Here is a 228,275-nt window from a genome sequence, read left to right as displayed (position 1 = left end):
CTTTTGATACGGCAGATGCAAGTTCGGGGGTTGATGCGCCACCTCCCATCGGTGCCTGCACGATAGGAAACGGAAAAGATTGTAGAACCATCCACTCACCTCCAAAAAATTTCTCCTCAGGAAAACTCTTAAAAATTCTTTATCTTATATCTATTGTACATGATGTGGAATGGAGAAAATAGATGAAATTTGGTTATGCGAGAGTAAGTACACACGCCAAAATGTTGTGTCCAATGGATCAATTAGAAAAAGAAACGTGTGATTTGATCATGCGAGAAAAATATACGGGCATCAAAACAGATCGACCTGTTTTTAATCAGCTGCTAGAGGAAATAAAAGAAGAAGATACCATAGTCGTCACTAAATTGGACCGACTCGCACGGAATGTACAAGAAGGCATTCAAGTGATTGAAGGTCTATTTGATAAGGGTGTACGTGTTCATGTGTTGAATGTGGGGATGCCCGAGAATACTACGATGGGACGATTCTTCTTACAAACGATGTTAGCTGTAGCAGAAATAGAGCGAAACATAATTATCGAAAGGGTCCAAGAAGGAAAAGCCTCCATGTTTAAACCCACTAGGAGCGGGTCATCTTTTATATGTATAATTGGTGAAAACTAGCTGATCAACAGACGTGATAAATTAAGTTAAACGAAGGTGTTAATTCTAATGTACAAGATACTAATGTCATTAGAATTAACATCTTTTTTAGTAGTACGAGAGAGCGTAAAATAAGTTAGGTATCACTATAGGACCGACACCGTATTCCCAGAATCAAAGTATTAATCATGTTGTGTGCATCTTTCACGAAACATTCTTTTCTTGTAGTTGTAGGCGCATTTATTCATCTATTTTACCTTTAGAAATGACTTCCAATTTCAACACAAAAATAATTTATATTTAGAAAATTTAGATTACTGTGTTGCGTTTGTAAAGTGTGTCTATTACAATGAAAAATAGATAAATAGAATGATCATTCCATTATACGGAATGATCATTAACACTTTTATAACGAATGATTTTAATGGATGCACTTTAGAAGGATATCCAAATTACATCAGGCATCCTTTAATTTAAGTCTAAATTTCAAGCGATACACACATTTAAGTCATATTTTAAGGAGGATCATTATGGAGAAGTTACTAAAAAAGACTGATTTTTCAAAACATATCAACAATGGGGATACGTTGCTTGTTGGTGGATTTGGTTTATCATGAACACCACTTACTCTAATTGATGAACTATCTATGTCTGGTAAAAAAGACTTGACGGTTGTTAGTAACAATTTAGGTGAAGCAGGGAAAGGTCTAGGAAAGCTATTGTTGTCTGGATCTTTGAAGAAAGCAAAAGGGTCGTATTTCACTACAAATCGGGATGCAGTACAAGCGTGGTCGGAAGGGGAATTGGAAATTGAGCTCGTTCCACAAGGTACTTTGGCTGAAGCCATTCGATGCGGTGGAGCTGGAATTGGTGGATTTTACACAAAAACAGCTGTTGGGACAAAGCTTGCTGAAGGTAAAGAAGAGAGGGTCATGGATGGAGAGACGTATATTCTTGAAAAAGCGATTAAGGGTGATGTTTCTTTGATCAAAGCTTTGAAAGCGGATACATTAGGGAATCTTGTATATGATCACACTGGTTGTAATTTCAATGCAGCGATGTCAACTGCTGGAAAAGTGGTTATTGCTGAAGTCGATGAAATTGTTGAAGCGGGTGAATTGGAGCCTTTAGAAATTGTTACACCACATGTGTATGTAGATTTTATCGTGTTAAATAAATACGTGAAAAAGAGAGGTGAATATGTTGAGTCAAACTGAGCGCATTAAAATTGCTAAAAGAGTGGTCAAAGAACTATCGGATGGGGAAGTGGTTAATCTTGGCGTGGGCATTCCGACATTAATCCCTGATTACCTTGGAGATAAAAAAGTGTATTTACAATCAGAGAATGGGCTGCTTGGAATGGGTCCGACACCGGATAAGGAAAATATTAATATGGACTTAATTAGTGCTAGTAAGAAACCGATTACGATGAATATTGGGGCGTCCTTGTTTGATAGTTCAGATTCCTTCGCTATGATTCGTGGTGGGCATGTGGATATGGCTGTGTTAGGTGCACTTCAAGTGGATCAACATGGTGAAATCGCCAACTGGGCGGTTCCAGGAAAGACGATTTTAGGTGTAGGTGGAGCGATGGATCTAGTTGCAGGTGCAAGGAGAATTGTTATCGCTTCTATGCATCTGGCAAAAGACGGTCAACCGAAACTTGTGAAAGAGCTGACCTTACCTAGTAGTGGTGTTAGAAAAGCTGATCTACTTGTAACAGAACACGCTGTTTTCAGGTTTACAGATAGGGGTACTGAACTCATCGAAATATTATCTGACATGAGTGTGGATGAATTGAGAAAAATCACAGGGGTCGAATTTAAGTATAGTGAAGAAAAAATTATTACGTAAAAAGTGGGGAGAGGTAAATGAAAAAAATAGCGGGATTATTTATAGCTGTGTTTACAATAACAATGGTTTTAGTTGGTTGTTCTTCTGATGCAGGAAGTGGAGCGGCTGAGGGTGGCGATGGAGAAATTCCTTCAGAAATCACCTTTGGTTCTGCGACTGTAGGAGGCTTTTGGTATACATTATCTGGTGCCATGGCTGATAAAATGGCAGATGTATTCCCTGGTTCTTCCACAACAATCGTTGAAGGTGGATCTATTTCAAACATATTAGGTCTTGGTGAGAGTACCTACCATATAGGTTTTAGTAACGGACAAACTGTCGAGGAAGCAGTAAACGGTAGTGGTCCATTCGAAGAAAAAATTGATAATGTCAGTACAGTAGCGACACTGTATCCAAATGTGTTCCACATTGTTGTACGTGCTGATTCGGATATCTATTCAGTGGAAGATTTGAAAGAGAAAATAGTAAGCCCTGGGATTAAAGGATATAGTGGTGAGCTTGCGTTCTTGGATATATTAGAACTTTCAGGGATTTCTTATGATGATCTAGAACGAATTGAATATATTGGGACTTCGGATGGTGCTGATTTATTGCGTGATGGTCATATCGATGCGATTGCGGGAATGATTGCTTCACCGGTATCGACTTTCCAAGAATTAGATACAACTTTGGGAATTCGCTTAATCCCACTTGAAGAAGAAGTGGTCGAGAAGCTTTATGAAAAGAATGAAGGGTACCTACCGTACACGATAGAAGGTGGCACATATCCGAAAGTGACAGAAGATGTAAATACGGTCGCAGGATACACTGTGTTGTTAGTGGATGATGATTTGATGAGTACAGATGATGTTTACAATTTAACCAAGATGATGGTGGAAAATGCAGATACATGGAAAACAATTTCTTCTGTCATGAATGACTTTGACGCTGAATATTCTGTTGAAAATAATGTCGGAAACATGCATCCAGGTGCGGAGAGATATTACAAAGAAGTTGGAGCAATGGAATAAATTGAATGTATTTTTTCAGCAAGGAGAGTGATTTTATGGCAAGGAAAGTAAACTTTGATTTAGACAAAATCGAAGAAAAAGCGACACACGACGAAGATGGTCTTCTGAATAATAGACTGCGCCCGTTAATGGGGGCAGTCGGCACATTTATTTCTATTATTGCGATCCTTATGTCACTTTTCCATTTGTATACAGCACTGTTCGGTGTTTTTGAATCGATTTTACAGCGGTCTGCCCACTTGGGTTTTGCGTTGATTCTTGTTTTTGCTATTTACAAGCCTACTAAAAAGGCATCTGAATCTAAGCTGATCCCCTGGTATGACTGGCTGCTGATTTTGCTTTCAGCTGGAGCTTATTCCTACTTTGTCTTTAATGCACAGGAGATTTCTTCGCGAATGAGCTACATTGAGCAATTGACAGGCTTTGAGATTACCATTGGTATTACTGCAGGTATTGTGTTGATTGAGGCCACAAGGCGGGTAGTGGGAAATACACTCGTCATTATCATTTTGGCTTTTCTGATTTATGGTATTTGGGGGCATTTATTCTCAGGAGCCCTCTCTCATCGAGAATTTTCGACAATGTGGATTATTGATCATTTGTTCTATACCGCTACTGGTGTTTTCAGTACACCACTTGGAGTATCAGCGACTTTCATCTTCATGTTTATCCTGTTTGGGAAATTTTTAGAGGTTTCTGGAGCGGGACAATTTTTTATTGATTTGTCCGTTGCTGGAATGGGGAAATATCGTGGTGGCCCGGCAAAAACAGCGATTGTAGCTAGTTCGATCCTTGGAACCATATCTGGAAGTGCTGTTGCAAATACAGTGACAACCGGTGCGTTTACAATTCCGCTCATGAAGAAAACTGGCTATAAACGTCACTTCTCAGGTGCCGTTGAGGCCGTTGCATCAACAGGTGGTCAAATTATGCCGCCGATTATGGGAGCGTCAGCATTTATTATCGCTTCATATCTAGGAGTTCCATATATGGATATTGCAATTGCAGCTATAATCCCTGCAGTACTATTCTATTTGTGTTTGTTTATCCAAGTGGACTTGCGAGCAAAGCGGATTGGACTTGTTGGCTTAAAGAAAGAAGAGCTACCGAACTTCTTGGGTATTTTCAAAAAAGGATTTATGTTCTTTATACCACTTGTTGTTATCGTTGTCATGCTTGTAGGAGGTAGTTCCCCAATGAAAGCGGGGCTTTATGCAATTGTTGGCACGATACTAGTAGCCGCTTTTAGTAAAGAGAGTCGTCTTTCATTCAAAACGATCGTTAAAGGACTAGATCTAGGAGCTAAGGCTGCCCTTGAAACAGCAATTGCCTGTGCGGCTGCTGGATTAATTATTGGAGTTATTGGATTGACAGGAATTGGTCTGAAGTTCAGTAGTATTATTATTGACTTATCAGGTGGTATTTTGATTTTAGCGCTAATTTTCACGATGATTACGAGTATCATACTTGGTATGGGACTTCCTACTGTTGCAGCATATATCATTCAGGTACCCTTAACAATTCCTGCCTTAATAGGTCTTGGTGTTGCACCAATTGCAGCGCATATGTTTGTGTTTTATTTTGCAGCATTATCAGCAATAACTCCACCAGTAGCTCTTGCTGCTTTTGCTGCAGCCGGAATAGCAAGATCGGAGCCGATGAAAACAGGTTTGACGGCTGTTCGATTGGGACTTGCTGCTTACATCGTTCCTTATTTGTTCGTATATGGCGAAACACTCTTATTGGTAGGGGGTGCGACACAAATAATTTTATCTGTAATTACAGCTATCATTGGAATAATTGGGATTGCTTGTGCCGTAGAAGGATGGTTACTTCGTCATGCATACTGGTATGAGCGGATCATCCTGTTTCTCGGTTCGATGTTAATGGTCGTATCTGGCATTTATACAGATATTGCAGGGGTCATCATATTAACGTTGATTTACCTGCTGCAAAGGAATGACAGAATAAAAATTATTGAAGAAGAAGCTGTACAAGCAAAGGGGATGTACTGATGAAAACAGTGACAATAGTTGGTTCAGGTGTTATGGGTAAAGGAATTGCATACGCTTGTGCCATATCCGGTTACAAAGTGTTTTTGAATGATTTAAATGAAGAAATCCTTCAAAAAGCGAAAAGTAGTATCGATCAATTACTCTATGAAAGCTTTGAAAAAGGTTTTTTGAAAGAAGAAGCATACGCTCTTGCCGAAGAAAACTTAAATTATGAAGTCGATCTTGCATCGGCAGCAAAAGATTCGCAACTGGTAATTGAAGCTGTACTCGAGAAAATTGATGTAAAAATCGATATCTTTAAGAAATTAGATAAAATATGTGAGCCGGATACAATTTTATCTACAAATACATCGACGATGAGCCCAACGGAAATTGGTGCGCAGACATCTCGCCCAGATAAAGTCATTGCTATGCATTTTTTTAATCCAGTGCATAAGATGAAGCTTATTGAAGTTATTCGTGGTTTGGAAACATCTGATGAAACAGTTGAAATTGTTAAAGCAGTTGCAACCAAGATGAAAAAACAGGCAGTTGAAGTAAATGAATTTCCTGGTTTTGTTACTTCAAGGATGAATTGTCTGATTGGCAATGAGGCAATGAACATGCTTATGGAAGGAGTCGCGAGTGCTGAAGATATTGATAAAGCAATGATGCTTGGGTTGAATCACCCAATGGGGCCTCTTGAACTTGCAGATCTCGTCGGGCTTGATACACGACTTCGGAATATGGAATATTTGTATGAAACATTAGGTGAGAAATACCGACCTTGTCCACTATTGATTAAATATGTAAAGGCTGGGAGGGTTGGAAAGAAAAGTGGTAGTGGTTTCTATGAATATACATAAGGAGGTAAGAAATGAAACAGTATGAATATCTGAATGTGAATATAAATGACGGAATCTATTGGCTTACCTTGAATCGTCCAGATGCTCGTAATGCCCTCGATGCAAAAATGTTTTATGAAATAGAAGTATCAGTGAAGCAGAAAAGAATGAGGGTGTAAAAGTTGTTATTGTCCAAGGTGCTGGGGACAAGTCGTTTGCTGCTGGTGCAGATATTAAAGATTTGAATGCTCGCAAACCTCTTAAAGCTCTAAATCCGGGATGCAAGGTCTTTACAACAAAATTGAGAACTGAAAGAAGGTTACAATCGCTGCTGTTAGTGGCTATGTACTAGGAGGAGGAAGCGAACTTGCATTAGCGTGTGATATACGTATTGCAACAAAAAATGAAAAATTCGGAAGATAAGGAAGAAGGCACAAAGGCTTTTATTGAAAAAGGAAAAGCAGAATTTCAGAATAGATAAAAGGAGATGATGAAATGAATTTAGAATTTTCGGAAGATATAGAATTGTTGCGCTCGAATGTACGGAAATTTGTGAGAGAAGAAGTAGAACCACTAGCCATGGAAATCGAGGTGAACGATCAAATCCCAGAAATGATTGTGGAGCAATCAAAGGAAATGGGCTTGTTTAGCTTGAGTATCCCAGAAGAATATGGTGGTTTGGGGCTTGATATGGTTGGGAAATGTGCTATTTACGAAGAACTTGGAAAAACACACAATGGCTATACGACGCTGATCGGAGCACATACGGGGATTGGAACGGTTGGTATCGTTGAGCTAGGAACAGAGGATCAGAAACGGAAATACTTACCGAAAATGGCGACGGGGGAATGGATTGGTGCTTTTGCGCTGACAGAACCTAGTGCTGGATCCAATGCCGCGAACTTAAAGACAACAGCTACAAAAAAAGGTGACAAATACATTTTGAATGGCTCGAAGCATTACATTACAAATGCTCTTGATGGAAATATTTTCACGGTTATGGCAGTAACAGACAGCTCTAAAGGAGTGAAAGGCATTACGTCTTTTATTGTTGAAAAAAACTTCCCTGGCTTTGTTCTTGGTAGTGTGGAACAGAAAATGGGTCTAAGAGGTTCACATTCAGCAGAGTTATTTTTTGAGGACATGGAAGTGCCTGCTGAAAATGTCTTAGGAGAGGAAGGACAAGGTTATATTAATGCTTTAAAGATACTTACAAACGGTCGTGCCGGGCTTGCAGCACGTAACCTTGGATCGTGTGTGAAATTACTTGAGCATTGCTTGTCATATGCAAAAGAACGCGAACAATTTGGTAAGCGCATCCTCGAAGTCCAAGCAGTTCAGCATATGTTAGCAGAGATTAGCATGCAAATCGAAGTTTTAAGGTCAATGACGTACCGAGTCGCATGGATGACCGATCAGAGACAGCGAGTCGTTAAGGAAGCAGCGATTGCAAAATTATTTGCATCTGAAGTTTACAATAAAGTGGCTGATCTTGCAGTCCAAATCCATGGTGGTATTGGCTATATGAAAGATTATCCAATCGAGCGGTATTATCGTGATGCACGGATAACTAAAATATACGAAGGAACATCTGAGATTCAACGAAATATTATTGCGAGCGAATTGGTCCGCGAACTAATGAAAAAGGAGTGAGAAGTGCAGTGGAATCATATATTGTTGGATCAGTACGGACAGCCATCGGGAAAATGGGAGGCACGTTGACAAACGTAACAGTAGATCATTTAGCAGAAAAGGTAATCCGTGAAGTGTTGCAACGATCCGGTGCAGAAGTGGAAGTAGATGAAGTTATTCTAGGCCAGGCGAAGCAAAGTGCTGATACATCCAATTTGGCACGACTTGCTGCTCTACGCGCCGATTTGCCTGTATCTGTGACAGGTTATACAGTTCATCGTCAATGTGGTTCAGGTTTGCAGGCGATCAATAATGCAGAAATGCAGATTAAGCTAGGATTATCCGATGTTGTTGTTGCTGGTGGTGCGGAGAGTATGAGTACGGCCCCTTATTACATTCGTAACGCTCGATACGGTTATCAAGCAGGGAACGGACTTCTTCTTGATCCGAATACAGAAAGCCAGCCGTGTTCACAACCAGTGGAAACATATGGGAATCTAACGATGGGTTACACAGCGGAAAACTTAGCGGAACAATACAATATTTCCCGTGAAGAACAAGATGAATTCGCCCATCGAAGTCAAGAGCTTGCAGACAAGGCAATTAAAGAAGGACGCTTTGTAAACGAAATTGTGACTTTCGATGTGAAGGGACGAAAGAAAACAATCCCGTTCAATATCGATGAACATCCACGACTATCTAACCCAGAGAAACTGAGCAAGCTACGCGCTGTTTTTAAAGAAAATGGAACGGTTACTGCAGGAAACTCAAGTGGAAGGAACGATGGAGCTGCGGCAGTCTTAATGATGAATGAAGGGAAGATGAATCAATACGGCCTAAAGCCAAAAGCAAAAATCATTGCACAAGCTGTTAGTGGCGTATCCCCTGAAAATATGGGAATAGGCCCCGTAGATTCGACATTTAAAGCATTGAAGCAATGTGGGTTATCAATGAACGATATTTGTCTAATAGAATTGAATGAAGCTTTTGCTGCACAAGCATTATCCGTTATAAAAGAAGCAAAAATGGATATCAATCGAGTGAATGTCAATGGGGGGGCAATTGCGTTCGGGCATCCGATTGGTGCAACAGGAGCAATCTTAATGACGAAGCTATTATATGAAATGGAACGAAGAGGTGAAAAATACGGGCTTGTTACACTTTGTATCGGTGGTGGGCAAGGAATTTCCACAATCATCGAATACCTCCAATAAAAATGTCGGCCTATTATAAAATGAGAAAAAACAGGAGAGGAACTCATGAAAACTAAACATATCGTGCAAATTCTCCCAATGTATCATACCGATGGAGAAGATACGTTGAAAAAACTTGCCCACGTTACAAAGTTTGATACATTTGACGAACAGATCGTCATTGATTTTTTGGACAACAATAAAGTTGATGGTATTATCCTTCGTGCACCAGCGAAAATTACGCCAGCAATTCTTGACGGATGTCACCATGTAAAAGCCATTTCTGGAGCTGGAGTTGGCCTCGATAATATCGATGTCGCTTATGCCACAAAAAGAGGCATTCGTATTCTTCATGCACCTAAAACGAATAGTCAGGCGACAGCTGAACATGCGATCAGTTTGCTACTTGCGACAATGAAGGACATTCCCTTGTTTCACAAGGAAACGCAGATGGGTAATTTTGGTTCACGTGATGAAAAATATACAAGGGAGTTACATAATAAAAAGCTTGGTCTTATCGGTTTTGGTTCGATTGCTCAAAAAGTCGCTAAAATTATGAAGTATGGATTTAATATGAATGTACTCGTATATGTGCGCACCATAGATGAGCCCAGAAAAAAGCTCGCTGATTCTCTTGGTGTTGAACTGACAACATCGATAGAGCAAGTGTTTCATGAAAGTGATGCGATTAGTTTGCATATCCCATTAACAGATGATACGAAAGAGCTAATAGACAGAACATACTTTGATATCATGAAACCATCTGCCGTGTTTATTAATACTGCACGTGGAGGAATCATCAATGAAGAAGATCTTGTTGCAGCACTCAAAAGTGGGAAAATATTTCGTGCTGGAATCGATGTGTTTACTATTGAACCTCCACCGTCAGATCATCCGTTTTTTGATTTGGAAGAAGTGATCGTTACGCCACATATTGGTGGAATTAGCTTGGAAGCGGCAAAGGCAACATCAGTAATCATAGCAGAAAATCTTGTAAAAGCGATCAATGGCGAGCAGTTGATGACGATAGCTAACAGAGAACAACTGGTAGCCAAAGAAAGGACTTGATCGGATAATGAACAAACAATTAGAAAAGGTCTTTCACGAATTTGAACAGAGCGCTTTTTGGAATTTTCTTGGTCTTGAATTGAATGAACTAAAGGAGGGGTTTGCTAAGATAACATTGCCAATCCAGCCATCTTTTATCAATGTGAAAAAGTCTGTACATGGTGGTATTTATACATCTGTTCTTGATACAACGATGGGAATCGCGGCCCGTTCTTTAGGGTTTGATGAAGTCGTAACTCTGCAAATGAATGTCCAATTCCTACAATCAATTGATAACGGAGTCATGTACTCAGAGGCGAGCGTTTTGAATCGAACACGATCCACAGCACTTATGGAGGGGAAACTGTGCGATCAGGAAGATAATTTGATCGCACATTGCACTGGTACGTTCAAAATATCAAAAGTGGATAAACCATGAAAATCCAAACAGACATTACGCAACTGTTAGGTATTCGTTATCCAATTATCCAAGGGGGGCTGCAGGGCCTTGGTACTTCCCATCTTGTGTCGAAGGTTTCTGAAGCAGGTGGCCTTGGCCTTATCACAGCAGGAAGTTTTGAAACGAAAAAGGATATGTTACAGGACATTGATATAGCCCGGAGGCTGACTGATAAACCGTTTGGTGTCAATATTGCAATAGGTATTAGAAAGCCAATGGATGAATTCATAGATGGAGTGATCGAAGGAGAAGTCCCAATAGTCTTTACTTCAGGAAATAATCCGGAACCCTTTATCGACCGCTTGAAAGAAAAAGATATTAAAATTGTGCATGTAGCACCGTCAATCCGTTTTGCAAAAAAAGCGGAATCACTTGGTTATGATGCAGTTGTAGTCAACGGTTATGAAGGCGGAGGACATTCTGGGAAAGACGATACTACGAGCTTGACACTCGTACAAAAAGCAGCGAATGAACTAAATATTCCAGTTATTGCAGCAGGTGGCTTTTCCACTGGGAAATCGCTTTTAGCTGCACTCGCCCTTGGTGCAGAGGGGATTCAGATGGGGACGCGTTTCTTATTGTCAAAGGAAGCGATACTACATAACCGTGTTAAACAACTTCTAGTTAGAATGCAGGAGAACGATACGATCCTTGTAAAGAAATCCATCGGTAAAACTGCACGTGTGTGGAAGAACGCACGTTCAATAGAACTCGCTAAATTTGAAGAAAAAGGCGCCACTTTTGAAGAAATTTTTCCGTACATTAGTGGAGAATCATACGAAGAATTGATCAGAAACGGCAACGTGGAATCAGGTGTAATAGCACTTGGTCAGACTGTCGGTTTAATCGATACAATTAAGACAGTAGAAGGAATTATTCAAGAGATTAGTAATGAATATGATAAACAACTACAAAAATTAAATCTGCTGCAGAAAGGAGATAGTTTAGAATCATGAAGACTTCCGAACAGGAAATTGCAGTTATTACTGGTGCTGCTAAAGGTATTGGTCTTGCTATTACAAGAAAACTTGGTGAAAAAGGTGCACACGTTTGTCTACTTGACCAAGATGAAAAAGGATTGAAGAAAGCTGTGAAAGAATTAGATTCTCTGGGTATTTCCAATGAATCAGCTAAAGTTGACATAACAGACGAAAATGATGTTAAAAAGATTTTTTTCCACCTCGGATACAAACATAAGAAAATCGATATACTTGTCAATAATGCAGGCATTACTAAAGATAATTTGCTTTTTAAAATGACAACTGACGACTGGACGAAAGTCATGGATGTTCATTTGAAAGGTGCATTTCTATGTAGCAAATATGCGCAGGAATGGATGGTGAAAAACAAATATGGGAGAATCATCAATCTATCATCTGTGTCGGCACTGGGAAATAGAGGACAGGCAAACTATGCAGCCGCTAAGGCCGGCATCCAAGGGTTCACAAAAACATTAGCGATTGAATTAGGAAAATTCAACATTACTGTGAATGTAATCGCTCCCGGTTTCATTGTTACCGACATGACAAAAGCGGTGGCAGAACGTATGAATATCTCTTTTGAAGAGCTAAAAGAATCAAAAATTAATCAAATACCAGTAAAACGTGCTGGTACACCGGACGATATAGCAAATGCAGCATGTTTTTTTGCAAGTTCGTCATCTTCATTCATATCTGGACAAGTGCTGTATGTTGCAGGAGGTCCTAAACAATAAGGAGTTACTTGTAAAAAGCGGGAAATAGGATTGGTGGAATTGGACCGGAAGTTGTCAAAGCATTAAAATCCATTGATCAGAACAGATGGATGAAGAATTAGCCCGGATAGGGAGTACCCATCTATGTTTGAACCTGTCCACGGATATCGGCGCGCCAGATATTTCTGTTAAAAAATTTGTAAAACTAACAGCTGCGATCTGGTCCATTCTCCAAAGGGTGGACTTCACACAAAAACGTTTCCTGTTGGTTTTTTAGTTTGCAAAGTTTTGACGATGAGTGAATTCTCTGATTTACTTAAAAAGGGACATCATTACAAACCCCAGACGATTTCACGACTGACCAAAGCGATGAGTGAACGAGTAGAAACCTCTTAAAATCTTGCTCCCTTGGCTTTTCAGGTTGTGATAGATAAACAAACTATCGACTCGATTTCATTTAGCATTTGATCAATCTTGAACGGAATTGCAGTCATGTTTAAAGAAAATGGATGAATGCTACCTTGTATCAGTTATTTAATTTTATTAAATAACTAAAAATCATCTAAAAACAATGAATCTTAACATCATATATGAGGTGCAATAAATATGAGTCAGAGTGTATTGAAAGCTATAAAAATATTAGATTGTTTTACTACCAAACCAGAATTAAGTCTTATAGAATTAGCTGAATTAGCCAACATGCCGAAAACTACAGTATTTCGTCTCGTGTCTTCATTAGAAGAAGGCGGTTTGGTGGTGAAAGTGAAAAAAACAAGTCACGATGTTAAATATTGTATGGCGTTAAAGCTGCTAGAATTAGGAAATCATGTAAGTGATCAATTAGAGTATAGGAAAGTAGCATTACCTCATATGAAAAAATTAAATGAGGAATTAAATGAATTAGTACATATGGTTGTATTAGAAGGAAACGAAGCTGTTTACGTAGAAAAAATAGATAGTACAAAACCTGTTCGTTTAGTTGTTAGAGTAGGTAGAAGATCCCCACTCTATGCAGGATCAGCTCCTAAATTATTACTTGCAAATATGGATGATTCGTCTCTAGAAGAGTATTTGATAAATTTGGAAATGGAAAAAATTACGGAGAATACAATTGATAATATAAATGACTTGAAGAAAGAAATAAAAAAAATTAGAAAGAGAGGTTACTCATTTAGTCGTGCGGAACATTTTAAAGATACTATAGGTTTATCTTTCCCAATTTATAATTATAGTGGAAGAACAGTTGCTACCTTAGGGGTAAGTATCCCTTTAACAGATTACTCAAAAGAGCGTGAAAAGAAAATTTTAGAAAAAACAAGAAATGCAGCACAAAATATTTGGAGGGATTTGGGTTACAAAGGCTTTTGATGAAAAACGTTTAATGAGAGCACTTGTCACTTCTGTGTTAAGGGATAGCAGATCTAGAGAATATTGATTGTTAGGTGCCGTAGAACTGATGTAGGTGATTTTCCCTGAGTTGAGCAGCAGTCAAACATAAAGGAGAAATAATTGACATCACGAAGAAGTCAATTATTTTCCTAGGTATTTGTTGTAGTTTTTGGGGAGAATTGTTTATGCATTCTACAAATAATCTTTTACTAGAGTAGAAATCACCATCTTCATGGGGGAAAATATGACTACCCGCATTTATTTCTCTATAAATGATTTCTAATCTGTATGACATGTTATAGTTTAGGTAAAAAGGTTAGGGGCGATCGATTATGAATGAAAAAAGTGGTATCTTACTCGAAAGTGGGACAAATGAACTAGAGGTCGTTGAGTTTGAAATAAGTGGGGGGAGATATGGGATCAATGTCATCAAAGTAAAAGAGATTATCCAACCGATTCCAGTTACACCTATCCCACACTCTCATGAACATGTACAAGGAATCATTCAGCTACGTGGTGAAGTTCTTCCGGTTGTCGATATGAGAAAAGTGCTTGGTGTCGGTTCTTCACAAGCATCGACCCAAGAAAAATACATTGTATCTGAATTTAATCAACAAAAGGTAGTGTTCCATGTTGACAATGTCTCCATGATCCATCGTATATCTTGGGATCAAATTGAAAAGCCTTCTGATCTTTATCATGGGGGGCTAACACAAGTCATTGGTGTAATTAAGCGAAGTGAAGATATGCTTTTACTACTAGATTTTGAACGGATTATGCTGGATATTAATCCTAATCATGGGATCAATATGGGGATGATTAAAAAGCTAGGTAAGAGAGAGCGGTCTGAAAAAAGACTGGTTGTCGCGGAAGATTCTCCACTGCTGCGCAAACTTTTATTCGATACTTTATCAGAAGCAGGCTATGATAATGTAGAGTTTTTCGAAAATGGTCGAGATGCTTATTCATTTTTAGAAAGTCTTGTCTCGAACGAAAATAATAAAATTGAAGATCATGTGCAGCTTCTGATTACGGACATAGAAATGCCACAAATGGATGGCCATCATTTGACGCGAAAATTAAAAGAAAACACTTCATTTACTAAACTACCAATTATTATTTTCTCATCTTTAATTACAGATGATTTAAAACACAAGGGGGCGAAAGTGGGAGCAAACGACCAAATTAGTAAACCTAACATTGCAGAACTAATCCATAGCATTGACCGATTAGCATTATAAGAAAAAGGTTGACCTCATGTTTATTATGAGGTCAACCTTTTTTTCTTTACTCTCCTAAACGTTTGAAAATGGGTTTTTGATAGGTTCTGTTTTTTGGAGGTTGTGGTGATGAATCTTTAAGCCCAGTATAGGATTGTAAAATGTTTTTTGCTTCCCATAGTCCCATTCGTGTTTTCGGGTTACGCACTGCACCAGACATTTTACCTAAGTGTGGGAGTGAGTTGAAGTCTTCTTTTCTGGGGGGGATATGAAACAAATAGTCGCCACATTCGACTAGCACATCCGAGCGTTGCTGACTTAAACCGGGATTATTTGAAAATTGGAGACCCACTCTTTTCGCTTTGTTTTCACTAATAAGTTTAATAAGTGCTTCTTTTTTTAAAAGATATAAAAATTTTGGATCTGAAGCTGTTTTGGCATGTCGATTTACAGTGAAGACTGCTTGTGAAATAGAAGAAATAATCTCTTTATGAGAACCGTGGTCAGGCATGTCACTACTCCTTTTCCAATCATTTGTCCTTTAAAGTATAGCCTTTCAAGGTGCATTTGAAAAGGCTTGTTCAATGTTCTAGATTAAACGTAGTAGGAATGATTAGAGTGCATTCTAAACACAGAATTCTTAGAACATGCAGATGAATAAATATTAGTTAATATACTTTTTACGTATGCTTAAAAATAACTCGAACTAACAACGTGCAATTAACAAATAGGACACATTTTACAGGTTATTCATCTTTACATTACTTGGAACGATTTTCGAATTGATGTTGAAAATTAATCAATCCTTTGTGAAAGAAATGCAATCTGATAAACGGGACGCTGACATTACCAAAAAGGACGGTTTTTTATTTTAGTAAACTTGTTCCACCTAATGATATTGACTATTGAAATACAAAAACGAGCTGACATAAGTCAACTCGTCTTTCTTAAGGTGAATAGAGTGATTTCTGGAATTGATAATAATCTGAAGGGAAGTCGAGTTGTTCCTAGACCACGATTGACATAAATCGTAGCATCTCTGTTGTGAATAGGCACATCATAGCGTCCTTCAATATATTTTTCTGCATAAGGCGGAACAATGAGCGGACCGAAAAGTGGTAATTGAATTTGTCCACCATGGCTATGCCCACTTAATTGCAAATCAAATGTACTAGCTATGTCAGCTAAGTCAGGCGCATGGGATAAAAGGATATGAAAAGATTCCGATCCAACAGCTTTTTCAATCGGTTTAAAATCAGGCTGACCAAGACTAGGGTCATCTACGCCAGATATTATTATTTTATCGTCGTTTCGTGGGACTGAAATTGCTTCATTTCGAAGTAAAGTAAAACCAGATTGAGTCATAATATCCGCATAAATATCTGTACCGCATGCGCCGTGATCATGGTTACCGTAAACCGCATATTTTCCTAGTGGCGCGTCCAAATCCGAAAGCGATGCGACTAGACTAGGGAATTTTTTGTATTGGTTAGGTTTATCCAAAAGATCTCCAGTGAAAATAATCATATCAGGTTGACAGGATTGAATTTTCTTAATATGTTTTTCTAATTGCTTTTCTGTGTACTGAAATCCGATATGAGTGTCACTAAATTGAGCGATGGTCAAGCCATCAAAACCCATTGGCAACCTTGTTGATGCATAGGTAATTTCAGTTAAGGTTATTTGACTTGGTTCAATAAATCGAGCATATGAATACCCACCAACACCTAATACTCCTGTCCCTAGGACAGTGGCAGCTACTTTTTTAAGAAAAGATCTTCTTGATATTTTTTTTGTCATACTGATCATTAACCTCATCCCGATTGGTGTTGTATAAAAAATTATAACCGTGAATTTGTTGTTTTGCACGAACAATCATAGATTCCCTCAGTTTCTTCATATTGACATTGAATAGAGTGTGAGATACCGTTATAGTGTTATGCAAAAAAGGTCCAAGTTAAAGGGGTTTTATTAATCGTGAAAAAAGGAATTAAACTAGATATATTGCGCATCCCAACAGATCAAGGAACGATCGTTGTTTATACAAAGGGATTTCCAGAAGAACATAAGAAGGGTAAAGTATTTGCTGAGATGAATGGTCAGTCAGTTACTGCAGTTGGACACAATCGTAAACGGACCATTGTTCGCGCAATCACACAGCTTCACAAGAAACTATCATTATACCAAGACTTCTCTCAATAGTGCATTCAAAATCTTATGATCAAAATTGGTCATAGGGTTTTTTTATGCTTGTTTCAGAAGCTCAAAATAGAGTATAATGAGTGAAGATTCATTCATTAAAACGAGGGGGAGTTTTTGTGGGTGCAAAAGTGTATATTGTAACAGGTGGATCGAACGGCATGGGGAAGTACATGGCGAAGCGATTCGTACAGGATGGACATGCTGTACTGATTACAGGTCGTAACAAAGAAAAGCTTGAAGGAACCAAGCAAGAGATGGCAGATCTGCCAGGAACAATTGAGATCTTTCAAATGGATGTACGTGAAGCTGAGATGGCGAAAAGCATGATTCAAGAAGCTGTCAAACATTTTGGACGAGTCGATGGATTGGTCAATAACGCTGCCGGGAATTTTATATGTCCTATTGAAAAAATGTCTCCTAATGGATGGAAATCAGTTATCGATATTGTGTTAAATGGTACATTCAACTGTTCAAAAGCTGCAGGGGACTATTGGATTGAAAATGGAATTAAAGGTTCGATCATTAACATGGTTGCGACATATGCTTGGAATGCCGGGGCCGGGGTGGCTCATTCAGCAGCCGCAAAAGCAGGTGTGCTCTCACTGACACGAACGTTAGCCGTTGAATGGGGACATAAGTATGGGATACGTACAAACGCGATTGCACCAGGCCCTATTGAGCGTACAGGTGGAGCAGATAAATTGTGGGAATCTGAAGATGCAGCAAAACGCACGCTAGCATCGGTGCCTCTAAAGCGCTTAGGAACACCGGAGGAAATTGCGGGACTAGCAGCTTATTTATTTTCAGATGAAGCAGATTACATTAATGGTGAATGCATTACGATGGATGGAGGTCAGTGGTTAAATCGTTTTCCATTTTAAATTTCCGAATGAAAATTGGATAACAGATGCATCCTATAAAAAAGGATGTGAAATCAGTGGATCAATGGACGATAATATTAGCCTCGATCGTCTTACTCATAGCGATAATCGCAACGGTAATGACACTTAAAGTAATGGTAAATCAATCAAAAGCTAAAGATGAGCAAGATCATTCAGTAGAGAAAAGAGTTAGAGATCACAATATACTACTGAACCCAGTTTTTCTTGTGTATATTATTGCTGGAATAGGTAGTATCATTTACATAGTTTATTGGATGGTACAGACATAAAAGCCAGCTGAAAGGAGTTTTCCCTTTCAGCTGGCTTTTAATCGCAAGAAATATTTAGCTTTGATGCAAGTTCGTCCAAATCAAAACCTTTTATAATGTGTTCATCATCAATCACAACTGTGGGGGTTGAATAAGATGAGAGCTGATCGATCATATACTGTCTGGAACGATGGTCTTTTTTTATATTTTTTTCTTGAAATTGAATCTCGTATGCAAGCAAAAACCGCTTAACGATTTCACAAGGAGGGCATTGTGGTTGAGTATAAAGAACAACCTTATGCATTTTCATCACTTCCTAACCTTCTTGATATATTCTTATTTTGTGGCAAGATTTACTTTGTGTCAAAACATTTGCAAGGTCTCTATGCTAAATCATGATAAAAATAGATCCTTATTGCGATATTAGTCATACGAGCCTTAAAAAAATCAGACAATGGTTACATAAAGAACAGTTATCAATGAAAGTTGTGTTCACACGTATAAAGATATGGTATAGTATTCCTTGTTTTGTGATGAGCAGATCGGGGAAACATGAAAATAACTGATCGTGCGATGAGAAACTTGATGACAGAATAACCCACCTGCTAGGATCTCCAGCAGGTCATCAGTTGATTGTTACCATCCATTATCTTATCCGTCTTTTTTCTACGCTGATTTAGACGTTCTTAGAGCTCTTTTAGATAAAGAGGTAGGCGTAAACAAATGATGGTGTAGCTTACCATTTAACTTATTTGGAAGGGAGAATGCCATATGTCACAATCACAATTACTAGGCATTATTCAACGATTAAAAACGTTGCAAGAACAAGATGATTCTGGAGATGTTCAATCTAGATTTTTTGAAGTGAACGGAAGACGTATATGTCAAGTTAAGTATTTTTCTGCAAATGATACTTTCGAACTAGAGGTATACGACAAAGATAATAAGGTTCAAAAATATCCATTTGATAACATTGACATGACAGCGATTGAGATCTACGAGTTGCTACAAGAGGAGAATGAATTATAAAAAAGCCGGTTAATTCCGGCTTTTTTTTGTTTAGGAAATTATATTTTAATGTAGGTGAGAGAACTTAGGCATAGTTAAACTCTTCGTCAAGAGAATCGCGGTGTGCTTCTCTTTGGTCTAGTCATGCCCAAAGTGGAAAATGGAGACTATTTTTCTATTTCATCTAATAGTTGCTTTGGTTAGACAAGATACTTGAGCTGCTGTTCTGCTCAATTAATTAGCTCTTTCTCGGTCTCTGTCATAAATTATGGTATGATGAAATAGCAAAGTACTTGTAAAAAGGGGCTAATTACGATGATTTCAATTGAACATAAAAATTTTTTAGAAACATCGATAGAAGATTTTGTAATTCCTTCAGAAAAGATCGCGCATGTTCAGACGACAAATACACTGGAACATGCATTATTGTTACTCACAAAAAGCGGGTACTCAGCGATTCCAGTGTTGGATATGGACTATCATTTAAAAGGTCTTGTTAGCTCACAACTTATTACAGACTCGATTTTGGGCTTAGAAAAAATCGAATTCGAACGTTTAGATGAAAAAAAAGTAGAAGATGTCATGCAAAAAGATATTCCATATTTGAAAATAACAGATCAGTTCCAATATGCATTGAATCTGCTTGTAGACCATCCATTTCTCTGTGTCATGGATAAGGGGGGATACTTTCAAGGGATTATGACGAGACGAGTGATGTTAAAACAGCTACAACGACATATTCATATGCAAAATCAACGGTCCTAAGATCTAGGGAGAACATATGAACTCAATTGCAGTTAGTCAACGAAAGTTTAAATACCGTCCATATATCCTTGCTTCTGTTATGCTGGCAATGTTTGTAGGGGCGGTAGAAGCGACCATAGTATCAACTGCGATGCCATCGATTGTAGAGGATCTTGGTGGATTTCAGCTTTATAGCTGGGTTTTTTCATCATATCTGTTAATGAGCACTGTTACCGTGTTGATTTATGGAAAGCTTTCGGATTTGTTTGGTAGAAGACCAGTCATGACCTTTGGGATGGTCTTATTTTTGTGCGGCTCATTCTTATGTGGGTTTGCTACTTCGATGGAATGGCTTATTGCTTTTCGTTTTGTTCAAGGCCTTGGTGCGGGAGCGGTTTTACCACTTGCAACCACCATTGTGGGAGATATTTATACAAAAGAGGAACGCGCTAAGATTCAAGGATACCTTTCTAGTGTATGGGGAATTTCAGCTGTCATGGGCCCTGCCATTGGTGGACTCCTTGTTGATTCAATCGGATGGCAATACGTATTTTGGGTAAACATACCATTGGGTACCTTATCACTTATTGGTTTATGGATATTTTTAAAAGAAGATATTGAAAAGAAAAAACGTCATGTGGATTATAAAGGAGCAGCTTTGCTGACTGCAACATTGACGATTCTTTTATACTTATTGGTTGAAGGCGGCGTGTCGATTTCTTGGATATCTTGGCAAGTACTCGTCTTCTTTTTCGTGGCTGTATTCCTTTCTATTTGGTTTATCCGTCATGAGTTACGGTCAGAAGATCCAATGATGCCATTTTCAATTTGGAAAAACCGTTCAATATTGATCGCTAATATTGTTTCACTCACGACGGGTGTTTTATTAATCGGAATTTCTAGTTATTTACCTGCGTTTGTTACAGGTGTCATGGAGCAAAGTGCACGTGTTGCAGGATTCACGTTGACGGCTATGTCGATTGGGTGGCCAATTTCAGCAGTTGTAGCAGGTCGTTTACTAATTAACATTGGTTATTATCGAACCTCGCTATTTGGCGGGTGTTCACTCGTTATTGGTACTACATTATTTTTATTAATGGAGCCGTCTTACGGGCCATTATGGGCTATGGTGGCATCTTTCTTTGTAGGAGTTGGGATGGGCTTAACGACGACGTCCTTTATTGTATCCATTCAAAGTGCAGTTCCTTGGGATCAACGAGGTGCTGCTACTGCTGCAAACAGTTTTATGAGGAATCTTGGAAGTACGGTGGGCGTTGCATTGCTTGGAGGAATCTTAAACGCTAGACTGCGCCAACACTTTGAACAAAGTGATCAACCAGTGATTCAACAGCTAGATGTTAATGCAGTAGATCAGTTGTTAACTGCTGATAGCAGGGCTGAACTCCAACCAAATGTCCTCGAATCTCTTCAACAAGCGATGACAAACGGTTTGCATTCGGTTTATATGGTTGTTTTGATTTTTGCCGTGGTGAGCTTAATGTTAATTTTATTTTTACCAAGAAAGATATAACTTCCTAAAGGGAGGCTCCATTTATCCATGAATCGATCAGATTATCGATTATTAGTCGTATTAGACCAAGAAATGAATATGCGAAAAGCAGCGGAGCGATTATTTGTTTCGCAGCCTGCACTGTCACAACGGCTGCAATCTATTGAAAAAGAATGGCAACAGCCTCTTTTTTTACGTTCACAAAAAGGATTGACTCTAACTCCTGCGGGAGAAATGGTCGTTCAGTTAGCAAAGGAGATTTTATCTAAAGAGGAATCGGTAGTGGAAAAAATTCAATCGATGGATTCAAAAGTGTATGGAACGTTAAAAATAGCTTGCGCCTCGATTGTTGGTCAAAACTGGCTTCCTAAAGTGCTTAAACGATTTGTTGAAAAAAATCCTCATGCACGTATTTCACTTATTACGGGCTGGAGTAGTGAGATTTTGCAAGCTGTTTACGATGGTGATGTTCATATCGGAATTATACGTGGGACCCCTGAGTGGAAAGGGCCTAAAATGCACTTATTTCAAGATCAATTGTATTTAGTAGACCGTGACATTGAACGGATTGAAGATCTACATAAAACCTCAAGACCCTTTATCCAATTTAAAAGCGATTCAACCTATTATCAAGAAATTCAAGATTGGTGGAATCAGCAATTTCACATCACACCAAGGCAAAGTATATTGGTGGACCAAATTGAAACATGTAAGCAAATGGCGTTAAATGGAATCGGCTATGCGATTTTGCCATCTATTACTTTGACCGGGAGTGAAAAAAATATTCATAAAATCCCATTACATTCCGAGAAGGAAATGGCTTTAAAAAGAGATACGTGGCTCTTAGGATACCAATCTTCTTTCGATCTCCCTCAAGTGGAAGCATTTTCACAGGTCGTGCAAGAATATCTTATAGAAATGAATGTTACTCATTGATTTCTATACTTGTTTTTATCTAGTTTTATCTGATAAAGTAAATGAGTACAACTGCATGATTATTCAACTAATTGAGGGGGGAATACTGAAATGAAAAAAATGGATGCGAATGAAATTATTTCGTACATACAACATGCGAAAAAATCAACACCTGTAAAAGTATACTTAAAAGGCGCCGATTTGCAAAAAATCAATTTTGGTGATGTGTCACAAACCTTCTTTTCAGAAAACACAGGAGTTGTGTTTGGAGAATGGGCAGAAATCTCAGAAGTACTTGAAGTTTATAAAGATCAAATCTGGGATTTTGTCGTCGAAAACGACCGTAGAAATTCAGCGATTCCTTTACTTGACTTAAAGCATATTAATGCACGTATTGAACCAGGTGCGATTATTCGCGATCAGGTTGAGATTGGTGACAATGCTGTTATTATGATGGGGGCTTCAATAAACATTGGATCTGTCGTTGGTGAAGGAACGATGATCGACATGAATGTTGTTCTTGGTGGACGAGCAACAGTAGGTAAAAACTGTCACATTGGCGCGGGATCGGTTTTAGCAGGTGTGATCGAGCCACCTTCAGCACAGCCTGTAGTCGTTGAGGATGATGTTGTGATCGGTGCAAATGCAGTAATCCTTGAAGGAGTAACAGTAGGTATGGGAGCAGTAGTTGCTGCTGGAGCTATTGTGATTGAAGATGTTCCACCATACACAGTTGTCGCTGGAACACCTGCAAAGGTTATTAAAGAAATTGATGAAAAGACAAAATCAAAAACAGAAATTAAACAAGAGCTTCGCCAACTTTAAACAAAGGTTGAAGCCCCGACAAGCGTAAAACGCCATGCACCAATAGGCGCTTTTTACCTATTGATCGTGGTGGTTAGACCATTAGGGGGTTAGCCACTTCTGCTAGATGAGGAAATACGTACTTCTGCAGCCAATAAAACTTTGAAATTTGCAATCTAAAAGCGCAGAATGAGTCCTGCGCTTTTTCTAATGAAAAGAGGTTTTTACATTGAGTAATTTTATTGCTATTCGTCGTGACTTGCACAAAATTCCCGAAATAGGGTATATGGAATTTAAAACTCAGGCTTATCTTTTAAACTATATTAACAGCCTGCCGCAAGAACGGTTAGAGGTTAAGCAATGGGAAACGGGTATTTTTGTTTTTCTAAAAGGTCAGGCACCTACGAAAACAATCGCGTACCGAACAGATATTGATGGACTTCCTATTACAGAACAAACAAGTGTTGATTTTCCTTCAGAGCATCCTGGATTTATGCATGCGTGCGGCCATGACTTGCATATGTCAATCGCTTTAGGAATTCTAACAGATGTTGCTCACAAGCCATTAGATGATCATGTTCTGTTTATATTCCAACCTGCTGAAGAAGGACCAGGAGGAGCAGAGCGAATGCTTGCATCGACAATCATGCAGGAATGGATGCCTGATCAAATGATTGGCCTTCACATTGCTCCAGAATATAAAGTGGGGGAAATTGCTACAAAACCAGGTTTGCTTTTCGCTAACACGTCTGAACTGCATATCGAACTTAGAGGAAAAGGTGGGCACGCTGCCTACCCTCACAAAACAAAGGATATGATTGTAGCAGGAGCCTATTTAATTACGCAGCTTCAATCAATCGTTTCAAGAAGTGTAGACCCCCTAGATAGCGCCGTTGTGACTGTTGGGAAACTAGAGGCTGGGACTATAGGGAACATTATTGCTGAGACTGCACGGTTAAGTGGAACGATGCGCACATTAAATCCTGAAGCAATGGAAACATTAAAGACACGTGTGGATGCGATTACCAGAGGAATTGAACTAGCATTTGAATGTGAAGCAACCGTCGATTTTAAACTGCCGTATTATCAAGTATTTAATGATGACTTACTTGTGACAGAATTTATGAATTTCACGTCTGCGAAAACAGATGTGAATGTGATTCATTGTCAAGAAGCGATGACAGGTGAGGATTTCGGTTATTTTTTAAAAGAAATTCCAGGATTCATGTTCTGGTTAGGTGTAGATTCTGAGTATGGTTTGCACCATGCCAAATTGAATCCTCGAGAAGAAGCCATTGATGTGGCGATTGAGTTAATGGTGAGTTATTTACGTAGATAAAAAGGATCCCAAGAAAAAATTCTTGGGATCCTTTTAGCTATGTATGCTTCTTTGAACCCATTTTGATCAAGTGCTTCTTTTAATTCTTTAAGAAGCTCAAGTTCAACTGCCCGCTGCACAAAGTCTTCTCAGAAAGAAAAGTTTACTATGTAGTTGTTTATTTTCAACCGATAACAATCCATACTCCAAATAGCCAGCTCTCTTTATTTTTGTGAGAGCATATTCCAACTCTTTGTTAGAGTTGAAAATTTCAAGACAAGGAATGATTTTTTCTATTGATTCAAATTTTGATTCGTTTTTATCATAGATTTGGTATAAAATAAGTACTGTTAGTTTCTGTATGCAATGTCTTTCAGAAAAATCGCTGATATTAGGGCAGACAATTCCATTAAGGTCACTAGACAGGATGGTTGGCATTTTATTTTTATTTTTTGTATTCATGTAAGATTTTAATTTCATCATTATATCTTCTTCGGTAAAATTACTACATAAGACCTTCACTAGCAAGCCCGTACTCTTATAAGTTCCTAGCTCAATGCTCTTCATAAGAGATTCAAAAAATATCTCAATAGAAATATCTGTTATATTTTGTTGTATATTTTCAATTTGTTCATTTTTATAAATTTTTTCATCATCTGGTGTAGGATCAAAATAAACTTTGATGCTCGTTAGCGGTTGGTCATGCCGTGTATCTTTTTTAGCTTTGATCGTTTTAACGAGGTGACTGGTTTTTTTTGTATCAACAATTTCATCTTGATCTTCGTATGATTTTTTGTTGATTTCTAACAATTCATAAACCCACTCTGTTAGATTTCGAACATTATTAGATTCAGCCTCTTTAAGAATTAATCCTCTTATTAATATAACAGTATTCAGGAGTCGTCTATCTTCCATATCGTTAAGGTCAAGTGAATAAGTATTTATATAATCGTCTATCACGTTAATAATAATTGAAATATGTACATCCTCAGATTTTGTTGTCTTTTTGATGATTTTAAATAAACTAGAAAAGAAATATTTATTAGTAGACGAATACACAGCAGATAAATTTTTATTATTTTTAATAGGATTTTTTGTTTGTTCATTTTGTGGAGGCATCAAATCCATAAATTTTCCTAGAAGCTTTTCATCAGAAATGATCCAATCAGCTTTTGAGCTTTGATGTATGAAAGCAGAATAATGTTTCAATAGGTGTTTGTATGTTTCAATTAACTGATCCCTCTCATTAATAGCGATATATCGGAAATTATCATCTACGCCTTTCTCACCAAATATTTCATTTATTGCTATGTTGAACTTGTCAAAGTCAGCTTCAGTTTCTTTGAAGTTGTTGTGCTTTAGTGAGCTGCTTAATAATTGAAAGGATGTTTGAATTGTCGTTGATACATTTTGTAAATAATATTTAAGAGAACGATCTATTTTTTTCTCTTGTGCCCTCTTAGTGTTTATAAATAAAGCTAGTTTGTTGAGTCTTTTAATGTGCTTTTCTAGGTTATAAAAAATATTCGTACTACGAATTAAGGTATTAATATATAGTGAACATGCATAAATATTTAATAAAAATAAAGGTAGGACCCTAATCTGTTGTTCGTCAATTGTATATTTATTATGGAAAATTAATACTGAAATACATATTAAAAATTGATAAATATACAAAGCAATCGGTTCGTACTTTATAGATTCTGTATAAGAAACTTTTTTTATCTCTTTATATACAAAAACATAAATAGTTATAGAAATAGTAATTTGAAAATAAACTATATTATCAATATTTTCAATAAGAATATTTATTATATTGAGAGAGGTGTATAGTGTATCGAGTCTTAAAAGACTGATTATTTTAAGGCTTAATATATAGTTAATAATTCGCTCGGTTATATCATCAAACAATAAGGAAAGAAGAATTAGCCAGGAGAGAAAGGGAATAAAAATAATGGACCGTTCTACACCTAACATTTTCATTCGAGATCGATAATATGTATCTAAAAATTTATTTTTTAATTTTGAAGTGATTTTTTTAATCATTTAGTATTCTTTAAGAATTGGCTTTTGAAAAAATCTTTCATTATACCATCATCTATTTTTTCTCCCAGTTTACTTTCTTTCCAAGGCTTTTCTGCATGCGTTTTAGTCATTAAATAACGGGCTGATTTTCCTCCTAATTGCTCCCAAACTGCTTCTGTAACTTGTTTTGCTACATCACTTAAAATACTTTCATCAAAATGTTCGATTACTTTTATATTCAAAGAACCATTGTAATTAAAGTTACGGTAGGAAGATGGAGATACTGGACCTAGTTTCCATGCCTCTAGTTGTTCGTTTAATAAAGGGTATTCAGTAACAGCTAGATGTAGGCCGTGTGCATAATAAAGTAATTTTTGCAGCTTAAGATTAGAAATAGATACATTATCATATGATTGGTCTCTTAATTTAAAAAAATAATGAGAAATGTCTATTGACGAAAAAACCGTTTGATTGTCTGATGGATAGCTCATTTATAACTCCTTCCTTGTACTATTATTATATAATATTATTATATAACACATTATAAAACAATTATGTTACGTGCAAAAGAAGCAATAAGCATTACTCAACTGATATTCGTGGTTCAAGAGATGTGTTATCTGACAAATACCATCAATGTTCAGTGGTTTTATGGCCCATCACTTGAGTAAGAACCAAGAAATGGGTACGTTGCTGATTTAGTTGATAGGTTATCTAACTCTGTATCTCTAACTTCATTCACAATCTCAATGTCCATTCCCTTCAAACGTATTGTCGTAGAGCGATGTGGCGCTACATATCATCTAGAGATTTTAAAACGCAATTTCGACAAAAAATTTAATATATTTTAAAAAACAATTGAATAATAAAAAAGAGTGCGTTAGAATTATTTAAGAAAGCGCTTAACCATAATAATTAAACAAAATCAATGTGAAAAAATTGTTTAATAAGAAGTGATAATTGGATTAAAATCTCTGAGGGATTATTAGTGCTGCTTATATTTTTTACGACGAATGAGTATCCGCTTTGAGATGTTAGATTATGAAGTTGGACCATTAAAGTTCAGAAAAATCTTATTGTTCTGTTGTCTACGAACGATATGAACAGCAACTGATGATTTATCTTAACTAAAAGGAGAATATAATGACAAAAAAAATTCGCTCAGCTGTAATTGGACTTGGAAGGCTTGGCTATTGGCATGCAGTTAACGTGGCTTCAAGAATTCCAAACGCAGAACTTGTGGCGGTATGCGATATGAATCTCGAGGAAGCTCAACGGATATCGAAAGAACTTGAAGTACCGTTTTCTACGTCAAGCCCGGATGATATTTTTCAAGATGGTACGATTGAAGCAGTAATTATTTCCTCTCCAACGAGCACTCATTTTGATTTATTAAAAATGGCATCAGAGTCTGGCAAAGCTATTTTTGTTGAAAAGCCGCTGACCATTAATTTAAGTGAAGCGAATGAAATTAAAGGCATTATGGAAAAGAACAACACGATCTGTCAGGTCGGTTTTATGAGGCGTTTTGACCCTGCCTACGATGCAGCTAAAAAACGAATAGTTGCTGGTGAGATAGGTGAACCGATATACTTTCGTGCTATTTCTCGTGACCCATACGCACCCCACGAGTCGTTTATCAAACATAGCGGAGGGATGTTCGTTGATGTATCCATCCATGATTTTGATATTGCCCGTTATCTGATGAAGTCAGAGGTAACATCGGTATATGCCCATGGTCGTGTTTTAAAACATCCATTTTTGGAAAAATACAATGATGTGGACCAATCCCTTGCTTATCTAGAATTTGCTTCAGGTGCGGCAGGAGATGCTGAAGCAAGCCGTAACGCTTATTATGGCTATGACATTCGTGCAGAAGTTATCGGGACGGAAGGTACGATTTTAATTGGAAACCTTCAGCAGCATAATATTCACATTCTAACTAAATCGGGTGCAACGCATGATATTTTACCAGATTTCCCAACTCGTTTTACTGATGCGTACAATTTGGAACTTGCAGACTTCTTCCGGGTCGTAACTGAGAAAGAAACACCTCGTGTCACAGTGGATGATGGTGTAAAGGCTCTCGAAATTGCTTTAGCAGCACGCGAATCATACCGAACGGAACAGAAGATTGACCTTACAAAAACAACTGTAGGATAAGTGGATATAAAGAGGTAGTTATTTTAATTTTTTAAAATAGGAAAACTTGACCACTCAAAAGAAAGCGCTTACTTTTTCTGGTGGTAATGAATGAAAGGGGTTAGTACATGTCTACTCATATAGGAAGCCTCCTCGAGATGAAAGGGATTAAAAAAAGCTTTAATCAAAACCACGTTTTAAAAGAAATTGATTTTGATGTAAAAGCTGGTGAAGTACATGTATTACTCGGTGAAAATGGAGCAGGCAAGTCTACGCTTATTAAAATTTTAACTGGTGCTTATGAAAAAGATGCTGGAGAAATTTATTGGGGTGGAAAGCTGGTCCAAATTACAACACCCGTTGATTCAATGAATCTAGGGATCGCTACTATTTATCAAGAGTTGAATGTTATTCCGGAATTAAAGGTATATGAAAATATTTTTCTAGGACGCGAAATAAAGCGCGGAGGAAAAATATCTATGTTAAACCATAAAGAAATGCGTAAAGAAGCAGAACGATATTTAGGAATGTTAGGCCAGAGCCCGAAGCTGGCAGATCAGCAACTTAGTGAGCTTGGTATTGGTCAGCAACAACTTGTAGAAATAGCGAAAGCGCTTACCCTTGATGCGAAATTGATTATTATGGATGAGCCGACATCCAGTCTTAGCTCCACAGAAGTAGAACAATTATATAGCTGTGTAGAACAGTTGAAGAAAAAGGGGATTGCAATTGTTTTTATTTCTCACCGCTTGGATGAGATTAGACGGATGGGGGATCGGATAACGATTCTTCGAGACGGTTTTAAAATAGAAACCCTCCCAGTTAAGACAACTGAAACCGATTACTGGATTGAGTTGATGGTTGGACGGGCACTAGAGGAGAAGTTTCCTATGCAATCGTTTACGATCGGCGGTGAAGGGTTCCGGGTTGAGAGCTTAAAAGTGCCTGGGACTTCAGAACTGGTGAATTTTTCCGTAAGATACGGTGAAATTGTCGGTATTTCCGGGCTCGTCGGTGCAGGTCGTACAGAATTGGCCAGAGCAATCTTCGGTGCAGATTCACATGGGGGTGGGAAAATTTTCATCGGTGGAAAGCAAGTAAGGATTAAGTCACCTCGAGATGCAATCGATGCTGGCATTGCTTTTATTACAGAAGATCGAAAAAGTGAAGGTCTCCTGCTTGATCAGCCACTGGATTTCAACATAGCTATGGCTAGCATGAAAAAATTTAGAAATAAATCAGGGATGATAAATTTAAAAGCAATTCGTGATGAAGCTAAAAACTATTTAAAAGAATTGAAAGTACGTCCGAATGACATTGATCTTCATGCAAGAAAGCTGAGTGGTGGAAATCAGCAAAAAGTTGTTATTGCCAAATGGCTGTGCACAAATGCAAAGGTATTTATCTTTGACGAACCGACAAGAGGTATTGACGTTGGTGCGAAAGTGGAAGTTTACCGCTTAATGAATCAACTAGTTGAAAGCGGTGTCATTGTTTTGATGATTTCTTCAGACCTTCCCGAGATTATCGGTATGTGCGATCGAGTCCTAGTAATGAGTGAAGGGAAAATAACCGCTGATATTGCGATTGAAGAAGCTTCTCAAGAAAGAGTTATGAAAGCGGCGACAGGAGGATGAAGAAAATGAAAGAAGTAGTAGTGCAAAAAGATGAAAGCAACACACCCAGGCAGAAGAAAACATTAAAAGATTACTTAAGCAAGTTCGGGCCACTAATTGGTCTAGTTATTTTGATGACTGTGCTAACACTTTTATCGGACAAGTTTTTAACCATGAATAATATGATGAACATTGCCCGTCAGTCTTCTATTAATGCCCTGCTTGCCCTTGGGATGCTTCTACCGATTTTAACAGCCGGGATTGATTTGTCTATTGGTTCCGTTCTTGCAGTTTCTATTATGGTTATGGGAATCGTTTCCGTTAACATGGGCTTTAGTCCAATTATTGGAATTATTGTTTGCCTTGCTGTTGGTGCTGCATTTGGGTTATTTAATGGTCTGCTATTAACGAAGCTTCGTCTGCCGCATCCGTTTATTTCTACTCTCGGTACAATGAACATAGCGCGTGGAATTGCTCTGATTGTAACAGCAGCTGCACCGATTGCTGGGTTTCCATACATGATCCAATTTTTAGGGAGTGAATTTGTAGGTCCAATCCCTGTTAGTTTCGCTCTTGTTATTGTTGTATATGTCATCTTTCATATTTTCTTAACTAGAACACAAACAGGTCGCTACATATACGCAATCGGGGGTAACAAGGAAGCCGCTCGTTTGTCCGGAATTAATGTCGATCGAGTTTTAATCATTGTATATACAATCAGTGGTTTTATGGCAGGACTTGCCGGTCTTGTAATGGTAGGACGTGTTAACTCAGCTTTCCCTCTTGCCGGTCTTTCGTATGAACTGGACGCTATCGCAGCTGTTATTATTGGCGGTGCCAGCTTCTTTGGAGGTGTTGGTACAGTATGGGGTACATTAATCGGGGCGATGATCATCGCTGTTCTCCGTAACGGACTGAATCTTTTAAATGTTTCTGCTGATTTTCAAATGACAGTGATTGGTTTAGTCATTATTGCTGCTGTATTTGTCGATGTTCTTCGTCAACGCAAAAACAAAAAAAGATAATACAGTAATCAAAGCGAGAGCATCTTGGTCATTTCCGGTAGAAGTAGGAGTAAATCTGAGGGGGTGGACGCTGGAGTTAGTCATTGTCATTGAAACGCTCACAAAGAACATCAAAAATAAACTTACTTGGGAGGAGTTAAAATGAAGAAACTTAAATTGTTTGGAGGCGCCGTGGTGATATCGTGCCTGGCATTAATTGCAGGGTGTACTGGAGATGAAGAAGGAAGTGGTGGTGACAGCAGTGAAGAAAGTGTTGCTGTTGTACTAAAAACGTTATCAAGCCCTTACTGGAAATATGTTGAAGCAGGAGCGGAAGCCGCAGGTAAGGATCTTGGTGTCGATGTAACAGTTGTTGGCCCGTCAGCTGAGTCGCAAGTAATCGAACAAGTAAATATGCTTGAAGACCAAGTGAGTCAGTCACCGGGTGCTATCGTGGTCGCGCCTTCTCAGCCAGACACAATTATACCAGTAATGGAAAATGCGTCTCAAAGTTTGCCAGTTCTGCTCGTTGATTCAGACGCTGACTTTGAAGGCAAGACAACATTTATTGGAACAGAAAACTATACAGCGGGCCAGGAAGCTGGAAAATTGTTAGCCTCTATGCTGCAAGAAGGGGATAAAGTGGTCTTGATTGCAGGAGCGCTTGGTAATCCAAGCACTGACGAGCGAATTAAAGGTGCGAGAGAAGTACTTGAAGAGGCTGGTTTGGAAGTTGTCGCTGAACAGGCAGCAGATAGTGATAGAACAAAAGCGATGTCTGTTATGGAAAATATTTTCGAGAAAAATAGTGACATAAAAGGTGTTTTTGCTGCTAATGACGATATGGCATTAGGCGCATTACGTGCTGTAGAAGCAAAAGGATCTGATACAAAAGTGATAGGTACAGATGGGACTCAAGAAGCTGTTGAATCCATTTTAAATGAAAATCTTGCAGGAACAATTGCCCAAAGTCCATATCAAATGGGGTATCAAGGTGTTGAAAATGCACTGAAAACGATTGAAGGGGAAGATATTGAAGAACGTATTGATGCTGGTATTGACATCATCACAAAAGAAAATGCACAAGAACAACTGGAGTTCTTAAATAGTATTTCAAAATAATGTTGTTTGCTACTAAATATACTCTTCGTGCTAAACTAAAGAAAAGGAATATCTAGAGGAGTTTGAAAGTTTATGAAGCCAACAATATATGAAGTAGCAAAAAAGGCAGGGGTCTCAATTGCTACTGTGTCTAAAGTGGTAAACAATACAGGTCGAATCAGCGATAAAACGAAAAAAAAAGTAACTGAAATTATGCATGAATTAGAATATCATCCGAGCAGTGTAGCAGCAGCGTTGACTGGAAAGCAAACGTTCACAATCGGTGTGCTTGTTCCTGATATTTCAAACCCTTTTTTTGCTGAAATAGCTCGGGCGTTAGAAAACAGTGCCCGAGAAAAGGGCTATGGAATTATTTTATGCAGCACAGATTACCAGAGTGAACGTGAGAATGACTACTTGGAAGTACTTTTTAAAAAACAAGTTGATGGCATTATCATCGCAACCGAATCAAGTGATTGGAAGGTTTTTGAAAAAATGCATCGCAGGAATATTCCACTCTTAATGTTTTCGATTGATCACCCTGCTTTTTCTTCTCACGTTGTTACTACAGATGATGTAAGAGGGGGTTATCTTGCTGGGCGTTATTTGTTGGATAAGGGGCATCGGCATGTAGCCATGATTGCGGAAATAGATCGTGTAAGTGGACGCTTGCGTTTAGAGGGATTAAAGCAGTCACTTATGGATGAAGAAATTATGTTGGATGAAGGTTTGATTATTTCTTCAAAGTCAAAAATTGACGAGGCGAAGGTAGCTGCACAGAAAATTTTGAAGTTGGAGAATAGACCAACTGCTGTGTTTGCTTCAACGGATTTAATCGCTGCGGTTTTTATTAACGAAGCTCGTAAAGCAAACGTTTCTATTCCAAATGATATATCGGTAATCGGATTTGATAATACCATTCATGCCGAACTTACTGATCCTGGTTTAACAACAATTGCTCAGCCTATTCCGGATTTAGCATGCTATGCTATTCATCAGTTGCTGCAGTCGATTGAAAAGCCAAATAGCTCTGGGCACCGGATAATGCTCTCCCCGGAGTTGATCGAACGTGCTTCCGTAAAGGATTTAAATAATATGTAAAGTAATTAAGAGCGGTGAACAGCCGCTTCGTATGGGCTTATTTACCTAAAAAAGAAAGCGTTTTACCAATTTGTTTTAGGGGGGATTCAGTTTATGACATTTACTGTGGGAATAATCGGTGCAGGTCGTATCGGTAGATTGCATGTTGATAATTTAAGAGCAATTCCGCAAATTCGTGTTAAAAGTGTATCAGATATTGCGACTGAGCATCTTGAAGCATGGGCAATAGATAAACAAATTGAAGTGCTAACAACGGACTATCACGATTTACTGAATGATCCAGAAATCAAAGCTATATTTATTTGTTCACCGACAAATACACATGCAACCATTATTAAAGAAGCAGGAGCGGCAGGAAAACATATCTTTTGTGAAAAGCCAGTTAGTTTCTCAGTGTCAGAAACAGAAGAAGCGCTTGCTGTTGCTGAAAATTCCGGTGTGAAAATTCAAGTTGGTTTTAATCGCCGTTTTGATCCAAATTTCCGTAAAATCCGAACACTCGTTCAAGAAGGTGAAATCGGTACACCACATATATTACGGATCACTTCTCGCGATCCTCAGCCACCTGGTATTGAATATATAAAATCATCAGGAGGACTGTTCATGGACATGACTATTCATGATTTTGATATGGCGCGTTACATCATGGGTAGTGAAGTGGTAGAAGTGTCAGCACACGGTGCGGTGCTTGTGGACCCGGAAATTGGTGAAGCAGGCGATATTGACACGGCTGTAATAACTTTGAAATTCTCAAATGGCGCTTTAGGTGTGATTGATAACAGTCGCAGTGCAGCCTACGGGTATGACCAGCGTCTTGAAATTTTTGGGGATAAAGGATCTGCGCAAGCAGATAACAATCGAGCAACTAATGTTGAAGTTTCAACGGTGAAACATGTATCGAAAGAAAAGCCCTTATACTTCTTCCTTGAACGTTATACACAGGCCTATATTGAAGAAGTGACAGAATTTGCAGCTGCGTGCCTTGAAAATAATGAGGTTAGTTGCAATGGTTTTGATGGGTTACAAGCAGAACGTATTGCTAGAGCAGCAAAACAATCAATTGATACAGGTGTGCCTGTTAAGCTGGGACAATCGATAGAATACTAAATTAGTAGGGATGATGGGAAGGAAGGATAGTATGAACCCACTTAAATTTGTAAAAGATCGGCCCCTTGATTTGATTGCCATCGGTAGGCTGTGCATTGACTTAAACGCAAATGAAACGAACCGGCCGATGGAGGAAACGAGCACATTTACAAAATATGTCGGTGGCTCTCCGGCTAATATCGCGATTGGCTCAGCTCGACTTGGTCAGAAAACGGGATTTATCGGAAAAGTTTCCAACGACCAAATGGGACGTTTTATCACTAATTACCTAGAAAAGAACGATATTGATACAAAAGGCGTTACAACTGACCTAACTGGGGCTGTCACCGGCCTTGCATTTACCGAGATCAAAAGCCCGGATGACTGCAGTATTTTGATGTACCGCGACAACGTTGCAGATTTAAAATTGCACCCTTATGACGTAGACGAAGATTATATTAAGCAGTCAAAAGCTCTCTTAATTTCAGGAACAGCCCTTGCGAAAAGCCCATCACGGGAAGCAGTATTTGTGGCACTCGAATATGCAGAAAAACACGAAGTTACTGTTTTTTTTGATCTTGATTACCGTCCGTATACATGGACTGATGAAGCAGAGACGGCTGTGTATTATAACCTTGCTGCTGAAAAGTGTAACGTTATTATTGGTACGCGTGAAGAGTTCGATATGATGGAAAAATTGTTAAATGTCGAAGAATCAGATGACCATTTTACAGCGTCTCGCTGGTTCTCATACCACTCAGACCTTGTTGTCATTAAACACGGGGATGCCGGCTCCATTGCGTATACGAAAGACAATAAATCACACAGAAGTGGTATTTTTCAGACAAATGTTCTGAAAACCTTTGGAGCGGGGGACTCTTACGCATCGGCATTCATATACGGACTAATGAATGGAAAAGAAGTGTCAGAAGCGATGAAGTTGGGTAGCGCATCGGCATCCATTGTCATTTCTCGGCACAGTTGTTCGGATGCCATGCCGACAGAAGAAGAGCTGGAAAATCATATGGAAACAGCGGTTTACCAACAAAGTTAATATAGAAAGGGAGAATATAAATGACACAAACAACCGTAAAAAAATTGAAGAACTATATTGGTGGAGAATGGGTAGAATCGACTTCGGAAAAGACAGAAACAGTCGTTAATCCGTCAACAGGAGAAGCAATTGCTGTAGTGCCTCTTTCAACAAAAAAAGATGTCGACCACGCAATTCAAACAGCAAATGAAACGTTTAAAACATGGTCACAGACCTCTGTTACAAAACGTGCACGTATTCTTTTCAAATACCATCAGCTACTAGTGAATAACTGGGGGAATCTAGCTGAACTCATAACGATTGAAAATGGAAAAAGCTATCAAGAAGCATATGGTGAAGTACAACGTGGTATTGAATGTGTGGAATTTGCAGCAGGAGCACCCACATTAATGATGGGTAAACAGCTTCCAGATATAGCGACAAACATCGAATCCGGTATGTATCGCTATCCGATTGGTGTGGTCGGCGGTATCACGCCATTCAACTTTCCAATGATGTGTCCGTGCTGGATGTATCCGCTAGCTATTGTTTGCGGAAACACATTCGTTCTAAAACCATCAGAACGGACACCGATTCTTGCAACACGCCTCGCGGAATTGTTTGAAGAAGCCGGTCTGCCAAAAGGTGTATTAAACATAGTTAACGGTGCACATGACGTAGTAAATGGTCTACTGGAGAATAAACTTGTAAAAGCTATTTCGTTCGTTGGTTCTCAACCGGTAGCAGAATATGTATACAAAACAGGCACAGCAAATTTAAAGCGTGTTCAAGCCTTGGCAGGTGCAAAAAATCACTCGATCGTTTTAAAAGATGCCAATCTTGATGCAGCAGTGACACAAATTACAACCGCAGCATTTGGTTCTGCAGGTGAGCGTTGTATGGCTGCAGCGGTTGTAACAGTTGAAGAGTCTGTTGCTGATGAGCTGGTTGAAAAGTTAAAGAAGGCTGCAGATGAGATTACAATCGGAAACGGGATGGATGAAGGCACCTTCTTAGGACCCGTTATCCGTGAATCTCATAAAGAACGCACTCTCAGTTATATTCAATCTGGCGTTGAGCAGGGAGGGACACTTGTCCGTGACGGCCGAGTAGACGAAGCGACAAAGGGTGAAGGGTACTTTGTAGGACCTACAATCTTCGATAATGTAACACAAGAAATGAAAATTTGGCAGGATGAAGTGTTTGCGCCAGTTCTTTCTATTATACGCGTAAAAGATTTAACAGAAGCAATTGATGTCGCAAACGCTTCACCATTTGCGAACGGTGCATGCATCTATACGGATAGTGGTTTTGCAATCCGTCAATTCCGTGAAACCATTGATGCGGGTATGTTAGGTGTGAACGTTGGTGTTCCAGCACCGATGGCATTCTTCCCGTTCTCTGGTTGGAAAGATTCGTTCTATGGGGATTTACATGCAAATGGCACCGACGGAGTTGAATTTTACACAAGAAAGAAAATGGTTACAGCTCGTTACGTGAAGTAACGATTTTCAAAAGGGTAGAGGTGGGAAGAGAGAACCCTACTGCTTCCCTTTTTTAAGTAATGAAAAGATGAGAAGCTACGCTTAATTAATTATGTCTAGCTATTCGATTTGAAAAAAGACCGAAATTGATATCGTTTAAAGCACCGTATTTTAGATTAGCTTTTCCTTGTAATTCCAATGATTTTTCAAAAATAGTGGTACGGGTATACCATAGGGTCTTGAATGGGAGAGGAGATAGAACAGTGAGTACTACTCGTTTGACAACAGCACAGGCATTAGTGAAATTTTTAGGAGCGCAGTATGTGGAGTTTGATGGTAACCAGGAACGGTTTGTGAAGGGGATATTTACTATTTTTGGACATGGGAATGTACTTGGACTCGGCCAAGCATTGGAAGAAGATACAGGGGGAATGGAAGTATTCCAGGGGCGGAATGAGCAAGGAATGGCAAATGCAGCGATTGCGTTTGCTAAGCAGAAACATAGGAAGCAAATAATGGCATGCACATCATCTGTTGGACCTGGATCAGCGAATATGATCACATCTGCGGCAACAGCTACAGCGAACAATATCCCGGTTTTATTGCTGCCTGGTGATGTCTTCGCAACCCGTCAGCCAGACCCAGTGCTTCAGCAAATCGAACATACGCACAATTTATCCATTTCAACCAATGACTCTTTTCGCGCTGTAAGTAAATATTGGGATCGTATCAGCCGGCCTGAACAGCTTATGTCCGCCATGCTGAACGCGATGCGTGTTTTGACAAATGTGGCTGAGACAGGAGCCGTCACGATTGCACTTCCACAGGATGTACAGGCAGAAGCGTGGGATTTCCCACAAAGCTTTTTTGAAAAGCGTATTCATCGGATTGAGCGACGCCTTCCTTCCCCTGAAAGTGTACAAGATGCAGTGAAGCTTATCCAATTAAAGAAAAAGCCATTGCTTATTTTTGGAGGAGGTGTCCGTTATTCCGAAGCTGCTGATGAATTGGTGAAATTTGCAGAAACGTTTCATATTCCATTTGGTGAAACACAGGCCGGTAAAAGCGGTGTAGAAAGCACTCATCCGATGAATTTAGGTGGAATTGGTGTAACTGGTAACTCGGCGGCCAACACTATTGCAAAAGAAGCCGACTTGATCATTGGTGTTGGGACTCGTTTTACTGACTTTACAACAGCATCTAAGCAGATGTTTGGCCATGCTGACATTCTTACGATTAACGTTTCTGAATTTCATGCATCGAAACTTGATGCAGTAAAAGTAGTAGCGGATGTTAAAGTAGGTCTTGAAGCGATTGGCTCTGCACTTGGAGACTATCGATCAGCTTATGAAAATGAAATCGAGGATGCAAAGCAAGGCTGGCAGGATGAAATGAAACGATTATACGGCATCACATATGGTGACGACTTTACACCAGAAATAACTGATCACTTCGAAGATAAATTACTGGAGTATAAAGAAGTACTTGGTACCGAACTTACGCAGACAGGCGTACTCGGAGTATTCAATGAAATGGTGGATGATAATGCGATCGTTGTTGGCGCAGCGGGCAGTCTGCCAGGAGACTTGCAACGTATGTGGCTTTCCAAAAAACGCAACACCTATCACATGGAATATGGCTACTCATGCATGGGTTATGAAATAGCCGGAGCACTTGGAGCAAAAATTGCGGAGCCAGATCGAGAGGTGTACGCGATGACTGGTGATGGCAGCTACTTGATGTTACATACGGAACTCGTTACATCCCTACAGGAAGGGAAGAAAATTAACGTTGTCCTGTTTGATAATTCCGGTTTTGGCTGCATTAACAATTTACAAATGGCAAACGGAATGGGTAGCTTTGGCACAGAATTCAGAAGAAAAAATCCAGAAACGGGAAAAATGAATGGTCCCGTCATGACCATTGACTTTGCAAGAGTCGCTGAAGGTTATGGTGTAAAAACATACTCTGTTCGAACAATGGAAGAACTAAGAGTAGCAGTCATTGACTCCAAAAAGCAATCTGTCAGCACGCTGATTGACATTAAAGTACTTCCAAAAACTATGACACACGGCTACGATTCATGGTGGCATGTCGGGGTAGCAGAAGTGTCTGAAAAAGAAAGCATACAGACAGCATTTGAAAGCAAGGAAACAAACTTGGAAAAAGCACGTGCATATTGACGGAGGGACAGCGATGTTTAAAGAAAATCAAGTGAAATTAGCGATTGCACCAATTGGTTGGACAAATGATGATATGCCAGAGCTTGGCGGTGAAGTGACATTCGAGCAATGCATAAGTGAAATGGCGCTTGCCGGGTTTACAGGAAGTGAAGTGGGAAATAAATATCCAAGTGACACGAATGTATTAAAAAAGGCACTGTCTTTACGCGGTTTGGAAATCGCGAGCGCCTGGTTCAGCTCCTTTTTAACCTCAAAACCATATGAAGAAACAGCGGAAGCTTTTAAGGAACACCGTGACTTTTTGTATGAAATGGGCGCAAAAGTTATTGTTGTATCTGAACAAGGAAACAGTATTCAAGGCCAAATGGAAACACCACTATTTGATAAAAAGCCAGTCTTCACAGAAGATGAATGGACTCTTTTATTAGAAGGGTTACACCATCTTGGGGTTCTGGCTGCTGAAAAAGGAATGAAAATTGTCTACCACCATCACATGGGTACTGGCGTTCAAACGACTGATGAGATTGCACGTTTAATGAATGGAACCGACCCTGAAAAAGTATCGCTTCTTTATGATACAGGGCACCTTGTATTCTCTGGTGAAGATTATCTTGCAGTGTTAAACACCTTTATGGATCGCATTCATCACGTTCACTTAAAAGATGTTCGGGCTGAAATCACCCAAAAAGTATGTGATGAAAAATTGAGTTTTTTGCAGGCGGTCAAAGGTGGAGTATTCACCGTTCCTGGAGATGGTCTTATTGACTTCAGGCCGGTTTTTAAAGCGTTGAGTGAAGCCAGATACAAAGGCTGGTTTGTTGTTGAAGCTGAGCAGGATCCGGCAATTTCCAATCCCTTTGAGTATGCAGTGAAAGCACGACATTATATCCGTGAAACGAGCGGACTTTAAAGGAAATCAAAAATGAAAGAGATGCTTTATTACGCATAGGTCAATAATTACGGTGTCAGAGTGTTCAGTGTAGCCAATATGGACAAGGTGGGGCAGCGGAAGAACTTCACTCTCGCTTCATTTAATCGTTTCAGCGATAGGTGGCAGCCGCAAAAAATCGACAGTGGCAGTAGCTGTTTATTTTGACCACAGCTTATTAGGAGAAAAAATTCGCTAAGCGGTTCACCCGTGTAACGGAAATTGACGCGTAGTTCCAAATATACGAATGGACCGCTTAGAAGACATTAATCTCGAAATGAATATTCCGCTTGTGCTTCAGGCATTTCTGAGTAGGATTTACGTATCTGTATTAGACACGTTATCCGTAAAATCAATGTGGCCATATCAGCGTTCAACTGTGTGGTTGAAATGGTGGACAGAGAAGCACGATTCCATATACTTTTACTTTACTGGTCATGGCACGTCATGGAAGCAGCGATTGAAAAAGTGAAGCGTCGTAAGCATATGTTCCAAAATGTAGGGCATGTTGAAGGAGGAAGAGTACATGTATGAAAAGCTTGGTGAATTAACAGAAGGATATACAGAAATTACTAAAGAAAACGGCAAACACAGCGATATGATGCAGGATATCGGTATTTATACACTACCAGTCGGCAAAACAGAAACACTAACTGATAGCAGTAAAGAAACAGCCGTGCTTCTTCTTGAGGGAACGGTTCGTCTTGAATGGAATGGGGAATCACAGGAAATCAAGCGCGATAGTGTTTTTGAAGAATCCCCATGGTGCCTCCACATTCCAAAAGGTGTAGAGGTGACGATTACTGCGCTTTCAGCCAGTGAAGTGCTTGTCCAAAAAACCGACAATGAGAACACATTCGAGGCAAAGTTATATACCCCGGAGGAATGCGAAAGCACGAATGCGGGGGAAGGCGTTTGGAGTGGAACGGCGGAACGAGTAATCCGGACCATCTTTGATTATAACAGTGCACCCTATTCAAATCTTGTCATAGGAGAAGTAATATCCTATCCAGGCCGATGGTCGAGCTACCCGCCGCACCATCATGATCAGCCGGAAGTGTACTACTACCGCTTTGATAAGCCCAAAGGATTTGGATGTGCGATGGTCGGACCGGAAGCATACCGTGTCGAACATAACAGTTACATTACCATTCCCGGAGATTTGGATCACCCACAGACGACAGCCCCGGGATATGCAATGTATTTCTGCTGGATGATTCGACACCTTGACAACAATCCATGGACTGAACGAGTCATGGAAGAAGAACATAAATGGCTAATCGAGCCGGATGCAAAAATATGGCCGGAAAAATAAATCAGAGCAATGGACTTTTATTTCTGTTTTTGATAAAAAAGGCGAAGGTATGACCGAAAGCATGAGCGGAGTGTATTGATAAGTATCAAACGACGTTACCGAGAATTATTAAAGGGATGGAAAAAAGGTTGCAAGAAGAGGATTGCAGAAGGTACCAGCTGTGAAGATGTCGATATTTCATAATATAGGGGCTGCACGTTTTCTTGCAAAATTGTGTACAAAAAATGGTCTATAAAATATAAAAAATGTATTATTTAAAATGATTATCACTTAAAATTGACTCTACACTTTGTGTGTATTATCATAGTTTACGAGAGGTTTTTGATCGATTGAGTTTATTTTCTCAATTGTTATTTAATTATTTGGAGGGATTTATAATGGCAGAACGTATGGTAGGTAAGCAAGCTCCTCGTTTCGAGATGGACGCTGTACTTGCAAACAAAGAATTTGGAAAAGTAAGCTTGGAGCAAAATATGAAGGACGACAAATGGACAGTGTTATTTTTCTATCCAATGGACTTTACGTTCGTTTGTCCAACAGAAATCACTGCAATGTCAGATCGCTATGATGAGTTCGAAGACCTAGATGCAGAAGTTATTGCTGTTTCTACTGATACAATTCACACACACTTAGCGTGGATAAATACTGAGCGTAAAGATAATGGCCTTGGCGATCTTAACTACCCAATGGCAGCAGATACAAATCATCAAATTTCACGTGAATATGGCGTGTTAATTGAAGAAGAAGGAATTGCACTTCGCGGCCTTTTCATTATCAGTCCTGAAGGTGAGCTTCAGTATCAAACGGTATTTCACAACAACATTGGACGTGACGTAGATGAAACATTACGTGTACTTCAAGCGCTTCAAACTGGTGGACTTTGCCCAGCAAACTGGAAACCAGGTCAAAAAACACTTTAATACAAACGTATGAAAAAGGATCAGTCTAAGGACTGATCCTTTTTTTAATGCTATCTTTTATACTATGTATAGATTATATTTTGAATAATAAGTTTTTATTAAATGAAATTATGAATTTTATTTTGGGAACCGCTATATTAAATAGTATGCCTAAATATATGGGAGGAGGAGAGGCATGGACGTCTTTCGAAAACTCAAAGGCTTTTACTGGCCGCATAGACGTTATTTTATCGTTTCAATTGTATTCCTACTTATTATGACAGCGATAACCGTTGTCTATCCGATTATTCTTCAATTAACCATTGATGAGGTGATCAGCAAGGGACGTTATAATTTAGTACCATACCTAGCGTTCGGTTTTATTGGGATTATGGTTGTTAAAGGAATTGCAACTTACCTCTCTCAGTATAATGGAGATTTGTTTGGGATAATTTCTGTTTATGATCTTCGAAACAAATTATATAACAAACTACAACGTTTGCCTTTTCAATATTATGATAATTCTAAGACTGGAGATTTGATGTCTAGGCTAACAGCAGATGTTGAGGGAGTTCGATTCTTTTTATCATTCGGTTTTGCGGAATTGATTCGACTCGTATTATTATTAGTCGTCACAACGAGTGTCATGCTCTTTTACTCTGTTCCATTAACCATTGTTACGATGATTTCCATTCCGTTTTTGGCAGTTGCTGTGTACAAGTTCGATAAAAAAGTGCATCCTGCTTTTCGTGGAGTACGTAAATCATTTGGGCAATTAAACACAAATGTACAAGAAAACATTAGTGGAATTAACACTGTGAAATCGCTTTCTCGAGAAGAACACCAAATTGGTAGATTTAACTCATCGAATGAAGATTATAAAGACAAGTATATTTTTACTGCCGATATTTGGTCAAAGTACTTTCCACTAATGGAGTTCCTTGGCAATCTCAGTGTTATTTTACTCCTTGGTTTTGGCGGTTCCTTAGTTTTAAATGGGTCACTCACACCAGGTGAACTTACAGCATTTTATAGTTTGGTTGGTTTTATTATATGGCCAATTATGAATCTAGGATTTACGATCAACCAGTTCTCTCAATCGAAAGCCTCAGGGGAAAGATTACTAGAGATTCTTGAGGCCGATGAGGCAATAAAAGATAAAGATGAAGCTGTTTCAATGACGAACAGTGAAGGGAAAGTAATATTTAAAGACGTTACACTACAATACACTGAGGGGGATGAAAAAGCACTCGATAACGTTTCCTTTACAGTAGAAAGTGGAAAAACGATTGGACTGATTGGTGCAACTGGATCTGGTAAAACAAGTGTTACACAGCTTATGACTAGGTTTTATGAACCTACTGATGGAGAAGTACTGATTGACAACATAGATGTTCGCGATTATACACTCGACTCTCTCCGAAAGAATGTAGGCTTTGTCTTACAAGAGTCGTTCTTATTTTCATCAACAATACGAGCAAATATTGCATACGGAAGACCTCATGTTGAATTAGATCAAATAGTTGAAGCTGCCAAACGCGCGCAAGCCCATGAATTTATTATGGAACTACCAAATGGCTATGACACAATGCTCGGGGAAAGGGGTCTTGGCTTATCTGGTGGACAAAAGCAAAGAATTGCGATTGCACGCGCCATATGTTTGGATCCAAGCATTTTAATTTTAGATGATGCAACAAGTGCTGTTGATATGCAAACGGAATTTAAAATTCAGCAGGCGTTACAAGAAGTCATGAAGGGAAGAACAACGTTTATTATTGCCCACAGGATTTCTTCGTTAAAGCACGCTGATGAAATTCTAGTATTTGACAACGGTAAGATCACAAATCGAGGTGCGCATTACTCGTTAATACACGAACAAGGCCAGTATAGAAGAATCTACAACATTCAATTTAAAGATCAAAAACATATGCTCCAAACACAAACAGAAATGGGGTGATACCATGCAAAAACAAGTACCGAGTAGTCAAGTAATGAATCGCTTCCGTTACTCAACGGATCAAGTGATCGAAAAGCCGTTTAACTGGCTTCAACTTTGGAGACTTTTACGCTATTTAAAGCCGTATTCAAAAAAATTACTACCGCTATCCATTGTAATGGTTTTTCTTACGACTGCAGTAAGGCTAACTATTCCAATCTTAATCGGGGTTTATGTGATTGGTGAAGCAGTTACAACTGGCGATAGAAACTTACTGATGATCCTAGTCGGAGTGATTTCTGTATTATATTTAATGAATTATGTTGCGAATATTTATCGAATACGGTGGATGAATATATTAGGGCAAAGTGTTATATACGATTTGAGAAAGCATCTTTTCACGCACGTTCAATGGTTAAGTAATCGTTTTTTTGATCAACGTTCTGCGGGGTCAATACTCGTTCGGATTATGAATGATATTAACTCATTACAAGAACTTTTTACAAATGGCGTTATAAACCTGTTGATGGATGTATTGATGCTGATGGGTATCTTTGTCATCTTATTTACAATCAGTCCGGAATTGGCACTTGCAGTTATGGTGATTTTACCATTGATGTTCCTTATTTCAACAAAGCTGAGAAGAAGGATTCGTCGGTCTTGGCAAACAGTGCGTTTAAAGCAATCCAAGCTTAATTCTCATTTAAATGAAAGTTTACAAGGAATTCGTGTCACGCAATCATTTACACAAGAAAGAGAAAATGCTCAATTCTTTGACGGAATAAACACCGAAAGTTTTGAAAGTTGGAGAGAAGCGACCAAAAAAAATGCTACTTTCCGACCACTAGTAGAAATGACGAATGCGATTGGGTCTGCGATCTTAATTTGGTACGGTGCAACGTTGATTCAAAATGGAAGTCTGGAGCTAGGTGAGTTCGTTTCATTCGCTTTGTTACTAGGCATGTTCTGGGAACCAATTTCTCGTCTTGGAATGGTCTATAACCAATTATTGGTGGGGATGGCATCTTCAGAACGTATTTTTGAGTTTTTAGATGAACAACCAAACGTTTCAGAAAAGAAAAATGCTAAAACACTCGATCAAATTAAAGGTGACATTCAATTTAACCAAGTTGATTTTGCGTATTCAAGTGATCGAAAAGCACTTGATGGCATTTCTTTGGACATTAAAGCGGGAGAAACGATTGCACTTGTTGGTCATACCGGCTCTGGTAAAACGACGATAGCTAATATGATCACGCGCTTTTATGATCCTACTGCGGGTGAAATTAAAATGGATGGTCATGATTTGCGTGATCTATCTTTGAGGAGTTTGCGATCACAAATCTCGATTGTATTGCAGGATACTTTTATTTTCTCTGGAACGATTAAAGATAATATACGATTCGGTAATCCTAATGCGCCGGATGAGAAAATCGTTGAAGCTGCAAAAGCAATTGGTGCAAGTGGGTTTATCGAGAAATTGCCAAATGGATACAATACAGAAGTGGAAGAACGAGGCAATATTTTATCTGTTGGAGAACGCCAGCTGATATCGTTTGCTCGAGCGCTACTTGCTGATCCACGTATTATCATTTTAGATGAGGCAACAGCTTCAATTGATACAGAAACGGAAGTACACATTCAACATGCACTTAAAACTCTTCTGAACGGAAGAACTGCACTAATTATTGCACACCGTCTCTCAACAATTCGTGAAGTAGACCGAATATATGTGCTTGATCACGGTCGTTTGATGGAACACGGGAGTCATGATGAGTTGATGAAGCAGGAGGGTATTTATCAGAGGCTTGTTGGTTCACAATTTAATATGCTTGAAGCTTTATAAAATAACCCCTCTGGCCTTTATCAGAGGGGTTTTGTCGTCTATTCAATGTGGTCATATGACCATATCCATGCATTCCCTTTTAGAAATTCTAATAAAAGTGATACAATATTTGTGAATGAGTTCACAAATTGTTCATTTTAAATACTTCACAACGCACCTTAATATTTTATACTAGTAAAACTGAAGTGGTATAGTAAAACTAACAGAAAGACGAAGTGTTTAGGAGGCGAAATAATTGGAATTGGATAGCGTTATGCTAAGTCAATTATTGACTGCAAGTACTTTAATTTTCCACGTTATATTTGCAACATTGGGTGTTGGAGTACCTATAATGATTGCCATTGCGGAATTTTTAGGGATTAAACGAAATGACTCTCACTATTTATTGCTTGCAAGACGGTGGGCGCGTGGATATACAATTACGGTAGCAGTAGGTGTTGTTACGGGTACCGCGATTGGACTTCAACTGGCACTACTTTGGCCGAGCTTTATGCAAGTTGCAGGCCAAGTTATCGCTCTGCCACTTTTTATGGAAACATTCGCATTCTTTTTTGAAGCTATTTTCTTAGGTATTTATTTATATACGTGGGATCGCTTTAAGAACCGCTGGCTTCATTGGCTGTTGACGATTCCCATTATGATAGGATCCACGTTATCAGCATTTTTTATTACTACAGTGAATGCCTTTATGAATCAACCACAAGGGTTTGAGATTGTAGATGGAAAAACCGTAAATATTGACCCGATTGCAGCTATGTTTAATCCAGCCACCCCATCGAAAGTTTTTCATGTTGTTATGTCGAGTTATATGACATCAGCATTCATCTTGGCAGCGATTACTGCGTTTATTATTTTACGTAAAAAAGGAACGGATTATCATAAAAAAGCATTACGTTTAACCATGGTAGCTGGTTTCATATTCGCTGCGGGAACTGCATTTGCTGGTGATCTATCAGCAAAATTCTTAGCTGATTATCAACCAGAAAAGTTAGCAGCAGCTGAATGGCACTTTGAGACGGAACAAAATGCTGACTTGATCATTTTCGGTACCATAAACGAAGATGGAGAGGTAAGTAATGAAATTCGATTACCGGGGGTTCTTAGTTTTCTAGCAGGCAACTCATTTGATACGGAAGTAATTGGTTTAAATGAATTTCCAGAGGATGAGCAGCCTCCATTGTGGATCCATTATATGTTTGATTTAATGGTTATAATCGGAATGTATTCGCTCTTTATTGCGGGGATATTCATCGTATTTATATTTATGAAACGATTTAATGAGTGGAATAAGCCTCTTTTATGGGGGATTGTAGCAAGTGGACCATTGGCTATGCTTGCGATTGAATTTGGTTGGATCTTTGCAGAAGTTGGTCGTCAGCCGTGGATTTTAAGAGGGTTAATGACGGTGGATCAGGCATCAACGACTTCAGGTGATGTTGGAATCGCTCTTGCAATGTTCTTATTGCTCTATGGAGTTCTAGGAACTTTCTGTGTAACAGTGTTGATAAAAATGTTTAAAAACAAACCTCCAGAAGCAGAACTTGAAAGACGTTTTCCGAAGTGAATCATCGATAAATTAGAAGGGGGAGAGGTCGTTTTCTCCCCCTTTATCTAGTAGGAGGGAGTAGAAGATCGTGAGCTTAGAGTTAATTGGTATAACGGTACTATGGATCTTTTTATACGGTTACTTAATTGTCGCTTCGATTGATTTTGGTGCTGGTTTTTTTGCTTATTATGCGAGGGTTTCAAAACAAGAACATATAATGAGTCAATTGATTAACAGGTACTTATCGCCTGTTTGGGAAGTAACAAATGTCTTTTTTGTCTTTTTCTTTGTTGGCCTTATTGGATTTTTTCCAGATACGGCATACTACTTTGGGACAGCGTTACTAATACCAGGAAGCGTGGGGATTATTTTGCTAGCAATCCGAGGTGCCTTTTATGCATTTGGTAACTACGGATCGAAAAACAGTACATTTTTCTTATTTTTGTATGGTGCAACGGGGTTGCTAATTCCAGCAGCACTGTCAACTGCACTGACGATTTCTGAGGGTGGATTTTTGGATGTATCTGATAATAATGTCGTATTTTTAGCAAAAGAGTTATTTACTAGTCCTTATTCATGGAGTGTAGTTGTGCTTGCGATTGTCTCTGTGTTATACATTAGTGCTAGTTTTCTTACGTACTATGCAGATCGAGCAGAGGATATGGAGTCTAGAGGAATCATGCGGAAATTCTCATTACTTTGGAGTGCACCGACGATTGTCGCTAGCTTAATGGTATTCGTAGCTCTTCGTGAACACAATCCAGAACACTTCCAAAATGCTATCGACATTTGGTGGATGTTTGGCTTATCATTAGTATTCTTTATGATTGCCACATTCCTTGTTTATCAAAAGAAAATGTTTGGAATCGGATTTATCATGGTAATGCTCCAATTCTTCTTTGCATTTTTCGGCTACGGAGCATCTCATTTGCCGTATATTTTATATCCATACATCACGATTGAAGGCAGTGTTGTAAATGAAACAATGGGTACAGCACTTGTTGTGGTCTTTATTGCTGGTTTACTGTTGTTAATCCCATCACTCTACCTGCTTATGCGACTGTTTTTATTTGACGCAGATTATATTAAAGGGAAAAAATAATCGCCTTTTAAATGAAAAGAGTATGGTAAAATAAGATTTATTAAGAAGATGGATCTGGGGGAATTATTGTGAAAAAGGAGTTTGTTGTTGTTGGGCTGGGGCGTTTTGGCGGAAGTATTGTACGTGAGTTAATCGAACAAGGCATGGAAGTAATGGCCATTGATAAATTTGAAGACAAAATTGATGAATTTGCTAATATCGCAACACATGCGGTTATGGCAGATTCAACAGATGAATCAGTACTGAGAAGTCTAGGTATTCGTAATTTTGACCATGTAATTGTTGCAATTGGAGATGACATTCAAGCAAGTATCCTTACGACGCTAATGCTAAAAGAGATCGGCGTAAAAAAAATCACTGTAAAAGCGCAAAATGATTATCACGAAAAAGTGTTAAGAAGAATTGGTGCAGATAAAGTCGTTCATCCAGAGAGAGACATGGGGAAGCGAATTGCACACAATATTGTGTCTAACAATGTATTAGATTACTTAGAGCTTTCTGATGAGCATTCTATTGTTGAAATTGTAGCGAATGACCTTTTAATTGGGAACACCATCATTGGTTTAGACATTCGTGCACAATACGGTATCAATATCGTTGCGATAAAACGCCAAGATGATATCATTGTATCGCCTCAAGCAACAGACGAAATTCAAGAAGGCGATGTTTTGATCGTTATCGGTGCGGATACAGATATTAACAGATTTGAAAAAAGAGTAATGCAAAGTTCATAATGACGTAAATGATTCGCTCAGCCTCTACAAGCATAAGGCGATGTCTAAAGATGTCATTCTTCCCGACATAGGAAGAGACTGAGTGGTACCAATGAAGCTATGTCAGCACTTATCAAATCCACAACAAAAAATCCCGACCTCATTAGAGGTCGGGTTTTTTTGTTGTGGTCACACTTCCATGATAATCGGTAGGATCATTGGACGACGTTTTGTTTTTTCATATAAGAAAGGTTCAAGTGTATCTGTAATTTCATTTTTAATTTCTGACCATTGGCTTGTCTTACGTGTTAGCACTTTGTTTAAATGTTTATGGACAAGTGATTGAGCTTGATGAATCAACTCGCCGGATTCTCTCATGTAAACAAAGCCACGAGAAATCAAATCAGGACCAGAAGCAACACGATAATCTTTCATATTGATACTAACAACGACTACAACCAGACCTTCTTCAGAAAGCATACGGCGATCGCGAAGGACAATATTTCCTATATCACCAATGCCACTGCCATCAATGTAAACAGAACCTGAAGGGATTTTTCCAGCAACGCTCGCGCTATTACTGCTTAGAGAAAGGACCTCACCATTATCCATGACGAAACAATTTTCTTCTGGTACATCACAATCGATTGCAAGTCTTGCATGCATTTTTTGCATTCTGTATTCACCGTGAATTGGCACAAAGAATTTAGGCTGTATAAGACGTAGCATCAGCTTTTGTTCTTCTTGTGATCCGTGTCCAGATGTATGAATATTGCTAAGTGGGCCGTGGATTACGTCCGCTCCAGCGCGATATAAAAGGTTGATTGTGCGGTTAACACTTATTGTGTTTCCTGGAATTGGTGAAGATGAGAAGACAACTGTATCGCCAGGAATAATTTGAATTTGTCTATGCGTACTATTTGCGATACGTGATAATGCTGCCATGGGCTCACCTTGGCTACCCGTACATAAAATAACAACTTTATCTGCGGGCAATCGATTCAGCGTGTGTGCATCAATAAAAGTATCCTTAGGCGCACTAATGTAGCCTAAGTCATGTCCAATTGAGATCGCTGATTCCATGCTTCGCCCAAACACAGCAACTTTACGTCCGTGTTTAACTGCGGCTTCCGTTACTTGTTGCAAGCGATAAATATTTGAAGCAAACGTAGCAAAAATAATTCTTCCATTTACTTTACGGAAAATGTCATCAATGCTTTCACCGACTTTTCGCTCAGACATGGTGAAGTTTGGTACTTCACTGTTTGTGCTATCAGAAAGTAGAGCTAAGACGCCTTCTTTTCCGATTTCAGCCATTTTCATTAAGTTAGCAGGCTCACCAACCGGTGTGAAATCAAACTTAAAATCTCCTGTGTGGACGATGTTACCTGGTGGTGTTTTTACCACAACCCCATAGGAATCAGGGATACTATGGGTTGTTCTGAAAAAGCTGACTGCTGTTTTTCGGAATTTGATAACATCATCTTCTCCTATCACATGAAGCTTCGCGTTACGAAGAAGACCGTGCTCTTCAAGCTTGTTTTTAAGCAAACCAAGTGCAAGTTTTCCGCCATATATAGGCATGTTTACTTGTCGTAACAAGTAAGGAATTCCACCGATATGATCTTCGTGACCGTGTGTGATGAAAAGCCCTTTAATCTTGTCAGCATTTTTTTCTAAATATGTGTAGTCAGGAATTACGTAATCGATTCCTAGAAGTTCATCTTCAGGAAACTTAATTCCAGCATCAATTAAAATAATTTCATCTTGGAATTGAACACCATACGTGTTTTTTCCAATCTCACCCATTCCGCCGAGGGCAAACACAGCAGTTTGGTCGTTTTTAACGAATTTCATTGATTATACTTGCTCCAATTGGTAGTTTGCATGGTTTTGCTCATACTCTAGATATTTGCCCTCTAATTTTTGTACAAGTTCGATGTTGTAATTGCGATGGCTAAGCTTTAAGCGAACATCTTTCTCTGACTCTGCTTCAAGATAGATGGTTTTTGTTTTTTCTCTGACTGGTACTTCCGTTGCACTCTCTTGATAATACACTTTAAAAATCATTCCGATCTCTCCTTCAATATGTTTAGCGCTTTTAAACTAAGCTGAGTAATGACTACTCGCTCGTATTTGTTAGGTATAGCTTCTATATAACTAAAAGTTATGTACTATTTCACTACATTTTATAACCTAGTCCTGAAACAAAAAGAACAGCCCTCCTGAGACGAAGGGCTTACAGAGCTTAGACGATCGTTTTTTTCATAACATATCTCTCCACTGTCATGCAAGCTTCTTTTAGCCTCTTCAATATTGCGGGTCATTCCTTACTTATTATAATACCGCCTATGATTCATTCTGTAAAGATCAGCTTCTTGACAAGAGGCTTCCACCGTTTTAGCAATAAAGAATTTAAACGGTAAATGGCACGCACAGACAGCGGATTGAACTTTATGCTATCGTTCTATAGCTTTTGCATTTTCAGGTTCATGGTAAGGATTTTTTTGATTAATATGGTCATAAAACATAATACCATTTAAATGGTCTAATTCATGTTGAACAGCAATCGCAGCTAGTCCTCGTAAACGCAGCTTGACATTATTGCCATCTTGGTCCATTGCTTTTAGCGTGATTCTTGCATAGCGAGGAACATACCCCGGAATATTTTCATCAACAGATAGGCACCCTTCTCCAGAAGTTAAGTAAGTTTTTTCAATAGAGTGGCTGACGATTTTTGGGTTAAATAAAGCATAACTATGTTGACGGTTATCATCTTCTAGATGAATAGCAAACATCCGTTTTGATATGTTAATTTGGGGTGCTGCAAGTCCGATACCTGGGCGAAGTGCATATTTTTCTGCCATTTCAGGATCTTGGCTCATTTTAATGTATTCCAATAAACTATTTAGTGTTTTTTTATCTTCATCAGATACCGGCATAACAACTTCTTGAGCCACTTCTCGCAATGTTGGATGTCCGTCCCGAATAATATCTTTCATTGTAATCATAGTCTAGTCCTCCTGAAAAAATTTCTTATTCATCTGAGCTCGTGAAAGCAAAGCTCGATTATACCATTGAATTATTAGTGTGATTAGTCTTATCATATCAAAATTTGTATTAGAGATTAAATAATTGACATGCAAATGAGTAAAAGAAATGGCATTTAGTAAAATTCATTGCTTAATGAATTAATCATCGATATATTATAAAATGTCAACATCTCAAGGAGGTGCATTAATTTTGAAGATCTATATTTTAACTGTATCATTTATCTTATCTCTCTTTTTGACGGGATGTGTCTTTGGCCCATCACCAGAAGAAGAAATTAGTGAAGTGTTGGATGCAATCGTGGAAAAAGAACAAGGCTTTGTTGATTCACAAGAACCAATTAAAACACTAGAGCAAGATGAAAAAGAACTTTTTGATAACATTATGGCATTAAGCATAGAAGAGTTCGATGAAATCGAAGTATTGGCTGAAGAAGCACTTGAAAATCTAAAACAACGTGAAGAGCAGATTGTTATAGAAGCCGAATCAATTAAAGAGGCAAAGAAAGAATTTGAAAAAATCAATGAATATGTTGGGGATATTGAAGATGCCACCTTACGTTCTCATGTGGAAGAAATGATTGAGGTGATGTATCAGCGATATGACTCGCATAATGAACTTATTGTAAAATATGAAGAAGCAATCGATTTGGATCGTGAATTGTATACCATGTTAAAAGATGAAGAACTTGTTTTTGAAGATTTGAAAGAGCAAGTTGAGAAAGTAAACACGCAATACGATACAACTCTTGAACTAAATGATGAATTTAACCTTATTACAGACCAGTATAACCAGCTGAAGAGTGATTTTTACGAAATGTCTGGAAGAGATGAAGAAGAGTAGGGATAACCTGCTCTTTTTTTGTTGCCCCAGAAAATTCCACATTAAAAACAGCCGTATAACAGTTTTTTGTAGAATGTTAAAATGTAATACAGTTTGTGCGATTTTTATAGTACAGATTAGATGAGAAACGACCTAATTAACCACATGAATCAAAAAGACTTCCATTGAAGTACGTACCTATTGACGTGATGCGTTTTCATATTGTAAACTTAATCACGGAAAGTTGGATTGTATTAGTTTTCATTAATAGAACGACTAATACAGCCGAAAAAATTACGAACTTTAGGTTTTTTCACTTAGGTTTTGTGGAAAAATAGAAAGTATGTCTTGTTTTATATAATGGAGTTTGCTGAAAGCAGTGCAACTCTTTAAAAATTTGATAATGAAAGGATAGGTGGAGTAAATGGCTTCAAAAAAGAAAGCTCCGTTTGACGCTGTAAAAACGCTTCAAACAATTGAAGATCAGTTTGAAATGTTTCAAATTTTAGATGAAGAAGGAAAAATCGTAAATGAAGAGGCAATGCCGGAAATCAGTGATGAGGACCTTCAAGAATTGATGCATCGCATGGTATACACACGCATCCTTGATCAGCGTTCGATTTCACTAAACCGCCAAGGTCGTCTTGGGTTTTATGCACCAACGGCTGGACAAGAGGCTTCTCAAATTGCTTCCCACTTTGCACTTGAACAAGAAGATTGGGTTGTACCAGGTTATCGTGATGTTCCGCAAATCATCTGGCATGGTCTTCCGTTATCTCAAGCATTCTTATTCTCACGTGGTCATTATCTAGGAAACAAATCACCTGAAGGCGTCAATGTATTGCCACCACAAATCATTATCGGTGCACAATATGTTCAAACTGCCGGTATCGCTCTTGGACTTAAAAAGCGCGGAAAAAAAACAGTTGCCATTACATATACAGGTGATGGTGGTTCTTCACAAGGTGATTTTTATGAAGGAATTAACTTTGCGGGTTCTTATGGAGCTCCTGCAATCTTTGTTGTGCAAAACAACCAATTCGCAATCTCAACACCTAGAGATAAGCAAACAGCAGGTAAAACAATTGCACAAAAAGCCGTTTCAGCTGGTATCCCAGGAATTTTAGTAGATGGCATGGATCCTCTAGCAGTTTACGCAGCAACAAAAGATGCTCGTGAACGCGCAATTATTGGAGAAGGTCCAACATTGATCGAAACTCTTTGCTACCGCTATGGTCCACATACAATGGCTGGTGATGATCCAACCCGTTACCGTACTGATGAAATGGATACTGAGTGGGAAAAGAAAGATCCACTCGTACGTTTCCGAAAATTCCTAGAAGGCAAAGGTCTTTGGAATGAAGAAAAAGAAAACGAAGTAATTGAAAAAGCAAAAGAAGAAATCAAAGTTGCAATTAAAGTTGCAGATGATACAGCAAAACAAAAAGTTACAGATTTAATGGAAAACATGTACGATGAAATGCCTTTCAACTTGAAAGAGCAGTATGAAATCTACAAAGAAAAGGAGTCGAAATAAGCCATGGCGCAAATGACAATGATTCAAGCAATCACGGACGCTCTTCGTACGGAAATGAAGAACGACGAAAACGTACTCGTCTTCGGTGAGGATGTTGGTTTAAACGGCGGAGTATTCCGTGCAACAGAGGGTCTTCAAAAGGAATTCGGAGAAGATCGAGTTTTTGACACGCCATTAGCAGAATCAGGTATCGGTGGTCTTGCAATCGGTCTTGCACTTGAAGGCTATCGACCAGTTCCAGAAATTCAGTTTTTTGGTTTCGTCTTTGAAGTAATGGACTCAGTAAGCGGTCAAATCGCACGTATGCGCTATCGTAGTGGTGGTAAGTACTCGAGCCCTATCACAATTCGCTCACCATTTGGAGGAGGCGTTCACACTCCTGAACTTCACGCAGATAGCTTAGAAGGGCTAATGGCTCAACAACCAGGACTTAAAGTTGTCATTCCTTCAACACCTAAAGATGCTAAAGGACTACTAATTGCTTCGATTCGTGATAACGACCCTGTCATTTTCCTTGAGCACATGAAACTATATCGTTCTTTCCGTGAAGATGTTCCAGAAGAAGAGTACACAATCGAATTAGGAAAAGCCGATGTGAAACGCGAAGGAACAGACCTTTCAATTATCACTTACGGAGCAATGGTGCATGAATCACTTAAAGCAGCCGAAGCGCTTGAAAAAGATGGCCATTCAGTAGAGGTTATTGATCTTCGTACAATTCAGCCATTAGATATCGAAACAATCATTGCATCGGTTGAAAAAACGAACCGTGCAATTGTCGTGCAAGAAGCACAAAAACAAGCAGGAATTGCAGCAAGTGTTGTTGCAGAAATTAACGACCGTGCCATTCTTAGCCTTGAAGCACCTGTTCTTCGTGTAGCAGCTGCTGACACTATCTTCCCATTCTCACAAGCAGAAACAGCATGGCTTCCAAACGTGAAGGATATTATTGCAACTGCAAAGAAAGTCCTTGAATTTTAATTAGTTAAACAAAGTCAAAACGGGGAAGCGATTCTCCGTTTACATTTTCTAAATGCAAAAAAAAAATGATCATTAGGAGGTTGAAACCATTGTCATTTGAATTCAAACTACCAGACATTGGTGAAGGTATTCATGAAGGTGAAATTGTAAAGTGGTTCATTAAAAAAGGCGATAAAGTAGAAGAAGATGACGTGCTATGTGAAGTGCAAAATGACAAAGCAGTTGTTGAAATTCCTTCTCCAGTTGCAGGTACCGTAGAAGACATTCTTGTTGAAGAAGGTTCGGTTGCAGTTGTAGGTGATACACTGATCAAATTTGATGCTCCTGGCTATGAAGACTTGAAGTTTAAAGGCTCAGATAGCGACGACGAAAAAGAAGAAACAAAAGACAACTCAACAGATGAAGCTGAAAAAGAAGAGTCTGTTGAAAAATCAGCTTCTACTCCACAAGGCGATGTAGATCCGGAGCGTCGTATTATTGCTATGCCTTCAGTCCGCAAGTATGCACGTGACAACGATGCAGACATTCGCTTCGTAACAGGCTCGGGCAAAAACGGACGCGTCACAAAAGAAGACGTAGCTGCTTATCTAAACGGGGATTCAACTGTTGAAGAAGTTTCACCAGCACAAGAAGAACCAAAAGAAATCCCTTCTAAATCAGAAGAAAAAATAACACCTTCGAAACAAGTAGTTCCAGAAGGCCAATATCCAGAAACTCGTGAGAAGATGAGTGGCATGAGAAAAGCTATAGCGAAAGCAATGGTAAACTCAAAGCAAACAGCTCCTCACGTAACATTAATGGATGAAATTGATGTAACAAAATTAGTTGCTCACCGTAAGAAATTCAAGGAAGTGGCACTTGCAAAAAATATCAAGTTGACATTCCTACCATATGTAGTGAAAGCACTTGTATCGGCACTTCGCGAATTCCCTGCGTTGAATACATCTCTAGACGATGCAACGCAAGAAATTGTTCAAAAACACTATTTCAACATAGGAATTGCTGCCGATACTGAAAAAGGTCTTGTTGTTCCAGTTGTGAAAGATGCAGATCGTAAATCCATTTTCACTATTTCCGATCAAATCAATAACCTTGGAGCAAAAGCTCGTGATGGTAAACTTTCAGGTGATGAAATGAAAGGTGCTTCTTGCACGATTTCGAACATTGGTTCTGCTGGTGGACAATGGTTCACTCCAGTAATCAACCACCCTGAGGTTGCTATACTCGGAATTGGTCGAATTGCAGAAAAACCTGTAGTGAAAAATGGTGAAATTGTAGCAGCACCTGTGTTAGCATTATCATTGAGCTTTGATCACCGTATGATCGATGGTGCTACAGCACAAAATGCAATGAATCATATTAAACGTTTACTGAACGACCCAGAACTTTTACTAATGGAGGCGTAAAACCATGGTAGTTGGAGATTTCCCTATTGAGACAGACACACTTGTTATAGGATCAGGTCCTGGTGGATATGTAGCGGCTATTCGTGCTGCACAACTTGGACAAAAAGTAACGATCGTTGAAAAAGAGCATATGGGCGGCGTTTGTTTAAATGTTGGCTGTATCCCTTCTAAAGCAATGATCACAATTGGTCACCGTTACGAGCAAGCTCAACATTCTGATGATATGGGAATTGTAGCTGAAAATGTAAAGCTTAATTTCGATAAAGCACAAGAATGGAAAGCTGGCGTTGTTAAAAAATTAACAGGCGGCGTTGAAAGCCTGTTAAAAGGCAATAAAGTTGAAATCGTTCGTGGAGAAGCTTATTTCGTTGATGGCGAAACCGTTCGTGTGATGGATGATAGCTCTGCACAAACATACAAGTTTAAAAACGCAATTTTAGCAACTGGTTCTAGACCAATCGAAATCCCGTCATTCAAGTTTTCAAAACGTGTTCTTGATTCAACAGGTGCTCTTGCACTTAAAGAAGTTCCTAAGAGCATGGTTGTTATTGGTGGAGGATATATCGGTACAGAGCTAGGCAGTGCGTATGCAAACATGGGAACTGAAGTAACGATTCTTGAAGGTGGAAACGATATCCTTGGTGGATTCGAAAAGCAAATGACTTCAATCGTGAAAAAAGGTCTGAAGAAAAAAGGCGTTACAGTGATCACAAAAGCGATGGCTAAAGGCGTTGAAGAATCAGCAGACAGTGTAACGGTTTCATATGAAGCAAAAGGCGAAGAAGTGAAGGTTGAAGCGGAATATGTTCTTGTAACAGTAGGTCGCCGACCAAACACGGATGAAATCGGACTAGAGCAAGTTGGTATTGAAATGTCTGACCGTGGCGTTATTAAAACAGACAAACAGTGCCGTACAAGTGTAAGTAATATTTATGCGATCGGTGACATTGTTGATGGCCCACCACTAGCACACAAAGCTTCTTATGAAGGTAAAGTAGCTGCTGAAGTAATCAGTGGTGAAAAATCAGAAGTAGATTACATGGCAATTCCTGCTGTTTGTTTCACAGATCCTGAGCTTGCAACAGTCGGTTACAGTGAGGCTCAAGCAAAAGAAGAAGGTATTGAAGTAATTGCTGCTAAATTCCCATTTGCTGCAAACGGTCGTGCGTTAGCGCTTAATCAAACAGAAGGTTTTGTGAAAATCGTTACACGCAAAGAAGATGGTTTAATTATCGGTGCTCAAATTGCTGGTAATGGAGCATCTGATATCGTTGCAGAGCTTGGTCTTGCAATCGAAGCTGGAATGACAGCTGAAGATGTGGCAATGACCATTCACGCTCACCCAACACTTGGAGAAATTTCAATGGAAGCTGCAGAAGTGGCCCTTGGAACACCTATTCATATCGTAAAATAAAATGTAACGTAATATAGCCCCTGGATTAGTATCCAGGGGCTTATTATTTTGTCTTGAAAGCGCATCATAGGTTGGACTATTTCTTCACGATAGCAGTCTGCTAAATTAGTGTGAAGTAATTGAACTAAGAAATACCGTTAATCTTTTGTGTTTGATCGAAATCTTCTTTCACAAATCCATCTCAATAACTATAATTAACGTGGTGTTTAAAATACTTGTTTGACCACACATGGACGAATGAAGCATTGCCCAATATCGTCAATGGATTATGTGATAAAGGCTATGAAATTGTTGATCCTACACTAATTAAAGATATTTCGGTCTAACACTACATAATCTAATAAAGTTATTGAAATAATAACTAGTATGGTATATGATAGTTACGGAAGCGCTTACAAACATGTGGGGATGGGAGTAAGTAGTTACGGTTTTGTAGATCAACGAAATGATCGTCATGAATAAATACGGAATGAAAAAGAGGCCATCTAGTGTCCTCTTTTTCATCTTTTAAAGGGAGATTTTATTTAATTGCCCGATGCTCTTTTATTACTCGTAAGAGCTGAAGAGATTCGTCCTCTGGGCCTTGGACAGGTAAGCCCGCTTCAATGTTTTCTTTAATGTATGTTAGGTTTTCTTCTGTAATAATTTCTCCTGGAATAAAGATGGGTATACCAGGAGGATAAACCATAATAAATTCTGCGCATACTCGACCAACTGTTTCGGCGACCGGTAAAACTTCGGTTTCAGCATAAAAAGCATCTCGTGGTGTCATTGCTAAACGTGGAATAGATGGTAGCATAACGTTTGTTACCGATAAGTCATCATCATGTTTATATTTTTGTGATAAAGCATTCATCGCCTCGATTAAGATGGTTGCTTCTTGCATTGTATCACCAGGTGTAATGATGCAAAGAATATTATAAAGATCTGATAACTCAACTTCAATATCGTACTGTTCACGAAGCCATTTTTCAGCTTGATAACCAGTGATTCCAAGATCTTTTACTGAAATAATGATTTTTGTTGGATCAAAGTCAAAAGTAGCTTTAGTACCTAAAATCTCGTCACCGATACATGTTAACTGATCGATTTTTTTGATTTCAGATCGTATATGCTCAGCTAACTGGATCGTACTTTCAATCAATGCTCTTCCCTCAGTGGCTAACCTCTTTCTCGCAACATCAAGTGAAGCTAAGAGTGGATAAGATGTTGACGTAGTTGTTAACATACTTAAAATAGTCTGCACTCTTTTCGCTGACACGAGGCCTTCTCTCATATTTAAAATGGAGCTTTGAGTCATTGAACTACCTAGTTTATGAACACTTGTTGCTGCCATATCTGCGCCTGCTTGCATTGCTGAAATTGGTAATAACTCATGAAAATGAATATGAACCCCATGTGCTTCATCAACTAATACGGGTACATGGTGTGAATGTGCAATTTCTACAATGCTACGTAAATCTGCAGCGACACCAAAGTATGTTGGATTGATGACTAACACCCCTTTGGCCTCAGGATGTTGCGCCAACGCATTGGATACGGAATCAGGAGTAATTCCATGAGAAATTCCTAAATCACTATCTACCTCTGGATGAACAAAGATTGGTATGGCTCCGCAAAATACAATTGCGGACATAACGGATTTATGAACATTTCTTGGAACGATAATTTTATCTCCAGGTCCACAAACACTCATAACCATTGTCATAATTGCACCACTTGTACCTTGAACAGAGAAAAATGTAAAATCAGCTCCAAATGCTTTTGCAGCAAGGTCTTGTGCAAATTTAATCAGGCTTTTTGGCTGATGAAGATCATCAAGTGGAGCGATATTGATTAAATCAATCGATAGAACATTATCTCCAATAAATTCTCTAAACTCGGGGTCCATGCCAGTACCTTTTTTATGACCAGGTATATGAAATTGAACAGGATTTTTGGAGCTATGATTTTTTAAACCAGTAAATAACGGTGTGTCTTTTTGTTTCCATTGTCGTGAAGACAGATGGGTATCAACCGTCACGGAATTAGATGGTGTCTGTGACAATCCCTTTCACCTCATTAAGTGATTTTTCATCCTGTTAAAGGACGATAACAGAAGAATTATAGCATTTTAGCAGTCGAAAGAAAACGAAAAAAGCGACCTGTAACTGAAATGAATCGAAATGAATCGAAAAACAAATACTTTAACATATGCAGTGTTTATTCTTGTTAGGATGTTCGATACAATAAAGATGATTCTGAATGAAGCAGGTGAAAAAAATGGAATATCAATATCCAATCTCAATTGATTGGTCTACTGAAGAAACCATAGACGTTATGAAATTCTTTGATATAGTTGAACGTGCTTACGAAAAAAGCGTTCCCCGTGAAGAATTTATGGCTGTGTATAAGAGGTATAAAGAAATTGTACCAAGCAAATCTGAAGAAAAGACGATCGATAGGGAATTTCAAGATGTGAGTGGTTTATCAACGTACCAAGTTGTTAAAAAAGCAAAAAGTAAGGAAACAAATGAACGTTTATCAATGAAATAAATAAAGAGTAGGTCGAGTACTCGACCTACTCTTTATTTATTTTGTGCTAAAACTGACTGACGATACAATGGAAGCAATTTTTTATAAGTTGACTTTATTTCAACAATCAATGCCTGTTGATCCATCACTATGTTATCACTCGGAAACAATCGTTTACCGATAAGTAGCTCCGCTTTTTTTACGTTTTGAAAACGTTCAAGAACGTGGAGAAAGTCTTCTTCATTCATCGTGCTAACTTTTTTACCTTCTTTTTTCATATGGTCAGATGAAATCCAACCATCTTGAGGAATTGTAGCAATTACGCCATCAAAATTTTCAATAAATGACTGAGCGATCTTTTCTTTTTCTGGAAGTTCATAAATAAATGCAAGCCAGATGAATAGATGATCATCCCATAGACCAACTTGAAAATGAGGCAACTTTTTATATCCTCTTTTACTTGATGAAATAGCCATCCAAGTATCATTTGGCGGGTTTACTGTACGGCGCGCATGTCTTGCAATATGTAGATACATCTCTTGCTCGAGTTGATTTTCAAGAAAAGGGACTAGTTCCTCTCCTAAGCTTGAAAATTTAGGTTGAATTTTCTTTTGAATTGCTTCCATACGTCCATCCAAACCCTCGATTTTGAACACATCAAAATCTCTTTGCCTAAATCCTGTTGACATCTAATCATCTCTCCTTCTAATTCAGTAGATAATCTTACAAATCGGTCAAAAAAATCTTTCTATTCGTTTGAATTAAAGTAAAAGTGGGGATAATACCATTAAGAAAAGATAATTCCTTTCCTTACAAGACTTAACGTTTGTACTATTGTAGCATAATTCTTATAGGTGAATAAAACATTAAGTTTTGCATAGAATGGAATTATAAAAATATCCGTCGAACAACAAATAAACCGTCAAAACGGTTAAGCTGGAAGGGGTGCAAGGACATGAAACAGGTCATCCAAGTTACTAGAAAAAGAGATCTAAAAACTGAACGTATGGCTGTTCTACGTATGGAGTTGGATTATGAGTTAGCTGTTTTGTTTGAGGCATTAGAAGAACAAAATACGAACATAATTACTGCTTCAAAAGAAAAACTAGGTATGATTCGGCAAGAGCTCCTTAGCCTAACAGATGGTCCTTGACTCAAGAGGAGCGATAATCATGAATGACATTTTCACACAAAGTTAAGACGGATGCCCTGATGCCCAGAGCATTCGTCTTTGTGTTTTATGGTGTGAATTTCTTGCCTCATTTAAATTATTCATCTAGTCTTGAAGATAGAACATTACTAACCAGGAGGCACACCTATGACGACCAATTGGCAAGAAATTGATCTATTCGCAAAAAATCTGATTGATCGTGCAGGAGAAACCATTCGTCATTCGTTTAGAAACAAGCTTCAAATTGAAACGAAAAGTGATGCGAATGATCTTGTAACAAATATGGATAAAGAAATTGAGAAGTTTTTTGTAGAAAAAATTAATGCATTTGATTCATCTCACCATATTATGGGTGAGGAAGGGTACGGTGATCAACTTACGTCGATGGATGGCGTTGTTTGGATTGTTGACCCAATTGATGGTACGATGAATTTTGTCCATCAGCAGCGAAATTTTGCCATTTCAGTTGGCATTTATGAAGATGGTGTAGGGATGTTAGGGTACATATATGATGTTGTATTAGATGAGCTCTATCATGCACATAAAGGGCATGGGGCTTATTTAAATAACTCCAAACTAGAGATGCTCAAAGACGTTAAGTTAGAAGAATCGATACTTGCACTAAATACAACATGGGTCACACCTCATGATCGGGTGCCATATGAGGTGTTTGGTCCACTTGTACATAAGGTGAGAGGAACGAGGTCATATGGTTCTGCTGCTCTTGAAATGGCTTATATTGCTACTGGTCGTATCGATGGTTATTTGACGATGAGATTATCACCATGGGACATCGCTGGAGGAAAGGTCATTATCGAAGAAGTCGGAGGGATCGTGACAGATTTATTTAATCAACCACACACATTATTGTCTAAAGCGTCCGTTTTCGCTGGGAATCCAGCAGTCCATAAAATAATTTATGAACACTATTTAAAAGAAAAGTTACCAAAATCATAATGAAAAATGCCGAACCTTAGTCAATCAGGGTTCGGCATTTTTCGTTCATCATTGTGATTGTTGTGCTTCTCTAAATTTCTTTTTTGTTTTAAATCCCATACCGAATACAGCGATTAACACGATGATTGAAAGAAAAATTCCTGCCAAATTTCGTTCTCCAACTGCTATTCCAACACCAGTCATTGCAAGGACTGCCGCAAATGCATAAAGAATAAAGATACCGTTTCCATTTTTCACGTAAACAACCTCCTTACGCCTATTTTACATAATTCGTTTTTGTATTTCTACCTTATGTGATATAATAATACAGTTAATAAGGCTTAAAAAAGCATTCAGGAGTGAAATAATGACAAAGTTAAGACAGGATCTACGCAATATTGCAATCATCGCTCACGTTGACCATGGAAAAACGACATTGGTTGACCAGTTACTTAAGCAATCTGGTATCTTCCGTTCAAATGAGCATGTAGAAGAACGTGCGATGGATTCAAATGACCTAGAAAGAGAGCGCGGTATTACAATTTTAGCGAAAAATACTGCGATTCAATACAAAGATACTCGTATCAATATTTTGGATACGCCAGGACACGCCGATTTCGGTGGTGAAGTAGAGCGTATTATGAAGATGGTTGATGGTGTTTTACTCGTTGTTGATGCATATGAAGGTTGTATGCCGCAAACGCGTTTTGTGTTGAAAAAAGCACTTGAGCAAAATTTAACCCCAATCGTTGTTGTTAACAAAATCGACCGCGATGCAGCTCGTCCAGCCGGAGTGATTGACGAAGTCATTAACTTATTTATCGAGTTGGATGCGAACGAGGAACAATTGGAATTCCCTGTTGTTTATGCATCTGCTATTAATGGAACGGCTAGTCTTGACCCTGAACAGCAAGACGAAACAATGGAATCACTTTACGATTCAATTGTTGAAAGTATTCCAGCTCCAATCGATAATAGTGAAGACCCACTTCAATTTCAAGTTGCACTGCTTGATTATAACGACTACGTTGGTCGTATTGGAATCGGTCGCGTCTTCCGCGGAACGATGGAAGTAGGACAACAAGTTGCATTGATGAAGCTTGATGGAAAAGTTAAGAACTTCCGTGTGACAAAAATATTTGGCTTCTTTGGTCTAAAGCGTGTTGAAATTCAAAAAGCACAAGCTGGTGATCTGATTGCTGTATCAGGAATGGAAGATATCAACGTTGGAGAAACTGTTTGTCCAATTGAGCACCAAGATGCTCTTCCGGTTCTTCGCATAGATGAACCAACTCTTCAAATGACGTTCCTTGTAAACAACAGTCCGTTTGCAGGTCGTGAAGGTAAATTTGTAACATCACGTAAAATTGAAGAACGTCTTCGTGCACAGCTTGAAACAGATGTTAGTCTTCGTGTTGAAAACACAGACTCACCTGATGCGTGGGTTGTTTCAGGACGAGGAGAGCTTCACCTTTCAATTTTAATTGAAAACATGCGCCGGGAAGGGTTTGAACTACAAGTATCAAAACCTGAAGTGATTGTTCGTGATATCGATGGTGTTCGCAGCGAACCTGTTGAGCGTGTACAAATCGATATTCCAGAAGAGTACGTAGGTTCTGTTATTGAATCTATGGGTGAGCGTAAAGGCGAAATGCTCGACATGGTTAATAATGGTAATGGTCAAGTTCGATTAGTATTCATGATTCCTGCACGTGGTCTTATTGGGTACACAACGGAATTTCTAACGCTTACACGCGGGTATGGAATTATTAACCACTCGTTTGATAGCTACCAGCCAATGCAAACAGGTCGTGTAGGCGGTCGTCGTGAAGGTGTTCTTGTCTCAATGGATAAAGGACAAGCTTCTCAATATGCGATTTTAGGTGTTGAAGACCGCGGGACGATTTTCGTAGAACCTGGTAAAGAAGTGTATGAAGGCATGATTGTCGGTCAACACACACGTGACAATGACTTAACCGTTAATGTGACAAAAATTAAAGCAGCGAACAACATTCGATCTGCTAATAAAGAGCAAACAACAACACTAAAGAAAGCGCGTATCATGACGCTTGAAGAATCTTTAGAATACTTGAACGACGATGAGCTCTGTGAAATTACACCAGAATCAATCCGTCTTCGTAAAAAAATTCTTGATAAGAGTGAGCGTGAACGTTCACAGAAAAAGAAAAAGACTGCCGAAACGAACTAATCTACGATAGGAGTGATTGTGCATGGTCAATGTGGAGGATCGTTTATCGTTTTTTCCAGCCTTGTACCGTGTGGAAGTCAATCCAGAATTGGGTATGTGGCTTCTATATATCACCATTATTGCTTTATCTATTCTAGTCTACAAGCTAGGATTCGCGAAAAAGCTACCGCCTTTAAAATCTGCGTTGATTTATCTTTTTCTATTTGCTGGATGTACAATTTTAACATTCCTAGCAATTTTCCTTCCTGTAACAGAAGGGTTGATCATTGCCGCGTTAATTTTAATCATCTATAAAATCCGATTGCGCAGAGAACAAGCAAAAGGTACGATCTAACAAAAACAGTCCATCAAAATTTGATGGGCTGTTTTTTGTATTAAAACCCATTGCTGAACGGTCATTCAGTGATGTTTTCTAAAATTATTTTTATTTTATTGAAAAGTTGATACATCAAATATGTAAACGCATACAATCAGTTTAATATTCTAATTTGTGTAAAAATTATAAAAAACACTGTTGACGCCCTTCTTTATCCGCGTTATGATTGGCAACAATTCATATACATCAAGTTTTACAAACTGGTAGTAACGGTTAATGGAAGGATTGATAAAAGTGAGTGAACAATTAATTTTTATAAATGGCGAGTATGTTTCCAAAGAGAATGCCGTCGTTTCGGTTTACGATCATGGATTTTTATACGGAGATGGGGTGTTCGAGGGCATTCGATCCTACAACGGCAACGTCTTTCGTTTAAAAGAACACTTGGTTCGACTTTATGATTCTGCAAAGTCAATCTTGTTAGATGTTCCTTATACAACTGAAGAGATGACTGAAATTGTACTTGAGACATTACGTAAAAACAATTTATCAAATGCATATCTTCGATTAGTTGTTTCTCGTGGGATCGGCAACCTTAGCTTAGACCCATTTTCTTGTAAGCGGCCGAATGTCATAGTGATTGCAGAGTCCTTATCACTATTCCCAAAAGAGCTATACGACAGCGGACTTGAAATTGTAACGGCTGCAAGCAGAAGAAACCGTTCTGATGTACTCAGTCCGAAAGTAAAATCACTTAACTATTTAAACAATATCTTAGTGAAAATTGAGGCTGGATTAGCAGGTGTACCTGAAGCGTTAATGCTGAATGATCAAGGCTATGTAGCTGAAGGTTCTGCCGATAACATATTTATCATTCAAAATAATCGTATTATAACGCCTCCAGGTTATGTTGGAGCATTAGAGGGGATTACCCGAAACGCGATAATTGAACTAGCAAGAGAAAAAGGTTACTCCATGGAAGAAGCGGTTTTTACTCAACATGATGTTTATGTAGCAGATGAAGTATTCTTAACAGGAACTGCTGCTGAGGTCATTGCTGTTGTCAAAGTAGATGGAAGGTCAATCGGAACAGGTAAACCAGGTGTTATCACAAATGAACTTCTTAAAGCATTTAGAGACTTAGTTGTTGATGACGGTGTGAAAGTATCCAATTCAAAATTAAATATTGGATAACCATATGTATCAAATTACTGATTACTGTCATATGGTAAAACAATAATAGGTAAAATCAATGATGAGGAAAAAGTGATTATGCATCTGCATTTACAGAGAGCCAGTTATGGTGGAAGCTGGTATTGCTGCTAATCGTGACATCACCTCGGAGTGGAGCATTGAACGTCATAGTAGATGCTCTCGGACGTAGTTACTACGTTCGTTATAAAAGAACAGTTAAATCTGTTCAAGAGGCAGTTTAAACTGCGAAATAGGGTGGTACCATGAAAAGTCTTTTCATCCCTATACAAAAGGCAATCTTTTTGTATGGGCTGAAAAGGCTTTTTTCTATGGTTTCAACGCCGTTTCATTCTCGTGTCAAACTGATTCATAGAGGGGGCGTTATAGCATGGGCGTAAATATCAATGTAAAACAGGAAAAAGCACAAGTAATGGGTGATGAGAAACCTAAGTCGAAACTTCAAGGTTCGGATGTATTTATCCAGTCTCTACAAAATGAAGGTGTAGACATGATATTTGGATACCCAGGTGGAGCGGTACTCCCAATCTATGATGCACTTTATAAAAATCCTATCCCACATATTTTAGCAAGACATGAGCAAGGTGCGATTCATGCGGCAGAAGGATATGCAAGAGTCTCAGGAAAAACGGGGGTTGTTATCGCAACTTCCGGGCCTGGTGCAACAAATCTTGTAACGGGAATTGCCGATGCGATGATGGACTCTCTTCCTTTAGTTGTTTTTACCGGTCAAGTAGCAAGTGCGGTAATAGGCACAGATGCTTTTCAAGAAGCTGATATCATGGGCATTACTCAGCCAATTACGAAGCACAATTATCAAGTGAAAAATGTGAAGGACCTTCCAAGAATCATCCATGAAGCATTTCATATTGCTTCTACCGGTAGACCAGGACCGGTACTCGTTGATATCCCTAAGAACATATCAAATGAAGTGTTTACAACATCTGATGTCAAGGTGCCTGAATTGAATCTACCTGGATACCAGCCGACGACATCGCCCAGCTATTTACAAATAAAAAAGGTAACACAAGCTCTTCAACGAGCGAAAAAGCCATTGATTTTAGCAGGTGCTGGTATTTTACATGGCAAAGCAACAAATGAATTCGTTCAACTGGTTGAGAAGACTGGAATTCCAGTAACTAATACATTACTTGGTCTTGGAAGTATCCCAGGGAATCATCCTCAATTCTTAGGGATGGCAGGTATGCATGGAACCTACACGGCGAATATGGCCATTTATGAAGCTGATCTTCTCATCAATATCGGTGCTCGATTTGATGATCGTTTAACGGGTAACCTTGAGCATTTTGCACGAAATGCAACAGTTGTTCATATCGACATTGATCCGGCTGAAATCGGAAAAAATGTGGATACAGCGATTCCAATTGTTGCAGATGCAAAAGAAGCAATTCAAGCGCTTTTAAAATTAAAAATTGAAAAACTATCCATTGAACCATGGCTGAACAAGTTGAATGAAATGAAGCGTGACTACCCATTACAGTATACAAATGAATCAAAAAAAATGTTACCTCAAGAAGTTATTGAACTTGTTCATCGCCATACAAAGGGAAATGCGATTGTAACAACTGATGTGGGGCAGCATCAAATGTGGGCAGCGCAATTTTATCAATTCAATCATCCAGATCATTGGGTTACTTCAGGTGGTCTTGGCACAATGGGCTTCGGATTCCCAGCGGCGATTGGCGCACAAATTGCCAAACCAACTGAAACAGTCGTGGCATTTACGGGAGATGGTGGGTTTCAAATGACTTCACAAGAATTATCATTGCTTCAAGAAAATCAATTCCCTGTAAAAATAATTATTTTAAACAATCAATGTCTTGGTATGGTTCGTCAATGGCAAGAATCGTTCTATGAAGAACGTTACTCAGAGTCATTGCTTCCATCACAACCTGATTTTGTTAAATTAGCTGATGCATATGAAATTGAAGGCTATAAAGTTGAGACATGCGAAGAGGCTGAGGAAGTATTTAAAAAAATATTTGCATCAAACAAACCAGCTTTGATCGATTGTAGAGTAGAGCAAATGGAGAATGTGTATCCAATGGTAGCACCAGGGAAAGGACTGCATGAAATGATTGGGGTGAAAGGATGAAACGAGTGATTACCACCACCGTTATCAATCAAAGCGGTGTGCTCAACCGTGTAACAGGTCTTTTAATGAAACGGCAATTCAATATTGAAAGTATTACAGTTGGCCACACAGAACAACCTGGTATTTCAAAAATGACTTTTGTTGTACATGTAGAAGATGAGCGGAAATTAGAGCAGCTGCTAAAGCAATTACAAAAACAAATTGCTGTGTTAAAAGTGAATGACATTACTGATAAAGCGATCGTGATGAGAGAACTTGCTCTCATCAAAGTATTATCGCCCCCAGGTGTCAGAAGTGAGATCAATAGTATCATCGAACCATTTAGAGCAACTGTTATTGACATGAGCAAAAATGTGATCACTGTTCAAATTACAGGGGACCCTGAAAAAATCGAAGCATTTATCGATCTATTACGACCATATGGCATTAAAGAATTGACCCGTACTGGGGCAACAGCTTTTGTACGAGAAAATCAAAAAGCACCATCACAACAACTATCAATCTTATAAAAAACAAAAATAGGAGGAATTTATAATGGCTAAAGTTTACTACAATCAGGATATCAAAGATTCTTTATTACAAGGAAAAAAGGTAGCGGTAATTGGTTATGGATCTCAAGGTCATGCGCACGCTCAAAACTTAAAAGACCTCGGTCATGACGTAATTGTTGGTGTCAGAAAAGGCAAGTCATGGGAGCAAGCAGAAAAAGACGGATTAGAAGTTCAAACGGTACGTAATGCTTCTGAAGCGGCTGATATCATCATGGTTCTAGTACCAGATGAGCGTCAAACAGCGGTTTATGAAGAAGAAATCAAGCCAGGACTTCGCGCAGGAAAATCACTTGTTTTTGCTCATGGGTTTAACGTCCATTTTAATCAAATCTCTCCACCATCAGATGTAGATGTATTCCTTGTTGCACCAAAAGGTCCTGGTCATTTAGTACGTCGTACATTTGAATCAGGTGCAGGTGTTCCAGCCTTGTTCGCTGTTTATCAAGATGTATCGGGTCAAGCAAAAGAGGTTGCACTTGCTTATGCAAAAGGGATCGGCAGTGCGAGAGCGGGTGTTCTGGAAACAACTTTTAAAGAAGAAACAGAAACGGATCTATTCGGTGAACAAGCTGTATTATGTGGAGGGCTTACATCCCTAGTAAAAGCTGGATTTGAAACGCTGGTGGAAGCGGGTTATCAGCCTGAATTAGCTTACTTTGAGTGTTTACATGAACTAAAACTGATTGTGGACCTTATGTATGAAGATGGATTATCAGGTATGCGTTATTCGATTTCAGATACAGCACAATGGGGAGATTTTGTATCGGGACCACGTGTTGTAGATGCGGATACGAAGGCACGCATGAAAGATATTTTGACAGACATCCAAACAGGTAAATTTGCCAAAGGCTGGTTGCTTGAAAATCAATTAAATCGCCCAGAATTCAGTGCGATTGAGCGACAAGAAGAAGAACATCAGATTGAAAAAGTGGGTCGTGAGCTTCGCAGTATGATGCCATTTGTTAAAGCAGGGAAAAAAGAACAAAAGGAAGTGGTTTTTAGTGCAGAAGATTGACATCTTTGACACAACACTACGTGACGGTGAACAATCTGCTGGGATTAACCTAAATACTGCTGAGAAGCTTGAAATTGCCAAGCAACTTGAACGATTTGGAGCAAATGTGATTGAAGCGGGGTTTCCTGCCTCTTCACAAGGCGATTTTGAAGCCGTTAAGAAAATCGCTCAAACCATTCGTTCATCCATAGTAACTGGGCTTGCCAGAGCAGTAAAAAATGATATAGATACGTCATGGGAAGCATTGAAACATGGTGCGGAACCACACCTTCACATATTTTTGGCGACATCACCGATTCACATGACGCACAAACTGAAAAAAACACCGGATCAAGTGGTAGATATAGCCGTCGAATCCGTTAGACATGCTAGAAAGTACTTTCCACTTGTGGAATGGTCGGCAGAGGACGCATTCCGCTCGGAACCGGAATTTCTCGTTCGTATCGTTGAAAAAGTAATTCAAGCAGGAGCGACAACAATCAACCTTCCAGATACAGTAGGGTACGCAACACCAGTAGAATATGGAGAAATGTTTAAAAATTTGAAATATAATGTAAAGAGTATTGACAAAGTAAAACTATCAGCTCATTGCCATAATGATCTTGGAATGGCCGTAGCGAACACGATTGCAGCAATCGAAAATGGTGCAGATCAAGTAGAGGGAACAATTAACGGCATTGGTGAACGAGCAGGAAATGCTGCACTAGAGGAACTGGCTGTAGCTCTTCATATAAGAAAAGATGTGTATCCATTTCACACAGATATTCAATTAAATGAAATAAAACGTACTAGTCAGTTAGTTAGTCAGCTAACTGGAATGGCAATCCAAGCAAATAAAGCTGTAGTTGGTAAAAATGCGTTTGCACATGAATCGGGCATTCACCAAGATGGGGTGTTAAAAGAACGTACCACTTATGAAATTATTACACCGGAATTGATTGGAGAAACATCTAATCGTATTGTGCTTGGGAAACACTCGGGTAGACATGCATTTAAAGATAAGGCTATTGCACTTGGATTCGAACTAAATGATGAAAAAATCAATGAAGCATTTAAAGCATTTAAAACACTCGCAGATAAGAAAAAAGAAATTTCAGAAGATGATCTTTATATCATATTGACTGACCAACAAATTCAAGAAGATACGCCAGTATACGAGCTTAAATCTGTTCAAGTTCAATATGGTAATGGCAGTATACCAACAGCAACGGTGTCCGTCACATCACCAGATGGAGAATCTCTACAAGATGCCTCAACTGGATCAGGTAGTGTAGAAGCTATTTGTAATACGCTTGAACGACTGGTAAAAGGAAAGGTTCATTTGCTTGATTACCGTGTGACTTCAATTGGAAAAGGACGAGATGCACTTGGTGAAGCGGTTGTTAATTTGACGTTTAATGGAAAAACATCAACTGGACGTGATGTTGCCCAAGATGTTCTTGAAGCATCGGCAAAAGCTTATTTAAATGCAATAAATCGACAGCTTGTTAATGAGCGTCAAAGCGCATTTGCAAAAATGGTTTGATATCAGCTAGGAGGAATAATAATGGAGAAAACCGTTGCAGTTTTGCATGGAGACGGAATTGGAAAAGAAGTTATGCATTCAGCATTAAAGGTTCTTCGATCAATTGGACGTAGATTTGACCATACGTTTAAAGTGAAGACTGGTTTGATTGGCGGTGTGGCGATTGACGAAGTCGGTGATCCCCTTCCGAGAGAAACAATCGAGCTTTGTGAGAAATGCGATGCGATTTTGTTAGGAGCGGTTGGAGGTCCTAAGTGGGATCAAAACCCATCTCATCTTCGTCCTGAAAAAGGATTGCTTGCCATTCGTAAGCATTTTGAACTATTTGCGAACTTACGTCCAGTCAAAGCTGTACCTGGCATGGTGGAAGCATCTCCCTTAAAAGAACATTTAGTTAGACAAGTCGATATGATGATTGTTCGAGAACTTACAGGCGGCCTTTATTTTGGGGAACCAAAAAGAAAAACGGATAATGACGCAGTAGATACGTTAACGTATACAAGAAAAGAAATCGAACGGATTGTAGAAAAAGCATTTGGTCTGGCCCGTATTCGTAAAGGAAAAGTTACATCAGTTGATAAAGCGAACGTTCTTGAATCCAGTAAATTATGGCGAGAAGTTGTTGAAGAGAAAAAAGTAAAATATCCAGATGTTGAATTAGAACACATTTTAGTTGATGCAGCGGCTATGAAATTGATCACGCAACCTTCTTCATTCGATGTGGTTGTTACAGAAAATTTGTTTGGTGATATTTTAAGCGATGAAGCATCTGTTATCACCGGTTCATTAGGAATGTTACCTTCTGCAAGCATTCGTTCTGATGGTTTTGGACTTTATGAACCCGTACATGGATCAGCTCCTGATATTGCAGGGTTAAACATTGCCAATCCATCAGCAGCGATTTTATCGGTTGCAATGATGCTGAAATACTCATTCGGAATGGAAACAGAAGCTGTAGCGGTGGAGGAAGCAGTCTATAGTGTTTACAAAGATGGTTACTGTACAAACGATGTTAAAAAAGATGGTTATCGAGTATTAACTACAACAGAATTTACTGAAAAAGTCATGGAAGAATTAGAGCGTGAGCATGTTTCAGACCACATCTTGTCAGCTTACGTGTAATAAAGGGAGGGGTCTTTATGCCTAAAACAATTATTGAAAAGGTTTGGAACGATCATATTGTAAACGAAGAAAAAGGAAAGCCAGATTTGCTTTATATTGATCTGCATTTACTACATGAAGTAACGTCACCCCAAGCGTTTGAGGGTTTAAGGTTAAATAATCGTAAAGTGAGACGACCTGAATTAAGTTTTGCCACGATGGATCACAATGTACCAACTAAAAACCGTACTAATATTACTGATCCAGTGTCAAAAAAACAAATCAAGACACTTGCTGACAATTGCCAAGAATTTGGCGTTCCATTAGCTCACATGGATCATCCTGATCAGGGGATTGTCCATGTGATCGGACCAGAACTTGGGCTTACTCAGCCTGGCAAAACCATCGTATGTGGAGATAGTCACACGTCCACACACGGTGCGTTCGGGGCATTAGCTTTTGGAATTGGAACAAGTGAAGTAGAGCACGTACTTTCTACTCAAACACTGTGGCAATCAAAACCAAAAACCATGGAAATAAAAATAGTTGGTGAACTAGAGTTTGGTGTAGCAGCCAAAGACGTGATCTTAGCGATTATATCAAAGTTTGGTGTAGATGTAGGGACAGGTCATATTGTTGAATATACAGGAGAAGCAATCAAAAAATTTTCAATGGAACAACGGATGACCATTTGTAATATGTCAATAGAAGCTGGGGCAAGGGCGGGGTTAATTAGTCCTGACGAAAAAACGGTTAGTTATTTAAAAGGGCGCACTCATGTACCGGAGGGTGAGGAATATGACGCGCTTGTTGAGAAATGGCTTGGTTATTCAACAGATGAAGGAGCAGTGTATGACCGCATACTTGAAATTCATGCGGATGAAATCGAACCATTTGTTACGTGGGGAACAAATCCTTCAATGGGATCGGGTATTTCGTCTCACGTACCTTATGCGAATGATTATGACGATGTTTCAGACCGAGAAGAACTTCAGCGAGCCCTAGCGTACATGGATCTAAAAGAAGGTACACCATTAACTGATATTGATATCCAACATGTTTTCATTGGATCGTGTACAAATTCGCGCATCGGCGATCTTCGTGCTGCAGCTGAAGTAGTAAAACATAGGAAGGTTCACCCAAATGTAACAGCGATCGTTGTTCCTGGTTCTCGAACAGTGAAAGCTCAAGCGGAAGAAGAAGGGTTGAATGTTGTTTTTGAACAAGCAGGTTTTGAATGGCGTGAATCTGGGTGTAGTATGTGTCTTGCGATGAATGATGATATTGTCCCTCCAGGGGAACGATGTGCATCAACTTCTAACCGTAATTTTGAGGGCCGACAAGGAGCTGGGGCTAGAACTCATCTCGTTAGTCCTGTGATGGCTGCTGCAGCTGCTATAGAGGGTCATTTGGTTGATGTCCGTACTATATTGAAAGTTCATGCAAGAATGGAGGGGTAACATGGAAGCTATTAATCAACATCAAAGTATTATCACACCACTTGATCGCGTCAATGTAGACACAGATCAAATTATTCCTAAACAATTTTTAAAAAGAATTGAGCGAACAGGATTTGGTAAATATTTGTTTTATGGATGGCGATTTCATGAGGATGAGTCGAAAAACAACTCCTTTGTTTTAAATAATCCTCTGTATGATGGCTCTTCCATCTTAGTTGCCAATCATAATTTTGGTTGCGGTTCATCACGAGAACATGCACCATGGGCTTTGTTGGATTATGGATTTAAAGTAGTTATTGCACCTAGCTTTGCGGATATCTTTTACAATAACTGTGTAAAAAATGGTATTCTACCGATTTGTTTAGAGGAAGATAAAGTGGAATATTTTTTGAAAAATAGTAAAGACAAACGATTTTCTATTGAAATTAATTTGGAAGAGCAACAAATTACTGATCAGAACGGTCATCTTTATTCGTTTGACATCGATCGATATTGGAAGGAAATGCTATTGAACGGATGGGATGAAATTGCTTTAACCTTTCAATACGATGACTATATTGGTCGATATGAACAAAAACAAAAAAGTTCGAATACGACTACGAGAGGATGATCAACTTGGGAATTCCTATGACACAGCGAGCTTATTTAAAGCAGCAGAACGTTTAAGTGGTATTGTTCACCGTACACCATGTAAAACTTCATCAACACTCAACGAAAGAGCCGATAAAAATGTTCTCTTAAAACTTGAAAACTTACAACGCACTGGGTCATTTAAAATACGTGGTGCATATAATAAAATTGCTCAATTGACAGACCTTGAATGCAAAAAAGGAATTATTGCAGCATCTGCTGGAAATCATGCACAAGGTGTTGCGTTAGCTGGAATGGAAAGAGGAGTTCATGCAACTGTCTTTATGCCTGAATGCACACCGTCAACTAAAGTGGCTGCTACAAGAGATTATGGAGCAGTTGTTGAACTTGTTGGTCAAACGTTCGACGAGACTTTCGAGGCTGCTTGTGAACAACAGAGTCAAACAGGGAAAACTTTTATTCATCCTTTTGATGATTTGACGGTCATAGAAGGGCAAGCGACAGTAGCGCTTGAAATGATGCAGCAATGCCCGCTATTGGATACGATCGTCGTACCAGCAGGCGGGGGTGGACTTCTTGCAGGTACAGCACTTGGAGTTAAATCAATTCGACCAGATATTCGTGTGATTGGTGTTCAGGCAAGTGCAGCATCGGCTATTGCATCCGCGTTTTTTGGTCATGATTTGAAACTTGTTCCTTTTATGCCAACCATGGCTGAGGGAATTAAAGTAAAAAAACCGGGTGAATTAACTTTATCTATTATCAGGTCTTATGTTGATGATATGGTAACCGTATCGGAAGCAGAAATTGCGAATGCCCTTCTATTCATGCTTGAGAGAGAGAAAATGCTTGTTGAAGGAGCTGGAGCAGCAGGCGTTGCGGCAATATTGAACAAACGGATCGGCACTTCTTCAAAGCATGCTGGAGTTATTGTGAGTGGAGGGAATTTCGATGTTGCGAAACTCGAGATGTGTCGAAAAGTTGTGGAAGAAGACAAGCAAAAAAGAGCGAGAGCTAAAATCCTCGTTCAAAAAAGAGCGCGATGATCTCGCGCCCTTTTAGTCTGTATTTTTAACATGTAAATCAGATGACTTGATACCCACAAGGTGGATACTTCTATGTTTTGAAGCTCAGGAACTTCTTTATAGCTACTATTGTCAATGGTACGTACATAGAATGCTGTAATCGTAAAAAAGATAACAAGCTATAAATGAAAGCTTAAGATTAATTGTAAATTTATCTTGATCCCTAGCCTTTGCAATTATTAAAATTCTTTTTCGATTTGTCGAGAGCTTTTATAAAATTGGAACTTACCTGTCGCTAATCTTTTTTTTGTTTTGTCTTCTATTCTAGAATTGCAATCATTGCAAAGAAACGTATGAATTGGTCGGTTTCGTAATTTTTTTGCCAATGGACTAAAATCTTCGATCGATTCAATTTTTTCACAAATAAAGCATTTTACTCGCATGATAACCCTCCTTAGCGACTTTTTCTCTTACTATATTCCTAAGTATAACATGAGCAAACATGATTCGTATGTAGTGTAGTTTAATGTCAGGCGTCAAGGGTCCTGTTTCATAGAGGATAGTAGGTGTAATGGTGCTTTTTTTGCGATATAATAAACTAATAGGAGGGTGAATAGAATGGCAAATCGAGTAGAAGACCGCTTAATTCCTGCCTTATACGAAGAGTTTTTATATGAACGATTTGTACAATTATCAACGATTGATCACCAAACGGGTGGTCCTAACGTTAGCGCTCTTTCATGGGTTCATGCGAAAGATGAGTTCACAATCCTTTTTGCAGTTGACCACCGATCAAGAATTATAACAAATCTTGAAAAACAACCCTTAATCGTCTTAAATATTATTGCAAACGAAACATCCTATTCTATTAGTGGTTCTGCAAGTATAATTGGTCAATCTTCTTCTGATGTCCCAATTGTCTTGTCCATCATCAAGTTAACAATAAGAGAAGTTCGAGATGTCATGTTTTATGGTGCGAAAATTATTTCGGAGCCTAAATTCAACAAAACGTATGATGAGGAAGCAGCCAAAAAGCTTGATCAGCAGGTGATGACAGAACTAAAACAACACTGATGCTGGTGAGTTCGCATCAGTGTTTTTAAACAACTTAAGAGATTTTAAAGCTTTGAACATTAGTGATGGGATCTAAACGATTAGAACCATCGTTATATAAAACATGTACAGGTCCGTCCTCGTTTAATGGGCTACCATTTTTTGAGAAGGCTAAAATAAGTGTTTTAGCTTCTTCTAAAGGAAAAGAATACGGTCCTGACTTTGTTTCGATTAACAGTGTTGTCGCATCTGGAGTAGGTTCGGCATTTTCGATAAATGGTTTTAATAGGATTCCAAATGTGCCGTTTAATATTTTTTGTTTCTCAAATTTCTTTTCTGTCTTTAATGTAGGAGGAAAAGCCGCTCCTTCTTGTATTTCACGTGAAAAATGAGATGCTACTGCTTTCGTGTATTCCTCTAATTCATCGACTACGATACGATTTTCGTCAAAAAATGTATGTAAATCAACTTTACGATCATCAAAGATCCAAACTCCTGGATCAAGTGTGATCTTGAACCGAACAAGCCCCGTAACTGGAAGTGTATCATTCATTTAAAATGCCTCCTCAACTATTCTCTATGGAGAGTATACAATTGATTGAGTTTGATGTCACATTAAATTTATTATCAAGAAACTTTAATAAATGAGACCTCAACCAATAGAAGCAATTTTTTGTAAAAGATCATTAACTCTACACATGCACTCTTATTGACAAACTTGCATTTTACCACCTAAAACGCTACAATTTAAAAAAGAGTGTTAACTAGTATGAATCTTTTTACAGTGATAAAAGAAAGTTCAGAAGATAAATGGAAGTAATTTGCATGGAATGGGGGGATCAATGTGACATCAGAAATGAAAATCGATCATCGTGAGAAAGCATATGCATTATTACGCAAAGATGCACAAAAAATTGCTCAGTTAATTAAAGTCCAAATGGATCACTTAACGATGCCCCAGTGTCCATTGTACGAAGAAGTTTTAGATACGCAAATGTTTGGGTTGTCCCGTGAAATAGAGTTTGCAGTACGGCTTGGGCTTGTGGATGAAGTGGATGGCAAAACGCTTATGGATTCATTGGAAAGAGAGCTTTCCATGCTACATGACGCATTCACCAACAAATAATTACATTACTACTCAAACAATAAGAGCTAATTGTTTGGGTTTTTTTTATATGAAAAAGCAGGATATTTGTCTATGGATATCGAATCATTAAAACTAGAGTCTGAAAAATCGTACGACTAATTCCTGCTAGTCGTCTACATATTGTTGTGTACAATGCGAGGGTGATTTATGCAGTAGAATGATAGATCAGGATGGTGCATTTTTACAAATGTGTTTTATTGAATGTTTCAATGTTTGTGAAATATGAAGAAAAATAGCAATGGAGAAAAAATCCTGGTCAGTCAAAGCAACACTTATTAGGATACAAGAGACTCCGAGCTATCAAACCAAAAAACCAACCAAGGTTTTTAGTTTGTATCTACACATGCTGTTTGAACATCGAGAAGGGGGTCTTTTCATTGAAAAATATACAAAAAATCTTAGTAGCAAACCGTGGCGAAATTGCCATTCGTGTATTCAGAGCTTGTACAGAGTTAAATGTAAGAACAGTTGCCGTTTATTCTAAAGAGGATAGTGGGTCATTTCACCGTTTTAAAGCCGATGAAGCCTATATAGTAGGAGAAGGAAAGAAACCGATTGATGCCTACTTAGATATTGATGGAATCATTGAAATAGCGAAACGTGCGAATGTTGACGCAATTCATCCTGGTTATGGATTTCTTTCTGAAAACATTCATTTTGCTAGACGCTGTGAAGAAGAAGGAATCGTCTTTATCGGACCAACTGCTACGCATTTAGATATGTTTGGTGACAAAGTAAAAGCAAGACAACAAGCGTTAGATGCTGATATTCCTGTCATTCCAGGGAGCGATGGACCAGTTTCGAGTGTGGAAGAAGTAAAACAGTTTGGTAAAGAGTATGGATTTCCATTTATTATTAAAGCATCGCTCGGCGGTGGTGGACGGGGTATGCGTATTGTCCGTTCTGCTAATGAAGTACGAGATTCTTACGACCGTGCTAAATCTGAGGCAAAAGCAGCATTTGGGAACGATGAGGTATACGTAGAGAAATATATTGAGAACCCAAAACATATAGAGGTACAAATACTAGGTGATAAAGAAGGCACAATTATTCATTTGTACGAGCGAGATTGCTCGATTCAACGACGTCATCAAAAAGTTGTTGAAGTTGCGCCCTCACTTTCATTGACAAAAGAGTTGCGAGATGAGATTTGTGATGCTGCTGTAAAGCTTGCGAAAAATGTGAATTATGTAAATGCTGGAACAGTAGAATTTCTAGTAGCAAACAATGAATTTTTCTTCATAGAGGTCAACCCTCGTGTGCAAGTTGAGCATACGATTACTGAAATGATTACTGGTGTAGATATTGTTCAATCACAAATTTTAATTGCGGAAGGTCATTTTATACATAGCAAACGAATGGGAATTCCCGAGCAAGATATGATTCAACTGAATGGCTATGCCATTCAGTCACGTGTGACCACTGAAGATCCACTGAATAGTTTTATGCCTGATGCAGGTCGCATTATGGCGTACCGTTCTGGTGGCGGTTTTGGTGTAAGACTGGATGCAGGAAATGGTTATCAAGGATCTGTTATTACGTCGCATTACGATTCCTTACTCGTTAAGGTATCGACTTGGGCGTTATCGTTTGAGCAAGCTGCCGCGAAAATGGTACGGAATTTACAAGAATTCCGTATTCGAGGAATCAAAACAAACATCCCTTTTTTAGAAAATGTCATGAAACATGAGAGCTTCTTATCAGGTGAATACAATACATCATTTATCGATAATACACCTGAATTATTCCAGTTTCCAAAACGTAAAGACCGTGGGACTAAAATGTTGTCTTATATTGGAAACGTAACCATCAATGGGTTTCCTGGAATTGAAAAAATAGACAAACCAGAATTTCCGAAAGCACGCATTCCAAAAGTCAATTTGCTTGATCATCCATCAAATGGTACGAAACAAATTTTAGACGCACAAGGCGCAGAAGGTGTAGTTAAATGGGTTAAAGAGCAAAAAGAGGTGTTATTGACGGACACAACGTTCCGTGATGCTCATCAATCGCTTTTAGCAACACGAGTGCGTACAGTTGATTTGAAAAACATTGCAGAATCATCAGCTCGTATGCAATCTGACCTGTTCTCTTATGAAATGTGGGGTGGAGCGACATTTGATGTTGCCTACCGCTTTTTGAAAGAAGATCCATGGATGCGTCTTCTTACTTTAAGAGAAAAAATCCCGAATGTACTGTTTCAAATGCTTCTGCGTGCTTCAAATGCAGTTGGTTATAAAAATTACCCAGACAATGTCATAAAAGAATTTGTACAAAAATCAGCTTATGCTGGGATTGATGTTTTCCGGATTTTTGATAGCTTGAACTGGATTAAAGGGATGGAAGTAGCGATCGAGGCGGTTCGTGATTCAGGTAAGTTGGTTGAGGCTGCGATTTGTTATACGGGTGATATTTTAGATCCTTCCCGTTCAAAATACGATACGGATTACTATAAAGCTCTTGCGAAAGAATTAGAAGCACAAGGAGCACATATTTTAGCAATTAAAGATATGGCTGGGCTACTAAAACCAGAAGCGGCCTATCGATTAGTTTCAGAACTAAAAGCAACGGTAGACTTACCAATTCATTTGCATACGCATGACACAAGCGGAAATGGTATATTCCAATATGCACGAGCTGCTGATGCTGGAGTAGACATTGTTGATACGGCCCTAGGATCAATGGGTGGATTGACATCACAACCAAGTGCTAACACACTCTATTACGCATTAAATGGAAACTCTCGCCAACCGAAAATGGATATCAATCATTTTGAAACACTTTCTCACTATTGGGAAGATGTACGTAAATACTATAAGGACTTTGAAAGTGGCATGAATTCACCTCACTCAGAAATCTATAAACATGAGATGCCAGGTGGTCAGTACAGTAACCTACAACAACAAGCAAAAGCAGTAGGTTTGGGTTCACGCTGGGAAGAAGTAAAAGATATGTACGCGCGAGTGAATCAGTTATTTGGTGATATTGTCAAAGTTACTCCTTCATCTAAAGTTGTCGGGGATATGGCATTGTTCATGGTACAAAATGATCTTGATGAAGAAAATATACTTGAACGCGGTAAGTCAATTGATTTTCCTGACTCTGTTATTGAATTATTCTCAGGTTATTTAGGACAACCTCATGGTGGATTCCCAATAGAATTACAAAAAGTAATTTTAAAAGGAAGAGAAGCAATTACCGTTCGACCTGGTGAGTTATTAGAAGATGTTGATTTTGAAAAGATTAAAAAAGAATTGTTTCATGAGCTAGGACGTCCAATCACAGACTTTGACGCAATCGCACATGCGCTATATCCGAAGGTGTTTAAAGAGTATACAGATACACATCAGCTTTTCGGTGATGTGTCGCTAATTGATACTCCAACCTTCTTTTATGGTATGTGTTTGGGAGAAGAGATTGAGGTGGAAATCGAAACAGGTAAAACACTTATTTTAAAATTAGTTTCGATTGGAGAACCTCGAGAAGATGGTACAAGAGTTCTTTATTTTGATTTGAATGGACAACAGCGAGAAATTGTTATAAAAGATGAAAGTGTAAAATCGACTGTTGCGGTTAAACAGAAAGTAGATCCAAAGAACGAAAGAGAGCTTGGTGCAACAATGCCAGGAACTGTGATACAAGTCGTGGTAAGTCCTGGTGATGAAGTGAAAAAAGGTGATCACCTGCTAATTACAGAGGCGATGAAAATGGAAACGACTGTTCAGTCACCCTTTGATGGGATAGTAGATGGAATCTTTGTTGAAAATGGTGAAACATTATCACCAGGTGATCTATTGATCAAATTTAAAAAGAACGAGCACAAGGCACATGGGGTTATTCAATTGACACATTCCTAAAATATAAAAATGACTAGTAGCAGCAGGCTACTAGTCATTTTTATTATGATTTACTTTACTTCTGGACATTAAAAGAATGAGATAACTTAACAAACCAAATAACAATGAAACAATAAGGGCGTGCGATAACGCTAATACTAAATTCAGACGCAGAACAACGACAAGCGCGCCTGTAATAACTTGACCAAGCACGAGCACAAAGGCAATCATCCAACCGTAATACACTACTTTTTGATGTCGGTAATGACGGAATGCAATAATTGCAATATATGTGATCCATATGAAAATAAATGCTGCAGCCATCCGGTGGCCCATTTGAATCCATTGAGAAGGATTCAGTGGAAGTGAAGTCCATTGTGCATTTGTACAAAAAGGCCAATCAGAACAGGCTAAACTAGCATTTGTGTGTCGAACGAACGCTCCAGAATAGACAACCACAAAGATATAAATCATGACACCGTATGTGTGAAACCTCATTCGTTTGTCAATTACGATCGATTTTGCATCAAACTTTCGATCAACTTCAAAAATCAATAAAGTTAATAATAGAACAGCTGCAAACGAAATTAACGAAATACCGAAATGAAGGGCTAACATCACATCAGATTGTCCCCAAACTACGGCACCAGCACCAAGTAATGCTTGAAGCATTAAAAAGAAAAAGGCTAGGATCGCTAAAAAGTTCGTTTCGCGCTTATAACCAATTGCTCTCCATGACCATACTGATAAGAGCAACACCAAGAATCCAGCTGTAGCAGACACAACTCGGTGAGAAAGCTCTACAATCGTTTCGAACTGTAAATCATCGGGAATAATTTGCCCATGACAGAGCGGGAATGACTGTCCGCACCCTGCTGCAGAATCTGTTTTCGTTACGAGTGCTCCGCCTAATAACACAAGAAGCATGACAAACGTAGTAATAACAGCCAAATATTTTAATGCTTTATGTTGCAAGTTTTTCACCTTCTTAGACTATTTTACGAATGGATGCGAAATTAATTCCATAAGCGCCAATTATATTATGGTACAGATAGTAAGCGGATGGTACCCTTTTTTGTGACGTGACACATTTTTTTCATATGGGTTGACATAGTTTTATCACAAACCGACAAATGAGTCATAGTGTGCAGAAGATACAAATAGAACAAAGGCATTACTTTTATTGAAACATTAGTATGTTTGTGAAGGAATTGTTACATTTTCACAGATTATCGTCGCTAGAAGTTGTCTGAATTTCATTTTAAATATAGAAATCATGTTTGCTATCCTTTATAGTATATGTAGTAAAATGTATTAGCAAGTTTGGAGAGGAGGGGGAAATGTGTCAAATAGTCGAGTTTTGTCGACTGTGAAGGAGGCGGATTTTTCTGAAACAACTGCTTGGAAAGATTTTCTTGCTTTAATCAAGATAGGAATGGTTAATTCCAATTTAATCACGACCTTTACTGGATTATGGTTGGCACTATATTTCACGAATACCCATTTATTTGGTTCATTGGATATAATATTGCTGACATTGATGGGATCTTCGTTAATTGTTGCAGGCTCATGCAGCATTAATAATTACATAGATCGTGATATCGATCCGATTATGGCACGCACAAAAAATCGACCAACTGCTACGGGTAGAATCCAGCCGTCTCGTGTATTAGCGATAGGGCTGGGCTTTATTTCCTTAGGTCTAATTATGCTATTCATGACAACGTTGACTGCTGGTATCCTTGGTATAATCGGGGTTTTTAGTTACGTTGTGCTTTACTCAATGTGGTCAAAAAGAAGGCATGTTAGTAACACGGTCGTTGGAAGTATTTCTGGAGCTGTTCCGCCTCTAATTGGTTGGGCTGCAGTAGATGCGAATCTAGGGGCCATGCCTTTTGCATTGTTTTTGATTGTGTTCGTTTGGCAACCACCGCACTTTTATGCAATTGCCATGAGACGCGTTGAAGAATACCGTGCAGCAGGCATACCTATGCTTCCAGTTGTAAAAGGTTTTGCAAAAACGAAAAAGCACATGCTTATTTGGATCATTGCTTTATTCCCGCTGCCTTTTTTATTATCTTCACTCGGTACATCATTTCTTGTGTTAGCAACCACTCTAAACGTTGGTTGGTTAGCGCTTTCAATTATTGGATATCGAATGAAAGACGATGTAAAATGGGCAACGCTAATGTTTGTGTATTCATTGAACTATTTAACCATTTTGTTTGTTGGTATGGTTCTAATCACTTTCATTTAACTGCAGGAATTCTTTCTTACTTAAGAAATCCATATAGAACATTTCTAGGAAAAAAATATTTGAATGAAAGAGGGGTTTGATAAGCTATGAAATATGGACTAAAGAAATGGCGTCTATTGTCGTTATTTTCGGCGTTAGCGCTTATTCTGTCCGGCTGTGGAGAGCCGTTCCTATCAACGCTTCAGCCAGCAGGTGAAGTGGCTCAAAAACAATATAACTTAATGATCTTGAGTACCACTATCATGGTTGTTGTCATTGTTGTTGTAGCAATTGTGTTTATTCTTACAATTACAAAATTTCGCCGCTCGAAAGTCGGAGAGGACACCATTCCAAAGCAAGTTGAAGGTAGTCATACACTTGAGGTACTTTGGACCGTTATTCCAATCATTCTACTCTTAGTGTTAGCGGTACCTACCGTTGCATTAACGTATGATCTTGCTGATCAGTCCGAGTTAGAAGAAGTAGATGAAGAAGGAAATAGAACGGCACTTGTTATCGATGTTCGCGCAAACCTTTACTGGTGGGAGTTTAATTATCCAGACTTAGGAATCGTAACAGCACAGGATCTAGTTGTACCAACTGATCAAAATGTTTATTTTAATGTAATCGCCTCAGATGTAAAACACTCATTCTGGATACCAGCTGTTGGAGGAAAGATTGATACGAATGTGGATAACACAAACACATTTTATTTGAACTTTGATGGCGAAAAAGCGGCAGAAGCCGATAATTTATTTTATGGTAAATGCGCTGAGCTCTGTGGACCTTCTCACGCTTTAATGGACTTTAAAGTTCAAACACTTGCACCCGATGAATTTGATAGTTGGGTTACAGCAATGCAAGAAGCAGCAGAAGAAGAACAGCAACCGGAAAATGAGCTAGCTGCTCGTGGTGCTGAAGTATTCCAAGAGCAAGCATGTATCGCTTGCCACGCTGTATCACCTGATGATAGAGCAGGAACTTCTCCAGGACCTAACCTTTCTACATTTGGTGAACGTTCACGTGTAGCAGGTATTTTAGAGCATGACAATGATGAAGAATTTGCAGAGAACATTAAAGAATGGATGCTTAATGCTGATTTATTGAAGCCGGGGAACCAAATGAACGAAACGAACGGATATAATAAAGATGCGCTTACAGATGAAGATCTTGATGCATTAACTGAATATTTAATGAGTCTTAAAGTTTACACAGAATAATAAGAAATCAAAAAAGGGAGGTACAACGATTGAGTACCGTTGCGCAAAAAAAAGGATTTTTAGCAATCCTATGGGATTACCTCACAACGGTCGACCATAAGAAGATAGCAATCCTTTACTTAGTTTCCGGAGGTTTCTTCTTCCTGGTTGGCGGTATAGAAGCCATGGTAATTCGTATCCAATTGGCTGTTCCAGACAACAGCTTTGTTAGTGCTGGACTATATAATGAAATATTAACGATGCATGGAACGACGATGATTTTCCTCGCAGCCATGCCAATATTATTTGCTTTTATGAATGCGATCGTGCCATTACAAATCGGTGCACGTGACGTGGCATTCCCATTTTTAAACGCACTAGGCTTTTGGTTGTTCTTCTTCGGAGGAATATTCCTTAACCTTTCTTGGTTCCTAGGAGGAGCTCCTGATGCAGGTTGGACGTCTTATGCATCACTGTCGCTTTTCTCTGAAGGACATGGAATTGATTTTTATGTATTAGGTTTACAAATATCCGGGGCGGGTAGTCTAATCGCAGGGATAAATTTCTTGGTCACAATCATTAATATGCGTGCGCCAGGAATGACGTATATGCGTATGCCGCTATTTACATGGTCAACCTTTGTGGCATCAGCGCTTATTCTTTTTGCACTTCCTCCACTAACTGTTGGATTGTTTTTAATGTTATTTGACCGCATGTTTGGAGCGAATTTCTTTGATGTTACAATGGGAGGTAACACAGTCATCTGGGAGCATCTCTTCTGGATCTTTGGTCACCCGGAAGTATACATTTTAATTCTTCCAGCATTCGGTATTTTCTCAGATATTTTCTCTACATTCTCAAGAAAACGTCTTTTCGGTTACTCCTCAATGGTATTTGCAACCGTATTGATTGGTTTCTTAGGATTCATGGTGTGGGCTCACCATATGTTCACTACCGGACTTGGAGCGACAGCAAACGCAATCTTTGCAGTGGCAACAATGGCCATTGCAGTACCTACAGGGGTCAAGATCTTTAACTGGTTGTTAACCATGTGGGGCGGAAGTATCAAATTTACAACACCAATGCTTTATGCAGTAGCGTTTATCCCTTCATTCCTTGCAGGAGGCGTTACAGGGGTAATGTTAGCTGCAGCTCCAGCTGATTATCAATACCACGATACGTATTTCGTAGTAGCCCATTTCCACTACGTAATTATAGGTGGGGTTGTGTTTGCTATTTTAGCAGGGACCCATTTCTACTGGCCGAAAATTTTCGGAACCATGTTAAACGAAACTCTGGGTAAAATTACTTTCTGGTTATTCCTAATCGGTTTCCATGCAACATTCTTCATTCAGCACTTCTTAGGCTTAATGGGAATGCCGCGTCGCATATGGAAGTTTTTACCTGGTCAAGGTTTAGATTTGTTTAACGCAATAAGTACTGCGGGAGCTTTCTTAATGGCTGCAGGTACACTTGTACTCCTTTACAATGTCATTGTCACGTCTCGTAAAAATGTTCGTGTGGGCAATGACCCATGGGGAGATGGACGTACACTTGAGTGGTCGCTTTCATCACCGCCACCATTTTATAACTTTAAGCAATTACCGCTTGTTCGTGGTTTAGATCCTCTATGGATTGAAAAGATGGAAGGTAATACAAAAATGACACCGGCTGAACCAATTGATGATATTCACATGCCTAATGGCTCAATTATTCCGTTTGTCATGTCTCTTGGATTATTCATTGCTGCTTTTGGTGCGATGTATCAAGTTGATTGGCGCGCTTCTGGTGGAGAAGAATTCGTTTGGTCACTGCCGGTATTGATAATAGGAATGTTGATTACAATTGGTTCAATGGCAACGCGCTCATTGAAAGATGATCACGGCTTCCATATTCACAAAGAAGATCTATTGAAAGACGAAGAAAAAGGGGGTAAGGAGTAATGGATACACAACAAAAGTTTACTTCTAGAACGTGGCCAGAATCTCCTGAAAAAACGACCCTTGAAGGTAAAAATAAATTTTTAGGCTTTTGGCTTTTCTTAGGTGGAGAGACGGTTCTCTTTGCTTCACTTTTTGCAACGTATCTTGCATTAAAAGATCAAGTTCCGAATAGTGAGCACTATCTTGCAAAAGATATGTTTGAATTACCACTTGTTTTTATTATGACGATGTTACTTTTGACTTCATCATTAACGAGTGTATATGCTATGTATCATATGAAAAATCATAACTTCCAGAAAATGAATACATGGCTACTCGTTACTGTGGGACTCGGTCTTACTTTCTTAGGATTTGAAATTTACGAATTCAATCACTATGTACATGAGTTTCATCACACATTTACTAGCAGTGCATTTGGTTCAGCCTTTTACACACTGGTTGGATTTCACGGAGCTCACGTAGCTGTTGGTCTTGGATGGTTTATACTTCTAATGATTCGTAATTCCAAGCGTGGATTGAATCTTTACAACGCACCGAAGTACTTTGTCGCTTCTTTATACTGGCACTTCATCGACGTTGTTTGGGTATTTATTTTCACGGTTGTATACTTAATGGGAATGGTGGGATAAACTGATGGAGACTCAACAAGCAACTTCAGCGAACCCGAAAGTCAATTATGAGTATCGACGTAAAAAAGCGAAACAAGAAATGCGTACACATGTAACATCATTTGCCTTGATGATTTTTATGACACTAATTGCCTTTATTATGGTAATGGCTGAATTTGATAAATATTATGTGTTTCCTGTTTTGCTTGTTTTAGCAGCGGTTCAAGTCGTTTTTCAACTTTACTACTTCATGCACATGAGTCATAAGGGACATGAAGCAGTATCGCTGTTTCTTTATTCAGGTGCACTCATTGGGTTTATTACGATCCTTGCGTTTTTAACAATTGTATGGTGGTAAACCCTTATGAACCAGCTTTCGAGCTGGTTCATTTTTTTACTCTCGGCATTTCAAGTGTCGAACGGAACGAGCCATCTGCGTTCTGCGCCTTTGTGTGATGTTCAACAGTTTGTCATGTGATGTCGTTGAAGTGGTGTTGTTACATCGATATAATAGAGGTATAGATTGAAGTTAGCAGTCGAAGAAGGGAAGGTACCAGATGTCCATACAGATTTTTGGTTTTCGTGCTCTCTGGAGCCCATATTTTTTGATAAGCATGGTCGTCTTAACCGTATTATTTTTCTTATTAGCAACGAAATGGAGACACCGCTTTCAAGATAATGAACCACTTACGATAAAGCAGATCATTCTTTTTTCCACCGCAATGTTATTAACATACATTGTTAAGGGATCGCCAATTGATTTACTCGCACACATTCTTTTTTCTGTACACATGATTCAAATGGCGATAATATTCCTTGTGATTCCCCCATTATTAATTGTGGCTATTCCGAGTTACATGTGGAAAGCGCTCATAAAGCAACCATTTATTCGACCTGTTGTTACTTTTTTTACAAAGCCGATTTTAGCGTTACTTTTGTTTAATGGGATGTTTTCGTTCTATCATATTCCGGTTATCTTCGATACGATTAAAGTAGATATGTTATTGCATGAAGGGTATATGAGCTTGTTATTCATTTTTGCACTCTTCATGTGGTGGCCACTCGTGAATCGTTTAGAGGATGAGTATCGGCTTAGTGGGTTAAAGAAAATCGGTTATATTTTTGCAGATGGTATTTTATTAACTCCAGCCTGCGCATTGATTATTTTCTCAGATGCACCGATGTATGACACATTTTATAATGGAGGAGCTTGGTTACAAGCGATGGCGTTATGTGTACCTGCTGGAACGCTCGATGGCTTAAAATCAATCGGTATAACTGGGCCTGAGTTATTTAGTAATATGCCGCCACTTGAGGATCAGCAACTTGGTGGAGTAGTGATGAAAATCATTCAAGAAATTGTTTATGGCGTAGTATTAGCGCAAGTATTTTTTGAATGGGTACGTCGAGAAAAAGAAGAAGAGCCTTCCTTAGACGCAGCATTTTATGAAACGAAAAAAGTTTACAACTAGAATTTAATAGAAAGAGGATATGTATATGAATTTACCTATATTGCCTACACTAAGTACGATGTTTATTGTACTTAGTGCCGTACTAGTAGCAATTGGTTGGGCACTTGTTCGAAAAGGAAAAATTGACGCGCACAAAAAGACCATGTTTGCTGCTGCTATCGCTGCCCTTACGTTCTTTATTATTTATTCAAGCCGTACAATTTTTATTGGGAACACTGCCTTTGGTGGACCTGATGACTTTAAAATTTACTACACAGTGTTTTTAATTTTTCACATTTTTTTAGCGACTACTGGAGCAGTTTTTGGCCTTGTTACAATTTGGCTAGGGTTTAAGGGGAGAATTAAACGCCACCGAAAAATTGGCCCTATTACATCTATAATCTGGTTCTTTACGGCGACAACAGGTGTAGTGGTGTATTCTTTGCTTTATGTGTTGTACGATGGCGGAGAAACAACTTCTGTTATTAAAGCTATTTTAGGATAAAAAAGAGCTCGATTTCTTTTGGTTAAAAAAGAATCGAGCTCTTTTTTTCTTATCGGGGCTGAATGAGCTGCTCGTTGTTCATGTTAAAATTTAAAGTTCACTTTTATAATTCCTGCCTCTTTAGCGGAGTTGAAAATAATTAACACGAGTGGACCGATTATAAAGCCTAAAATACCAAATAGCTTCAATCCAATAAACATAGCAATTAATGTCGCAAGAGGGGAGAGCCCGATATGATTTCCCATCACTTTTGGTTCGACGGTTCGACGAATAATGAGTAGAACAATCGCCAAAAATACTAATTGAGTGCCTTGTTCAATGTCACCAGTAATAAACTGGAAAACGGCCCAAGGAACTAATATGACAATGGAACCGATGATTGGGATAAAATCAATCACCCAAATGATAAGTGACATAATCAACGCAACTTCTGGAGCGATAATATACAAGCCTATAAGAGAGCCAGCAAAAATGATCAAACTCACAAGAAATTGAGCTTTTGCGAATCCCCAGATGACTTTGGTAAGCCGAGCTGTCATAAATCGTACTTTTTCAGCTGTTCGCTCCTTAAGGTGAATGTATATGCCACTACGAATACGAGGTAGGTCAATCATTATTAAAAAGAGTGCAATTAAATAAACTAAGAAGCTAACTAGATAATCAGGAATATTTGTGACAATTCCAGTCACGCTTTCCGCGTTTATATAATTTGTAATGCTGATACGAAAATCACTAATAAAGTTGTTCATTTCTATGCTAATTTGATCAATAATTTGTTGTGGGACCTGCGCAAAAGCGGTTGCCATGTCCGCTTCAATACCAGTCCACCAATCTGACAATTCATTGACGTAGTCAGGGAGGTTTTCAACAAATTGAATGGCTTGAACAACCAATCGTGTAATAGCAAAGTAAAGAACAACGCCAATAGATGCGATGAATAAAATAAAGACTACACCAACGGATAATTTCCGCTTAATTTTAAATTTATTGTGAATAAGATTTACGAGTGGCTCTAAGATAAGTGCCGTGATCAGAGCCAATATAAGAGGTACTGATAATGGAAGGATAAAGTAAATGCTCAAGATTGCTAAGACGATTATGGACAAGATTATGCCATTTCGCTTAGTAAATACTTTAGTCAATGTAGGACCCCTTTCTAAGGAAATAGTGTATGTTTGTTATAATAAACCATATTTTGTGTCGGAAGGAATTACTGGAAAAATAAAAATGTATAATAAAAGAGCCATTACGGAATATGGCTCTTTTACAGACCCTTATTCAGTAATAAGGGATAGTTCTGCATACACAGCTGCTAGTACTTTTTCACATGTCTGAACAAGGTGTTCTGGGAACTCTTCATCCTCACCATATTCAACTCCATGTGGGTAATAGTACTTGCCTAAGAGTGGAGTTAAAAGCTTAATATCCGCATCATGTCCACCAATATCCCCATTTTCAGTGAAGCCAGAGATACGCAAATAAAACGTACCTTCCCGGTTTTCAAATTTACGATCATATGTAACTCGCTCCCAGTCCCATTGACCTGCACGAATCAATCCGTGTTCTTTCATGATGTCATCTAAACGATCTAATTCAATTTGTAGTGTTTCAATTTCTGTATTTTCAAAACGCATTTGAATGACTCCCTCCTATAATTGCATACTTAAGATATTTTTAAACGTCTCATGCTTAATAATAGTCGAAAAAAATGCAACTTGCAATTGTGTCAGGACTAAAACAAAATATTTGTGGCAAATTAATGAATTGTACAGAACAATACAACTTCCTACACAGGGTTTCGTCAGATGTGTATAATTAAAGGTAAGAGAAAATCCATAACTACTGAGAGAGAGGGACAAAGATGAAAGCAGTTTTAAGAATTATGATGGTCATTATCATCGTATTTTTAATCGGTTTTTATAGTGGGCCTTCCGTGCAGGAAAATGATGTGTTAGAAAACGACATAGGAGATCTTCCAAGAAAAGAAGAAAACACAAATGCTCCAAATGAAATTTCAAATACAGTCATGAGACCAAAGTCTGGGTTGTCGGTTTTTGTTGGAGAATCTGTTGAGTCTTTTAAAGCGCATTGGGGGGAACCAGACAGAGTAGATCCAGGCCATTATGAGTTAGATTGGTTAATATATAACCGTGGTGCTGAAGGATACATGCAAATTGCAATAAAAGATAGCGTAGTGAGTGCGGCGTTTGCTCTTGGAGAAGACGTTGACGTGTCCCCTTTCTATATTGGTCAGTCAATCGATGAAATTTATCGTTTTACGATAATCTCTAGTGAAATAGTCGTTGAAGATGACAATGGTGTTTATCAATTTGAATTAAGTGAGGAAGATCTTCATTCAAGACTACTTGTACCATTCGGAGATATATTTGCTCAGTTATTTATTGATCAATTTACGGGAACTATTCTAGGTGTTCATTATATGGGGAAAGAAGCACTTATCTCTCAACGTCCATATGAACTTGTGTATCCAGGTGATTTGCCTCAGATACCCCATATTGAAAATCAGAGAGCAATTGATGCTGCAAATGAAAATCAACTTTTTGATATGACGAACGTTATTCGGATGCAGCGTGATGTTGAAAGTCTAGAATGGGAAGAAGAGGTCGCGCAAGTGGCAAGAGGTCACAGTAAAAATATGCATGAAGAAGAATTTTTTTCGAATGAGTCACCAACAGAAGGTACATTAGCCGATCGACTTGAAGAAACAGAACGTAGTTACCAAGAGGTTGCAGAAAATATTGCTACGAATTATAGCCATGCACCGGCTGTTATTCATGCATGGATGAATTCACCTGGTCACCGTAAAACGTTACTCCAAGATGGTTTTACTCATTTAGGTATTGGGGTATACAATCTTTATTTTACTCAAGATTTTATTAAACAGAAACAGAATAATGACAGAAGAGAAACGATTGAACAAAACGCACCTACTCATTGAGTAGATGCGTTTTGTTATTTACTAATGAGATAAAACGACCCAGTTGCGTGCGCGAGTCGTTTTCCATCTTCATTTATCACGGTCCCTTCAACCACCATCGTTTGTCTTCCTTGATGAAGGATATGAGCTGTTGCGGTCATATTTGCTCCTTTAACAGGAAGTAGGTAGTGGATGTTTAATTGACTTGTAACAGCTCCTAAACCATCAGGGGAGAGAAGGTTTGCAAGTGTTCCCATTGCGGAATCGATTACTGTTGCCGTAATTCCACCGTGTACGATATCAAGTGAATTATAAATCATTCTTGATACAGGTACGGAGACAGAACAAGAAGCTGCAGTGCTTTCTTTTTCCATATTGAGTAATGCACCTACATAAGAGCTATATTTACCTTCATTCTTTCGGTTGAGCCCTATCAAGACTTGATGAAGAACGGCTAGATCATCGTTTGAACCATTCATCAGTATTTCGTCTATTAACTGGGGTATCTTTTCTTTCATTTATGCTTGTACCTCCTTAACCAATGCATGTTCATTATCATAACATAAAGAAGATGGATGACTCTTGAACAACATACTTCTAAAGCATGTTTTGATTTTTAATTACGGTAGAGAGGAGAGTCAGCAATGGAAGATCGTGAACAACGATTACAGGATTTCAAATCATTTCTATTGAAAAAACCTCACGTCATTCAAACAGTACGTAAAGGAGAGAGCACTTGGCAAGAGATTTTTGAAGAGTGGTATTTATTCGGTGAAGATGATAAACATTGGAAAGGTGATGAAAGTGATAGTAGTAGTTCCTCGACCTCGATGCAATGGTTTAATACAGTGAAAAATAAAATTCAAGCGCTAGATGATAGTCAAATTGAGGAATATGTCGATCAATGTAAAGACGCTTTGGATATGCTTTCTGAGCTGCTGTCACAATTCCAATCACCCCAAACGGGTGAAACAAATGAAACGAAAAACGAGTCTTACATGACATATTGGAAATAGAGTAAGATTCGTTTTTATCTTTGCACCTAACGTGTTAAAATACATTCACGGAGGTGCAAAATGTTTTCAACAATTGAACGAATGGAATTGCTTGACTTATCAGAAGAACTATCTGAAATGATCATGCATTCAGATATCACTGTCCAGTACTTACATTACTATCATGAACTTAAGTCCTCAAAAGAGTCGATGGATAAAATAAATCGTTTTGTGAAGCTAAAGGAATTGTATGAAGAAGTACAACGTTTTGGCCGCTATCATCCTGATTATACGAGAGTCATGAAAGAAATTAGAGAAACGAAACGAGAGATGGATATGGATTCTAATGTAGCTCAGTTTCGGATAGCAGAAAATAAGCTACAAGGTATGCTCGATGAAGTAAGCTTGCTAATCGGTCATGCAGTATCGGAAAACGTGAAAGTCCCTACTGGAAATGCATTTTTTGATTCAAGTTCAGGATGCAGCGGAGGCTGTGGAACTGGCGGAGGATGTTCTTGCTCAGCTTAATAATTACACATACTAAAACCCTATGTGGCACAGCCACATAGGGTTTTAGTATTCATTCGTCGTGTTCAATAAGCTGCAATGCTATATCTGGACGATCGGTGATAATTCCATGTGCGCCATAACGTAGGAGCCTGTCCATCGTTTCAACGTCATTTACTGTCCAGTATTCTACATGAATATTAAGTGATGTTAAAAATTCAATAAACGCTTGTGAATCAAGCGGGATAACACCATACTTCACTGGGATTTGTATTGCATCAGTTCTCGGATGGTACAGGTGACCAAATCCACTTTTAAACAAAGAAAACGCTTTTCTTGCTTCATTATATCCCCCGCCGATAGCTACACGATCTTGTGCGTATAGAGAGAAACGATCAATTTGCTCATCGTAAAAGCTTGTTACAAGCACGCGATCTTCTACGCCAAGCTTTTCAATTAAACGCCATACTTTAGATGGCATTAAACTTCCTTCATAAGAATCAGGGTCTTCTTTCATATCTAAATTGATTAAATGGTCTGGAAATGCTTCAAATAATTCTTTCAATGTGATGATTTTCTCGCCAGCACCACGATGCGTTTGCTTCCCTTGTAAATCACGGAAGTGGAAGCCTAGCTCAAACTCTTTTAATTCATCAAGAGTATAATCGGAAATTCTTCCTGCACCATCTGTTGTGCGGTCAATAAAACGATCATGGAAAACGACAAGGTGTTCGTCTTTTGTTAAACGAACGTCGATTTCAAATCCATCGACGCCTAATTCTGCAGCGTGTTTAAACGCAGCCATTGAACTTTCCGGCGCTAAATCAGCACCACCTCTATGTGCGAAAACACGTGGCTTCTCGCCTTGGAAATACCGTTTTTCTGGGCGTTTTTCTGGTTTTGATACGATTTTTGAACCAGCCCAAATGGCGGCAACAGAAGCTGTAAGAGCTAAGATGATTTTCGTTTTCTTTCCCATGTTTCATCCCCCGTTTCGATATGTACGTCATCTTCATGGTAGCACGATACTCTATCACCGAACAAATGTAACTTGTGTGATGCTCTTATTCAAATCGAATACAATCAGGGCAAAGGTTCCCACAACAAAACATTTTTTCTTGTGGAACGTAAAACCGGTGTCGGAACACATAATTCAACCCATTCGTTCTCACTGAAATGGTTTCTGAGTGAAGTCGTTTCCCTCTCATTGCTTGGCCTGCACACATTTTTATTTTAATGTGCAGTTCATCTTTTTCCACTGTATCAGCAGTCACGTATAGAAATGGAATCCCAGCCACTCTTTTCCAATGAACGCTTTTGATCCCGTTTGTATTCGATAGGTTGTTAATGAAGCCTTCCCAAATAAGGTCAATGTCCATTATCGCTTCCTCCATTCATAGAATCGTTGCCGATCAGTGTTTTGTTATGCTACAATTTAACATAATGAAAACAGGTGAGGTAATGAATATGCTAATGGATCGACAAGGACTAATCGTATGGCTTCATAGCCTAAAACATGCTAAAACGTTAAGAAGATTTGGTAATGTTCATTTCGTATCAAGAAAGATGAAGTATGTCTTATTATACTGTAATCAAAATGAAGTTGAAAAGCTTGTAGATAAATTGACAAATTATTCGTATGTAAAGAAAGTGGAAGTGTCTCAGCGTCCATTTGTTAAAACGGAATATGAAAATGCAAAACCTGATAAAGCAAAAGAATATGATTACAAGATGGGTTTATAGGTTAGACTATAAAAGGCGAGAACGCTATGGTTCTCGCCTTTTATGATAGTGTATTAATATAACGATTAACCCTCAAAATGCCAATCAAATACTGATAAAACAACTCTTTTTCAGCAAACCTAGTTGATGGCTGTACCTCAATTTCAGTCAAAGAAAGAGAGTACTCTTTAGATGCTTGAACGAATAAATCATATCGCTTATTTTTAATAACTCTTGGATCTGGAATTCCTTCTCTACATATATAAAGAGCTTGAAATTTCCCCGGGTCCGTCATTTTCATCACTGCAACCAAAGAGGTTTTGGACTGTTCTCCTTCTTTTGTATGAAGAGCTAGTAGTCTCTCTACTCGTTGATGATTATGCTTAATCGCTTCCAAAAGTTCATAAATATCTGAGTATCCTTCGCCAAGTTCAATAAATCGTTGAATCATTGTCATTCTCCTTCCTCACATCCGACCATAAGTGTATCATCTCATGCATTTGTTTGCCTATTGTAAGTGTGAACGGTCGAAAAACTGAAGAAGAAAGATCTCTTCTTTCGATTGCGTAGCGTCCTCCTAAGAAATGTGGTAGGATAATGAACGAAATGAATGGATAAGTGGTGATAAAGTTGAGAGTTATATCTGGGGATAAAAAAGGAATTCATTTAAAAGCAGTTCCAGGGATGAATACTCGTCCAACAACGGACAAAGTGAAAGAATCCATTTTTAATATGATCGGTCCTTATTTTTCGGGCGGTTGGGGGCTAGACCTTTTTGCAGGTAGCGGTGGCCTTGGCATCGAAGCATTAAGTCGAGGAATAGATAAAATGATTTTTATTGATCGTGACCGTGATGCAATTAGCACAATTAAATTAAATATTGAACGATGTCAGTTTACAGATCAAACGGAAGTGTTTCGAAATGATGCAGAAAGAGCGTTGAAAGCGGTTTCTAAACGAGCGATCAAATTTTCGTGTGTATTTTTAGACCCTCCTTATAAAGTACAGAAGTTAGTCGATCTACTAAATACCATTGAAAAAAATCATATGCTTACAGAGAATGGACTCGTTATGTGTGAACACGATTCTGAGGTTCAATTACCCAAAACGATCGGAACGCTCAAATGTGTGCGAACGGAAATGTATGGTGGCACAGTAATTTCAATTTTCGAATTTGGACTATCGGATAAGGAGGAGTAATATATGGCAAGCAAAGCAGTTTGTCCAGGCAGTTTTGATCCGATTACATATGGTCATTTAGATATTATTTCAAGAGGAGCCAAAGTGTTTGATGAGCTTCATATTGTTGTGTTGAATAATTCATCAAAAGAACCAGCTTTTTCAGTCGAAGAACGTATGGAACTCATTCGTTCTGTTACGAAAGACATTCCAAACATAAAGGTTGACTCATATCGAGGTTTACTCGTAAATTATGCACGTGAAGTAAATGCTAATGCGATTATTCGAGGGTTACGAGCTGTTTCTGATTTCGAATATGAAATGCAAATCACTTCGATGAACCGCGTCTTACATGAAGAACTAGAAACATTTTTTATCATGACAAACAATCAATACTCATTCTTAAGTTCAAGTATCGTAAAAGAAGTGGCTCACTATGGAGGGGACATTTCTGAGCTTGTGCCACCACAAGTGGAAGAAGCTCTCGTTACGAAATATAACGTCAAAAAATAATCGCTTGCAGATGAAACTGAAATAGTTCATCTGCAAGCGATTTATTTTGTTGTAGTTGACCTTTGTTTGGTGAGGAATCTTACAGCAATAACAATGGATAAGATAGTAATCAGTGGTCCGTATTCATGACCTATCTGTAGTAGGTCACTGAACCATGAAGTCGTGGGAAACGTTGAAGCTTCTTGTGTAAGTAAGGAAGGTGATAAGTTATATCTTTCGTTAATATACAAGCAACCAAGGAAAAGAAGAGGGGACAGGAACGAATGAACAATGCGACAATATAAAAATGGTCGATAACTAAGTGGTGATTGATGTATGGATGATAAAATTTGAGCATGGATACAAAATCCACCAAATGAGATGATTGATAGTATGACCACACAACGAACGATAAAATCATTTTCAGCTATAGCCACATTTGCAACACCATTTGACATTTCTAAAACACCCAACATAAAACCGGTTGTCCAATCTGGTGAAATAGAAAAAAAGGAGCTTAAAGAAGATAATAGGGTATGAGGAAAATCAAATAATGAAAATTGAATAACCACCTCGCTTATGACAGAAAAAAATACAATCAGTCCACCTATTACAAGAAGTTGTTGAACAGAGGTAGTTACAGCTGATTGTAATGCAGACCCCAATGGAGGAGTATGATGATTTACAGGGGGAGGAGGCCTGTTTTCATGGTTGTCTCGATCCCGAATCAATCTGCCGACAACTATACCAATGATTACATTCCCTGCATAATGGGCAAGTAGAAGTAATAAACCAACTTGAGGGGTTTGTAACAGTCCTGCTGCTATGGCCCCAATGATGAATATAGGGCTCGCACCATTTGTATAACAAATTAACCTCTGTGCATCAGCGCGGCTGATTGTTCCTTCGTTATAGAGTTTAACGGACATCTTTGCTCCGACAGGAAAACCAGAAGAAAAGCCTAATATCATCACAATCGCTCCTTGCCCCGAAACGCGAAAAAGAGGTTTCATGACTTTTTCTAACAATCGGCCTATATAGTTTGTCCAAGTTGCGTTTGGTAATAGATCGGATAAAATAAAAAAAGGCAATAGGGAAGGGAAAACGACGGTCCACCAAAGATCTAATCCTCTTGAGGAAGCATTAAGTGCTTCTTCCGGGTATAGAATAAGTCCTAACAAGCAAAAAAATATACTTGCTGAAAATAGTTGTGGGTACATTCGTTGTGTCATTTTCGATACGTTCCTCTCTTGAATATGCAATGTTAGGAAGGGCATCCTTTGCTATCCATTAACTTCAGTGGCAAAATAGACAAGTACATTCTTTTTATACTTTATGTTTTCTCCTTAACAATAGAACGGCTATGCCTTTGGGAGGGTTATAAAGATGGAACCAAAAATTGGTCTTGCGTTAGGTTCTGGAGGAGCTAGGGGGTATGCACATCTCGGTGTTCTGAAAGTGTTAGAAGATGAAAAGATTCCGATCGATTTAGTGGCAGGCAGCAGTATGGGGGCACTTGTAGCTGCTTTTTATTGTTCAGGTCACGACTTGGAAAATCTTTATCGCCTTGCGAATACATTCAGAAGTAAATTTTTTGTTGACTTATCCGTTCCTCGAATGGGTTTTATTACAGGTGAAAAAATCAAACAGTTCGTTAAGCTTTTTACTCACCAAAAGCAACTGGAAGATTTGAATATTCCATTAACTATTGTTGCTACAGATATTGTCCGAGCAGAACGGTATGTTTTTACAACTGGACCTATTGATGTAGCTGTACGTGCAAGTATTGCAATACCAGGCATTTTTGTTCCAGAGAAAGTAGGCGATCGATTACTAGTGGATGGAGGAGTTATTGATCGTGTGCCAGCAACAGTTGCTAGGGAAATGGGCGCTGATGTTGTTATTGGAGTTGATGTTTCACAAGTTAAGCGAAACGCTGAAATTAACACAATATACGATGTGATTATGCAAAGTATTGATATACTGCAAGCAGAAATCTTACGATACAGAGCTTCTACTGCCGATGTAATAATCAGCCCGAAAGTTGAACAGTTTAGCGGAAAAACGTATCAGCAAGCAGCTGAGATAATCCGTTTCGGGGAAGAAGAAACACAAAAAGCAATACCGGCAATTCGCCAAGCGATTGAAAATTGGAAGGAGCGTCAATCAGTTGATGAGAAATAAACGTTGGATGTCCGTACTACTTGCGTTTGCAATAATATTATTAGTTGCGAGCTTTTATACACTCCCTTTTTATGTTCAAAAGCCTGGGAGTGCCTTCTCCCTTGATGAAATTGTTGAGGTTGAAGGCTCCTCGCATAGTCAGGGAGAGTTTTCACTAATGACCGTTTCACAAGTTCAGGCAAATGCTTTTGCATACATTTGGGCTAAATTTGATAATTATCAATCTATTTATCCGGTTGATCAAGTTCGCAATCCTCATGAAAGTGAGCAGGAATACTCATTAAGGCAATCATATTTAATGGATGATTCTTCTTCTCAAGCAATCGAAGTAGCGTTTACGAAAGCTGATGCAGACTTCTCTTATACGTACCGTGGTGTTTATGTATTAAACGTGTATCCAGATATGCCAGCAGAAGACCTGCTAAATGCAGGAGACAGAATTACAGCTATTGATGATTTGAAGTTTGAATCATCCGAAGAATTCATCGAGTACGTTGCTCAAAAAAAAGAAGGGGACAAAGTAAAGATTACAATTGAACGGGATGAAGAAACTTATAATGAAGTGCTTTCACTTCAAGCTTTTCCCGACATACCATCACAAATAGGGTTAGGGATTTCACTTGTAGACGATCGAATTGTGAATACAGACCCAAAGGTTTCCATTGATTCAGATGGTATTGGAGGCCCCTCTGCAGGACTCATGTATTCACTAGAAATTTATGATCAGTTAATCGAAGAGGATTTGACTAAAGGCTACAATATTGCTGGTACAGGGACGATTACATCAGAAGGGGAAGTTGGAAGGATTGGAGGCATTGAACAAAAAGTTGTGGCTGCTGATCGACAGGGGATCGAAATCTTTTTTGCCCCTGATGATAAGATCTCGAGTAATATTCTCGAACAAAACCCAGATATCAAAACAAACTATGAAGAAGCAGACGCAACTGCAAAAAACATTAAGAGTTCAATGAAGGTTATTCCAGTGAAAACGTTTGAAGACGCTCTTAATTATCTTGACTCACTCGATGAAAAATCTTAAAAATAAGTTAAGCCACGCGGTTTATTAGTCGAAAAACCGCGTGGCTTTTTATTAATGTTAAGAAAAATATCGTTCTATGCTCGTAAATGCTGCAAGCCACTTTTCTTAGGGTAATATGATTGGTGGGTTTGTATAGTCTGCTTGCATTAATTGTTGCTGAAGGGATGTGTTTTGGATTCCCATAGCATAAACAAATCCTGCACGTAAGTCGGTCGATAACAGAGGATCTTCTGTACGCCCAACTTTACTAATAAGCGGTAAGGAAAAATTCTTTTTTTGAGCGTTCAAATATGCTCTACCGCGCTGTGTCATGCCAAGTAAGCGCAAATAGGTAGGAGTTGGATTATCGATTATCTCTTCTTTTTTAGTATGAGTGAGCACATGTATGAGCATTCTTTGAATACGGGTCCATGTGTAACGTTTTGTTTTCACTTTTTTCATGAATGAATGAAATGAGGTCGATGTGCGTGCATGTTCAATTAAACGGTATTCAATACCTTCTTCTATTTCATAAATTTCTCTAAGTTCAAGTGGTGAATGCGTGATCAATAAGTGTTGTAGCAGCTGCCAATAATTTTCCCATTGATGAAATTGATGATATGTGTTGATGTACTGCTGGAGCTGAAGGTAGGTTGAAGTAGGAACGTGTTCTTTAATTTTTTCGAGTGATCCATCAAAAATGGCTTTTCTGATACTGGTAGCACTAGAGATTTTGCCGGTATGTAAAGTTGCCTCATGGTACCCAGATGATTTACGTAGAATCGTATATGGTTTTATTGTACGAGCCTGCTTTTTGATCGCTTCAACATATTGTAGTCCAAGCATATTGTTTGGTTGAGATAAGTCGAGTGCTTGTAGGCCTGTGGTTAAATGCTCATAGCTTTTAGCTACAGACGAAGGATAGCTATACCCTTTCTTCATAAATTCTTTAATTTGGGAGTCTAGAGCATCTTGATTGTTATTTTTCCAATGGATTCTTTCAATGAAAGTGTCTTCTTTTCCATCTTCACTACCAAAACACAATGCTTCACAGCCAATTGCATCTAACAATGTAACTGCACCTAAGGCGAAGTTTGAAGCGTGTTGCGTTGCAAATGCATATGGCAGTTCAATCACTACATCAACACCTGCTGAAAGTGCCATCCTTGTACGCTCCCACTTTGACACGAGGGCCGGTTCTCCTCGCTGTAAAAATGGACCGCTCATGACAGCAATAAGTACATCGTTTCCAGTTATTTTTCTAGACTCGGTAGCGTGGAGTAAATGTCCATTGTGAAATGGGTTGTATTCAACAACGATTCCCGTAGCTTTCATCAATAAGCACCCTTTCTAAAAAGCCTAAATTTTTTCCCTTTCGAGCGTGATTCATTTAGGTTATAATAGCATTTAAGGTCGATGGTTGGAAGCATCGATCTTTCAACATGTATTGTAAAGAAAAAATCTTGACATTCCCTATTAGCAGGGATATAATCAACTTTGTGCCTTGAGGTGATGACAGTTGAAATGGTCAATCATTCAATTACAAAAGTTTCGTAACGAAGCGTTCTTATTGGATGAAACAATAGAGATGAACGAATTAACGAAGCGCAATTCTGAGATTCGAAATGTAAGTCCTGTTCATGTAACTGGACGAGCAGATATCAGCTCTGCAAAAATTACGTTTCATCTACACATTGAAGCAAGACTGACCCTTCCATGTGCGAGAACACTTGTGGATGTTCCTTATCCTGTATCAGTTGATACAATCGAAACCTTTCTACTCAATCCTTTCTATACGGAAGAAGGCTCTAATGAGGAAACACATCATTTAGAAGGTGATGTAGTGAATCTATTGCCTATTATTGAGGAAATTCTAATTCTACAGATTCCTTTACAGGTCTTTAGTGATAAAGCAGCGGAAGAGGAAGGCATGCTGACCGGCAAAGGCTGGGACGTGTTGTCTGAAGAAGAAATTGAACAAGAAAGAGTAAAGGAACAATCAGAACAGCCCAAAACGGATCCTCGTTTAGCTGATCTTGCGAAGTTTTTCAACGAAAATAAAAATACGTAAAACATGGACTGACTTTAACTAGAACGTTCAGTTTACAAACACTCTCTATAAGGAGGTGGGAAATATGGCGGTACCAGCTAGAAGAACATCGAAAACTGCAAAGAGAAAGCGTCGTACGCATTTCAAATTGTCAGTACCGGGTATGGTAAAATGCTCTAACTGCGGAGAAATGAAACTTTCTCACCGCGTGTGTAAAGCGTGCGGAACATATAAGGGCAAGGAAGTAGCAAGCAACTAATTGAACTGTATTGATGGTTCGTATAAGAAACCCACCAAAGAGGCCATGGCTCTTTGGTGGGTTTTTTATTTTTGCATTCTTCATCCAGTGTAAGCAGCTAACTTCTCTATGGTTACGTACCCAAGTAGGCAAAAGGCGTGGTTGCGTTTGGCTAAACCGTCGCTTATTTATTGATCGTCTTTTGCTCTTGTTGGGGATGTAGAGCATAGCGCATACAGCTTTTGTTTTAACTTTTGAGGGGTTAAAAACAGAAGGTGTGCATGGTACAATCAAACAGTATATGCAACAATGGAGGCGATGCAGTTTGGGGTATAAGATTGAATCACGAGATTCAGTGTTGATTTTTTGTATTAATCGACCAAGTAAAAGAAATGCAGTGAATTATGATGTGATGGATGGATTGCAACAAGCGATTGATAGGGCGAAAATTCAAGATAATATAAAAGCTTTAATGATAACGGGCGAGGGAACAAAAGCATTTTGTTCTGGAGGAGATATTCAAGCGTTTCACTCACTTAAATCTCAGCAAGAGGCACATCACATGCTTTCTAAAATGGGTCACATCTTATACAATTTAGCAACGCTACCGAAGATTACAGTCGCATTTATTAATGGAACAGCGATTGGTGGTGGCTGTGAAATTGCAGCTGCGTGCGACTTTAGAGTTGCTCGTCCTCAAGCGAAACTAGGGTTCATTCAAGCAAGTCTAGCAATTACAACTGGCTGGGGTGGTGGCGCGCTTTTATATGAACGACTTATTCCGAATCAAGCCTTGCATTTATTAACTACAGCAAATATTTATCCAGCTGAAAAGCTTCGAGAAACAGGCTTTATCGATTACATGGTGAAAGGACAATCTCTGGGAGAGGTGTTAGAATTAATAAAGCCGATGCTACTAAAAAATGTACACGTCCTTGCTGCTTATAAGCAAATGCTTATCGAAAAATGGAAGCGTGGAGACTTGCAACAACGTATGGACCTGGAAATATTGAAATGCTCATTGCTTTGGGAAAAGCAGGAACACCATGATGCGGTCGATCAATTTTTAAACTCGTCATCTCGTAAAAACACGAACTCTTAAAATTTCGTGTTTTTTTTGTGTCTATTTCCTAGTTATTTGCATAGACTAACAGTAGATTGTATTTCTATTAGGGGGTAAAGAGATGATGAAGGTTCGACAAGATGGATGGACAGAAGCAGAAGATAAATGGTTAGAAGAAGCTGTGCTCTCTCATATTAAGTCTGGAAGCACTCAACTGAGGGCATTTGAAGAGATTGCTCAAAGAGTCAATCGAACGCCTGCAGCATGTGGATTTCGTTGGAATTCTAGTATACGTAAAGAATGTCAACAGCAAATCGATCAAGCGAAAAAAGAACGTTATGCGAGCAGAAAAACATCGTCACCAACAACTAGAGCCATGGGGAGCTCCCCGCTAGAGTGGCCAGCCGATGAAATGGTAAAACAACTAGGACACTGGATCGATCGCATCACAACTCATGAGCATTCAGTAGATTGGCAGCAAAAATATCAAATGACGCAGCGTGAGCTGGATACTATAACAAAAGAAAAAGAAGAACTAGAAAATAAAGTTCAAGGACTAGAAGAAGATTACCGCGCTTTGTTATATCTAATAGAAAAAGCTAGAAAACTAGGCGTTGCAGAAGGAAAAGAAGAAACCTATGCAGAAGCTCCTGTTTTTAAAATGGAAACTAATGGTAATCTATTTCAACTAAACCGAAAATACGCAGTCGAGAAGGGAACAGAGTGAAGAGGTTGATCGATAACAAAAGCGGAAGCGGATCGTCCATTCCGACTCTGATATTAGGGTCTAGTCGCTGTAGTTAGTGAAATGTTGACCTTATAAAACAGAGGGAGCAATAGGCCTCCCTCTATTTCTATTTTTTAGGAAACTATATCTTAAGTGTGGATAACTAAACTGTCATAACTTATTTCATTCAGCGAAAACCCACAACTCCTCCATTTTTTGCCACATACCTAGAAAAATACTTACTTATGTTGTGCGTCTTATGGTTGACTTGACTGAACGAGCCGCTTGTGCTCTTATACGAAAATTTTAGTGTTTCTGTTCTGTTACTCCATCTGGGTACCAAACGAGTGGATTTTCACCTAAATCTCGTTCCATATCATATGTAACTTTTTCAAACCCCATCTTTTCCCAAAAATTATGGGATTGTACGCGTGGATTTGTTTTAATCGGTACACCAAAGCTTTTAGCGAACTGTACCATTTGAGCACCGTAGCCTTTTTTTTGATAGCCAGGTAGCACTTCAAGTTTCCAAAGCTCTAAGTAATCTTGCGCAGGTTCAAAGTATCGATCAAAACGAGCATCTCTTCTATAAATATTCATTCGGGCAATCAATTTATTACCTAGATAAATTCCGTAAAAAGGAGATTCACTATCGTTTTCTACCATATTCGTTTCGAGCTCATCCATCATCGATAACTCTTGTAAGCCTATTTCTCGAAATTTAGTAAACTCCTCAAGCGTTTTGTAGTTAATGCTTAAACTTTCAACTTTACATTCCATTCATTAACACTCCTTACATTGCTATTCCCCACGAATGCCTTTATTTCTCCATTGGTTCTAGGATATCACGTGCAAAAAAAGAACATTCCGTGTGGTATTTATCATTATTATATTACAACGAAACAAAAAATTCTGCACATTTCATCAGAAAGCGTTTACAATGGAAGTGGGAAAAGTTAGATTAAACAATATCATACTATTGGTTTCTAGTAGTTTTCATAAAATAGTATGTGAAAGGGATGGAAAGGGGTAAGGGTATGAAGAAACTATTAATTGCGAATAGAGGAGAAATTGCTCTACGTATTATTCGTACTTGTAAAAAAATGAATATTGAAACAGTGGTGATTTATTCTGAAGCGGATGCACAGCTACCTTTTGTCAAAGAAGCAGATGTAGTGCATTATATTGGACCACCACCTATTGCACAATCGTATTTAAAAATGGATGACATCCTACAAATTGCAATCAGTGAAAAAGTAGATGCTATTCACCCGGGGTATGGTTTGTTGTCTGAAAATGCTCAGTTTGCGAAAAAAGTTGAAGAAGCAGGTATGTGTTTTGTTGGACCAGATTCTTCAATAATTGAGCGAATGGGAGATAAAATACAAGCACGAAAAACAATGATTGATGCAGGTGTTCCTGTCGTTCCTGGTCAAGAAAGTGAATCGGCGGATGTAGAAGCAGCAATTGAATTTGCAAAAAAAGTGGGATACCCAATTATGCTAAAAGCAAGCAGTGGTGGCGGTGGCGTTGGGATGATTCGTTGTGATAATGAACAAGCGCTCAATCAACACTTCGAATTAACAAAAAAACGCTCACAAACATACTTTGGTTCTGACGATCTTTTTATTGAAAAATACATACCAGAAGCCAGACATATTGAGGTGCAAATTTTTGGAGATCATCAGGGGCGTGTTTTTCATTTGTTTGAGCGCAATTGTTCCATGCAGCGTAGAAATCAAAAGGTAGTTGAAGAATCACCTTCTCCTCAATTATCGGATGCTGCCCGCGAACATATTTTAGCTGTCGCTATTCAAGCAGCTACAGCAGTTGGATACAAAAATGCAGGCACGATTGAAATGATTGTGGACGCCAATGAAAATGCCTACTTCTTAGAAATGAATACGCGACTTCAAGTTGAACATCCTGTTACAGAAATGGTCACGGGTGTTGATCTCATAGAATGGCAACTGTTAACTGCTAACGATGAACCACTTCCTATTACAGATCAACAACAAATTCGCGCTACAGGTCATGCGATCGAGTATCGACTGTATGCAGAGGACCCACAAACCTTTTTTCCATCTCCAGGTGAACTAACGCTTTTTGAATACCCCACTGGCGAGGGAGTTCGTGTAGATGAAGGCTATATAGAAGGAAACAAAGTTACGCCATTTTATGACCCAATGATTGCGAAAATTATCGTTCATGGCGATTCTCGAAATGATTGCTTAGCAAAATCACAATCTGTACTGGAACAAACGCGAGTGGAAGGCGTTAAAACAAATGTTCCACTCTTTTTATCTTTACTTAATCGTGAGATTTTTAAACAAGGAACTTACCATACACAATCATTACAACACATTGTTAAAGGAGAGAATTAATCATGAAAGAAATTCAATCATCTATGGCAGGTACGGTATTTAAAGTATTAGTTGCGCCTGGTGACAGTGTCGATACAGGGCAAACGGTGTTAATACTAGAATCTATGAAAATGGAGATTCCTGTAGATGTACAAATGGATGGGACGGTTGGAGAAGTGAAAGTAGTAGAAGGCGACTTCGTAAACGAAGGAGATACATTAGTCGTATTATCATAAGAATTTTTTGTTAGGAGGAAATCTTAATGAGTCAAAACGTAACCAATCAAAGTCGTTTAGAAGAAGTTACACAAAAAATTAAATCTGGCGGTCATGCCAAATACCATGAGAAGCAAGAAGAGCAAGGGAAGTTATTTGTACGTAAACGTTTGGAGTTATTACTTGATCATCATTCTTTCCAAGAGGATGGTATGTTTGCTAACCAAAGCGCTAGGGACTTACCAGCGGATGGTGTTGTAACAGGTACTGGTAAAATTGATGGCCGGACTGTTTGTGTGATGGCGAACGATTCCACTGTCAAAGCGGGATCATGGGGAGCGCGTACAGTTGAAAAAATTATTCGTATTCAAGAAACAGCCGAAAAGTTACGCGTGCCATTGTTGTATTTAGTGGATTCAGCAGGAGCGAGAATTACGGATCAGCTTGATATGTTTCCAAACCGAAGAGGAGCAGGGAAGATTTTTCATAACCAAGTTCGCTTGTCGGGAACAATTCCACAAATATGTTTGTTATTTGGTCCATCTGCAGCTGGCGGAGCTTACATCCCAGCGTTCTGTGACATCGTCATCATGGTGGATGGCAATGCGTCTATGTATCTAGGATCACCTCGTATGGCTGAAAAAGTAATAGGTGAGAAGGTAACATTAGAAGAAATGGGCGGAGCTCGCATGCACTGCTCAGTAAGTGGGTGTGGTGATATCCTTGCTGAAAATGAAGAAGAAGCAATCGCACAAGCTCAACGTTACTTAAGTTATTTTCCGGCAAATTTTAATGCAGAAGTACCTACAACTGATGGCGTTTCTCCATCTTCAGAAAAAGCACTCGCCGATCTGATTCCAGAAAACCAAAACGCACCGTTTGATATGTATGAAGCGATTGACTCGTTCGTTGATGGAAATAGTTTTTTTGAAATTAAAAAACTATTTGCACCAGAGTTAATTACTGGCTTAGCTAGGTTAGATGGCAAACCTGTAGGAATTATAGCTAACCAACCGCGTGTAAAGGGTGGAGTACTATTCGTAGACTCTGCAGATAAAGCAGCAAAATTTATCCAACTTTGCGATGCTTTTAGTATCCCGTTGCTTTTCCTTGCGGATGTTCCAGGGTTTATGATTGGAACGAAGGTTGAGCGTGCCGGAATTATTAGACACGGTGCAAAACTCATTGCAGCGATGAGCTCTGCGACTGTTCCTAAAATTTCTGTTGTCGTTCGAAAAGCATATGGTGCTGGTCTTTATGCAATGGCAGGTCCTGCATTTGAACCGGATTGTTGTATTGCGCTACCATCAGCTCAAATCGCTGTCATGGGTCCCGAGGCTGCTGTGAATGCTGTTTACTCGAATAAAATCCAAGAGATTGAAGATCAAAAAGAGCGTATTGTATTCGTTCAACAAAAGCATCAAGAATATAAAGAAGAAATCGATATCTATCGACTTGCTTCTGAACTAATCGTTGATGATATTGTTGAACCAAATGATTTACGACACGAGTTAATCAACCGTTTTGCTTTTTATGCGTCAAAACACATTCCGATAGCACCCAAAAAACATTCAGTTTATCCAGTATAAAAAAGAATCAACTACGAACGTTACAACATCGCGTGCGCCTGAAACGATATGTTGTAACGTTTTTTTTATTTTTGATTAAATTCGACTACCTTAACTATCTTATGTTTGCTAGACTAGTACGAAAGAAGGTGAAAAAGATGAACATATCCATTCTTGGGGCTGGAGCCATCGGCTTATTATTTTCAGCAAGACTCGCAAAGAGCGGTCACAATATACGTATTATTACTCACCATCAAAAACAAGCGGATCATATTAACCAAAATGGCATCACATGTCATGATCCAAACCAAAGCATGAATGCTTATGTTACCGCGAGTGCTGACCCTAGCATAGGTATAAAGAGCGATTGCTGGATCCTTACTGTTAAGCAGTACCAACTAAAAGAGTTACAGCCAGTCATTGAATCGATCTCTTATCACACGCCGATTATTTTTACTCAAAATGGCATGGGACATCTTGAATTCATGGAGTCTTTACCACATTCTCAACTTTTCGTTAGTACTGTTGAGCATGGAGCGAGTAAAGAGTCATCCACTACTGTTCACCACAATGGGATTGGTAGGTGGCAGATTGCTCCGTTTAAAGGTGAAAAAGAAAAACTAAAAGAGCTGTTAACCATCAATAATTCAGATTTCCCTATTCTTTTTCGACAAGAATATTATCATATGTTGCTAGAAAAACTGATTAAAAACATCATGATCAATTCTTTAACAGCGATTTTTCGCGTTCCGAATGGAGAACTTATACGTAATCCGTATCTTAGAAATTTGTTGCACGATCTATACCTTGAAATGATCCTGATTTTCCCTGAAGCTAAATCTTTTTTGTCAATACAGCAAGTCGAATCCCTTTGTATCAAGACAGCGGAAAATACATCCTCAATGAATGCTGATCTGCAACAAGGCAGGAAAACAGAGGTGGACAGCATTTTAGGTTTTGCAATCAACGTAGCGTCTCAAAAGGGTGTTCGTACGCCGTTACTTCATTTTTTAAATAAAGCCATTTGTGGATTGGAATTTCGAGAGGGGATCAGATCGTGACAAATGTTGCGGTGTTTTTTCTAGGTGTTTTTTTATGTGTCCCTTTACTGGTGTATGTGATTTTATTTTCATTGATAAAAGGACTAATTAGAAATCATAAGCGATCCGTAAAATTCGCGGTGTACGGAACCACCCCGTTTGCTTTTGGGGCAGTGTATTTTTCCATTTTATCGATATGGAATGTATCACTTCTTTGGTTGATGTTAATTGGAATGGCGATAATGGGTATTAGTGTTGTTTCTTATTTATGGAGGCAAGACGCTGATTTACATTGGAGTAAAATAGTAGCAGGTTTTTGGGGCTTGAATTTCGTGTTATTCATGTGCTGCCATGCCTTATTAGTGACTTATGGAGTTTCACGTGAAGTCTTCTTGGCAATTGTCCGCTAAGTAAGCAACTTCTTTCTTATTTTAGAAATGAGATGTTATAATCTTAATGGATATAAGTTGGAAAAAGGGGTTTTACATTATGTTATTGGAAAATGTTAAGCTTCCAGCGATTCAACCTTTTACCTCTAGCTATTTAAAGGAAGATAACAACGTTCTTTCTTTTTTTCATAGTGGGTTTACGAATCAGGAAGTTTTCTACACACGGATGAAGGAATTGCAAGAGCGTAAATTTCATCGTCATTCGCTTGCTGAATGTATAGACAACTATATGGCGGATTTACCACAAAGCTCTGCTGTAAAACACTCGATTAATAAATTAAGAGAAGATGGTCTCGTTGTCATAGGTGGTCAGCAAGCCGGATTATTAACAGGTCCCCTATACACAATACATAAAGTCATCTCAATCATTCAACTAGCAAAGCAGCAAGAAAAAGCTCTTGGGCATCCAGTCATCCCAGTTTTTTGGATCGCAGGAGAAGATCATGATTTTTTAGAAATCAATCATGTTTACGTTGAAAACGACCTTCAACTACACAAAAAAGGGTATCCTGAACGTGTACTAGATAAAAGGATGGCATCAGCTACTGAATTTGACCGAGACACGATGAAAAAATGGGTTCGTTCTATTATAAGAGAATTTGGAGAAACGACTCATACGTCTGCTCTTCTTACGCAATTGGACGAAGCGATTAACCAAACCTCAACGATTACAAAATTCTTTGCACATCTTATTATGAACATGTTTAAAGAAGAGGGATTGCTTGTTATTGATGCAGCTGACCTTTCGTTACGGAAAATTGAGCAACCTTTTTTTCAGCAATTGCTGAATGAAAGTGATCGCATAACAGAGCTTGTTCATAAACAACAAGCGCTTGTTCAAGAAAATGGATTTAATCCGATGATTGACATTGCTTCCAATGCAGTAAATTTATTTATCACGATTGAAGATGAACGGATTTTACTTTTTAAAACAGAACAAGGATATGAAGATAAGAGTGGTCAACTTGTTTTGACAAAAGAAGAGTTGGAGGCAGTTATTGAAAAGTCACCAGAGAAAATAAGCAACAATGTTGTAACAAGGCCGATGATGCAGGAATGGCTTTTTCCTTCACTAGCCTTTGTTGCTGGTCCTGGAGAAATTGCCTACTGGGCAGAACTGAAAACAGCTTTTGAAAAAATGGAGATGAAAATGCCTCCTATAGTACCAAGACTTAACATTACAATTGTAGAGCGTGACATCTCACAAAAGTGTGCTGAATTACAACTGGAACTAGCTACTGTATTAGAACATGGAACTAGAGAACAAAAAGAAAAATATTTGAAGAGTGTCAAAGATGAAACAATGGACAAATATATAGAAGAAACTGAAAAATGGCTTGAACAGCAATATGAAAAAATTACATCAGAAGCAGATAGCATGCACCCTGGGTTATCGTCAATCGTTTCAAAAAACTTGTCCATTCACCAGCAGCAATTAGCCTTTTTGAAAAAGAAAACAGATGATCACATCGCGCTAAAGAACAAAGTGATGCTCTCGAAATACGATCGAATTGCATCTAGTCTAAAGCCAGGCGACGGTCCTCAAGAGCGGATGTGGAATGTATTTTATTTTCTTAATCGCTATGGAACAGATTTTGTCACACAACTAACTTCAATCGAATACCAATTTGATGGTGACCACAAAGCGGTTTCCATTTAATCGAGTATAGGCCATCTCCCTATTGCGAGGGAGGTGGCTGTTTTATTTAGAGGTTTCCTTTCCTCCACATCTCACCACTAAACATAGAGATGCCTAATTTATGTAGATCGTATGACCTGTCAGTTAGAACTATTTGAATATTCTATATAATCGATAGTGAAACTACATTACAGTTGTGTTAGAATATGAGAAAGAAGTGGTACGAAGTGGGGGACTGTGGTACATTTAGGTGGAAAGGTGGTTAGTTCGCATGTTCATGGGAGAATATCAACACAATATTGATACGAAAGGGCGAATTATCGTCCCTGCAAAATACCGTGAACATGTAGAAGACGTCTTTGTCATTACCCGTGGACTTGATCAATGTCTTTTTGGTTATCCTATGGAAGAATGGCGCCGCCTTGAAGAAAAAGTTCGATCACTACCTGTTACTAAAAAAGATGCCAGAGCATTTGCTCGTTTTTTCTTCTCTGGAGCTGTGGAGTGCGAGATTGACAAGCAAGGACGTATCAACCTACCTAAAAATTTACTAAACTATGCAAAAATTGAAAAAGAATGTATGATACTTGGTGTATCAAGTCGAATTGAAATCTGGGGACAATCCGTTTGGGATGATTATTTAGCTCAATCTGAAGATTCATTTGCTGAAATAGCAGAAAACCTCATCGATTTTGATTTATAGACTTAGATAACGTATTTGAGGTGACCCTGATGTTTGACCATACTACTGTGTTGTTAAAAGAAACGGTTGATGGATTAGCAATTCGACCAAATGGAATTTATGTTGACTGTACCTTAGGAGGAGCCGGACATAGTGAATACTTATTGTCCCAGCTGCAACCAGAAGGTCATTTATATTGTTTTGATCAAGATGAGACTGCGATTATCCATGCAAAGCAAAAACTAAGTGGATACGCAGGACAAGTTACATTTATCCAAGCGAATTTTCGCTATTTAAAAGAAGAGTTGGCAAAGCATGATGTAGGTGAAGTGGATGGAATTCTTTATGATTTAGGGGTGTCCTCACCTCAGCTTGATACTCCAGAAAGAGGATTTAGCTACCACAATGATGCTCCTTTGGACATGAGAATGGATCAATCTGCTTCTTTATCTGCTAAGACGATCGTCAATGAATGGGCGTTTGAAGACTTAGTTCGTATTTTTTATCGTTATGGTGAAGAAAAGTTTTCAAAGCAAATCGCTCGTAAAATTGAAGCTGCAAGAGAAAAGAAAGTCATAGAAACAACTGGTGAACTCGTTGAATTGATCAAAGATGGAATTCCTGCTCCAGCTAGGCGAAAAGGTGGTCATCCAGCAAAGCGAGTGTTTCAAGCGATTAGGATTGCAGTAAATGATGAACTAGGTGTCGTTGAAGAATCATTAGAGCAAGCGATGGAGCTAATTAAACCAAGTGGGCGAATTAGCGTGATCACTTTCCATTCATTGGAAGATCGTATTTGCAAAACGATGTTTAAAAAAGCAGCACAGGGACCTGAGTTACCTCACGGGTTACCAGTTATCCCGCAAGAATACAAACCGTTATTTAAATTAGTTACAAGGAAACCGATTGTGGCAAGTGATGTTGAATTAGAAGGTAATAATCGATCACGCTCAGCGAAACTTCGTATTGTAGAAAAAACGAAAAGTTAATCGTTAAGAGGGGGGAATTAGGATGGTAAGCTCAGCAAGGCAACTGAAGGAGCAACAACAAGTTGAAAAAGTAAAGCGAGTACGGGTTATAAAGGATCAATCTTCAAGGTTTACACTAGGTGAAAAGATACTAGCAATTGGTTTTATTGCATTTATCCTTTTTGCGAGTGTTCAAGTCATTTATACTCAAGCAGAGATATATCAAACGAACAAAGATATTCAAGCTCTCGAATCCAAAATTGTTGATCAACAAAATATTAACAAAGACCACTCCACCCAAATCAGCCAGAAGACTACACCTGAACGTGTATTGGAAAAGGCGAAAGAACTTGGTCTTACTCTAGATGAAAATAAAGTGAAGGGCGTAACACAGCCATGAGCGTGAAAATCATTCGAGCACTAAAACAAAATTGGGGAGCCTACCTTTTATTTATAGTATTTGGTGCTCTCTTTTTTGCTTTACTTACAAGGTTTTCGACACTTCAAATCACGGGTGAGCTAGAAGGCGTAGATTTGGCTGCTCGAGCTCAATCACAGTACGAAAGAGAGCAGATTTTAGAAGCAGAAAGAGGGAAAATTCTTGATACAAATGGTGAAGTCATTGCAGAAGATGCACAGACTTATAAACTCGTTGCTGTACTCGATGAAGATTTAACGACAAATGAAGATAATCCGCAACATGTTGATGATCCTGAAAAAACAGCTGAAATCCTAGCAAAATATATTGATCTTTCCGAGGAAGAAATTCTTGAACGATTGAATTCTGACAAAAAACAGATCGAATTTGGATCAGAAGGAAAAGATATTCCACTAGAATTCAAAATGAAAATTGAAAAAGAAGAACTACCTGGTATTCTCTTTACACCATCACTTAAGCGATTTTATCCGAATGGAATTTTTTCTTCCCATTTAATTGGCTTTACCAAATCAGAAGAAAATGAAGAAGGTAGAACAATTAAAACGGTAGGCGAAATGGGGATTGAACAAAGCCTCAATAAATACTTAAAAGGAACAGACGGTTCTCTGAAGTCTCAAGAAGATGCAAGTGATTTTTTATTGCCAACCGGTAAAAAATCAGTTGTGGAAGCGGAAGATGGTCATGACGTGTATTTGACGTTAGATAAAAAAATTCAAACGTTTTTAGAAGATGCAATGAGCCAAGTTGCCGATGAATACAGTCCGGAAAAAATGGTTGGAGTCGTTGTAAACGTGAAAACAGGTGAAATTTTCGCGATGAGTCAACGACCGACGTTTGATCCTGATACAAGAGAAGGTCTTGAAAATTGGCTCAATGATATCGTTGAAAGTACTTTCGAACCAGGATCTTCGTTTAAGACGTTCTCATTAGCTGCGGCCATCGAAGAAGACGTTTTTGATCCGAATGACGCGTTTGAATCAGGGACTTATCAAGTGTTAGATCAAACGATACGTGATCATAATTATGGTGCTGGTTGGGGGACAATCAGTTACCTTGAAGGAGTACAGCGTTCATCAAACGTCGCTTTTGCTTATCTTCTTGAAAAGATGGGTGAAAATACATTTGAATCCTACTTAAAGGCGTTTGGATTTGGCTCTAAAACAGGGGTTGACTTGCCGAATGAAGCAGCAGGGAATATCCTCTATAATTACCCAGTTGAAAAAGTGACAACGATTTTTGGACAAGGTACAACCGTCACACCGCTTCAGATGATTCAAGCTGAAACAGCAATTGCAAACGATGGTAAGATGATGAAGCCTCATGTAATCTCCAAAATAGTCGATCCAAATACAGGAGAAACAGTCCATGAAAGTGAACCTGAAGTGGTGGGTGAACCAATCTCAAAAGAAACCGCCGAGCAAGTTCGAGACGTTTTAGCATCTACTGTTACATCAGAGGTTGGGACGGGTCAACCATTTGCTATTCAAGGCTATGATGTAGCAGGAAAGTCAGGGCAAGCTCAAATTCCAGATCTTGATAAAGGTGGTTATATGACAGGGCAAGACAATTATTTGTTTTCCTTTATGGGTATGGCACCAGCTGATGACCCAGAATTAATCGTTTATATTGCCATTCAACAACCAACTCTACCAGAGGGAGAGCTCGGATCTGTGCCTGTTTCAAAAGTGTTTAATCCTGTAATGTTAAATAGTCTTAAATATTTAAATATCGAATCTGCCGAAGTGCCTTCTAAGGAAACCGTTGAAGTGCAAGATTTAGTAGGTGAGAATGTTGAAGACGCAAAGGTTTCTCTTGAACAAGCAGGACTCACTCCAGTTGTTTTAGGCGATGGTTCAACCGTTGTAGACCAATCATCTAGTGAAACATCACTACTAGATGGAGAGCGTGTCGTTTTGTTGACAGATGGTGACCTATCGATCCCAGATTTAACTAATTGGTCCGTGCGTGACGTGACAAAAGTAGCGATGCTTGCCGGACTTGAACTAAGTACGTCAGGCTCGGGATATGCGACAAATCAAAGCATCAAAGCTGATACACCTTTATCAGGAGACGAACAGTTAATGGTTTCTTTCAAAACACATGATGAAGAAACATAAGAATTTTTCCAAACTAAACGACCCGATAATAGCCTGTTCTGGCTGGGAGGAAGCAATAGCTTCATTGGCCGTAGACAAACATTTTCTAAGCAAGCAACTTGTTTAGAAAATGTTTTTTGTCATGTCCATCTTTTTGAACTCATATAGTGAAGGTATCACATTATAGGAGGATATTGCTCCTTGAAAAAGCCATCGATTCGTACCATACGTAAAAGGTTGATTATTGCTTTGATGTTGTTCTCTGCCATCATCTTGATTATGACCACACGAATGTTTATCGTTCAATTTGTTTCTCATAACACACTTTTAACGAAGGCATTGGACAGTTGGAGTAGAGAGTTGCCTATGGAAGCACAACGAGGAACGATTTATGATCGAAATGGTGAGATTATTGTAACGAACAAGCTTGCACCGAGTGTTTTTATCATTCCAAGACAAATTGAAGACAGAGCAGCGACAGCAAAGGCGCTAGCTGAGATTTTGAATATGCCTGAAGAAAAAGCGCTAGAATACATTGAAAAGCCAAGTTACATGGAAAAAATACACCCTGAAGGACGTAAGCTATCCTTTGAACAAGTTCGGCAAATAGAGGACGCAGAATTAGCAGGTGTATTCATTGCTGATGATTATGAACGGCAATATCCAAATGATCGTTCACTGTCCCATGTGCTTGGGTTTATTGGTGTGGATAACCAAGGTTTGTCAGGCCTGGAGCTCATGCATGATGATATGCTTAAGGGAGAGAATGGAACAATTGATTTTTACACAGACGCAAAAGGACAAGATATGGAAGACATGACCGCGCAATATAATACGCCAACGGATGGGAATGATTTGTATTTAACGATTGATGAACGAATTCAAACAATATTAGAACGTGAATTGACGAACGCTCAAATAGAATACGATCCAGACCAAATGCTCGCCATAGCGATGGATCCAAAGACTGGAGAAATACTTGGGATGGCTAGTAGACCAGATTTTCATCCATTATCTTACCAAGAAACAACCCCTGAGATTTATAATCGTATTTTACCTATTTGGAGTACATACGAGCCTGGTTCCACCTTTAAAATAATTACGCTTGCTGCTGCACTAGAAGAAGGCAAGGTGGATCTTAATAAGGATGAATTTTATGATCCAGGTCATGTGGAAATAGCTGGGACCCGACTGCGTTGCTGGGACCGTGATGGTCATGGACAACAAACTTTTTTAGAAGTTGTACAAAACTCATGTAACCCAGGATTTGTTGAAATGGGAAATCGTTTAGGTGAAGATACACTGTTTAGTTATATTGATAAATTTGGCTTTGGTGAAAAAACGGGGATTGATTTGCAAGGTGAATCAAGCGGAATCCTATTTCCACTAGACGAAGTAGGACCTCTTGAGTTAGCGACCACAGCATTTGGTCAAGGTGTATCGGTCACACCCATTCAACAAATTACAGCAGTTTCAGCAGCAGTCAATGGTGGGTATCTACCTACTCCATATATCGCTAAAAAGTGGGTTGATCCAGAGAGCGGTGAAACCGTTGAGGAAATAGAGCCAGACATAAAAAGAAGAGTTATATCTGAAGACACGTCAAAACAAGTGCGTGAAGCCTTAGAAACAGTCGTTGCTCAAGGTACCGGTAGAGGGGCATTTGTTGATATGTACAGGGTAGGCGGGAAAACGGGAACCGCTCAAAAAGTAGAAGACGGTCAATATATGGAAGATAGCTACATTGTTTCTTTTATTGGATTTGCCCCAAGTGATGATCCTGAACTGATCGTTTATGTAGCGATTGATCACCCTAAAAATACAGTTCAATTTGGAGGCGTAGTAGCTGCTCCGATCGTAGGAAATATTTTAGAAGATGGATTAGGCGTGTTAGGTGTCGAACCTAGAGAGACGCAAGTGGAGAAAGAGTATCGTTGGCCTGACCCTATAACGTATACCGTGCCAGATTTTATTGGTATGACGACTAAAGAACTAAAAGAAGTGCTATTGCCGTTAGAATTGGACATACAAGGAACTGGAGATATAGTCATTGAACAATCGCCAGGTCCAAAAGTGACAGTGAATGAAGGATCAACTATTCGAATTATGATGGGGGATGAAGAGTAAGGGATGGAATTGGAATCAATTTTAAACTACAATATAAGTAGTTTGTTATGTATTGGAGTTAGGAGTTGAAAAGATGAGACTTTCTGAGTTATTAAGTTGCTTGCCTTTTTATGAGATGACAGGACCGGCTTTCGATCCTGTCATTCAATCGATCTCTCATCATCACCAAGACGTAAATCCAGGCGCGCTGTTTATAGCGTTAAAGGGTGGACGGGCAGATGGTAAGGATTTTATCGACCAGGCAATTCTAAACGGAGCAGTTGCGATTTTATGTGATCGTGACTTCACTCTACCTATTCCTGTGGTCCAAGTCAGTAATCTCAGGCAGGCCTTAGCACAAATTACTAACTTATTTTATGAATACCCTAGTTACAACATGAATGTGATTGGCGTGACAGGGACAAATGGAAAAACGACTGTCTCTCATATGATTGAATCTGTTATTAGTCAAGAGGGAGAACAAACGGGTGTCATTGGAACGCTATATATGAAACAAGGAAATCACACGAAAAAAGCGCTTAATACCACACCAGACAATTTGCTGCTGCAACAAACTTTACTGGATTTTTTATCACAAAAGGTGACTACAGCAATTATTGAAGTTTCTTCTCATGGACTTGCCCAGGGAAGAATGTTCGGGTGTGATGTCGATATTGCTGTTTTTACAAACTTAACTCAAGACCATTTGGACTATCATGGATCGATGGATCATTATAAATGGTCCAAGAGTTTACTGTTTTCTCAGCTAGGTCATCAGCATTTTACCAACTATCCAAAATTTGCAATCATAAATAATGATGATCCTTTTTCTGCGACGATTAGCCAATCAACATCCGCACATATTATTTCCTATGGTTTAACAGAGCAATCAGATGTCTATGCAAGTAATGTCCATTTTGGGAGGCACGACACTTCCTTTACTGTACATACACCAATTGGATCAACATCCATTGGCATTCCAGTTGTCGGTGTTTTTAACGTCTACAATGCGCTCGCTGCTATTTCTACAGCCGTAGCAAAAAAGATTTCTCTTAGTGACATTGCAAAGGGTCTTTCTACGTTGCCGAGTGTACCAGGTAGGTTTGAACTCGTTGAAGCGAAACAAACATTTACTGTAATTGTGGACTACGCACACACACCTGACAGTTTGCGGAATGTGCTACAAGCGATTGCTATGATGAAAGCGAAACGAATTTTTGTGGTGGTGGGGTGTGGTGGGGATCGAGATCGAACGAAGCGCCCACTAATGGCTAAAGTGGCGTGTGACAACGCAACGGATGTTATTTTTACTTCAGATAATCCAAGAAGTGAGTCCCCTACGGCAATTATTAAGGATATGGAACAGGGAGTAGTTGGATGTCGGTACACCGTTTTACCAGATCGAAGAGAAGCAATTGAATTTGCCATCAATCAAGCTGCAATAGACGATGTGATTTTAATTGCAGGTAAGGGACATGAAAAAGTTCAAATTATCGGTGATCAGACCCTTCCATTTGACGATAAGAAAGTTGCTTATGAAATTTTAACAAAGTCAAACAATTCACTTCTCGCAAACGAATAGATTCTTATGACAAAGTGCTATTTTAGCAGTTGACCATGATGCAGGGTGTAGCCGCCGTGTCATTTTGGTCAATAATGGCTAATAGCACTTTTTTTATTGATAGCCTCCTGTTGCTGTTAGAATTTGTATCGTTCCCTTCAACAGTTCATAGCAAAGTCAAGGATTGAGGCCTACTTCAATTTTTAAAAATAAATAACACTTTACCTTAACTCATTTCCCTACTATGATTATATAGGGTCTTTTCGAGTAAGATGGTCCACGATATGGTACAATGACTTTGTTTATGATTACATAGGTAAAGGCATTTGTAAGGAGGAACAAGTATGTCAATTTGGGCGATATTTCTTGCCTTATTCACTGGATTTATTGCGACCGTTGCAGTATCCCCTATTTTTATTCCGTATTTAAGAAGGTTGAAATTTGGTCAAAGTATTCGGGAAGAAGGACCACAATCTCACCAAATAAAAAGCGGTACGCCTACAATGGGTGGAATCATTATTATGTTTTCTATTCTAATCACTACGATTGCGATTGCCGCTTTTTATGGTGAATTAAATGTATCCGTCTTTTTATTACTTTTCGTCACGATCACGTTTGGTGTTTTAGGGTTCTTAGACGATTTTATTAAAGTTGTGATGAAACGAAATTTAGGATTAACGTCTAAGCAAAAATTACTTGGACAAATCATTATTGCGATTATTTTTTATGTAATCTTTCAAGCGAATGACTTTTCATCGATGATTGCTGTGCCATTTACTTCATTTGAACTGAACCTAGGATTTCTCTATATAGGATTCGTCATTTTTTGGTTGGTTGGTTTTTCGAATGCTGTCAATTTGACAGATGGTTTAGATGGTTTAGTATCTGGAACCGCTGCAATTGCTTTTAGCGCATTTGCGATTATTGCTTGGCAACAAGAGCAGCTTGCGGTTGCAATTTTTTGTATGGCAGTCGTTGGAGCTGTTCTTGGCTTTTTAGTATTTAACGCGCATCCAGCAAAAGTGTTTATGGGTGATACAGGTTCACTCGCTTTAGGTGGAGCGGTAGCTACTGTCTCCATACTGGCCAAACAAGAAGTATTGTTACTGTTGATTGGTCTAGTGTTCGTAATTGAAACGTTATCAGTCATAATGCAAGTTACATCATTTAAATTAACTGGAAAACGTATTTTTAGGATGAGCCCACTGCACCATCATTTTGAGCTTGTTGGTTGGTCTGAGTGGAAGGTTGTAACTGTTTTTTGGTCAGTAGGATTAATATGTGGTGTATTAGGTGTCTTGATAGGAGTGTGGGGGTAAATGAAATCCATTTCAACATATCAAAATAAAAAGGTATTAGTTGTTGGATTAGCGAAAAGTGGTGTTGCTGCATCATTGCTCCTTCACCGTCTCGGTGCGTTTGTCACGGTAAATGACTGGAAGCCTCTTTCAGAAAATAAAGATGCACAAACTTTATTAGATGAAGGGATTAAAGTTGTTTGTGGTAGTCACCCAGTTGAACTTCTTGATGAGGGCTTTGAATTTATCGTGAAAAACCCAGGAATACCTTATACGAATGATCTTATTAAAGGTGCAATCGAAATAGGGTTGCCTGTGATAACTGAAGTTGAACTTGCCTATCAAATTAACGAATCGAAAATGATTGGAATTACTGGTACAAACGGGAAAACGACAACGACTACGCTTGTTCATCATATGATCAATGCAGATAAGCAAACAGTGTATATGGCTGGGAACATTGGAACGGTTGCTTGTGAAGTAGCACAACATGTAACTGAAGATGAAACAATGGTTGTTGAACTATCATCATTTCAATTGATGGGGATTGACCAATTCAACCCGACAATCGCAATTATAACAAACATCTATGAAGCTCATCTGGATTACCATTCGTCTCGTAATGAGTATGTAGAAGCGAAGGTTGCGATTACCCGTAATCAAACACCCGATGATTTTCTTATTGTGAATACTGATCAACCTGAACTGATGGACCGTGTGAATTTCTCAAAAGCAACGATCATTCCGTTTTCGACAACTCAAATTCTAGAAAACGGATTATATATAAAGGACGATGCGATTTATTTTAATCAAGAGAGAGTCATTCAAGTTGAAGAAATTGTCTTACCAGGTGCGCATAATTTAGAAAATATATTGGCCGCAGTTGGAGCATCAAAGCTATCTGGTGTTAGCAATGAAGCTATTTATTCTGTTTTAACAACATTCTCTGGTGTACGACACCGTACACAGTTTGTTCGAGAGTGGCAGGGACGAAAATTTTATAATGACTCAAAAGCAACAAATTTGCTTGCAACAAAAAGTGCGCTTGACGCGTTTCATACGCCAACTATTTTATTATGCGGTGGGTTAGACCGGGGCCATGAGTTTGATGAATTAGGTCCTTATTTATCAAATGTTAAAGCGATGGTTGTCTTCGGTCAAACGGCTCAAAAGATGATCGAACTCGGTCAAAAAGCTGGCATCAAAACCATAAAAAGAGTAGAAGGTGTGGAACAAAGTGTTTCAGTCGCAGCCGAGCTATCAGATGAAGGAGATATTATTCTTCTTTCGCCAGCCTGTGCTAGTTGGGATCAGCATCCAACATTTGAAGTGCGTGGTGACATATTTATTGAACAAGTGAATAAGCTGTAATAGGGCTCTAATTTGCTCAATTTCCTTTACTGTGAGGATGTAAGCGATGGACCGTTGGCTTTTTACACTTATTGTTTCTTGTGTTCTTTTTGGAATTGTCATGATTGATAGTGCAAGTTCTGTTTGGGCCTTGGATCGATTTGAGGACCAGCATTTTTTTTCGAAAAGACAAGCAGTATTTGCAGTGTTAGGTATTTTTAGTATGCTGTTTTTATCTCGTATTGATTATTGGAGATGGAAAAAGTACGCGTGGCCAATTTTTGCAGGTGGCATTGTTCTACTAATTCTTGTGTTGATCCCAGGTGTAGGTCTTGTGCGTAATGGCTCTCAAAGTTGGTTAGGTGTTGGTTCACTGTCATTACAGCCATCAGAGTTTGCGAAAATAGGGGTGCTTTTACTTCTCGCAAAGTACTTGGACAAGAACCAGCAAAACATTTCTCAGTTTCGTAAAGGAATAGCGCCACTTCTTGGTTTGTTACTTTTACCATTTGGAATTATTATGCTCCAGCCTGATTTAGGAACTGGTACAGTGATTCTAGGGACAGGTTTATCCTTGTTTTTCTTAGCAGGTGCTCCGTATCGTTTCTTTGTTGGATTATTCTTTCTTGGAGTTGCCGGTTTCACGGGACTGATTATTTCAGCTCCATATCGACTGCAACGTATAGTATCTTATTTAGATCCATGGCAAGACCCTTTAGGTGCAGGGTTTCAAATGATCCAGTCGTTGTATGCGATCGGTCCTGGAGCGGTTTTTGGTTTTGGTCTCGGTGAAAGTAGACAGAAGTATTTTTATTTACCTGAACCACAAAATGACTTTATCTTTGCTATTGTTGCTGAAGAATTAGGATTTTTTGGTGGATTTGGTTTATTGCTTCTTTTTGCTGCAATTGTGTGGCGAGGAATTTTGGTTGCATTACATGCGCCAGATCGATTTGGACAGCTATTAGCTGGTGGAATTGTATTAATGATAGGCATTCAAGTGGTGATCAACGTATCAGTAGTAATCGGATTAATTCCTGTTACAGGTATTACACTTCCTTTTATGAGTTACGGCGGGTCATCGCTATTACTTGTATTACTTTCTTGTGGCATCCTTTTAAACATCAGTAAACATCAGAAGAGAGTGTAACCGGACCGGCAGTTTGAGAGAAATCTCGAACTGCTTTTTTTTATTTAGTTCTAATAGCTAACATTTTCCGTTTAAGTTGGTGGTAAAGAACGCAGAACGCCCTCCTCGTCGGTTCCCTTTTGTCTGTCGAGCCAGAACGCCTGTTTCGCTTTTGTTTTTTATTTTACATTTTAATGATAAAGGTTTGATAGCTGTGTGTTCTTGGATTAGAATAGTGTACTATAGGGAAAAGACAGAGTCTTAGCGGCTGTGTTTTTTACACTCAGCGAATATTTGAGCTTTAAGGAGAGAAAGTATGAAAAAATTTATTAAAGCACTGCAAGCTGCAGATGTAGGGAACATTTCGCTTAATGAAAACCTTGCGAACCATACAACCATGAAAGTAGGAGGGCCAGCAGATGTTTTAGTTGAGCCCGCTTCGATCGAAAAGTTACAGCATTTAATGAATCTTATAAACGAACACAACGTTAAATGGCGCGTAATCGGAAGAGGTTCTAACCTATTAGTGAGTGACAAAGGAATTAGAGGGATCGTCATTAAACTAGGAAAAGGCATGGACGATCTAGAGATTAATGGAACTACCATTCGTGTAGACGGTGGTTATTCCATAATTGTGTTAGCAACTCAAATGGCTAGAGAAGGGCTCCATGGTTTGCAATTTTCAAGTGGTATCCCGGGCTCTGTTGGTGGATCAGTATACATGAATGCTGGTGCACATGGTTCTGATATTTCAAAGGTGTTGACTAAAGCACACATTTTGTTTGCAGAGGGCACAATGAAGTGGCTTTCTAATGAAGAATTAAAATTTACGTACCGTACGTCTATTTTACAAAAAGAGCGTCCTGGAATTGTTTTAGAAGCAGAGTTTGAGCTAACTGAAGGAAACAAAGATAACATTAAATCTGAGATGAAGAAATACAAAGATTATCGTAGGAATACGCAACCTTGGAACCATCCGTGTTCTGGAAGTATTTTTAGAAATCCGTTACCAAACTATGCAGGTCAATTGATCGAACAAGCAGGGTTAAAGGGTTTCCGACTTGGGGGAGCACAAGTTTCTACGGTACATGGAAACTTCATTGTAAATGCAGGTGGAGCAACCTCCAAAGATATTCAATCCGTTATTAAACACATTAAAAATGTTATCTGGGCTGAGTACAAAATTGAAATGGAAACGGAAGTAGAGTGGGTAGGCAATCAGGCTGACCTTAAGCGTTAGCGTTTCGTTTGATAAAGGAGAGTGAGTTCAATGGGCCAGAAGCCAGTCGTATCTCTTGAGGATCGAGTTCCTCAATTAAAGCAGCGACGTAAAAAAAGAGCGAATCGTCGATTACTGGTTGTTGTGTTGCTCTTTGTCCTGTTTATCCTTATCATTCTGTTTTTTCAATCTCCATATAGCAAAATTCAGTCCATTTCAGTGAATGGACTGAATGGGTTAACTGAAGAAGAGATAATAGAAGCGGGCGGTGTTGCGATTGGCGACTCGTTTTGGTCTACGGGTACGGACAAGGTGATAGAGGATATTAAGGATCATTTAGAAGTTAAAAATGTGTTTATCGATAAGAAGTTTCCAACTTCTTTAATTATAAAAGTTGAAGAATACCAACATATTGCTTATGTTAGTCAAGACCAGTTATTTATGCCGATTCTTGAGAATGGAGCTTCTTCAACCCCGGTCGCTGTTAATGAACTTAGTAGCCATGCTCCTATTTTAATTGGTTTCTCATCCCAAGAGATTTTAGAAAAAATGGCAACTGAACTCGCAAAGTTACCTGTTGAAGTTCAACAATCAATATCAGAAGTTTATTCGACTCCTACTGATACAGATCAAAATCATATCAATGTTTATATGAACGATGGATTTGAGGTTTCAGCGGTCATTGACACATTTGCAGAAAAGATGGCTTACTATCCTTCAATCGTAAGTGAGTTAAATCCCGATGAGAAAGGAATTATAGACCTCGAAGTTGGTTCATATTTTAAAGCTTATGAGACGAACACAGAGTAAGAAACGTCAACAGCAGTAACCATTGAAATGGAAGGATGACTATATTGTTCATAAGCATCATGTATTAATGTTTCAATGAAGTTTTGATTATAGGTGTTGAAGTAGTTTCAATTAATAGACAACTATATTGTGTGAACCGAAAGTTTGGCTTTTCTAGGCGTGCATCTTGGTGTAGACTTATATTTAGCAGCGATTTTTTTCGATTGGTGTTCGTCAATTCCAAAATATCGCTGTGATTTGACATATTTTGTTAGTTTGATGGATTGAAAAGAAAAAATGAACAAAATTGTCAAATAAATAAAGGCTTTTACTTCTTTATGTTGAATGATAGATAGTAAATATTAATTTAGTAAAATAAAATGAAATTAATTGTGTTTGAAGGAGGTGCCACAAGGTGAATAACAATGAATATTTTGTTAGTTTAGATATAGGGACATCAAATGTGAAGGTGCTAATCGCGGAATTGGTTCATGACTCTCTCAACATTATCGGAGTAGGTAATGTCCAATCAGAAGGTATTCGTAAAGGGTCAATAGTCGATATTGATGAAACGGTCCAATCGATCCAAAAAGCGGTTGATCAAGCTGAAAGAATGACAGGTCTTGATATACATAATGTTATTGTCGGTATTCCAGGAAACCACGTTTTTCTTTCGCCTTGTCATGGCGTCGTTGCTGTTTCAACAGAAGATAAAGAGATTCGTAATGAAGATGTAGCACGCGTTATTGATGCTGCTCAAGTGATGCCTATCTCGCCTGAAAGAGAAATCATCAATATTGTTCCACGTCAATTTATTGTAGATGGACTAGATGAAATAAAAGATCCTCGTGGCATGATTGGTGTTCGCCTTGAAATGGAAGGAACAGTTGTTACAGGTTCTAAGACGATGCTTCATAATATTTTACGCTGTGTTGAACGGGCGGGGCTTGAAGTTGCAGATATATTCTTACAACCGCTTGCGGCAGGTACAATCGCATTGTCTAAAGATGAGCAAAGTCTTGGAACAGCCATTATCGATATTGGTGGTGGTTCCACGAGTATTGCTGTTTTTGAACAAGGGCATTTAATAGCAACATCCACCGTGCCGGTTGGTGGGGAGCACATCACAAAAGATTTATCGATCGGTCTTCGTACAACCACCGAAGATGCTGAATCAATAAAGATAAAGCATGGACATGCATTTTATGATTATGCATCAGAAGATGAAGTTTTTAGTGTTCCAATTATCGGAAGTGATCAGCACCAGCAATTTAATCAGCTTGAAATATCTGATATTATTGAAGTAAGATTAGAAGAAATGTTCGATCTTGTCTCACATGAACTTAAGAGATTAAGTATTCACGACCTCCCAGGTGGGTTTGTCCTATCTGGTGGAGTATCGAATATGCAAGGAATTCCTGAGCTCGGTCAAACGATTTTACAAAACAGAGTAAGAGTTGCGATACCAGATTATATTGGCGTTAGAGAACCTCAATATACAACGGCCGTGGGCTTAATAAAATTTGCTCATAGACATGCCAAGCTACAAGGAAGACTTGATAAGCAGCCTTCAGTATCCGAGTACGAAGGTGCCGGTGAACATTCATCAAAAAAACAACCGGACTCTAGGCCAAAACAGCCGAAACCAAAACAGAAGAATGAAGAGGGTAAGATCAAAAAGTTATTAGGGTATTTTTTTGAATAACCTTTTGAATAATCAAGTAATTTGGATGAATTAGGAGGATATATGATGTTGGATTTTGATACGAATGTAGATCATTTGGCAACCATAAAAGTCATCGGTGTAGGAGGCGGCGGTAATAACGCTGTCAATCGTATGATTGAGCACGGTGTTCAAGGGGTAGAATTTATTGCTGTTAATACAGATGCCCAAGCATTAAACCTTTCTAAAGCAGAAATTAAAATGCAAATTGGTGGCAAGCTTACACGCGGACTAGGCGCAGGAGCGAACCCTGAAGTAGGGAAAAAAGCTGCTGAAGAAAGTCGCGAACAAATTGAAGAAGCAATTAAAGGTGCTGACATGGTTTTTGTAACTGCAGGTATGGGTGGTGGTACTGGAACGGGTGCAGCACCTGTGATTGCACAGATCGCACACGAACTTGGAAGTCTGACAGTTGGTGTTGTGACTCGTCCATTTACATTTGAAGGACGCAAGCGTGCTAATCAAGCCGCTGGTGGGATTAGCTCAATGAAAGAAGCAGTAGATACACTAATCGTTATTCCAAACGATCGCCTTCTTGAAATTGTAGATAAGAGTACACCAATGCTTGAAGCCTTCCGCGAAGCAGACAATGTACTACGTCAAGGTGTACAAGGTATTTCTGATTTAATCGCTGTTCCAGGATTAATTAACCTAGACTTTGCTGATGTTAAGACAATCATGTCGAACAAAGGATCAGCATTGATGGGAATTGGTGTAGCATCAGGAGAAAATAGAGCTGCAGAAGCAGCTAAAAAAGCAATTTCAAGTCCACTGCTTGAAACATCAATCGATGGTGCGCAAGGCGTGTTAATGAACATTACGGGTGGTACGAACTTGAGCTTATATGAAGTTCAAGAAGCAGCGGATATTGTTGCAAGTGCCTCTGACCAAGAAGTAAACATGATTTTCGGTTCGGTTATTAGCGAAGATCTTAAAGACGAAATTTTAGTAACAGTTATTGCTACTGGTTTCAGTGACAACATGATCCAGCAAAAGTCTTCGAGACCACAAATGGGTGGTCAAGTAAGACAACAACAACCTTCACAAACTGCACCGAAGCGCGAACGTGAGAGAGAACAATCGAGGGAAAGAGAAGAAGCTTCTTCTTACGAACAACCAACTCGTTCATCGCAGCAACCTGTGGAAGATACATTAGATATTCCAACATTCCTGCGTAACCGTAATCGTCGACGTAGCTAATAAAACATAAAAGACTGGATTCCTTCTTGGGATTCAGTCTTTTTTTTTATAAAAAACGTGATCACTCCTCACTAGCAATGGTTTTCAAAGAAAACTAAATTGTCCTAATAATCCCCATAAATACTCGCCCAATCCCCATAATCAGTCATCATTATATTGTCCTTTGAAGAAACCGAAATAAAACCGTCGACTTGGCGGCTTGTGTCTGGCTCCCACAAAAAATTGTGGGATTAGAAAGAAAAGTTTATTCATTTCACGTATGTATTTTGACAACTTTCTCTTTTTTCGTTCGATATACTTTCTTACAAAGAAAGGGGGGACACCGCACGATGCTTCATGTTGAGGCGCTGTGGGCGTTAAACTCTTGGATTGATTGTTGTGTGTTGTGGGTTACTGGGAGAATTCTTCACCAACCACCTAGGTGGAAACGTTTTTTGCTTGCGACAACTTTAAGTACCTTCGTTCAAGTAGGGATGATTGTAGCTGTGTTACCCCCCCTTGTTGAAACAAGTGTCACCTTTCTTTTAAGTGTTTGTATCGTTATGATTTCATTCTCTGTTACTGGACTGGCTCGGTTGTTTCGTTCTTGTTTTGTTTTTTGGGCATGCACATCCTTAATTGGAGGTTTACTCTATGTTGTCCAACGCTTTCTGGTGGAATCACCTTTAGATAATTATGTTAATCATCCATTAGGTATGCTTGGTATTCTTTCAATTGTTTTAATGGGTGCAATTGTATGTTGCTCAAGAGTGGTCGAATCATTGCAGATGAAACACCTTGAAGAAACGTTTTCGTATGAAGTTGAAATTAAAGTAAATGGACAGGCATGGCATGGCTTCGGTTACCTGGATAGTGGAAATCACGTTACGGATCCTTTTTCTAAATCGCCCGTTATTTTCGCTACGTTAAATGTGGCTAATGAGCTATTACCACAACGTGTTTATGAATCTCTCCACGGTAATGAAATTTCAAACTGGCCGGTTAATTGGCAAAAGAGAGTTAGAATGATCCCCTCACGATCGGTTCATGTGTCAAACAAAATGTTAATCGGTATTTTATGTGATGATGTTACGTGTTCGCTTAATGGAAAAAAATATTCTTTAAAGAATGTACCTGTTGTCTTTACACAAGAATCACTTGCATTCGAAAAAAACTGTAATTGTTTACTTCATCCACTGCAATTATTGCCTTGTCATCAAAATTAGGGAGTGAAGAAAATATGCTATTGCTACAAGCGAAACGAATTGTCCAAATGTGGTTTCTTCAAGCATCGAATAAATTAGGGGTACGTGTAAAAGATATTTTCTATATTGGAGGAAGCGAAGCCCTACCGTCACCGCTCGATCGGGAAGAAGAAGCAGTAGTCCTTTTAAGACTTTCAAAAGGAGATGAAGAAGCCCGATCCATATTGATTGAACGAAATTTACGACTAGTTGTGTATATTGCAAGAAAGTTTGAAAACACGGGAATTAACATTGAGGATTTAATTAGTATTGGAACGATTGGGTTGATCAAAGCGATCAATACATTTGACTTGGAAAAGAAAATTAAACTTGCAACTTATGCCTCTCGTTGTATTGAAAATGAAATTTTAATGTACTTAAGACGAACAAATAAATTAAGATCTGAAGTATCATTTGATGAACCTTTGAATACGGATTGGGACGGAAATGAACTTCTTTTATCAGATGTATTGGGAACTGAAAATGATTTGATTGTAAAAGATATTGAATCACGAATGGATCGTGTTTTGTTAAAACAAGCCTTATGTATTTTAGATGAGCGAGAAACATTTATTATCGAATGCCGCTTTGGGTTGAATGGTCAACAGGAGCATACACAAAAGGATGTTGCAGATTTAATGGGCATTTCGCAATCATACATTTCTAGATTGGAAAAAAGAATTATAAGACGTCTTCAGAAAGAAGTAAATAAAATGGTTTAGAGAAAAAAGATCCAATTTCATCCAGTGGATAAATAGAATATTTTTTCTTCCAGCGGAGATACTTATCGAGAACCCATACTTCCGACTGGAGGAAAAAAGATGGCACGCAATAAAGTTGTAATTTGTGGAGTCGATACCTCAACTTTACCTATTTATAAAAACGAAGAAATGAGAAAAATTTTTACGGATTTACAAAATGGTAATGAAGAATCGAGAGAAGTTTTGGTATATGGAAATTTGCGACTTGTGTTAAGTGTGATTCAACGATTCTCGCATCGAAATGAAAACCCTGATGATCTTTTTCAAGTAGGGTGTATCGGATTATTAAAATCCATAGACAATTTTGATTTAGGTCAAAATGTCCGATTTTCAACGTATGCAGTTCCAATGATTATCGGAGAAATTCGTAGGTATTTACGTGACAATAATCCCATTCGTGTTTCTCGTTCGTTGCGTGATATCGCCTATAAATCACTTCAAGCAAAAGAACAATTGATTAGCGAAACATCAAAAGAGCCGACGATAGAAGAAATTGCTGCGCGGGTCGATTTGCCTAAAGAAGACATCTTGTTTGCACTTGATGCGATACAAGATCCTGTTTCACTATTTGAACCGATCTACCAAGACGGTGGGGATCCCATCTATGTACTTGACCAAGTGAGCGATGATCGGACAAACGATGAACAATGGGTGGAGGAGTTATCGATCAAAGAAGGATTGCACCATTTAAATGACCGTGAAAAAATGATCATTCAAAACCGTTTCTTTTTTGGTAAAACACAAATGGAAGTGGCTGATGAAATCGGTATTTCGCAAGCGCAAGTGTCAAGACTTGAAAAAGGAGCAATCAAACAAATGAATAGATATGTTCATTGAGAGGAGATAAGTGTTCTCCTCTCTTTTTGTTGCATAAAATAGATGTAACAAGGAGGGGTTAACATGAGAATATCAGAATTACAGCAAAAAGATGTCGTTTCCGTTACGGATGGAAAAAAACTTGGACCTATCGCCAACATTGATATTAATCTTAAAACGGGTATAATCGAATCCATCATTATTCAAGAAAACGGGAATTGGAAAGGGTGGTTTAGTCGAGGGGGGGAGGTCACCATCCCGTGGAAAGATTTAGTTAAAATAGGTAATGATGTTATTCTTGTGCGTGGACAAATCCTTCATGAATCTCCAAATGAACCAACTTAACCTTTTTTTACGTTTTATAAGATAATATGGTACACTTTTAAAAAAAGGTGTGAGGTGGGCAAACCAGTGGCAATGATACAATCAAACGCTGAATCATTTTTACATGTTGAAAAATGGAAGGCTGATTTTCCTTCTTTAGTTGCATCTTTTTCAACTAAAAATGGTGGCGTAAGCATGGGGCCCTATCAATCATTGAATTGCGGTTTACACGTAAACGATCATCGTGCTGATGTAGTTACGAATAGGACCTTACTAGGCACTGATTGTGATGCACCTATAACAAAATGGGTGATGGCTGATCAAGTACATGGTGACACGATTAAATATGTCACATCAGATGATGTCGGAAAAGGATCAACCCATTATGAAGATGCTCTAGCTAAAACGGATGGTCTTTGGACGACTGAAAAAAATGTTTTTTTAAGCTTATGCTATGCAGATTGTGTCCCAATCTATTATATGGATCCCGTATCAAACTTCGCGGGAGTAGCGCATGCAGGATGGAAGGGGACCGTTAAAGATATTGCTGGTTCTATGATACGTGTAGCTGAAAACGCGGGCGTTGATTCAACCAATCTTCAAGTAGCGATCGGACCATCTATTGGTCCGTGCTGCTATCTAGTGGATGATTATGTGATCAATAAAGTAAATGACAGCTTGATCAAGGAAGTTCCAAACGTTTATCATAAATTAGAGGAAGGACAATATCGTCTAGATTTGAAAATGGTCAATTATCAATTGCTTCTTCAAGCAGGCCTGAATGAAAAACAAATTATCACCTCTTCATACTGTACATCATGTGAAGAACAGCTATTTTTTTCGCATCGAAGGGATCAAGGTGTGACAGGAAGAATGGTTGCTGTGATTGGGTGGAAGGAGTGATCGGCATGAAAGTATCCGAAAAATGGGACAAGGTATACAACAATATAAGAAATGTATGTGAGCGTACAAACCGCAAAACACAAGAGGTAAATGTTGTAGCTGTTACTAAATATGTGACCAATGAGCGTGCGCAAGAAGGGGTAGATGTCGGTCTAGTTCACCTAGGTGAAAATCGTTATGAAGGACTTATTGAAAAACAAAAAAACATTATTGGTGAAGCGAAGTGGCATTTTATTGGTACGCTTCAATCAAGAAAAGTCAAAGACGTAATTGACCACATTGATTACCTCCATTCATTGGACAGGCTATCCCTGGCAAAAGAAATTAATAAGCGTGCGCAAAAGAAAGTGAATTGTTTTGTTCAAGTAAATGTGTCTGATGAGGAACAAAAACACGGGTTGTCTCCCCAAAAAGTCTTTAATTTTATCGAACAGGTGTCGAACTATGATAAAATAAATGTGGTAGGCTTAATGACCATGGCTCCTAACACGAGTGATGAAGTTGTTTTGCGACAATGCTTTCGGGACCTGGCTCATTTAAGAAATGAAATACATAAGCATGGCTTTCTTCATGCACCTTGTACTGAGCTTTCTATGGGGATGTCAAATGATTATGAAATTGCCATTGAAGAGGGCGCTACATTTGTCAGAATCGGATCTGCATTAGTAGGCGAATAAAGGAGGGACACAAGCCATGGAAATGAAATCGAAATTTAAGAAAATCTTTTTCTTAGATGATGAAGAATATGTTGAAGAGTATGTTGAAGAATCGAGAGACGAACCGGATGCAGTTCGTTCAAAAAAACCAACTACACAGCAGAAACAAAATGTTGTAAGCTTGCAAAGTATCCAAAAGTCTTCCAAAATGATTTTACTTGAGCCAAAAATGTATGCTGAAGCACAGGACGTTGCCGACCATCTTAAAAGTCATCGAGGTGTTGTTGTGAACCTCCAACGCATAGACAAAGATCAAGCAAAGAGAGTAGTTGATTTCTTGAGCGGGACGGTCTATGCAATTGGTGGAGATATTCAACGAGTTGGGACCGATATATTTCTTTGTACACCTGATAGCATTGAAGTAAGTGGCAACATTACTGATGCCATTAAAGAAAAGTAGTTCAAGAATCTTATAGTTAGGTGGTATTACACAATATGTTAACTGTTTTAGGTGTGATTGAAACAGCTTTAGTGCTGTATAGCTATGCACTGATTATTTATATTTTAATGTCGTGGTTTCCAAATGCGCGGGAAAGTAGCTTCGGTCAAACACTTTCAAGACTATGTGAACCCTATTTGGAGCCATTTAGAAAAATCATTCCTCCGCTTGGAATGATCGACATTTCTCCACTCGTAGCGATTATTACCTTAAATTTAGCACGAGCTGGTTTGGTAGAGCTCATGAAAATGCTTGTATAAAAAAATAATCCAATAACCGCCTTTATCCTTTAAAAAGGGTAAGGGCATTTTTGTTGAAGGAGGGATGATTCATGTCATCTATTTATCAACACTTTCGAAAAGAAGAACGAGAATTTATTGATCAAGTTCTAGGTTGGAAAATGGATGTAGAAGCGATGTATGCACCAAAGTTAATTGATTTTTGTGATCCGCGGCAAATGTATATCATTGAATCCATTGTAGGTTCTACGGGTGAAGTTCTTGTTGCGTTTGAAGGAGGCGATAATTCTGAACGTAAACGAGCACTCATTTATCCATCCTACTTCACACCAACAATTGACGATTTTGACCTTCAACTGCTTGAGATTGTTTATCCATATAAATTTGTTCAAGTTGAACATAAACATGTACTTGGATCATTAATGGGGCTTGGTGTGAAGAGAGAAAAATTTGGTGATATTTTATTTTCAGAAACTAAACTTCAGGTTGTAGTTGCCAAAGAACTGACATCATTTATATTGATGAACTTTACCCAAATTGGCAAAGCGACTGTTTCGATAAAAGAAAGAAAGTGGACCGACTATTTACCACCGAAAGCAAAGTGGACCTCACGTTTTATCACACTAAGCTCCTTGCGATTAGATGTCGTTGTAGCAGGGGCATTATCGATGTCTCGTCAAAAAGCACAACTCTTGATCAAGGCAGGAAGAGTGAAAGTTAACTTTCATTCTGAAGAACAAACATCATTTGAATGCGCGCAAGGAGATATTCTGTCTGTAAGGGGCTCAGGAAGATTGCGCATCGGTGAAATTGAAGGAAAAACGAAGAAAGATAAATGGCGTTTAAATGTAGATTTTTTAGGTATGTAGACACTACAAATTGACCAATTATGAAAAAAACCTACATGAATTGCAAGAGTTTCCCCACAAATGGACGAATCAACAGTATAATAGAGATTGAGTATTTTATGAAAGGTTGGAGGTGCCAGTATGCCACTATCACCATTAGACATACATAATAAAGAATTTACCCGTGGATTCAGAGGGTACGATGAAGACGAGGTAAATGAATTCTTAGATCAAATTATTAAAGATTATGAGATCCTCATACGAGAAAAAAAAGAACTTGAAGAAAAGCTGAGTAACAATAGCGAGCGTCTTGGTCACTTTGCTGATATTGAAGAAACGCTAAATAAGTCGATCGTCGTTGCCCAAGAAGCTGCAGAAGAAGTTCGACGAAATGCAGTAAAGGAATCAAAACTTATTGTCAAAGAAGCGGAGAAAAACGCTGATCGCATTGTCAATGAATCCCTGTCAAAAGCGCGTAAAATTGCAATTGAAATTGAAGATCTTAAAAAACAATCTAAAGTATTTCGCACAAGATTTAAAATGTTGATCGAAGCACAATTAGATTTAATTATAAGTGGAGATTGGGAAGATCTAATGGAACATGAGTTCGATACAACTGATTTAAAAAGCTTGCAACCAGAAGGAGCAGAGCACTACTAGTTGACGGACACATCGTTTGTCAAATATAATGTCATAAAGAATCATAATTGTCACTAACAGAGATAGGAACAGTATTCAATAGGAAATCTGCCTTTGAAGCGAATCGGGGACGGTGTAAGCCCGATGCTGATCTATTGAAGAAAATCATCCTTGAGTTCTGTTGTCGAACATTTCAGTAGGCAACAGCGGATAGCAACCGTTACAGGCTACTTGAGTGGAACAAAAACGTGGTTTATGTTCTATAAGGGTGGTACCGCGTGAAGCAATGCTCTCTCGTCCCTTTTTTAGGGATGGGGGAGTTTTTTAATTTTTAAATATAGTAGACTGAGGAGGAATAGTATGGAGTACAAAGATACATTGCGCATGCCAAAAACAGCTTTTCCGATGCGTGGTAATTTACCGAATCGCGAGCCAGAAATGCAACAAAAATGGGCAGAAATGAACATTTATGAACAAGTTCAAAAACGTACAGAAGGTCGTCCTCTTTTCGTGTTACACGATGGTCCTCCATATGCAAATGGAGACATTCATATTGGACACGCATTAAATAAAGTACTTAAAGATTTTATTGTTCGTTTCAAATCGATGAGTGGGTTCCAAGCACCTTACGTTCCAGGATGGGATACGCATGGTTTACCAATCGAACAGGCACTAACGAATAAGGGTGTTAAACGTAAAGAAATGACTGTTGCGGAATTTCGTGAACGTTGCGCTGAATATGCATATGGCCAGCTAGATAGTCAACGTGAACAATTTAAACGTATTGGGGTTCGTGGTGATTGGGATAACCCGTACATTACACTTGAGCCGAAATACGAAGCACAACAAATTCGTGTGTTTGGTGAAATGGCGAAAAAAGGATTCATTTATAAAGGGAAAAAGCCAGTTTATTGGTCTCCTTCAAGTGAATCAGCACTTGCTGAAGCAGAAATTGAATATCAAGATAAGCGTTCTGCATCGATCTATGTATCGTTTGATGTAACAAATGGTAAAGGTGTGATTGAGCAGGGCACGAAATTTATTATTTGGACAACAACCCCTTGGACGATTCCTGCAAACTTGGCAATTGCTCTTCATCCAGAGCTAGATTACGTAGTAGTTGAAGAAAGCGGTCAACGCTATGTTGTGGCAGAAGAATTGCTTCAAAAAGTAACAGAAACAGTAGAGTGGAGTTCGCCGACTGTTGTTAAAACAGTCAAAGGTTCAGAACTTGAACATGTCAAAACTAAGCATCCATTGTATGATCGTGAATCACCTGTTGTTTTAGGCGAACACGTAACAACTGAAGCGGGAACCGGTTGCGTGCACACTGCACCAGGACATGGTGAAGATGATTTCCAAGTAGGGCATAAATATGGCTTGGACGTACTTTCTCCAGTGAATGACCGTGGTGTATTTACAGATGAAGCCCCAGGATTTGAAGGGCTATTTTATGATGCTGCGAACAAACCGATTACAGAAAAACTAGAAGAAGTCGGAGCTCTATTAAAGCTTGAATTCTTCACACATAGTTATCCGCACGATTGGCGTACGAAAAAACCGATCATTTTCCGTGCAACAGCTCAGTGGTTTGCGTCCATTGATAAATTCCGCGATGAGTTAATGCAAGCGATTAACGATACTAAATGGGCACCTGCTTGGGGAGAGACACGTTTGTTCAACATGGTTCGTGACCGAGGTGACTGGTGTATTTCACGTCAACGCGCATGGGGCGTTCCAATCCCAGTATTTTATGCCGAAAATGGAGAGCCGATTATAACAGAAGAAACAATTAACCATGTATCTAACTTGTTCGGTGAGCATGGTTCAAATATTTGGTTTGAAAAAGAAGCGGAAGAATTATTGCCAGAAGGTTTTTCACATGAAGGAAGCCCGAACGGTAAATTTACGAAAGAACAAGATATTATGGACGTTTGGTTTGATAGCGGATCTTCTCATCAATCGGTTCTTGAAGCGAGAGAAGACCTTCAACGTCCAGCAGATCTTTATTTGGAAGGCTCTGACCAATTCCGTGGTTGGTTTAATTCGTCACTTACAACAGCTGTTGCTGTCACAGGTAAAGCGCCTTATAAAGGTGTCCTAAGCCATGGTTTTGCACTAGATGGAAATGGTCGTAAAATGAGTAAATCGCTAGGGAACGTCATGGTTCCATCAAAAGTAATGAACCAACTTGGAGCAGATATTCTTCGTCTTTGGGTAGCATCTGTTGATTATCAAGCGGATGTTCGTGTATCTGATCCAATTCTTAAACAAGTAGCCGAAGTTTATCGTAAAATTCGTAATACGCTTCGTTTTCTACTGGCTAACCTTGCTGACTTTGATCCGAAAAAAGATGCTGTGTCATTTGACGATCTTCGTGAAGTCGATCAATTTATGATGGTGCGTTTAAATCAGGTGATTAAAACAGCTAAAAAATCTTTCGATCATTATGAGTTTGCGACAATTTATCATACGATTAACAATTTCTGTACGCTCGACTTAAGCTCGTTCTATTTGGATTTTGCGAAAGATATTCTTTATATCGAGGCAGAAAACCATGCAGACCGCCGTGCGATGCAAACCGTGATGTATGAAACATTAACAGCATTAGTGAAATTGACTGCACCAATCTTGCCGCATACAGCAGATGAAGTATGGAGCTTTATACCTGGTGTTGAGGAAGAAAGTGTGCAATTGACTGACATGCCTGAGCCAACAGTATACGCAAATGAAGAAGAGCTTCTATCTAAATGGAATGCATTCTTAGCATTGCGTGACGATGTTTTAAAAGCACTTGAAGAAGCGCGTAACAGTAAGCTGATCGGTAAGTCTCTAGCTGCAAAAGTAACGCTTTATGCAGATGAATCAACGACCAGTCTTTTGTCATCCATTAAAGAAGATTTAAAGCAACTGTTTATCGTTTCTGATTTTGAAGTAATTGGTTCGTTGCGAGAGGCACCTGAAGAGGGATTGAAATTTAATGGTCACACAGTTGTCGTAACAAAAGCGGACGGAGAAACGTGTGAACGTTGTTGGATTGTGACAACAGATATCGGCAAAGATGACATTCATCCAACCCTCTGCCCAAGATGTGCTTCAGTTGTAAAAGAGCACTATGCTCATTTAACTGCAGAATAATTGACACATTTCACAAAATAAAATAGTTGAAAGCCTGGCTGTATAAAATAGCTGCCAGGCTTTTTTACAATGTACCTGTTAGCTAAAAATATGCTACAATACGATAAGTAAAACGGAACGTATCCTTCCTATTGGAGGTAAACCTGTGATTTATTATTTAATGGCACTCCTAATCATCATTTTTGATCAGATCACAAAGTTGTTTGTGGTGCGTAATATGGAGCTTGGAGAATCAATAAGCGTTGTAGAAGATTTCTTTTATATTACTTCTCACCGTAACACTGGAGCGGCTTTGGGGATATTAGAAGGACAAATGTGGCTGTTTTACATTGTCACAGTTGCTGTCATTATTGGCATCCTTTATTACTTTCATCGTTATGCGAAAGGGAACGCGTTATTTAGTGTCAGTTTAATGGTCATACTAGGTGGAGCATTCGGAAACTTTATTGATCGAGTGTATCGTCAAGAAGTGGTCGATTTTATTCAGTTCACCTTCTTTAATTTTATTTTTAATATTGCAGATGCTGCTTTAACTATTGGTGTAGTTCTACTGTTGATTCAAATGATACTGGAAGAAGTGCAGGAAAAGAGGAATAAGAATGGAAAGCATTCAACATACAATACAGGAAAATGACAAAGGCAAACGCCTTGATATGGTCCTATCAAATCTTCAAGAAGACTGGTCACGTTCACAAGTCCAACAATGGATTAAAGAAGGACATGTAACAGTCAATGGTAAGTCAACGAAACCTAACTATAAAAGTGCGATGGCAGATGAAATCGTTATTACTATTCCAGATCCAGAACCACTTGATGTTGTAGCGGAAGAAATGAACTTGGACGTTTATTATGAAGATGAGGACGTCCTTGTTGTCAATAAACCAAAAGGGATGGTCGTTCATCCAGCTCCAGGTCATTTAACAGGAACGCTTGTTAATGGTTTGATGGCTCATTGTAAAGATCTTTCTGGAATCAATGGTGTATTGCGCCCAGGTATTGTTCACCGTATTGACAAAGATACGTCAGGTCTTTTAATGGTTGCGAAAAATGATCGTGCGCATGAAAAACTAGTGCAACAACTCGTTGATAAATCTGTCACGCGTAAATACAAAGCCATCGTTCATGGGTTAATACCACACGAATATGGCACCATAGAAGCGCCTATTGGTCGTGATCAAAAAGACCGTCAAAGCATGGCTGTCGTCAACAATGGAAAACATGCAGTAACGCATTTCCGAGTGCTTGATCGTTATAAAGATTTTTCGCTTGTTGAATGTGAGCTTGAAACAGGTAGAACGCATCAAATTCGCGTTCATATGAAATACATTGGTTTCCCACTTGTTGGTGATCCTAAATACGGACCAAGAAAGACAATGGATTTAAATGGACAAGCACTCCATGCAGAGGTACTAGGTTTTGTTCATCCTAGAACCGAAGAATATATGGAATACTCTGCACCGTTGCCAGTGTACTTTGAGGAATTAATTACTCAACTTCGTAACGACCGTTGACAAAATTCGAGGTTGCCCTTACAATGAAAACAACTTAATGATTCGGACCCTTTAAATCAGTCCAGAGAGACTGGGAAGGACAATAACACATGATTTTTTCATGTGCCAAAACCCTCCTTGTCCCTTGACTTGGAGGGTTTTTTAGGAGGGATTTGAGTCATGTCTCAAAATACGACAGTGATGGATGAACAAATGATGAAGCGTGCGCTAACACGAATCGCTCACGAGATCCTTGAGCGCAATAAGGGAGTAGAAGAGTGCGTGCTCGTTGGTATTAAAACGAGAGGCATTTACTTAGCACAGCGTCTAAAAGAACGAATAGAAGCAATTGAAGGCGAGAAGGTTTCTGTTGGTGAACTAGACATTACAATGTATCGTGATGATTTAAAAGCAAAGCATGAAAGTGGAGAACCAGTTGTGAATGATGTTGACCTTGCTTCAACGATTGATGGTCGTAAAGTCATTGTGATTGATGACGTGTTATATACGGGAAGAACCGTACGTGCGGCAATGGACGCGATTATGGACCAAGGTAGACCAGAAAGAATTCAACTCGCTGTTCTCATTGACCGAGGGCATCGCGAACTCCCAATTAGAGCTGACTTTATTGGGAAAAACATTCCAACATCAAGTGATGAGCAAATAAAAGTCGAGCTTGTCGAAGTCGACGATCAAGATCAAGTATCTATTTTTAAATAAATATATCCTTTAAATCAGTCCAGAGAGGCTGACAAGGAGTTCGCAGTTGGTAATAACCTTCTGTGTATCCTCTTTGTCTGTGTTCTCATGGATAAAGAGTTTTTTTTTACTAGGAGGTCATGGACATGTCAGTTGAAACACAACGTCCCTTACTAGATGTACAAGATGTTCCCAAAGCCAATCAATGGATAACACTAAGCTTACAACATTTATTCGCAATGTTTGGTGCGACAGTACTCGTACCCATGCTCGTTGACTTAAGCCCAGGTGTTGCACTCATCTCGAGTGGTCTTGGTACACTTGCTTACTTACTTATTACAAAAGGGCAAATTCCCGCATACCTTGGGTCATCATTTGCGTTTATCGCCCCGATTATTGCGGCCACAGAAATTGGTGGACCACAAGCAGCGATGTTCGGCGCATTCTTTGCTGGGCTAGCATACGGTTTGGTTTCGCTTTTGATTTATAAATTTGGAATAGGTTGGCTCATGCGCGTCTTACCTCCAGTTGTTGTTGGGCCAGTGATCATCGTGATTGGTTTAGGTCTTGCAGGAACAGCCGTTAACATGGCGATGTACGAAAATCCACTAGCCCAAAATCCACAAGATTTTATATATAGTGGAAGACATATTGCAGTCGCTTTGATTACTTTAGCCATTACAGTACTCGGATCCATTTATTTTAGGAAATTCTTTGGTGTTATTCCAATTTTAATCGGAATAACAGGCGGCTATATTGCGGGTGTGATTGCTGGACTTGTTGATTTTCAGCCTGTACTCGATGCAAAATGGTTTGCAATGCCTGAGTTTATCATTCCATTTGTAAACTACACACCTTCATTTTCGCTATCAGCACTTGCTATTATGGTACCGATCGCTGTTGTAACGCTTTCTGAACATACCGGTCATCAAATGGTAGTTAGTAAAGTAGTCGGTCGTAACTTTTTAGAAAAACCAGGTCTACATCGTTCGATCTTAGGGGATGGTGTAGCAACAATCATTGCGTCATTTCTTGGAGGCCCACCGAATACGACGTATGGAGAAAATATTGGGGTTCTTGCAATTACACGTGTTTACAGTGTGTTCGTCATAGGAGGGGCTGCTGTACTTGCTATAACATTCGGTTTTGTAGGAAAAATTTCAGCGTTGATTAGTACGATTCCAACGGCTGTTATGGGTGGCGTATCCATCTTACTTTTTGGAATTATCGCATCAAGTGGTTTGCGAATGTTGATCGAGGCAAAAGTTGATTTTTCATATAAGCGAAATTTGATCATTGCATCAGTCATTATGATCATCGGAGTTGGCGGAGCATTCGTGGAGTTTTCCGAAACGTTAACACTCCCTGGTATGGCACTTGCTTCGATCACCGGGATCTTTTTAAACTTGATTTTACCTGGTCGTAAAAAAGAAGAAGAAGGCCTTTTTGATTAACAAGTATAACTTGCATAAATTAACCTTTTAATTGAAGTCCAGTGAGACTCTCAAAGGGATTTGTAAGCTGCTTAATAAGCAGTCTGCTTTTGCACACCTTTTGAGACATCTCAAAAGGTGTTTTTTTATAGGGAGGAATGTTGGATGCATATTTTAACGATGAATGACTTAACAAATGACGACATGTTCGACTTGTTACACACGGCCGAGGGTTACAGATTGCAACAGCAACAACAACTAATTAAACCATACTACACTGCGAATTTATTTTTTGAAAATAGTACACGAACGAAAAGTAGTTTTGAAATGGCCGAACGAAAATTTGGGATGAATATAATCTCCTTTGACGCACAAACGGCGTCGATTCAAAAAGGCGAGACTTTGTATGACACGGTTAAAACACTCGAAGCAATTGGCGTTGATGTAGTGGTGATTAGACATGGTGAAGACCGCTACTTCGATCAGCTGGATGGACATGTTAAACTCTCGATTATCAATGGAGGAGACGGAATGGGGCATCATCCGTCGCAATGCTTACTTGATCTATTGACGATTTATCAAGAGTATCAATCGTTTAATGGGTTGACAGTCACGGTTGTTGGTGACATCCAACATAGTCGTGTGGCACGATCCAATGCAATGGCACTCAAACGATTAGGAGCCACAGTTCAATTCGCTGGACCGAAAGAATGGATGGATCAAGATTTGCAACAAATTGGCCATCACATCGATTTTGATAAAGCAGTCGAAACAAGCGACGTACTGATGATGCTTCGTGTACAACATGAACGTCATGCGTCAGGCATGACGTTTTCAAAGCAAGAGTACCACCATTTATATGGTTTAACATCAGAACGAGAAAAGAAAATGAAAGCTCACAGCATTATTATGCACCCTGCTCCAGTAAATAGAGGGGTAGAAATTGCAGATGAACTGGTCGAATGTGAACGCTCACGAATATTTAAGCAAATGGAAAATGGCGTGTATGTACGAATGGCAATGCTACAGTTTGTTTTACAAAAAAGGGAGGCAAAAAAACATGAATTTGTTAATTAAAAATGCAACGGTAAAAGTAGATAGCAGTGAACGAGTTGATGTAAGGATACAAAATGGTAAAATCTCAGAAATTAGTGATGAGCTTGTAGAACAAGGAGAGCAAATTATCGAGGCAGACGGCAAGTATTTAGCTCCCGGCTTTGTAGATGTACACGTTCATTTGAGAGAACCTGGCGGAGAGCATAAAGAAACAATCGAAACAGGTTCACAAGCCGCAGCTAGAGGTGGATATACGACCATCGCAGCAATGCCAAACACAAGACCTGTTCCTGATACACCCCAAAATGTAAGAAACCTGCTAGATCGAATCGACAAAACGTCAAGTGTGCGAGTGTTACCATATGCTTCGATTACAGAGCGTCAATTAGGCGACAACCTTGTTAATATGGAAGCATTAGCTGATCTTGGTGTATTTGCTTTTACCGATGACGGTGTTGGCGTGCAGAGTGCTGATATGATGCTAAAAGCTATGCAACAAGCAGCGCGTTTAAATAAAGCGATTGTCGCTCATTGTGAAGAAAATACGCTAATCCACGGTGGATGTATGCATGAAGGATTAAAATCTGTTGAACTAGATCTACCAGGTATCCCATCTATTTGTGAATCAGTTCAAATCGCACGTGACGTGTTGTTGGCTGAAGCAGCTGGCTGTCATTATCATGTATGCCATGTATCGACTAAAGAATCTGTACGCGTGATCAGAGATGCAAAAAAAGCAGGAATTCATGTAACAGCAGAAGTCACACCACATCACCTTTTATTAAATGAAAACGACATAACAGAAGACAATGCTATGTATAAAATGAACCCGCCACTTCGTGCAATAGAAGATCAAAAAGCATTACTTGAAGGATTAGAAGATGGCACGATTGATTTTATTGCAACAGACCACGCACCTCATTCAGTAGAAGAAAAATCAGAAGGAATGAAGCTTGCACCATTTGGCATCGTCGGACTTGAAACAGCGTTCACACTTTTATATACACGTTTTGTCAAAACAGAGCGTTGGACGATGGACCAACTCATCGACTGGTTAACAATCAAACCAGCTTCAACATTTGGTCTTCAATCAGGCACGGTGAATATTGGTGAAGCGGCGGATCTCGTCTTACTAGATTTAGAGGTTGAAAAAGAGATTGATTCAAAAGAATTTTTATCTAAAGGAAAGAATACACCTTTTACAGGCTTAAAAACGATTGGCTGGCCAGTCCTTACAATCGTTGATGGAGAAGTTGTTTGGAAGGAGGAAGCGTAATGAAGCGACAGTTAATTTTAGAAGACGGCACAGTATTTATTGGTGAGGGCTTTGGTAGCGATATCGAAACAGTTGGAGAAGTTGTATTCAATACAGGAATGACAGGTTACCAAGAGATTTTATCTGATCCATCGTATTGCGGACAGATGGTGACATTGACGTATCCTTTGATCGGAAATTATGGGATCAATCGTGATGATTTTGAATCGATTCAACCTTCGATCAAAGCATTGATTGTTCGTGAAGCTTCAGACATGCCATCGAATTTTCGTAGCGAATTAACGATTGATGAACTATTAAAAGAAAAAAATATCCCAGGACTTTCGGGAATTGATACAAGAAAGCTAACACGAATGATTCGCCAGCACGGTACGCTTAAAGGAAGATTGACAAGTATGGATGCAGAGGTAAATGAAGTGGTTGAGTCACTTCAACATGTAGTGCTTTCAACAGATCAAGTTCAACAAGTGTCAACACCTACACCGTATCCAAGTCCAGGTCGTGGAAAGCGTGTGGTATTAGTTGATTTTGGGATGAAACACGGGATATTGCGAGAATTAAACCAACGAGATTGTGATGTAGTTGTCGTACCCTACAATACAACTGTAAGCAGTATTTTAGCACTACATCCAGATGGTGTAATGCTGTCGAACGGACCTGGAGATCCAAAAGATGTATCTGAAGCGATCGATATGGTGAGAGAACTACTTGGTAAAGTACCTGTTTTCGGCATCTGCTTGGGTCACCAATTATTCGCACTCGCATGTGGTGCGGACACGTTTAAATTAAAGTTTGGACATCGCGGCTCCAATCACCCAGTAAAAGAAATAACAACAGGAAAAGTTGCGATCACTGCTCAAAACCATGGCTATACAGTTGATCCCGCTTCACTTGAAAATACACCGCTTCACATTACGCATGTGGCGTTAAATGATGGAACAGTTGAAGGATTACGCCATGACAAAGTTCCAGCGTTTACTGTTCAGTATCATCCAGAAGCTTCACCTGGACCAGAAGATGCGAACGATTTATTTGATCAATTTATTACGATGATGGAACAGTTTCTAAAGGAGGAAGTTGCACATGCCTAAACGTATCGACATCAAGACAATACTCGTTATTGGATCAGGCCCAATCGTCATTGGGCAAGCAGCAGAATTCGACTACGCCGGGACACAAGCATGTCTAGCATTAAGAGAAGAAGGCTACCGCGTGATCTTAGTCAACTCGAATCCTGCAACGATCATGACAGATACGGAAATTGCCGACAAGGTCTACATGGAGCCATTAACGGTTGAATTCATTAGCCGTATCATTCGCAAAGAACGCCCTGACGCTTTGCTACCAACACTCGGAGGACAAACAGCGCTTAATTTAGCTGTAGAACTTTCTGACTCTGGCGTGTTAGACGAATGTGGGGTTGAAATCCTTGGGACAAAGCTTTCAGCGATTCAGCAAGCAGAAGACCGTGATTTGTTCCGTACACTAATGAACGAACTTGGCGAACCAGTACCAGATAGCGACATCGTTCACAATTTGGACGAAGCAAAAGCATTCGTTGAAAAGATTGGTTATCCAGTCATCGTGCGCCCTGCCTTTACACTAGGTGGAACAGGCGGAGGGATTTGCCACAATGATGAAGAGTTAAAAGAAATCGTGACATCAGGATTAAAATATAGCCCAGTTACACAGTGCTTACTTGAAAAAAGCATAGCAGGCTTTAAAGAAATCGAGTATGAAGTCATGCGTGATGCCAATGACCATGCGATTGTTGTGTGTAATATGGAAAATATTGATCCTGTAGGTATACATACAGGGGATTCCATCGTCGTTGCACCATCACAAACGTTAAGTGACCGTGAATATCAAATGCTGAGAAATTGTTCACTTAAAATCATTCGTGCTTTAGGGATTGAGGGAGGATGTAACGTTCAACTAGCACTCGATCCGCATAGCTATCAATATTACATTATTGAAGTAAACCCACGTGTAAGCCGTTCATCCGCTCTAGCGTCCAAAGCTACGGGCTATCCGATTGCTAAGCTTGCAGCGAAAATTGCAGTTGGATTATCACTAGATGAAATGCTAAACCCGGTGACGGGCACATCTTATGCGTGTTTTGAACCTGCACTAGATTATGTTGTGACCAAAATTCCAAGATGGCCATTTGATAAATTTGAGTCAGCTAAAAGAAACCTTGGTACGCAGATGAAAGCGACTGGAGAAATTATGGCGATTGGTCGTACGATTGAAGAATCATTGCTTAAAGCAGTGAGATCACTTGAAAATGACGTTTATCATTTAGAGCTAGAAGATGCTGACACATTTTCAGATGAATGGATGGAAAGAAGAATTAGAAAAGCGGGAGACGAGCGACTCTTTTATATAGGAGAAGCGCTTCGTAGAGGAACGACAGTTGAACAAATTCATGACTGGAGTCAAATTGACCTTTTCTTCCTTCACAAAATGGAAAATATCATTCGTTTCGAAGAAAAAATTGCTAGCAGTCGTGACTACGATGTAGTAAAAAAAGCGAAACGACTAGGGTTTTCGGATAAAACGATCGCAAAACTATGGAATTGCTCAGAAAAAGAAGTGTACGAATGGCGTTGCAAACGCGATATTGTCCCTGTCTATAAAATGGTAGATACGTGCGCTGCGGAATTTGAATCAGTCACACCTTACTTTTATGGCACATACGAAGACGAAAACGAATCAATCGTTAGTGACCGCAAAAAAGTGGTTGTGCTAGGTTCAGGACCAATTCGTATCGGTCAAGGAGTAGAATTTGACTATGCGACCGTCCATTCAGTGTGGGCCATTAAAGAAGCAGGTTATGAAGCCATCATTGTAAACAACAATCCAGAAACGGTTTCAACCGATTTTTCGATCTCAGACAAGCTTTACTTTGAACCACTAACGATTGAAGATGTGATGCACATTATTGACCTTGAAAAGCCAGAAGGTGTCGTTGTCCAATTTGGTGGTCAAACAGCAATCAACTTAGCAGACAAGCTAGTGGAACGTGGGGTGACCATTCTTGGGACGAGTTTAGAAGATCTAGACCGTGCAGAGAATCGTGACCACTTTGAACAAACATTGCAAGAACTAGATATTCCACAACCAGAAGGGAAGACAGCAACGTCAACCGAACAGGCGCTAGTCATTGCTGATTCGATCGAATACCCAGTGCTCGTACGCCCGTCCTATGTTTTAGGTGGTCGAGCAATGGAAATCGTCTACCGTGCAGAAGAACTGCAACAATATATGACGAGTGCGGTTAAAGCAAGTCCAGATCACCCCGTATTGATTGACCGTTATTTAACAGGAAAAGAAATAGAGGTAGACGCAATTTGTGATGGTGAAAACGTCTTGATTCCAGGAATTATGGAACACATCGAGCGAGCGGGTGTTCACTCAGGCGACTCGATCGCCGTTTACCCACCTCAATCATTGTCACAACAACATATTGATCAGCTTGCATTGTATACAGAAAGGCTTGCTAGAGGCTTAAACATTAAAGGGTTGATCAACATTCAGTACGTGATTTCAAAAGGAGAAATTTTTGTCCTTGAAGTGAATCCGCGTTCAAGTAGAACCGTACCATTTTTAAGTAAAATTACCGGTGTGCCAATGGCTAATTTAGCGACAAAAGCGATTTTGGGAGCTACCCTGCCTTCTTTAGGATATGGCACTGGACTTGTTCAACCAGGGCCAGGCGTTTTTGTTAAAGTTCCGGTCTTTTCATTCGCAAAGCTGCGCCGTGTCGATATTACGCTTGGACCTGAAATGAAATCAACAGGTGAAGTAATGGGAAGAGATGCAACATTTGAAAAAGCCCTTTACAAAGGATTAGTTGCTGCTGGGGTGAGCATAAAAAATCATGGTTCTGTCCTTCTAACGGTTGCTGATAAAGACAAGCCGGAAGCAGCAAGCATTGCTAAACGATTCCATACATTAGGCTATAAAATTTTAGCAACAGAAGGAACGGCTTCTGCTTTAAATGAACTCGGAGTACCTTTTGAAGTCGTAAATAAAATTGGACAAGGAGAGAAGACGCTCCTTGATTTGATCCAAGCGGGTGAAATACAGCTTGTGATTAACACACTAACAAAAGGAAAACAGCCTGCTCGTGACGGTTTTAGGATTCGTCGTGAATCGGTCGAAAACAGTATACCTTGTTTAACATCACTCGATACAGCTGAAGCGATGGTACGTGTGTTTGAATCAATGGATTTTGAGATGGATCCAATGGCAGGCCAAGCGAAGGAGACGACCCAATTATGATTGAACAGCAAAATATGACGATCGTGTCTCATCGTTCGATTGCAGAAGATATTTTTGAACTTGTTCTTGAAGGTTCACTAACGAATCGAATGACATCACCAGGTCAATTTGTGCACGTAAAAGTGACAAGCGGAAGCGACCCATTACTTCGCAGACCGATTAGCATTTGCTCGATCAATCAATCGCTAAACCAATTTACCATGCTGTATCGTGTATCTGGAAGTGGAACTGGAACAAAAGTACTCTCTAATTTACCAAAAGGTTCTAAAGTCAACGTGCTTGGACCTCTTGGTAATGGTTTTCCGTTAGACGAATTAGAAGCGGGGCAATCCGCACTTTTGATTGGAGGAGGCATCGGTGTGCCTCCTCTATATGAACTGTCAAAACGCTTAACAGAAAGAGGAGTAAATGTAACGCACATCTTAGGGTTCCAACAGAAAAGTGCCGTGTTCTATCAAGAAGAATTTGAAGAGCTTGGGGATACGTATGTGGCAACCGTTGATGGTTCCCATGGCATAAAAGGCTTTGTGACAGATGTCGTAGACCAACTGTCACTTAAGTCAGACGCTTACTATACATGCGGTCCAACGCCAATGCTTCGAGCAGTAGAGCAAAAGTTCGAACATACAACTGGATTCATCTCAATGGAGGAGCGAATGGGCTGTGGAATAGGCGCTTGTCTTGCGTGTGTATGTCACGTAAACGGTGACGAGTCCGGCTTGTTGTATAAAAAAGTGTGTAGTGATGGACCTGTTTTTAAACGTGGTGAGGTGATCTTATGAACCGATTAGCAATGGAGCTTCCTGGCTTATCGCTCAAAAATCCAATCATGCCAGCTTCAGGCTGTTTTGGCTTTGGGAAAGAATACAGTGAATTTTATAATTTGAACGAACTTGGTTCCATTATGATAAAAGCAACGACAAGAGAAACACGCTTTGGCAATCCAACGCCTCGAGTAGCTGAAACATCTTCAGGAATGTTGAATGCCATTGGGCTTCAAAACCCGGGTCTTGATCATGTGATGGAGCATGAGCTTCCTTGGCTAGAAAAATACGATGTACCTATCATTGCAAACGTTGCAGGATCCACGGTTGATGACTACGTGGAAGTTTCTAAACGAATTTCAACAGCACCTAATGTCCAAGCATTGGAGCTAAACATCTCGTGTCCAAACGTGAAACATGGTGGCATTGCATTTGGTACAGATCCACATACTGCACGAGAATTAACACAAAAGGTGAAGGAAGTTTCGAGCGTTCCTGTTTATGTAAAGCTTTCTCCTAACGTAAGCAGTATTGTCGACATGGCACTCGCTGTAGAGGCTGGTGGTGCAGATGGATTGACAATGATTAACACACTTGTGGGGATGCGTCTTGATCGTAAAACAGGTATGCCGATCATCGCAAATAAAACAGGTGGATTATCCGGTCCTGCCATTAAACCAGTGGCACTACGTATGGTGTATGAAGTAAGTCAAAAAACATCTTTGCCGATTATTGCCATGGGTGGCGTGCAAGATGCTTATGACGCGCTTGATTTTATTTCAGCAGGCGCCAGTGCAGTAGCAGTTGGAACAGCGAACTTTGTTGACCCGCACGTTTGCCCTACGATCATTAAAGATCTTGATCAAATTTTACAAGAATGGAATGTGAATCACATTCTTGATCTCAGAGGAAGGAGCTGGATGACACATGGAGAAGCAGCCCATCATCGCGCTTGATTTTGCAACTTTAGAAGAGGTAGATCAATTTTTAACACCCTTTGAAGAAGCCTTATTCGTTAAAGTTGGGATGGAACTTTATTTGCAAAATGGTCCAGCTGTCATTGAACGAATTAAACAAGGAAATCATAAAATTTTTCTTGATTTAAAGCTCCATGATATTCCGACGACTGTCAAAAAAGCGATGCGTGGTTTAGCGTCACTTGGTATTGATATGATCAATGTTCATGCAGCGGGTGGTAAAAGGATGATGGAAGAAGCGCTTGAAGGACTTACACAAGGTTCTCTAGGAGCGCCTCGTCCTAAGCTTATTGCTGTAACGCAACTGACATCGACATGTGAACAAATGATGCAACAAGAACAAAAAATCGCCCTATCAATTGAAGATTCAGTACTCCATTATGCAACACTTGCGCGCGATGCAGGCTTAGACGGTGTCGTATGTTCTCCACTAGAAGCGCAAAAAATTCGTGAATCTCTAGGTGATGACTTCTTACGTGTCACACCAGGAATCAGGTTGAACGATCGCACGACGCATGATCAAGTGAGAGTAGCAACGCCAAAAAATGCACAGCAACTCGGATCTAGTGCGATTGTTGTAGGACGTGCAGTAACAGAAAGTGCTGATGCTGTAAATACGTATAAACTTATTCAAAAAGAGTGGGAGGACACATTCAATGAAATCTCAAATCGCTAAACAGTTACTTGAAATCAAAGCTGTATTCTTACGACCAGAAGAGCCATTTATTTGGTCATCAGGTATCGAATCACCTATTTATTGTGACAATCGTTTAACGATGTCTTACCCTGAAGTTCGCAAACAAATTGCTCAAGGATTAGTAGCTTTAATCAAAGAAAATTACCCTGAAGTTGATGTCATTGCAGGAACAGCTACTGCAGGAATTCCTCACGCTGCTTGGGTAAGTGATTTAACCGAACTTCCTATGTGTTACGTACGTTCATCTGCTAAAAAGCATGGCAAAGGAAATCAAATTGAAGGATCAGTTCAAAAAGGACAAAAAGTAGTTGTCATTGAAGATTTAATCTCAACAGGTGGAAGTAGTTTAGCAGCTGCTGAAGCATTACACGAAGCAGGATGTGAAGTTCTCGGAATTGCTTCAATCTTTACTTACGGACTGCCAAAAGCAGAAAAAGCTTTGAAAGAAGCAAATATCGTTAATCATTCATTAACGGACTATAACACATTGATCACTCAAGCTGTGGAGCTTGGCTATGTGAAAGAGTCGGATCTTGTTCGGTTGAAAGATTGGCAAGCTAGTTTGGTGTGAAACTACGATAAGTAGAATTAAAACAAAATGCTTACGGTCCGGTGGTGCCCTGTTGTGGGGAGCGAATGAATATGTTTTCACTTTTTAAGAAGCGCATCAGGAAATGAACTATAACCCGAATAATGGACACAAATTAAAAAAGTGCCTTTATTCGGGTTCTTTATATTACTGTGTGAAACCCAGATATACGTTTGATTTCCTATCACAATGGAACAAAGAGAAAATGCCGATTTCTATCGGCATTTTCTCTTTGTTTTTATAGCATCGGCAGTTACCAATTCTATGCAAGCTGGGAGGAGGAAGTATAAGGAGATATTATGCTTGATTAAAAGAAGATAAGATTCGTAAATAAAGAAGATCAAGAAATTGGGGATCACACTCCATGTGGCGTAATATTGCAATTCACAAAGACTTTATAAAAATTATTATATAATATAGAATTTTTGATCAATTGATAATATAATCGTTTTGAGGTGTTTTAATGAAATGGTGAGATGAATCAATGAATATTCACTTGCAGATGAAACCGCCCAAAAAATTGCGAGGTTGTGACCCAATACTTAACTATTTCTTCATTTTGGAAAGGAAGAGCAAATCACTCACAATCTCATTCAGCAAACCATTGGCGAGAATAAGGTTGAGTAAATGAACTTTTTTAACTTGCATAGCTTAGGCTTCACGATAACGATATTACTAGGAAGAAGGTATCATCATGGATATTTACTTTGTATGTGCCGATTGCGGAGAAACATATGACCCTCGTACTTTACTATGGCGTTGTTCATGTGGTGGGCTTCTTAACGTAGGAGAGTATACAGTCAGTTTTCCAATACATGAAATTAAAAAGCGTGCTGCAACGATGTGGAGGTATACAGAGGCCCTTCCTTTTTCATCGTCTATTTATGAACAATTAACGATGGGTGAGGGCTATACACCTATGATTCCGCTAGATTCTGATTCTCCCCATATTTTGTTAAAGATGGATTACATGATGCCTACCTTATCCTTTAAGGATAGAGGAGCAGCTGTCCTGATTGCCAAAGCAAAAGAGCTTGGTGTAACACACGTCATTGCTGATAGTAGTGGGAATGCTGGAACATCGATTGCTGCGTACGCTAGTCGAGCAGGTATTACTTGTGATATTTATGTACCTGCAAGTACATCACCTAAAAAATTAAAGCAAATTAAAGCACATGGTGCCACTTTGCATGAGATACCTGGAAGCCGGGAAGATACAGCTGCGGCAGCAATAGAGGAAGTAGAAAAAAGACAAGTTTTTTACGCCAGCCATGTGTATAACCCATTTTTTTATCAAGGAACCAAAACCTATGCTTTTGAAGTTTGGGAACAGTTAAATGGGGATGTTCCAGATGCTATTGTTATACCAGTAGGAAATGGAACATTATTATTAGGTGCATATTATGGATTCAGAGAGCTCTTACAATGTGGTATGATCTCTAAAATACCTCGTTTTATTGCTATTCAGGCAGAGGGATGCGCACCACTTGCTCAAGCGTTTGATGCAGGGAAGAAACAAGCCGAGCCTGTAATAAATAGTGGAACTTCTGCTGAGGGCATTGCCATTGCATTCCCTGCTCGCCATCGTCAAATATTAGAGGCTATCAGAGATACAGATGGAACCATCATTACAGCTCCAGAACAAAAAATTGAACAAGTAAGGGAAGAACTTGCAAACAAAGGTCTTTATGTAGAGCCAACGACAGCAGCAACATATGCTGGATATCTAAAGTATCTTTCTCATCGTACTGATTCGGTCCAAATGATGAATGAAAAAATTGTCATCTCGCTATGTGGCGCAGGTATAAAAGCAAATTAGAGCTATTTAATATGAATTTTAAAGAAAGCGAAAAAGACGAAATCATATGCGATTTCGTCTTAAATTCATGCAATATTTTTACTTTTTTCTGCTGGTAAGTGAATGGTTTACGAGACCCACACTTATTTCTTCAATTTTAAAATCAATTCTTCTGTTGGTGTGACATAAACTGTTTCTTGGTTATCGTAGATCACATAACCAGGTTTTGCTCCGCTTGGTTTCTTCACATGGCGTACTTTTGTAAAATCAACTGGAACGGAACTTGATGCACGGGCTTTACTGAAATAAGCTGCAATGGATGCTGCCTCTAAAATGGTTTCTTCTGAAGGTTCTTGGTTCTTTATCACAACATGAGAACCTGGAATATCTTTTGTATGCAACCAAATATCATCGCGGGCAGCCAATCGATTCGTTAAGTAATCGTTTTGTTTATTGTTTTTACCGACAAGTAAAAGTGTGCCATCCGTTGCTTCGTATTCTTCTAGCTTTGGTTTAGTTGGCTTTGCTTTCTTTTTCTTTTGAAATTTTGCTTTCATATAGCCTTCTTCAGCTAACTCTTCTCGAATTTCTGCGATGTCAGAGATAGAAGCGGCTTCAAGCTGTTGTATAAGCTGGTCAAAGTACGTAATTTCCTCGTTCGCTTTTGTAATTTGCTGTTTAACAATAACCAATGCGTTTTTTGCCTTTTGATATTTTGTAAAATAGCGTTGTGCATTTTCAGAGGGGGTCTTTCTGGGATCTAGCACAATCGTCATGGTCGCATTATTTTCATCATAATAATTTTGAACCTCAACTTCTTTCATGCCTTTTTTAACAGCGAATAAATTTGCTGTTAAGAGTTCCCCTTGTAACTGAAGTTCATCCCCTTTTGTTGCTTGATGAAGTGTTTTATCGAGCTTTTTAATCTTTGATTCATTTTTTTCTTTTTCATTTCGGATAAATCGTTCTAAATCATGTCCTTGCTGTTTGACACGATCACGCTCAGCTTTACCAAAATAATATCGATCAAGCATTTCGCTTAGTGTTGAATACGAAGTGACGTTGGCTTCAGCAAGCTGCTGAAGAGGTAGCAAGTAATAGTGATCTTTTCCTTCGAGTTGCATAAATGAAGGAGCGTATCGGTGTTCTCGTAATTCTTCAATAAGACTAAAAAACGATGTAGACAAAGCTTCTTTTGTAGAAAGGCCCGCTTGTACGATCACTTCTTTTGCAAACAAAGGAGAGAGACCCGCAAAACGGTTCACTAACTGACGATCTAGTTTTCCACTATTCCAATCTATTTGTTGTAAGAACATTTTTTGATCAACAGAAAAAGGATTGAGTTTATCCTGCTCAGGTGGCCATTCAAATGGTGCACCTGGCATCATTGTTCTCGCGCGGTTTACTGCTGGTGATAGATGCTTAATGCTATCTAAAATCATTGCTCTTTCTTTATCGACGAGTGTAATGTTCGAGTGGCGTCCCATTACTTCAATAATTAATTGTTTATACGAAACATCACCAATTTCATTTCTCCCTTTTACTTCAATGACGATAATACGTTCCATCTCTTTTTGGTAGATGGATTCAATAATGGCTCCTTCTAAATGTTTGCGCAGAAGCATGCAAAACATCGGAGCTTCACTAGGGTTTTCATATTGTTCACTGGTTAATTGAAGACGAGAATACGTGGGATGTGCTGAGATTAACAGCTTATGATTTTTCCCACGTGCACGAATCACAAATAAAAGTTCGTTTTTAAATGGCTGATGTACACGACTAATCCGTCCGCCGTCTAGTGTATGGTGTAATTCATGTGTCATCGCCCTTGTAAATAACCCATCAAATGACATGTGGTTCCCTCATTTCAAAAAATCGTTTGACTCATTCATAATCATCTTATCATTTTTTTACGATTTACGTAGTATTTGTGGTATACTGAGATGATCAATGGACAAAAGATCTATTGTTTTTTTATTCTATAGATTGTAGGTGAGATCGATCAATGGTGACAAGTATGACTGGCTTTGGTCGAGGAATGGCCGAACAAGAAAATTTTCGTATTACAGTTGAAATGAAATCGGTCAATCACCGGTTCTTGGAGTGTTTTATTCGCATGCCAAGACAACTGTCCCAAATTGAAGACAAGATAAAAAAGAAAATTGGTCATTACATAAAAAGGGGTAAAGTGGACGTTTTTGTCACGATATCAGGTGAGGGATTGATTAGTAAGTCGCTAAAAGTGGATTGGCAGCTGATTGATTCCTATTATGATTTTGCGAAAGAAGCAAAAAAACGTTATCACATAAATCAAGATATTACGCTGGACCATCTTTTAGCAAATTCAGAAATTCTTACAGTTGAAGAAACAGAAGGAAACAATGACGAACTTCAAGATTTGATTCACGATGCTCTAGAACAAGCTGCTGTAAAACTTCATTATATGAGAAAAAATGAAGGATTAGAACTTGAAAAAGATTTGATTTATCATTTACAATCATTTAAGCACATTCTCTCACAATCCAATCAAGTGAGCCCAACAATTGTGACTAAATACCGTGAACGACTGGAAAAAAGAATAAAAGACTTCGCAGATGGTCAGATTGATGAGAGTCGCATATTAACTGAAGTTGCAGTATTTGCAGAAAAAGCTGATGTGACAGAAGAGTTAACGAGACTTGACAGCCATCTTGCGCAATTCGAGCTCGCGTTAAAAAAAGACGAGCCAATTGGCAGAAGACTAGATTTTCTAACGCAAGAGATGAATCGCGAAGTGAACACCATTGGCTCTAAAGGAAATGATGCAAACCTAGTCTCTTATGTGGTAGAAATGAAGTCGATTATAGAAAAAATCCGTGAACAAGTTCAAAATATAGAATAAATGGTGATAGGGATAATGGTAAAGGGGTGTCATGGGTGTCTATAAAATTAATTAACATTGGTTTTGGTAATATTGTATCAGCCAACCGTATTATTACGATCATTAGTCCAGAATCTGCACCAGTCAAGCGAATGATTCAGGACGCTAGAGAACGAGGCGCACTGATTGATGCGACGTATGGTAGAAGGACGAGAGCGGTCATGATTATGGATAGTGATCATGTTATACTCGTTGCCGTACAACCTGAAACGGTGGCATCCCGCTTTATCGATAAAGAAGAAGGTCAGGAAGAAGGGTAGACTACAATGAAAGAAAAAGGATTGTTAATAGTTCTGTCAGGTCCATCTGGGGTAGGGAAAGGAACTGTGAGAAAAGAATTATTTTCTCATCCAAATACAACGTATGAATATTCAATCTCGATGACAACAAGAGTTTCTCGTGAAGGAGAAATTGACGGGACTGACTACTTCTTTAAGACGAAAGAAGAGTTTGAAAAATTGATTGAACAAGATAAATTACTCGAATATGCAGAGTACGTGGGGAACTATTATGGAACTCCAGTTGATTATGTTAGAGAGACAATCAATGATGGGCGAGATGTCTTCTTGGAAATTGAAGTGCAAGGAGCTCGTCAAATTCGAGATAAGTTTCCTGAAGGGTTATTTATTTTTCTAGCACCTCCAAGTTTATCAGAGTTGGAAAACCGTCTAGTTCATCGAGGAACAGAACCATCTCAAGTGATTGCGAACCGCGTAGAAACCGCAAGGAAAGAATTAGAAATGATGAATCTTTACGATTATGTAGTTGAAAATGACCAAGTGGAAAGAGCTTGCGAACGCATTCATGCAATCGTCTTAGCTGAACATTTGCGTCGTGATCGAGTGGAAGCTCGTTATAAAAAAATGCTGGAGGTTGAATAAAATGTTATATCCATCGTCTGACTCATTAAGAAAAAACATCGACTCAAAATACTCACTGGTAAGTGTAGCGGCAAAACGTGCACGTAACATGCAAGAAAAAGGTGAAAAAGGCACACTTGATTCATACCATTCAATTAAATTTGTTGGACAAGCGCTAGAAGAAATTGCAGCAGGACACCTGTTAATGCAGAAGCCGCTTGAAGGAATAGAATACGAAGATGAAAGATAACAGCCTTCGGGTTGTTTTTTTCTTTTTCGAAATAAGTGAAAAATCGACAAATTTCCTTCATAATAATAGGAATGATAGTTAGACAGAGGAGATGGGTTTCAATGATGAAAAAACGGATTTTGTTATGTGTGACTGGCGGCATAGCGGTTTATAAGTCTGTTGCGTTAACGAGTAAGCTAAGTCAAGCGGGCTATGATGTAAAAGTGATCATGACAAAAAGTGCTATGCAATTTGTAACGCCTCTAACTTTTCAAGCGATGTCTCGTAATGATGTTTACTTCGATACATTTGATGAAAAAGATTCAGCTAAAATAGCTCATATTGATTTGGCTGACTGGGCAGATTTAGTTGTTGTTGCACCAGCTACCGCCAATACAATAGGTAAACTTGCAAATGGCATAGCTGATGATATGGTCACGACAACTCTTCTTGCTACGACTGCACCAGTCTGGATTGCACCAGCTATGAATGTTCATATGTATGACCATCCTGCAGTAAAGAAAAACATCGACACATTGCATGCATTTGGACATCGTTTTATTGAGCCATCAGAAGGCTTTTTAGCATGCGGGTATATTGGAAAAGGCAGACTTGAAGAGCCTGAAAAAATTGTTGCACTCATACATGACAAACTATCTGATCAACACATGTATAAACTTAAAAATAAGAAAATCCTTATAACAGCAGGTCCAACGAGAGAACACGTAGATCCAGTTCGTTTTTTTACGAACCATTCAAGCGGGAAAATGGGTTATGCCATAGCTGAAAAAGCAGCGCAATGGGGAGCAGACGTTACGCTTATTTCAGGTCCCGTGTCACTCTCTGCACCTGAAAATGTTGAGATCGTTCGTGTAGATACTGCCGAAGAAATGAGAATTGCTGTTTTTGAGCGCTATCGAGAGGCTGATGTGGTTATAAAAAGTGCAGCTGTTGCAGATTATCGCCCAAGTGTACAGTATGATGAAAAAATGAAGAAACAAGAAGGACCGATGAAGATGGAATTTGAACGTACAATTGACATCCTAAAAAGTCTAGGTGAAGAAAAGGATCATCAAGTTCTTGTTGGTTTTGCAGCTGAAACACAGGACGTGGAATATCACGCGATCAAAAAGCTTCAATCAAAAAATGCAGATATTATTGTAGCAAATAATATAAAACAAGAGGGAGCAGGGTTTAGTGGTGATACAAACATTGTTACTTTCTACCACCGTGATGGCACAAAAAAAGCTCTCACTTTATTATCAAAAGAAAAAGTAGCAGAAGAGTTACTGGAAGAAATCCTTCCGTTGGTTAATCGTGAGGGCCAAGGACAGGATGTTTTATGATTGCTTCAGTCATCGTTGACGTCCCTGCAAAACAAACCGATCGAGCTTTTGAGTATCGTGTTCCCGAATCAATGCAAGGGTTGATTCAACGTGGCATGAGAGTAGTCGTGCCTTTTGGTCCAAGAAAAATTCAAGGCTTCGTCGTTGGGTTTCCAGAGCAATCTTCTTTTAAGCAGCTAAAAGATATTGAAGAATTGCTCGACATTGTTCCTGTACTAAACCAAGAACTGCTCTCTTTAGGCCTTTGGTTGTCTCAAGAAACACTTTGCTATCAAATTTCTGCCATGCAAGTGATGCTTCCTGCTGCGATGAAAGCAAAATATGAGAAAGTGTTTGACGCACTTGTTCCTATTGACGATTTGCCTCAAACAATCATTGAACATATGGATCGAAATGGGCAACTGACGTGGAAAAAAGGAACGGAAAATAATCTTCTGCGTGACCTTCAAACGCTAGTCACCTCAGGGGAAATGGAGTTACGCTATGAAGTAAAAAGCAAAGCAAAGAAAAAGAAAGAAAGGATTATATCACTTGCATTATCTTGTGATCATGCAATTGAAGTAATCCAATCGATGTCCGCTCGATCAGAAAAACAAAAGAAAGTACTTCACATGTTTTTACAATCAGAGAATACCCCTCTCCCGGTGAAAATTGTTAAAGAAGAAACGGGTGCAACGAGCGCAACCATTCGAACAATGATTGACCGTGGTTTTTTAGAAGAATCGCAAAAAGAGGTTTATCGCGATCCATTTGAGCATCGAGAGTTTAAGCGAACAAAATCTTTTCGTTTAACGGATGAACAACAACAAGCGATCGACCCAATTTTAGATAAAGTGGATGACTATTCCCATGAAACCTTTCTTCTCCATGGCGTAACTGGTAGCGGGAAAACAGAAGTGTATCTACAAACAATCGATAAAGTATTACAGCAAGACAGACAAGCGATCATGCTTGTACCAGAAATATCCCTTACCCCACAAATGGTCGAACGGTTTAAAGGGCGTTTTGGTGATCAAGTAGCGGTTATGCACAGTGGATTATCTGTAGGTGAAAAGTATGATGAATGGAGAAAGATCCATCGAAAAGAAGTTAATGTAGTTGTCGGTGCTCGTTCAGCCATATTTTCTCCATTTGAACGCTTAGGTGTCATTATTATTGATGAAGAACATGAAACGAGCTATAAACAAGAAGATACACCACGTTATCATGCAAGAGATGTGGCGATTGAACGAGCGAAGCGGCATGGGTGCCCTGTCATTTTAGGGAGTGCAACACCTTCACTTGAAACATTTGCACGTGCTCAAAAAGGTCTTTATTATTTATTGACTTTGTCAAAAAGGATGAATGACCAAGCCATGCCTCACGTATCGATTGTTGATATGCGAGAAGAGTTGAGAAAAGGAAACCGTTCGATGTTTTCTAGGGACCTCCTTGAGCAGCTCCAACTTCGTCTTGAAAAAAATGAACAGACGGTCCTTTTTTTAAATAAACGAGGCCATTCATCCTTTATTATGTGTCGTGATTGTGGTTATGTTATGCAATGTCCATATTGTGAAGTATCAATGACGTATCATCGGCATTCTGAGCAAATGAAATGTCATTATTGCGGCCATCAAGACCGTGTCCCTGTCATATGTCCAGAATGCCATAGTGAGCATATTCGCTATTTTGGAACAGGAACACAAAAAGTGGAGGAAGAATTGGCAACACTATTGCCACAAGCAAGAGTAATTAGGATGGATGTTGATACGACGTCTCGAAAAGGTTCTCATGAAAAATTGCTCGCTGCGTTTGGTGAAGGGCAAGCCGATATTTTGCTTGGGACTCAAATGATCGCAAAAGGTTTAGATTTTCCGAATATCACTTTAGTGGGTGTGTTAAGTGCAGATACAATGCTCCATTTGCCTGATTTTCGCTCTGCAGAGAAGACATTCCAGTTGTTGACACAAGTAAGTGGTCGAGCAGGAAGACACGATAAAGAGGGAGAAGTGATCATTCAAACGTATACCCCAGAACATTACTCAATTGATTTGGCGAAATCTCAGGAGTTTGAAGCGTTTTATAAACACGAAATGATTATGAGGAAAACGGGACAATACCCACCATTTTATTATATGGCTCTCATTACACTAAGCCATGAGAATGTGTTAAAGGTTGTGGCTGTGTGTGAAGAAATAACATCTTTAATTAAACAAAAGCTATCTAGTCAAGTGATTATTTTAGGACCTGTTGCCTCTCCAATTGCTCGAATACAAAATAGATATCGCTACCAATGTTTGATAAAATACAAACAAGAACAAGGTTTGAAACCCTTATTAAAGTCGATTTTGAATGATTATCAATCCAGTAAGAAAGATTCAATCACCATTCAAATAGATGTACAACCATATATGATGATGTAAGTGGCATCAAGGAGGACGAGATTTTGGCTATTTTAGAAATTGTTAAACATCCAGACGAACGTTTGGAAAAAGAATGTAGTACTGTTACAGAGTTTAATGAAAAACTGCACACACTTTTGGATAATATGTTTGAGACGATGGTCGAAAGAGATGGTGTAGGGATTGCAGCACCTCAAGTAGGTATATGTGAGCGGGTTGCCATTGTTGATTTAGACGATGACGAGGGGACGCTAGAAATGATAAACCCTTCGCTGACACGAAAAAAAGGTTCAGCAACAGATGTTGAAGGATGTCTTAGTTTTCCTGGTATCTATGGTGAAGTCGAACGTCCAGAAATGATCGTTCTTAAAGCACAAGATCGTAATGGAAAATGGTTTGAGCTTGAAGCTGATGACTATTTAGCACGTGCGATTCAGCATGAGGTGGATCATTTACATGGTGTACTATTTACTGCAAAAGTAACTCGCTTTGTAAAAGAAGAAGAGTTAGAAGGGTATGGTGAAAGATGACAAAAGTGATTTTTATGGGAACACCGTTATTCTCTGTACCTGTTCTTCAACAAATCATCCGTGATGGCTATGAAGTCATCGCAGTGGTTACACAACCTGACCGCCCTGTCGGCAGAAAACGTACGCTCACTCCACCACCTGTAAAAGTTGAAGCAGTTGTACAAGGAATTCGAGTGATTCAACCCGAAAAGCTTAAAGGATCAGAGGAACTAGAAGAAATAAAAGAACTTAAGCCAGATCTGATCGTAACAGCTGCATTTGGTCAGCTATTACCTAAAGATTTGCTTGATATACCGAAACTTGGGTGCATCAATGTTCACGCATCTCTGTTGCCTGAGTTAAGAGGTGGTGCACCGATCCATCATGCGATTATCCAAGGTAAACCAGAGACAGGTATTTCCATTATGTACATGGCTGAAAAGCTTGATGCAGGTGATGTTATTAGTCAACAAAAGGTTGAAATCACCGATGTAGATAACGTGGGAACACTTCATGATAAATTAAGTGAAACGGGAGCAAAACTCCTATCAGAGACCTTGCCATCTCTGATCAATCAAACAGTAAAACGAATTCCACAAGACCATTCAAGAGCAACATTCGCTTGGAATATCAAACGTGAAGAAGAGTTGATTGATTGGAGTCTTCCAGGTAAAGCTATTTATAATCAAATACGTGGGTTATATCCTTGGCCAGTTGCGTACACAACTTATCGTGACAAGACAATGAAAATTTTAAAAGCGGAAAAAGTAGAAGTAAAACATAAGAAGGAGCCAGGTGTTATACTAGATAAGTCAGACCGTGGTCCAATTGTTGCAACTGGAGATTCAACTGCTCTGCTAATCGTCGAACTCCAACCATTCGGTAAAAAGAAAATGCTAGCATCTGATTTTCTCAGAGGAGCAGGAGCTGACTTAGCTGTTGGAGAAAGGATTGGTTCTTTTAATGAGTAATACGTCCGCTAGGGAAGCAGCGCTTCATATATTAGAACAAATTGATAAAAATCAATCGTATAGTAACTTACTGTTAAATCATGCAGTTAAAAAGTTTTCGATAAAGGGCCCTGATGTTGGGCTATTGACTGAATTGACTTATGGAACGATCCAGCGAAAATTAACACTTGATTTTTATCTACAGCCATTTATTAAAAAGAAGGTTGAAAATTGGGTGCGAAATTTATTGCGTATGAGTTTATATCAAATGGTTTATTTAGATCGAGTTCCGGAACGTGCAGCCATTCATGAAGCTGTTGAAATAGCTAAGAAAAAAGGCCATAAAGGAATTGCTGGACTAGTGAATGGAATTTTAAGGTCTGTTCAACGACAAGGATTACCTTCTTTGGATCTTATCAAGGATCCTATCGAACGATTATCGATCGAAACGAGTCATCCGTATTGGCTGGTGAAAAGGTGGTCAGAACAATTCGGTGATGAGAAAACGCGAGAAATGTGTGAAACGAACTTGACACCGCCTGTTCAAACAGCAAGAGTAAACACGATATTAACTACTAGAGAAGAAGCTCTTCAAATGCTTAAAGATGAAGGTGTCGATGCTGAGAAAAGTAAATTTATTTCTGAAGGGCTTTATATTAAGCGTGGGAATATCGCTCATACCAATGCATTTAAAGAGGGATTCTTAACGATTCAAGACGAGAGCTCTATGCTAGTGGCTAATGCTTTAAATCCAAAGCCGGGTGAAAAAGTGCTAGATCTTTGTGCTGCACCTGGAGGAAAAACGACGCATATCGCAGAAAAAATGAACAATGAAGGTCAAGTAGTTGCAGTCGATCTTCATCCACATAAAATAAAGCTTATACAGGAAAATGCCGCAAGGTTAGCGATTACCGCAATTGAAGGTTACGCATTAGATGGTAGAAAGGTAAAAGAACAATTTCAAATAGAGTCGTTTGATCGTGTACTTGTGGATGCACCATGTAGTGGATTAGGTGTCTTAAGAAGAAAACCTGATATTAAATATGCAAAGAAAGAGCAAGATCTAACATCTTTAACGTCCATTCAATCATCATTACTAGATTCTGCAGTAGAAATGGTTAAAGTAGGAGGGACACTTGTTTATAGTACTTGTACGGTTGATCACGTGGAAAATCATCAAACCGTCGCGCAGTTTTTGGAGAATAATCAACAAATGAAACTCGTGACGGCTGAATCTTTACCTGATTCCATCCAACCACTCTTAAAGAATCAAATGCTACAAGTATTCCCACAAGACTTTGGTGGAGATGGCTTTTTCATTGCCTGTTTTATAAAACAAGAATTTTAATGTGTAAAATAGAAAAAATGAATCAATGTAACGGTTAATCGTGAACAAGTATCAAATATGGATACTGCTTGTGGTGCTTGGTGGCAAGGAGTGTCAAGAAGGAATGAGGTGACGTTAGTGCGAGTTGCTTTTATAAGCGATCAAGGGAAGGTTCGTCGGGTAAACGAAGATGCGGGTGGAATTTTTCTGCATCCTCATGGTTACTACTTAGTTGTTGTTGCTGATGGGATGGGCGGTCATAGTGCTGGAGATGTTGCGAGCACAATGGCTGTAGAAAAAATGCAAGATTTATGGCTAAATGTTCCTGAGTTATCACGCCCAATAGACGCTGAAAAGTGGTTATTATCCAGTATTGAAAAGATTAATACAGAAATTTATGAACATGCAGAGCAACATAAAGATTATGAGGGGATGGGGACAACCATCGTTGTTGCTATTTGCACCCAGGAGTTCATTACACTTGGAAATGTTGGAGACAGCAGAGGATACATATTTTTTGAGGATCGAATAAGACAGATAACGGAGGATCATTCGTTTGTCAATGCGCTTGTTCAATCTGGAGAAATTTCAAAAGAGGATGCTGAACATCATCCTAAAAAAAATCTTTTATTAAAATCACTTGGTTCAAAAGGGCAAATAAAGCCGAATATTTATACGATTACAATTGAGGATCGCAACATTATTTTACTTTGCTCAGATGGATTGACTAACAAAATAGATGAGCGTTTGATGACTGAAATAGTAATGAGTGATGTTTCGTCATTAGACCAACGTGCAAGGCATCTTGTCGATGTTGCTAATGAGCATGGGGGAGAAGACAATATCACAATTGCGCTAGTTGAATTTGATCTCATCGTGGAAAGTGAGGGAGTCGAATGATGATCGGAAAACGATTAAACGGTCGTTATCGAATTCTTCGGACCATTGGTGGCGGCGGAATGGCCAATGTGTATCTTGCTCATGACATGATTTTAGATCGAGATGTCGCTGTAAAAGTACTACGTCTTGACTATGTGAATGAAAACGATTTGCTAAGACGTTTTCAACGTGAAGCTCAATCTGCTACAAGCTTAACGCATCCAAACATTGTTACCATGTACGACGTTGGTGATGAGGGTAATGACCACTATTTAGTGATGGAATATGTAGAGGGGATGACGTTAAAAGAATATATACAGTATCATTCACCTGTACCGCTCGATGATGCAATTAACATCATGTCTCAACTTACATCTGCTATTTCTCACGCCCATCATAACGGAATTATCCATCGAGATATAAAACCACAAAATATTTTAATTGATCTTGAAGGGAATATTAAAATAACTGATTTTGGAATTGCAATGGCTTTAAGTGCTACATCCATCACTCAAACAAACTCTGTGATGGGTACAGTACATTATCTGTCACCGGAACAAGCAAGAGGTGGGGTTACGACCAAAAAATCGGATATTTACTCTCTTGGAATCGTCATGTTTGAGTTGATTACTGGAAGATTACCGTTTGAAGGAGAATCCGCTGTATCGATCGCACTAAAACATTTACAATCAGACATCCCTGCACCATCAAAATGGAGTACGAATTTACCACAAAGTGTTGAAAATGTCATCTTAAAAGCAACAACGAAAGATGCTTTTTATCGCTATTCATCTGCTGAAGAAATGCAGGAAGATCTGAAAACGGTTTTGAACGAAGACCGAATGAATGAACAAAAATTTGTAATCGAACCTGACAACGATACTACAAGAGTGATCCCAGTTATCCGAGAAGAGCGTAAGCTTTCTAATTTAGCGGATACAAAAGTTCGAAGTGATAATGTCAGTAAGCGGGAAGAACAAACAAATGCTAAAGCTAATCCAAAAAAGAAGAACAAGAAGGACAAGAAAAACAAGAAGAAAAAGAAAAAATGGCCATGGATCTTAGGTGCTGTTCTTCTCATTCTCTTAATTAGTACAGTGATTATGGCTGCTTTTGGGATGTTTGGATCTTCAAAAGTAGCAGTTCCGGATATTGTGGGAGAATCGCTACAGGATGCAGAGGACATTTTAGAAGAACAAGGATTAGTACTTGGAGAAGTAACGTATGAACCCAAGGAAGATATTCCTGAAGATGAAGTCTTACGAACAGACCCAAAAGCTACACGTAGTATTGAGCTAGGATCTAAAGTCGATGTCTTCGTGAGTAGCGGAAAAGCGACCATTGAATTGGGTGACTATACAGGACGAACGATTGCACAGGTAAAACAATTACTGGATGATATTGAGTTTTTAGATGTGGAAGAAGAGTACGTATTTGACTCTTCACCTGAAGGCGAGATTTTAGACCAAACACCAAAAGAGGGTGAAGAGGTTATTCCGAGTGAAACAACGTTGCAATTAACAATAAGCCAAGGGGAAGAAATGGCAACGGTTGAAGATTTACTTGGTATGACACGCAGTGAAATAACGGATTTTGAAAAACGATCAGGTCTTGAAGTAAATGTCACAAGGAATAGATATTCTGATAAATATCCTGCAGGAACGGTCATGCAGCAGGATCCAACAGAAGGGACAAAAATACCAAAAGGAGATGTGATTAATGTTATCGAATCAGATGGTGAAGAACCACCTCAACCGAAGGAATTAAATGAAACGCTTACCATTGAGTACAAAGAAACTGAAGTAGAATCACCGCCAGAAGAAGGGGTAGACCCTCCTGAAGTACCAGGAGATCCTCAAACGATCCGGATTTTCATAAAAGACCGTAATCGGGACATGACAATCCCTTTTGATGAGTTCACGATCACTGAAACGGAAGAGAGAAACATTAGTCTTGTAATCGAGCCGGGTCAAACAGGTGGATACCGTGTTGAACGTGATGGAGAAACGATTTTCGAGAAAGTAATTGAGTATGATGAAATCCAATAAATATAAAAAGGAGAGAGCGGATGCCCGAAGGTAAAATCATGAAAGCGCTGAGTGGTTTTTATTATGTAAAAGATAAAGACCGAGTCATTCGATGCCGAGGAAGGGGATTATTTCGTAAAAAGAAAATAACTCCTCTTGTTGGTGATTATGTAGAATATCAAGCGGAAAATGATGGAGAAGGATACTTATTAGATATTGACGAACGTAAAAATGAACTAACCCGTCCACCAATCGCAAACGTTGATCAAGCAGTGCTTGTATTTTCAGCGATTGAGCCGGATTTTAGTACATCCCTTCTCGATCGTTTTTTAATTCTTGTGGAAAGTCACCACATCGATCCGTTAATTTGCATTTCAAAAATGGATTTGTTGACGGATGAACAAACAAAAAAAATTGAACAACTTGCCAAACAATATGAAAAAATAGGTTATACGGTGCTCCGTTCTTCTGCCATTTGGGATGATGGGATGGCAACTTTGACCCCACATTTAGAAGAGAAGATTACTGTTTTCGCAGGTCAGTCTGGCGTTGGGAAATCATCTATATTAAACGCACTAAGACCTGATTTAGAGCTAAGAACAGATCAAATCTCTTCTTCTCTAGGTCGAGGAAAGCATACGACGCGTCATGTTGAGCTACTTTCAATTGGCTCTGGTTTGGTGGCTGATACCCCTGGTTTTAGTGCATTAGAATTTAGCGAACTTGAGTTGGACGAGTTACCTTCTTGCTTTCCTGAAATGGTTCACTATGGAGAGAATTGTAAATTCCGAGGTTGTCTCCATATGAATGAGCCAAAATGCGGTGTTAAATTGGCTGTTGAGAGCGAAGATATTCCAGCCTACCGCTATAAACATTACCAACAGTTCTATGACGAAATAAAATCAAGAAAGCCGAGGTATTAACATGGTAAAGCTAGCTCCTTCTATATTATCAGCTGATTTTTCAAAACTTGGCGATGAAGTACGCGAGGTTGAAAAAGCTGATGCCGATTATATTCATATCGACGTTATGGACGGTCAATTTGTTCCGAACATTACAATGGGTCCTCTTGTCATTGAAGCCATTCGCCCCATTACTTCCTTAGTACTTGATGTGCATTTAATGATTGAGCAACCTGAACGATACATCGAACAATTTGCGAATGCAGGAGCAGATATTTTGTCTGTGCATGTGGAAGCAACAAAACATCTACATCGAACGATTCAACTAATTCATTCGTTTGGTGTAAAAGCAGGCGTGGTACTGAATCCTCATACACCTATAGAAGCGATTAAACATGTGCTTCAAGATGTTGATTTAGTGCTTGTGATGACAGTTAATCCTGGGTTTGGCGGTCAATCATTTATCTCATCTACTGTTAGTAAAATAGAAGAATTAAAAGAGATTAAACATCAAACTAAGTTGGATTTTGAAATTGAGGTTGATGGTGGTGTAAGTGATAAAACGGCTAACCTCTGTGTTGAAGCTGGAGCAGAAGTTTTAGTAGCGGGGTCAGCCGTGTTTGGAAAACAAGACAGATCAGCTGCGATCAAGCTAATCCGGTCAAGTATTACTGAATAATAGAGTGCTTCACTTGTTATAAACAGGTGAAGCCCTTTCTATTATAAAGAGATTATCTTTATCTAAGAGTTGGACTCTAAAGCTCAGATGGATAGAATATAACAGTAAGGATGTGGATTGTTTGATTTATTTAGTCGGTGGAGGGGCACTGAATGTAGAGTGGTTAAAAAAGCTAGACAAGGATGATGTAACGTGGATTGGTGTTGACCGCGGAACAAAGTCCATAATGGATGCTGATCTTATTGTGGACAGAGCGTTCGGTGATTTTGATTCTGTTACAGAAGAAGAGTTAACTGCAATAAAGAGATCCGTTAAGTATATTGAAAAAGCTAGCCCGGATAAGGATCAAACGGATATGGAAATGGCTTTAGACTGGGCTTTGGATCAACAGCAGCCGATTCGAATGGTTGGTGCTACTGGAGGCCGGCTGGATCATTTTTTTGGCAATGTTCAACTGCTTGCATCAAAGCAAGTTTTATCGAGTATACATGAGGTAGAAATCATGGATGAGCAAAACCGAATACGATGTTTGGATGCAGGGGAATGGGAAGCAAAAAAAGATCTACAGTTTCCGTATGTTTCGTTTATTCCGTTAACACCATGTGTGGAAAAGCTATCGCTTGATGGCGTAAAGTATCCTTTAAACAACAAAGATTTGTTTTTTGGAAGTACATTAACAATTAGCAATGAAATTATCTATCCAATTGCGTCTATTTCTTTCAGCGCAGGCATACTTATGATGGTAAGAAGTAAGGACAATTGACTATTCATCATTTGTCGGAATGGAGGGAGTCCACTTGAGATTTTATTCCATTAAATTACCTAGAGTGCTCGGTGGAATTGTGAAAGCGATGCTCGGAGCTTTTAAGAAACAGGCATAACATAATAAGAAGGGGAGCTGACATTATGTCAGCTCCCCTTCTTATTATGTTAAAACTATTATTATACGCGTTCTACTTTACCGGATTTCAACGCTCTTGCAGAAACCCATACGCGCTTAGGCTTACCGTCAACAAGAATACGAACTTTTTGAAGGTTAGCGCCCCATGTACGCTTATTAGCGTTCATAGCGTGGGAGCGAGCGTTGCCTGAACGAGTCTTACGACCAGTTACAACACATTGTTTAGCCATTTAATTCCCCTCCTCACAAATGAAGCTGAAAACAATCTGTTTCAATCTTTCACTTAGTCAATCACACCTTAACTAATTTACCACACCTAAATTTAATATGCAATCATATTTCGTAACCATATCAAGGTTTTTTGCTTTACATATTAGGTTTCCGATGTGTTTCTTGGTTTAGCTTTTAAAACCATTGATAGTATAGTAAAATGGCTTTAGCCAAGACAGTATCCAAAGGGGGAGCAATGCATGTCTATTGAATTAACTACAAAGTTTGGACAAATCGATATTTCGAACGAAGTAATCGCAATGGTAGCTGGTGGGGCAGCGATCGAATGTTATGGGATTGTTGGGATGGCGTCCAAGCACCAAATCAGAGACGGTCTAACTGATATTTTGCGTCGAGAAAACTTCACGCGCGGTGTTAGAGTGCGTCAAGAAGGTGATAAAGTATTGATCGACATGTACATTGTTGTCAGCTATGGAACAAAAATTTCTGAAGTAGCTCACAACGTACAATCAACCGTAAAATATACATTGGACAAAACTGTCGGGCTATCTGTGGAGTCCATTAATATATATGTTCAGGGAGTTCGTGTAACGAACTCGTAATGAGGAGGAAAGATTTGTGTCAATGACAGAATTAAATGGTAGGAAATTCGCCGAAATGGTCTTACAAGGGGCAACGAACTTGTCCAATAATGCCGAGACGGTGGATGCTTTAAACGTGTTTCCTGTGCCGGATGGTGATACAGGAACGAACATGAATTTATCAATGACTTCTGGATCAAAAGAAGTTAAAGCACACCTACAAGATCATTTAGGGAAAGTTTCAGCAGCGCTATCTAAAGGGTTGCTAATGGGTGCGCGCGGAAACTCTGGCGTTATTTTATCTCAGCTTTTCAGAGGTTTTGGTAAGACCATTGAGTCTAAAAGTGTGCTTACTGCAGCTGAATTTGCTCAAGCACTAGAAGCAGGAGTGGACTCTGCCTATAATGCAGTAATGAAACCTGTTGAAGGCACGATTCTAACTGTTGCAAAAGATGCTGCTAAAAAAGCAGTAGACGTAGCAAAAAACGAGAAGGACTTTGTCGTACTGATGGAGGAAATTATAAAAGAAGCAAAAGCTTCACTTAAACGTACACCGGACCTTTTACCTGTTTTAAAAGAGGTTGGAGTCGTTGATAGTGGTGGACAAGGACTTGTTTACGTATATGAAGGCTTTTTAGCAGAGCTTAAAGGAGAAAAAATCTCTGATTCGCCTGTGTCCCCATCAATGGAAGACCTCGTGAGTGCAGAACATCACATTGGTGTACAAGGATTTATGAACACCGATGACATCGAATTTGGTTATTGCACAGAATTTATGGTCGGTTTAGAAAACGCGTCTCAGTTTGACGAAACTGATTTTAGAAATGAGTTGAGCGTACTTGGCGATTCCTTGCTCGTTATTTCTGATGAGGAAATGGCAAAAGTGCATATCCATACTGAACAACCAGGTGAAGCACTTTCTCTTGGACAACGTTACGGTAGCCTCATTAAAATTAAAATTGAAAACATGCGAGAACAGCATTCGGAGATCGTAGGAGCTGATCATCGAGCGCCAGAAAAAAATCATGTAGCTAAAGAGAAAAAACCGTATGCGATTATTACTGTGTCAATGGGTGAAGGGATTGCTGAATTATTCAAGAGTATTGGTGCAACCGATGTGATTGAAGGTGGTCAGACAATGAATCCAAGTACAGAAGATATCGTGAGAGCGATTGAAGAAGCAAATGCGGAAAAAGTCATCATTCTACCAAACAACAAAAACATTACCATGGCCGCCCAACAAGCTGCTGAGGTTGTCGACATGGAAGCTGTAGTTGTACCGTCAAAAACGGTGCCACAAGGCATGTCAGCTATTTTGGCATTTAACCCAACGGCAGATCTTCAGGATAATTTCCAATGCATGAAAGAAGCATTGAGCGGTGTGAAAACAGGTCAAATTACGTTTGCAGTCCGTGACACATCAATTGATGGAGTGGCAATCCAAAAAGACGATCATATGGGAATAGCTGAGGGCGAAATCATTGTAAGTGATAAGAACCGTATTGTTGCAGCGAAAAACCTTCTTACACATATGATTGATGATGAATCAGAAATTTTGACAATCTTACATGGGGAAGAGACATCTGCTAATGAAGTGAAAGAGATCCAATCTTTCATTGAAAAAGAATTTAGTGAAGTTGAGATTGAAGTTCATAATGGTAAGCAGCCACTTTATTCGTATATTTTCGCAATTGAATAAGGCATATGATTGAAATTGTGCTGAAGAATAGAGAAAATAGAAGGGTGAACGCCCTTCTTTTTCTCTATAAAAATTTATTCTTTATAAGGAGGGAGCCAAGGTGAAGTATAAAACTGTTTTTGATATTATTGGACCTGTAATGATTGGTCCATCCTCTTCTCATACAGCTGGTGCTGCGAAAATTGGCAAAATGGCTAGAGAATTATTTGGTCGTGAACCAAAATGGATAACGATCTCTTTTTATGGGTCATTTGCAAAAACGTATAAAGGGCATGGAACGGACGTTGCTATGATCGGTGGACTTATGAATTTTGAAACAGATGATGAGAGAATTATTAACGCGTTTGATCATGCAAAAGAAAAAAAGATGCGCATTCGTATTCGTGAAGGAGATGCGGTAACAGATCACCCAAATACAGCTCGTATCATTGTTGGAGATGACGAGGGTGAAATGGAGCTAGTTGGAATTTCAATCGGTGGCGGGAAAATCGAAATTATTGAGCTTAATGGTTTTGAGCTTAAGTTAACGGGACATCACCCAGCCATCTTAGTTGTTCACGATGACCGTTTTGGTGCGATTGCAGTGGTGTCAAATCTTCTAGCACGCCATGAAATAAACATTGGACATATGGACGTTTCGAGAAAAGATATCGGTCAGATGGCTTTGATGACAATAGAAGTAGATCAAACGGTCGATGAAGAAGTTATTGCTGAATTAAAGCTTCTTCCTGAGGTGACTCAAGTATCAAGAATCGCTGATTGATATTTACCGTCTATGAGTATGGCGGCGCTTTCATTAGTTATTTAAAGGAGGATAGAATATGTTTCGTAATGTAGCAGAACTAGTAGAACTTGCTGAAACACAAAATAAAAAAATATCAGATGTAATGATTGAACAAGAGATGACAATCACTAAACGTTCACACGAAGAAGTGCTCGCGCAAATGGAACGTAATCTTGTAGTGATGGAAGAAGCAGTAGAAAGGGGTCTTAAAGGAGTCCAGTCACACTCTGGACTAACAGGTGGAGACGCTGTACTTCTTCAAAAATACATGGAAACAGGTCGTTCGTTATCAGGTGATTTATTACTTGATGCGGTAAGTAAAGCAGTAGCTACAAATGAAGTGAATGCAGCAATGGGAACAATTTGTGCTACACCAACAGCTGGTTCAGCAGGAGTTGTGCCGGGTACACTTTTTGCAGTTCAAAATAAATTAAATCCAACTCGTGATGAAAAAATTCATTTTCTTTTCACTTCTGGAGCGTTTGGCTTTGTAGTAGCTAATAATGCATCCATTTCAGGTGCTGCTGGAGGTTGTCAAGCGGAAGTAGGATCTGCTGCTGGGATGGCTGCTGCAGCAATTGTAGAGATGGCTGGCGGAACACCAGCACAATGCGCCGAAGCAATGGCGATCACGTTGAAGAATATGCTAGGACTTGTTTGTGATCCAGTTGCTGGTTTAGTAGAAGTACCTTGTGTTAAACGTAATGCAATGGGAGCAGCAAATGCGGTGGTGGCAGCTGATATGGCACTTGCAGGTGTGACAAGCCGTATTCCATGTGATGAAGTCATTGATGCGATGTATAAAATCGGTCAAACAATGCCGGTAGCTTTGAGAGAGACGGCTCAAGGTGGTTTAGCAGCAACGCCAACCGGACGTGAGTTGGAGGCGAAGATATTTGGATTCGCACTTGATAAAAAATGATCACTCGCCACTAAATCAATCTGTCACGTCGCTCAATGGCGTTGGGGAAGAGACAGCACAGCAACTCGTTGACATGGGGATTGTAACGATCGGTGACTTAATCAATTATTTGCCTTATCGGTATGATGATTTTAGAGTGAAAGATTTAACAGAAGCGGCTCATGAAGAACGTGTGACTGTAGAAGGGCGAGTTCATAGTGAACCCGCTTTGCAATTTTTTGGCAAAAGGAAATCGCGTTTGTCGGTTCGCCTGCTTGCAGGACCGCACAGTGTGAAAGTCACATTTTTTAATCAACCTTACTTAAAAAAGAAATTAAACTTAAATGATAGCATTACGGTCACAGGCAAATGGGATCGTCATCGCCAAATGATCACAGCTCAAACGTATAAACTAGGTTCCAAGCAAGACGCCGAAGAATTTACGCCTGTTTATCCTTTGAGGGGGGCGATGACGAATCGCACGTTAAAAAAATTGATCCAGCAGGGGTTAGATCGATGTACAGGAGCAATTATTGACTCCCTACCAGTAGAACTTAGGGAACAATATCGCCTAATGAACCGACAGGACGGCTTGTACACCATGCATTTTCCGAAAAGTCTTGAAGACATGAAACAAGCTAGACGAAGGTTTGTGTATGAAGAATTTTTTTATTTTCAATTGAAAATGCAGGCGTTACGAAAATTTGAACGTGAGCAATCTCATGGTGTATCGATTCAATATGTGGAAGAGGACGTGACTGCGTTTATTGATAGCCTTCCATTCCCATTAACGAATGCACAGCAGCGTGTGATGAATGAAATTTTTCTAGATATGAAATCTCCTCATCGTATGAACCGTCTCCTACAAGGGGATGTTGGATCGGGTAAAACAGTTGTTGCAGCAATCGCATTATTTGGTGCAATTACAGCCGGCTTTCAAGGTGCGCTTATGGTGCCAACAGAAATTTTAGCGGAACAACATGCTGAGTCATTGAATGAATTATTTTCTCCGATCGGAGTAACTGTTGCGCTTCTAACAAGTTCTGTGAAAGGAAAAAAACGAGCATTGCTTCTCCAAAAGCTTGCTGCTGGTGAAATCGATATTTTGATTGGGACGCATGCACTTATTCAAGGTGAAGTCGATTTTAAACGCCTCGGTCTTGTTATTACAGATGAGCAACACCGCTTTGGCGTCAATCAAAGAAGAGTGTTGCGAGAAAAAGGGGAAAATCCTGATGTTCTCTTTATGACTGCGACTCCGATTCCTCGAACGCTTGCAATCACGGTTTTTGGAGAAATGGACGTTTCGATCATTGACGAAATGCCAGCTGGTAGAAAACCAATTGAAACGTATTGGGCCAAAGAAAACATGCTTGATCGCATCTTAGTTTTTATGGAAAAAGAACTTAAACAAGGAAGACAAACATATGTTATCTGTCCACTAATTGAAGAATCAGACAAACTTGATGTTCAAAACGCGATTGATGTTCATATGCAGCTTGAGCAATATTTCTTTGGCAGATACAAAGTCGGATTGATGCATGGGAGACTTCATTCAGATGATAAAGAAGAAGTGATGAAATCGTTTAGTGAAAATGAACTCCAGATACTTGTTTCAACAACCGTAGTTGAAGTCGGAGTGAACGTGCCAAATGCTTCGCTCATGGTCATTTATGATGCAGAACGTTTTGGTTTGTCGCAGCTACATCAGTTAAGAGGGCGTGTAGGTCGAGGAAGTGACCAATCGTATTGCATTTTACTTGCAGATCCTAAAAATGAAGTTGGTAAAGAACGTATGAAAATTATGACCGAAACGAATGATGGTTTTGTGTTAAGTGAAAAAGATTTAGAACTTCGTGGTCCGGGTGACTTTTTTGGACGTAAACAAAGCGGGTTGCCAGAATTTCGAGTGGCAGATATGGTCCACGATTACCGCGCGCTAGAAGTGGCAAGGGATGATGCTCATCAATTGATCGAACGACCAGAATTTTGGACAGAAGATCGCTTTGAACCACTGCGTATTCATCTTGTAAACGAAGGTGTCTTGGGTGGAAGTAAGCTAGATTAAAAATAAAATCTACTTTATCTGGGGAATAGTTCTTCGAATTTACATCACCAAACTGTCTTTGAAGAAATGGATAAACAACCACCGATTAGGCGGTTTATACCTATCAAAAATAAAAGAGACAGAATGCAGTTGCATTCTGTCTCTTTTATTTATATACTCCTATTAGTACCTAGTGCTAGTAGCGGGCGGTGTGGAAATGAAGATATCAAAAAAAGAACGTCAAGATAAGTTGCAACTTACTATTGCGGACAATCCATTTGTAACCGATGATGATTTGGCAAAAAGGTTCAACGTAAGTGTTCAGACGATCAGACTTGATCGCATGGAGCTGTCCATCCCAGAACTGCGCGAACGGATTAAAAATGTCGCAGAACAAACCTTTGAAGATGAAGTTAGGTCGTTGCCAATTGGCGAAGTGATAGGTGAAATTATTGATATAGAGTTGGACGAAAATGCGATCTCCATTTTTGATGTAAAGGAAGAGCACGTCTTTCAACGCAACCAAATTACGAGAGGACACCATTTGTTTGCACAAGCCAATTCTCTTGCAGTTGCGTTAATTGATGATGAACTTGCTTTAACAGCTAGTGCGCAGTTACATTTTAATAAGCCAGTACAAATAGGTGAACGCGTTATAGCAAAGGCTAAGGTGAGACGTAAAGATGATCGTAGAACGACAGTAGAAGTACGATCCTATGTGGGACAAATGCTTGTATTTAGAGGCGAGTTTGACATGTATCGTTCAACAACTCAGGTTGAAGGGGGGATCTAACGTGAAAATTGCAGTAGATGCAATGGGAGGCGACCACGCCCCGAAAGAAATTGTACTTGGAGCGATGAAGGTAATCAAAGAATTCCCTTCTGTGACGATCCAACTATTTGGAGACGAAGAGAAAATCCGCCCATTTTTAACGAACGGGCAAAATGTTGAGATTATACATACAACAGAAATGATTTTAAGTACAGATGAACCAGTACGTGCAGTACGGAGGAAAAAAGAAGCTTCCATGGTGTTAATGGCCCAGTCTGTAAAAGATGGTCATGCAGATGCTTGTGTGTCTGCAGGGAATACAGGTGCACTTATGGCTGCAGGGTTATTTGTAGTAGGACGCATTAAAGGCATCGAACGACCAGCGCTAGCCCCTACGCTTCCAACAATGGATGGAAAAGGCTTTGTGATGCTTGATTTAGGTGCTAACGCAGACGCAAAACCTGAGCATCTTCTTCAATACGCTGTGATGGGTAGTATCTATGCTGAAAAGGTACGAGGAACCGCTCAGCCAACTGTCGGTCTTTTAAATATAGGGACCGAAGAGAAAAAAGGAAATGAACTGACAAAAGAAACGTATGATCTGTTAAAAGAAGCTGACCTTAATTTTATTGGGAATGTTGAATCAAGAGACCTTCTTAACGGTGTGGCAGATGTTGTAGTGACAGATGGATTTACGGGGAATATGGTCCTTAAGTCCATTGAGGGAACAGCTCAAGCTCTTTTTGGAATATTAAAAGAAACATTTACTTCATCGTTAAAGGCGAAAATTGCAGCTGGACTTGTTCAAAACGATCTGCGTGCTTTAAAAAGTAAAATGGATTACACAGAATACGGTGGTGCTGCTCTATTCGGATTAAGCGCACCAGTCATAAAAGCACATGGTTCATCTAATGCAAATGCTATATATAATGCGATCAAACAAGCGAATAGTATGGCAGAACAACGTGTTGCAACAATGATCGTTGACGCACTAAACAAAGAACAACAGTAAAGGAGTACAACAATGTCTAAAATTGCATTTATCTTTCCTGGACAAGGTTCTCAAGTAGTTGGTATGGGGCAAGATTTCTTAGAATATGACAGTTCGAGAGAAATATTTCAACAAGCGGATGCCAGCATAAGTGAATCATTATCTACACTTATGTTTGAGGGCCCTCAAGATACATTAACAAAAACATTCAATGCGCAACCGGCTCTTTTAACTTCGAGCATTGCGATTTTATCCGTGTTGAAAGAACAAGGCGTTCATGCAGATTATGTAGCGGGCCATAGTCTTGGGGAGTATTCCGCTTTGGTTGCGGCTGAAGCGATGAGTTTTGAAGATGCTGTCAGGACCGTTCGTAAACGCGGCGAGCTAATGGAAGAAGCTGTTCCGGATGGGCAAGGTAAAATGGCTGCTATATTAGGTCTAGACCGTGAAACATTAAAACAAGTTACTGATCAGGTAACAGATAGCGGATTTCCTGTTCAACTTGCAAATTTAAATTGTCCTGGTCAAATTGTTATTTCGGGATCAGCTGAAGGGGTTGAAAAAGCTTCCGAACTCGCAAAAGAACAAGGTGCAAAACGTTGCTTACAGCTAAATGTGAGTGGACCGTTTCATTCAAGTTTAATGAAACCGGCAGCGGAAAGATTTCAAGACGTTATTTCAACCGTTAAAGTTGAAGATGCAAAAATTCCTGTTGTTGCAAACGTAACTGCAGATCCCGTTTTTGATTCTTCAAAAATCAAAAAGCTCCTAGTGACTCAGCTTTATTCACCAGTTTTATGGGAAGATACAGTGGTTAAATTAGTCGATCTAGGGGTAGATACGTTTATAGAGATTGGGCCAGGAAAGGTTTTATCTGGTCTTGTGAAAAAAATCAATCGACGAGCAAGAACGTTACCTGTATTTGATGAACAGACCCTACAGGCAGCGATCAAGGTGTTAAAGGAGGATCAATAAAATGAAATTAGAAGGAAAAGTGGCACTTGTAACAGGTGCATCACGTGGCATTGGTCGTGAAATTGCAATTGAACTTGCAAAAAATGGAGCAGACGTTGCAGTGAATTATAGCGGAAGCAAGGAAAGAGCCGAAGAAGTTGCGCAAGCAGTAAAAGATCTTGGCAGAGATGCTCTTGTGGTGCAAGCGAATGTTGCCGAAAGTGATCAAGTTCAATCGATGATCAAAGACACACTTGCTCATTTTGGTAAAATTGATTTGCTAATCAATAATGCAGGTGTGACACGTGATAACTTGTTAATGCGTATGAAAGAAGACGAGTGGGATGATGTTATGAACATCAACTTAAAAGGAGTCTTTTTAACGACAAAAGCTGTGTCAAGAAGCATGATGAAACAGCGCAGTGGTCGGATTATCAATATCTCTTCTATTGTTGGCGTTACAGGTAATCCAGGTCAAGCAAATTATGTAGCTTCAAAAGCAGGCGTTATAGGGCTAACAAAAACAGCTGCGAAGGAACTTTCTTCTAGAGGGATCACGGTTAATGCTATAGCTCCTGGATTTATCGAAACAGATATGACGGATCAACTAACGAATGATATTCAAAATGAAATGAAAAAACAAATCCCATTAGCTCGATTTGGACAGCCAGAAGACATTGCACGCGTTGTTGTTTTCTTAAGCAGTGACGATGCATCTTACATGACTGGACAAACCTTACATGTTGATGGTGGAATGGTGATGTAAAAAATCATAAGCGGTAGTTTATTTCAGTCAGGTTTTCAATTATAATACTTGAAGGGAGGTGACAAACGTGGCAGAAGTTATGGATCGTGTAACAAAAATTATCGTTGACCGCTTAGGCGTAGATGAATCTGAAATTAAGCTTGAAGCTTCATTTAAGGAAGATCTTGGTGCTGATTCTCTTGATGTAGTTGAATTAGTAATGGAGCTTGAAGATGAATTTGATATGGTTATTTCTGATGAAGATGCAGAAAAGATTGGTACAGTTGGTGATGCAGTTAGTTACATACAAGAAAAAATGTAATGAATCATCCAGCCAAGAAGACGTTTTCTACAAATGAGGTAAAACTTGGCATGTTTTAACATGCCAAGTTTTATTTTATAAAAAATTGGTATGTCAATTTATAAAGAAAAGAAACGGCAAGGTGAAGTTCATGGGTAAATTTAAAAAAGATCAGACTGCAGCAAAAAGAATGGAAGAACGATTCCAAGCCTTTCAGCAGGAGCATAACATTCAATTTAACGATTATAAGCTTTTAATGAAGGCTTTTACACATTCATCCTATGTGAATGAGCATCGCAGGAAACCATACGAAGATAATGAACGCCTTGAGTTCTTAGGTGACGCGGTACTTGAATTAACCGTATCACATTTTTTATTCGAAAGATTCCCAACCATGAGTGAGGGAGAAATGACAAAATTGAGAGCGGCGATAGTATGCGAGCCTTCACTTGTTATTTTTGCGAATGAATTAAACTTTGGTGATCTTATTTTGCTAGGCAAAGGAGAAGAACAAACGGGTGGCCGTATGAGACCAGCGTTACTCGCGGATGTTTTTGAGGCATTTATTGGTGCCCTTTACCTTGACCAAGGAATGGAGCAGGTTCGCGCAATCTTAGCGAAAGTGGTATTTCCAAAAGTAAATACAGGTGCTTTTTCGCATGTGATGGATTTTAAAAGTCAGCTCCAAGAATTTATCCAACGAAATCATTCGGGTGTATTGAGCTACGAAATTTTAAAAGAAAAAGGCCCGGCTCATAACCGTGAATTCGTTTCTCGTGTGTTATTGGGTGATGAAGAACTTGGGATTGGTTCAGGTCGTTCAAAAAAAGAAGCTGAACAACACGCCGCTCAAAAAGCGTTAGAATACCTAAGAAACAAGACGCAAGCACAACAGGTGGATTCATAATGCTTTTAAAAAGGTTAGATATTTTAGGCTTTAAATCGTTTGCTGAACGGATTGCAATAGATTTTGTACCCGGCGTAACGGCTGTTGTTGGACCGAACGGCAGTGGGAAAAGTAATATCACCGACGCCATTCGTTGGGTACTCGGGGAACAATCTGCAAAATCGCTGCGTGGTGGCAAAATGGAAGATGTTATTTTTGCCGGCAGTGATGCTAGAAAACCATTAAATATTGCTGAGGTAACGCTAACTCTCGATAACGAGGATATGGCGTTACCTCTTGATTATGCAGAAGTAAGCGTCACACGGAGAGTATTTCGTTCTGGTGACAGCGAGTATCTCTTAAACAATCAACCATGTCGTTTAAAAGATATTGTTGATTTATTTATTGATTCGGGACTTGGCAAAGAAGCGTTTTCAATTATTGGTCAAGGTCGAGTAGAGCAAATATTAAATAGTAAACCCGAAGATCGCCGTGTTATTTTAGAAGAAGCAGCAGGTGTTTTAAAATATAAAAACCGTCGTAAAAAAGCGGACATACGATTAACAGAAACACAAGAAAACCTTTACCGTGTGAAAGATATTTTACATGAACTTGAGGGGCAGGTAGAGCCACTTAAAATTCAATCTTCCATTGCACAAGAATATTTGGGGAAAAAAGAAGAGCTCAAACGAACAGAAGTAGCGCTCCTCGTTCACGATATCGAACAAATGAACAACGACTGGGAGCAGTCCAAAGAAAAGCACGAGGAAATTCGACAACAAGAAAAGCAAAAACAAATTTTGATCAAAGAAAACGAAGAGTTACTCGCACAAAAGCGCGTAGAAATAAAGCAATGTGATGTTGAAATTGAGGAACTGCAAAAAGAATTGTTGTCCATAACTGAAGAAGCCGAACAACTCGACGGTCGTCGTCAGGTTTTAATTGAAAGGCGAAAAAATGCTAATCAGAACGAAGAACAGCTACAACAATCGATGGGCGAGCTGGATGATCAAATCATTCGTTCTGAACGAGCGATTAAGGAAAATAACGTTCAAATTGAGGAGAACACAACACGTGTAAATACGTTAACTAAGGATGTTAGAAGCATTCAGCAATCGTTAAAACTACTTGAAGAAGATATTGAAGAGCAGCTTGAAAAAGTAAAGAATGATTACTTTGACATGTTAACTCAAAAAACAACGATTAAAAATGAATTGAGCTATGCCGACCAACAACTTGAACAACAAGAAAAAAGGGCAAATAAGCTCCATGGTCAAAATAGTCATTATATTGAAGAAAGAAACACATGGCTTCACGCTAAAGAAAATAACATTCAAGAATTAAGAAAAGTTGAAAAACAATTGCAGCAAGCAACGAGTCAATTTACTAATACACAACAGCAAGTTAAAGTGCAAAAACAAGAGTATGAACAACTTGAAGAAAAACTTTACAAGGCGTATCAGTTTGTTAGTGAAGCAAAATCGAGAAAAAGTATGCTTGAAACAATGGAAGAAGACTTTTCTGGATTTTTTCAGGGTGTAAAAGAAATTCTGAAAGCACGTACAACAAAGTTGACTGGAATTGAAGGAGCAATTGCTGAGTTAATTTCTGTTGATAAGCACTATGAGTTAGCCATTGAAACAGCACTTGGTGGATCGATGCAAAGCATAGTGGCAGTAACCGAAAAAGATGCTAGAGATGCCATTCAGTTTTTAAAACAAAACCGATTTGGGCGAGCAACTTTTTTGCCAATGTCGGTCATAAAACCGAAGTCATTGCAGCCGCATCAGTTAATGATTGCAAAAGAACATCCTGCATTTATTGATGTGGCTTCATCGATTGTTAGTTATAGTGAACGCCACGAAACGATTGTGGGTAGCTTGCTTGGCAATGTCTTAATTGTAAAAGATTTAAAAGGGGCCAATGAATTAGCAGTTAAGCTTCAGCATCGCTTTCGATTTGTGACTGTCGATGGAGATATTGTCAATCCAGGTGGATCGATGACTGGTGGAGCGCAATCAAAAAAAGGTGCATCATTGTTATCTAGAAGAAATGAACTAGATCAATTGGTAGGTCAAATTCCTCGAATGGAACGAACATCAGCTCTACTCGAGCAAAAAGTAAAAGCAGCAAAGCATTCAATTACCGAGCTTGAAAAAGAAGTAGAAAAAGTCCGCTCGCAAGGAGAGTCACTTCGCATCAAAGAATCCGAAGTAAAATCTGCACTAAGAGAAACTGAAGCTACTTTAAAGAGGACGGATGATCGATTATCACTGTATGATCTTGAAATGGGTGAGTTTAACGACTCAAGAGAAGAGCTTACAAAGAAAAAGTCTTCTTTAACGAAGCGGTTATCTTTAATGGACGAAGCATTGAACTCACTTAATAAACAGATGCAAACGTTAACTCAAAAGAAAGAATCTCATCGTACGTCAAAAGATGAACTTGTTGAAAAATTGTCGCTGATGCAGTCGAACTTTGCTGTGGCAAAAGAACAGCAACAACAATTAGCCCGTGAAACAAAAGGGTTGAAAGAAATACTTAACGATACTGTACAACGTAAAAAGACACTTTCTGAGGATCTTAAGTGGCTTACACAAGAGATGACAAGCGGAGAAGATCAAACCGAAGTATTGCAGCGGTCGATGGAAGATAAACAACAAAGTCGTAAGGATACCGTGGCAACTGTTGAATTGAAAAAACAAGCTCGCTTAAACTTACATCAACAAAATGAAGAAATTACGCAATCGCTGAAGGAATTGACGAGACTTCATAAAGGACTAGTAGATGGTCTAAGCGATGAACTCATTCGAGTCAATCGCTTAGAAGTGGAGATTGACAATCGCCTTAACCGTTTACAAGAAGAGTACGAACTAACATATAATGGTGCGAAAGAACTTTTTCCACTCGAATTACCAACCGAAGATGCGAGAAGACACGTGAAGCTGACAAAGTTATCAATTGAAGAACTTGGTAATGTAAATCTAGGGGCTATTGAAGAGTATGAACGTGTTGCTGAACGTTATGATTTTCTACATGAACAACAAACAGACTTACTCGATGCTAAAAAAAACTTACAAGAAGTTATTGAAGAAATGGATGATGAGATGTCACGCCGTTTCGGTGAAACATTTGATCAAGTGAAAGTTCATTTTACAGCAGTTTTTAAAGAGTTGTTTGGAGGTGGTCGAGCAGAGCTGAAACTGACGGATCCGAATGATCTGTTACATGCTGGAGTCGATATTGTTGCTCAGCCACCAGGAAAGAAACTGCAAAACCTTGGATTAATGTCAGGTGGCGAGCGTGCATTAACAGCAATTGCGCTGTTATTTTCGATTTTAAAAGTACGACCTGTCCCATTTTGCATATTAGATGAGGTGGAAGCGGCGCTTGATGAAGCAAATGTTCACCGTTTTAGCCAATATCTACATCGTTTCAGTCAACAATCTCAGTTTATCGTCATTACGCACCGTAAAGGAACAATGGAAGGCGCTGACGTGCTGTATGGTGTAACGATGCAGGAGTCGGGTATATCAAAACTCGTGTCTGTTCGTTTAGAAGAACAAGACCCTATACAACAATTATCCTAGAAGGGAAGAAGAGATCTATGAGTTTCTTTAAAAAACTAAAAGATAAATTCACAGCATCTGAAGACTCAATGACTAATAAATTCCGTGAGGGTTTAACGAAAACACGTGACAATTTCACTGCAAAAGTGAACGACTTAGTCGCACGTTATCGCACGGTTGATGAAGATTTCTTTGAAGAGCTTGAGGAAATTCTTTTTCAAGCAGATGTCGGTTTTGACACAGTAATGAAACTTGTTGAAGAACTTAAAATGGAAGTGAAAAGACAAAATATTCAAGATAGTAAAGACATTCGTAGCGTTATTTCACAAAAACTTGTTGAAATTTATCAAGGGGATGATGAATTAGATGCTTCTCTTTCGATTCAAGAAGAGGGACTGACTGTTGTTTTATTTGTAGGTGTCAATGGGGTTGGAAAAACGACTACGATCGGTAAGCTTGCTCATCAGCTAAAAGAAGATGGTAAAAAAGTGATGCTGGCAGCTGGTGACACCTTTAGAGCAGGTGCGATCGAACAGCTAGAAGTGTGGGGAGACCGTGTTGGTGTTGATGTGATCAAACAAGGGGAAGGATCAGATCCTGCTGCTGTCATGTTTGATGCAGTGCAATCTGCTAAAGCACGAAAGGCGGATGTTCTTATTTGTGATACGGCAGGTCGTCTACAAAATAAAGTGAATTTGATGAAAGAACTTGAAAAGGTTAAGCGGGTTATTGAACGAGAAGTACCTGGTGCACCACATGAAGTGCTTATAGCGCTTGATGCGACAACAGGTCAAAATGCTATGACACAAGCGAAAACCTTTAAAGAAGTGACCGATGTTTCTGGTATCGTTTTAACAAAGCTAGATGGCACTGCTAAAGGTGGAATTGTTCTTGCAATCAAGCAAGAGCTTGGCATTCCTGTGAAATACGTTGGACTAGGTGAGCAAATGGATGATTTACAGCCGTTTGATGCCGAAAAATATGTTTATGGTTTATTCTCTGACTTGGTGGATGAAGAACCAAGCGAAATCGAGTAATAATCGTCAATTGATATACAAGGGTGTAACTTGACACAGCAACATGAAATCGGTATGATTTCATGTGTAAAGGATTTTCTCTTAACAAAGGAGTGTCTGACATGCTAGCGAAGACGACCCGCGTCAATTTTTTATTTGATTTTTATCAAATGTTGTTAACGCCTAAGCAGCGAAGCTACATGTCTCTTTACTATCTGGATGACTATTCTCTTGGTGAGATTGCCGATGAATATGACGTGAGTAGACAGGCGGTTTATGATAATATTCGAAGAACAGAGGCAATGCTTGAAGAATACGAATCCAAGCTATTGCTATTTCAAAAATTTCAAGAGCGTGCAAAAATGATCGAGCAATTAAAAACAGCTGTTGCTGATAAATCAATAGTTGATGTTACAGGGTTGCTACAGATTATTGATGCGCTTGAGAAGTTGGAATAGGGGGCGGCACTAATATGGCATTTGAAGGATTAGCCGACCGACTGAAAGGCTCCATTCAAAAAATTCGCGGAAAAGGAAAAGTAAACGAAGCGGATGTCAAAGAAATGATGAGAGAAGTTCGTCTCGCTCTTTTGGAGGCGGATGTTAACTTTAAAGTCGTAAAAACCTTTGTTAAACGAGTAAGTGAACGAGCAGTAGGCCAAGAAGTAATGCAAAGCTTAACGCCAGGTCAGCAGGTTATTAAAGTGGTTAAAGAAGAACTGACTGAATTGATGGGCGGAGAGCAAAGTCAAATCGCAGTCGCAAAAAAACCACCAACTGTTATTATGATGGTCGGTTTACAAGGTGCTGGTAAAACAACCACTGCTGGTAAACTGGCAAGTCTTTTGCGTAAAAAGCACAACCGTAAACCGTTGCTCGTAGCTGCTGATATTTATCGGCCAGCTGCGATTAAACAGCTTGAAACGATCGGTATGCAGCTTAATTTGCCTGTTTTCTCTATGGGTGATCAAGTGAGCCCTGTCGAAATAGCGAAAGAAGGTATTGCTAAAGCGAAAGAAGAGCATCATGATTATGTGTTAATTGATACAGCTGGTCGACTTCATGTGGATGAAGCATTGATGGATGAGTTAAAACAAATCAAAGAGTTATCATCACCTGATGAAATCTTTTTAGTCGTTGATGCTATGACAGGTCAAGATGCTGTCAATGTTGCGCAAAATTTTGATGAAGCAATCGGTGTAACCGGCGTGGTTTTAACAAAACTTGATGGGGATACTCGTGGTGGTGCGGCGCTTTCAATCCGTGCTGTCACAGAAAAACCAATCAAATTTGTTGGTATGGGAGAAAAAATGGATGCGCTTGAAGCGTTCCATCCTGAACGTATGGCTTCTCGTATTCTAGGAATGGGCGATATGTTATCACTTATCGAAAAAGCCCAAACTAACGTGGACGAAGAAAAAGCCAAAGAGATGGAGAAAAAGTTGCGAACGGCTTCCTTTACTCTCGATGACTTTTTAGAACAGCTTGGCCAAGTGAAACAAATGGGGCCACTTGATGAATTGATAAAAATGATCCCTGGTGCAAACAAAATGAAAGGGATCGACAACATTAAGGTGGATGACAAACAGCTTGAGCACGTGGAAGCGATTATTAAGTCGATGACAATGAAAGAAAAAGAGCAGCCTGAAATAATCAATGCGAGCCGAAGAAAAAGAATTGCACGTGGTAGCGGGAGGACTATTCAAGAAGTAAACCGCCTACTAAAGCAATTTGAAGAAATGAAAAAAATGATGAAACAAATGACAAATTCCCAACAAAAAGGAAAAAATCGCGGCGGTGGATTTAAATTTCCATTTGGTCAATAATGCTTTTTTCTTTAAAAAAATCATGTGTTAAGAAAAAAGACTTTACAAAGGGCCAATCCCTTGTTATTATACTATCTTGTGTGAAACTATTCGGAGGTGCAATTAAAAATGGCAGTAAAAATTCGTTTAAAACGCATGGGTGCTAACAAAAACCCATTCTATCGTATTGTAGTAGCAGATTCTCGTTCACCACGTGATGGACGATTCATCGAAACAGTGGGAACTTATAATCCAGTTGCTAACCCAGCAATCGTTAACATTAACGAAGACTTGGTTCTTAAATGGATGAAAGACGGCGCTAAGCCTTCTGATACAGTTCGTAACCTACTATCAAACGAAGGTATTATGGAAAAATTCCATAATGCTAAAAATAGTAAGTAAGAGACTCGTACATGACAGAGCTTATCAAAACAATTGTCAAGCCTCTTGTAGATCACCCAGAGTCAGTCAGTGTGGAGACATCTGAAAACGATCGAACCATCACTTATCGACTATTCGTTCATAAAGACGATATGGGGAAAGTCATTGGCAAACAAGGCAGAGTTGCGAAGGCCATACGTACAGTTACTTTTGCTGGAGTGGGATCACAACAGCAAAAGAGAACCGTAATTGAAATAGTGGATCAGTAAAGGGAGGCCGAGTCCTCCCTTTTTCCATATGTAAATTTCAGAACAGGGGGAACGACCGTTGCAAATTATGCAAAAGGCAATCGTAAAAGAAATTATGACCAATTCATCAAAATCCCGACTGAAAGAATCATTTAACGGAAAAATAAAAAAAGCTGAGAAAGAATGTGACCAACTAATTTTTCAAGAAAAGAAATTGGAAAAAAAGTTTGAACAATCTTCAGGTACAGTGAAGCAAAAGATTCAACAAGAACTGAACAAGAGAAGACAATTCATTCGTACGATGCATGCACAGATGAAAACAATCGAAGAAATGCCAATGGGTACGGAGTATACATTGTCTGAGACCGATACAATTGTAGATTTACACGAAGGCAGCATATGGCATCCAGATCAAAAACCAGTCATCGTACTTGAAGATGGTATGGTGAAAGAGATTCGACAGAGGTGGTAAACATGAGCAACTGGTATAATGTAGGGAAAATCGTAAATACGCATGGCATACGCGGTGAAGTGCGTGTCATTTCAAGAACGGACTTCCCGGATGAGCGCTATGTACCTGGAAACGTTCTTTTTTTATTCACTGATTCTAAAAGTGAACCGAAAGAATTAACGATTAAAAGTCATCGTAAGCACAAAAATTTTGATTTGCTGGCATTTGAAGGGTTTGACAATGTAAATCTAGTCGAACCATTTAGAGATGGCATGCTGAAGGTGTCTGAAGATCAACGGGGCACACTCTCAGACAATGAGTTCTACTATCATGAAATTATTGGCTGCGAAGTCTTAACGATGGATCAATCAACGCTTGGTACTATTATTGAAATCTTGTCTCCAGGTGCGAATGATGTGTGGGTTGTCAAAGGGAAAGATGGTAAGGAAGTGTTAATTCCATATATCGAATCGGTCGTGAAGAATGTAGATATTTCTTCTAAGAGGGTCACAATTGAATTGATGGAGGGCTTGTTGTAATGAAAATCGATGTGTTATCGCTTTTTCCCCCGATGTTTGAAGGTGTGTTTGGCGAATCGATTTTAAAAAAGGCGCAGGAAAAGAAAGCAGTTGAGTTGAATGTAATTGATTTCAGAGAGTTTTCACCTCATAAGCAGAAGTCAGTTGATGATTATCCGTATGGTGGTGGCGCGGGGATGGTGTTAAAGCCTGAGCCAATCTTTGAAGCGATTGATCATGTGGCAAGCTCCTCTAATAAAAAACCACGTATCGTCCTTATGTGTCCCCAGGGCGAGCGCTATTGTCAAGCAAAGGCTGAAGAGCTTTCCAAGGAAGATCATCTCATTTTTGTTTGTGGGCATTATGAAGGTTATGATGAGCGCATAAGAGAGCATCTTGTTACTGATGAAATTTCGATAGGAGATTTTGTTTTAACGGGTGGAGAGCTTGGTGCAATGGTCGTGATCGATTCTGTTGTCCGTTTATTACCACAAGTGCTAGGCAATGAACAATCAGCAATAAAGGATTCGTTTTCAAGTGGTTTGCTCGAGCACCCACATTATACAAGACCTGCTAGCTACCGAGGGATGGATGTCCCGGAGGTATTAACGTCTGGCAACCATGCTCATATCGATGAGTGGCGCTTGAAAGAGTCATTAAAGCGTACTTGGCAAAGGCGACCTGATTTGCTGGAGATCTATCCACTTACGTCCGCACAAAAAAAATGGATTCATGAGTGGGAAAAGCTAAAAGATAGTTGAATGATGGTCTACACTATGGTACTATAAATCTTGTGCCAAGTTTACATTACGTGAACAGGTCATTGAAAACGGTGTTCCGCTGCAAAGGCATTGGAGAGCAAGAGCATCTGTTGGAAGGAGTTGAAATCGATGCATAACTTGATTCAAGAAATCACTCAAGAACAATTACGTTCAGAACTTCCGTCATTCAAACCTGGTGATACTGTTAAAGTACACGTTAAGGTTGTTGAGGGAACTCGTGAGCGTATCCAGGTCTATGAAGGCGTAGTAATTAAACGTCGTGGCGGTGGAGTAAGTGAAACTTTCACAGTTCGTAAGATCTCTTACGGCGTGGGCGTTGAGCGTACATTCCCAGTACACACACCAAAGATCGCGAAACTTGATGTTGTGCGTCGCGGTAAAGTTCGCCGTGCGAAACTTTACTACCTACGCAATCTGCGTGGTAAAGCGGCCCGCATTAAAGAGATTCGATAATATCGGGAGAAAGGAGCTTGCTTGCAGGCTCCTTTTTTGTGCGTTTATATATGTTTGGATCCTTCAGAGAGCGGAGGGATGGGGCTGAGATTGTCTTGGGCGATAAGTTATTAGAATGAGCAGCCGTATTCCACTCAAATAGTCGTCGACTTCTCACAAACCGTTATTATTAACTACCTCATTGAAGAAAGGTCACATAATACATTCGACTAGATGGTTTACATCCATCGAGCACTCACTTATGTGCTACAATAATTAAAATAACAAGTTTCACATTGTGTAACAGTAGTGGGGGGAGCCAAGTGAAAAAGAAGAATGTATGGTGGGAATGGACAAAGGCGTTAGTAATTGCTATTTCAATCGCAGCGGTTATACGTTTCTTTTTATTTACCCCGATTGTCGTTGACGGATTATCGATGATGCCAACGCTTCAAAATGGGGATCGAATGGTTGTTAATAAGGTAAATTATAAATTATCACCACCAGAGCGTTTTGATGTTATTGTGTTCCATGCGCCAGAACAACGAGATTACATAAAACGAGTCATCGGATTACCAGGTGATAAAATTACTTTAATCGATGACCAATTATATATCAATGATGAACCAATGGATGAGCCGTATTTAGATGGCTATAAAGAGGAATTATCAGGTGGTGTATTAACTGAGGATTTCACATTGGAGCAAGTTCCAGATGGAGAACTTTTTGTAATGGGGGACAATCGCCGTTACAGTAAGGATAGTCGTGATATAGGAACGGTCGAAATTGAAGAAGTAATCGGCAATACAAGCCTGGTCTTTTGGCCATTGCAAGAAATTCGAGTAGTCGATTAGCAGTAAGAAAGAGCAAATAAGGAGTGACAATAATGACGATACAATGGTTTCCAGGCCATATGGCAAAAGCAAGGCGTCAAGTAACAGAAAAACTAAAGCTTGTTGATATCATTTTTGAATTAGTCGATGCACGAATTCCAGTTTCATCAAGAAACCCAATGATTGATGAAATTATTCAACAAAAACCACGACTCATTTTAATTAACAAAGCAGACATGGCGGATCCGAATCGCACAAAGCAATGGATCTCCTATTTTGAGGGTCAAGGAATTCGGGCCATTGCAATCAATTCAGATAAAGGCGTAGGCCTACAGCAAATTCATAAAATAACGAAGGAAATTCTTAAAGAAAAATGGGATCGTATGCGTTCACGTGGTATCAAACCACGTGCTGTTCGTGCAATGATTGTTGGAATTCCAAACGTAGGGAAATCAACTTTAATCAATCGTTTAGTAAAGAAAAATATTGCACAAACGGGCAACCGACCAGGTGTGACCAAAGCACAGCAGTGGATTAAAGTTGGCAAGGAGATGGAGCTGCTTGATACACCGGGAATTCTGTGGCCTAAATTTGAAGATCCAGAAATAGGTTATCGCTTAGCGTTAACAGGCGCAATAAAAGATACATTACTTAATCTGCAAGACATCGCGATCTATGCACTTAAATTCCTTGAAACATACTATCCTGATCGACTAAAAGCGCGCTATGAGCTAGAAGAAATTCCACAAGACATTGTTGAGCTATTCGGAATAATCGGAACAAGAAGAGGCTGTTTGATGGCAGGTGGCGTTGTTGATTTTGACAAAACTGCTGATATAATCGTGCGCGATGTGCGAAATATTCAATTCGGACCTTTGACATTTGATCTTGAAATACTAGTAAACAAAGATGAGGACAAAGAGTAACCCTGTGTTAATAAGGTAGGTTCGTTTGTTGAATAACCGTATCCTAATAAACTGCCTTCTTAGGTAAGGTATCTTCACCATACCACCTGTTGTAGAAATTCACGACTGGCCGAAATTTTCTCGGGCATCCTGACCCTATTTATATGGGGTCTTTATTTTTTTATTTTTTTGCCGATATTTATAGTAAGGATGATGACTATGAAGGAATCAATTAAAGAAATTGAAGCGCATTTGCGAGTAATGCAATCTGACGATGACCCAAGACTCCACCAATGGAAGAACGACGATCGTAAAGGTGTTGAGCGATTGCTCCATTCATTTTATAAAAGACTTCAAAAAAAACAACTAATGCACGAACGTTTCGTTGAGATGAGTTCATTTGAAAGAGAAGCAAGAGAAAATAGATATCTCTTTATTGCTGGGGTTGACGAAGTTGGAAGGGGGCCCCTAGCAGGTCCAGTCGTTGCAGCAGCAGTCATCCTACCTGAAGGTTTTTATTTGCCGGGGTTAGACGATTCAAAAAAGCTAAATGAATCTGCCAAAGCACGATTTTTTGATCTGATTACACAACAAGCAATATCAATTGGTATTGGTTACGCTAGCGCTAAGGAAATTGACGAAGTAAACATCTATCAAGCAACAAAAATAGCCATGCAACGTGCCTTAAATGCGTTAGAAGTGATACCAGACATGTTGCTCATAGATGCCATGACTCTTGATGTTGAAACTTCGCAACAGTCGATTATAAAAGGTGACGCGAGAAGTGTTAGCATTGCGGCTGCTTCAGTTGTTGCTAAGGTCACACGTGATCGCTATATGGCTGAACTTGCCAATACGTATCCTTCTTACAAATTTGAACGAAATGCCGGCTATGGTACGAAAGAACACCTAGAAGGATTACATACAGACGGACCGTGTAAAGAGCATCGGTTTAGCTTCGAGCCCGTTCGTGTATTAACTAAATGAGAGGTGAATATATGCCATCATCATTGATTCCGAGTGGACAAAGAACACTTGTCCCTTCCACTACTCAGCAGCAAAAAAGCCAACCGTTAAAAGATGGTCAAATTGTCTTCGGTGTGATCAAGAAACATTTATCAAATCAAATGGCTGAAGTTCAAGTGGGCAATCAAAAAATAATTGCCAAACTTACGTCTCCTATAAACAAAGGGGACAGACAATGGCTTCAAGTATCAGAAAGTGCACGAGGGACTGAGCTTAAGGTTGTATCTGCACCTTTAGATCGCGCTACAACACAACGAATGGTATCTAGTTTACTGGATCACCTAGGGTTAGTAAAAACAACTGAGATGAGAAGCCTAGTAGCCCAGATGGTCAAAGAACAGTGGACGATGAATAAAGAAATATTAACAAAAACCGCCGAGTTTTTGTCAATGTCTAACAACAAACAAGAAGCGTTATCTATTATTCGTTTGATGATGTCTAAGGGTGTTCCTTTTACAACAGAAGTGTTTCAGTCGATCAAAAATGGTAATCAAATAATGACTCCCTCCATTTCCGTGCAGCTCGACCAGCTTTCACAAATGATCAAACTAGAGCCTGCATCTCCAATAGTGACACGGACACTTGCTGCAATTGATTCAGTAGAAGCCCCATTTCAACGACAAATCACGCAGCAAACCATTGCCAACCTTTCGCAGATGCTCGGCGATCAATCAGTACCAGCTAGACTTCGTTTACAAGCATTGCAAGTTTTACAACAATTGCAGGTACTTCCGCAACAAGCAACTTTGTCAAATTGGACCAGTGTAGCAATGCAGTCTTTGGTAAGTAGTGAAAGTGGTGGTGAGGTCAAGCAAGCGATCATTCAAATCGCTTCAGGTCAAGAAGTAGCTGTTGCTAGTGCTACGATTCAGCAACAACTTACAACGATCAATCAAACCCTGCAACAGGCTCCTAGAGTGGAAGGGATGACTGAAAAGGTACAGCAAATGGTACAACAAATTATAGAAACCATCCATCTTCTCAAGCAGCCAGTAGCTGGGCAACAAAAGGCTGAAAAAGTATTTGCTACGTTAATACAATCACAAGTACTTATTCAACAGCTTCAAAATGATAATAGCCGTAACCTGGCAAATATAATGGAATTACTCTCGCAAAGCGGTTCGAAACAACAGCAATTACAAGCGATGTTGATGAATAGATCAAACCAAGGTTCAGCGATTCCTCAACTATCATCTGAAGCACAAGAGCTGATTTTTGCTATGATGGCTAAAGCACAAGGTACTATTAATCAACAGCTTAATGGAAAAACACTTGAAACGATGATGAGAACAGTATTTGACTCGCTCGGCGTAGATTATGAAGCAAAGCTTACTCGATCAACTGTACCTATAGACCGGATCACCGAAAGCTTGAAACCACAACTGTTAACTTTAATTCAGGACCCGATGATCAGCGCTCAAACAAAAGATGCAGCTGATAGCCTATTAGCTCGGTTTAACGGTCAACAAATTTTATCTGCTGAAAATGGTCCACTCCAGCAAATTTTGTATCAAATTCCGATTGTTTTTATAGGGCAAAAAATGGATGTAACGATGCAGTGGACTGGACGTAAAAAGCAAGACGGTACCCTTGATCCAAATCATGCGAGGATTTTGTTTTATTTACAGCTAGCATCACTTAATGAGACTGTCATCGATATGCAGGTGCAAAATCGTGTAGTGTCGGTTGATTTTTATAATGAACGTGATGGTTTACAAGCGCTTGCTGAACCCTTCACTCCTTTGTTGAAAAACAGTCTAGAAAAAATGGATTATCAGCTTTCAACGCTAAAATTTTTTTCAACAAAAGAAATAGATCCACCTATTATCAAACCAGTGGAAGACCAACTGGATTCCTTTTACTCAGGAGTGGATATACGTATATGACAGACGAATCAAAACATAAACGAAAAGAAGCAGTAGCCCTCACCTATAACACTGATAAAGATGATGTGCCTGTCGTAATTGGGAAAGGGAAAGGGAAAATTGCTGAATCTATCCTCGCCAAAGCACACGAGCACAATATACCGATTCAGGAAGATCCGAACTTAGTTGAGTTACTTGGTCAGTTAGACATAAATGAATCCATTCCAGCTGAATTATTTCAGGCAGTGGCAGAGGTTTTTGCTTTTGTTTATCGTTTAGATAAAGTTGCAAATAAATAGATATTTAGACAAAAAACTTCGCGAGTTTCGTGGAGTTTTCGCTTTTTGTTTAATTTTTCTTCTGTTAATTTGCCCTTTTTTCGCAAGTTTTGTCGTAAATGGTAGACAGAGGTCCTGTCATCTAATACAATGAAAGCGCAGTCTTTTTTTAATAGAGTTTGATAGGAGGATGGAACATGAATATCCATGAGTATCAAGGGAAGGAACTCCTCAGAAAATATGGGGTATCCGTTCCACGAGGTTTTGTTGCTTTCACACCAAAAGAAGCGGTGGATGCAGCGAAAGAACTTGGCACTGACATTACAGTGGTTAAGGCGCAGATCCATGCTGGAGGTCGCGGCAAGGCTGGTGGCGTTAAAATCGCTAAAAACTTAGATGATGTGCGTACATATTCAAAAGAACTTTTAGGTAAAACACTTGTTACACATCAAACAGGTCCTGAAGGAAAAGAAATCAAACGTATTCTAATTGAAGAAGGATGTGACATTAAGAGCGAGTACTACATCGGTCTTGTTCTTGATCGTGCAACATCTCGTATTACATTGATGGCCTCTGAAGAAGGTGGAACGGAGATTGAAGAAGTTGCTGAAGCGACTCCTGAAAAAATCTTCCGTGAAACAATTGATCCAATCGTTGGATTAACCGCTTTCCAAGCACGCCGAGTAGCTTTTAACATTAACATTCCAAATGAATTAGTTGGTAAAACGGTTAAATTCATGCTTGGACTTTATAAAATGTTCGTAGAAAAAGATTGTTCAATCGCTGAGATTAACCCACTTGTAACAACAGGTGATGGGAACGTAATGGCACTTGATGCAAAACTTAACTTCGATGCAAATGCTCTTTACCGTCAAAAAGATGTAATGGAATTCCGTGATCTTGATGAAGAAGACGCAAAAGAAATCGAAGCATCAAAATATGACCTTAGCTATATCGCATTAGACGGTGATATCGGTTGTATGGTAAATGGTGCAGGTCTTGCGATGGCTACAATGGATATCATTAAACACTACAGCGGAGATCCTGCAAACTTCCTTGATGTTGGTGGTGGTGCTACAGCTGAAAAAGTAACAGAAGCTTTTAAGATCATCCTTTCTGACTCAAAAGTTAAAGGTATCTTTGTTAATATCTTCGGTGGAATTATGAAATGTGACATTATTGCTGAGGGCGTTGTTGAAGCAGCGAAGCAAGTTGATCTTAACGTTCCACTTGTCGTTCGGTTAGAAGGCACGAACGTTGACCTAGGCAAAAAGATCCTAAGTGAATCAGGGCTTGATATCGTTGCAGCTGAAACAATGGCTGATGGCGCGCAAAAAATTGTGGAACTAGTTGGCTAAGAAAGGCAGGGAGCATAAATGAGTGTTTTTATTGATAAGAATACAAAAGTATTAGTTCAAGGAATCACGGGTTCAACTGCCCTATTCCATACGAAGCAAATGTTAGAATATGGAACAAAAATTGTTGCAGGTGTTACACCTGGTAAAGGTGGCACAGAAGCTGCAGGCGTACCTGTATTTGATACAGTAGAAGCTGCAGTGAAAGCAACTGGTGCAAATGTTTCAGTCATCTATGTACCTGCTCCATTCGCAGCAGATGCGATTTTAGAAGCGGTAGATGCTGATCTTGATATGGCAATCTGTATTACAGAGCATATCCCAGTAATCGACATGGTCAAAGTTAAGCGTTTCATGGAAGGTAAGAAAACACGTCTTGTAGGACCTAACTGCCCTGGTGTAATCACACCTGATGAGTGTAAAATCGGTATCATGCCTGGTTATATTCATACAAAAGGTCACGTAGGTGTTGTATCTCGTTCTGGAACGCTAACATACGAAGCGGTACATCAGCTTTCTCAAGAAGGTATTGGTCAGTCTACTGCCGTAGGAATTGGTGGAGATCCGGTTAATGGAACAAACTTCATCGACGCACTTGAAGCGTTCAACAATGATGATGACACGTATGCAGTAATCATGATTGGCGAAATCGGTGGTACAGCTGAAGAAGAAGCAGCTGAATGGGTGAAAGCAAACATGAAAAAACCTGTTGTAGGTTTTATCGGAGGTGCTACAGCCCCTCCTGGAAAGCGTATGGGCCATGCTGGTGCGATCATTTCTGGCGGTAAAGGTACAGCTGAAGAAAAAATTAAAGTCATGAATCAATGTGGAATCCAAGTAGCAGATACTCCATCTGTTATGGGTGAAACTCTGATCAATGTATTGAAAGAGCAAGGTATTTACGACACGTGTAAAACACACTAAATCATAGAGGATGAATAGCCCCTGTATCTTACAGGGGCTATTTCCCTCTAAATTAAATAGGAGGTTTTGTATGTCACGATTAGAAGTAAGAAACCGATTATTGCATCTTCACTATGGGCAAATACTTACTAATCAACAACTGATCCAATGGCTTGAAATTGATCCCACTTTTATTTATTGGGAGCGGAAAATACCCCCATTTTGGCCGCGATTACCTTCTTTAACTGTTACACAACAATTTCAACTACGAAACTATCATGCGACCTATCATTCCACATCACTCCCATACAATTTATTCCTTCAAAACACAAACTTTATGACAATTTTAGATACAGACTACCCACCCCAACTAAAAGAAATATGGGACCCACCTGTCATCCTCTATGCAAAAGGTGATTTAGAAAAGCTGCAATCGACGTTTTTTTTAGCTGTTGTTGGAGCGAGAAAATCAGATCATTATACGATGCAGAGCTTGAAAACGATCGTACCTGCATTACTTACGCGCGACGTGTGTATTGTGAGTGGAATGGCGGCAGGTGCAGATGGTCAAGCACATTGGTTGTCATTAAAAGGGAGTACAATCGGCGTCTTAGGAAGTGGCTTTGACCATCTTTACCCAGCTGTTCATGCAGAACTTTATCAGGAAATGATTACACACCAATTACTTCTTTCAGAATATCCTCCATTTATTTCACCTCAAAAACGATTTTTTCCAATGAGAAACCGTATTATTGCGGGACTGTCAAGGGGAGTTCTAGTGACTCAAGCTGCTGTTCGCAGCGGATCGATGATCACTGTTGATCGAGCGCTAGAAGAAGGGAGAGACGTTTTCGCTGTACCTGGACCGATCCATCACGAACTATCGATGGGTACTAACTACTTAATACAACAAGGAGCAAAGCTTGTTACAAACTCAAAAGATATAATGGAAGAGTGGGGGATGGAGGAAAATCCTCCACAATCTTTATTAAAATAGTTGCATTTTCTAAAAAGATGGTTTACATTGTGCTTCAGACGTTGTAAACACATGTAAGAATCTTTTTTAATTAACATGATGTGAAAACGACATGTTATCTAAAAATAATATGTCATTTCAGGCTTGAAAATAGTCTTTTTAAACCTGAAACATATTGACAAGTTTTCAACACTACACATATAGTTACACATAAATAGTCATGTAGAGACGACCTCTAGGGAGGATTTTGAATGTCAGAGTTTTTAGTAATTGTGGAATCACCAGCTAAAGCTAAAACCATTGAGCGTTACTTAGGAAAAAAATATAAAGTTCGTGCTTCAATGGGGCACGTTCGCGATTTACCAAAAAGCCAAATGGGTGTAGATGTAAAAGGTAGCTTTGAACCAAAATACATCACCATTCGAGGAAAAGGTCCTGTATTAAAAGAATTGAAGACAGCTGCAAAAAAAGCGAAGAAAGTCTATCTCGCGGCCGATCCAGACCGCGAAGGAGAAGCAATTGCTTGGCACTTGGCTCATAGTTTAGATATTGATTTGGATTCTAAATGTAGAGTTGTCTTTAATGAAATTACAAAAGATGCGATTAAAGAGTCATTTAAACATCCGAGAAAAATTGACATGGACCGTGTTGATGCACAGCAAGCACGAAGAATTTTAGATCGTCTTGTAGGCTACAACATTAGCCCTATACTATGGAAGAAAGTTAAAAAAGGATTAAGTGCAGGACGCGTTCAATCTGTAGCTCTTCGCCTCATTATCAATCGTGAAAATGAAATTAAGAACTTCCAGCCAGAAGAATATTGGACGATTGATGGATCATTTAAAAAAGGCAAAGATACGTTCCAAACCACATTCTATGGCTTAAATGGGAAAAAGAAAAAACTACAAAGTGAAAATGATGTGAAAGAAGTCCTGAAAAAAATAAAAGGGAATGACTTCTCGATTTCGAAGGTTACGAAAAAAGAGCGCAAACGAAATCCTTCACCATCATTTATTACATCCTCTCTTCAACAGGAAGCAGCTAGAAAATTGAATTTCCGCGCGAGAAAAACAATGATGTTAGCGCAACAGTTGTATGAAGGGATTGAATTAGGGAAAAAAGAAGGTACAGTTGGTCTAATTACTTACATGCGTACGGATTCTGTCCGAATTTCAGATGTGGCTAAGCAGGAAGCAGTCAATATAATCGAATCTGAATACGGCAAAGAGTTTGTTTCAACATCAACATCAAACCCTAAATCTAAATCAGCTAAAACACAAGATGCCCATGAAGCGATTCGGCCAACAAGCGCTTTTCGCACACCAGCAGCTGTTAAACCATTTTTAAGCCGAGACCAGCATCGCCTTTATCGCATGATCTGGGAGCGATTTATCGCAAGTCAAATGGCTCCAGCGATAATGGATACAATGAGTGTCGATTTATTAAATGGTGATGTTCAATTTCGTGCAACCGGTTCAAAAGTGAAATTTGCTGGTTTTATGAAAGTGTACATTGAAGGCAATGATGATCAATCAGAAGAAAAAGAAAATTTTCTGCCTGATTTAAAAGAAGGCGAAAAAGCCAAGTCAGATACGATTGATCCGAAACAACATTTTACTCAGCCTCCACCACGTTATACAGAAGCGCGTCTTGTGAAAACACTTGAAGAGCTTGGTATAGGTAGACCGTCTACCTATGCACCAACACTCGATACGATTCAAAAACGAGGCTATGTGTCACTTGATAACAAACGCTTTGTTCCAACAGAACTAGGTGAAATCGTTCTTGAGCTAATCGTGGAGTTTTTCCCTGAAATCATCGATGTAGAATTTACAGCAAAGATGGAAAAAGATTTGGATAGCGTTGAAGAGGGTCAAATTCGTTGGGTCAGTATTATTGATGATTTCTATAAAGACTTTGAAATTCATCTAGATAAAGCTGAAAAAGAGATGGAAAAAGTTGAAATAAAAGACGAATATGCAGGCGAAGATTGCGACATTTGTGGTAATGCAATGGTAATTAAGATGGGGCGCTATGGTAAATTCATGGCATGTAGTAATTTCCCGGATTGTCGCAATACTAAACCGATAGTGAAAGAAATCGGTGTAAAATGTCCGAAGTGTAAAACTGGTAATGTGATCGAGCGCAAAAGTAAAAAGAAACGCATTTTCTACGGTTGTGATCAATATCCGACATGTGAATTTCTTTCATGGGAAAAGCCAATTGATCGACCATGTCCAAAATGTAGTGAATTACTCGTTGAGAAAAAACTTAAAAAAGGAAATCAAATTCAATGCTCGAAGTGTGACTACAAAGAACAGCATCAGCAGTAATGCGTTAAGAGTCTTACAGTTTGACCTGTTAGGCTCTTTCTTGTTGGATTATATATGATAAACTACTTTGAGATGGATTAGTCAAGGAGGAAAAATAGAGTGACACAACCAATTGTAAACGTAGTAGGGGCAGGACTTGCTGGAAGCGAAGCAGCTTGGCAACTTGCTGAAAGAGGAATTTACGTACGATTATATGAAATGAGACCAGTCAGACAAACGGCTGCTCACCATACAGATAAATTTGCAGAGCTCGTATGTAGTAATTCATTACGCGCGAATAATTTAACAAACGCAGTAGGCGTTTTAAAAGAAGAAATGAGAACACTTGATTCAGTGATCATCGGTGCAGCTGATGCTTGTGCCGTTCCAGCAGGAGGTGCTTTAGCGGTTGATCGACATGAGTTTGCCGGGTATGTGACCACTAAGGTAAAGGACCACCCTATGGTAACGGTCTATTCAGAGGAAATCACTAAAATCCCTGAAGGCATTACAATTATCGCAACAGGACCTCTGACCACGGAAGCTCTTGCATCACAACTTAAAGAACTAACCGGTGAGGAGTACCTATATTTTTATGATGCAGCTGCTCCTATTCTTGAAAAAGACAGCATTGATATGGACAAAGTGTACTTAAAGTCACGGTATGATAAAGGTGAGGCCGCATATTTAAATTGCCCAATGACAGAAGATGAATTCAATACATTTTACGATGCTTTAATCGAAGCTGAAGTGGTTCCGCTGAAAGAATTTGAAAAAGAGGTCTATTTTGAAGGGTGTATGCCAGTTGAAGTCATGGCTGAAAGAGGACGTAAAACACTCCTGTTTGGCCCTATGAAACCAGTTGGTCTTGAAGACCCTAAAACCGGTAAGCGTCCGTATGCAGTTGTACAACTGCGTCAAGATGATGCTGCAGGTACGCTATATAACATTGTTGGTTTTCAGACACATTTAAAATGGGGACCTCAAAAGGATGTTATCCAATTAATTCCTGGTTTAGAGAAAGCTGAAATCGTTCGCTACGGAGTCATGCACCGTAATACATTCATAAATTCGCCAAAAGTACTTGAAGCGACGTATCAATTTAAAGAACGTAAAGACCTGTTTTTTGCTGGCCAAATGACGGGTGTAGAAGGTTATGTTGAGTCCGCTGCAAGTGGCTTAGTGGCGGGAGTTAACGCAGCGAAACTTGCAAAGGGTGAAGAACCAGTTTTGTTTCCTGCTGAAACGGCAATGGGCAGTATGGCGCGTTATATCACTCAAGCAAACACGAAAAACTTTCAACCAATGAACGCGAATTTTGGGTTGTTCCCTGACTTGGGTATGAAAATTAAAGGGAAAAAAGAGCGAGCAGAAAAACATGCTGAACGCGCATTAGAGACAATTCAGAACTTTTCGAAAAAGGTGTGAAATTGATTGCTAAAGCCTCTAATTCATGATAGAATTTAGAGGCTTTTCTTTTGTGAGGTGAAAGAATGAATAATGTTTTGGTTGAAATGAGGCAATTATTTGTTCAATACTTGCAGACAGAGAAAAACTACTCTTCATTAACGATAGAACACTATGTTAATGATCTTGAGCATTTTTTCGTGTTTCTACACAAAGAAGGTGTAACGACAGTAGAAGAAGTAGACGATATACATGCGAGGTTATATCTTGTTCAATTACATCAAGAGAAATATGCTCGAGCAAGTGTATCTAGAAAAGTTTCAAGTCTGCGTAGTTTTTTTGCTTTTTTAAATCGTGAGGAACTACGATTAACTAATCCGATGTCATATGTATTGCACCCGAAAAAAGAGGGCAGGTTGCCTCATTTTTTTTATGAAAATGAATTGGAACAGCTTTTTTTAGCATGTGAAGGAACAGAGCCACTCAATATTCGAAACAAAGCCATTTTAGAGCTTTTGTATGCGACTGGAATTCGAGTGAATGAATGTACAACCATCCAACTGCGCGATATTGACTTAACGATGTCGACTTTATTGGTAAAAGGAAAAGGGAAAAAAGAGCGTTATGTTCCATTTGGAGGCTTTGCTCAAGATGCAATTAAGATTTATGTGGATAAAAGTAGACCTCTTCTTTTAAAAGAGCTGCAACATACTTCTCTTTTTGTAAACCATCAAGGAAAGCCGTTAACTGCGCGTGGCATCCGACACATTTTAACGAAGCTTGTGGAAAATACAACCCTAACTGCATCGATTCATCCTCACATGTTAAGACACACCTTTGCAACTCATTTATTAAACAATGGAGCAGATTTGCGGACAGTCCAGGAGCTTTTAGGGCATGCTCATCTTTCATCAACTCAACTGTATACTCATGTAACGAAAGAGCATTTGCGAAAAACATACAATTCTTTTCATCCTAGAGCGTGAATATACATACAAGCGCTACTAACATGAAGGAGGCATCGGAATGGATCAATTTCATGCAACAACGATTTTTGCTGTTCAGCACAAAGGGCAATCTGCTATGTCTGGAGACGGGCAAGTGACCTTTGGTAATGCGGTTGTGATGAAGCATACAGCACGTAAAGTAAGGAAATTATTCAACGGTCAAGTGATCGCTGGATTTGCTGGTTCTGTAGCCGATGCATTTACACTCTTTGAGATGTTTGAAGGAAAGCTTCAGGAGTATAATGGTAACCTTCAACGTGCAGCTGTTGAAGTAGCTAAGCAGTGGCGTAGTGACAAAGTTCTCAGGCGCCTTGAAGCAATGTTAATTGTCATGGACGAACAAGGTTTACTACTTGTATCAGGTACTGGAGAAGTGATTGAACCGGATGATGGAATTCTTGCAATCGGGTCTGGTGGCAATTATGCGCTATCAGCTGGTCGAGCCCTAAAAACGCATGCAGGAGAACTGATGACGGCTAGAGAGATTGCCGATGCTGCATTGCATGTAGCCGCTGATATCTGTGTTTATACGAATACGCAAATTGTTGTAGAAGAGTTGTAAAGGAGTGGGACAATGACCAAAACAACAGAATTAACACCAAAACAAATTGTTGAACGTCTCGACCAATACATCGTTGGACAAAGTGACGCAAAACGAGCGGTAGCTGTTGCATTGCGCAATCGATATCGCCGTAATTTATTGGATGAATCGTTACGAGAAGAGATCATTCCAAAAAATATTTTAATGATCGGTCCTACTGGGGTTGGTAAAACAGAAATTGCTAGACGTATTGCTAAGCTTGTTGGAGCGCCGTTCATTAAAATCGAAGCAACAAAATTCACGGAAGTCGGCTATGTCGGTCGCGATGTGGAATCTATGGTTCGTGACTTGATGGAAACATCTGTACGAATTGTGAAAGAAGAAAAAATGGTCTCTGTTAAAGGTAAAGCAGAAGATAATGCGAATCGTCGCTTAGTCAAGTTGCTCGTGCCTTCTTCTAAAAAGTCCCAAAGTTTCACAAACCCTTTTGAAATGATGTTTGGAGGCAATGATGATTCGTCTGAAGATCATTCAGCTGATCAAAAAGAACAAGAATCAACGATCAAAGACCGAAGAAAAGATATTTCAAGACAGTTAAAAGCAGGGGAACTTGAAGAACGGGTTGTGACGATTGAAGTTGATGAACAACAAATGTCATCGATGTACGACATGCTACAAGGCTCTGGTATGGAGCAAATGGGAATGAACATGCAAGATGCATTAAGTAATTTAATGCCGAAAAAGAAAAAGAAACGTAAGCTTAAAGTGAAGGATGCACGCAAGGTGCTGATGCACGATGAAGCAACAAAGTTAATTGATATGGACGCAGTTGCTCAAGATGCGGTTTACCGTGTAGAACAGATGGGTATCATCTTTATCGATGAAATTGATAAAGTTGCTTCGAAATCTTCAGGCTCAGGCTCAAGCTCTGCTGATGTATCTCGTGAAGGTGTTCAACGAGATATCTTGCCAGTTGTTGAAGGCTCAACAGTTAATACAAAATACGGTCCTGTGAAAACAGATCACGTATTGTTTATTGCAGCAGGTGCATTTCACATGGCAAAACCTTCGGATTTAATTCCTGAACTACAGGGTCGTTTCCCGATTCGTGTGGAGCTTCAAAAGCTCACAGTTGATGATTTTGTACGCATTTTGGTTGAACCGGATCAAGCACTTATTAAGCAATATGTCGCTTTGTTATCTACTGAAGGAATTGAAGTTGAATTCACACAAGATGCCATTATGCGTCTTGCTCAAATTGCCTACCAAGTAAACCAAGATACAGATAATATTGGTGCAAGAAGATTACACACGATTATGGAAAAGCTTCTTGAAGACTTATCTTTTGAAGCTTCAGACATTTCTCTCGGTACCATTACTATTACACCTAGATATGTGGATGATAAGTTAAACTCAATTGCTAAAAATAAAGATTTAAGTGAGTTTATTCTGTAAGGTTTTAAAATTTGCAAAATAGGGAAAGATTATATTATCAATACTACGATTTTTTTAGAATGTGGGAGGACTTGATCATAATGAATTTATTAGGTAAAACAAGACAAATTAACTCGATGCTACAACAATCGGGCGGTAAAGCAGTAAACTTTAAAGAAATGGCCGAAACGTTATCAGATGTCATTGAAGCAAACGTATTTATTTTAAGTAGAAAAGGGAAGCTATTGGGCTTCTCTATAAATCAACTAATCGAGAACGAGCGTATGAAGCAAATGTTTGAAGATCGTCAGTTCCCAGAGGAATACACAAAAAATCTTTTTAACGTTACAGAAACATCATCAAACTTGGATATTGATAGTCAGTATACTGCATTCCCGGTGGAAAACCGTGACCTTTTCCAAAAAGGACTGACAACCATTGTGCCGATTATCGGTGGAGGAGATCGCTTAGGAACACTGCTCCTCGCTCGTGTAGAACAAGTATTTGAAGATGACGATTTAATTCTTGGTGAATACGGTGCAACCGTTGTAGGAATGGAAATTCTTCGTGAAAAAGCAGGTGAAATTGAAGTAGAAGCGCGAAGTAAAGCTGTTGTTCAAATGGCGATTAGTTCATTATCATATAGTGAACTAGAAGCGATCGAGCATATCTTTGAAGAACTTGATGGTAATGAAGGTCTTCTTGTCGCTTCTAAAGTAGCAGATCGCGTCGGTATCACACGTTCCGTAATTGTAAATGCACTTCGTAAACTTGAAAGTGCTGGCGTTATTGAGTCTCGTTCGTTAGGGATGAAAGGAACGTACATTAAAGTATTGAATGATAAATTCTTATATGAACTAGAGCAAATAAAAAACAAATAGTACTAATAAACAAAAAAACACCTAAGCGATTCTTGTCGCCTAGGTGTTTTTTGTATTTTGTGAAGTTTTAATGAATTTTTTGGTAATAATGGATGAGTATAATAAGAATATTTTTGGAAGTAACATTACTGGATGATGACGATTTTTACAAAAAAAGCGTTTGAAACGGTTGTGTAGCAATATTTTCCTGTATATAAAAGAAAATGATATCGATATAACCCCAAACTAGGTGAAAAGTCTATATTTAACAAAATAGTCCTTTTATACTTATATAATCTATAGACACTCGGAGGTCATAGCAGTAAAATATATAAGCAATAAGTTATATTGTCGATATGCGTCACAACAAGGAATGAGGTGTAACAATGAATTTATTTTCAGGGACAATCAGTCAGCTAGAACAAGGGTTAGCCTACTCTTCCCTTAATCAAAAAGTCATAGCGAATAATGTCGCAAATGTTGATACACCAGGATATAAGTCGAAAGATGTAAATTTCGAAAGAATGTTACAAGATGAAATACAAATGACATCTTCATCTTTTCAACCATCAAACCCTAAACATTTCGAAATTACACCTAAACAGTCCACATCAGGTGTTCACCAACGATCATTTAGTGTTCGAGAAAATGGGAATGGTGTAGATATGGATCGAGAGATGGCGAACCTTGCTACAAACCAAATTTATTATGATGCATTGATTGAGAGATTAAGTGGGAAGTTTGGAAGTTTGAATTCTGTTATCCAGGGAGGTTAATCAGTACTCATGTTTCAATCGATGAATATAACAGCATCTGCCTTAACGACGCAACGTCTACGAATGGACGTCATTTCTTCCAACATGGCAAATGTTGATACAACAAGAGCAACATTTGACGATGGAGAGTGGCAACCTTATAAAAGAAAGTCAGTTGTACTTGAGACAAAAGGTGAGGGGTTCTCCTCTTTTTTGAACACTGCGATGAACCGGGATGAGAGTGTAGGTAACGGTGTGACCGTTTCTTCTATAATACAGGATGACGAAACACCAGGTGAACTGTTATACGATCCTGATCATCCTGATGCCAATGAAGATGGCTATGTAGAACTGCCAAATGTCGATCCTTTGAGAGAAATGGTTGACCTAATGTCGGCTACACGGTCATATGAAGGGAATGTAACGGTCTTCAACGCTAATAAATCAATGATGATGAGTGCCCTACAAATCGGTAAATCATAAATGAGAGGATGATAGGCATTGTCAATACAACAAATAAATTCGATCGGGATGGAGCAATTGCGCCCTTCTACTACACAACCTACAAATAAAATTTCCCCTTACGATGCACAGCAGAATTTTGCTGAAATGCTTAAGGAGTCAATTAACGGTGTGAACGATGCTCAAATTCAAAGCGATAACATGACAAACAAACTCATCAATGGAGAAAATGTAGAACTTCATGATGTGATGATTGCATCGGAAAAAGCATCCATTTCACTCTCATTAACAATGGAAATAAGAAATAAAGCGGTAGAAGCTTATCAAGAAATTATGAGAATGCCTGTATAATGGAATCTTAATTCTTATGGCTTGTCATTTAACCGAAAAACCGGAGGATTGAGATGAACGAGAGATTACAACAAATGACCATCAAATTGAAGACCTTTTTTGCAGATCGATCACCAACAAGATGGATTATTGCGGGCGTCTTAATTGCTATTGTTATCATTATTATCATCGTGGTGTCGTTATTCGCAAATCGTAATGTACTAGTACCTCTTTATAGTAATCTTACTCCTTCTGAAACAGGAATGATAAAAGAGAACCTAGATGGCAGAGGCATTCCTTCTGAAATTATTGAAGGTGGTACGGGTATTCTCGTCCCTGAACAACAGGTAGAAGCATTGATGGTCGAGCTTGCAGCAGAAGGAATTCCCCAAACTGGGAATATTGATTATTCATTTTTTAGTGAGAATGCTGGATTTGGTATGTCCGATAATGAATTTGATGTTTTGAAGTTAGATGCGATGCAAACAGAGTTAGCTAAGTTAATGAAAGGGATTGATGGGGTGCAGGATGCCCGCGTCATGATCACAATACCTGAGCAAGGCGTTTTCTTAAACGATTCGGTTGAGCAAGCATCAGCATCCATCGTATTAAACACAAAGCCCGGGTATCAATTTGACGAAGGACAAAAAACATCTTTGTATCACCTTGTGTCAAAGAGTGTGCCGAACCTCCCTACAGAAAATATCGTCATTATGAATCAACTGTTTGAGTATTTTGATTTTGAAAATTCAAACTCTTCATTTGCAGGTGTGGACGTAACTGAACAAATGACGATTAAGCAAAAAATCGAACGAGACTTACAGCAACAAGTTCAAATGATGCTTGGGACGCTAATGGGGCAAGATAAAGTAGTGGTATCAATTTCCACAGATATTGACTTTAATCAAGAGAATCGAGAAGAAAACCTTGTAACACCAGTTGATGAAGAAAATATGGAAGGTATAGAAGTTAGCGCTCAACGTATTTCTGAAACGTTTGAGGGAACTGCTGGAAATGTCGGAGGAGTTCCAGAGGGGGGAGACCCTGCTGACAATTTAACTGGGTTTGTTGAAGGGGGGCAAGGTGAAGGGGATTATGAACGAGTCGAAGAAACGATCAACACTGAAGTGAACCGAATTCACCGAAACATCGTTGAAAGTCCGTATCGAATCCGTGACATAGGTTTCCAAGTGATGGTTGAACCACCAAATCCAGAAGATGCAACATCACTACCTCAAGAGAGAGTAAATGATATCGAAACGATGCTCGAAACAATTATTCGAACGTCGATTGATAATGAGTTTTCAGTTGATTTAACTGAAGAACAACTTGCAGATAAAGTAGTGGTCTCCGTACAGCCTTTCAATGGACGAATGGACTTTGTAGAACCTACATCGACACCAATCATTCCATGGTGGGTATTTCTTGTTGGAGGAATATTACTTGTTGTAATTGGAGGACTAGTCTTCTTTATCATAAGATCTCGTAGACAAGTAGTTGAAGAGGAAGAAATTTTTATCGAACAAGAAGTACTTAATGTTCCAGATGTAAATGATGAGAAAGAAACAGAAGGAACATTGCGTCGCAAACAACTAGAGAAAATGGCCCAGGAAAAGCCTGAAGAAGTTGCGAAGCTAGTAAGGTCCTGGATTGCTGAGGATTAGGAGAGAGTCATAATGGCTAGGAAAGAAAAAGGGTTATCAGGAAAAGAAAAAGCAGCTATTTTACTCATTTCACTGGGACCGGATGTCGCTTCATCTGTGTATAAGCATTTAGATGAAGAGGAAATTGAGCGTCTGACATTAGAAATCTCAGGCGTCAAAAAGGTAGAGGCAGAGACAACAGAACATGTGTTAGAAGAGTTTCATAGTATGGCCCTTGCCCAAGACTATATATCACAAGGCGGGATTGTCTACGCAAAATCAGTTCTTGAGAAAGCGTTAGGGGACGACCAAGCAAATGCTGTCATCAATCGATTGACCTCATCACTTCAAGTTCGACCGTTTGATTTTGCTAAACGGGCAGATCCTATGCAAATCTTTAACTTTATACAAAATGAGCACCCACAAACGATTGCGCTTATATTGTCATATTTGAATCCACAGCAGGCAGGTCAGGTTCTATCTGCACTGCCACAGGATGTTCAAGCGGATATTGCCAGACGTATTGCCGTGATGGATAGCACAAGTCCAGAAGTAATAAGTGAAATTGAATCGATACTTGAACGAAAACTTTCATCTACGGTTCAACAAGACCATACAGAAACAGGCGGACTTGAATCAGTTGTTGAAGTGCTAAATGGCGTTGATCGTGCGACAGAAAAAACGATACTTGATTCACTTGAAATTCAAGATCCAGAGCTTGCAGAGGAAATCAAGAAGCGCATGTTCGTATTTGAAGACATCGTGACACTTGATAATCGTTCTATACAACGTGTAATCAGGGATTGTGAGAATGATGATCTACTACTTTCAATGAAAGTATCAACTGACGATGTTAAAGATATTATCTTTAAGAACATGTCTCAACGTATGGCTGAAAACTTTAAAGAAGAAATGGAATACATGGGACCAGTAAGACTTCGTGATGTTGAAGAAGCACAAACTAGAATTGTCTCAATCGTTAGACGTTTGGAAGAAGCCGGTGAAATTATCGTTGCACGCGGTGGAGGAGATGATGTCATTGTCTAGAGTGATTAAATCAAATTATGTTGGATCGGCTGTTAAAGAAGCAAAAGCGATACCATTCAGACCGGTCCATATAGATGATTTGCATAGCGATGATACGCTCGCATGGACAGTTGATCAAGCAAAACGAGAGTCAGACAAACTAGTTATGGATGCGCAACAACGATCAGCTAATATGTTGGAAATTGCACAGCAACAAGCAGATTCACTTTTTCGGGAGATTGAAAACAAGCGTACAGCTTGGGGAGAAGAAAAAGTCTCATTGCAAAAACAAGCGTATGAAGAAGCATTTGGACAAGGATATGAAGAAGGTAGAGAAAAAGGTTTCGCTGATCTTTTTCATTCTATTGAAGAAGCAAAGCAGATTGTCGCAGCGTCTAAAGAAGCACTACAAGACCATATAGAGCACAATGAACATGTGATTTTAGAACTAGCGATGAAGTCGGCTGAGAGAATTTTGGCTCTAAAGCTGGAAGAACAGCCAGAAAAATTTCTATCAATCGTAAAAAAAGGCATAAAAGAAGCGCGTGAAATGAGGGAAGTGAAAGTCTATGTTGCCCTTCAGCAGTTTCATCATGTGCAACAGGAACGGGCAGAACTACGTGCGATGTTCCCGGTAGATGTGCAACTGTACATTTATCCAGAAGAGGAACTTGAACCGTTTCAATGCTTTATTGAAAGCAATCAAGGAAGAATTGATGTTAGTATCGATACGCAATTAGGTGAGATGAAGAAAAAGTTGTCGCTTTTACTAGGTGAGTTAGGATGAGGGCTGCTGAACTTATTCCACATGTAGAATCAATAACAACACTTCGAAAATATGGCAAGGTCAAGCGAGTCATCGGCTTAATGATTGAATCCCAAGGGCCTGAAAGTTCAATTGGTGAAGTGTGTTTTATTCACGTTCACTCTAGCTCGAAAGGTCATAACATCAAAATAAAAGCAGAAGTTGTCGGCTTTCGTGAAGAAAAAGTTGTCCTGATGCCTTTTACACACGTCCATGATATTTCACCAGGAAGCATCGTTGAAGCAACAGGGCGACCACTTGAAATTAAAGTCGGTGAAGCGTTGATTGGGAAAGTTGTTGATCCTCTTGGCAACCCCATTGATGAAAGTCCCTTGCCAATCGGCATGAGAGTGGTTACAACCGAAAAAGAACCACCCAATCCATTAATGCGCCCACCAATTGATGAAGTTATGGAAGTTGGTGTTCGTCCGATCGATAGCATGTTAACAGTTGGTAAAGGTCAAAGAATCGGGATATTCGCTGGTAGTGGTGTTGGAAAAAGTACGTTACTGGGTATGGTGGCAAGAAACACAAAAGCGGATTTAAATGTTATCGCTCTAGTAGGAGAACGTGGCCGGGAGGTTCGAGAATTCATTGAGCGCGATCTTGGACCTGAGGGGGCCAAACGTAGTGTTATCGTTGCGGCCACATCTGATCAACCAGCGCTGATGAGAATTAAAGGGGCATTTACTGCAACAGCGATTGCCGAATATTTCCGAGATAAAGGGTTGAATGTCATGCTCATGATGGATTCGGTTACACGAGTTGCTATGGCTCAACGTGAAATAGGACTAGCAATCGGGGAACCTCCAGCGACAAAGGGGTACACACCATCTGTTTTCGGAATTTTACCAAAGCTGTTAGAGCGTACTGGAACAAATGAAAATGGGAGCATCACAGCATTTTATACAGTACTTGTTGATGGGGATGATATGAACGAACCTATTGCCGACACTGTTAGAGGTATCTTGGACGGACATATTGTGCTGGATCGTGCTATCGCCAATCGTGGACAATACCCTGCAATCAATGTACTTAAAAGTGTGAGCCGTTTGATGAACCATCTGATTGACAAGAAGCATTTATCTGCTGCAGATAAAATAAGACAGCTCATGAGTACGTATGATCAGGCAGAAGATTTGATCAGTATCGGTGCGTACAAAAAAGGTTCCTCACAAGAAATAGATGAAGCGATTCGATTTAATCCACAGATCAAATCGCTACTAAAACAAGCATTTGATGAAAAAATTGATTTAGCCACAAGTGTTCATCAGCTTGTGAAACTTGCAGAAAAAGGTGAGTGGTAGGTTTGGCTTATCAGTTTCGATTTGATCGGGTTCTAACGGTGAAAGAACGCGAAAAAAAAGAAGCAGAAGATCGTTATCGAGAATCAATTGAATCGTTTGAAGGGCTCGCTCAAAAACTTTATCAATTATTGAAAAAGAAAGAGTTGATGGAGGACGCGCAAGCAGTGAATATTCAATCGGGGATTGCTGTGATGTCCTTACGCCATGGACAACAATTTTTACTGAATATCGAAAAAAGCATCTCATATCAACAAAAACTCGTCATGGAAGCAAGAACAACTATGCAATGGCATGAACAGCGCTTGATGGATCGAAACATTGAAGTAAGAAAGTACGAAAAGATAAAGGAAAAAGATCACCATTTCCATCTAGCTCATCAAAATGAACTAGACAGCCAGCAAATGAACGAACTTTCAATGACCCAATTTATGAATCGCAGAAATAGGTGATAGAAAATGAACAAGCAAGTACGACAAGAAGAACCAGTTGCGCAAAAATCACCGGGAAAGTTTCAGGTATTTCTAATGATCTTTCTCATCCCTGCTATTTTTCTTGCAGTTGCATCGCTTGGAATTCTTACAGTATTGGATATCAATTTGTTTGACAAAGCAAAAGAAGCTGGAATTTCGATCCCATTCATTACACAAGAAGGGGAAGAAAAGACGGGTGCTGAAAAGCAAACTTCTGATCAAAAGATTGTGACGCTTCAAACACAAAATAAAGAAAAAGAGGCTGAAATTTCAAAACTTGAAAGTGAAATTGTGAGCCAACAAGATGAAAATGAACAGCTTTTGACTGAGCAAGAACGGCTAATAGACGAGATGGAAACGCTTCGTCAACAGCAAGAAACAGAATCTAAAGAGTTTGATGAAATTGTTTCTGTTTTTGAAGAAATGTCAGGTAAAGCTTCTGCACCCATCATCTTAGAAATGACAGATAGCGAATCAGTGAAGATTTTATCCCAATTATCACCTGACTCATTAGCAAAAGTGTTTGAAAAATTACCCCCAGTTGAAGCAGCACGATACACCGAACTACTTTCAGTATCTACACCATAATACATTTCCCCTGAAAGGAGGTGAAAAACACGTGATCATGGATGTATTGGTAAACCCGCCGAAAATGGATGCTTCAATAAGTAAATTAGGTGGTACAGCAAATGAAATGAATCAGGCAACCGATCAGACGCAAGGGTTTGGTCAGGTAATGGCGGCGGTTGCACAATCAACTGAAAAAAGCAAATTAGATAGCGGTTTGTCAAAAGATGACGTTGAATCGGTAGAGAAAACAATCCAGGAACTTTTAAACCTTTTAGGTACAGAATCGATGGTCCAATTTGGGGTGTCGCCTGAAGAAATCATGTCGCTAGACCTACCAGGTGTACTTGAAAAATTAAATCTTTCTCAAGATATGTTACACCAACTTTTGGGGCAAACAGCTTCAAGTGAAGTGCCAAATGTAAAAATTGGTAATCCTGAATCAATGGTCTGGTTATCAAATTTTGCAGAAAAGGTTGCCCAACTTCCATCCATAAAGCTGTTAACACCAACAATGCAAGAAGCGATTGCTGCGTTAAAAGGTATTACCTTAGCTGTGCAGTCCACTGATGGACCAGCTGCACAAAGTACAGTCGCTGCAAGTCTTTCGAAAACATTGCTTCACGTGGAAGAAAAACTTGTGAAACTGCAGGAGCAGATGAATGCTTTTAAAACGCCTGTCACGAAAAATGATTTGAATTGGAGTGGCATGTTCCAGAAAGAAGGGCAAACATCCGAGGGGTCAAGTGAAAAGAAGCTAACTGAAACAAAGGCCGAAGTGACTTCCGTTAACTTGCAATCCTTACAACTTCAAAGCAGTCACGGGAAATGGTCACTAGCTGTACCAGTAAAATCAAATGAACAAGCAACATCTCTTATGCAACAGTTTCAAACAATCATGAGTTCAGCGAAATTTGGCAAGGCCAATGGCACAGAAAAGCTGATGATCCGTTTGCAGCCGGAGCACTTAGGTACACTTCGCATTGAGCTAGTGCAAAAGGCAGGAATATTAACAGCTCGAGTAATGACATCAACTGGTATAGCGAAAGAAATGATGGACTCGCAACTGCATCAATTACGCCAGTCGTTAACGAGTCAAAACATTCAAGTTGAAAAAATTGAAGTGCTTAATATGGAATCAGAATCCAATCGTTCTGAACGACAAATGGATCAATCTTCTCAGCAGTCATCTCAACAAAAAGAACAAGAAAAAGATGAGCATTTAGATGATGATCAAGATGAAGAACAAAGCTTCCATCAAATTTTCTTAAACATTGAGGTGTAAGAAATGAATGTGAATACAGTAAACAGTGATCTTTTTTTATCATCACAGGGCCAAGCTAGTGTTGAATCAAATGATACATTAGGGAAAGACGCGTTTTTAAAACTTTTAGTTGCTCAGTTAACAAACCAAGACCCAACAGCGCCAATGGATGATACAGAGTTTATTGCTCAATTGGCAAGTTTCTCGACACTTGAACAAATGACAAACATGGCTGAATCTTTTGAGAAATTCGCTGAGATGCAAGAGCAAACACAGCTCATTCAATATAACGAATTCGTTGGAAAAGAAGTAAAATGGGACAAGTTAGTTGATGGAGAAGAACCAACAAGCGGAAGAGGAATTATTGCGTCCATTCGTTACGTAGGGGGATTCGTTGAATTTGAATTAACAGATGGCACACTGTTAGAACCTGGGAACATTTCAGGAGTTTATGCAGGTGAACAACAAGATGGATTTCAACAAGCAAGTATGCTTATCGGTAAGAAAGTTAGTTGGATCGATGACGAAGATGAGTTACAAGAAAGTATTGTAACCTACGTATCACGGAAGGATGGAGCAATTTGGCTTCACACGGAAGATGATCAGCGTGTGTCAATCGATGAGCTCACACAAATTGCACAGTAAAGGATTTGACTAGATGGAACCTATTCGGTTTACCCCGATTCCATCACAGCCGATTACGCCAAAGGGTAAACAGCTGAACCCAACATCGTCTAAGCGATTTGCAGATGAACTGCAAGGAGTGCTGGCAAAAAGTGATCAGCTGAAAATTAGCAAGCATGCGAATGATCGTCTCATGCAGCGCAACATCGACATCACTGATGCACAATGGCAAAGGGTTGAAGAAAAAGTTAACGAAGCTAAGTTAAAAGGAATAAACGATTCACTCGTCTTGCTCAACGATGCAGCGCTAATCGTCAGTGTGAAAAAACAAACCGTAATCACGGCGATGGGAATGGCGGATATAAATAACCAAATATTCACGGATATTGATGGCACAATTATTTTGAAGGACTAGGTGGACCTTTTAAGGAGCCTATTTGGCTGTTGACTGATTGATACAGCCTTAATTTGAAAGGAGAGTATTACATGATTCGTTCAATGTATTCAGGAATTGCAGGACTTCAAAACTTCCAAACAAAGCTAGATGTTATTGGTAACAACATCGCAAACGTAAATACTTTTGGATTTAAAAAAGGGCGCGTTACTTTCCAAGATGCCATGAACCAGACGATGCGAGGTGCTTCAGGCGCAACGGAAGGTCGAGGGGGGACAAACCCATTGCAAGTCGGTCTTGGATCTGTCACTGCATCGATTGACAACATCCAGACACAAGGTTCACTACAAACAACTGGGGGTCCACTGGATTTGGCGATCGAAGGAGATGGTTTTTTTGTTGTGCAAGGACCGGGAGGACAAAACTTCTATACACGTGCAGGGAATTTTACGACTGATCATGCAGGCAACGTGGTAACAACTGACGGGTATCGTGTACAACAATTTGAAAATGGCGTATTGTCAGATATTACGATTGATGAGAATGCGGTGTTACCAGCACGGGCAACGGAACAAATTACATTTGGCGGTAATTTCCCTTCGGATGTAGTTGATGAGGATTTTAGTATTCCTAAAGAAATGATAGTTGTTGATGATAGTGGAGTAGAACATATTTATGCTGTTGAAATGACACCAATAATGCCAGCGGATTCGGGTGATCCAGTTACTCAATGGAATATATCTTTTACGAATAATTCCCTTGACCCCGTTGTTTCAATTGATTTCGATATTGATCTTGAAGGAGATTTTCCGGGAACTATTGAATTGCCAATCGGAGAGGATGAAACTTTCTTAGTATCTAATTTAAATTTTGATGGATTAACCAATGATCCTGGTGCAGCTACATTTGATGTCGATTCAGATGGTTACCTCGAAGGAACACTTGCGGGTTACGCTATTGGACCGGGTGGTGAAATCATTGGAATCTATTCAAATGATGAGATTCAAGAGATTGCGACTATTGGGTTAGCAAAGTTCAATAATCCAGGTGGACTTATAAAAGTTGGAAACAACTTATACCAAGAATCCGCTAACTCTGGTATTGCCAATGTGGGGGAGGCTGAAAACATTGGTGGGGTAATAAGACAGGGTGCTCTTGAAATGTCTAATGTTGATATTTCAGAAGAGTTTACTGAAATGATTGTTACTCAGCGTGGATTCCAAGCAAATACACGTATTATTACAACTTCTGATCAAATTCTAGAGGAATTAGTTAATCTTAAGCGATAATCTTTTGTGAGGGGGTGACAGGACTGGGTTCGATGTGACCTAGTCCTGACCAAATTGATTAAATTAACCCGGTTAAATGGAAAAAAATTCATGATTAATGCAATTTACATAGAAACAGTGGAGACATTTCCTGACACAACGATCACATTAACAAATGGTAAGAAGTTTATTGTAAAAGATTCAATTGAGCATGTAAAAGAAGAGATTCTCCAATTCTACCAATCAATACACGTGTTAAATGTGAGCAATCTTAAAGAGGAGGACGATGATGAAAAATAACCTACTCCTTACGATGCTGATCATTCTAGTGTGTATTACACTTGTGACTGTTGTCGTGCTTTATGAACTCAATCCACTATCAAAAGAGGAAGAAACAGGAGGTCCAACGATTGCAGAGATTGTTGATGCTTCGGTTGAAATACCAGACGTAACCTCAAGCATTGCGAACAACAATTTTGCTCGATTATCGATGACTATTCAAACAGATAGTATAAAAGCAGGTGGAGAATTAGCACAGCGTGACTTCCAGGTGAAAGACATTATTATTGATGAACTTTCAGAGATGACACGCACTGATTTGGAAGGAAGAGAAGGTAAAAACGCTTTTGAAGAGATTGTTAAAGACCGTGTGAATGAGTTAATGCAAGAAGGCGAAGTGATTAAAGTATATACGACTTCCATTGTCATTCAATAAAAAAGGTTTTTAGAGGGTGGAGGTGAAATCAAGTGGCTGGAGATATACTCTCGCAAAATGAAATTGATGCTTTACTATCAGCTATTTCAACTGGTGAAAGGTCAGCAGATGAGATTAGAAAAGAAGAGCAAGAAAAGAAAGTAAAAGTGTATGATTTTAAACGAGCGCTCAGGTTTTCTAAAGATCAGATTCGTAGTTTAACTCGAATTCATGAAAACTTTGCAAGATTGCTAACAACTTTCTTTTCAGCACAACTTCGTACATTTGTTCAAATATCTGTTGCATCAGCGGACCAGATACCATATGAAGAATTTATCCGTTCAGTACCGAAGATGACCATTTTAAATGTGTATGAAGTAGCACCACTTGACGGTAAGCTATTGATGGAAATCAATCCGAATATTGCGTATGCGATGTTGGATCGGGTGCTAGGTGGAAGAGGGGCAAGTGCCAGTAAAGTAGAAAATTTAACAGAAATCGAAACGAAGATCATGTCCAATATGTTTGAGCAAGCATTTGATAGCTTACGTGAAGCGTGGGCAACAATTGCTGATATTGATCCGATCCTTACTGATTTCGAAGTGAATCCTCAGTTTTTACAAGTGATTTCACCAAATGAAACAGTCGTAGTCATTACACTAAATACGATTGTTGGTGAGACGAGTGGTATGATAAACATCTGTATCCCACACGTTGTATTAGAACCGATTATTCCAAATCTATCAGTGAAATATTGGATGCAAACGAATAAAAAAGAATCAAAATCAGAAGAACTTTTACAGCTTGAAAAACGTGTGGAAAAAGCAGATTTGACGATTTCAGCGGAGCTTGGATCTTCGATGATGGCGATTGAGGAGTTTTTACTTCTTGAAGTCGGAGATGTATTAGAGCTGAATTGTCGCTATGATGAACCTGTTACACTTCGCATAGGTGGTGTGCCTAAATTCACAGCACAACCAGGACAAATTGGTAAAAAACTAGGGGTTCAAGTTATAGATGAATTGAAAGGTGGAGAGGACGATGATGAGTGATGACATGCTCTCTCAAGATGAAATTGATGCTCTATTGAAAGGACCATCTGATGATGACCTACCACAGTCAGAGGAAATCAATACGGCAGATTATTTAGATGAAGTGGCAATTGATGCACTTGGAGAAATTGGAAATATCTCTTTCGGTAGCTCTGCAACAGCTTTGTCTACATTATTAAATCAAAAAGTAGAGATTACAACACCAAAGGTAGAGGTTGTAAAAACACATGAGGTCTCGAAGTCGTTCCCGCATCCTTCTGTTGCTATAAATGTACAATACACCGCAGGATTAAGTGGGAACAATTTATTAGTTATTAAACAGGCAGATGCTGAGGTGATTGCAGATTTGATGTTAGGTGAAGACGGTACAAGCCCTTCAGGTGACTTGGATGAAATTAAGTTAAGTGCTATTCAAGAAGCAATGAATCAAATGATGGGTTCCGCTGCTACATCAATGTCAACGATCTTTAAAAGAAAAGTGGATATTTCACCACCAAGTATTGGGTTGCTGAATTTAACCGAGGAGAATGGGGTGTATAATCTTCCTGATTCAGAGTTGTTAGTACAGATCTTGTTTAGCCTTAGAGTTGGGTCGCTAATCGAATCAAACATCATGCAACTTGTTCCACTCGAACTTGGGCAAACATTAGTAGCGCAATTAATGGAGAGTGGAGATGGTTTTGAAGAAACTGCTGCGACAGCTGTAGCAGAACGTCCAGCCGTTGAAGAGCGTGAAATGGTTCAGCAGCAACCGACCCACTCATCACGCATTGCTGAGAATCAGCTAAATCCAGCGAAAACTTCTCATTTGAACGCAGGTGTTCAGTTAAATCGAGAAAGAGCTTTATCACAACCAGTCGACGTTCAACCAGCACAATTTTCTACCTTTGAATCTCCTGGATTAAAATCAAGCGAAGCTAGAAATCTGAATTTATTACTTGATATCCCATTATCAGTAACAGTAGAGCTCGGGCGTACAAAAAGGTCTGTAAAAGAAATTTTAGAGTTCACGTCAGGTTCAATTATTGAGTTAGACAAGCTAGCTGGGGAACCGGTTGATATTTTAGTAAATAATCGTTTGATCGCAAATGGTGAAGTTGTCGTAATTGATGAAAACTTTGGTGTGCGATTAACAGATATAGTGAGTCAATCTGATCGTTTAGGTAAACTACGATAAAACCATGGGGGTATTCTAGGAATGTCTAAAAAGATTTTAATAGTTGATGATGCAGCATTTATGAGAATGATGATTAAAGATATTTTATCGAAAAATGGATTTGACGTAGTAGGAGAAGCAGCAGATGGCGTTCAAGCGATTGAAAAATTCAAAGAGACATCCCCTGATCTCGTCACAATGGATATTACGATGCCAGAGATGGACGGAGTCACAGCACTTAAAGAAATTAAAAAAATAGATAGCAGTGCAAAAATCATAATGTGTTCTGCAATGGGGCAACAAGCGATGGTTATTGATGCGATTCAAGCAGGTGCAAAAGACTTTATCGTTAAGCCGTTTCAAGCGGACCGTGTGATAGAGGCAATTACAAAAGCGATAGGTTGATAACTATGAAAAATCGACGAATCTTCCCTATACTGATCTTTGTTCTCCTTCTAAGCTCATTGTGGCTTGGGGGAGAATCATCAGTTTTAGCGGAAGGAATGGTAGATGAATGTTGGAACAATCAAGAAAATTGTAACGATGACATTTCCACACTGGGTGATGAAGAAGAAATCCTAGGTAAAGGAAATCCTGATGCCACGTGGGTAACGTATGTTAAGTTGATTGGAGCATTAGGATTCGTTCTTATTCTTCTTTATGGCTTACTAAAATTCGTAAATAGTCGTACGCGTAACTTTCAACAATCTAAGCTTATTCAAAACATGGGTGGGACAACACTTGGCGGTAATCGCTCTGTACAGATTGTGAAAGTGGCAGGAAGCTATTACGTGTTAGGTGTCGGTGAGGATGTACAGCTGATAAAGGAAGTCACGGATGAAAAAGAACAGGAGAAACTTGAACAATATTACCGAGAAAAAGATAATCAACAAATGCAGCGAAGTCCATTAAGTCTATGGTTTGAGAAATTATCGACGCGAAATAATCAGACGAGTCAAGAAAAACATTCATTTCAATCATTATTGTCAAAACAGCTAAACCAGCACAAGGTAGAGCGAAAAAAGTTGTTTAATCGGGCAAAGGGCAAGGAGCAAAATACAAATGGATGAATTTATTCAATTTTTTAATGATAGTCCACCAGATGACGTTGCGGCTTCTGTTAGATTATTACTGCTCCTAACTGTTCTTTCATTAGCACCAGGTATTTTAATTTTAATGACAGCATTTACAAGAATTGTAATTGTTCTTTCGTTTGTGCGTACATCTCTTGCAACTCAGCAGATGCCTCCGAACCAAGTTATTATTGGTTTGGCCCTGTTTTTAACGTTTTTTGTGATGTCACCGGTATTCAGTGAAGTAAATGACCGAGCATTAACACCACTTTTTAACGAAGAAATCGATCTTGAAGAAGCGTATGAGGAAGCTTCCATTCCATTTAAAGAATTTATGAGTAAACATACTAGGCAAAAGGATTTGGAACTTTTTTTAAGCTATACACAGGCAGATCGACCCGAGACGATTCAAGATATTCCGTTGACAGTTATGGTTCCTGCTTTTGCTTTAAGTGAGATAAAGACTGCATTTCAAATGGGGTTCATGATTTTTATTCCGTTTCTTGTAATTGATATGGTTGTAGCTTCTGTCTTAATGTCGATGGGGATGATGATGCTTCCGCCGGTCATGATTTCCTTACCGTTTAAGATTTTATTGTTTATTTTAGTCGATGGTTGGTACCTAGTTATGCAATCTTTACTATCAAGCTTTTAGGCAGGTGAACTTCTATGAATGGAGAAATGGTTATCTCAATCGCTGAAAGAGGCGTGTATACTACATTGATGATTAGTCTTCCTTTGATGTTGGTTGCACTTGCCGTCGGTCTTTTAGTCAGTATCTTTCAAGCTACTACTCAAATTCAGGAGCAAACACTTGCGTTTATTCCGAAAATTATTGGGGTAATGGTTGCGCTAGTCTTTTTTGGGCCCTGGATGCTCACACAAATCGTATCTTATGCCTCTGATATTTTAACCAACTTGACACGGTACATAGGTTAATAAGATGGAAGAATTATATCCGAGATTAACTATTTTACTTTTAATCGTGGTGAGAGTATCGGCCTTTTTCGTTATCATGCCATTGTTTTCCCATCGAACGATTCCTGCAATGCACAGAATTGGCTTTGCTTTGTTGATTTCGTGGATGATGTATTACACAATCGATGTTGAACCGCTTGAGATAAATGGTGAATACATCATGTTAATTATAAAAGAAGCACTCGTTGGTTTATTTATCGGCTTGATTGCCTACATTGTTTTGTCTGCCATTCAAATTGCCGGAAATTTTATTGATTTTCAAATGGGATTTGCGATTGCAAATGTTATTGATCCACAAACGGGTGCACAAAGTCCGTTGATGGGGCAATATTTATATACGTTGTCATTGCTTATGCTTCTTTATTTTGATGGTCATCATTTAATTATGGATGGGATATTTTTTAGTTATCAATTTGTACCAATGGATCAACTAGCAATTGCCTTTGGAGAACCCATTGCAGCTGAGTTTGTGATAAAAGCCTTTGCTGCAACATTTGTCATTGCTTTTCAAATTGCCTCTCCTGTTGTCGCAACGCTGTTTTTAGTTGATATTGCCTTAGGAATTGTTGCTCGAACGTCTCCACAATTTAATATTTTCGTTATTGGATTACCAATTAAAATTACAGTAGCATTTATTATTTTATCCGTGTTAATGGGCGTTACATTCAAAGTGATCCAAGGGCTATTTGATTTAATGTTTGTTGTCATGCGCGATATTATGACAATACTCGGAGGGGGAATCGTATGATGAAGTACATCCCTTTAGATCTGCAATTTTTCGCGGGAGAAAAAACTGAAAAAGCGACACCGAAGAAGCGTCTTGATTCACGTAAAAAAGGTCAAGTGGCAAAAAGTCAGGATGTCAATACAGCGATTATCTTATTTGCCGTATTTCTTTTTTTGTTTTTTACCGGAGGATTATTTAGAGACAGGATGTTAAATATCGTAGCGGTACCGCTGATGGATTATATATTGAGACCAGTGACGATGGATACAGCAAGGATTGTGTATATTGATATGCTTGTGCAAGTGGCATGGATTGTCCTTCCGATTATGGGTGTTGCTGCACTCGCAGGGATAACAGGGAATTATTTACAAGTAGGGTTTTTAGTCTCAACAGAGCCTTTAAAACCAAAGTTATCTAAAATGAATCCAATTAAAGGATTAAAACGAATTTTTTCAGCCAGAGCATTGGTGGAATTAGCAAAATCAATTTTAAAAATTTCATTAATTGGTATTACTACGTTTTTAGTATTGTGGTTAAGCATTGAACATGTTTTATCATTATCACTTAAGCCAGTGGAACAAACATTATTGGTCGCTGGTAAATTAACAGTTCAAATGGGGTTGTATGCTTCAGCACTCTTACTTTTTTTAGCTGTATTAGATTATTTATATCAGAAATATGATTTTGAAAAAAATATTCGAATGTCAAAGCAAGATCTCAAAGATGAATATAAAAACACGGAAGGCGACCCGCTGATAAAGTCAAAGATCAAACAGCGTCAGCGGGAAATGGCGATGAAACGAATGATGTCGGAAGTGCCGAATGCAGACGTTGTCATCACTAACCCTACTCATTACGCCATTGTTTTAAAATATAAAGCCGGTGAGTTCGATGCACCAGTTGTGGTAGCGAAGGGTGTCGATTTTGTCGCACAAAAGATCAAGTTGATTGCAAAAGAAAATGATGTCGTAGCTGTGGAAAATCGTCCGCTCGCTCGGGCGTTATTTGATCAAGCTGAAATAGGCGATCCCATTCCGGAAGAATTTTTCAAAGCGGTTGCTGAAATTCTAGCGTATGTCTATCGAATTAAAAATAAAGTATAAGACACAGTAAAGAGGGGACCAGCATGTCAGGAAAAGATTTAACCGTACTCGCCAGTGTCATCATGATTGTTGCTATGTTGGTGATCCCGCTTCCATCATGGATGCTCAGTATCTTAATCATTATTAATATTACACTAGGCCTTATTGTGCTACTTACATCCATGAATATGAAAGAGCCACTTGAGTTTTCCATCTTTCCTTCATTACTTTTACTCTTAACTCTCTTTCGCCTCGGATTAAATGTTTCCACGACAAGGGCGATCCTAAGTCGAGGTGAAGCAGGTGGCGTTGTAGAAACATTTGGTACGTTCGTAACCGGTGGAAATATACTTGTTGGGATCGTAGTATTTTTAATACTAATCATTATCCAATTCATTGTGATCACAAAAGGTGCTGAACGTGTATCTGAGGTTGCTGCACGATTTACACTTGATGCAATGCCTGGTAAACAAATGAGCATCGATGCGGATTTGAATGCAGGTATGATATCAGAAGTTGATGCAAGAGAACGACGAGAAAAAGTTGGTCGGGAAGCTGACTTTTATGGTTCTATGGATGGTGCAACGAAGTTCGTTAAAGGGGATGCCATCGCCGGGATCATCATTGTTATGATTAACTTAATTTTTGGAATGGTCATTGGGGTCGTTCAAATGGGTATGTCACTAGGAGATTCAGTAGGTCAATTTACATTGCTAACGGTTGGAGATGGCATTGTGAGTCAAATCCCTGCACTACTTATTTCCACTGCAACAGGCATCGTTGTAACGCGTGCTGCTTCAGATGGTAACCTAGGTCATGACATTACGTCTCAACTATTTACTTTCGGACCAATTATGTATGTTGCAGGTGGTACCATTGCACTGCTCGGATTTTTTACTACAATTGATAATTTCTTAACACTCCCAATTGCGCTGATTTTAATTATTGGTGGTTTTATGTTATCGAGGGCAGATAAGAAAGATGAAGATGACGTGTTTGAGATGGAAGAAGAAGCTACTACAGATGAAATGAAAAGCCCAGAAAGTGTGGTCAACTTACTTAATGTGGATCAAATAGAATTTGAATTCGGCTATGGGTTAATCCCTCTCGCAGATACAAATCAAGGTGGGGATTTATTAGATCGAATTGTTATGATTAGAAGACAGCTAGCTTTAGAATTAGGACTTGTCATACCGGTTGTGAGAATTCGAGATAATATTCAGCTTCAACCGAACGAGTACCGATTAAAAATAAAAGGCAATGAAGTAGCAAAAGGTGAACTGCTGCTGGATCATTATTTAGCGATGAGCCCTGGTGATGAAAATTCAATTGAAGGAATTGATACAGTTGAACCTTCGTTTGGCTTGCCAGCTAAATGGATTGATGAAACAGTCAAAGATCAGGCCGAAATGCTTGGCTATACCGTAGTGGATCCACCTTCAGTCGTATCGACACACATTACGGAAGTCATTAAAGGTAATGCCCACGATCTTCTCGGGCGCCAAGAAACAAAGCAACTTATCGATCATTTAAAAGAATCCTATCCAATTTTGGTCGAGGAAGTAACACCTTCTCCATTAGCGGTTGGAGATGTACAAAAAGTTCTTGCAAATCTATTAAAAGAAAACGTCTCAATTCGTAATCTACCAATCATTTTTGAAACTTTAGCGGATTATGCAAAGCTCACAACGGATACTGACGTACTCACTGAATACACAAGACAAGCTCTTGCTCGGCAAATCACGACGCAATACGCGCAAGGTGGAGATACGCTGAAAGTCATCACACTGTCTGGTCGAGTTGAAAAGCTTGTAGCAGACTCGATTCAGCAAACAGAACATGGCAATTATTTATCACTCGATCCAAATGACTCTCAACGTGTGATTGAAGCAATGGCCAATCAAATTGAAAAGCTATCACTGACGGAGCAAACACCACTTATTTTATGTTCTCCTGCTGTTCGAATGTATATTAGACAGCTGACAAATCGGTATTTTTCACAAATTCCGATTTTATCTTATAACGAATTAGAAGCGAATGTTGAAGTTCAAAGCGTAGGGGTGGTGAACGTAGAATGAAAATGAAAAAAATAGTAGCACGCACGATGCCTGAAGCGATGAAAAAAGTTCGATCTGAGCTTGGTAGTGACGCAGTCATTTTAAATTCAAAAGTTATCTACACAGGTGGATTTTTAGGGTTATTTAAAAAAAAGAAAATGGAAGTCGTTGCAGGTCTGGATACAAGTGAAACTCAAGAGCAACCGCAAAAAGTTGTGCAAGACCCTATATATGTACAAGACGATGTTGCTAGTCATAATCAGCTACAGGATGAAATAAAAGAACTAAAAGCAATGGTGTCCACGATGTCGAAACAGCGTTTTACGTCATTAAATCATTTTCCACCTTCCATTCAACATGAACTGGAGCGCTTTAGACAGCAGGAATTTCAAGAAGAGTGGCTACTTGATCTAGGATCGAATTTATTTGATCAATGGAAACAGAGCCCTGATGACAATAAAATTCGTCAATGGGCAGAAACGCGAGTAAAAGAACAAGTCGAATCACTTACACATCATGGCATTGTTGCCGATAAGAAATATATATACGTTCTTGGTCCAACGGGGGTAGGTAAGACGACAACAATTGCAAAGATTGCCGCAAAGCTCGTTGTTGAGAAACGTAAAAAAGTCGCATTTATTACGACTGACACGTATCGCATTGCCGCAATCGAACAGTTGAAAACATACGCTCAGTTACTAAATGTACCTATTGAAGTCGTGTATAATCGTAGTGATTTTGACAAAGCTGTCGAAAAGTTTGAAGACTATGATCATGTGTTTGTTGACACTGCTGGACGTAATTATCGTGAACGTCAATATGTGGATGAATTGAAAAAGGTTATTGATTTCGATATGAACATACAAAGTTTTTTGGTCCTGTCAATGACAGCGAAGCTGCAGGATATGCAAATGATTGTAGACCGTTTTCATGATGTTGTAATCGATCAATTTATTTTTACAAAGTGGGATGAAAGTGCAAGCGTTGGTCCTGCATTTCATATGATGTTGCACAATGAAACAGGAGCTGCGTATTTAACAACAGGCCAAGCAGTGCCAGAAGATATTATTGAAGCAAATCCAGAGTCGTTGTTTAAACTCCTGTTAGAAAGTGTGAATGAATAATGGATCAAGCAGAAACGTTACGACGACAAATGTTGCAGTCACAAAGAGGATTAGGAAAAGTAATTGCCGTTGTAAGTGGCAAGGAAGGGGTTGGAAAATCAAATTTTTCCACTAGCTTTGCCACTGAAATTTCATCAAAAGGTCACAGCGTGTTACTACTCAATATGGATGTCGGAAAGGACAATTTTCATAGTTTAATTGGTCAGCATTCAGAAAAAACGATCTTCTATTGCTTAGAAAGTGATAGAAGTATTCATGATGTCGTACAAAATCGTCCAGGTGGTTTTTCGTATATATCAGGTGGATCGGATCTTAGTCGAATGATTGAGTGGAAGGATATTGAAATCAATCGATTGATTCATGGACTTGAAGAACTTCAAAAAGAATATGATTATTTAATTTTTAATATGGGTGTTGGTGATACAGCAAAGGGGCATGAACTTATTATGGCTGCTGATGAAGTAATCGTTATTACAACAGCCGAACCAACCTCAATCATGGAAGCTTACTCAATGATGAAATTTATTCACATGAAAGATGAAGAAAATAAATTTTCTATCCTGTGTAACCGTGTTGTGGATGAAACAGAAGGTGAAGTAGTACTCCAACGCCTCCGACTAGCAATGGAACGATTTTTACAAAAAGAGATTCATCTACTCGGAAGTTTACCAGAAGACTTGAATGTTAGAAAAGCCGTGTCAAATAGAACACCGTTTATTTTGAATGATCCATCAACACCTGCGGCTAAAACACTAAAGAAAATCGTTCATCACTATCTCGATCAACACACAGGTGAAGCCTATGCAAATTCCGATCGCTTTGTCCAGCGTTTGTCTACATTATTTTCCAGACGGTGAGGTGATCCTATGATAAATAAGAATGTAATAAAAGTGTTGGTCGTAGATGATTCGGCTTTTATGAGAAAACTAATTCAAGAATTTTTATCGGAGCAGGACAATATCGCCGTCGTTGGAACAGCTCGAAACGGACAGGATGCAATGGCGAAAATTAAGTTGCTTCGTCCACACGTCATAACGATGGATGTTGAAATGCCTGTTATGAGTGGGTTAGA

228 protein-coding genes, 3 pseudogenes and 2 other annotated features (1 of these 233 only partly in view) are annotated in these 228,275 nt (G+C 39.1%); of the genes and pseudogenes, 206 read left to right on the top strand and 25 right to left on the bottom strand.

Going from position 1 to position 228,275, the window contains the following annotated elements; translation table 11 throughout:
• Positions 1-182: 182 nt before the first annotated feature.
• The 17 genes and pseudogenes from AB1471_RS06815 to AB1471_RS06735 all read left to right on the top strand — a co-directional run.
• Positions 183-563, top strand: a pseudogene (locus AB1471_RS06815) (recombinase family protein); the annotation flags it as partial.
• Between the two features lie 569 nt (positions 564-1,132).
• Positions 1,133-1,819 (top strand): annotated as a pseudogene (locus AB1471_RS06810) (CoA transferase subunit A).
• Positions 1,803-2,456 carry a 3-oxoacid CoA-transferase subunit B gene (locus AB1471_RS06805; RefSeq protein ID WP_367778980.1) on the top strand — a complete coding sequence of 218 codons (654 nt, stop codon included), beginning with the start codon at positions 1,803-1,805 and terminating at the stop codon, positions 2,454-2,456. The pseudogene AB1471_RS06810 and the gene AB1471_RS06805 overlap by 17 nt, the downstream one beginning before the upstream one ends.
• A gap of 17 nt (positions 2,457-2,473) precedes the next feature.
• Positions 2,474-3,466 (top strand): TAXI family TRAP transporter solute-binding subunit, encoded by a 993-nt coding sequence (locus tag AB1471_RS06800; RefSeq protein ID WP_367778979.1) that lies wholly within the window; start codon positions 2,474-2,476, stop codon positions 3,464-3,466.
• Between the two features lie 35 nt (positions 3,467-3,501).
• A complete protein-coding gene (locus tag AB1471_RS06795) occupies positions 3,502-5,481 on the top strand; it encodes a TRAP transporter permease (RefSeq protein ID WP_367778978.1) in 1,980 nt (659 codons plus the stop codon).
• Positions 5,481-6,326, top strand: a complete 846-nt coding sequence (locus tag AB1471_RS06790; protein WP_367778977.1) for a 3-hydroxyacyl-CoA dehydrogenase — start codon at positions 5,481-5,483, stop codon at positions 6,324-6,326. The genes AB1471_RS06795 and AB1471_RS06790 overlap by 1 nt, the downstream gene beginning before the upstream one ends.
• A gap of 11 nt (positions 6,327-6,337) precedes the next feature.
• The gene (locus AB1471_RS06785; RefSeq protein WP_367778976.1) at positions 6,338-6,484 is read left to right on the top strand and encodes a hypothetical protein; all 147 of its coding nucleotides are present in this window, start codon (positions 6,338-6,340) and stop codon (positions 6,482-6,484) included.
• Positions 6,454-6,657, top strand: coding sequence for an enoyl-CoA hydratase/isomerase family protein (locus tag AB1471_RS06780; protein ID WP_367778999.1), 204 nt, complete (start codon positions 6,454-6,456; stop codon positions 6,655-6,657). Before AB1471_RS06785 ends, AB1471_RS06780 begins: the two co-directional genes overlap by 31 nt.
• Positions 6,630-6,728: an enoyl-CoA hydratase-related protein gene (locus AB1471_RS06775; protein ID WP_367778998.1), complete on the top strand. Its 99-nt coding sequence runs from the start codon at positions 6,630-6,632 to the stop codon at positions 6,726-6,728. Before AB1471_RS06780 ends, AB1471_RS06775 begins: the two co-directional genes overlap by 28 nt.
• 72 nt (positions 6,729-6,800) lie before the next feature.
• Positions 6,801-7,958, top strand: a complete 1,158-nt coding sequence (locus tag AB1471_RS06770; RefSeq protein WP_367778975.1) for an acyl-CoA dehydrogenase family protein — start codon at positions 6,801-6,803, stop codon at positions 7,956-7,958.
• Positions 7,959-7,966: 8 nt separating this feature from the next.
• Positions 7,967-9,151, top strand: coding sequence for a thiolase family protein (locus AB1471_RS06765; protein ID WP_437342337.1), 1,185 nt, complete (start codon positions 7,967-7,969; stop codon positions 9,149-9,151).
• Positions 9,152-9,196: 45 nt separating this feature from the next.
• Complete coding sequence (locus AB1471_RS06760) at positions 9,197-10,198, top strand: hydroxyacid dehydrogenase (RefSeq protein WP_367778973.1); 1,002 nt, start codon at positions 9,197-9,199, stop codon at positions 10,196-10,198.
• 7 nt (positions 10,199-10,205) lie between these two features.
• Complete coding sequence (locus AB1471_RS06755; protein WP_367778972.1) at positions 10,206-10,616, top strand: PaaI family thioesterase; 411 nt, start codon at positions 10,206-10,208, stop codon at positions 10,614-10,616.
• On the top strand, positions 10,613-11,593 hold the full coding sequence (locus tag AB1471_RS06750; RefSeq protein ID WP_367778971.1) for an NAD(P)H-dependent flavin oxidoreductase: 981 nt from the start codon (positions 10,613-10,615) through the stop codon (positions 11,591-11,593). The genes AB1471_RS06755 and AB1471_RS06750 overlap by 4 nt, the downstream gene beginning before the upstream one ends.
• Positions 11,590-12,351, top strand: a complete 762-nt coding sequence (locus AB1471_RS06745) for an SDR family oxidoreductase (protein WP_367778970.1) — start codon at positions 11,590-11,592, stop codon at positions 12,349-12,351. The genes AB1471_RS06750 and AB1471_RS06745 overlap by 4 nt, the downstream gene beginning before the upstream one ends.
• A 585-nt stretch (positions 12,352-12,936) precedes the next feature.
• The gene (locus tag AB1471_RS06740) at positions 12,937-13,698 is read left to right on the top strand and encodes an IclR family transcriptional regulator (RefSeq protein WP_367778969.1); all 762 of its coding nucleotides are present in this window, start codon (positions 12,937-12,939) and stop codon (positions 13,696-13,698) included.
• A gap of 353 nt (positions 13,699-14,051) precedes the next feature.
• Entirely contained in the window at positions 14,052-14,960 is a 909-nt protein-coding gene (locus AB1471_RS06735) for a chemotaxis protein (RefSeq protein WP_367778968.1), read from the top strand.
• A 46-nt stretch (positions 14,961-15,006) separates the two neighbouring features.
• Here the strand turns inward: AB1471_RS06735 and AB1471_RS06730 are convergent, their stop codons facing one another.
• Positions 15,007-15,450, bottom strand: a complete 444-nt coding sequence (locus tag AB1471_RS06730) for a YkyB family protein (protein ID WP_367778967.1) — start codon at positions 15,448-15,450, stop codon at positions 15,007-15,009.
• 422 nt (positions 15,451-15,872) lie between these two features.
• On the bottom strand, positions 15,873-16,748 hold the full coding sequence (locus tag AB1471_RS06725) for a metallophosphoesterase (RefSeq protein WP_367778966.1): 876 nt from the start codon (positions 16,746-16,748) through the stop codon (positions 15,873-15,875).
• A 168-nt stretch (positions 16,749-16,916) separates the two neighbouring features.
• Here AB1471_RS06725 and AB1471_RS06720 point away from each other — a divergent pair, with 168 nt between their 5' ends.
• The 3 genes from AB1471_RS06720 (at position 16,917) to AB1471_RS06710 (ending at position 18,312) form a co-directional block, all read left to right on the top strand.
• Positions 16,917-17,141 (top strand): hypothetical protein, encoded by a 225-nt coding sequence (locus tag AB1471_RS06720; RefSeq protein WP_367778965.1) that lies wholly within the window; start codon positions 16,917-16,919, stop codon positions 17,139-17,141.
• Between the two features lie 116 nt (positions 17,142-17,257).
• Positions 17,258-18,022 (top strand): 2,4-dienoyl-CoA reductase, encoded by a 765-nt coding sequence (fadH, locus tag AB1471_RS06715; RefSeq protein ID WP_367778964.1) that lies wholly within the window; start codon positions 17,258-17,260, stop codon positions 18,020-18,022.
• A gap of 56 nt (positions 18,023-18,078) precedes the next feature.
• Complete coding sequence (locus tag AB1471_RS06710; RefSeq protein ID WP_367778963.1) at positions 18,079-18,312, top strand: hypothetical protein; 234 nt, start codon at positions 18,079-18,081, stop codon at positions 18,310-18,312.
• 37 nt (positions 18,313-18,349) lie between these two features.
• Here the strand turns inward: AB1471_RS06710 and AB1471_RS06705 are convergent, their stop codons facing one another.
• Positions 18,350-18,595, bottom strand: a complete 246-nt coding sequence (locus tag AB1471_RS06705; RefSeq protein ID WP_367778962.1) for a glutaredoxin family protein — start codon at positions 18,593-18,595, stop codon at positions 18,350-18,352.
• 467 nt (positions 18,596-19,062) lie between these two features.
• Here AB1471_RS06705 and AB1471_RS06700 point away from each other — a divergent pair, with 467 nt between their 5' ends.
• The 6 genes from AB1471_RS06700 (at position 19,063) to AB1471_RS06675 (ending at position 24,611) form a co-directional block, all read left to right on the top strand.
• The gene (locus AB1471_RS06700; RefSeq protein WP_367778961.1) at positions 19,063-19,320 is read left to right on the top strand and encodes a YkuJ family protein; all 258 of its coding nucleotides are present in this window, start codon (positions 19,063-19,065) and stop codon (positions 19,318-19,320) included.
• Positions 19,321-19,614: 294 nt separating this feature from the next.
• A complete protein-coding gene (gene cbpB / locus AB1471_RS06695) occupies positions 19,615-20,064 on the top strand; it encodes a cyclic-di-AMP-binding protein CbpB (RefSeq protein WP_367778960.1) in 450 nt (149 codons plus the stop codon).
• 16 nt (positions 20,065-20,080) lie between these two features.
• Positions 20,081-21,574: an MDR family MFS transporter gene (locus tag AB1471_RS06690; protein WP_367778959.1), complete on the top strand. Its 1,494-nt coding sequence runs from the start codon at positions 20,081-20,083 to the stop codon at positions 21,572-21,574.
• 27 nt (positions 21,575-21,601) lie between these two features.
• Positions 21,602-22,489 (top strand): transcriptional regulator CcpC, encoded by an 888-nt coding sequence (gene ccpC / locus AB1471_RS06685; protein WP_367778958.1) that lies wholly within the window; start codon positions 21,602-21,604, stop codon positions 22,487-22,489.
• Between the two features lie 90 nt (positions 22,490-22,579).
• Positions 22,580-23,293, top strand: coding sequence for a 2,3,4,5-tetrahydropyridine-2,6-dicarboxylate N-acetyltransferase (gene dapD / locus AB1471_RS06680; RefSeq protein ID WP_367778957.1), 714 nt, complete (start codon positions 22,580-22,582; stop codon positions 23,291-23,293).
• 208 nt (positions 23,294-23,501) lie between these two features.
• On the top strand, positions 23,502-24,611 hold the full coding sequence (locus tag AB1471_RS06675) for an N-acetyldiaminopimelate deacetylase (protein ID WP_367778956.1): 1,110 nt from the start codon (positions 23,502-23,504) through the stop codon (positions 24,609-24,611).
• A gap of 102 nt (positions 24,612-24,713) precedes the next feature.
• Here the strand turns inward: AB1471_RS06675 and AB1471_RS06670 are convergent, their stop codons facing one another.
• The gene (locus AB1471_RS06670) at positions 24,714-26,636 is read right to left on the bottom strand and encodes a hypothetical protein (protein WP_367778955.1); all 1,923 of its coding nucleotides are present in this window, start codon (positions 26,634-26,636) and stop codon (positions 24,714-24,716) included.
• On the bottom strand, positions 26,633-27,106 hold the full coding sequence (locus AB1471_RS06665) for a Panacea domain-containing protein (protein ID WP_367778954.1): 474 nt from the start codon (positions 27,104-27,106) through the stop codon (positions 26,633-26,635). Before AB1471_RS06665 ends, AB1471_RS06670 begins: the two co-directional genes overlap by 4 nt.
• 652 nt (positions 27,107-27,758) lie before the next feature.
• On the opposite strand from AB1471_RS06665, the gene iolG (AB1471_RS06660) reads away from it, so the two are divergent.
• From iolG (AB1471_RS06660) to AB1471_RS06575, 18 genes are all read left to right on the top strand, one after another.
• Positions 27,759-28,778 (top strand): inositol 2-dehydrogenase, encoded by a 1,020-nt coding sequence (gene iolG, locus AB1471_RS06660; RefSeq protein ID WP_367778953.1) that lies wholly within the window; start codon positions 27,759-27,761, stop codon positions 28,776-28,778.
• A gap of 137 nt (positions 28,779-28,915) precedes the next feature.
• The gene (locus AB1471_RS06655) at positions 28,916-30,394 is read left to right on the top strand and encodes a sugar ABC transporter ATP-binding protein (protein WP_367778952.1); all 1,479 of its coding nucleotides are present in this window, start codon (positions 28,916-28,918) and stop codon (positions 30,392-30,394) included.
• Positions 30,395-30,399: 5 nt separating this feature from the next.
• Positions 30,400-31,398, top strand: coding sequence for an ABC transporter permease (locus AB1471_RS06650; protein ID WP_367778951.1), 999 nt, complete (start codon positions 30,400-30,402; stop codon positions 31,396-31,398).
• A gap of 141 nt (positions 31,399-31,539) precedes the next feature.
• Positions 31,540-32,499 carry a sugar ABC transporter substrate-binding protein gene (locus AB1471_RS06645; protein ID WP_367778950.1) on the top strand — a complete coding sequence of 320 codons (960 nt, stop codon included), beginning with the start codon at positions 31,540-31,542 and terminating at the stop codon, positions 32,497-32,499.
• A 72-nt stretch (positions 32,500-32,571) separates the two neighbouring features.
• Complete coding sequence (locus AB1471_RS06640) at positions 32,572-33,579, top strand: LacI family DNA-binding transcriptional regulator (protein WP_367778949.1); 1,008 nt, start codon at positions 32,572-32,574, stop codon at positions 33,577-33,579.
• 93 nt (positions 33,580-33,672) lie between these two features.
• Positions 33,673-34,686, top strand: coding sequence for an inositol 2-dehydrogenase (gene iolG, locus AB1471_RS06635; RefSeq protein WP_367778948.1), 1,014 nt, complete (start codon positions 33,673-33,675; stop codon positions 34,684-34,686).
• Positions 34,687-34,717: 31 nt separating this feature from the next.
• A complete protein-coding gene (iolC, locus tag AB1471_RS06630) occupies positions 34,718-35,719 on the top strand; it encodes a 5-dehydro-2-deoxygluconokinase (RefSeq protein ID WP_367778947.1) in 1,002 nt (333 codons plus the stop codon).
• A 20-nt stretch (positions 35,720-35,739) separates the two neighbouring features.
• Positions 35,740-37,203 carry a CoA-acylating methylmalonate-semialdehyde dehydrogenase gene (locus AB1471_RS06625; RefSeq protein WP_367778946.1) on the top strand — a complete coding sequence of 488 codons (1,464 nt, stop codon included), beginning with the start codon at positions 35,740-35,742 and terminating at the stop codon, positions 37,201-37,203.
• Positions 37,204-37,445: 242 nt separating this feature from the next.
• Complete coding sequence (gene iolD / locus AB1471_RS06620) at positions 37,446-39,365, top strand: 3D-(3,5/4)-trihydroxycyclohexane-1,2-dione acylhydrolase (decyclizing) (RefSeq protein ID WP_367778945.1); 1,920 nt, start codon at positions 37,446-37,448, stop codon at positions 39,363-39,365.
• Between the two features lie 13 nt (positions 39,366-39,378).
• The gene (gene iolE / locus AB1471_RS06615; RefSeq protein WP_367778944.1) at positions 39,379-40,275 is read left to right on the top strand and encodes a myo-inosose-2 dehydratase; all 897 of its coding nucleotides are present in this window, start codon (positions 39,379-39,381) and stop codon (positions 40,273-40,275) included.
• A gap of 411 nt (positions 40,276-40,686) precedes the next feature.
• Complete coding sequence (locus AB1471_RS06610; protein ID WP_367778943.1) at positions 40,687-40,827, top strand: hypothetical protein; 141 nt, start codon at positions 40,687-40,689, stop codon at positions 40,825-40,827.
• Entirely contained in the window at positions 40,820-41,608 is a 789-nt protein-coding gene (locus tag AB1471_RS06605) for a 5-deoxy-glucuronate isomerase (protein ID WP_367778997.1), read from the top strand. The genes AB1471_RS06610 and AB1471_RS06605 overlap by 8 nt, the downstream gene beginning before the upstream one ends.
• A 377-nt stretch (positions 41,609-41,985) precedes the next feature.
• The gene (locus AB1471_RS06600; RefSeq protein ID WP_367778942.1) at positions 41,986-42,528 is read left to right on the top strand and encodes a peroxiredoxin; all 543 of its coding nucleotides are present in this window, start codon (positions 41,986-41,988) and stop codon (positions 42,526-42,528) included.
• 175 nt (positions 42,529-42,703) lie between these two features.
• Positions 42,704-44,464 (top strand): ABC transporter ATP-binding protein, encoded by a 1,761-nt coding sequence (locus AB1471_RS06595; RefSeq protein ID WP_367778941.1) that lies wholly within the window; start codon positions 42,704-42,706, stop codon positions 44,462-44,464.
• A 4-nt stretch (positions 44,465-44,468) separates the two neighbouring features.
• Positions 44,469-46,289: an ABC transporter ATP-binding protein gene (locus AB1471_RS06590; protein ID WP_367778940.1), complete on the top strand. Its 1,821-nt coding sequence runs from the start codon at positions 44,469-44,471 to the stop codon at positions 46,287-46,289.
• A 235-nt stretch (positions 46,290-46,524) separates the two neighbouring features.
• Complete coding sequence (locus AB1471_RS06585; RefSeq protein ID WP_367778939.1) at positions 46,525-47,853, top strand: cytochrome ubiquinol oxidase subunit I; 1,329 nt, start codon at positions 46,525-46,527, stop codon at positions 47,851-47,853.
• A gap of 70 nt (positions 47,854-47,923) precedes the next feature.
• Positions 47,924-48,937, top strand: a complete 1,014-nt coding sequence (locus AB1471_RS06580; protein WP_367778938.1) for a cytochrome d ubiquinol oxidase subunit II — start codon at positions 47,924-47,926, stop codon at positions 48,935-48,937.
• 68 nt (positions 48,938-49,005) lie between these two features.
• Entirely contained in the window at positions 49,006-49,671 is a 666-nt protein-coding gene (locus AB1471_RS06575) for a potassium channel family protein (protein ID WP_367778937.1), read from the top strand.
• A gap of 168 nt (positions 49,672-49,839) precedes the next feature.
• Here the strand turns inward: AB1471_RS06575 and rnjA are convergent, their stop codons facing one another.
• The 3 genes from rnjA to def (AB1471_RS06560) all read right to left on the bottom strand — a co-directional run bounded on the left by rnjA (position 49,840) and on the right by def (AB1471_RS06560) (position 52,661).
• Positions 49,840-51,507 carry a ribonuclease J1 gene (rnjA, locus tag AB1471_RS06570; RefSeq protein WP_367778935.1) on the bottom strand — a complete coding sequence of 556 codons (1,668 nt, stop codon included), beginning with the start codon at positions 51,505-51,507 and terminating at the stop codon, positions 49,840-49,842.
• A 3-nt stretch (positions 51,508-51,510) separates the two neighbouring features.
• The gene (locus AB1471_RS06565; RefSeq protein WP_367778934.1) at positions 51,511-51,720 is read right to left on the bottom strand and encodes a DNA-dependent RNA polymerase subunit epsilon; all 210 of its coding nucleotides are present in this window, start codon (positions 51,718-51,720) and stop codon (positions 51,511-51,513) included.
• A gap of 389 nt (positions 51,721-52,109) precedes the next feature.
• Entirely contained in the window at positions 52,110-52,661 is a 552-nt protein-coding gene (gene def, locus AB1471_RS06560; RefSeq protein ID WP_367778933.1) for a peptide deformylase, read from the bottom strand.
• A 232-nt stretch (positions 52,662-52,893) separates the two neighbouring features.
• Here def (AB1471_RS06560) and AB1471_RS06555 point away from each other — a divergent pair, with 232 nt between their 5' ends.
• The 5 genes from AB1471_RS06555 to lpdA all read left to right on the top strand — a co-directional run bounded on the left by AB1471_RS06555 (position 52,894) and on the right by lpdA (position 58,861).
• The gene (locus tag AB1471_RS06555; protein WP_367778932.1) at positions 52,894-53,544 is read left to right on the top strand and encodes a YkyA family protein; all 651 of its coding nucleotides are present in this window, start codon (positions 52,894-52,896) and stop codon (positions 53,542-53,544) included.
• Between the two features lie 403 nt (positions 53,545-53,947).
• Positions 53,948-55,060 (top strand): pyruvate dehydrogenase (acetyl-transferring) E1 component subunit alpha, encoded by a 1,113-nt coding sequence (gene pdhA / locus AB1471_RS06550; protein WP_367778931.1) that lies wholly within the window; start codon positions 53,948-53,950, stop codon positions 55,058-55,060.
• A 3-nt stretch (positions 55,061-55,063) separates the two neighbouring features.
• Positions 55,064-56,041, top strand: coding sequence for an alpha-ketoacid dehydrogenase subunit beta (locus AB1471_RS06545; RefSeq protein ID WP_367778930.1), 978 nt, complete (start codon positions 55,064-55,066; stop codon positions 56,039-56,041).
• Positions 56,042-56,130: 89 nt separating this feature from the next.
• A complete protein-coding gene (locus tag AB1471_RS06540) occupies positions 56,131-57,447 on the top strand; it encodes a dihydrolipoamide acetyltransferase family protein (RefSeq protein WP_367778929.1) in 1,317 nt (438 codons plus the stop codon).
• Positions 57,448-57,451: 4 nt separating this feature from the next.
• Positions 57,452-58,861: a dihydrolipoyl dehydrogenase gene (lpdA, locus tag AB1471_RS06535; RefSeq protein ID WP_367778928.1), complete on the top strand. Its 1,410-nt coding sequence runs from the start codon at positions 57,452-57,454 to the stop codon at positions 58,859-58,861.
• A 520-nt stretch (positions 58,862-59,381) separates the two neighbouring features.
• Here the strand turns inward: lpdA and AB1471_RS06530 are convergent.
• A complete protein-coding gene (locus AB1471_RS06530) occupies positions 59,382-60,866 on the bottom strand; it encodes an aminotransferase class I/II-fold pyridoxal phosphate-dependent enzyme (RefSeq protein WP_367778996.1) in 1,485 nt (494 codons plus the stop codon).
• A 257-nt stretch (positions 60,867-61,123) separates the two neighbouring features.
• Here AB1471_RS06530 and AB1471_RS06525 point away from each other — a divergent pair, with 257 nt between their 5' ends.
• A complete protein-coding gene (locus AB1471_RS06525; protein WP_367778927.1) occupies positions 61,124-61,396 on the top strand; it encodes a UPF0223 family protein in 273 nt (90 codons plus the stop codon).
• 32 nt (positions 61,397-61,428) lie between these two features.
• Here the strand turns inward: AB1471_RS06525 and AB1471_RS06520 are convergent, their stop codons facing one another.
• Complete coding sequence (locus AB1471_RS06520; protein WP_367778926.1) at positions 61,429-62,064, bottom strand: YktB family protein; 636 nt, start codon at positions 62,062-62,064, stop codon at positions 61,429-61,431.
• Positions 62,065-62,330: 266 nt separating this feature from the next.
• On the opposite strand from AB1471_RS06520, the gene AB1471_RS06515 reads away from it, so the two are divergent.
• Positions 62,331-62,528, top strand: coding sequence for a YkzI domain-containing protein (locus AB1471_RS06515; protein ID WP_367778925.1), 198 nt, complete (start codon positions 62,331-62,333; stop codon positions 62,526-62,528).
• A 165-nt stretch (positions 62,529-62,693) separates the two neighbouring features.
• Positions 62,694-63,503 carry an inositol monophosphatase family protein gene (locus AB1471_RS06510; RefSeq protein WP_367778924.1) on the top strand — a complete coding sequence of 270 codons (810 nt, stop codon included), beginning with the start codon at positions 62,694-62,696 and terminating at the stop codon, positions 63,501-63,503.
• A gap of 48 nt (positions 63,504-63,551) precedes the next feature.
• On the opposite strand, the gene AB1471_RS06505 is transcribed toward AB1471_RS06510, so the two are convergent.
• Positions 63,552-63,740, bottom strand: a complete 189-nt coding sequence (locus AB1471_RS06505; protein ID WP_367778923.1) for a YlaF family protein — start codon at positions 63,738-63,740, stop codon at positions 63,552-63,554.
• Positions 63,741-63,849: 109 nt separating this feature from the next.
• Here AB1471_RS06505 and typA point away from each other — a divergent pair, with 109 nt between their 5' ends.
• The 11 genes from typA to AB1471_RS06450 all read left to right on the top strand — a co-directional run bounded on the left by typA (position 63,850) and on the right by AB1471_RS06450 (position 76,624).
• Positions 63,850-65,691, top strand: a complete 1,842-nt coding sequence (gene typA, locus AB1471_RS06500; protein WP_367778922.1) for a translational GTPase TypA — start codon at positions 63,850-63,852, stop codon at positions 65,689-65,691.
• Positions 65,692-65,713: 22 nt separating this feature from the next.
• Positions 65,714-66,025 carry a YlaH-like family protein gene (locus AB1471_RS06495; RefSeq protein ID WP_367778921.1) on the top strand — a complete coding sequence of 104 codons (312 nt, stop codon included), beginning with the start codon at positions 65,714-65,716 and terminating at the stop codon, positions 66,023-66,025.
• Between the two features lie 276 nt (positions 66,026-66,301).
• Positions 66,302-67,201: a branched-chain-amino-acid transaminase gene (gene ilvE / locus AB1471_RS06490; RefSeq protein ID WP_367778920.1), complete on the top strand. Its 900-nt coding sequence runs from the start codon at positions 66,302-66,304 to the stop codon at positions 67,199-67,201.
• Positions 67,202-67,250: 49 nt separating this feature from the next.
• Positions 67,251-67,488, top strand: a binding site (T-box leader).
• Between the two features lie 101 nt (positions 67,489-67,589).
• Positions 67,590-69,335 carry an acetolactate synthase large subunit gene (ilvB, locus tag AB1471_RS06485; RefSeq protein ID WP_367778919.1) on the top strand — a complete coding sequence of 582 codons (1,746 nt, stop codon included), beginning with the start codon at positions 67,590-67,592 and terminating at the stop codon, positions 69,333-69,335.
• Complete coding sequence (gene ilvN / locus AB1471_RS06480) at positions 69,332-69,844, top strand: acetolactate synthase small subunit (protein WP_367778918.1); 513 nt, start codon at positions 69,332-69,334, stop codon at positions 69,842-69,844. The genes ilvB and ilvN overlap by 4 nt, the downstream gene beginning before the upstream one ends.
• A gap of 25 nt (positions 69,845-69,869) precedes the next feature.
• Positions 69,870-70,901 (top strand): ketol-acid reductoisomerase, encoded by a 1,032-nt coding sequence (ilvC, locus tag AB1471_RS06475; protein ID WP_367778917.1) that lies wholly within the window; start codon positions 69,870-69,872, stop codon positions 70,899-70,901.
• On the top strand, positions 70,888-72,426 hold the full coding sequence (locus tag AB1471_RS06470) for a 2-isopropylmalate synthase (RefSeq protein ID WP_367778916.1): 1,539 nt from the start codon (positions 70,888-70,890) through the stop codon (positions 72,424-72,426). The genes ilvC and AB1471_RS06470 overlap by 14 nt, the downstream gene beginning before the upstream one ends.
• 21 nt (positions 72,427-72,447) lie before the next feature.
• Complete coding sequence (leuB, locus tag AB1471_RS06465) at positions 72,448-73,548, top strand: 3-isopropylmalate dehydrogenase (protein ID WP_367778915.1); 1,101 nt, start codon at positions 72,448-72,450, stop codon at positions 73,546-73,548.
• 17 nt (positions 73,549-73,565) lie between these two features.
• Positions 73,566-74,987, top strand: coding sequence for a 3-isopropylmalate dehydratase large subunit (gene leuC / locus AB1471_RS06460; protein WP_367778914.1), 1,422 nt, complete (start codon positions 73,566-73,568; stop codon positions 74,985-74,987).
• A 1-nt stretch (position 74,988) separates the two neighbouring features.
• Positions 74,989-75,597, top strand: a complete 609-nt coding sequence (leuD, locus tag AB1471_RS06455; protein WP_367778913.1) for a 3-isopropylmalate dehydratase small subunit — start codon at positions 74,989-74,991, stop codon at positions 75,595-75,597.
• Positions 75,554-76,624: a threonine ammonia-lyase gene (locus tag AB1471_RS06450; protein ID WP_367778912.1), complete on the top strand. Its 1,071-nt coding sequence runs from the start codon at positions 75,554-75,556 to the stop codon at positions 76,622-76,624. Before leuD ends, AB1471_RS06450 begins: the two co-directional genes overlap by 44 nt.
• Positions 76,625-76,842: 218 nt before the next feature.
• Here the strand turns inward: AB1471_RS06450 and AB1471_RS06445 are convergent, their stop codons facing one another.
• Positions 76,843-77,046: a YlaI family protein gene (locus AB1471_RS06445; protein ID WP_367778911.1), complete on the bottom strand. Its 204-nt coding sequence runs from the start codon at positions 77,044-77,046 to the stop codon at positions 76,843-76,845.
• A 175-nt stretch (positions 77,047-77,221) separates the two neighbouring features.
• Between AB1471_RS06445 and AB1471_RS06440 the strand changes: the two genes are divergently transcribed.
• Positions 77,222-77,677, top strand: a complete 456-nt coding sequence (locus tag AB1471_RS06440) for a pyridoxamine 5'-phosphate oxidase family protein (RefSeq protein ID WP_367778910.1) — start codon at positions 77,222-77,224, stop codon at positions 77,675-77,677.
• A gap of 34 nt (positions 77,678-77,711) precedes the next feature.
• Here the strand turns inward: AB1471_RS06440 and AB1471_RS06435 are convergent, their stop codons facing one another.
• Positions 77,712-78,209 carry a peptidyl-prolyl cis-trans isomerase gene (locus AB1471_RS06435; RefSeq protein WP_367778909.1) on the bottom strand — a complete coding sequence of 166 codons (498 nt, stop codon included), beginning with the start codon at positions 78,207-78,209 and terminating at the stop codon, positions 77,712-77,714.
• Positions 78,210-78,500: 291 nt separating this feature from the next.
• Here AB1471_RS06435 and AB1471_RS06430 point away from each other — a divergent pair, with 291 nt between their 5' ends.
• Both AB1471_RS06430 and pyc read left to right on the top strand, forming a co-directional pair.
• Entirely contained in the window at positions 78,501-78,782 is a 282-nt protein-coding gene (locus tag AB1471_RS06430) for an Fpa/YlaN family protein (RefSeq protein WP_367778908.1), read from the top strand.
• Positions 78,783-79,180: 398 nt separating this feature from the next.
• Positions 79,181-82,660, top strand: a complete 3,480-nt coding sequence (pyc, locus tag AB1471_RS06425; protein WP_367778907.1) for a pyruvate carboxylase — start codon at positions 79,181-79,183, stop codon at positions 82,658-82,660.
• Positions 82,661-82,690: 30 nt separating this feature from the next.
• Here pyc and AB1471_RS06420 read toward each other — a convergent pair whose 3' ends face one another.
• Positions 82,691-83,614, bottom strand: coding sequence for a COX15/CtaA family protein (locus AB1471_RS06420; protein WP_367778906.1), 924 nt, complete (start codon positions 83,612-83,614; stop codon positions 82,691-82,693).
• Positions 83,615-83,981: 367 nt separating this feature from the next.
• On the opposite strand from AB1471_RS06420, the gene cyoE reads away from it, so the two are divergent.
• The 7 genes from cyoE to AB1471_RS06385 all read left to right on the top strand — a co-directional run bounded on the left by cyoE (position 83,982) and on the right by AB1471_RS06385 (position 90,581).
• Positions 83,982-84,896, top strand: coding sequence for a heme o synthase (gene cyoE, locus AB1471_RS06415; protein ID WP_367778905.1), 915 nt, complete (start codon positions 83,982-83,984; stop codon positions 84,894-84,896).
• Positions 84,897-84,982: 86 nt separating this feature from the next.
• Positions 84,983-86,095: a cytochrome c oxidase subunit II gene (coxB, locus tag AB1471_RS06410; protein WP_367778904.1), complete on the top strand. Its 1,113-nt coding sequence runs from the start codon at positions 84,983-84,985 to the stop codon at positions 86,093-86,095.
• 29 nt (positions 86,096-86,124) lie between these two features.
• Positions 86,125-88,017, top strand: a complete 1,893-nt coding sequence (gene ctaD, locus AB1471_RS06405) for a cytochrome c oxidase subunit I (RefSeq protein ID WP_367778903.1) — start codon at positions 86,125-86,127, stop codon at positions 88,015-88,017.
• Positions 88,017-88,646, top strand: coding sequence for a cytochrome (ubi)quinol oxidase subunit III (locus tag AB1471_RS06400; RefSeq protein ID WP_367778902.1), 630 nt, complete (start codon positions 88,017-88,019; stop codon positions 88,644-88,646). Before ctaD ends, AB1471_RS06400 begins: the two co-directional genes overlap by 1 nt.
• A gap of 4 nt (positions 88,647-88,650) precedes the next feature.
• Positions 88,651-88,983 carry a cytochrome c oxidase subunit IVB gene (gene ctaF, locus AB1471_RS06395; RefSeq protein ID WP_367778901.1) on the top strand — a complete coding sequence of 111 codons (333 nt, stop codon included), beginning with the start codon at positions 88,651-88,653 and terminating at the stop codon, positions 88,981-88,983.
• Between the two features lie 199 nt (positions 88,984-89,182).
• Positions 89,183-90,097, top strand: a complete 915-nt coding sequence (ctaG, locus tag AB1471_RS06390) for a cytochrome c oxidase assembly factor CtaG (RefSeq protein ID WP_367778900.1) — start codon at positions 89,183-89,185, stop codon at positions 90,095-90,097.
• Between the two features lie 25 nt (positions 90,098-90,122).
• Positions 90,123-90,581 carry a DUF420 domain-containing protein gene (locus AB1471_RS06385; RefSeq protein ID WP_367778899.1) on the top strand — a complete coding sequence of 153 codons (459 nt, stop codon included), beginning with the start codon at positions 90,123-90,125 and terminating at the stop codon, positions 90,579-90,581.
• An 83-nt stretch (positions 90,582-90,664) separates the two neighbouring features.
• Here AB1471_RS06385 and ytvI read toward each other — a convergent pair whose 3' ends face one another.
• Together ytvI and AB1471_RS06375 are read right to left on the bottom strand one after the other, a co-directional pair.
• Positions 90,665-91,723 (bottom strand): sporulation integral membrane protein YtvI, encoded by a 1,059-nt coding sequence (gene ytvI, locus AB1471_RS06380; RefSeq protein WP_367778898.1) that lies wholly within the window; start codon positions 91,721-91,723, stop codon positions 90,665-90,667.
• Positions 91,724-91,855: 132 nt separating this feature from the next.
• Positions 91,856-92,215: a YugN family protein gene (locus AB1471_RS06375; RefSeq protein ID WP_367778897.1), complete on the bottom strand. Its 360-nt coding sequence runs from the start codon at positions 92,213-92,215 to the stop codon at positions 91,856-91,858.
• Positions 92,216-92,442: 227 nt separating this feature from the next.
• On the opposite strand from AB1471_RS06375, the gene AB1471_RS06370 reads away from it, so the two are divergent.
• Positions 92,443-93,540 carry a CAP domain-containing protein gene (locus AB1471_RS06370; RefSeq protein ID WP_367778896.1) on the top strand — a complete coding sequence of 366 codons (1,098 nt, stop codon included), beginning with the start codon at positions 92,443-92,445 and terminating at the stop codon, positions 93,538-93,540.
• Positions 93,541-93,554: 14 nt separating this feature from the next.
• Here the strand turns inward: AB1471_RS06370 and AB1471_RS06365 are convergent, their stop codons facing one another.
• Positions 93,555-94,037 (bottom strand): PaaI family thioesterase, encoded by a 483-nt coding sequence (locus AB1471_RS06365; protein ID WP_367778895.1) that lies wholly within the window; start codon positions 94,035-94,037, stop codon positions 93,555-93,557.
• A 126-nt stretch (positions 94,038-94,163) separates the two neighbouring features.
• Here AB1471_RS06365 and ylbD point away from each other — a divergent pair, with 126 nt between their 5' ends.
• Both ylbD and AB1471_RS06355 read left to right on the top strand, forming a co-directional pair.
• Positions 94,164-94,535: a spore coat protein YlbD gene (ylbD, locus tag AB1471_RS06360; protein WP_367778894.1), complete on the top strand. Its 372-nt coding sequence runs from the start codon at positions 94,164-94,166 to the stop codon at positions 94,533-94,535.
• A 60-nt stretch (positions 94,536-94,595) separates the two neighbouring features.
• On the top strand, positions 94,596-95,042 hold the full coding sequence (locus AB1471_RS06355; RefSeq protein ID WP_367778893.1) for a YlbF/YmcA family competence regulator: 447 nt from the start codon (positions 94,596-94,598) through the stop codon (positions 95,040-95,042).
• A gap of 52 nt (positions 95,043-95,094) precedes the next feature.
• Here the strand turns inward: AB1471_RS06355 and AB1471_RS06350 are convergent, their stop codons facing one another.
• Together AB1471_RS06350 and AB1471_RS06345 are read right to left on the bottom strand one after the other, a co-directional pair.
• A complete protein-coding gene (locus tag AB1471_RS06350) occupies positions 95,095-96,000 on the bottom strand; it encodes a glycerophosphodiester phosphodiesterase family protein (RefSeq protein WP_367778892.1) in 906 nt (301 codons plus the stop codon).
• 85 nt (positions 96,001-96,085) lie between these two features.
• A complete protein-coding gene (locus AB1471_RS06345; RefSeq protein WP_367778891.1) occupies positions 96,086-96,400 on the bottom strand; it encodes a hypothetical protein in 315 nt (104 codons plus the stop codon).
• A gap of 88 nt (positions 96,401-96,488) precedes the next feature.
• Here AB1471_RS06345 and AB1471_RS06340 point away from each other — a divergent pair, with 88 nt between their 5' ends.
• Complete coding sequence (locus AB1471_RS06340; protein WP_367778995.1) at positions 96,489-96,764, top strand: YlbG family protein; 276 nt, start codon at positions 96,489-96,491, stop codon at positions 96,762-96,764.
• 40 nt (positions 96,765-96,804) lie between these two features.
• On the opposite strand, the gene AB1471_RS06335 is transcribed toward AB1471_RS06340, so the two are convergent.
• Entirely contained in the window at positions 96,805-97,194 is a 390-nt protein-coding gene (locus AB1471_RS06335) for a DUF7147 family protein (protein WP_367778890.1), read from the bottom strand.
• A gap of 179 nt (positions 97,195-97,373) precedes the next feature.
• Here AB1471_RS06335 and rsmD point away from each other — a divergent pair, with 179 nt between their 5' ends.
• Both rsmD and coaD read left to right on the top strand, forming a co-directional pair.
• The gene (rsmD, locus tag AB1471_RS06330) at positions 97,374-97,943 is read left to right on the top strand and encodes a 16S rRNA (guanine(966)-N(2))-methyltransferase RsmD (RefSeq protein ID WP_367778889.1); all 570 of its coding nucleotides are present in this window, start codon (positions 97,374-97,376) and stop codon (positions 97,941-97,943) included.
• A gap of 3 nt (positions 97,944-97,946) precedes the next feature.
• Positions 97,947-98,435, top strand: a complete 489-nt coding sequence (gene coaD / locus AB1471_RS06325; RefSeq protein WP_367778888.1) for a pantetheine-phosphate adenylyltransferase — start codon at positions 97,947-97,949, stop codon at positions 98,433-98,435.
• 41 nt (positions 98,436-98,476) lie between these two features.
• On the opposite strand, the gene AB1471_RS06320 is transcribed toward coaD, so the two are convergent.
• A complete protein-coding gene (locus AB1471_RS06320; protein WP_367778887.1) occupies positions 98,477-99,646 on the bottom strand; it encodes a nucleoside recognition domain-containing protein in 1,170 nt (389 codons plus the stop codon).
• 154 nt (positions 99,647-99,800) lie between these two features.
• Between AB1471_RS06320 and AB1471_RS06315 the strand changes: the two genes are divergently transcribed.
• The gene (locus AB1471_RS06315) at positions 99,801-100,598 is read left to right on the top strand and encodes a patatin-like phospholipase family protein (protein WP_367778886.1); all 798 of its coding nucleotides are present in this window, start codon (positions 99,801-99,803) and stop codon (positions 100,596-100,598) included.
• Positions 100,588-101,637 (top strand): SepM family pheromone-processing serine protease, encoded by a 1,050-nt coding sequence (locus AB1471_RS06310; RefSeq protein WP_367778994.1) that lies wholly within the window; start codon positions 100,588-100,590, stop codon positions 101,635-101,637. Before AB1471_RS06315 ends, AB1471_RS06310 begins: the two co-directional genes overlap by 11 nt.
• A gap of 105 nt (positions 101,638-101,742) precedes the next feature.
• Here the strand turns inward: AB1471_RS06310 and AB1471_RS06305 are convergent, their stop codons facing one another.
• Positions 101,743-102,951, bottom strand: coding sequence for a nucleotidyltransferase (locus tag AB1471_RS06305; protein WP_367778885.1), 1,209 nt, complete (start codon positions 102,949-102,951; stop codon positions 101,743-101,745).
• A gap of 184 nt (positions 102,952-103,135) precedes the next feature.
• On the opposite strand from AB1471_RS06305, the gene AB1471_RS06300 reads away from it, so the two are divergent.
• The 4 genes from AB1471_RS06300 to AB1471_RS06285 all read left to right on the top strand — a co-directional run bounded on the left by AB1471_RS06300 (position 103,136) and on the right by AB1471_RS06285 (position 105,694).
• Entirely contained in the window at positions 103,136-103,687 is a 552-nt protein-coding gene (locus AB1471_RS06300; RefSeq protein ID WP_367778884.1) for a YceD family protein, read from the top strand.
• 64 nt (positions 103,688-103,751) lie between these two features.
• Complete coding sequence (gene rpmF / locus AB1471_RS06295) at positions 103,752-103,925, top strand: 50S ribosomal protein L32 (RefSeq protein ID WP_367778883.1); 174 nt, start codon at positions 103,752-103,754, stop codon at positions 103,923-103,925.
• 304 nt (positions 103,926-104,229) lie between these two features.
• A complete protein-coding gene (locus AB1471_RS06290; protein ID WP_367778882.1) occupies positions 104,230-105,006 on the top strand; it encodes an enoyl-CoA hydratase/isomerase family protein in 777 nt (258 codons plus the stop codon).
• 82 nt (positions 105,007-105,088) lie between these two features.
• Positions 105,089-105,694 (top strand): RsfA family transcriptional regulator, encoded by a 606-nt coding sequence (locus AB1471_RS06285; RefSeq protein WP_367778881.1) that lies wholly within the window; start codon positions 105,089-105,091, stop codon positions 105,692-105,694.
• 306 nt (positions 105,695-106,000) lie between these two features.
• On the opposite strand, the gene AB1471_RS06280 is transcribed toward AB1471_RS06285, so the two are convergent.
• Positions 106,001-106,474 carry an N-acetyltransferase gene (locus AB1471_RS06280; protein WP_367778880.1) on the bottom strand — a complete coding sequence of 158 codons (474 nt, stop codon included), beginning with the start codon at positions 106,472-106,474 and terminating at the stop codon, positions 106,001-106,003.
• Positions 106,475-106,731: 257 nt separating this feature from the next.
• Between AB1471_RS06280 and AB1471_RS06275 the strand changes: the two genes are divergently transcribed.
• The 44 genes and pseudogenes from AB1471_RS06275 to AB1471_RS06060 all read left to right on the top strand — a co-directional run bounded on the left by AB1471_RS06275 (position 106,732) and on the right by AB1471_RS06060 (position 154,661).
• Positions 106,732-108,078 (top strand): acetyl-CoA carboxylase biotin carboxylase subunit, encoded by a 1,347-nt coding sequence (locus AB1471_RS06275; protein WP_367778879.1) that lies wholly within the window; start codon positions 106,732-106,734, stop codon positions 108,076-108,078.
• Between the two features lie 2 nt (positions 108,079-108,080).
• A complete protein-coding gene (locus tag AB1471_RS06270; RefSeq protein ID WP_367778878.1) occupies positions 108,081-108,293 on the top strand; it encodes an acetyl-CoA carboxylase biotin carboxyl carrier protein subunit in 213 nt (70 codons plus the stop codon).
• 26 nt (positions 108,294-108,319) lie between these two features.
• Complete coding sequence (locus tag AB1471_RS06265) at positions 108,320-109,861, top strand: acyl-CoA carboxylase subunit beta (protein WP_367778877.1); 1,542 nt, start codon at positions 108,320-108,322, stop codon at positions 109,859-109,861.
• 137 nt (positions 109,862-109,998) lie between these two features.
• Positions 109,999-110,901: a ketopantoate reductase family protein gene (locus AB1471_RS06260; protein WP_367778876.1), complete on the top strand. Its 903-nt coding sequence runs from the start codon at positions 109,999-110,001 to the stop codon at positions 110,899-110,901.
• Positions 110,898-111,290 carry a DUF3397 domain-containing protein gene (locus tag AB1471_RS06255; RefSeq protein WP_367778875.1) on the top strand — a complete coding sequence of 131 codons (393 nt, stop codon included), beginning with the start codon at positions 110,898-110,900 and terminating at the stop codon, positions 111,288-111,290. Before AB1471_RS06260 ends, AB1471_RS06255 begins: the two co-directional genes overlap by 4 nt.
• A gap of 79 nt (positions 111,291-111,369) precedes the next feature.
• Positions 111,370-112,989, top strand: coding sequence for a bacillithiol biosynthesis cysteine-adding enzyme BshC (gene bshC, locus AB1471_RS06250; protein WP_367778874.1), 1,620 nt, complete (start codon positions 111,370-111,372; stop codon positions 112,987-112,989).
• 250 nt (positions 112,990-113,239) lie between these two features.
• Positions 113,240-113,671: a division/cell wall cluster transcriptional repressor MraZ gene (gene mraZ, locus AB1471_RS06245; RefSeq protein WP_367778873.1), complete on the top strand. Its 432-nt coding sequence runs from the start codon at positions 113,240-113,242 to the stop codon at positions 113,669-113,671.
• A 29-nt stretch (positions 113,672-113,700) separates the two neighbouring features.
• Positions 113,701-114,639, top strand: a complete 939-nt coding sequence (rsmH, locus tag AB1471_RS06240) for a 16S rRNA (cytosine(1402)-N(4))-methyltransferase RsmH (protein WP_367778872.1) — start codon at positions 113,701-113,703, stop codon at positions 114,637-114,639.
• A 22-nt stretch (positions 114,640-114,661) separates the two neighbouring features.
• The gene (gene ftsL, locus AB1471_RS06235; RefSeq protein ID WP_367778871.1) at positions 114,662-115,018 is read left to right on the top strand and encodes a cell division protein FtsL; all 357 of its coding nucleotides are present in this window, start codon (positions 114,662-114,664) and stop codon (positions 115,016-115,018) included.
• Positions 115,015-117,174, top strand: coding sequence for a penicillin-binding protein (locus AB1471_RS06230; protein ID WP_367778870.1), 2,160 nt, complete (start codon positions 115,015-115,017; stop codon positions 117,172-117,174). Before ftsL ends, AB1471_RS06230 begins: the two co-directional genes overlap by 4 nt.
• A gap of 180 nt (positions 117,175-117,354) precedes the next feature.
• A complete protein-coding gene (locus tag AB1471_RS06225) occupies positions 117,355-119,280 on the top strand; it encodes a stage V sporulation protein D (protein WP_437342336.1) in 1,926 nt (641 codons plus the stop codon).
• Positions 119,281-119,353: 73 nt separating this feature from the next.
• Positions 119,354-120,841, top strand: a complete 1,488-nt coding sequence (locus tag AB1471_RS06220; protein WP_367778869.1) for a UDP-N-acetylmuramoyl-L-alanyl-D-glutamate--2,6-diaminopimelate ligase — start codon at positions 119,354-119,356, stop codon at positions 120,839-120,841.
• A 323-nt stretch (positions 120,842-121,164) separates the two neighbouring features.
• Positions 121,165-122,139 carry a phospho-N-acetylmuramoyl-pentapeptide-transferase gene (gene mraY, locus AB1471_RS06215; protein WP_367778868.1) on the top strand — a complete coding sequence of 325 codons (975 nt, stop codon included), beginning with the start codon at positions 121,165-121,167 and terminating at the stop codon, positions 122,137-122,139.
• Positions 122,140-123,489 carry a UDP-N-acetylmuramoyl-L-alanine--D-glutamate ligase gene (gene murD, locus AB1471_RS06210; protein ID WP_367778866.1) on the top strand — a complete coding sequence of 450 codons (1,350 nt, stop codon included), beginning with the start codon at positions 122,140-122,142 and terminating at the stop codon, positions 123,487-123,489.
• Positions 123,490-123,535: 46 nt separating this feature from the next.
• Positions 123,536-124,618 carry a stage V sporulation protein E gene (gene spoVE, locus AB1471_RS06205; RefSeq protein WP_367778865.1) on the top strand — a complete coding sequence of 361 codons (1,083 nt, stop codon included), beginning with the start codon at positions 123,536-123,538 and terminating at the stop codon, positions 124,616-124,618.
• Between the two features lie 295 nt (positions 124,619-124,913).
• Positions 124,914-125,837, top strand: a complete 924-nt coding sequence (gene murB, locus AB1471_RS06200; protein WP_367778864.1) for a UDP-N-acetylmuramate dehydrogenase — start codon at positions 124,914-124,916, stop codon at positions 125,835-125,837.
• Between the two features lie 30 nt (positions 125,838-125,867).
• Positions 125,868-126,626 carry a cell division protein FtsQ/DivIB gene (locus AB1471_RS06195; RefSeq protein ID WP_367778863.1) on the top strand — a complete coding sequence of 253 codons (759 nt, stop codon included), beginning with the start codon at positions 125,868-125,870 and terminating at the stop codon, positions 126,624-126,626.
• A 141-nt stretch (positions 126,627-126,767) separates the two neighbouring features.
• Positions 126,768-126,867 (top strand): annotated as a pseudogene (locus AB1471_RS06190) (DUF1290 domain-containing protein); the annotation flags it as partial.
• 153 nt (positions 126,868-127,020) lie between these two features.
• Entirely contained in the window at positions 127,021-128,310 is a 1,290-nt protein-coding gene (ftsA, locus tag AB1471_RS06185; protein WP_367778862.1) for a cell division protein FtsA, read from the top strand.
• A 45-nt stretch (positions 128,311-128,355) separates the two neighbouring features.
• Positions 128,356-129,528 carry a cell division protein FtsZ gene (gene ftsZ, locus AB1471_RS06180; protein ID WP_367778861.1) on the top strand — a complete coding sequence of 391 codons (1,173 nt, stop codon included), beginning with the start codon at positions 128,356-128,358 and terminating at the stop codon, positions 129,526-129,528.
• Positions 129,529-129,857: 329 nt separating this feature from the next.
• Positions 129,858-130,733, top strand: coding sequence for a sigma-E processing peptidase SpoIIGA (locus tag AB1471_RS06175; protein WP_367778860.1), 876 nt, complete (start codon positions 129,858-129,860; stop codon positions 130,731-130,733).
• 14 nt (positions 130,734-130,747) lie between these two features.
• Positions 130,748-131,473 (top strand): RNA polymerase sporulation sigma factor SigE, encoded by a 726-nt coding sequence (gene sigE / locus AB1471_RS06170; protein ID WP_437342335.1) that lies wholly within the window; start codon positions 130,748-130,750, stop codon positions 131,471-131,473.
• Between the two features lie 99 nt (positions 131,474-131,572).
• Positions 131,573-132,349, top strand: a complete 777-nt coding sequence (sigG, locus tag AB1471_RS06165) for an RNA polymerase sporulation sigma factor SigG (RefSeq protein ID WP_367778859.1) — start codon at positions 131,573-131,575, stop codon at positions 132,347-132,349.
• A gap of 63 nt (positions 132,350-132,412) precedes the next feature.
• Positions 132,413-132,673, top strand: coding sequence for a YlmC/YmxH family sporulation protein (locus AB1471_RS06160; RefSeq protein ID WP_367778858.1), 261 nt, complete (start codon positions 132,413-132,415; stop codon positions 132,671-132,673).
• 72 nt (positions 132,674-132,745) lie between these two features.
• Positions 132,746-133,555, top strand: coding sequence for a peptidoglycan editing factor PgeF (gene pgeF, locus AB1471_RS06155; protein ID WP_367778991.1), 810 nt, complete (start codon positions 132,746-132,748; stop codon positions 133,553-133,555).
• Between the two features lie 5 nt (positions 133,556-133,560).
• Positions 133,561-134,232, top strand: coding sequence for a YggS family pyridoxal phosphate-dependent enzyme (locus tag AB1471_RS06150; protein ID WP_367778857.1), 672 nt, complete (start codon positions 133,561-133,563; stop codon positions 134,230-134,232).
• 16 nt (positions 134,233-134,248) lie between these two features.
• On the top strand, positions 134,249-134,671 hold the full coding sequence (locus AB1471_RS06145) for a cell division protein SepF (protein ID WP_367778856.1): 423 nt from the start codon (positions 134,249-134,251) through the stop codon (positions 134,669-134,671).
• Between the two features lie 35 nt (positions 134,672-134,706).
• Positions 134,707-134,970: a YggT family protein gene (locus AB1471_RS06140; protein ID WP_367778855.1), complete on the top strand. Its 264-nt coding sequence runs from the start codon at positions 134,707-134,709 to the stop codon at positions 134,968-134,970.
• 71 nt (positions 134,971-135,041) lie between these two features.
• Positions 135,042-135,818: a YlmH family RNA-binding protein gene (locus AB1471_RS06135; protein WP_367778854.1), complete on the top strand. Its 777-nt coding sequence runs from the start codon at positions 135,042-135,044 to the stop codon at positions 135,816-135,818.
• Positions 135,819-135,938: 120 nt separating this feature from the next.
• The gene (locus tag AB1471_RS06130) at positions 135,939-136,457 is read left to right on the top strand and encodes a DivIVA domain-containing protein (RefSeq protein WP_367778853.1); all 519 of its coding nucleotides are present in this window, start codon (positions 135,939-135,941) and stop codon (positions 136,455-136,457) included.
• Positions 136,458-136,507: 50 nt separating this feature from the next.
• Positions 136,508-136,741, top strand: a binding site (T-box leader).
• 55 nt (positions 136,742-136,796) lie between these two features.
• Positions 136,797-139,574 carry an isoleucine--tRNA ligase gene (gene ileS, locus AB1471_RS06125; protein WP_367778852.1) on the top strand — a complete coding sequence of 926 codons (2,778 nt, stop codon included), beginning with the start codon at positions 136,797-136,799 and terminating at the stop codon, positions 139,572-139,574.
• A 145-nt stretch (positions 139,575-139,719) separates the two neighbouring features.
• On the top strand, positions 139,720-140,208 hold the full coding sequence (lspA, locus tag AB1471_RS06120; protein WP_367778851.1) for a signal peptidase II: 489 nt from the start codon (positions 139,720-139,722) through the stop codon (positions 140,206-140,208).
• The gene (locus AB1471_RS06115; RefSeq protein ID WP_367778850.1) at positions 140,174-141,085 is read left to right on the top strand and encodes an RluA family pseudouridine synthase; all 912 of its coding nucleotides are present in this window, start codon (positions 140,174-140,176) and stop codon (positions 141,083-141,085) included. Before lspA ends, AB1471_RS06115 begins: the two co-directional genes overlap by 35 nt.
• Positions 141,086-141,244: 159 nt before the next feature.
• A complete protein-coding gene (gene pyrR / locus AB1471_RS06110; protein WP_367778849.1) occupies positions 141,245-141,784 on the top strand; it encodes a bifunctional pyr operon transcriptional regulator/uracil phosphoribosyltransferase PyrR in 540 nt (179 codons plus the stop codon).
• A 125-nt stretch (positions 141,785-141,909) separates the two neighbouring features.
• Positions 141,910-143,217, top strand: a complete 1,308-nt coding sequence (gene uraA, locus AB1471_RS06105; protein ID WP_367778848.1) for a uracil permease — start codon at positions 141,910-141,912, stop codon at positions 143,215-143,217.
• Positions 143,218-143,361: 144 nt separating this feature from the next.
• Complete coding sequence (locus AB1471_RS06100) at positions 143,362-144,273, top strand: aspartate carbamoyltransferase catalytic subunit (RefSeq protein WP_367778847.1); 912 nt, start codon at positions 143,362-143,364, stop codon at positions 144,271-144,273.
• Positions 144,257-145,528: a dihydroorotase gene (gene pyrC / locus AB1471_RS06095; protein WP_367778846.1), complete on the top strand. Its 1,272-nt coding sequence runs from the start codon at positions 144,257-144,259 to the stop codon at positions 145,526-145,528. Before AB1471_RS06100 ends, pyrC begins: the two co-directional genes overlap by 17 nt.
• A complete protein-coding gene (locus tag AB1471_RS06090; protein WP_367778845.1) occupies positions 145,528-146,619 on the top strand; it encodes a carbamoyl phosphate synthase small subunit in 1,092 nt (363 codons plus the stop codon). The genes pyrC and AB1471_RS06090 overlap by 1 nt, the downstream gene beginning before the upstream one ends.
• Entirely contained in the window at positions 146,612-149,815 is a 3,204-nt protein-coding gene (carB, locus tag AB1471_RS06085; RefSeq protein WP_367778844.1) for a carbamoyl-phosphate synthase large subunit, read from the top strand. Before AB1471_RS06090 ends, carB begins: the two co-directional genes overlap by 8 nt.
• Positions 149,812-150,597, top strand: coding sequence for a dihydroorotate dehydrogenase electron transfer subunit (locus AB1471_RS06080; RefSeq protein ID WP_367778843.1), 786 nt, complete (start codon positions 149,812-149,814; stop codon positions 150,595-150,597). Before carB ends, AB1471_RS06080 begins: the two co-directional genes overlap by 4 nt.
• The gene (locus tag AB1471_RS06075; RefSeq protein WP_367778842.1) at positions 150,594-151,535 is read left to right on the top strand and encodes a dihydroorotate dehydrogenase; all 942 of its coding nucleotides are present in this window, start codon (positions 150,594-150,596) and stop codon (positions 151,533-151,535) included. The genes AB1471_RS06080 and AB1471_RS06075 overlap by 4 nt, the downstream gene beginning before the upstream one ends.
• Positions 151,507-152,232: an orotidine-5'-phosphate decarboxylase gene (gene pyrF, locus AB1471_RS06070; protein ID WP_367778841.1), complete on the top strand. Its 726-nt coding sequence runs from the start codon at positions 151,507-151,509 to the stop codon at positions 152,230-152,232. Before AB1471_RS06075 ends, pyrF begins: the two co-directional genes overlap by 29 nt.
• On the top strand, positions 152,213-152,824 hold the full coding sequence (pyrE, locus tag AB1471_RS06065; protein ID WP_367778840.1) for an orotate phosphoribosyltransferase: 612 nt from the start codon (positions 152,213-152,215) through the stop codon (positions 152,822-152,824). Before pyrF ends, pyrE begins: the two co-directional genes overlap by 20 nt.
• Before the next feature lie 712 nt (positions 152,825-153,536).
• Positions 153,537-154,661 (top strand): threonine synthase, encoded by a 1,125-nt coding sequence (locus tag AB1471_RS06060; RefSeq protein WP_367778839.1) that lies wholly within the window; start codon positions 153,537-153,539, stop codon positions 154,659-154,661.
• Positions 154,662-154,783: 122 nt separating this feature from the next.
• Here AB1471_RS06060 and AB1471_RS06055 read toward each other — a convergent pair whose 3' ends face one another.
• Complete coding sequence (locus AB1471_RS06055; protein ID WP_367778838.1) at positions 154,784-156,493, bottom strand: Rqc2 family fibronectin-binding protein; 1,710 nt, start codon at positions 156,491-156,493, stop codon at positions 154,784-154,786.
• A gap of 152 nt (positions 156,494-156,645) precedes the next feature.
• Here AB1471_RS06055 and AB1471_RS06050 point away from each other — a divergent pair, with 152 nt between their 5' ends.
• The 15 genes from AB1471_RS06050 (at position 156,646) to spoVM (ending at position 170,530) form a co-directional block, all read left to right on the top strand.
• A complete protein-coding gene (locus AB1471_RS06050; protein WP_367778837.1) occupies positions 156,646-157,521 on the top strand; it encodes a YicC/YloC family endoribonuclease in 876 nt (291 codons plus the stop codon).
• 35 nt (positions 157,522-157,556) lie between these two features.
• Positions 157,557-157,820: an extracellular matrix/biofilm regulator RemA gene (gene remA, locus AB1471_RS06045; protein ID WP_367778836.1), complete on the top strand. Its 264-nt coding sequence runs from the start codon at positions 157,557-157,559 to the stop codon at positions 157,818-157,820.
• 6 nt (positions 157,821-157,826) lie between these two features.
• Positions 157,827-158,441: a guanylate kinase gene (gene gmk / locus AB1471_RS06040; RefSeq protein WP_367778835.1), complete on the top strand. Its 615-nt coding sequence runs from the start codon at positions 157,827-157,829 to the stop codon at positions 158,439-158,441.
• Between the two features lies 1 nt (position 158,442).
• Positions 158,443-158,670: a DNA-directed RNA polymerase subunit omega gene (gene rpoZ / locus AB1471_RS06035; protein ID WP_367778834.1), complete on the top strand. Its 228-nt coding sequence runs from the start codon at positions 158,443-158,445 to the stop codon at positions 158,668-158,670.
• A gap of 101 nt (positions 158,671-158,771) precedes the next feature.
• Positions 158,772-159,995, top strand: a complete 1,224-nt coding sequence (coaBC, locus tag AB1471_RS06030; RefSeq protein WP_367778833.1) for a bifunctional phosphopantothenoylcysteine decarboxylase/phosphopantothenate--cysteine ligase CoaBC — start codon at positions 158,772-158,774, stop codon at positions 159,993-159,995.
• Positions 159,992-162,397, top strand: a complete 2,406-nt coding sequence (priA, locus tag AB1471_RS06025) for a primosomal protein N' (RefSeq protein ID WP_367778832.1) — start codon at positions 159,992-159,994, stop codon at positions 162,395-162,397. The genes coaBC and priA overlap by 4 nt, the downstream gene beginning before the upstream one ends.
• Positions 162,398-162,420: 23 nt before the next feature.
• Positions 162,421-162,906 (top strand): peptide deformylase, encoded by a 486-nt coding sequence (gene def / locus AB1471_RS06020; RefSeq protein ID WP_367778831.1) that lies wholly within the window; start codon positions 162,421-162,423, stop codon positions 162,904-162,906.
• The gene (fmt, locus tag AB1471_RS06015; protein ID WP_367778830.1) at positions 162,903-163,856 is read left to right on the top strand and encodes a methionyl-tRNA formyltransferase; all 954 of its coding nucleotides are present in this window, start codon (positions 162,903-162,905) and stop codon (positions 163,854-163,856) included. Before def (AB1471_RS06020) ends, fmt begins: the two co-directional genes overlap by 4 nt.
• Positions 163,849-165,183 (top strand): 16S rRNA (cytosine(967)-C(5))-methyltransferase RsmB, encoded by a 1,335-nt coding sequence (gene rsmB / locus AB1471_RS06010; protein ID WP_367778990.1) that lies wholly within the window; start codon positions 163,849-163,851, stop codon positions 165,181-165,183. Before fmt ends, rsmB begins: the two co-directional genes overlap by 8 nt.
• Positions 165,184-165,291: 108 nt before the next feature.
• Positions 165,292-166,062, top strand: coding sequence for a Stp1/IreP family PP2C-type Ser/Thr phosphatase (locus tag AB1471_RS06005; RefSeq protein ID WP_367778829.1), 771 nt, complete (start codon positions 165,292-165,294; stop codon positions 166,060-166,062).
• Positions 166,062-168,089 (top strand): Stk1 family PASTA domain-containing Ser/Thr kinase, encoded by a 2,028-nt coding sequence (pknB, locus tag AB1471_RS06000; RefSeq protein ID WP_367778828.1) that lies wholly within the window; start codon positions 166,062-166,064, stop codon positions 168,087-168,089. Before AB1471_RS06005 ends, pknB begins: the two co-directional genes overlap by 1 nt.
• A 20-nt stretch (positions 168,090-168,109) precedes the next feature.
• Positions 168,110-168,991, top strand: a complete 882-nt coding sequence (rsgA, locus tag AB1471_RS05995; RefSeq protein WP_367778827.1) for a ribosome small subunit-dependent GTPase A — start codon at positions 168,110-168,112, stop codon at positions 168,989-168,991.
• A gap of 1 nt (position 168,992) precedes the next feature.
• A complete protein-coding gene (rpe, locus tag AB1471_RS05990) occupies positions 168,993-169,649 on the top strand; it encodes a ribulose-phosphate 3-epimerase (RefSeq protein WP_367778826.1) in 657 nt (218 codons plus the stop codon).
• A gap of 121 nt (positions 169,650-169,770) precedes the next feature.
• A complete protein-coding gene (locus AB1471_RS05985) occupies positions 169,771-170,412 on the top strand; it encodes a thiamine diphosphokinase (protein ID WP_367778825.1) in 642 nt (213 codons plus the stop codon).
• A gap of 19 nt (positions 170,413-170,431) precedes the next feature.
• The gene (spoVM, locus tag AB1471_RS05980; RefSeq protein WP_367778824.1) at positions 170,432-170,530 is read left to right on the top strand and encodes a stage V sporulation protein SpoVM; all 99 of its coding nucleotides are present in this window, start codon (positions 170,432-170,434) and stop codon (positions 170,528-170,530) included.
• Positions 170,531-170,591: 61 nt separating this feature from the next.
• Here spoVM and rpmB read toward each other — a convergent pair whose 3' ends face one another.
• On the bottom strand, positions 170,592-170,780 hold the full coding sequence (gene rpmB, locus AB1471_RS05975; RefSeq protein ID WP_039808810.1) for a 50S ribosomal protein L28: 189 nt from the start codon (positions 170,778-170,780) through the stop codon (positions 170,592-170,594).
• A 240-nt stretch (positions 170,781-171,020) separates the two neighbouring features.
• Here rpmB and AB1471_RS05970 point away from each other — a divergent pair, with 240 nt between their 5' ends.
• The 62 genes from AB1471_RS05970 to AB1471_RS05665 form a co-directional block, all read left to right on the top strand.
• Entirely contained in the window at positions 171,021-171,383 is a 363-nt protein-coding gene (locus tag AB1471_RS05970) for an Asp23/Gls24 family envelope stress response protein (protein WP_367778823.1), read from the top strand.
• A 16-nt stretch (positions 171,384-171,399) separates the two neighbouring features.
• A complete protein-coding gene (locus tag AB1471_RS05965; protein ID WP_367778822.1) occupies positions 171,400-173,061 on the top strand; it encodes a DAK2 domain-containing protein in 1,662 nt (553 codons plus the stop codon).
• 100 nt (positions 173,062-173,161) lie between these two features.
• Positions 173,162-173,824 (top strand): L-serine ammonia-lyase, iron-sulfur-dependent subunit beta, encoded by a 663-nt coding sequence (sdaAB, locus tag AB1471_RS05960; protein WP_367778821.1) that lies wholly within the window; start codon positions 173,162-173,164, stop codon positions 173,822-173,824.
• A 58-nt stretch (positions 173,825-173,882) separates the two neighbouring features.
• Positions 173,883-174,767, top strand: a complete 885-nt coding sequence (gene sdaAA, locus AB1471_RS05955; RefSeq protein ID WP_367778820.1) for an L-serine ammonia-lyase, iron-sulfur-dependent, subunit alpha — start codon at positions 173,883-173,885, stop codon at positions 174,765-174,767.
• A complete protein-coding gene (recG, locus tag AB1471_RS05950) occupies positions 174,742-176,814 on the top strand; it encodes an ATP-dependent DNA helicase RecG (protein WP_367778819.1) in 2,073 nt (690 codons plus the stop codon). Before sdaAA ends, recG begins: the two co-directional genes overlap by 26 nt.
• A 196-nt stretch (positions 176,815-177,010) precedes the next feature.
• Positions 177,011-177,586 (top strand): transcription factor FapR, encoded by a 576-nt coding sequence (gene fapR / locus AB1471_RS05945; RefSeq protein WP_367778818.1) that lies wholly within the window; start codon positions 177,011-177,013, stop codon positions 177,584-177,586.
• Between the two features lies 1 nt (position 177,587).
• Positions 177,588-178,577: a phosphate acyltransferase PlsX gene (gene plsX / locus AB1471_RS05940; RefSeq protein WP_367778817.1), complete on the top strand. Its 990-nt coding sequence runs from the start codon at positions 177,588-177,590 to the stop codon at positions 178,575-178,577.
• A gap of 12 nt (positions 178,578-178,589) precedes the next feature.
• Complete coding sequence (gene fabD, locus AB1471_RS05935; protein ID WP_367778816.1) at positions 178,590-179,531, top strand: ACP S-malonyltransferase; 942 nt, start codon at positions 178,590-178,592, stop codon at positions 179,529-179,531.
• A 1-nt stretch (position 179,532) separates the two neighbouring features.
• On the top strand, positions 179,533-180,276 hold the full coding sequence (gene fabG / locus AB1471_RS05930; protein ID WP_367778815.1) for a 3-oxoacyl-[acyl-carrier-protein] reductase: 744 nt from the start codon (positions 179,533-179,535) through the stop codon (positions 180,274-180,276).
• Between the two features lie 79 nt (positions 180,277-180,355).
• Positions 180,356-180,577 carry an acyl carrier protein gene (gene acpP, locus AB1471_RS05925; protein WP_437342339.1) on the top strand — a complete coding sequence of 74 codons (222 nt, stop codon included), beginning with the start codon at positions 180,356-180,358 and terminating at the stop codon, positions 180,575-180,577.
• Positions 180,578-180,707: 130 nt separating this feature from the next.
• Positions 180,708-181,463 (top strand): ribonuclease III, encoded by a 756-nt coding sequence (gene rnc, locus AB1471_RS05920; RefSeq protein WP_367778813.1) that lies wholly within the window; start codon positions 180,708-180,710, stop codon positions 181,461-181,463.
• Complete coding sequence (gene smc / locus AB1471_RS05915; protein WP_367778812.1) at positions 181,463-185,032, top strand: chromosome segregation protein SMC; 3,570 nt, start codon at positions 181,463-181,465, stop codon at positions 185,030-185,032. The genes rnc and smc overlap by 1 nt, the downstream gene beginning before the upstream one ends.
• A 17-nt stretch (positions 185,033-185,049) precedes the next feature.
• A complete protein-coding gene (gene ftsY / locus AB1471_RS05910; RefSeq protein WP_367778811.1) occupies positions 185,050-186,048 on the top strand; it encodes a signal recognition particle-docking protein FtsY in 999 nt (332 codons plus the stop codon).
• Between the two features lie 101 nt (positions 186,049-186,149).
• A complete protein-coding gene (locus AB1471_RS05905; RefSeq protein ID WP_367778810.1) occupies positions 186,150-186,485 on the top strand; it encodes a putative DNA-binding protein in 336 nt (111 codons plus the stop codon).
• A gap of 14 nt (positions 186,486-186,499) precedes the next feature.
• On the top strand, positions 186,500-187,852 hold the full coding sequence (ffh, locus tag AB1471_RS05900; RefSeq protein WP_367778809.1) for a signal recognition particle protein: 1,353 nt from the start codon (positions 186,500-186,502) through the stop codon (positions 187,850-187,852).
• A gap of 108 nt (positions 187,853-187,960) precedes the next feature.
• The gene (gene rpsP / locus AB1471_RS05895) at positions 187,961-188,233 is read left to right on the top strand and encodes a 30S ribosomal protein S16 (RefSeq protein WP_367778808.1); all 273 of its coding nucleotides are present in this window, start codon (positions 187,961-187,963) and stop codon (positions 188,231-188,233) included.
• Positions 188,234-188,244: 11 nt separating this feature from the next.
• Positions 188,245-188,481 (top strand): KH domain-containing protein, encoded by a 237-nt coding sequence (locus AB1471_RS05890; protein WP_367778807.1) that lies wholly within the window; start codon positions 188,245-188,247, stop codon positions 188,479-188,481.
• 67 nt (positions 188,482-188,548) lie between these two features.
• Positions 188,549-188,932 carry a YlqD family protein gene (locus AB1471_RS05885; RefSeq protein ID WP_367778989.1) on the top strand — a complete coding sequence of 128 codons (384 nt, stop codon included), beginning with the start codon at positions 188,549-188,551 and terminating at the stop codon, positions 188,930-188,932.
• Between the two features lie 2 nt (positions 188,933-188,934).
• A complete protein-coding gene (gene rimM, locus AB1471_RS05880; RefSeq protein ID WP_367778806.1) occupies positions 188,935-189,450 on the top strand; it encodes a ribosome maturation factor RimM in 516 nt (171 codons plus the stop codon).
• On the top strand, positions 189,450-190,190 hold the full coding sequence (gene trmD, locus AB1471_RS05875) for a tRNA (guanosine(37)-N1)-methyltransferase TrmD (RefSeq protein ID WP_367778805.1): 741 nt from the start codon (positions 189,450-189,452) through the stop codon (positions 190,188-190,190). Before rimM ends, trmD begins: the two co-directional genes overlap by 1 nt.
• A gap of 129 nt (positions 190,191-190,319) precedes the next feature.
• On the top strand, positions 190,320-190,664 hold the full coding sequence (gene rplS, locus AB1471_RS05870) for a 50S ribosomal protein L19 (RefSeq protein WP_367778804.1): 345 nt from the start codon (positions 190,320-190,322) through the stop codon (positions 190,662-190,664).
• 302 nt (positions 190,665-190,966) lie between these two features.
• Entirely contained in the window at positions 190,967-191,497 is a 531-nt protein-coding gene (gene lepB / locus AB1471_RS05865; protein ID WP_367778803.1) for a signal peptidase I, read from the top strand.
• 32 nt (positions 191,498-191,529) lie between these two features.
• Positions 191,530-192,402: a ribosome biogenesis GTPase YlqF gene (gene ylqF, locus AB1471_RS05860; RefSeq protein ID WP_367778802.1), complete on the top strand. Its 873-nt coding sequence runs from the start codon at positions 191,530-191,532 to the stop codon at positions 192,400-192,402.
• Positions 192,403-192,591: 189 nt separating this feature from the next.
• Positions 192,592-193,368, top strand: a complete 777-nt coding sequence (gene rnhB / locus AB1471_RS05855; RefSeq protein ID WP_367778801.1) for a ribonuclease HII — start codon at positions 192,592-192,594, stop codon at positions 193,366-193,368.
• A gap of 11 nt (positions 193,369-193,379) precedes the next feature.
• Positions 193,380-195,293 carry a TP0910 N-terminal domain-containing protein gene (locus AB1471_RS05850; RefSeq protein ID WP_367778800.1) on the top strand — a complete coding sequence of 638 codons (1,914 nt, stop codon included), beginning with the start codon at positions 193,380-193,382 and terminating at the stop codon, positions 195,291-195,293.
• Complete coding sequence (locus tag AB1471_RS05845) at positions 195,290-195,571, top strand: EscU/YscU/HrcU family type III secretion system export apparatus switch protein (protein ID WP_367778799.1); 282 nt, start codon at positions 195,290-195,292, stop codon at positions 195,569-195,571. The genes AB1471_RS05850 and AB1471_RS05845 overlap by 4 nt, the downstream gene beginning before the upstream one ends.
• A 176-nt stretch (positions 195,572-195,747) precedes the next feature.
• Entirely contained in the window at positions 195,748-196,908 is a 1,161-nt protein-coding gene (gene sucC / locus AB1471_RS05840; RefSeq protein WP_367778798.1) for an ADP-forming succinate--CoA ligase subunit beta, read from the top strand.
• Between the two features lie 18 nt (positions 196,909-196,926).
• Entirely contained in the window at positions 196,927-197,829 is a 903-nt protein-coding gene (gene sucD / locus AB1471_RS05835; protein ID WP_367778797.1) for a succinate--CoA ligase subunit alpha, read from the top strand.
• A 70-nt stretch (positions 197,830-197,899) separates the two neighbouring features.
• On the top strand, positions 197,900-198,805 hold the full coding sequence (gene dprA / locus AB1471_RS05830; protein ID WP_367778796.1) for a DNA-processing protein DprA: 906 nt from the start codon (positions 197,900-197,902) through the stop codon (positions 198,803-198,805).
• A gap of 230 nt (positions 198,806-199,035) precedes the next feature.
• Positions 199,036-201,117: a type I DNA topoisomerase gene (gene topA / locus AB1471_RS05825; RefSeq protein ID WP_367778795.1), complete on the top strand. Its 2,082-nt coding sequence runs from the start codon at positions 199,036-199,038 to the stop codon at positions 201,115-201,117.
• A gap of 99 nt (positions 201,118-201,216) precedes the next feature.
• A complete protein-coding gene (trmFO, locus tag AB1471_RS05820) occupies positions 201,217-202,524 on the top strand; it encodes an FADH(2)-oxidizing methylenetetrahydrofolate--tRNA-(uracil(54)-C(5))-methyltransferase TrmFO (RefSeq protein WP_367778794.1) in 1,308 nt (435 codons plus the stop codon).
• 65 nt (positions 202,525-202,589) lie between these two features.
• Positions 202,590-203,489, top strand: coding sequence for a tyrosine recombinase XerC (xerC, locus tag AB1471_RS05815; protein WP_367778793.1), 900 nt, complete (start codon positions 202,590-202,592; stop codon positions 203,487-203,489).
• Positions 203,490-203,529: 40 nt separating this feature from the next.
• Positions 203,530-204,072, top strand: coding sequence for an ATP-dependent protease subunit HslV (hslV, locus tag AB1471_RS05810; RefSeq protein WP_367778792.1), 543 nt, complete (start codon positions 203,530-203,532; stop codon positions 204,070-204,072).
• A gap of 12 nt (positions 204,073-204,084) precedes the next feature.
• Entirely contained in the window at positions 204,085-205,506 is a 1,422-nt protein-coding gene (gene hslU, locus AB1471_RS05805) for an ATP-dependent protease ATPase subunit HslU (RefSeq protein ID WP_367778791.1), read from the top strand.
• 80 nt (positions 205,507-205,586) lie between these two features.
• The gene (codY, locus tag AB1471_RS05800) at positions 205,587-206,366 is read left to right on the top strand and encodes a GTP-sensing pleiotropic transcriptional regulator CodY (protein WP_367778790.1); all 780 of its coding nucleotides are present in this window, start codon (positions 205,587-205,589) and stop codon (positions 206,364-206,366) included.
• Between the two features lie 365 nt (positions 206,367-206,731).
• Positions 206,732-207,121, top strand: a complete 390-nt coding sequence (flgB, locus tag AB1471_RS05795) for a flagellar basal body rod protein FlgB (RefSeq protein ID WP_367778789.1) — start codon at positions 206,732-206,734, stop codon at positions 207,119-207,121.
• Positions 207,122-207,130: 9 nt separating this feature from the next.
• Complete coding sequence (flgC, locus tag AB1471_RS05790; protein WP_367778788.1) at positions 207,131-207,583, top strand: flagellar basal body rod protein FlgC; 453 nt, start codon at positions 207,131-207,133, stop codon at positions 207,581-207,583.
• A 48-nt stretch (positions 207,584-207,631) separates the two neighbouring features.
• The gene (gene fliE / locus AB1471_RS05785; protein ID WP_367778988.1) at positions 207,632-207,913 is read left to right on the top strand and encodes a flagellar hook-basal body complex protein FliE; all 282 of its coding nucleotides are present in this window, start codon (positions 207,632-207,634) and stop codon (positions 207,911-207,913) included.
• 53 nt (positions 207,914-207,966) lie between these two features.
• A complete protein-coding gene (gene fliF / locus AB1471_RS05780; RefSeq protein ID WP_367778787.1) occupies positions 207,967-209,556 on the top strand; it encodes a flagellar basal-body MS-ring/collar protein FliF in 1,590 nt (529 codons plus the stop codon).
• Positions 209,557-209,568: 12 nt separating this feature from the next.
• Positions 209,569-210,582, top strand: coding sequence for a flagellar motor switch protein FliG (gene fliG, locus AB1471_RS05775; protein WP_367778786.1), 1,014 nt, complete (start codon positions 209,569-209,571; stop codon positions 210,580-210,582).
• A 1-nt stretch (position 210,583) separates the two neighbouring features.
• Entirely contained in the window at positions 210,584-211,348 is a 765-nt protein-coding gene (fliH, locus tag AB1471_RS05770) for a flagellar assembly protein FliH (protein ID WP_367778987.1), read from the top strand.
• A complete protein-coding gene (gene fliI, locus AB1471_RS05765) occupies positions 211,345-212,673 on the top strand; it encodes a flagellar protein export ATPase FliI (protein ID WP_367778785.1) in 1,329 nt (442 codons plus the stop codon). Before fliH ends, fliI begins: the two co-directional genes overlap by 4 nt.
• 2 nt (positions 212,674-212,675) lie before the next feature.
• Positions 212,676-213,122, top strand: coding sequence for a flagellar export protein FliJ (fliJ, locus tag AB1471_RS05760; protein WP_367778784.1), 447 nt, complete (start codon positions 212,676-212,678; stop codon positions 213,120-213,122).
• A gap of 6 nt (positions 213,123-213,128) precedes the next feature.
• Positions 213,129-213,731, top strand: a complete 603-nt coding sequence (locus tag AB1471_RS05755; RefSeq protein ID WP_367778783.1) for a MotE family protein — start codon at positions 213,129-213,131, stop codon at positions 213,729-213,731.
• Positions 213,732-213,768: 37 nt separating this feature from the next.
• Positions 213,769-214,995, top strand: coding sequence for a flagellar hook-length control protein FliK (locus tag AB1471_RS05750; protein WP_367778986.1), 1,227 nt, complete (start codon positions 213,769-213,771; stop codon positions 214,993-214,995).
• Positions 214,996-214,998: 3 nt separating this feature from the next.
• A complete protein-coding gene (gene flgD / locus AB1471_RS05745) occupies positions 214,999-215,619 on the top strand; it encodes a flagellar hook assembly protein FlgD (protein ID WP_367778782.1) in 621 nt (206 codons plus the stop codon).
• A 13-nt stretch (positions 215,620-215,632) separates the two neighbouring features.
• Positions 215,633-216,013, top strand: coding sequence for a TIGR02530 family flagellar biosynthesis protein (locus AB1471_RS05740; protein ID WP_367778781.1), 381 nt, complete (start codon positions 215,633-215,635; stop codon positions 216,011-216,013).
• Positions 216,014-216,084: 71 nt separating this feature from the next.
• Entirely contained in the window at positions 216,085-217,281 is a 1,197-nt protein-coding gene (locus AB1471_RS05735; RefSeq protein WP_367778780.1) for a flagellar hook protein FlgE, read from the top strand.
• Positions 217,282-217,335: 54 nt separating this feature from the next.
• The gene (locus AB1471_RS05730; RefSeq protein ID WP_367778779.1) at positions 217,336-217,560 is read left to right on the top strand and encodes a flagellar FlbD family protein; all 225 of its coding nucleotides are present in this window, start codon (positions 217,336-217,338) and stop codon (positions 217,558-217,560) included.
• Entirely contained in the window at positions 217,550-217,975 is a 426-nt protein-coding gene (gene fliL, locus AB1471_RS05725; protein WP_367778778.1) for a flagellar basal body-associated protein FliL, read from the top strand. The genes AB1471_RS05730 and fliL overlap by 11 nt, the downstream gene beginning before the upstream one ends.
• A 32-nt stretch (positions 217,976-218,007) precedes the next feature.
• The gene (gene fliM / locus AB1471_RS05720; RefSeq protein WP_367778777.1) at positions 218,008-219,006 is read left to right on the top strand and encodes a flagellar motor switch protein FliM; all 999 of its coding nucleotides are present in this window, start codon (positions 218,008-218,010) and stop codon (positions 219,004-219,006) included.
• On the top strand, positions 218,996-220,183 hold the full coding sequence (gene fliY / locus AB1471_RS05715) for a flagellar motor switch phosphatase FliY (protein WP_367778776.1): 1,188 nt from the start codon (positions 218,996-218,998) through the stop codon (positions 220,181-220,183). Before fliM ends, fliY begins: the two co-directional genes overlap by 11 nt.
• Positions 220,184-220,204: 21 nt before the next feature.
• Positions 220,205-220,567, top strand: a complete 363-nt coding sequence (locus tag AB1471_RS05710) for a response regulator (protein WP_367778775.1) — start codon at positions 220,205-220,207, stop codon at positions 220,565-220,567.
• Between the two features lie 5 nt (positions 220,568-220,572).
• Complete coding sequence (locus AB1471_RS05705) at positions 220,573-221,232, top strand: flagellar biosynthetic protein FliO (protein WP_367778774.1); 660 nt, start codon at positions 220,573-220,575, stop codon at positions 221,230-221,232.
• On the top strand, positions 221,225-221,890 hold the full coding sequence (gene fliP / locus AB1471_RS05700) for a flagellar type III secretion system pore protein FliP (protein WP_367778773.1): 666 nt from the start codon (positions 221,225-221,227) through the stop codon (positions 221,888-221,890). The genes AB1471_RS05705 and fliP overlap by 8 nt, the downstream gene beginning before the upstream one ends.
• Positions 221,891-221,904: 14 nt before the next feature.
• Positions 221,905-222,174: a flagellar biosynthesis protein FliQ gene (gene fliQ, locus AB1471_RS05695; RefSeq protein WP_367778772.1), complete on the top strand. Its 270-nt coding sequence runs from the start codon at positions 221,905-221,907 to the stop codon at positions 222,172-222,174.
• A gap of 4 nt (positions 222,175-222,178) precedes the next feature.
• A complete protein-coding gene (gene fliR / locus AB1471_RS05690; RefSeq protein WP_367778771.1) occupies positions 222,179-222,961 on the top strand; it encodes a flagellar biosynthetic protein FliR in 783 nt (260 codons plus the stop codon).
• A complete protein-coding gene (gene flhB, locus AB1471_RS05685; RefSeq protein ID WP_367778985.1) occupies positions 222,961-224,043 on the top strand; it encodes a flagellar biosynthesis protein FlhB in 1,083 nt (360 codons plus the stop codon). The genes fliR and flhB overlap by 1 nt, the downstream gene beginning before the upstream one ends.
• A gap of 23 nt (positions 224,044-224,066) precedes the next feature.
• Positions 224,067-226,100: a flagellar biosynthesis protein FlhA gene (gene flhA, locus AB1471_RS05680; RefSeq protein ID WP_367778770.1), complete on the top strand. Its 2,034-nt coding sequence runs from the start codon at positions 224,067-224,069 to the stop codon at positions 226,098-226,100.
• Positions 226,097-227,203: a flagellar biosynthesis GTPase FlhF gene (gene flhF / locus AB1471_RS05675; protein ID WP_367778769.1), complete on the top strand. Its 1,107-nt coding sequence runs from the start codon at positions 226,097-226,099 to the stop codon at positions 227,201-227,203. Before flhA ends, flhF begins: the two co-directional genes overlap by 4 nt.
• Positions 227,203-228,060 (top strand): MinD/ParA family protein, encoded by an 858-nt coding sequence (locus tag AB1471_RS05670; protein WP_367778768.1) that lies wholly within the window; start codon positions 227,203-227,205, stop codon positions 228,058-228,060. Before flhF ends, AB1471_RS05670 begins: the two co-directional genes overlap by 1 nt.
• Before the next feature lie 9 nt (positions 228,061-228,069).
• Positions 228,070-228,275 carry the beginning of a protein-glutamate methylesterase/protein-glutamine glutaminase gene (locus AB1471_RS05665; RefSeq protein ID WP_367778767.1) on the top strand. It continues 901 nt past the right edge of the window, so the window shows 206 of its 1,107 coding nt (coding positions 1-206); its start codon is at positions 228,070-228,072; its stop codon lies beyond the right edge, outside the window.

The sequence above is a fragment of the Jeotgalibacillus marinus genome (genome assembly GCF_040801915.1).
Lineage (GTDB): Bacteria > Bacillota > Bacilli > Bacillales > Jeotgalibacillaceae > Jeotgalibacillus > Jeotgalibacillus marinus.
Note: the sequence above shows the minus strand (reverse complement) of the source record. Positions and strands in the feature narration are given on the sequence as shown.

Bases quoted from the DNA above. Each gene is read 5' to 3' on its own strand.
- AB1471_RS06690 (WP_367778959.1), top strand. From the start codon at position 20,081: ATGAACTCAATTGCAGTTAGTCAACGAAAGTTTAAATACCGTCCATAT.
- AB1471_RS06355 (WP_367778893.1), top strand. From the start codon at position 94,596: ATGTTTTCAACAATTGAACGAATGGAATTGCTTGACTTATCAGAAGAA.
- ilvN (WP_367778918.1), top strand. From the start codon at position 69,332: ATGAAACGAGTGATTACCACCACCGTTATCAATCAAAGCGGTGTGCTC.
- flhB (WP_367778985.1), top strand. From the start codon at position 222,961: ATGAAGTACATCCCTTTAGATCTGCAATTTTTCGCGGGAGAAAAAACT.
- flhA (WP_367778770.1), top strand. From the start codon at position 224,067: ATGTCAGGAAAAGATTTAACCGTACTCGCCAGTGTCATCATGATTGTT.
- AB1471_RS06795 (WP_367778978.1), top strand. From the start codon at position 3,502: ATGGCAAGGAAAGTAAACTTTGATTTAGACAAAATCGAAGAAAAAGCG.
- AB1471_RS06220 (WP_367778869.1), top strand. From the start codon at position 119,354: ATGAGACTTTCTGAGTTATTAAGTTGCTTGCCTTTTTATGAGATGACA.
- AB1471_RS06365 (WP_367778895.1), bottom strand. From the start codon at position 94,037: ATGAAAGAAAAGATACCCCAGTTAATAGACGAAATACTGATGAATGGT.
- AB1471_RS06230 (WP_367778870.1), top strand. From the start codon at position 115,015: ATGAGCGTGAAAATCATTCGAGCACTAAAACAAAATTGGGGAGCCTAC.
- ilvC (WP_367778917.1), top strand. From the start codon at position 69,870: ATGGCTAAAGTTTACTACAATCAGGATATCAAAGATTCTTTATTACAA.
- iolC (WP_367778947.1), top strand. From the start codon at position 34,718: ATGAACCCACTTAAATTTGTAAAAGATCGGCCCCTTGATTTGATTGCC.
- AB1471_RS06790 (WP_367778977.1), top strand. From the start codon at position 5,481: ATGAAAACAGTGACAATAGTTGGTTCAGGTGTTATGGGTAAAGGAATT.
- AB1471_RS06515 (WP_367778925.1), top strand. From the start codon at position 62,331: ATGAAACAGGTCATCCAAGTTACTAGAAAAAGAGATCTAAAAACTGAA.
- spoVE (WP_367778865.1), top strand. From the start codon at position 123,536: ATGGACCGTTGGCTTTTTACACTTATTGTTTCTTGTGTTCTTTTTGGA.
- AB1471_RS06760 (WP_367778973.1), top strand. From the start codon at position 9,197: ATGAAAACTAAACATATCGTGCAAATTCTCCCAATGTATCATACCGAT.
- AB1471_RS06335 (WP_367778890.1), bottom strand. From the start codon at position 97,194: ATGATTCAACGATTTATTGAACTTGGCGAAGGATACTCAGATATTTAT.
- AB1471_RS06665 (WP_367778954.1), bottom strand. From the start codon at position 27,106: ATGAGCTATCCATCAGACAATCAAACGGTTTTTTCGTCAATAGACATT.
- AB1471_RS05670 (WP_367778768.1), top strand. From the start codon at position 227,203: ATGGATCAAGCAGAAACGTTACGACGACAAATGTTGCAGTCACAAAGA.
- AB1471_RS06740 (WP_367778969.1), top strand. From the start codon at position 12,937: ATGAGTCAGAGTGTATTGAAAGCTATAAAAATATTAGATTGTTTTACT.
- AB1471_RS05845 (WP_367778799.1), top strand. From the start codon at position 195,290: ATGACAGACGAATCAAAACATAAACGAAAAGAAGCAGTAGCCCTCACC.
- AB1471_RS06270 (WP_367778878.1), top strand. From the start codon at position 108,081: ATGAAAGAAATTCAATCATCTATGGCAGGTACGGTATTTAAAGTATTA.
- AB1471_RS06060 (WP_367778839.1), top strand. From the start codon at position 153,537: ATGGATATTTACTTTGTATGTGCCGATTGCGGAGAAACATATGACCCT.
- fabG (WP_367778815.1), top strand. From the start codon at position 179,533: ATGAAATTAGAAGGAAAAGTGGCACTTGTAACAGGTGCATCACGTGGC.
- ileS (WP_367778852.1), top strand. From the start codon at position 136,797: ATGGAGTACAAAGATACATTGCGCATGCCAAAAACAGCTTTTCCGATG.
- fliG (WP_367778786.1), top strand. From the start codon at position 209,569: ATGGCTAGGAAAGAAAAAGGGTTATCAGGAAAAGAAAAAGCAGCTATT.
- AB1471_RS05850 (WP_367778800.1), top strand. From the start codon at position 193,380: ATGCCATCATCATTGATTCCGAGTGGACAAAGAACACTTGTCCCTTCC.
- AB1471_RS06705 (WP_367778962.1), bottom strand. From the start codon at position 18,595: ATGCATAAGGTTGTTCTTTATACTCAACCACAATGCCCTCCTTGTGAA.
- AB1471_RS06735 (WP_367778968.1), top strand. From the start codon at position 14,052: ATGAATGAAAAAAGTGGTATCTTACTCGAAAGTGGGACAAATGAACTA.
- uraA (WP_367778848.1), top strand. From the start codon at position 141,910: ATGTCAGTTGAAACACAACGTCCCTTACTAGATGTACAAGATGTTCCC.
- lpdA (WP_367778928.1), top strand. From the start codon at position 57,452: ATGGTAGTTGGAGATTTCCCTATTGAGACAGACACACTTGTTATAGGA.
- AB1471_RS06100 (WP_367778847.1), top strand. From the start codon at position 143,362: ATGCATATTTTAACGATGAATGACTTAACAAATGACGACATGTTCGAC.
- rpsP (WP_367778808.1), top strand. From the start codon at position 187,961: ATGGCAGTAAAAATTCGTTTAAAACGCATGGGTGCTAACAAAAACCCA.
- AB1471_RS06370 (WP_367778896.1), top strand. From the start codon at position 92,443: ATGAAAGCAGTTTTAAGAATTATGATGGTCATTATCATCGTATTTTTA.
- mraY (WP_367778868.1), top strand. From the start codon at position 121,165: ATGTCAATTTGGGCGATATTTCTTGCCTTATTCACTGGATTTATTGCG.
- typA (WP_367778922.1), top strand. From the start codon at position 63,850: ATGACAAAGTTAAGACAGGATCTACGCAATATTGCAATCATCGCTCAC.
- AB1471_RS06385 (WP_367778899.1), top strand. From the start codon at position 90,123: ATGAATTTACCTATATTGCCTACACTAAGTACGATGTTTATTGTACTT.
- pyrR (WP_367778849.1), top strand. From the start codon at position 141,245: ATGTCTCAAAATACGACAGTGATGGATGAACAAATGATGAAGCGTGCG.
- AB1471_RS06700 (WP_367778961.1), top strand. From the start codon at position 19,063: ATGTCACAATCACAATTACTAGGCATTATTCAACGATTAAAAACGTTG.
- AB1471_RS06320 (WP_367778887.1), bottom strand. From the start codon at position 99,646: ATGACACAACGAATGTACCCACAACTATTTTCAGCAAGTATATTTTTT.
- rpe (WP_367778826.1), top strand. From the start codon at position 168,993: ATGGTAAAGCTAGCTCCTTCTATATTATCAGCTGATTTTTCAAAACTT.
- ffh (WP_367778809.1), top strand. From the start codon at position 186,500: ATGGCATTTGAAGGATTAGCCGACCGACTGAAAGGCTCCATTCAAAAA.
- AB1471_RS06525 (WP_367778927.1), top strand. From the start codon at position 61,124: ATGGAATATCAATATCCAATCTCAATTGATTGGTCTACTGAAGAAACC.
- spoVM (WP_367778824.1), top strand. From the start codon at position 170,432: ATGGAGGGAGTCCACTTGAGATTTTATTCCATTAAATTACCTAGAGTG.
- dprA (WP_367778796.1), top strand. From the start codon at position 197,900: ATGTCACGATTAGAAGTAAGAAACCGATTATTGCATCTTCACTATGGG.
- AB1471_RS06310 (WP_367778994.1), top strand. From the start codon at position 100,588: ATGAGAAATAAACGTTGGATGTCCGTACTACTTGCGTTTGCAATAATA.
- AB1471_RS06590 (WP_367778940.1), top strand. From the start codon at position 44,469: ATGCAAAAACAAGTACCGAGTAGTCAAGTAATGAATCGCTTCCGTTAC.
- AB1471_RS06755 (WP_367778972.1), top strand. From the start codon at position 10,206: ATGAACAAACAATTAGAAAAGGTCTTTCACGAATTTGAACAGAGCGCT.
- rpmB (WP_039808810.1), bottom strand. From the start codon at position 170,780: ATGGCTAAACAATGTGTTGTAACTGGTCGTAAGACTCGTTCAGGCAAC.
- codY (WP_367778790.1), top strand. From the start codon at position 205,587: ATGAATTTATTAGGTAAAACAAGACAAATTAACTCGATGCTACAACAA.
- ilvB (WP_367778919.1), top strand. From the start codon at position 67,590: ATGGGCGTAAATATCAATGTAAAACAGGAAAAAGCACAAGTAATGGGT.
- iolG (WP_367778948.1), top strand. From the start codon at position 33,673: ATGACATTTACTGTGGGAATAATCGGTGCAGGTCGTATCGGTAGATTG.
- AB1471_RS05890 (WP_367778807.1), top strand. From the start codon at position 188,245: ATGACAGAGCTTATCAAAACAATTGTCAAGCCTCTTGTAGATCACCCA.
- AB1471_RS05740 (WP_367778781.1), top strand. From the start codon at position 215,633: ATGGAACCTATTCGGTTTACCCCGATTCCATCACAGCCGATTACGCCA.
- carB (WP_367778844.1), top strand. From the start codon at position 146,612: ATGCCTAAACGTATCGACATCAAGACAATACTCGTTATTGGATCAGGC.
- iolG (WP_367778953.1), top strand. From the start codon at position 27,759: ATGACAAAAAAAATTCGCTCAGCTGTAATTGGACTTGGAAGGCTTGGC.
- AB1471_RS06805 (WP_367778980.1), top strand. From the start codon at position 1,803: ATGTTGAGTCAAACTGAGCGCATTAAAATTGCTAAAAGAGTGGTCAAA.
- AB1471_RS06510 (WP_367778924.1), top strand. From the start codon at position 62,694: ATGACGACCAATTGGCAAGAAATTGATCTATTCGCAAAAAATCTGATT.
- ccpC (WP_367778958.1), top strand. From the start codon at position 21,602: ATGAATCGATCAGATTATCGATTATTAGTCGTATTAGACCAAGAAATG.
- AB1471_RS06160 (WP_367778858.1), top strand. From the start codon at position 132,413: ATGAGAATATCAGAATTACAGCAAAAAGATGTCGTTTCCGTTACGGAT.
- rnc (WP_367778813.1), top strand. From the start codon at position 180,708: ATGGGTAAATTTAAAAAAGATCAGACTGCAGCAAAAAGAATGGAAGAA.
- pyrC (WP_367778846.1), top strand. From the start codon at position 144,257: ATGAATTTGTTAATTAAAAATGCAACGGTAAAAGTAGATAGCAGTGAA.
- AB1471_RS06350 (WP_367778892.1), bottom strand. From the start codon at position 96,000: ATGGGAAAGAAAACGAAAATCATCTTAGCTCTTACAGCTTCTGTTGCC.
- priA (WP_367778832.1), top strand. From the start codon at position 159,992: ATGATTGCTTCAGTCATCGTTGACGTCCCTGCAAAACAAACCGATCGA.
- leuB (WP_367778915.1), top strand. From the start codon at position 72,448: ATGGAGAAAACCGTTGCAGTTTTGCATGGAGACGGAATTGGAAAAGAA.
- flhF (WP_367778769.1), top strand. From the start codon at position 226,097: ATGAAAATGAAAAAAATAGTAGCACGCACGATGCCTGAAGCGATGAAA.
- AB1471_RS06195 (WP_367778863.1), top strand. From the start codon at position 125,868: ATGGGCCAGAAGCCAGTCGTATCTCTTGAGGATCGAGTTCCTCAATTA.
- AB1471_RS06600 (WP_367778942.1), top strand. From the start codon at position 41,986: ATGGCAGAACGTATGGTAGGTAAGCAAGCTCCTCGTTTCGAGATGGAC.
- AB1471_RS05905 (WP_367778810.1), top strand. From the start codon at position 186,150: ATGCTAGCGAAGACGACCCGCGTCAATTTTTTATTTGATTTTTATCAA.
- pgeF (WP_367778991.1), top strand. From the start codon at position 132,746: ATGATACAATCAAACGCTGAATCATTTTTACATGTTGAAAAATGGAAG.
- AB1471_RS06495 (WP_367778921.1), top strand. From the start codon at position 65,714: ATGGTCAATGTGGAGGATCGTTTATCGTTTTTTCCAGCCTTGTACCGT.
- AB1471_RS06375 (WP_367778897.1), bottom strand. From the start codon at position 92,215: ATGCGTTTTGAAAATACAGAAATTGAAACACTACAAATTGAATTAGAT.
- flgB (WP_367778789.1), top strand. From the start codon at position 206,732: ATGAATTTATTTTCAGGGACAATCAGTCAGCTAGAACAAGGGTTAGCC.
- rsgA (WP_367778827.1), top strand. From the start codon at position 168,110: ATGCCCGAAGGTAAAATCATGAAAGCGCTGAGTGGTTTTTATTATGTA.
- AB1471_RS06050 (WP_367778837.1), top strand. From the start codon at position 156,646: ATGGTGACAAGTATGACTGGCTTTGGTCGAGGAATGGCCGAACAAGAA.
- leuC (WP_367778914.1), top strand. From the start codon at position 73,566: ATGCCTAAAACAATTATTGAAAAGGTTTGGAACGATCATATTGTAAAC.
- AB1471_RS06745 (WP_367778970.1), top strand. From the start codon at position 11,590: ATGAAGACTTCCGAACAGGAAATTGCAGTTATTACTGGTGCTGCTAAA.
- flgD (WP_367778782.1), top strand. From the start codon at position 214,999: ATGAATGTGAATACAGTAAACAGTGATCTTTTTTTATCATCACAGGGC.
- hslU (WP_367778791.1), top strand. From the start codon at position 204,085: ATGACCAAAACAACAGAATTAACACCAAAACAAATTGTTGAACGTCTC.
- AB1471_RS06400 (WP_367778902.1), top strand. From the start codon at position 88,017: ATGGATACACAACAAAAGTTTACTTCTAGAACGTGGCCAGAATCTCCT.
- ftsY (WP_367778811.1), top strand. From the start codon at position 185,050: ATGAGTTTCTTTAAAAAACTAAAAGATAAATTCACAGCATCTGAAGAC.
- AB1471_RS06265 (WP_367778877.1), top strand. From the start codon at position 108,320: ATGAGTCAAAACGTAACCAATCAAAGTCGTTTAGAAGAAGTTACACAA.
- AB1471_RS06175 (WP_367778860.1), top strand. From the start codon at position 129,858: ATGCTTCATGTTGAGGCGCTGTGGGCGTTAAACTCTTGGATTGATTGT.
- fliR (WP_367778771.1), top strand. From the start codon at position 222,179: ATGGAAGAATTATATCCGAGATTAACTATTTTACTTTTAATCGTGGTG.
- murB (WP_367778864.1), top strand. From the start codon at position 124,914: ATGAAAAAATTTATTAAAGCACTGCAAGCTGCAGATGTAGGGAACATT.
- AB1471_RS06450 (WP_367778912.1), top strand. From the start codon at position 75,554: ATGAACAAAAACAAAAAAGTTCGAATACGACTACGAGAGGATGATCAA.
- ylbD (WP_367778894.1), top strand. From the start codon at position 94,164: ATGGAAGATCGTGAACAACGATTACAGGATTTCAAATCATTTCTATTG.
- fliE (WP_367778988.1), top strand. From the start codon at position 207,632: ATGGAGCAATTGCGCCCTTCTACTACACAACCTACAAATAAAATTTCC.
- ftsZ (WP_367778861.1), top strand. From the start codon at position 128,356: ATGTTGGATTTTGATACGAATGTAGATCATTTGGCAACCATAAAAGTC.
- AB1471_RS06280 (WP_367778880.1), bottom strand. From the start codon at position 106,474: ATGGAATGTAAAGTTGAAAGTTTAAGCATTAACTACAAAACGCTTGAG.
- AB1471_RS06645 (WP_367778950.1), top strand. From the start codon at position 31,540: ATGAAGAAACTTAAATTGTTTGGAGGCGCCGTGGTGATATCGTGCCTG.
- rsmH (WP_367778872.1), top strand. From the start codon at position 113,701: ATGTTTGACCATACTACTGTGTTGTTAAAAGAAACGGTTGATGGATTA.
- rsmB (WP_367778990.1), top strand. From the start codon at position 163,849: ATGAGTAATACGTCCGCTAGGGAAGCAGCGCTTCATATATTAGAACAA.
- AB1471_RS06595 (WP_367778941.1), top strand. From the start codon at position 42,704: ATGGACGTCTTTCGAAAACTCAAAGGCTTTTACTGGCCGCATAGACGT.
- AB1471_RS05735 (WP_367778780.1), top strand. From the start codon at position 216,085: ATGATTCGTTCAATGTATTCAGGAATTGCAGGACTTCAAAACTTCCAA.
- AB1471_RS06055 (WP_367778838.1), bottom strand. From the start codon at position 156,493: ATGTCATTTGATGGGTTATTTACAAGGGCGATGACACATGAATTACAC.
- ctaG (WP_367778900.1), top strand. From the start codon at position 89,183: ATGTCCATACAGATTTTTGGTTTTCGTGCTCTCTGGAGCCCATATTTT.
- AB1471_RS05755 (WP_367778783.1), top strand. From the start codon at position 213,129: ATGAACAAGCAAGTACGACAAGAAGAACCAGTTGCGCAAAAATCACCG.
- ylqF (WP_367778802.1), top strand. From the start codon at position 191,530: ATGACGATACAATGGTTTCCAGGCCATATGGCAAAAGCAAGGCGTCAA.
- AB1471_RS06445 (WP_367778911.1), bottom strand. From the start codon at position 77,046: ATGCGAGTAAAATGCTTTATTTGTGAAAAAATTGAATCGATCGAAGAT.
- AB1471_RS05750 (WP_367778986.1), top strand. From the start codon at position 213,769: ATGGATGTATTGGTAAACCCGCCGAAAATGGATGCTTCAATAAGTAAA.
- AB1471_RS06785 (WP_367778976.1), top strand. From the start codon at position 6,338: ATGAAACAGTATGAATATCTGAATGTGAATATAAATGACGGAATCTAT.
- AB1471_RS06150 (WP_367778857.1), top strand. From the start codon at position 133,561: ATGAAAGTATCCGAAAAATGGGACAAGGTATACAACAATATAAGAAAT.
- AB1471_RS06275 (WP_367778879.1), top strand. From the start codon at position 106,732: ATGAAGAAACTATTAATTGCGAATAGAGGAGAAATTGCTCTACGTATT.
- AB1471_RS06730 (WP_367778967.1), bottom strand. From the start codon at position 15,450: ATGCCTGACCACGGTTCTCATAAAGAGATTATTTCTTCTATTTCACAA.
- AB1471_RS06130 (WP_367778853.1), top strand. From the start codon at position 135,939: ATGCCACTATCACCATTAGACATACATAATAAAGAATTTACCCGTGGA.
- iolE (WP_367778944.1), top strand. From the start codon at position 39,379: ATGTTTAAAGAAAATCAAGTGAAATTAGCGATTGCACCAATTGGTTGG.
- coxB (WP_367778904.1), top strand. From the start codon at position 84,983: ATGAAATATGGACTAAAGAAATGGCGTCTATTGTCGTTATTTTCGGCG.
- fliY (WP_367778776.1), top strand. From the start codon at position 218,996: ATGATGAGTGATGACATGCTCTCTCAAGATGAAATTGATGCTCTATTG.
- rpoZ (WP_367778834.1), top strand. From the start codon at position 158,443: ATGTTATATCCATCGTCTGACTCATTAAGAAAAAACATCGACTCAAAA.
- AB1471_RS06655 (WP_367778952.1), top strand. From the start codon at position 28,916: ATGAAAGGGATTAAAAAAAGCTTTAATCAAAACCACGTTTTAAAAGAA.
- AB1471_RS06565 (WP_367778934.1), bottom strand. From the start codon at position 51,720: ATGATTTTTAAAGTGTATTATCAAGAGAGTGCAACGGAAGTACCAGTC.
- rpmF (WP_367778883.1), top strand. From the start codon at position 103,752: ATGGCGGTACCAGCTAGAAGAACATCGAAAACTGCAAAGAGAAAGCGT.
- AB1471_RS06440 (WP_367778910.1), top strand. From the start codon at position 77,222: ATGGCAAATCGAGTAGAAGACCGCTTAATTCCTGCCTTATACGAAGAG.
- AB1471_RS06075 (WP_367778842.1), top strand. From the start codon at position 150,594: ATGAACCGATTAGCAATGGAGCTTCCTGGCTTATCGCTCAAAAATCCA.
- ftsL (WP_367778871.1), top strand. From the start codon at position 114,662: ATGGTAAGCTCAGCAAGGCAACTGAAGGAGCAACAACAAGTTGAAAAA.
- ctaF (WP_367778901.1), top strand. From the start codon at position 88,651: ATGGAGACTCAACAAGCAACTTCAGCGAACCCGAAAGTCAATTATGAG.
- pyrF (WP_367778841.1), top strand. From the start codon at position 151,507: ATGGAGAAGCAGCCCATCATCGCGCTTGATTTTGCAACTTTAGAAGAG.
- AB1471_RS06725 (WP_367778966.1), bottom strand. From the start codon at position 16,748: ATGATCAGTATGACAAAAAAAATATCAAGAAGATCTTTTCTTAAAAAA.
- coaD (WP_367778888.1), top strand. From the start codon at position 97,947: ATGGCAAGCAAAGCAGTTTGTCCAGGCAGTTTTGATCCGATTACATAT.
- AB1471_RS06345 (WP_367778891.1), bottom strand. From the start codon at position 96,400: ATGGACATTGACCTTATTTGGGAAGGCTTCATTAACAACCTATCGAAT.
- AB1471_RS06605 (WP_367778997.1), top strand. From the start codon at position 40,820: ATGTATGAAAAGCTTGGTGAATTAACAGAAGGATATACAGAAATTACT.
- AB1471_RS05970 (WP_367778823.1), top strand. From the start codon at position 171,021: ATGTCTATTGAATTAACTACAAAGTTTGGACAAATCGATATTTCGAAC.
- AB1471_RS06260 (WP_367778876.1), top strand. From the start codon at position 109,999: ATGAACATATCCATTCTTGGGGCTGGAGCCATCGGCTTATTATTTTCA.
- AB1471_RS06750 (WP_367778971.1), top strand. From the start codon at position 10,613: ATGAAAATCCAAACAGACATTACGCAACTGTTAGGTATTCGTTATCCA.
- AB1471_RS06080 (WP_367778843.1), top strand. From the start codon at position 149,812: ATGATTGAACAGCAAAATATGACGATCGTGTCTCATCGTTCGATTGCA.
- acpP (WP_437342339.1), top strand. From the start codon at position 180,356: ATGGATCGTGTAACAAAAATTATCGTTGACCGCTTAGGCGTAGATGAA.
- fliL (WP_367778778.1), top strand. From the start codon at position 217,550: ATGAAAAATAACCTACTCCTTACGATGCTGATCATTCTAGTGTGTATT.
- AB1471_RS06545 (WP_367778930.1), top strand. From the start codon at position 55,064: ATGGCGCAAATGACAATGATTCAAGCAATCACGGACGCTCTTCGTACG.
- fapR (WP_367778818.1), top strand. From the start codon at position 177,011: ATGAAGATATCAAAAAAAGAACGTCAAGATAAGTTGCAACTTACTATT.
- smc (WP_367778812.1), top strand. From the start codon at position 181,463: ATGCTTTTAAAAAGGTTAGATATTTTAGGCTTTAAATCGTTTGCTGAA.
- topA (WP_367778795.1), top strand. From the start codon at position 199,036: ATGTCAGAGTTTTTAGTAATTGTGGAATCACCAGCTAAAGCTAAAACC.
- hslV (WP_367778792.1), top strand. From the start codon at position 203,530: ATGGATCAATTTCATGCAACAACGATTTTTGCTGTTCAGCACAAAGGG.
- AB1471_RS06115 (WP_367778850.1), top strand. From the start codon at position 140,174: ATGGAAAGCATTCAACATACAATACAGGAAAATGACAAAGGCAAACGC.
- AB1471_RS06135 (WP_367778854.1), top strand. From the start codon at position 135,042: ATGTCATCTATTTATCAACACTTTCGAAAAGAAGAACGAGAATTTATT.
- AB1471_RS06285 (WP_367778881.1), top strand. From the start codon at position 105,089: ATGATGAAGGTTCGACAAGATGGATGGACAGAAGCAGAAGATAAATGG.
- AB1471_RS06090 (WP_367778845.1), top strand. From the start codon at position 145,528: ATGAAGCGACAGTTAATTTTAGAAGACGGCACAGTATTTATTGGTGAG.
- AB1471_RS06625 (WP_367778946.1), top strand. From the start codon at position 35,740: ATGACACAAACAACCGTAAAAAAATTGAAGAACTATATTGGTGGAGAA.
- rnjA (WP_367778935.1), bottom strand. From the start codon at position 51,507: ATGAAATTCGTTAAAAACGACCAAACTGCTGTGTTTGCCCTCGGCGGA.
- sigG (WP_367778859.1), top strand. From the start codon at position 131,573: ATGGCACGCAATAAAGTTGTAATTTGTGGAGTCGATACCTCAACTTTA.
- pknB (WP_367778828.1), top strand. From the start codon at position 166,062: ATGATCGGAAAACGATTAAACGGTCGTTATCGAATTCTTCGGACCATT.
- AB1471_RS06305 (WP_367778885.1), bottom strand. From the start codon at position 102,951: ATGAAAGCTACGGGAATCGTTGTTGAATACAACCCATTTCACAATGGA.
- AB1471_RS06340 (WP_367778995.1), top strand. From the start codon at position 96,489: ATGCTAATGGATCGACAAGGACTAATCGTATGGCTTCATAGCCTAAAA.
- mraZ (WP_367778873.1), top strand. From the start codon at position 113,240: ATGTTCATGGGAGAATATCAACACAATATTGATACGAAAGGGCGAATT.
- sucC (WP_367778798.1), top strand. From the start codon at position 195,748: ATGAATATCCATGAGTATCAAGGGAAGGAACTCCTCAGAAAATATGGG.
- AB1471_RS05885 (WP_367778989.1), top strand. From the start codon at position 188,549: ATGCAAAAGGCAATCGTAAAAGAAATTATGACCAATTCATCAAAATCC.
- flgC (WP_367778788.1), top strand. From the start codon at position 207,131: ATGTTTCAATCGATGAATATAACAGCATCTGCCTTAACGACGCAACGT.
- rplS (WP_367778804.1), top strand. From the start codon at position 190,320: ATGCATAACTTGATTCAAGAAATCACTCAAGAACAATTACGTTCAGAA.
- fliF (WP_367778787.1), top strand. From the start codon at position 207,967: ATGAACGAGAGATTACAACAAATGACCATCAAATTGAAGACCTTTTTT.
- fliP (WP_367778773.1), top strand. From the start codon at position 221,225: ATGGATGAATTTATTCAATTTTTTAATGATAGTCCACCAGATGACGTT.
- sucD (WP_367778797.1), top strand. From the start codon at position 196,927: ATGAGTGTTTTTATTGATAAGAATACAAAAGTATTAGTTCAAGGAATC.
- AB1471_RS06315 (WP_367778886.1), top strand. From the start codon at position 99,801: ATGGAACCAAAAATTGGTCTTGCGTTAGGTTCTGGAGGAGCTAGGGGG.
- AB1471_RS06520 (WP_367778926.1), bottom strand. From the start codon at position 62,064: ATGTCAACAGGATTTAGGCAAAGAGATTTTGATGTGTTCAAAATCGAG.
- leuD (WP_367778913.1), top strand. From the start codon at position 74,989: ATGGAAGCTATTAATCAACATCAAAGTATTATCACACCACTTGATCGC.
- cbpB (WP_367778960.1), top strand. From the start codon at position 19,615: ATGATTTCAATTGAACATAAAAATTTTTTAGAAACATCGATAGAAGAT.
- sigE (WP_437342335.1), top strand. From the start codon at position 130,748: ATGCTATTGCTACAAGCGAAACGAATTGTCCAAATGTGGTTTCTTCAA.
- xerC (WP_367778793.1), top strand. From the start codon at position 202,590: ATGAATAATGTTTTGGTTGAAATGAGGCAATTATTTGTTCAATACTTG.
- AB1471_RS06145 (WP_367778856.1), top strand. From the start codon at position 134,249: ATGGAAATGAAATCGAAATTTAAGAAAATCTTTTTCTTAGATGATGAA.
- murD (WP_367778866.1), top strand. From the start codon at position 122,140: ATGAAATCCATTTCAACATATCAAAATAAAAAGGTATTAGTTGTTGGA.
- AB1471_RS06435 (WP_367778909.1), bottom strand. From the start codon at position 78,209: ATGAATGATACACTTCCAGTTACGGGGCTTGTTCGGTTCAAGATCACA.
- pdhA (WP_367778931.1), top strand. From the start codon at position 53,948: ATGGCTTCAAAAAAGAAAGCTCCGTTTGACGCTGTAAAAACGCTTCAA.
- trmD (WP_367778805.1), top strand. From the start codon at position 189,450: ATGAAAATCGATGTGTTATCGCTTTTTCCCCCGATGTTTGAAGGTGTG.
- sdaAA (WP_367778820.1), top strand. From the start codon at position 173,883: ATGTTTCGTAATGTAGCAGAACTAGTAGAACTTGCTGAAACACAAAAT.
- AB1471_RS06650 (WP_367778951.1), top strand. From the start codon at position 30,400: ATGAAAGAAGTAGTAGTGCAAAAAGATGAAAGCAACACACCCAGGCAG.
- AB1471_RS05705 (WP_367778774.1), top strand. From the start codon at position 220,573: ATGAAAAATCGACGAATCTTCCCTATACTGATCTTTGTTCTCCTTCTA.
- AB1471_RS05710 (WP_367778775.1), top strand. From the start codon at position 220,205: ATGTCTAAAAAGATTTTAATAGTTGATGATGCAGCATTTATGAGAATG.
- pyrE (WP_367778840.1), top strand. From the start codon at position 152,213: ATGAAATCTCAAATCGCTAAACAGTTACTTGAAATCAAAGCTGTATTC.
- dapD (WP_367778957.1), top strand. From the start codon at position 22,580: ATGAAAAAAATGGATGCGAATGAAATTATTTCGTACATACAACATGCG.
- coaBC (WP_367778833.1), top strand. From the start codon at position 158,772: ATGATGAAAAAACGGATTTTGTTATGTGTGACTGGCGGCATAGCGGTT.
- def (WP_367778933.1), bottom strand. From the start codon at position 52,661: ATGATTACAATGAAAGATATTATTCGGGACGGACATCCAACATTGCGA.
- fliQ (WP_367778772.1), top strand. From the start codon at position 221,905: ATGAATGGAGAAATGGTTATCTCAATCGCTGAAAGAGGCGTGTATACT.
- gmk (WP_367778835.1), top strand. From the start codon at position 157,827: ATGAAAGAAAAAGGATTGTTAATAGTTCTGTCAGGTCCATCTGGGGTA.
- AB1471_RS06670 (WP_367778955.1), bottom strand. From the start codon at position 26,636: ATGATTAAAAAAATCACTTCAAAATTAAAAAATAAATTTTTAGATACA.
- AB1471_RS06640 (WP_367778949.1), top strand. From the start codon at position 32,572: ATGAAGCCAACAATATATGAAGTAGCAAAAAAGGCAGGGGTCTCAATT.
- bshC (WP_367778874.1), top strand. From the start codon at position 111,370: ATGTTATTGGAAAATGTTAAGCTTCCAGCGATTCAACCTTTTACCTCT.
- fmt (WP_367778830.1), top strand. From the start codon at position 162,903: ATGACAAAAGTGATTTTTATGGGAACACCGTTATTCTCTGTACCTGTT.
- AB1471_RS06770 (WP_367778975.1), top strand. From the start codon at position 6,801: ATGAATTTAGAATTTTCGGAAGATATAGAATTGTTGCGCTCGAATGTA.
- fliI (WP_367778785.1), top strand. From the start codon at position 211,345: ATGAGGGCTGCTGAACTTATTCCACATGTAGAATCAATAACAACACTT.
- fabD (WP_367778816.1), top strand. From the start codon at position 178,590: ATGTCTAAAATTGCATTTATCTTTCCTGGACAAGGTTCTCAAGTAGTT.
- AB1471_RS06800 (WP_367778979.1), top strand. From the start codon at position 2,474: ATGAAAAAAATAGCGGGATTATTTATAGCTGTGTTTACAATAACAATG.
- rnhB (WP_367778801.1), top strand. From the start codon at position 192,592: ATGATGACTATGAAGGAATCAATTAAAGAAATTGAAGCGCATTTGCGA.
- AB1471_RS06140 (WP_367778855.1), top strand. From the start codon at position 134,707: ATGTTAACTGTTTTAGGTGTGATTGAAACAGCTTTAGTGCTGTATAGC.
- rimM (WP_367778806.1), top strand. From the start codon at position 188,935: ATGAGCAACTGGTATAATGTAGGGAAAATCGTAAATACGCATGGCATA.